186 protein-coding genes, 3 pseudogenes and 1 riboswitch (2 of these 190 only partly in view) are annotated in these 230686 nt (G+C 44.4%); of the genes and pseudogenes, 155 read left to right on the top strand and 34 right to left on the bottom strand.

The genetic code is table 11. The features are described 5' to 3' along the window. A protein-coding gene (locus tag MKY41_RS10635; protein WP_340744986.1) for a hypothetical protein crosses the window boundary here: on the bottom strand, window positions 1-126 show its beginning. It extends 1458 nt beyond the left edge of the window; 126 of the gene's 1584 nt are visible here — the first part of the coding sequence; it begins with the start codon at window positions 124-126; its stop codon lies off the left edge, out of view. Window positions 127-192: 66 nt separating this feature from the next. Further along, complete coding sequence (locus MKY41_RS10630; protein WP_340744985.1) at window positions 193-642, bottom strand: helix-turn-helix domain-containing protein; 450 nt, start codon at window positions 640-642, stop codon at window positions 193-195. Window positions 643-829: 187 nt separating this feature from the next. Here MKY41_RS10630 and MKY41_RS10625 point away from each other — a divergent pair, with 187 nt between their 5' ends. From MKY41_RS10625 to MKY41_RS10600, 6 genes are all read left to right on the top strand, one after another. Further along, window positions 830-1192 (top strand): hypothetical protein, encoded by a 363-nt coding sequence (locus MKY41_RS10625; protein ID WP_340744984.1) that lies wholly within the window; start codon window positions 830-832, stop codon window positions 1190-1192. Between the two features lie 124 nt (window positions 1193-1316). Next, window positions 1317-1766: a transcriptional regulator gene (locus tag MKY41_RS10620; RefSeq protein WP_340744983.1), complete on the top strand. Its 450-nt coding sequence runs from the start codon at window positions 1317-1319 to the stop codon at window positions 1764-1766. A gap of 1464 nt (window positions 1767-3230) precedes the next feature. Continuing rightward, the gene (locus MKY41_RS10615) at window positions 3231-3923 is read left to right on the top strand and encodes a hypothetical protein (protein ID WP_340744982.1); all 693 of its coding nucleotides are present in this window, start codon (window positions 3231-3233) and stop codon (window positions 3921-3923) included. Beyond that, a complete protein-coding gene (locus MKY41_RS10610) occupies window positions 3920-5221 on the top strand; it encodes an efflux RND transporter periplasmic adaptor subunit (RefSeq protein WP_340744981.1) in 1302 nt (433 codons plus the stop codon). The genes MKY41_RS10615 and MKY41_RS10610 overlap by 4 nt, the downstream gene beginning before the upstream one ends. Before the next feature lie 119 nt (window positions 5222-5340). Beyond that, on the top strand, window positions 5341-5958 hold the full coding sequence (locus tag MKY41_RS10605) for a 3'-5' exonuclease (RefSeq protein ID WP_340744980.1): 618 nt from the start codon (window positions 5341-5343) through the stop codon (window positions 5956-5958). A gap of 79 nt (window positions 5959-6037) precedes the next feature. Continuing rightward, entirely contained in the window at window positions 6038-7159 is a 1122-nt protein-coding gene (locus MKY41_RS10600) for a polysaccharide deacetylase family protein (RefSeq protein WP_340744979.1), read from the top strand. 267 nt (window positions 7160-7426) lie between these two features. Here MKY41_RS10600 and MKY41_RS10595 read toward each other — a convergent pair whose 3' ends face one another. Both MKY41_RS10595 and MKY41_RS10590 read right to left on the bottom strand, forming a co-directional pair. After that, on the bottom strand, window positions 7427-8011 hold the full coding sequence (locus MKY41_RS10595; protein ID WP_340745683.1) for an RloB family protein: 585 nt from the start codon (window positions 8009-8011) through the stop codon (window positions 7427-7429). Between the two features lie 64 nt (window positions 8012-8075). Beyond that, window positions 8076-9302 carry an AAA family ATPase gene (locus tag MKY41_RS10590; RefSeq protein ID WP_340744978.1) on the bottom strand — a complete coding sequence of 409 codons (1227 nt, stop codon included), beginning with the start codon at window positions 9300-9302 and terminating at the stop codon, window positions 8076-8078. A 270-nt stretch (window positions 9303-9572) separates the two neighbouring features. Between MKY41_RS10590 and MKY41_RS10585 the strand changes: the two genes are divergently transcribed. The 25 genes from MKY41_RS10585 (at window position 9573) to MKY41_RS10460 (ending at window position 43448) form a co-directional block, all read left to right on the top strand. Continuing rightward, entirely contained in the window at window positions 9573-10490 is a 918-nt protein-coding gene (locus MKY41_RS10585) for a DMT family transporter (protein WP_340744977.1), read from the top strand. Window positions 10491-10937: 447 nt separating this feature from the next. After that, window positions 10938-11888 carry a nuclease-related domain-containing protein gene (locus tag MKY41_RS10580; protein ID WP_340744976.1) on the top strand — a complete coding sequence of 317 codons (951 nt, stop codon included), beginning with the start codon at window positions 10938-10940 and terminating at the stop codon, window positions 11886-11888. A 382-nt stretch (window positions 11889-12270) separates the two neighbouring features. Further along, on the top strand, window positions 12271-13344 hold the full coding sequence (locus tag MKY41_RS10575) for a CAP and S-layer homology domain-containing protein (RefSeq protein WP_340744975.1): 1074 nt from the start codon (window positions 12271-12273) through the stop codon (window positions 13342-13344). A 532-nt stretch (window positions 13345-13876) separates the two neighbouring features. Further along, a complete protein-coding gene (locus tag MKY41_RS10570) occupies window positions 13877-15034 on the top strand; it encodes a S41 family peptidase (protein ID WP_340744974.1) in 1158 nt (385 codons plus the stop codon). A 79-nt stretch (window positions 15035-15113) separates the two neighbouring features. Then, window positions 15114-16421 (top strand): nucleotide sugar dehydrogenase, encoded by a 1308-nt coding sequence (locus MKY41_RS10565; protein WP_340745682.1) that lies wholly within the window; start codon window positions 15114-15116, stop codon window positions 16419-16421. Next, the gene (locus MKY41_RS10560) at window positions 16418-17128 is read left to right on the top strand and encodes a WecB/TagA/CpsF family glycosyltransferase (protein WP_340744973.1); all 711 of its coding nucleotides are present in this window, start codon (window positions 16418-16420) and stop codon (window positions 17126-17128) included. The genes MKY41_RS10565 and MKY41_RS10560 overlap by 4 nt, the downstream gene beginning before the upstream one ends. A gap of 555 nt (window positions 17129-17683) precedes the next feature. Continuing rightward, the gene (locus tag MKY41_RS10555) at window positions 17684-21334 is read left to right on the top strand and encodes an S-layer homology domain-containing protein (RefSeq protein ID WP_340744972.1); all 3651 of its coding nucleotides are present in this window, start codon (window positions 17684-17686) and stop codon (window positions 21332-21334) included. Between the two features lie 752 nt (window positions 21335-22086). After that, the gene (locus MKY41_RS10550) at window positions 22087-23151 is read left to right on the top strand and encodes an MBL fold metallo-hydrolase (protein ID WP_340744971.1); all 1065 of its coding nucleotides are present in this window, start codon (window positions 22087-22089) and stop codon (window positions 23149-23151) included. Next, window positions 23148-23378, top strand: a complete 231-nt coding sequence (locus tag MKY41_RS10545) for a DUF3006 family protein (protein WP_340744970.1) — start codon at window positions 23148-23150, stop codon at window positions 23376-23378. The genes MKY41_RS10550 and MKY41_RS10545 overlap by 4 nt, the downstream gene beginning before the upstream one ends. A 56-nt stretch (window positions 23379-23434) precedes the next feature. Continuing rightward, a complete protein-coding gene (locus tag MKY41_RS10540) occupies window positions 23435-24673 on the top strand; it encodes a hypothetical protein (protein WP_340744969.1) in 1239 nt (412 codons plus the stop codon). A 255-nt stretch (window positions 24674-24928) separates the two neighbouring features. After that, window positions 24929-25135: a hypothetical protein gene (locus MKY41_RS10535; protein ID WP_340744968.1), complete on the top strand. Its 207-nt coding sequence runs from the start codon at window positions 24929-24931 to the stop codon at window positions 25133-25135. Window positions 25136-25140: 5 nt separating this feature from the next. Further along, entirely contained in the window at window positions 25141-25515 is a 375-nt protein-coding gene (locus tag MKY41_RS10530) for a tyrosine-type recombinase/integrase (RefSeq protein WP_340744967.1), read from the top strand. Between the two features lie 179 nt (window positions 25516-25694). Beyond that, window positions 25695-26048, top strand: coding sequence for a hypothetical protein (locus tag MKY41_RS10525; RefSeq protein ID WP_340744966.1), 354 nt, complete (start codon window positions 25695-25697; stop codon window positions 26046-26048). Window positions 26049-26066: 18 nt separating this feature from the next. After that, entirely contained in the window at window positions 26067-26744 is a 678-nt protein-coding gene (locus MKY41_RS10520) for a site-specific integrase (protein WP_340744965.1), read from the top strand. Window positions 26745-27064: 320 nt separating this feature from the next. Then, complete coding sequence (locus tag MKY41_RS10515) at window positions 27065-27958, top strand: tyrosine-type recombinase/integrase (RefSeq protein ID WP_340745681.1); 894 nt, start codon at window positions 27065-27067, stop codon at window positions 27956-27958. Window positions 27959-27963: 5 nt separating this feature from the next. Next, the gene (gene xerA / locus MKY41_RS10510) at window positions 27964-28797 is read left to right on the top strand and encodes a site-specific tyrosine recombinase/integron integrase (protein WP_340744964.1); all 834 of its coding nucleotides are present in this window, start codon (window positions 27964-27966) and stop codon (window positions 28795-28797) included. A gap of 726 nt (window positions 28798-29523) precedes the next feature. Further along, window positions 29524-29937: a recombinase family protein gene (locus tag MKY41_RS10505; protein WP_340744963.1), complete on the top strand. Its 414-nt coding sequence runs from the start codon at window positions 29524-29526 to the stop codon at window positions 29935-29937. A 387-nt stretch (window positions 29938-30324) separates the two neighbouring features. Next, complete coding sequence (locus MKY41_RS10500) at window positions 30325-31233, top strand: tyrosine-type recombinase/integrase (protein ID WP_340744962.1); 909 nt, start codon at window positions 30325-30327, stop codon at window positions 31231-31233. A 387-nt stretch (window positions 31234-31620) separates the two neighbouring features. Continuing rightward, window positions 31621-33528, top strand: a complete 1908-nt coding sequence (locus MKY41_RS10490) for a tyrosine-type recombinase/integrase (protein WP_340744960.1) — start codon at window positions 31621-31623, stop codon at window positions 33526-33528. A 17-nt stretch (window positions 33529-33545) separates the two neighbouring features. Further along, window positions 33546-34379, top strand: coding sequence for a tyrosine-type recombinase/integrase (locus MKY41_RS10485; RefSeq protein WP_340744959.1), 834 nt, complete (start codon window positions 33546-33548; stop codon window positions 34377-34379). A 258-nt stretch (window positions 34380-34637) separates the two neighbouring features. Further along, window positions 34638-37286 carry a hypothetical protein gene (locus tag MKY41_RS10480; RefSeq protein WP_340744958.1) on the top strand — a complete coding sequence of 883 codons (2649 nt, stop codon included), beginning with the start codon at window positions 34638-34640 and terminating at the stop codon, window positions 37284-37286. 893 nt (window positions 37287-38179) lie between these two features. Further along, window positions 38180-39316, top strand: a complete 1137-nt coding sequence (locus MKY41_RS10475; protein WP_340744957.1) for an S-layer homology domain-containing protein — start codon at window positions 38180-38182, stop codon at window positions 39314-39316. A gap of 346 nt (window positions 39317-39662) precedes the next feature. Further along, window positions 39663-40637 (top strand): hypothetical protein, encoded by a 975-nt coding sequence (locus MKY41_RS10470; RefSeq protein ID WP_340744956.1) that lies wholly within the window; start codon window positions 39663-39665, stop codon window positions 40635-40637. A gap of 346 nt (window positions 40638-40983) precedes the next feature. After that, complete coding sequence (locus MKY41_RS10465; protein ID WP_340744955.1) at window positions 40984-42258, top strand: S-layer homology domain-containing protein; 1275 nt, start codon at window positions 40984-40986, stop codon at window positions 42256-42258. Between the two features lie 209 nt (window positions 42259-42467). After that, window positions 42468-43448, top strand: a complete 981-nt coding sequence (locus tag MKY41_RS10460; protein ID WP_340744954.1) for a DUF5050 domain-containing protein — start codon at window positions 42468-42470, stop codon at window positions 43446-43448. 411 nt (window positions 43449-43859) lie between these two features. Here the strand turns inward: MKY41_RS10460 and MKY41_RS10455 are convergent, their stop codons facing one another. After that, window positions 43860-44471 (bottom strand): hypothetical protein, encoded by a 612-nt coding sequence (locus MKY41_RS10455; RefSeq protein ID WP_340744953.1) that lies wholly within the window; start codon window positions 44469-44471, stop codon window positions 43860-43862. Further along, window positions 44446-44952 (bottom strand): hypothetical protein, encoded by a 507-nt coding sequence (locus MKY41_RS10450; protein WP_340744952.1) that lies wholly within the window; start codon window positions 44950-44952, stop codon window positions 44446-44448. The genes MKY41_RS10455 and MKY41_RS10450 overlap by 26 nt, the downstream gene beginning before the upstream one ends. Before the next feature lie 909 nt (window positions 44953-45861). On the opposite strand from MKY41_RS10450, the gene MKY41_RS10445 reads away from it, so the two are divergent. Then, a complete protein-coding gene (locus MKY41_RS10445; RefSeq protein WP_340744951.1) occupies window positions 45862-46080 on the top strand; it encodes a hypothetical protein in 219 nt (72 codons plus the stop codon). 222 nt (window positions 46081-46302) lie between these two features. Here the strand turns inward: MKY41_RS10445 and MKY41_RS10440 are convergent, their stop codons facing one another. Next, complete coding sequence (locus tag MKY41_RS10440; RefSeq protein ID WP_340744950.1) at window positions 46303-49524, bottom strand: hypothetical protein; 3222 nt, start codon at window positions 49522-49524, stop codon at window positions 46303-46305. A gap of 54 nt (window positions 49525-49578) precedes the next feature. Between MKY41_RS10440 and MKY41_RS10435 the strand changes: the two genes are divergently transcribed. Then, window positions 49579-50475 carry a tyrosine-type recombinase/integrase gene (locus tag MKY41_RS10435; protein ID WP_340744949.1) on the top strand — a complete coding sequence of 299 codons (897 nt, stop codon included), beginning with the start codon at window positions 49579-49581 and terminating at the stop codon, window positions 50473-50475. Between the two features lie 147 nt (window positions 50476-50622). Here the strand turns inward: MKY41_RS10435 and MKY41_RS10430 are convergent, their stop codons facing one another. Further along, window positions 50623-51210 (bottom strand): hypothetical protein, encoded by a 588-nt coding sequence (locus tag MKY41_RS10430; RefSeq protein ID WP_340744948.1) that lies wholly within the window; start codon window positions 51208-51210, stop codon window positions 50623-50625. 264 nt (window positions 51211-51474) lie between these two features. On the opposite strand from MKY41_RS10430, the gene MKY41_RS10425 reads away from it, so the two are divergent. The 8 genes from MKY41_RS10425 (at window position 51475) to MKY41_RS10390 (ending at window position 60531) form a co-directional block, all read left to right on the top strand. Then, window positions 51475-51726 carry a hypothetical protein gene (locus MKY41_RS10425; RefSeq protein WP_340744947.1) on the top strand — a complete coding sequence of 84 codons (252 nt, stop codon included), beginning with the start codon at window positions 51475-51477 and terminating at the stop codon, window positions 51724-51726. A 210-nt stretch (window positions 51727-51936) separates the two neighbouring features. Further along, window positions 51937-53256 carry a S8 family serine peptidase gene (locus MKY41_RS10420; protein ID WP_340744946.1) on the top strand — a complete coding sequence of 440 codons (1320 nt, stop codon included), beginning with the start codon at window positions 51937-51939 and terminating at the stop codon, window positions 53254-53256. Between the two features lie 301 nt (window positions 53257-53557). Further along, the gene (locus tag MKY41_RS10415; RefSeq protein WP_340744945.1) at window positions 53558-54250 is read left to right on the top strand and encodes a dual OB domain-containing protein; all 693 of its coding nucleotides are present in this window, start codon (window positions 53558-53560) and stop codon (window positions 54248-54250) included. A gap of 37 nt (window positions 54251-54287) precedes the next feature. Then, on the top strand, window positions 54288-54722 hold the full coding sequence (locus MKY41_RS10410; protein WP_340744944.1) for a DUF488 family protein, N3 subclade: 435 nt from the start codon (window positions 54288-54290) through the stop codon (window positions 54720-54722). Window positions 54723-54731: 9 nt separating this feature from the next. Then, the gene (locus tag MKY41_RS10405) at window positions 54732-55178 is read left to right on the top strand and encodes a DUF488 domain-containing protein (RefSeq protein WP_340744943.1); all 447 of its coding nucleotides are present in this window, start codon (window positions 54732-54734) and stop codon (window positions 55176-55178) included. A 333-nt stretch (window positions 55179-55511) separates the two neighbouring features. Continuing rightward, window positions 55512-56408 (top strand): HNH endonuclease, encoded by an 897-nt coding sequence (locus MKY41_RS10400; protein ID WP_340744942.1) that lies wholly within the window; start codon window positions 55512-55514, stop codon window positions 56406-56408. Between the two features lie 416 nt (window positions 56409-56824). Continuing rightward, the gene (locus MKY41_RS10395; protein WP_340744941.1) at window positions 56825-59881 is read left to right on the top strand and encodes a YhgE/Pip domain-containing protein; all 3057 of its coding nucleotides are present in this window, start codon (window positions 56825-56827) and stop codon (window positions 59879-59881) included. 68 nt (window positions 59882-59949) lie between these two features. After that, a complete protein-coding gene (locus tag MKY41_RS10390; protein ID WP_340744940.1) occupies window positions 59950-60531 on the top strand; it encodes a TetR/AcrR family transcriptional regulator in 582 nt (193 codons plus the stop codon). 85 nt (window positions 60532-60616) lie between these two features. Here MKY41_RS10390 and MKY41_RS10385 read toward each other — a convergent pair whose 3' ends face one another. Further along, the gene (locus MKY41_RS10385; RefSeq protein ID WP_340744939.1) at window positions 60617-61231 is read right to left on the bottom strand and encodes a TetR/AcrR family transcriptional regulator; all 615 of its coding nucleotides are present in this window, start codon (window positions 61229-61231) and stop codon (window positions 60617-60619) included. Window positions 61232-62302: 1071 nt separating this feature from the next. Between MKY41_RS10385 and MKY41_RS10380 the strand changes: the two genes are divergently transcribed. Together MKY41_RS10380 and MKY41_RS10375 are read left to right on the top strand one after the other, a co-directional pair. After that, window positions 62303-63751 (top strand): efflux RND transporter periplasmic adaptor subunit, encoded by a 1449-nt coding sequence (locus MKY41_RS10380; protein ID WP_340744938.1) that lies wholly within the window; start codon window positions 62303-62305, stop codon window positions 63749-63751. Window positions 63752-63754: 3 nt separating this feature from the next. Continuing rightward, window positions 63755-66877 (top strand): efflux RND transporter permease subunit, encoded by a 3123-nt coding sequence (locus MKY41_RS10375; protein WP_340744937.1) that lies wholly within the window; start codon window positions 63755-63757, stop codon window positions 66875-66877. Window positions 66878-67251: 374 nt separating this feature from the next. Here MKY41_RS10375 and MKY41_RS10370 read toward each other — a convergent pair whose 3' ends face one another. Beyond that, entirely contained in the window at window positions 67252-68409 is a 1158-nt protein-coding gene (locus tag MKY41_RS10370) for a tyramine oxidase subunit B (protein ID WP_340744936.1), read from the bottom strand. A gap of 245 nt (window positions 68410-68654) precedes the next feature. On the opposite strand from MKY41_RS10370, the gene MKY41_RS10365 reads away from it, so the two are divergent. The 5 genes from MKY41_RS10365 (at window position 68655) to MKY41_RS10345 (ending at window position 75150) form a co-directional block, all read left to right on the top strand. Continuing rightward, entirely contained in the window at window positions 68655-69509 is an 855-nt protein-coding gene (locus MKY41_RS10365; protein WP_340744935.1) for a MurR/RpiR family transcriptional regulator, read from the top strand. A gap of 206 nt (window positions 69510-69715) precedes the next feature. Next, entirely contained in the window at window positions 69716-71806 is a 2091-nt protein-coding gene (locus tag MKY41_RS10360; protein ID WP_340744934.1) for a hydantoinase/oxoprolinase family protein, read from the top strand. Further along, window positions 71787-73511: a hydantoinase B/oxoprolinase family protein gene (locus MKY41_RS10355; RefSeq protein WP_340744933.1), complete on the top strand. Its 1725-nt coding sequence runs from the start codon at window positions 71787-71789 to the stop codon at window positions 73509-73511. The genes MKY41_RS10360 and MKY41_RS10355 overlap by 20 nt, the downstream gene beginning before the upstream one ends. A gap of 15 nt (window positions 73512-73526) precedes the next feature. Then, the gene (locus MKY41_RS10350) at window positions 73527-73676 is read left to right on the top strand and encodes a hypothetical protein (RefSeq protein ID WP_340744932.1); all 150 of its coding nucleotides are present in this window, start codon (window positions 73527-73529) and stop codon (window positions 73674-73676) included. Between the two features lie 31 nt (window positions 73677-73707). Next, complete coding sequence (locus MKY41_RS10345; protein ID WP_340744931.1) at window positions 73708-75150, top strand: sodium:solute symporter family protein; 1443 nt, start codon at window positions 73708-73710, stop codon at window positions 75148-75150. A 346-nt stretch (window positions 75151-75496) separates the two neighbouring features. On the opposite strand, the gene MKY41_RS10340 is transcribed toward MKY41_RS10345, so the two are convergent. Further along, window positions 75497-76420, bottom strand: a complete 924-nt coding sequence (locus MKY41_RS10340; protein ID WP_340744930.1) for a proline iminopeptidase-family hydrolase — start codon at window positions 76418-76420, stop codon at window positions 75497-75499. A 30-nt stretch (window positions 76421-76450) separates the two neighbouring features. Next, the gene (locus tag MKY41_RS10335; protein ID WP_340744929.1) at window positions 76451-77362 is read right to left on the bottom strand and encodes an acetamidase/formamidase family protein; all 912 of its coding nucleotides are present in this window, start codon (window positions 77360-77362) and stop codon (window positions 76451-76453) included. 193 nt (window positions 77363-77555) lie between these two features. Here MKY41_RS10335 and MKY41_RS10330 point away from each other — a divergent pair, with 193 nt between their 5' ends. The 27 genes from MKY41_RS10330 to MKY41_RS10200 all read left to right on the top strand — a co-directional run bounded on the left by MKY41_RS10330 (window position 77556) and on the right by MKY41_RS10200 (window position 108612). Beyond that, the gene (locus tag MKY41_RS10330; protein ID WP_340744928.1) at window positions 77556-79211 is read left to right on the top strand and encodes an ABC transporter substrate-binding protein; all 1656 of its coding nucleotides are present in this window, start codon (window positions 77556-77558) and stop codon (window positions 79209-79211) included. 151 nt (window positions 79212-79362) lie between these two features. Further along, window positions 79363-80157 carry a sensor histidine kinase gene (locus MKY41_RS10325; protein ID WP_340744927.1) on the top strand — a complete coding sequence of 265 codons (795 nt, stop codon included), beginning with the start codon at window positions 79363-79365 and terminating at the stop codon, window positions 80155-80157. After that, on the top strand, window positions 80138-81193 hold the full coding sequence (locus MKY41_RS10320) for a response regulator transcription factor (protein WP_340744926.1): 1056 nt from the start codon (window positions 80138-80140) through the stop codon (window positions 81191-81193). The genes MKY41_RS10325 and MKY41_RS10320 overlap by 20 nt, the downstream gene beginning before the upstream one ends. A gap of 6 nt (window positions 81194-81199) precedes the next feature. Further along, a complete protein-coding gene (locus tag MKY41_RS10315) occupies window positions 81200-82345 on the top strand; it encodes a hypothetical protein (protein ID WP_340744925.1) in 1146 nt (381 codons plus the stop codon). Window positions 82346-82496: 151 nt separating this feature from the next. Further along, the gene (locus MKY41_RS10310; protein ID WP_340744924.1) at window positions 82497-83432 is read left to right on the top strand and encodes an ABC transporter permease; all 936 of its coding nucleotides are present in this window, start codon (window positions 82497-82499) and stop codon (window positions 83430-83432) included. A 22-nt stretch (window positions 83433-83454) separates the two neighbouring features. After that, window positions 83455-84339: an ABC transporter permease gene (locus MKY41_RS10305; protein ID WP_340744923.1), complete on the top strand. Its 885-nt coding sequence runs from the start codon at window positions 83455-83457 to the stop codon at window positions 84337-84339. A 24-nt stretch (window positions 84340-84363) separates the two neighbouring features. After that, complete coding sequence (locus tag MKY41_RS10300; RefSeq protein WP_340744922.1) at window positions 84364-85356, top strand: ABC transporter ATP-binding protein; 993 nt, start codon at window positions 84364-84366, stop codon at window positions 85354-85356. Continuing rightward, window positions 85353-86318: an ABC transporter ATP-binding protein gene (locus MKY41_RS10295; RefSeq protein WP_340744921.1), complete on the top strand. Its 966-nt coding sequence runs from the start codon at window positions 85353-85355 to the stop codon at window positions 86316-86318. Before MKY41_RS10300 ends, MKY41_RS10295 begins: the two co-directional genes overlap by 4 nt. 82 nt (window positions 86319-86400) lie before the next feature. Continuing rightward, the gene (locus MKY41_RS10290) at window positions 86401-87480 is read left to right on the top strand and encodes a BPL-N domain-containing protein (protein WP_340745680.1); all 1080 of its coding nucleotides are present in this window, start codon (window positions 86401-86403) and stop codon (window positions 87478-87480) included. After that, complete coding sequence (locus MKY41_RS10285) at window positions 87481-88383, top strand: acetamidase/formamidase family protein (protein ID WP_340744920.1); 903 nt, start codon at window positions 87481-87483, stop codon at window positions 88381-88383. Between the two features lie 278 nt (window positions 88384-88661). Continuing rightward, on the top strand, window positions 88662-89327 hold the full coding sequence (locus MKY41_RS10280; protein ID WP_340744919.1) for a GntR family transcriptional regulator: 666 nt from the start codon (window positions 88662-88664) through the stop codon (window positions 89325-89327). A 14-nt stretch (window positions 89328-89341) separates the two neighbouring features. Next, on the top strand, window positions 89342-90082 hold the full coding sequence (locus MKY41_RS10275) for a creatininase family protein (protein ID WP_340744918.1): 741 nt from the start codon (window positions 89342-89344) through the stop codon (window positions 90080-90082). After that, on the top strand, window positions 90069-90530 hold the full coding sequence (locus MKY41_RS10270; protein WP_340744917.1) for a TRAP transporter small permease: 462 nt from the start codon (window positions 90069-90071) through the stop codon (window positions 90528-90530). Before MKY41_RS10275 ends, MKY41_RS10270 begins: the two co-directional genes overlap by 14 nt. Window positions 90531-90534: 4 nt before the next feature. Further along, window positions 90535-91824 carry a TRAP transporter large permease gene (locus tag MKY41_RS10265; protein ID WP_340744916.1) on the top strand — a complete coding sequence of 430 codons (1290 nt, stop codon included), beginning with the start codon at window positions 90535-90537 and terminating at the stop codon, window positions 91822-91824. Between the two features lie 69 nt (window positions 91825-91893). Then, window positions 91894-92922: a TRAP transporter substrate-binding protein gene (locus tag MKY41_RS10260; protein ID WP_340744915.1), complete on the top strand. Its 1029-nt coding sequence runs from the start codon at window positions 91894-91896 to the stop codon at window positions 92920-92922. A 22-nt stretch (window positions 92923-92944) separates the two neighbouring features. After that, window positions 92945-93745: a carbon-nitrogen hydrolase family protein gene (locus MKY41_RS10255; protein ID WP_340744914.1), complete on the top strand. Its 801-nt coding sequence runs from the start codon at window positions 92945-92947 to the stop codon at window positions 93743-93745. Window positions 93746-94001: 256 nt separating this feature from the next. After that, window positions 94002-96959 (top strand): S-layer homology domain-containing protein, encoded by a 2958-nt coding sequence (locus MKY41_RS10250; protein ID WP_340744913.1) that lies wholly within the window; start codon window positions 94002-94004, stop codon window positions 96957-96959. 302 nt (window positions 96960-97261) lie between these two features. Then, complete coding sequence (locus MKY41_RS10245; RefSeq protein ID WP_340744912.1) at window positions 97262-98662, top strand: sensor histidine kinase; 1401 nt, start codon at window positions 97262-97264, stop codon at window positions 98660-98662. A 15-nt stretch (window positions 98663-98677) separates the two neighbouring features. After that, window positions 98678-100114, top strand: a complete 1437-nt coding sequence (locus tag MKY41_RS10240) for a response regulator transcription factor (protein ID WP_340744911.1) — start codon at window positions 98678-98680, stop codon at window positions 100112-100114. Window positions 100115-100281: 167 nt separating this feature from the next. Next, window positions 100282-101139, top strand: a complete 858-nt coding sequence (locus MKY41_RS10235; RefSeq protein ID WP_340744910.1) for a polysaccharide deacetylase family protein — start codon at window positions 100282-100284, stop codon at window positions 101137-101139. A gap of 35 nt (window positions 101140-101174) precedes the next feature. Next, window positions 101175-102050 (top strand): carbon-nitrogen hydrolase family protein, encoded by an 876-nt coding sequence (locus MKY41_RS10230; protein WP_340744909.1) that lies wholly within the window; start codon window positions 101175-101177, stop codon window positions 102048-102050. A 19-nt stretch (window positions 102051-102069) separates the two neighbouring features. After that, window positions 102070-103092: a sugar ABC transporter substrate-binding protein gene (locus MKY41_RS10225; RefSeq protein WP_340744908.1), complete on the top strand. Its 1023-nt coding sequence runs from the start codon at window positions 102070-102072 to the stop codon at window positions 103090-103092. A 21-nt stretch (window positions 103093-103113) separates the two neighbouring features. Next, entirely contained in the window at window positions 103114-104661 is a 1548-nt protein-coding gene (locus tag MKY41_RS10220; protein WP_340744907.1) for a sugar ABC transporter ATP-binding protein, read from the top strand. Further along, window positions 104658-105647 (top strand): ABC transporter permease, encoded by a 990-nt coding sequence (locus MKY41_RS10215; protein ID WP_340744906.1) that lies wholly within the window; start codon window positions 104658-104660, stop codon window positions 105645-105647. The genes MKY41_RS10220 and MKY41_RS10215 overlap by 4 nt, the downstream gene beginning before the upstream one ends. 14 nt (window positions 105648-105661) lie before the next feature. Continuing rightward, entirely contained in the window at window positions 105662-106414 is a 753-nt protein-coding gene (locus tag MKY41_RS10210; protein WP_340744905.1) for an SDR family NAD(P)-dependent oxidoreductase, read from the top strand. A gap of 17 nt (window positions 106415-106431) precedes the next feature. Next, complete coding sequence (locus MKY41_RS10205; protein ID WP_340744904.1) at window positions 106432-107208, top strand: SDR family NAD(P)-dependent oxidoreductase; 777 nt, start codon at window positions 106432-106434, stop codon at window positions 107206-107208. Between the two features lie 339 nt (window positions 107209-107547). Then, on the top strand, window positions 107548-108612 hold the full coding sequence (locus MKY41_RS10200) for a GGDEF domain-containing protein (protein ID WP_340744903.1): 1065 nt from the start codon (window positions 107548-107550) through the stop codon (window positions 108610-108612). Between the two features lie 295 nt (window positions 108613-108907). Here MKY41_RS10200 and MKY41_RS10195 read toward each other — a convergent pair whose 3' ends face one another. Next, complete coding sequence (locus MKY41_RS10195) at window positions 108908-109426, bottom strand: helix-turn-helix domain-containing protein (RefSeq protein ID WP_340744902.1); 519 nt, start codon at window positions 109424-109426, stop codon at window positions 108908-108910. A gap of 151 nt (window positions 109427-109577) precedes the next feature. Between MKY41_RS10195 and MKY41_RS10190 the strand changes: the two genes are divergently transcribed. From MKY41_RS10190 to MKY41_RS10140, 11 genes are all read left to right on the top strand, one after another. Then, the gene (locus MKY41_RS10190; protein ID WP_340744901.1) at window positions 109578-110594 is read left to right on the top strand and encodes a hypothetical protein; all 1017 of its coding nucleotides are present in this window, start codon (window positions 109578-109580) and stop codon (window positions 110592-110594) included. Between the two features lie 4 nt (window positions 110595-110598). Then, on the top strand, window positions 110599-111168 hold the full coding sequence (locus tag MKY41_RS10185) for a PIN domain-containing protein (protein WP_340744900.1): 570 nt from the start codon (window positions 110599-110601) through the stop codon (window positions 111166-111168). A gap of 8 nt (window positions 111169-111176) precedes the next feature. Then, window positions 111177-113312 carry a lipopolysaccharide kinase InaA family protein gene (locus tag MKY41_RS10180; RefSeq protein ID WP_340744899.1) on the top strand — a complete coding sequence of 712 codons (2136 nt, stop codon included), beginning with the start codon at window positions 111177-111179 and terminating at the stop codon, window positions 113310-113312. A gap of 18 nt (window positions 113313-113330) precedes the next feature. After that, entirely contained in the window at window positions 113331-114116 is a 786-nt protein-coding gene (locus MKY41_RS10175; protein ID WP_340744898.1) for a vWA domain-containing protein, read from the top strand. Window positions 114117-114176: 60 nt separating this feature from the next. Continuing rightward, the gene (locus tag MKY41_RS10170; RefSeq protein ID WP_340744897.1) at window positions 114177-114983 is read left to right on the top strand and encodes a vWA domain-containing protein; all 807 of its coding nucleotides are present in this window, start codon (window positions 114177-114179) and stop codon (window positions 114981-114983) included. A 36-nt stretch (window positions 114984-115019) separates the two neighbouring features. Then, complete coding sequence (locus MKY41_RS10165; protein WP_340744896.1) at window positions 115020-116051, top strand: PP2C family serine/threonine-protein phosphatase; 1032 nt, start codon at window positions 115020-115022, stop codon at window positions 116049-116051. 676 nt (window positions 116052-116727) lie between these two features. After that, window positions 116728-117492, top strand: coding sequence for a 3-oxoacyl-ACP reductase FabG (gene fabG / locus MKY41_RS10160; protein ID WP_340744895.1), 765 nt, complete (start codon window positions 116728-116730; stop codon window positions 117490-117492). A 311-nt stretch (window positions 117493-117803) separates the two neighbouring features. Beyond that, complete coding sequence (locus MKY41_RS10155) at window positions 117804-119327, top strand: sodium:solute symporter family protein (protein ID WP_340744894.1); 1524 nt, start codon at window positions 117804-117806, stop codon at window positions 119325-119327. Between the two features lie 17 nt (window positions 119328-119344). Beyond that, window positions 119345-120667, top strand: a complete 1323-nt coding sequence (locus tag MKY41_RS10150) for an ArgE/DapE family deacylase (protein ID WP_340744893.1) — start codon at window positions 119345-119347, stop codon at window positions 120665-120667. A 15-nt stretch (window positions 120668-120682) separates the two neighbouring features. Then, window positions 120683-121510 carry a mycofactocin-coupled SDR family oxidoreductase gene (locus tag MKY41_RS10145; RefSeq protein ID WP_340744892.1) on the top strand — a complete coding sequence of 276 codons (828 nt, stop codon included), beginning with the start codon at window positions 120683-120685 and terminating at the stop codon, window positions 121508-121510. Between the two features lie 14 nt (window positions 121511-121524). Next, complete coding sequence (locus MKY41_RS10140) at window positions 121525-122289, top strand: SDR family NAD(P)-dependent oxidoreductase (RefSeq protein ID WP_340744891.1); 765 nt, start codon at window positions 121525-121527, stop codon at window positions 122287-122289. Window positions 122290-122669: 380 nt separating this feature from the next. On the opposite strand, the gene MKY41_RS10135 is transcribed toward MKY41_RS10140, so the two are convergent. Beyond that, a complete protein-coding gene (locus MKY41_RS10135) occupies window positions 122670-123584 on the bottom strand; it encodes a glycine betaine ABC transporter substrate-binding protein (protein WP_340745679.1) in 915 nt (304 codons plus the stop codon). 524 nt (window positions 123585-124108) lie between these two features. Here MKY41_RS10135 and MKY41_RS10130 point away from each other — a divergent pair. The 5 genes from MKY41_RS10130 to pheA all read left to right on the top strand — a co-directional run bounded on the left by MKY41_RS10130 (window position 124109) and on the right by pheA (window position 130625). Then, window positions 124109-124231 (top strand): hypothetical protein, encoded by a 123-nt coding sequence (locus MKY41_RS10130; RefSeq protein ID WP_340744890.1) that lies wholly within the window; start codon window positions 124109-124111, stop codon window positions 124229-124231. A gap of 173 nt (window positions 124232-124404) precedes the next feature. Next, entirely contained in the window at window positions 124405-126207 is a 1803-nt protein-coding gene (locus tag MKY41_RS10125) for a KAP family P-loop NTPase fold protein (protein ID WP_340744889.1), read from the top strand. A 532-nt stretch (window positions 126208-126739) separates the two neighbouring features. Further along, window positions 126740-128677, top strand: a complete 1938-nt coding sequence (locus MKY41_RS10120) for a TRAP transporter permease (RefSeq protein WP_340744888.1) — start codon at window positions 126740-126742, stop codon at window positions 128675-128677. An 18-nt stretch (window positions 128678-128695) separates the two neighbouring features. After that, window positions 128696-129706, top strand: a complete 1011-nt coding sequence (locus MKY41_RS10115; RefSeq protein ID WP_340744887.1) for a TAXI family TRAP transporter solute-binding subunit — start codon at window positions 128696-128698, stop codon at window positions 129704-129706. Next, on the top strand, window positions 129699-130625 hold the full coding sequence (gene pheA / locus MKY41_RS10110; protein WP_340744886.1) for a prephenate dehydratase: 927 nt from the start codon (window positions 129699-129701) through the stop codon (window positions 130623-130625). The genes MKY41_RS10115 and pheA overlap by 8 nt, the downstream gene beginning before the upstream one ends. Before the next feature lie 417 nt (window positions 130626-131042). Here the strand turns inward: pheA and MKY41_RS10105 are convergent, their stop codons facing one another. The 4 genes from MKY41_RS10105 to MKY41_RS10090 all read right to left on the bottom strand — a co-directional run bounded on the left by MKY41_RS10105 (window position 131043) and on the right by MKY41_RS10090 (window position 134729). Continuing rightward, entirely contained in the window at window positions 131043-131261 is a 219-nt protein-coding gene (locus tag MKY41_RS10105; protein WP_340744885.1) for a hypothetical protein, read from the bottom strand. A 215-nt stretch (window positions 131262-131476) separates the two neighbouring features. After that, window positions 131477-131623: a YfhE family protein gene (locus tag MKY41_RS10100; protein WP_340744884.1), complete on the bottom strand. Its 147-nt coding sequence runs from the start codon at window positions 131621-131623 to the stop codon at window positions 131477-131479. A 4-nt stretch (window positions 131624-131627) separates the two neighbouring features. Next, a complete protein-coding gene (locus MKY41_RS10095) occupies window positions 131628-133172 on the bottom strand; it encodes a BCCT family transporter (RefSeq protein WP_340744883.1) in 1545 nt (514 codons plus the stop codon). A gap of 198 nt (window positions 133173-133370) precedes the next feature. Further along, the gene (locus MKY41_RS10090; RefSeq protein WP_340744882.1) at window positions 133371-134729 is read right to left on the bottom strand and encodes a trypsin-like peptidase domain-containing protein; all 1359 of its coding nucleotides are present in this window, start codon (window positions 134727-134729) and stop codon (window positions 133371-133373) included. Between the two features lie 315 nt (window positions 134730-135044). Between MKY41_RS10090 and MKY41_RS10085 the strand changes: the two genes are divergently transcribed. Then, window positions 135045-135308, top strand: a complete 264-nt coding sequence (locus tag MKY41_RS10085; RefSeq protein ID WP_340744881.1) for a DUF2188 domain-containing protein — start codon at window positions 135045-135047, stop codon at window positions 135306-135308. A gap of 256 nt (window positions 135309-135564) precedes the next feature. Here the strand turns inward: MKY41_RS10085 and MKY41_RS10080 are convergent, their stop codons facing one another. Further along, entirely contained in the window at window positions 135565-136698 is a 1134-nt protein-coding gene (locus tag MKY41_RS10080) for an amidohydrolase (protein ID WP_340744880.1), read from the bottom strand. 180 nt (window positions 136699-136878) lie between these two features. On the opposite strand from MKY41_RS10080, the gene MKY41_RS10075 reads away from it, so the two are divergent. From MKY41_RS10075 to MKY41_RS10025, 11 genes and pseudogenes are all read left to right on the top strand, one after another. Then, window positions 136879-138462 carry an ABC transporter substrate-binding protein gene (locus MKY41_RS10075; protein ID WP_340744879.1) on the top strand — a complete coding sequence of 528 codons (1584 nt, stop codon included), beginning with the start codon at window positions 136879-136881 and terminating at the stop codon, window positions 138460-138462. A gap of 59 nt (window positions 138463-138521) precedes the next feature. Continuing rightward, window positions 138522-139466 (top strand): ABC transporter permease, encoded by a 945-nt coding sequence (locus tag MKY41_RS10070; RefSeq protein ID WP_340744878.1) that lies wholly within the window; start codon window positions 138522-138524, stop codon window positions 139464-139466. 20 nt (window positions 139467-139486) lie between these two features. After that, window positions 139487-139627, top strand: a pseudogene (locus MKY41_RS10065) (glutathione ABC transporter permease); the annotation flags it as partial. 96 nt (window positions 139628-139723) lie between these two features. Continuing rightward, complete coding sequence (locus tag MKY41_RS10060) at window positions 139724-140323, top strand: ABC transporter permease (protein WP_340745678.1); 600 nt, start codon at window positions 139724-139726, stop codon at window positions 140321-140323. 21 nt (window positions 140324-140344) lie between these two features. Continuing rightward, a complete protein-coding gene (locus tag MKY41_RS10055; RefSeq protein ID WP_340744877.1) occupies window positions 140345-141334 on the top strand; it encodes an ABC transporter ATP-binding protein in 990 nt (329 codons plus the stop codon). Further along, complete coding sequence (locus MKY41_RS10050; protein ID WP_340744876.1) at window positions 141321-142301, top strand: ABC transporter ATP-binding protein; 981 nt, start codon at window positions 141321-141323, stop codon at window positions 142299-142301. The genes MKY41_RS10055 and MKY41_RS10050 overlap by 14 nt, the downstream gene beginning before the upstream one ends. Further along, window positions 142298-142957, top strand: a complete 660-nt coding sequence (locus tag MKY41_RS10045; protein ID WP_340744875.1) for a DUF1028 domain-containing protein — start codon at window positions 142298-142300, stop codon at window positions 142955-142957. Before MKY41_RS10050 ends, MKY41_RS10045 begins: the two co-directional genes overlap by 4 nt. A gap of 23 nt (window positions 142958-142980) precedes the next feature. Further along, on the top strand, window positions 142981-144774 hold the full coding sequence (locus MKY41_RS10040) for a helix-turn-helix domain-containing protein (protein WP_340744874.1): 1794 nt from the start codon (window positions 142981-142983) through the stop codon (window positions 144772-144774). Window positions 144775-145169: 395 nt separating this feature from the next. Next, window positions 145170-145940, top strand: a complete 771-nt coding sequence (locus MKY41_RS10035; protein WP_340744873.1) for an ABC transporter ATP-binding protein — start codon at window positions 145170-145172, stop codon at window positions 145938-145940. A 14-nt stretch (window positions 145941-145954) separates the two neighbouring features. Then, complete coding sequence (locus MKY41_RS10030) at window positions 145955-146911, top strand: ABC transporter substrate-binding protein (RefSeq protein ID WP_340744872.1); 957 nt, start codon at window positions 145955-145957, stop codon at window positions 146909-146911. Window positions 146912-146916: 5 nt separating this feature from the next. Next, window positions 146917-147684, top strand: coding sequence for an ABC transporter permease (locus MKY41_RS10025; protein WP_340744871.1), 768 nt, complete (start codon window positions 146917-146919; stop codon window positions 147682-147684). 30 nt (window positions 147685-147714) lie between these two features. On the opposite strand, the gene MKY41_RS10020 is transcribed toward MKY41_RS10025, so the two are convergent. Further along, on the bottom strand, window positions 147715-148161 hold the full coding sequence (locus MKY41_RS10020) for a winged helix-turn-helix transcriptional regulator (protein WP_340744870.1): 447 nt from the start codon (window positions 148159-148161) through the stop codon (window positions 147715-147717). A 104-nt stretch (window positions 148162-148265) separates the two neighbouring features. Between MKY41_RS10020 and MKY41_RS10015 the strand changes: the two genes are divergently transcribed. The 4 genes from MKY41_RS10015 (at window position 148266) to MKY41_RS10000 (ending at window position 152799) form a co-directional block, all read left to right on the top strand. Beyond that, a complete protein-coding gene (locus tag MKY41_RS10015; protein WP_041073302.1) occupies window positions 148266-148802 on the top strand; it encodes a DUF4242 domain-containing protein in 537 nt (178 codons plus the stop codon). Window positions 148803-148832: 30 nt separating this feature from the next. Continuing rightward, window positions 148833-149888 carry an acyl-CoA dehydrogenase gene (locus MKY41_RS10010; protein ID WP_340744869.1) on the top strand — a complete coding sequence of 352 codons (1056 nt, stop codon included), beginning with the start codon at window positions 148833-148835 and terminating at the stop codon, window positions 149886-149888. Window positions 149889-150060: 172 nt separating this feature from the next. Continuing rightward, window positions 150061-151494: a VWA domain-containing protein gene (locus MKY41_RS10005; protein WP_340744868.1), complete on the top strand. Its 1434-nt coding sequence runs from the start codon at window positions 150061-150063 to the stop codon at window positions 151492-151494. A 102-nt stretch (window positions 151495-151596) separates the two neighbouring features. Beyond that, complete coding sequence (locus MKY41_RS10000) at window positions 151597-152799, top strand: NAD(P)/FAD-dependent oxidoreductase (protein ID WP_340744867.1); 1203 nt, start codon at window positions 151597-151599, stop codon at window positions 152797-152799. Between the two features lie 4 nt (window positions 152800-152803). Here the strand turns inward: MKY41_RS10000 and MKY41_RS09995 are convergent, their stop codons facing one another. Continuing rightward, window positions 152804-153256, bottom strand: coding sequence for a hypothetical protein (locus tag MKY41_RS09995; protein WP_340744866.1), 453 nt, complete (start codon window positions 153254-153256; stop codon window positions 152804-152806). Window positions 153257-153587: 331 nt separating this feature from the next. Between MKY41_RS09995 and MKY41_RS09990 the strand changes: the two genes are divergently transcribed. From MKY41_RS09990 to MKY41_RS09955, 8 genes are all read left to right on the top strand, one after another. After that, window positions 153588-153767 (top strand): hypothetical protein, encoded by a 180-nt coding sequence (locus tag MKY41_RS09990; RefSeq protein WP_340744865.1) that lies wholly within the window; start codon window positions 153588-153590, stop codon window positions 153765-153767. A 411-nt stretch (window positions 153768-154178) separates the two neighbouring features. Further along, window positions 154179-155756, top strand: a complete 1578-nt coding sequence (locus tag MKY41_RS09985) for an FMN-binding glutamate synthase family protein (RefSeq protein ID WP_340744864.1) — start codon at window positions 154179-154181, stop codon at window positions 155754-155756. A 154-nt stretch (window positions 155757-155910) separates the two neighbouring features. Further along, window positions 155911-157059 carry an alpha-hydroxy acid oxidase gene (locus tag MKY41_RS09980; RefSeq protein WP_340744863.1) on the top strand — a complete coding sequence of 383 codons (1149 nt, stop codon included), beginning with the start codon at window positions 155911-155913 and terminating at the stop codon, window positions 157057-157059. 261 nt (window positions 157060-157320) lie between these two features. Beyond that, window positions 157321-158709: a purine-cytosine permease family protein gene (locus MKY41_RS09975; protein ID WP_340744862.1), complete on the top strand. Its 1389-nt coding sequence runs from the start codon at window positions 157321-157323 to the stop codon at window positions 158707-158709. A gap of 25 nt (window positions 158710-158734) precedes the next feature. After that, window positions 158735-159490 carry a creatininase family protein gene (locus MKY41_RS09970; protein WP_340744861.1) on the top strand — a complete coding sequence of 252 codons (756 nt, stop codon included), beginning with the start codon at window positions 158735-158737 and terminating at the stop codon, window positions 159488-159490. Between the two features lie 119 nt (window positions 159491-159609). Beyond that, entirely contained in the window at window positions 159610-160521 is a 912-nt protein-coding gene (gene purU / locus MKY41_RS09965) for a formyltetrahydrofolate deformylase (protein ID WP_340744860.1), read from the top strand. A 250-nt stretch (window positions 160522-160771) separates the two neighbouring features. Beyond that, complete coding sequence (locus MKY41_RS09960) at window positions 160772-161818, top strand: S8 family peptidase (RefSeq protein ID WP_340744859.1); 1047 nt, start codon at window positions 160772-160774, stop codon at window positions 161816-161818. A gap of 185 nt (window positions 161819-162003) precedes the next feature. Next, the gene (locus tag MKY41_RS09955) at window positions 162004-162822 is read left to right on the top strand and encodes a methyl-accepting chemotaxis protein (protein WP_340744858.1); all 819 of its coding nucleotides are present in this window, start codon (window positions 162004-162006) and stop codon (window positions 162820-162822) included. Window positions 162823-163256: 434 nt separating this feature from the next. Here MKY41_RS09955 and MKY41_RS09950 read toward each other — a convergent pair whose 3' ends face one another. The 5 genes from MKY41_RS09950 to MKY41_RS09930 are packed head-to-tail and all read right to left on the bottom strand — an operon-like array spanning window position 163257 to window position 168707. Continuing rightward, a complete protein-coding gene (locus tag MKY41_RS09950; protein WP_340744857.1) occupies window positions 163257-163799 on the bottom strand; it encodes a cob(I)yrinic acid a,c-diamide adenosyltransferase in 543 nt (180 codons plus the stop codon). Next, window positions 163786-165186 (bottom strand): cobyrinate a,c-diamide synthase, encoded by a 1401-nt coding sequence (locus MKY41_RS09945; protein WP_340744856.1) that lies wholly within the window; start codon window positions 165184-165186, stop codon window positions 163786-163788. Before MKY41_RS09945 ends, MKY41_RS09950 begins: the two co-directional genes overlap by 14 nt. A 26-nt stretch (window positions 165187-165212) precedes the next feature. Continuing rightward, window positions 165213-166676, bottom strand: coding sequence for an ABC transporter ATP-binding protein (locus tag MKY41_RS09940; RefSeq protein WP_340744855.1), 1464 nt, complete (start codon window positions 166674-166676; stop codon window positions 165213-165215). Further along, complete coding sequence (locus tag MKY41_RS09935) at window positions 166673-167743, bottom strand: FecCD family ABC transporter permease (protein ID WP_340744854.1); 1071 nt, start codon at window positions 167741-167743, stop codon at window positions 166673-166675. The genes MKY41_RS09940 and MKY41_RS09935 overlap by 4 nt, the downstream gene beginning before the upstream one ends. Next, on the bottom strand, window positions 167706-168707 hold the full coding sequence (locus MKY41_RS09930; RefSeq protein WP_340745677.1) for an ABC transporter substrate-binding protein: 1002 nt from the start codon (window positions 168705-168707) through the stop codon (window positions 167706-167708). The genes MKY41_RS09935 and MKY41_RS09930 overlap by 38 nt, the downstream gene beginning before the upstream one ends. 148 nt (window positions 168708-168855) lie before the next feature. Then, a riboswitch (cobalamin riboswitch) is annotated at window positions 168856-169060 on the bottom strand. Between the two features lie 469 nt (window positions 169061-169529). Between MKY41_RS09930 and MKY41_RS09925 the strand changes: the two genes are divergently transcribed. From MKY41_RS09925 to MKY41_RS09910, 4 genes are all read left to right on the top strand, one after another. Continuing rightward, window positions 169530-169850 (top strand): DUF485 domain-containing protein, encoded by a 321-nt coding sequence (locus tag MKY41_RS09925; protein ID WP_340744853.1) that lies wholly within the window; start codon window positions 169530-169532, stop codon window positions 169848-169850. A 13-nt stretch (window positions 169851-169863) separates the two neighbouring features. Further along, window positions 169864-171411, top strand: a complete 1548-nt coding sequence (locus tag MKY41_RS09920) for a solute symporter family protein (RefSeq protein ID WP_340744852.1) — start codon at window positions 169864-169866, stop codon at window positions 171409-171411. An 86-nt stretch (window positions 171412-171497) separates the two neighbouring features. Next, the gene (locus tag MKY41_RS09915) at window positions 171498-173429 is read left to right on the top strand and encodes a DUF294 nucleotidyltransferase-like domain-containing protein (protein ID WP_340744851.1); all 1932 of its coding nucleotides are present in this window, start codon (window positions 171498-171500) and stop codon (window positions 173427-173429) included. 30 nt (window positions 173430-173459) lie between these two features. Then, entirely contained in the window at window positions 173460-174125 is a 666-nt protein-coding gene (locus MKY41_RS09910; protein WP_340744850.1) for a 3'-5' exonuclease, read from the top strand. 75 nt (window positions 174126-174200) lie between these two features. On the opposite strand, the gene MKY41_RS09905 is transcribed toward MKY41_RS09910, so the two are convergent. Beyond that, window positions 174201-174686: a sigma-70 family RNA polymerase sigma factor gene (locus MKY41_RS09905; protein ID WP_340744849.1), complete on the bottom strand. Its 486-nt coding sequence runs from the start codon at window positions 174684-174686 to the stop codon at window positions 174201-174203. 362 nt (window positions 174687-175048) lie between these two features. After that, on the bottom strand, window positions 175049-175726 hold the full coding sequence (locus tag MKY41_RS09900; protein WP_340744848.1) for a hypothetical protein: 678 nt from the start codon (window positions 175724-175726) through the stop codon (window positions 175049-175051). A gap of 231 nt (window positions 175727-175957) precedes the next feature. On the opposite strand from MKY41_RS09900, the gene MKY41_RS09895 reads away from it, so the two are divergent. Continuing rightward, on the top strand, window positions 175958-177337 hold the full coding sequence (locus MKY41_RS09895; protein WP_340744847.1) for a S41 family peptidase: 1380 nt from the start codon (window positions 175958-175960) through the stop codon (window positions 177335-177337). 649 nt (window positions 177338-177986) lie between these two features. Next, window positions 177987-179138, top strand: a complete 1152-nt coding sequence (locus tag MKY41_RS09890) for a hypothetical protein (protein ID WP_340744846.1) — start codon at window positions 177987-177989, stop codon at window positions 179136-179138. Between the two features lie 267 nt (window positions 179139-179405). On the opposite strand, the gene MKY41_RS09885 is transcribed toward MKY41_RS09890, so the two are convergent. Both MKY41_RS09885 and sda read right to left on the bottom strand, forming a co-directional pair. Further along, window positions 179406-180548 (bottom strand): polysaccharide deacetylase family protein, encoded by a 1143-nt coding sequence (locus MKY41_RS09885; RefSeq protein ID WP_340744845.1) that lies wholly within the window; start codon window positions 180546-180548, stop codon window positions 179406-179408. Window positions 180549-180724: 176 nt separating this feature from the next. Further along, a pseudogene (gene sda / locus MKY41_RS09880) lies at window positions 180725-180838 on the bottom strand (sporulation histidine kinase inhibitor Sda); the annotation flags it as partial. A gap of 476 nt (window positions 180839-181314) precedes the next feature. On the opposite strand from sda, the gene MKY41_RS09875 reads away from it, so the two are divergent. Further along, on the top strand, window positions 181315-182181 hold the full coding sequence (locus tag MKY41_RS09875) for an FAD synthetase family protein (protein ID WP_340744844.1): 867 nt from the start codon (window positions 181315-181317) through the stop codon (window positions 182179-182181). 133 nt (window positions 182182-182314) lie between these two features. Continuing rightward, entirely contained in the window at window positions 182315-183229 is a 915-nt protein-coding gene (gene yhdJ, locus MKY41_RS09870; protein WP_340744843.1) for an adenine-specific DNA-methyltransferase, read from the top strand. A gap of 25 nt (window positions 183230-183254) precedes the next feature. Here yhdJ and MKY41_RS09865 read toward each other — a convergent pair whose 3' ends face one another. Then, window positions 183255-184325 carry a hypothetical protein gene (locus MKY41_RS09865; RefSeq protein WP_340744842.1) on the bottom strand — a complete coding sequence of 357 codons (1071 nt, stop codon included), beginning with the start codon at window positions 184323-184325 and terminating at the stop codon, window positions 183255-183257. Between the two features lie 134 nt (window positions 184326-184459). On the opposite strand from MKY41_RS09865, the gene MKY41_RS09860 reads away from it, so the two are divergent. The 14 genes from MKY41_RS09860 (at window position 184460) to MKY41_RS09795 (ending at window position 199981) form a co-directional block, all read left to right on the top strand. Continuing rightward, entirely contained in the window at window positions 184460-184888 is a 429-nt protein-coding gene (locus tag MKY41_RS09860) for a VOC family protein (protein ID WP_340744841.1), read from the top strand. A 66-nt stretch (window positions 184889-184954) separates the two neighbouring features. Continuing rightward, window positions 184955-186103, top strand: a complete 1149-nt coding sequence (locus MKY41_RS09855; protein ID WP_340744840.1) for a glycerate kinase family protein — start codon at window positions 184955-184957, stop codon at window positions 186101-186103. Window positions 186104-186164: 61 nt separating this feature from the next. Next, a complete protein-coding gene (locus tag MKY41_RS09850; RefSeq protein WP_340744839.1) occupies window positions 186165-187385 on the top strand; it encodes an ROK family transcriptional regulator in 1221 nt (406 codons plus the stop codon). A gap of 201 nt (window positions 187386-187586) precedes the next feature. Next, on the top strand, window positions 187587-188423 hold the full coding sequence (locus tag MKY41_RS09845) for an MBL fold metallo-hydrolase (RefSeq protein ID WP_340744838.1): 837 nt from the start codon (window positions 187587-187589) through the stop codon (window positions 188421-188423). A gap of 25 nt (window positions 188424-188448) precedes the next feature. Beyond that, complete coding sequence (locus MKY41_RS09840; RefSeq protein WP_340744837.1) at window positions 188449-189459, top strand: TAXI family TRAP transporter solute-binding subunit; 1011 nt, start codon at window positions 188449-188451, stop codon at window positions 189457-189459. 36 nt (window positions 189460-189495) lie between these two features. Then, on the top strand, window positions 189496-191379 hold the full coding sequence (locus MKY41_RS09835; RefSeq protein WP_340744836.1) for a TRAP transporter permease: 1884 nt from the start codon (window positions 189496-189498) through the stop codon (window positions 191377-191379). A 173-nt stretch (window positions 191380-191552) separates the two neighbouring features. Continuing rightward, on the top strand, window positions 191553-192104 hold the full coding sequence (locus tag MKY41_RS09830; RefSeq protein WP_340744835.1) for a DL-endopeptidase inhibitor IseA family protein: 552 nt from the start codon (window positions 191553-191555) through the stop codon (window positions 192102-192104). Between the two features lie 19 nt (window positions 192105-192123). After that, window positions 192124-192375 (top strand): hypothetical protein, encoded by a 252-nt coding sequence (locus tag MKY41_RS09825; RefSeq protein WP_340744834.1) that lies wholly within the window; start codon window positions 192124-192126, stop codon window positions 192373-192375. Window positions 192376-192579: 204 nt separating this feature from the next. Continuing rightward, window positions 192580-193716: a M20 peptidase aminoacylase family protein gene (locus tag MKY41_RS09820; protein ID WP_340744833.1), complete on the top strand. Its 1137-nt coding sequence runs from the start codon at window positions 192580-192582 to the stop codon at window positions 193714-193716. A gap of 323 nt (window positions 193717-194039) precedes the next feature. Continuing rightward, window positions 194040-194873, top strand: coding sequence for a GNAT family N-acetyltransferase (locus tag MKY41_RS09815; RefSeq protein ID WP_340744832.1), 834 nt, complete (start codon window positions 194040-194042; stop codon window positions 194871-194873). After that, window positions 194870-195982, top strand: a complete 1113-nt coding sequence (menC, locus tag MKY41_RS09810) for an o-succinylbenzoate synthase (RefSeq protein WP_340744831.1) — start codon at window positions 194870-194872, stop codon at window positions 195980-195982. The genes MKY41_RS09815 and menC overlap by 4 nt, the downstream gene beginning before the upstream one ends. 24 nt (window positions 195983-196006) lie before the next feature. Further along, window positions 196007-196858, top strand: coding sequence for a MurR/RpiR family transcriptional regulator (locus MKY41_RS09805; protein ID WP_340744830.1), 852 nt, complete (start codon window positions 196007-196009; stop codon window positions 196856-196858). Between the two features lie 133 nt (window positions 196859-196991). Continuing rightward, window positions 196992-198449, top strand: a complete 1458-nt coding sequence (locus tag MKY41_RS09800) for a M81 family metallopeptidase (RefSeq protein ID WP_340744829.1) — start codon at window positions 196992-196994, stop codon at window positions 198447-198449. A gap of 134 nt (window positions 198450-198583) precedes the next feature. Continuing rightward, the gene (locus tag MKY41_RS09795; protein ID WP_340744828.1) at window positions 198584-199981 is read left to right on the top strand and encodes a sodium:solute symporter family protein; all 1398 of its coding nucleotides are present in this window, start codon (window positions 198584-198586) and stop codon (window positions 199979-199981) included. A 635-nt stretch (window positions 199982-200616) separates the two neighbouring features. On the opposite strand, the gene MKY41_RS09790 is transcribed toward MKY41_RS09795, so the two are convergent. Further along, a complete protein-coding gene (locus MKY41_RS09790; RefSeq protein WP_340744827.1) occupies window positions 200617-200850 on the bottom strand; it encodes a hypothetical protein in 234 nt (77 codons plus the stop codon). Between MKY41_RS09790 and MKY41_RS09785 the strand changes: the two are divergent. Both MKY41_RS09785 and MKY41_RS09780 read left to right on the top strand, forming a co-directional pair. Then, window positions 200847-201347 (top strand): annotated as a pseudogene (locus MKY41_RS09785) (enolase C-terminal domain-like protein); the annotation flags it as partial. The gene MKY41_RS09790 and the pseudogene MKY41_RS09785 overlap by 4 nt on opposite strands. Window positions 201348-201364: 17 nt before the next feature. Continuing rightward, entirely contained in the window at window positions 201365-202426 is a 1062-nt protein-coding gene (locus tag MKY41_RS09780) for a YkvI family membrane protein (RefSeq protein WP_340744826.1), read from the top strand. A gap of 144 nt (window positions 202427-202570) precedes the next feature. Here the strand turns inward: MKY41_RS09780 and MKY41_RS09775 are convergent, their stop codons facing one another. Further along, window positions 202571-203974: a DUF6612 family protein gene (locus tag MKY41_RS09775; RefSeq protein WP_340744825.1), complete on the bottom strand. Its 1404-nt coding sequence runs from the start codon at window positions 203972-203974 to the stop codon at window positions 202571-202573. Between the two features lie 419 nt (window positions 203975-204393). Here MKY41_RS09775 and MKY41_RS09770 point away from each other — a divergent pair, with 419 nt between their 5' ends. The 13 genes from MKY41_RS09770 (at window position 204394) to ltrA (ending at window position 223685) form a co-directional block, all read left to right on the top strand. Further along, a complete protein-coding gene (locus tag MKY41_RS09770; RefSeq protein ID WP_340744824.1) occupies window positions 204394-207183 on the top strand; it encodes an S-layer homology domain-containing protein in 2790 nt (929 codons plus the stop codon). Window positions 207184-207798: 615 nt separating this feature from the next. Continuing rightward, window positions 207799-208077 (top strand): hypothetical protein, encoded by a 279-nt coding sequence (locus MKY41_RS09765; RefSeq protein WP_340744823.1) that lies wholly within the window; start codon window positions 207799-207801, stop codon window positions 208075-208077. Window positions 208078-208486: 409 nt separating this feature from the next. Continuing rightward, window positions 208487-210154: a dihydroxy-acid dehydratase gene (gene ilvD, locus MKY41_RS09760; RefSeq protein WP_340744822.1), complete on the top strand. Its 1668-nt coding sequence runs from the start codon at window positions 208487-208489 to the stop codon at window positions 210152-210154. Window positions 210155-210560: 406 nt separating this feature from the next. Next, window positions 210561-212285, top strand: a complete 1725-nt coding sequence (gene ilvB / locus MKY41_RS09755; RefSeq protein ID WP_445683331.1) for an acetolactate synthase large subunit — start codon at window positions 210561-210563, stop codon at window positions 212283-212285. Next, window positions 212282-212803 (top strand): acetolactate synthase small subunit, encoded by a 522-nt coding sequence (ilvN, locus tag MKY41_RS09750; protein WP_340744821.1) that lies wholly within the window; start codon window positions 212282-212284, stop codon window positions 212801-212803. The genes ilvB and ilvN overlap by 4 nt, the downstream gene beginning before the upstream one ends. Before the next feature lie 33 nt (window positions 212804-212836). After that, entirely contained in the window at window positions 212837-213871 is a 1035-nt protein-coding gene (gene ilvC, locus MKY41_RS09745) for a ketol-acid reductoisomerase (RefSeq protein WP_340744820.1), read from the top strand. Then, window positions 213858-215396: a 2-isopropylmalate synthase gene (locus tag MKY41_RS09740; protein WP_340744819.1), complete on the top strand. Its 1539-nt coding sequence runs from the start codon at window positions 213858-213860 to the stop codon at window positions 215394-215396. Before ilvC ends, MKY41_RS09740 begins: the two co-directional genes overlap by 14 nt. 153 nt (window positions 215397-215549) lie before the next feature. After that, window positions 215550-216650, top strand: coding sequence for a 3-isopropylmalate dehydrogenase (gene leuB, locus MKY41_RS09735; RefSeq protein ID WP_340744818.1), 1101 nt, complete (start codon window positions 215550-215552; stop codon window positions 216648-216650). Between the two features lie 15 nt (window positions 216651-216665). Next, window positions 216666-218075: a 3-isopropylmalate dehydratase large subunit gene (leuC, locus tag MKY41_RS09730; protein ID WP_340744817.1), complete on the top strand. Its 1410-nt coding sequence runs from the start codon at window positions 216666-216668 to the stop codon at window positions 218073-218075. 18 nt (window positions 218076-218093) lie between these two features. Beyond that, window positions 218094-218678 (top strand): 3-isopropylmalate dehydratase small subunit, encoded by a 585-nt coding sequence (gene leuD / locus MKY41_RS09725; RefSeq protein ID WP_340744816.1) that lies wholly within the window; start codon window positions 218094-218096, stop codon window positions 218676-218678. Between the two features lie 245 nt (window positions 218679-218923). Beyond that, window positions 218924-219337: a hypothetical protein gene (locus tag MKY41_RS09720; protein WP_340744815.1), complete on the top strand. Its 414-nt coding sequence runs from the start codon at window positions 218924-218926 to the stop codon at window positions 219335-219337. A gap of 214 nt (window positions 219338-219551) precedes the next feature. Further along, window positions 219552-221819 carry an S-layer homology domain-containing protein gene (locus MKY41_RS09715; protein WP_340744814.1) on the top strand — a complete coding sequence of 756 codons (2268 nt, stop codon included), beginning with the start codon at window positions 219552-219554 and terminating at the stop codon, window positions 221817-221819. Window positions 221820-222398: 579 nt separating this feature from the next. Then, window positions 222399-223685: a group II intron reverse transcriptase/maturase gene (gene ltrA / locus MKY41_RS09710; RefSeq protein WP_340745601.1), complete on the top strand. Its 1287-nt coding sequence runs from the start codon at window positions 222399-222401 to the stop codon at window positions 223683-223685. A gap of 717 nt (window positions 223686-224402) precedes the next feature. On the opposite strand, the gene MKY41_RS09705 is transcribed toward ltrA, so the two are convergent. Beyond that, window positions 224403-226409, bottom strand: coding sequence for an S-layer homology domain-containing protein (locus MKY41_RS09705; protein WP_340744813.1), 2007 nt, complete (start codon window positions 226407-226409; stop codon window positions 224403-224405). A gap of 221 nt (window positions 226410-226630) precedes the next feature. On the opposite strand from MKY41_RS09705, the gene MKY41_RS09700 reads away from it, so the two are divergent. The 3 genes from MKY41_RS09700 to MKY41_RS09690 form a co-directional block, all read left to right on the top strand. After that, window positions 226631-228094: an O-antigen ligase family protein gene (locus MKY41_RS09700; RefSeq protein WP_340744812.1), complete on the top strand. Its 1464-nt coding sequence runs from the start codon at window positions 226631-226633 to the stop codon at window positions 228092-228094. Window positions 228095-228232: 138 nt separating this feature from the next. Further along, a complete protein-coding gene (locus MKY41_RS09695; protein ID WP_340744811.1) occupies window positions 228233-230491 on the top strand; it encodes an S-layer homology domain-containing protein in 2259 nt (752 codons plus the stop codon). Window positions 230492-230643: 152 nt separating this feature from the next. Continuing rightward, a protein-coding gene (locus MKY41_RS09690; protein ID WP_340744810.1) for a polysaccharide pyruvyl transferase family protein crosses the window boundary here: on the top strand, window positions 230644-230686 show its 5' end (the start). It continues 1100 nt past the right edge of the window; 43 of the gene's 1143 nt are visible here — the first part of the coding sequence; its start codon is at window positions 230644-230646; its stop codon lies off the right edge, out of view.

Below are 230686 nucleotides of genomic sequence, written 5' to 3'. Positions count from 1 at the left end.
CGTGGCTCGTCGTATCACTTGCGCTTCCCCCGGAATGTCGGGGCGAAGGGCATGTTTGATTTCATCGAGGAAAGTTTCAATTTCTTTTTCGTGTAAATAGGAAACACGTTCAACGGTCATGTGCATCGGACCACTCCCTAAGAAAAGCATTCCTTTCATTATAACGCTTTTTGGGGTGGTCCGTAAAAGAACTTAATCCGCTTCCCGGTTTTTGTTCCGTTTAAAAATCAACTCCAACATTTTTTTATTCGCATTCAGGAAATCTCGCCGATCTTTTTCGGTCAGAGTGGCGAGCAGTGTAACAAATTCACGTAACTCGGCAGATTCTTCAAAAAGTTGTCGATGCCTGTCGACAAAACTATCCATATAGCGTTCTTTCAATTCATTGGTTTGCTGGGCCCGGTCATCTTTATCCGCGCGTACGGATTTCAAAGGTTCTCCCAAGACCATGGCGAGAAAATAATCATCCGGGATGTCAAAAACCCTTTTGGCGACCGCCATCAAATCCTGTGGAAACCCTCGCTCGCTCCGTTCGTAGTTCGATAAGGTTTCCGGCGTGATGTTCAACTTGTAAGCAGCTTCTTTCTGCCGTATATGTATATATTCTTCCCTGTATTCCCTGAATTGTTGTCCGAAATGCATAGCGACACTCCCTTTTTTCCCAACCGTACGAAAGAAAGAGAGAGGGAGGGACAAAACCAACAATTTGTTTCCTGGAATCAAAGAATTGTTGGTTTTGCGATAAAATTATCCAATAAGTGAAAGAATAATAGGTACATTTATTCAAGTTTAGTTTGTTACTTTATTCACAAGGGAGAAGAGGAGTGAGATGTTGGAAAAGTTCGAGCTGTATGTCCCGAATTTAAGAAGCCTGTTGGAGAATAAAAGAGGATGCAAGAGGAAACGCGCCCGGCTTTTCAAAGAAATGCTGCCTGGGGTAAATGCGGTTTTCCTACCGGAGGAGAACAGGATGTACATCAGTCCGGTATCGAACGGCAAAATTCAATTTCAGCTGGTCGCCTTCGATTTGGAAAATGATAAAATCACGTTCCAGCGAAGAAGCGGGAGCGCTGGCGACGGACATCGATGGATTTTTGAAATGCTGTCGACCTTGCAGTGGGATTTCCTGCCGAAACAAATGTCCTATGTCATGGAACGCCCGCCGCAGCATACAATAGAAGAGAAAACCTGAATCCCTCTTTCAGCCCTTTCAGCCTCTGACGAATTGAACGATTGGAAGCGATTACATTCACATAATGGACGTAAATGTGATAGAATAATAATAATCGGAATATTCGATAATGGAGGGGAGAAAGATGCTAACCGTTCAACGTATGAAACCGTTCCTGATGAGCCAAGAGGATTTTCGTCTACGTCTTGTGTTTGCATATCAATACTTCTCCATCATTAAGGGAGAAGAAGTGTTCCAGTTCATACCGTCGGAAGGCAAGGAAATCGTAGTCAATTTGAAAAGCCTGCAAGTCGAAAACCTGGGAGAAATCTTCGTTTTCCAGCGAGGCAGCCGCTTCATCCGATTGCCGCTTTACCAATTGCTCCTCATCTCAGATCTCCACGTTCACTTGTCCACAATTCTTGAGGGGGTGGTAGAAATCGCAACAGATTCCGTGATGCCGAAAGAAGTGACGAAAGAAGCGGAAGGAATCATCGAATACTTGGAGATGGAGAACAAATGGCGCATGATCGACTACGCACTCGAAACCCATGACAAACAACTATTCAACGAACTGACGGAAGGAATGCAGTAACCTTGAAAACCAGCCCATGACAAAACACCTGTCGTTTATATTAAAACGGTAGGTGTTTTGTTTTGTAATGAAGTATGGGGGGAGAGTGTTTCCGTTACATGGGGGAATTATAGGAAGTAGGGAAGCTCATGTCTCAGTGTCTCGTATTCATAGCACGCGTCATGCGCTGATAATTCGGTTCAAGAGCTGATAACTTGCATCAACGGCTGATAACTCGGTTTAAGTGCTGATAACTATCGTCAACGGCTGATAACTTTGTCCAAGTGCTGATAGTTTGTGTCAAGGGCTGATAACTTTGTCCAAGTGCTGATAGTTTGTGTCAAGGGCTGATAACTTTGTCCAAGTGCTGATAGTCTGTGTCAAGGGCTGATAACTTGGATCAAGTACTGATATCCTGCGTCAACGGTTGATAACTCGGGTCAAGTGCTGATAACTCGTCGCTCCGCACCCATATTTCGAACGTCGCGCCCATAACTGCCGCTTCCGCGCTCATAGCTAAGCTTGCCCCGGCCATAACTTGGGTTCCGTGCTCAAATCTTCGCGTCTCGCGCCCATAAGTCGTCGCCTCGTGCTCAAATCTTCGCGTCTCGCGCCCATAAGTCGTCGCCTCGTGCTCAAATCTTCGCGTCTCGCGCCCATAAGTCGTCGCCTCGTGCTCAAATCTTCGCGTCTCGCGCCCATAAGTCGTCGCCTCGTGCTCAAATCTTCGCGTCTCGCGCCCATAAGTCGTCGCCTCGTGCTCAAATCTTCGCGTCTCGCGCCCATAAGTCGTCGCCTCGTGCTCAAATCTTCGCACCTCGCGCCCATAAGTCATCGCCTCGCGCTCAAATCTTCGCGTCTCGCGCCCATAAGTCGTCGCATCGTGCTCAAATCTTCGCACCTTGCGCCCATAAGTCGTCGCATCGTGCTCAAATCTTCGCGTTTCGCGCCCATAAGTCGTCGCCTCGCGCTCAAACCTCCGCGCCCTGCGCCCACAAGCCGTTTCCCCGCGCTCATACGCCATCGTTCCGCGCTCAAAACCCCGCACCCCGCCTCATCTCGTCAAAAAATGCAAGACTACTACAAACATCATAGAACCTGTCAAACCCAACAGAAAATCCTGCCAGGTGAGGTTGGACTTTTCGTGTTTATTCATAAGAAATCGCCCCTTTGTCGATTTCCCGGGAAATAAAGGGGGGGATTTCCCGGGAATCGTGTTCTACAAATAGGATAGCCAACTAACTCGGATGATAAACAAGTCGAGCACAAAAATTCAAACGATTCGCTCCTTCCGGAATAGTTACTCCAAAACCATCCCATCCCCTCCAATATAAGAAAAATTGACCCAAAATCCCTATAACCACCAGCACGCCTTCCGACCGTCAAACATTGCAAATCCCGCGTATTTTGCTAGAATGACAGTAATGGAAAATTTGAAGCGAACACACTTATTTCAGCCCATTGGCAGCAGGAAGGGATCATGGCATGTTCTTTGACTACAGATTTTGGCGATACCTGGCTAGCCCGCATCAATTGGCGGAGCAGTTGCAAACTTCCACGATGCGCGGATATCGGAAACGGGTTGTGGCGGTCTTTGTACTCGGCGTGTTGCTGTTTGCGACGCGGGAAGTATGGGGAATGAACACGGAAAAACTGACAGCGCTGCTCTCGACCATGACGACCGCCGATTATACAGTGGCCCGTTATGCCTCGCTGATCGGCATCCTGCTCTGGGCCATCCTGTACATGGCCTTCCACTATTGGGGAGTCGCATACATATTACACCGGATCACCTCGATCCCCTTCAAACAGCTGTTGCCCCTGCAATTGCTGGCAACAGGCATTTTGTTGATTGAGAAATTGCTCGTCTTCTCCATCTTCGCATTGAAAGGCGAGACAGCGGCGGTATCGTTCCTATCTTTCGGCCCGCTCGCGAACACCTTTCTCGACAACTGGTACATTATCTTTTTCCTAAATCAATTGACCGTGATGGGCGCGTTGATCATCGGGATCCAATATCGTTTCATCCGTGCTTACCCGAGCGACAACGGTTGGTATCGGATGCTGCCTGTCCTCATCGGGCTTCATGTAGCGATGGCGCTCTTAACGGCGGCAGTCGGTTTCATCCCGTACGAGGAGTGGTTCCACTCGCTTGTGGGAAGGGGTGTCGTTGAATGAACAGAACGATGAATTTTTTCGTCGCAATCGCCGTCAGTGCATTTTTGGCATGCAATCTGTATTTGCTCTATTCCTCGAAAAGTGTCATTCCGAAAACGATCTACGTCAGCCAATCCGAACGAATGACGAGCGGGGAGCATAGTGAGAAACTGGCGAAGGAGGGACTGGTCGCTCCTGCGGAAGTGTACACCGTCTATGTCAGCGATGACGAAGTGGTTGACACATGGGAAGTGAAGGAAGGCGACTATGTCTATCCGGGCGATGAAATTGCAACATTGCAAACTGTCCGGGCGGAAGGTCAGCGCGTTGTCTGGGAAGCAGAACGGGAAGCGCTCATGACGCAAAAGGCAGCCGTACTTAGCTTAATGAATTCACTCGAATCGGAACGTGATTCGGCACAATCCGACAGCTCGTCCAATGTCCGCAGATCGGACAGCACCCGGGAGGGCAATGAGGACGCAAGTGTCGAAGTAGGTTGGAATGTCGATGTGCAAGTCGATGTCAAACAGGACGGCTCTTACGCACAAGCCATCGCCGCGGCGGATCAGGAATTGGCGGATATCGAAAGGCAACTTGTCGTCGTGGAGACGCAGCTTGCGCAAAATCCGTCCCATCCAGCGCTAGTCAGCCCGGTGGAAGGGGTCGTCTCCCATGTGATTCGGACCGGTTCCACAATTGCGGTCGATATTTACAGCTCACAAAAAGTGGTCGTCACCTATGCAACTAATCAGGAATGGAAACGGATCGAGCAGGGCGACCGGGTGATGCTCCAAGGAGGCGACCTCGGAACTGCGGTGGTTGGCAACGTCCTATCCGTAGCGCAAACGCCAGCCAATCCGGATCGTTGGCTGGATGCCTACCAAGCACTCGATCCCAAAGAAGTGAAAAATCCGCTCGCTTACTACGAAGTGCGGATTTTGGCCGAAACGGATTTGGAATCGACGCCGTTCGGGGTCAATATGAATGCAATCGTCCTAGTAAATGAAGCACCGGATTCCATCGCCGTGAAAGATAGATGGCTCGTGGACAAGCTGAACGACCAAGCGGCCACCTGGGTGATTGACAAGGAAGGCTTCGCTACAAAAGTGGAAGTCACGACACCGTTCAGTTGGAAAAACAATGCCGTCGTGACGCAAGGTCTCCAAATAGGGGATGTCGTCGTGTCCGCCGAGCCACTCCGGAAGTACGAGGGCGAACCGCGTATCTTCCTGCCGATGCCGTCCGATTTCCCAACCAAATCAGAATGGAAAGCATTCGGCTGGCGGAATTATGTCGAGTATATGATTCTCAAACGGTAAATCCCTGCCTCGTGCGGGGATTTTCTTTCTCTTTTTTGGGGTAAGAAGAAGGATAAGAGGGTAATAGGAAGAATACCAGTTAGCAACGAGAGTATTTTCCAGCAAAAGGATGTGAAATGATGACCAAAGCAAGCCGACGTGCCATTGATTTATTAGAAAAAAAGCCATTACAGCAAAACTGGGGGGCCAGGAGAGCGGCGAGGGATAAAAAATATACGAACTCGCCCGTTTTGGCAAAAGATTATGTCGTCCTTGATTTCGAAACAACGGGCCTGCGAGCGGGAGCCGACCGGATCATCCAGATCGGGGCCATCAAATATAAGGACCACGAACAAGTCGACATGCTCAATACCTTCATCAACCCGCAGCGCCATATTTCCGATTTCATCACCAATTTAACAGGCATTTCCAATGAAAAGGTGGCATCCGCCCCGACAATTGAAAAGAAGGTCCCGGATTTATTGGAATTTATAGAAGACTTGCCGATCGTCGCTCATAATGCTTCGTTCGATATGGGCTTCCTGTACGCGCTCGACAGCATCGAGGGTGTCGAAATCCCGCAGTACAGAGTGATCGACACGGTCAAACTTGCCCGGAAGACAATCACGCAAACACCGAATCATAAACTGACGACGCTGACCCAATTCCTCCAACTGGAACATGACGCACACGACGCCATCGGAGATTGCCTGGCGACGGCCGCCATCTATCAATATTGCTATAGCCGAACTGTCTAAAAAAGTTCTCAAATCCCATTCTACCAGTCCTGCCAGAATGCTATGATGGAAGAAAAGAATGGGAAATGAGGGCTAGGGAATGAAAGAAAAAATGTGGGCCATCTGTTTCGCCTTCGTCATCAATTTCGTGTTCGGGACAATGACAGGCGAGGCGGCAGAAACGAAACAAGACCGCCATGTCGGACTGCATGATCGGCTTCTGCCGATCGAAGACGTACGCGTCATCGACAACAATACGAAAGTCCCGCTGACGGATATCGCAAAGTACTTGTATTTGCCACTTTCCGAAGAGGGCGGCGCCATGCATATCCGCAAACGGGGCATCGATATCAGTTACGAGTACAAGACGAAGCGGACGACGAAGGACGGAGTAGAGCAAAAAGGAGCACCGATCACCGAAGTCGACGGCAAGTTGTACATCACCGTCACCTATATTGCCAAAGAGCTCGGCTTCAAAATCGAGTACTTCCCGAAATGGAAAACGCTCCGCATCTACCGGGACGACTACCCACACATGTCCCACACGGACTACGAAAAACAAATCCAATCTTGGTTGAATCAAAAACCGGCTGCAAAAGCGAACGTCTACCTGACCTTCGACGACGGACCGAACCAATACACGACCCTCAACACCGCAACACTCGAAAAATACAACGTCCAAGGAACCTTCTTCTTCCTCGGCAAACATATGAAAAACAACGAAAAAATCGTCAAAGCGACTGCGGCAGGTGCCCATTACATCGGCACGCACAGCATGACCCATGACAAAACCAAAGTCTACAAATCAACCAAAAGCTTCATGGCAGAAATGAACGAAGGATCTCATCTTATTAAGAAGATGACCGGCCACCAAGCCAAACTTATCCGCGTCCCATACGGCAGCAAACCACACGTCACCCTGGCCATGCGCACGGAACTCATCAAACACGGCTACAAAATGTGGGACTGGGACGTCGACTCAAACGACTGGAAATACACCGACAAACAAACCGACGTCATCGTCAAAAACGTCCAAACGGGTGTCGAAAAAGCCTACAAATCCGGCGACCGCGACATCATCATCCTGATGCACGACCGCAGCCAATCCGCCAAAGCCCTACCCGCTATTATTGAGTGGCTTCAAGGGCAGGGGTATGTGATCAAGAAATATGAACCAGATCATCATGTGGTGCAGAATTTTCATAAGGATGTTCAGTTGTAAAAAAACCGCCTAGGGGCGGTTTTTTGCGTTGGTAATGGTTTCTGGTGTTGTGAGGTTAGAGGGGAACGTTTTTAAGTAGTATGAATACGTTGTGAGGTTTGGTGAAAATGTTTCGAAGTAGCGTGGGAATGTCGTGAAGTATGATGGAAGCGTTTCGAGGTTCGAGGTATTATAGCGCTTCATGGCATATCGTTCACAACAAAATAACGGATGAATTCTTGATTCCTCCGTTACTTTTGTAATAACATACTCTTCATTTTCAATGAATCAGTCAATATAAGGGAGCAATTTTTTAATTAACTGATGAACTGTCGTGGCAGGATCCATTTTAGATGGCACTATAATTCTATCCTTCTCGTACTGTTCCATTAACTTTTCGCATCTCACAAGCGCGTCAGAGAGAAATGATTTTAAGTCATTATATAAAACTTTATGACTCTTAGAATATGCTTTATCAATAATGCCATGCTGTTGTAAATGAGAAGATAGACGATCGGTCAACATTCGATTGTCCATTGGCGAAGTTACATTCTGAAAATGAAGAAGAAACCAAAGTTCGAAGCTTCGATTTGACCATGCAACCGAAAGCCCCTCATCTGATGCCCTTTGAATGGCCTCGTCGAAATCGGTGAAATCATCCCGATCAAATACCACCCAAACATCACTGTACGTATTTCGGTTTTTCGCTTTAAGCGCATACTTAACGACTTCCATCGTTCCACGGCCAGTTCCCTCAAGGTCAATATCAATTTTGTCGATGATCAAATTACTCTTGAACCGTTCTTGGATATGGTCTTTGATGGAGGAAAAATAATCTTTTTCTGTATTCATCCCCTCCGTAATCAGAAGCATCCTTGGAAAAGATGGCATACGCGAATTTACTTTACGTTGTCTTTTGCGACCGGCCCTCTCATTCCTACTCATTTTTCTGACCCCACAAATCAAACTCCTTTAAAACCGGAACACCACCATATCTCCCTAATAAATAATCTTTATTGTAGCTAGCATCATTTCGAACTTTTTTTTCATCATCAAGTCTATATTCAGCCAATGAATAGAGCTCTGCTGTCAAATCGGATTGTTTCTCCACAAACCAAATCTGGTCACGTCTAAATATGTCTTTAGTTAGTGTGTAATTATCATGGGTTGTATAGATTAGTTGCGCATTATTAGGATTAGTTTCTTCATCGTGAAACATTGTAATAACATATCGTAGCAGTAGAGGGTGTAGCTTCGCATCCAATTCATCAATCCAAATAACAGAGCCCTCTCGCAGAACTTCCTTGATGTGAAGGAACAAGGTAAACATTTTTATCGTCCCGCTAGATTCCTCATAAAACGGGAACCTGATCTTTCTTTCCTTGTAATAGTATACAGAAAATAACCTGTATTTTTCTGTATCGTCCTCTCGGAATTTTTCGTATTCAAGTTTGTCTATAGGGACTCCTATTGCATTCAAGAATTGACAGACTTCGGATAAATAAGATGGCTCTTCTATTTCAGCTGGAAGAGTCCACGTCAACATATGTTCAAAGGAAGCATCCCCAAAATCAATAATCACGTTTTCGGAAAACCATTCGAAGACTTCCCTAATGATAGGTATCCTCGTATTGGACAAAATCGAGAGGAACAAAGTGTTCTCCTGTACCATATCAGTGAAATTTTTTGCATTCTTCATTTCTGTGATGGAAAAATGGTCACCTTGACGCTCAAAAACAGGTCGGAATTTATATTTGGATCTAAAGTCACGTTTATAAAGCCATTCTTCCGAGATGGACTCTCGATTTGTGGTAAATCCATATTGATACTCGTTGTTGTTCTTTCGAAAGAAAACCTCAAAAGTGGAGTCTTTATTTTCATCAGTGAAGGCAAAATTCTTGAAAGGTATTTTTTTAGATTCTGATGCAAATTTAAAGGAACTTCGAACAAAATAACTCATAAATTTAAAAGCATCAATCACGCTACTTTTTCCACTTGCATTAGCGCCATAAATTGCAGCAACCTTAATATAACTCTCTTTGAATTTTGCATTTTCGATATTAATGAGGTTATATGGGTGCTCTTTAAGCGATGTGGCAGTCATATCCAGAGAGGTCTCATGGAAAAAGCTCTTAAAATTATCAAAATTAAATTGAATTAACATTATTTCACCCCTTTCCACCCATATTACCCAGAAAACATTAAAATTATCAATGGATTTGAGAAAAATTCTCAAAAAGATGAATGTTCGTTTCTTGCTCCCGGACTGCCAGGGCGTACAACATTCGACGCACTCCGCGAACGGTAGCAGTACCTGAAATCCTAGGCTAAAGCCCGACCCAACCACCACATAAGCAAATACTACACCCCAGTACTTAACCTTTCCTGTATAATCAACCAATAGAACAACAAAACTGGAAAGGGGGCAGCCCCCATGTGGAAAATATACAGCCTGCTCACCATTGCCATGGTCATCTGGGGATTCAACCTGCCGCTCCTCAAATACCTCGTCACCGTCGTTAGCCCGGTCACGATGACGAGTCTACGAATCTTCCTGGCCGCCATCACCGTCTTCATCATTCTGTCGGCCTTCCGAATCGTCCGACTGCCGACGCGTGCCGAATGGAAATTCGTCCTGCTTGGCTCTCTGTTAAACGTCGTCTTGCATCACTATTTCCTAAACATCGGCCTCGTCCGCACAACCGGGACCAACGCCGGACTCATACTCGGGACAGGCCCGATCCTGACCGCCATTTCTGTCGCAGTCATTCTACGAAACTATCCATCGAAGATCCAATGGCTCGGCCTTCTCTCAGGCCTCGCCGGTGTCAGCTCCGTCGTCCTCGCGAGCGGCGGCATGAGCGGCCTCGCGCTAGGTGATACTTTCATTTTCATAGCGATCCTAACCCAGGTGCTCTCATTCCTAGTCATCGCCAAAGCTGCGAAAACACTGGACCCGCGCCTGCTCACCGCGTACATGCTCTTTTTTGGAAGCCTGATGCTCTTCCTCATCAGCCTGATCCAAGAGCCCGGAGAAATTCGCGTATTCGCCACCGTTCCGCCAGTTTTCTGGCTCGGCCTCGTGACCAGTGCCATTCTTGGAACCGCTGTCGGACATATGCTCTATAACTATTCCGTCGGCCAAGTCGGCCCCTCCAAAGCCGCCATTTTTATCAACCTGAACACCCTATTCTCCCTGCTCGGCTCCGCCCTTTTCCTAGGCGAACTCATCACCGTCCGCCACTTGATCGGGCTAGTCCTGATCATCACGGGAGTCATCTTGGGCTCTGGAGCTGCCGAGGACTTATGGAAAAAAAGAAAAGCGAAAAAAGAATTAATCGAGCCGAATTAACCCAAGGTATGGGGGTAATTCGGTTTTTCTTTGCGGAGGGATGTTTTGAAGTTCAGTGGAAATGTTGTGAGGCGAGCAGGATTCGTTTCGAAGTTTTGTGAAAACGTTTGCGGTAGATCGGGTTCGTTTCGAAGTTTGGTAGAAATGTTACGATGTGGCCCGTAAACATTTCGAGGTACGATGGAAATGTTATGAGGTAGTTCAGGAACGTTTCGAAGTTTGATAGAAATGTTGCGAGGCGGTCCGTAAACATTTCGAGGTCCGATAGAAACGTTATAAGATAATATTGGGCCGTATCAAAATATGTAAAAAAACCACTAAACAAGTCAGAAAACTCCTCCAAACTTCTTGCTTTTCCAGCATAAATCTATTAAAATATAAATATTCAGAAAAGAGGAGGGAGTCCCTATACAAACAACTCGCAAACCGCCAGAAGACCTGCTCCAATTGCAACGCTTACTCGTTCGATTGTCTGAACACCATCAACAACACAAATCCCTGACAACCAATCTCTACCAAACCAGAGCTGGCTATTCCGGCGAACTCATCGTCGACCGGATCCTAAGTGAAGTCGCCTTCCCACCAGGAACAAAAATCCTGCGCGATCTCACATTAGAAGTAAACCCCGAGTACCTCATCCAACTAGACACCCTCATCCTGACGCCATCCCGAGCTATCCTGCTGGAAATCAAACATTACGCGGGAACTGTTCAATTTGATGAACAGTCTGGTAAAACTATAAAAATCTCCGCAGACGGCGAAGTTGAGAAGTTTGACTGTATCTTACATCAACTGGACCGTGCAAAAGCTGGTCTCGAAATGTGGTTCAAGCAAAAACAGTTCCGTTTACCCATCGAACCAATCCTGATCATGGCAAACCCGAACGTGGAAATTCAGGAATTTCCTGAATCCATGACACTCAAATATGCAAAACAGCTGCCCCGCCATATCCGAAATTTGCTGAATCAAGAAGGGGACAAGCTGACTGAATCGCAAATGGAAACCATTGCCGAAACCCTGTTCCGTAGCCAGATCAGATGGAAACGGAAGACCGCTTGTGAACGATTTAATATCGCCCCGAGAGAATTAAAGAAGGGCGTCCTTTGTCTCGAATGCAACGGGGAAGTGACGCGGAAAATGGGTCGCACCTGGTTATGCGAAATCTGCGGCCAGCCCGGCGATTCCGCCCTCGAACAAGCCGTCGCAGACTGGTATTTGCTCATCAGTCCCACATTACGGAATAGACAATTGAAATACTTTTTGGAATTAAACTCCGCCTCCGCCGCCAGCATTGTGTTCAGCCAGCTTCGTCTCAACCGGACCGGCAAACCGCCGAGCACCGTCTATACTTGGGACTACAACTTGCCATTGCGGAAAAATCAAAAGAAGCCAACCTAACCGGTTCGCTTCTTTTTTCATCTCTATTATTCCCAATCATAGGCCAACCTTCGGGTTTCCTCTTTCCTATTTTTTAGAACATCACAACGCTCAGTCTCAGCCTTGCAACGTTTATACCATTCCACGAAACAATTTGGACTTACCTCGCAATGATTTACACGAACATCACAACGTTCCCATTGCACCTCGAAACAATCCCCCCAAACTTCGCAACGCTCCGGCTACACCTCACAACGCTCCCGTCCAACTTCACAACACTCAAGCTCAAGCCCTGCCAACATTCCTCTCCAACCTCGAAACATATCCTCCTAAACCTCCCAACGTCCCCACCCCACAATACTCTCGAAAAAATAGTATACTACTAGAAAAGGAGGCAGAATTCATGAAAAAACTACTCACCACTGTCATGCTTTCTCTCACTCTAGCAGTCTCACCGACATTCACCCAAGCAGCCTCGTTTTCGGATGTGCCGCGGAGTCATTGGGCGTTTGAGGCCATCCATGAAATTTCGGAGCGGGGGCTCATCAATGGGTACCCGGATGGCACATATCGTTTGAACGAGCCGATCACCCGGGCACAGGCGGCAAAAATTGTGGCGCTCGCGATCGGAGCCACCCCGTCCACGAATTTCAAACCGCGATTCCAGGACGTCAGCCCAGCGCATGGTTCATATGACTACATTAGAGCGTTGACCGAGCGGGGCATTTTCAACGATGCTGATAAGTTCCGGCCCAATGATCCATTGACTCGCGGCCAGATGGCGAAAATCTTGACGCTCGGCTACGAAATCACCGTGGACGACAATGACTTCATTCGGTTCCGAGACGTGACGAAGCAGAGCCAGTACTACGGGTACATCACGACCATCGCCGAGCTCGAGATCACGACGACACCGCCGGGAGGCACTTTTAAACCGAATGACCAATTGTCGCGCGCCCATATGGCGGCATTCATCCAACGGGCAATGGAGTTCGACGCCAAGCGTGAAAAGGGCCTCATCCATTACGACCAAGCACAGAAACTGTATGTCGAAACGTCCAAGCCGATCACCCAACCGCCTGTCGCCCAACCAGCCGACAACGCAACGAAAACAATCGGGCTGGTCAACGAACAACGAGCCAAACAGGGCCTAAAAGCATTGACGCATGATCCAGAGCTATCTAAAATTGCGCAGGCCAAAGCCGAAGACATGGCGAAAAACAATTATTTCAGCCACACTTCGCCAACCTACGGATCCGTTGAGGACATGCTCGACCGCTTCAAATACAAGTGGACAGCTTACGGGGAAAACATCGCCATGGGCTACACATCACCCGCCGATGTCGTCAATGGCTGGATGAACTCGACCGGCCACCGCGCCAACATCCTGGACGCCAAATTCACCCACATCGGCTCCGGCTACGCCACCAACGCCCAAGGCACCACCTACTGGGTCCACCAATTCTCAAGAAAATAATCCAGGTCAAATCAACCCCCGAGCCTCACGGCCCTTTAAGAGAGAGGAAGCAACTCCGAAATCCATTCCGGAGTTGCTTCCTCTTTTTACCTTTGAGTGAAACTCACAACATTCCAATTGAATTTTGAAATGCTTTGGACGTACCTTCCAACATAACGATTCAACCTCTAAACGCTCTTCCTCCACTTCGAAATATAGCCTCCAAACCTCGCAATGTTTTTCAACGACTACTCAACGAATCACTCGAACTTCAAAACGTTTGCAACCGACTTAGCAACAAACCGCGTGAGCCTCGCATCGCTTTTGCCGTACCTTGCAAAAAGTAAAGCCCGAACTTTTCAATGTTATTCAAAGACTTCCCAACGAATCACTCGAACCTCGCAACATTTCCATCAAACCTCAAAACGCTATGCCCCAACCTCACAACATCACCAACACCAACAAAAAAATTCTCCTAATCCCGCCTCTTCCCATCCGATTTGGGGTATAGTCATACTAAGAGCTGCCACACTAGCGAAAGGGGGAGATCACCTTGAAACGGATCCATCTAACAATCCTTGCACTCATCACACTATTTCTACTCACGCCCGCCGTCACCGAGGCTTCGAAACTCGATGACGTCAAATACTTTGTCGAAACCTATTACTACGGGGACATCCCGAAAACCTTGCATTCTATGAAAACCGTGGATGAAGTGGTCAATGCGCTCGATGAATATTCCCGTTATCTCACGCCGGAGGAGTATATTACATATATCGCAGCAGTGGGGGAGGCGCCAGTCCCGCATGTCGCCAACGCCAACCCGAAAATCACCTCCCATATGATGTACGGCAATACGGGGTATATCAAAATCCCGACCTTCCCGACCAATCTCGGCAAGGAGGTCACCGCCCATTGGAATAAGCTAAAAAAAGCCGGGGCGACGGAACTGATCATCGATTTACGATACAACGGCGGCGGCTATGTCGATAGCGCGGAACAACTGCTCGGTTTCTTCAAAGGAGCCACCAACGCTTATCAATTAAAAACGCGCGACGGCAGCCAACTATTCAAACCAGTTCCGGCAGCTGTCAAATTCCCGCAACAAACCTACGTCCTCGTCAACCGCTATTCCGCGTCCGCTTCTGAAATTGTCGCGGTCGCGCTGAAAGACCAGGATGCCAGCGTCATTGTTGGGGAGGAGACGAAAGGTAAGGGGAGCATCCAGTCGTTCTTCGAATTCGATGACGGCAGTGCGCTCAAATTGACAACCGGGCATTTTACTGGGCCAAAAGGGACAGTCGTCCATCAAAAAGGCGTCATCCCGACAATCAAGACAAGCCCAGGTCAAGAGCTGACTACGATGCACCAACGACTCCTGAACACCCGTTTTGCCAATCAACACTATAAACAGGTTCCCGGCCCGCAACTCGTGCCTGCGAACAAAACGTTTCATCTCCATTTCACACAACCGATGAACTTTTCGGGCAGTCAAACGTCCACTAAAGTGGAATTGGTGAAATTGGGCGGTGTCGCAGTGCCGATCACAACTAAACCGAACGGCAAGAATACACTCGATATCATCCCGAAGAAGCAACTGCAACCGGGCGGATCCTATTTACTCGTCATCCATCCAGGTATGCAAAACGACAAAGGGCGCACAGTAAAGCAAGGGACCTATACGCCGATCATGGTCCAGCCCGACAAGTGATTCATGGGCATGCATAGCCATTTCAACTGTGCTATAATGTATAGATGTTTTAAGCCTTTAACAGAGAGGAAAGAAAATGATGGATAAGAAACTTTGCGTCATCGGACTCGGTTATATCGGATTGCCTACAGCGGTCATGTTCGCCAACAGCGGCGTCCAAGTCCATGGCGTCGATATAAATGAAAGAGCAGTCTCCCTGATTTCCAACAAACAACTCCATATAGAAGAGAACGGTCTCCAAGAACGTCTCGAACGCGCCATCGACGAAGGGAAATTCACAGTATCCACGGAACCAGTCGAAGCGGATGTCTATATTGTGGCCGTTCCGTCGCCAATCAACCCGGATAATACCGCGAATTTGGAATATATCCGGCAAGCAACCGCGTCGATTGTCCCGTACTTGAAAAAAGGGGCACTCGTCATTTTAGAATCAACAGTTCCACCAAAAACGGTTGAAAACATCATGCTGCCAGAACTTCGCCGATCTAATCTGACACTAGGCGAAGATCTATTCGTCGCCCACTCACCGGAGCGCGTCATCCCGGGGAAAATCTTTGAAGAGCTTATCAACAACGACCGCATCGTCGGCGGCATTACGCCGGAATCGTCTGAAATGACGAAAGAACTGTACCAGACATTCGTTCAAGGGGAAATCCACCTGACAGACGCGACGACTGCGGAACTTGTCAAAGTGATGGAGAACACCTACCGCGACGTCAATATTGCATTCGCCAACGAACTCGCGAAAATTGCGGAGTCGATTGATGTCGATATTTGGGAAGCAATCCGTTTTGCCAACTTCCACCCGCGCGTCAACATCCATACGCCGGGACCTGGGGTAGGAGGACATTGTATCGCAGTCGATCCATGGTTCTTGGTCGAATTAAACCCGGATGAATCAAAAATCATCAAGAAATCCCGCCTGACGAACGACGGCATGCCGAAGTTCACGGCAGAAAAAGCACAAAGCCTGTTAAAAGAACACGGCATCGAAAATGGCAGAGTTGCCGTGCTCGGACTTGCGTTCAAAGGCGATGTGGATGATATGCGCGAAAGCCCGTCCACGAAAGTGATTGAGGAATTGCAAAAGCTCAGCGTCGACGTTGTGTCATTCGACCCGCATATTAAGCAATTGCAGCACCCGACGCAAACAATCACATTAGACGAGGCGACAAGCCAGGCCGACCTCATCCTATTGACGACGGACCACACGGAGTTCAAGACACTCAATCCGCAAACCGTCCAAACAAAATCGCCGAAACCACTAATCTTGGACACGAAAAACGCTCTCAACCGCGACAAATGGGAAGAGGCCGGTTTCGAATTCTTCAAGCTCGGCGATGGCAAACATAAAACAGCACCCGTCAAAGGACTTCCTATTATATGAAGGAAACGATTTTAGGCGTTCAGGTGAACAGCGAAAATTACGATGAACTCATCCCGAAACTGTTCCGGAACATCGACGACAAGAAGAAATCGCTTGTCGTCGCTATCAATCCGGAAAAGCTTATGAAAGCGAAAGACGATCCTGAACTGAAGGCGCTCCTGAACCGTGCGGAATTCCAAATTCCGGACGGGATTGGCGTCATTCTCGCGTCAAAGCTGCAAAAAGGGAACATCAAATCTCGCGTTACCGGTGTCGACATGATGGACCGCATCGTTCGCGAGGCGGCCCGGACCGGTAAATCTATTTTTCTATATGGCGCCAAACCGGGCGTTGCCGAACAAGCAGCACGCAAATTAATAGAAACGTATCCAACTCTACAAGTCGCCGGCACACAGGATGGCTATGAGCAAAATACGCAAAAAGTCATCGATACGATCAACGCCGCCCAACCGGACATCCTATTCGTCGCCATGGGATCGCCCAAGCAAGAACTATGGATCGAGCAGCACCGAGACAATCTCCATCCGATCCTCTACCAAGGCGTCGGCGGATCATTCGATGTCCTCGCAGGCAACATCAAACGCGCACCGGCCATCTTCCAGAAATTCGGAGCGGAATGGCTCTACCGCCTGCTGAAAGAACCAAGCCGCATCAAGAGACAAATGAACCTTCCGAAATTTTTGTTGGAAATATTAGCCCGAAAATAAAGCTTACCCACTTGTAATCTAGTAAACTTGATGATAGAATACGAAAGTGTAAGGATAATTTCCTCATATCATATAACAAAACGCCACGCAGGACGAAACGGTTGGTTGACCGCACAAAAAAACTCGGACAGTTCCCATCTGCCCGAGTTTTTTTGTTGGCTTTTTTTAAGGATGCCATTTTCACGCCAGTCAAAAGTGAGATTCTAGTTTCCTGCTAAGTCCGTTTCCAGTTCAACGGATGCTTGGTTTCCCGTCAAGTTTCAAATATCTCGCCCCAACTCCACTCCTTTATATAAACAACAAGAAATGTTTCAATTTGATGACATCAAACCAAATTCAGTAAAAAGCTTGATATATATTTCAAATACGATAGAATAATAGGAGCGACAAGAAGAGTTTGTCCAGTTTCGTTTATGAAACTCGCAAACTTTCTGATTTGTAATTGACATCCTTGTCGTCACTGTCTATACTTTAGTGTGTAATGGCTTCTATCTTTCATTTTGCCGTGGAGATAGATGACAAATTAATTTCGATTCAAGAGGAGGAAATTATTCAATGGCTAACCAACCAACGAAGTACCGTAAGTTCGTAGTCGGCGCTGCATCAGCTGCTCTAGTAGCATCCGCAGTAGCACCGGTAGTAAGCGCGGCAGAATTCTCTGATGTGAGTGCAGGTAACTCACATAAAGCGTCCATCGACGCACTAGTAGCAAAAGGTGTTATCTCCGGATATCCGGATGGCTCGTTCCAACCAAACAAAACTTTGACACGTTCTGACGTTGTCAAAATGATGGGTAAATGGTTGAAAGCTGAAGGCTACGCTGTGCCAACAGACTACAAAACGAACCCACGTTTCGCTGATCTGACATCTGCATCAAACGACGAGCTTCTACAATATGCCGCACTTGTTAAAGACAACGGCCTATTCATCGGAACTCCAGATGGCAAACTAGATCCAGCAGGAAACATCACTCGTGAAAACATGGCGATTGTTGTAGTACGTGCATTCGACCGCGTACACGACATTGACCTTGCTACATACGTGGCAGCTCAAGACTTCAATAAAGATGTTACTGACCGTGCGTCAGCAAAAGCAGAAGCACGTCCAGCAATCGATGTACTAGACTACTTCGATATCACAAACCCAGAAGCACCTCAGTTCAACCCTAAAGGGACAACTACACGTGCACAATTCGCTTCTTTCTTGAACAAAGCGATCGAAACAGACTACTCTGAAGTAGGTTCTGGCGTAGTAGGAACTGCAAATGTTAAGGCGGTTAACGCTACTACGGTTGAAGTGACTTTCAAAGATGCGGTTGAAAACGTAAACTCTCTAAACTTCACAATCGAAGGCTTGACAGTTTCCAATGCAGCTGTGAAACAAACTGATAACAAAACTGTTGTATTGACGACTGCCGTTCAAAAAGGTGGAGAGAAATACACGGTTTCTCTAAATAATGAAGAAATCGGTTCATTTGAAGGGGTTTCTGCTGTAATTCCTACAAAAATCGATTTGAACACTACATCAGCACAAGGCGTAGTTGGTAAACAAGTAATCCTTTCAGCTGATATCGGTACGAAAGAAGCAGGAGTACCTGTTACTTTCAATATCGACGCTGCAAACAACAGCTTGAACCAAGATATCGTTGCAGAAGCATTTACTAATGCTGATGGTATTGCTACGTATTCTTACACTCAATATAACGCTGGATATGCGGATGAAGTAGCTGTTTATCCAACAGGCGCACCGGCAGTTCGTGATTTTGCGACAATCTGGTGGGGTGTAGACACAATCCTAACTCTTGAAGAGGACGATAAAAAAGGTGACAAACTAAACAATGGTGAAAACAAAGTTTATAAAATCACTTATAAAAATCCTAAGACTGGAAAACCAGTTGAAAACGAAACTGTACATTTAACATTTGTTGAAAACGTTGATGTTAATGTGAATGAACTTTCAGATGCAACTGTAAATGGAGTAACTCCTTACCAATTGAACAACGGTAGAGTTCAAGAAGTAACAGTTGAAACTGACTCGAAAGGTGAAGCAACAGTAACTGTTTCTGGTACGAACGATAAAGCAACACTTGTTGCATTTATTGACAATTCAGGAACAACAGCTACTGAGAAAAATAAATTGGAACGTACAGAATTACAAGTTCGTGCAAAAGAAGTAACATTCGGTGCTATCCAATCAAAATATGCAATCGAGTTAACTCGTGATGGCGGAGAAGAAGCTGCAACGGGTCTAGGTAACGGACGTGTTTATAAAGTTGTCGTTAAAGACGAAGATGGTAAAGCAGCAGCTGGAGAAGTTGTCAACGTAGCATTTGATGAAATTCTGGATAATGTGATCGCTACAAAAACAAATGCAGTATTTGTTGAAGATGCAGACCTTAAAGGTGACAGATCGTTTGTAGCTGGTTCTAGAGACCAACAAATTACCCTTAAACTTGACTCGAAAGGTGAAGGGGAATTCCAAATCGCAACTGCTGCTGGTAATACGAAAGACTATGCAACTCCAGTAGTATGGCTTGACATTAACTCTGCTAACAATAAAGAAGGTACTCTTGAAGATGGAGAACCAAACAAAGTTGCTGGTATCACATACTTTGCTGAAGAAAAAGTAGAAGGTAGCAGATTAAAAGTTTATAACAACGGTACTGGTGCTGAAATCAAAGACAATCGTACACAAGATGGAAACGATGTTGTATACTTTGATTACACAGTAGCAAACCAAAGCGGCAAGAAATATTCTGATTCAGTTCGTAACTTCAAAGCTACTTTCCAAGTAACAAACACAGGAAACGAAGATGTTTATGTTTGGACGGATGCTGATGATGTCGGTAACTACGATGAAGCAACTGTAATCTCTACTCGTCGTGGTGAAACATTTACGCCTGCAACAGTAAATTCTAACAGCGCTAAACTTTATGTAGCATCTAGAGGAGAATCTGCATCTGTAGATGTAAAATCATACGGTCAAGCCGAATATCAAGATCACAATAATGAGTGGAAAACTGCACGTCTTTCAGAAAGTAAAGTTGCGAAAGCAAGCTTCAGATCAGCTGGAGAAGTAGGAAACTCATTCCAAGGAACTATTGCTGAATTTGATAAAGATAAAAAGAAATTCACATTTGCAGGTAAAAAAGAAATTAATTACAAAGCGGAATTTGATGATAAAAAAGTAAAATATTATGATCAAAGAAGCGGTAAGAACGTTGAAATCGGCGCAACACAATTTGAAGATCTAATTGATGCTAACAAAAATGCTAACACAGTTCAATACTTCAAAAACTCTAGTGGTGAGATTACATTCACAATCTTAGCTATTGGTTCAAGTACAGGTGGAGGAACAACTCCTTCAGTAGTGGATGCAGTAAATGCTGCTACAACTGTACAAGAAGTAGCAACAGCATTGGCTAACTATGCACCTTATACATCTTTAATCGCGGCTGATAAAGGAACTGCTCAAACTGGTGTCCTTGGATTAGTACAAACGAGCCCTGTAACTGCAGCTTCACTAGCAAACTACTTTAATACTAACTTTGCTTTAGGTTTAAATAGTGCAACTTACACAGCTGCTACTCCAGCAGATCCAGGAGCACAAGCTACAGCAGCAGTAGCAAACGTATTGACAGTAACTGCAGAAAATGCTGGAACAGAGTTAAATGGCGTAGAGATCGAATTTGTTGATAATAAAAACAATCAAGCAATCGAAACTACTTTAACGCCTGCTACAAGCACTCAAGCTGCTAAATTAACAATTGAACTTGCAAATGTTAGTGCAAATGATGGAACAATCACTACTACACTTGCTAACATTAAAGATGCAATTGAGGATGAACTAGATGTAACTGTTGCATTGGATGCTAATGTAAATGCAACAGATCTAGCAGTAGTTACTGCAGCGTTTGCATTTTCTGGTGGTCAAGCTGCAGCAGCAGCAACTGCTGATCAGTTAGAGCTTACATTCACTCATAATGTTACTCTAGGATCTTCTGTTACGATTGATATTGCTGGTACAGATGTAACTGCTACTAGAGCAACTATTAAAGCTGGAACAGATAATAACGTTGTAGTTCTGACATTACCAGCTAATACAACTGTAAACAACGGTACAGCTATCACAGTTGAAAATGGAAAAGGTATTTCAGTTGATGGTTACGTTATTCCAGTTGCTGGATTGACAGTTAATAGTAACTAAGTTGAGTACCTACAGTTCGGATGCAAGGTTCTGAATCAATTCAGACAACTTGTATGCGACTGAAGAAAGGCTCCGTGGAGAGAAATCTCTGCGGGCTTTTCTTTTTTAATAAAGTTTATAAACTCTAGGTGCTAGGTACCAGCGCAGATAAATCGGTGGAGGAAGGAGTTCTCTAATTGAACGGTTGACTAGGGGACTTTTTAATTTCAACAACTTTATTAAATCTATAGCTAAACCCAAACAAGCCCTATAACCGGTTATAGGGCTTGTTTGGGTTGCTTAATGATCCGGTCATGGTTTTCATGCCAACCAATCATCATTGCACGCATACTGTTTAGTTTGGAGCAGTTATCAAAAAGGAATCGGGCAACCGTATTTTTTTATTTTATACAGAATGCCAGTTACAACGGATGTTGTCGGAAAAGGAAATAAACCTAGACAAACTTATTTTTCGAAAGAGTGTGTCATCGTACTCACTAGGTATCATCAAACGCCGTCCGTTCACTTATTTATTAATAGGTTCGGCAACGTCTACAGCTAGACAAACTTACCATTTTATCTCCTCCCTATAAAAGTCCTATGAAACAATTTTACCATTACGCACTTTTATTACAATAATACTTGCTGAATAATCTGAATAAATGAACGGATAATGTGTTCCTCCAATTAAATTGGCATAGATATCCAGTCCAATGTAGACATAGTAACCTACCAAGTCTAAAATAATAGGTAAAGAGAATGGGGGTAGGGGTTTGAAAAAGGTATTCTCAATATTAATGGTCATTGCATTGGCAATCGGTCTTTTACCAGCATCCACTGACGCAGCATCGAAAGAACTAAAGGTACATTTCATCGACGTAGGGCAGGGTGATGCGATATTTATTCAGTCTCCCAACGGTAAGAATATGCTAGTGGACGGTGGACCTAAGTCAGCAGGTAAGCATGTCGTTGATTTCCTTAAAGCTAAGGGAGTTAAAAAGCTGGACTACGTAGTAGCGACGCATCCAGATGCCGACCACATTGGCGGATTGATTGAGGTTTTGAATACGTTTAACGTCATAAACTTTGTGGATTCCGGCTATGTGCATACATCACAAACATATTACGAATTACTGTCGTTGATCGACAAGAAAGAAATTAAATTTAACGTAGCACAAGTGTTAGATAAGATTGCACTGGATCCTCATATGATTATTCGAGTATTATATGCCGATGAAAATGCAAAGGATAGTAACGACGCATCAATCGTATTGAAAGTGACTTACAACAAAGTATCATTCCTGCTTATGGGAGATGCGGATACTGCAATCGAGGACTACATTCGTGGTAAATACGATGTTACGGCGACCGTCCTCAAAAACGGCCATCACGGATCAAATACAAGCAGTTCTGCGGCATTTATCAGCAATGTATCACCTAAAGTCGGTGTATTGTCATATGGCAAAAATAACAGCTATGGCCATCCAAATTCAGCTGTTGAAGGAAGGCTCAATAAAATTGGAGCCAAGATTTACAAGACTGCTGTACATTGTGATATCACTGTCACGACTGATGGTATAAAACATTCAGTAGCAAATAGCTGTGGCAAAACGGCACCTAAACCAGCTGCAGCATCTAAACCTGCTCCTAAGCCAACAGATAAACCGAAATCAAGCAGCGACTTGTCATCTGGAACATACGTTATTCCAGGAGCGCCAACAGTCTATAAAAACTGTACGGAGCTTCGAAAGTATTATCCATACGGTGTGAAAAGCACTCATCCGGCATATGCATCTAAACATGATCGCGATAAAGATGGGTGGGGTTGTGAACGATGAGAAAATTTACTCTTGATCGAATCGAAAATAACATGTATGTATTCTTGGAATACCCTGATGAAAACAAAGAGTTATTGGTCGAGGTTAGTAAATATAATGGCCAGCTTGCTGAAGGCGACATTGTTTTGGTAGAAAACAATATGATCGTCGAAGTGTTAAAACAGGAGACGCAAGACATGAAAGAAAAGGTTAGTAGCCTATTGGAAAAACTGAAGAACAAGAAATAGAATGGGAGGGGCGAACACATTCGCCCTAAATTTGCAATTTCCACAGGAGGAATTGAATGCTTATGAATAAATTGTTCAAAAAGAATGTACTGATTTGGATTTCTGCCATTTTATTATCAATACCGATGATATTAATACTTCCAGATAATACTGAGGCCAAGTGTACTTATGTAAAAGGCTACACAAAAAAGAACGGGACAAGAGTCAGTGGATATTACAGAGGATGTGGGACAACAAGTAGTCCTTCAGAAACAAAATCACCTATCCCTACCTATACAAATAATAATTATGATTATGGTTCATCAAAAATTATTAATCTATACAAAGGTAAGAACTCTGTCGGAACAACTGATGCAGACAAGCTTGTCTACGTGAAGGGGTACTATCGAAAAGATGGAACTTATGTGAGACCACATTTTAGAACGCATCCGAATAATTACCTTACTGATAATTTTAGTAATTTAGGGGTTTCTTTGCTGCCGCCTAAACAGAAATATCCTAGATTCATATTTAATAATGATAAAGATATTGCCCTTAAGGAAAAGTATTTACTTTATAATCTTTCGGACAAAAATCTAAATGAAAAACAGCTTACTCAACTGAAAAGATATACCATGGAGTTAAAAAAAGCGGAATCAAATAAACAAAAAGAGCGGACTGCTATTAGTGAAGGAACAAAATTCTATAAGGCTTTAGGTTATCATGAGGAATTGGCAATTAGTAATACAAAATTTGATTTATATGGTGAACTAACACTTGAGGATTACCTCTATAACGTGATATATAGTATTAACCCGGTCTCTCTAGAAGCACTTGGAGATACAAATATTATTGAAACTTATGCTTATATATTAAGAGAAACGAGAAAGGACCCTACTAAGCGTAGTATTGCTCGAAACTTTGGCGGGAAATTTTATAAACTAATTGGAGTGGAACAGTTTTCAATTGAAAACCAGTTGGAAATGGATGAACTACAAACCTTTGATTTAAACACTACAAATACTGTTGATTGGCCAATAACTCGTTTAAATTCAACTAACGAGTATTCTTTACCATATGGAGAAGTTAGAGACTATTTAATAAGTGTAGGAGCTAACTATAATATTGATTCTAAAATCATTCGGGATTCCATTTCTTATCAAATTTCATTGGAACTCTTATATAGCAACCCTAAGGAATACTTCTTAAATTCAGCACTTACAGAAGGGGTTAAATATTATATAAATCATGGGTTAAGTAATGAAGACGCAGAGCTTCAGACAATAAAGGATATAAACGTAATACTGGCAAGTTAACAAGAAAACATTAAACTACAAACTATTCGGAGACACAATTCACATATGAATTAGTGTCTCTTTTTTGTCATCAACTATACCTTCATAAAGTAAACGATCGATATTCGAAATGAAGTTAATTTCCTTGCAAGTAACTTGTAAATTCTGTTTTACCGCTATTAATCTAGAATTTTTTTAAAATGTTTAATTGATAAAGTAATTGCCAAAGCTATCATTAGAAAGAATTAAGAATACTAAAAAAGGAGGTTTTTAGCGGTGAGAGATTCAAAAAACGCAGTTGAGACAATATCAAAAATAATAAAAAACAATGAGGTGATGGAAATGAGCAAAGATGTAATTCAGAGTGATGTTAATGAAAATCAATTCGGTACACAACCAGTAAAAACACCACTAAAAATTAATACAATTCCCTATTTAACCAAGCAAGAATTGACAATACCAATGCAACGGGATGCAGGATAAGTGAATTGCTGAATATCAAGCTCACGGACGTGAAATGGGAAACCTATCAGATTTGGATAAGAGAAGCGAAAGGGAATAAAGAACGGTTCGTTTTGTTCACGCATGAATGTTCTGTCCGACTAAAAACATACCTGGCAACACGAAAAATCGTAAGCGACTATTTATTCTGCAATGAGAAAGGTGAACAGTTGGATCAGGACGGCGTTCAAAAGAATTTTCGGAACTACTCGAAGACGTTGGGCTTTAAAGTAACCCCCCATACCATGCGGCATACGTTCGCGGCACATCTAGCAGCAAAAAAGATGCCGACGAGTCAAATACAGGATTTGCTCGGGCATGTGAATTTCAACACTACGTATTTACACACGGCTCATGAATGATGCCCGAAAGAAAATGTGCGTATGACCAATATCAATAGAGCGGAAGGCATGTACCTCGTAAAAAACTAGAAGCAACTCCAAGTAGAGCCCGCCTTAGGAATTTTCTTAAATCTATTTTGGCCTTACCCAGCATAGCTAGCATGTACAAACCCAAAAATTTGAAAATGGAGTGATGAACAATGAATAAAGAGATTCTAGCAGTTTGTTTTTGCGACAACACCACGCGATCGAATGCAGAACGAGTATTAAACCAGTTGTTTTCTTTTTGTGCAAAACCGTTTGATCAGATTGAAGAACCTGATATTAAAGCGTGGCTGAATTCGATGGAAGAACAAGGAATACCCCCGTACATGATTCATTCCAAAATTTTTGCTGTCCAGCACTTCTATCAGCAATGTGTAGAAGAAAACGTACTAAAAAGAAATCCAAGCATACTTGTAGAAAAGTATAAACCAGAAGTGTTCATATCGGATGATCTTGTCCAACCGTCGTTACCGACAAGCTATTATACTCATTCAAAGTATCAACAGTAAGAAATAGGAGGTGTAGAGATGGCAGGATATTGGGAGGTGAATTGTGAAGGACTGTCGGAAGACACTCACATCGTCCTCAATTTATTTTTATGGAGCCTAAAAGAGAAGAATAAAAGTCAACAAACTCTAACGCTCTACCGGGCTGCTTTGCAGTCCTTTTTCTTAGCTCATCCAGTTTCTTATAAATCCGTGAAAGCAGAAGCAATCGAGGCGTGGCTTACAGAACAAAGAAAGCATAAAAAAGAGCGGACGGTGAAAGATTATCTAAAGACAATACGCGCCTTCTATAATTATTGTGTTAAAGAAGGGCACTTTGAGATCTTTCCGCTCGACGTGAATCTGCAGGTCGTATCCAGCACGGAACGTTACTGGGAGTTGAAAATTATTCTTCCAAACAAAGACAATCAACGGGTCCTTAATCAGTTTTTGCTTCATATGAAAAACATAGGAAGGTCAGAGAATACGATTGTTTCTATGCGAAGCTGTTTACAAAGAATCTTCAAGGAAATGGACCAATCGTTTTGCAAGCTTACGCTGGAAGAAATCGAACAACGGATGACAGATACTCAGCAACAGTGCAGCGCAGCTACAATGATTGGGGCTTGGAGTGCACTCCGCACCCTTTATGAATATTGTTGGGAGAAAGAAATTCTGAATGTGTGCGCTTCTGGGTTATGTGAATTTAAATTCAAGTAAAATTTTATATTACAGGCTTAGAAGTTCGCAAAAATAAGTGGATGAATGATTATCAAACATGTTCACTCATATTACCAACATAGTACAGGCTAAGAAAGGTAGTCCCCTTTGCGGAGGTAGGGCTTTTTTTGATTGGCGGGTTTTAGAATGAAGATGTATGAGACAAAGGTGAACATTTAGAACTGAAAAAGTGCCTGTACACCACACAATTCAGAATCTATTACAATAAATATTTTAGATTATCGTTAGTATGAATAATACAACAATGGGCCATATTGAAAGCAAGAGATTCCTAGAGATGTAAAGAGAGGTGATACAAACTGGATGAATCAAAAAAGTACTGGATAAGTACGGCTGACCATTTATTAGACGAAACCCGACAAGTACTAAATGAGTATTTACTTAGTTTGAAGTTGGCGAACAAAGCAGAAGCAACTATAGAGAAATATCGAAGGATTGTAGAGTCATTCTTTAAGGACTGTTCGGTTTCTTTAGGAGACATTACAACTGAACAAGTTCGAACATGGCTGACTAATTTCTCGATAGGAAAGAAAGCGGGCACGATTGAATTGTATTTATCGGCAGTCTCTTCTTTTTTTGCCTTTTGTTTAGAGGAAGAGTATATGGAGAGAACCGTCGTGAAAAAACGATGGCGTCCTAAGATTCCTCATTCGTTGCCAAAGTACTTGGATGAATTTGAATATGCACGTGTGAAAGTAACTTCTGAACACTTATCCATTCGTAATCGAGCCTTGCTTTTATTTCTATTATCAACTGGGTGTCGCGTATCAGAAGTAGCAAGTTTACGTGTTCAGGATATCGATTTTAGAAAACGAAAAGTAGATGTATTGGGAAAAGGTCGAAAAATCCGGCAGGTTTATTTTTCGGAGGAGTGTGGTTTAGTGTTGCGTAACTACTTGGATAGTCGTTCAGCGAATGAAGAAGATCCATTATTCATGAATAAGTTCGGTAACGGTCTTCAAGTACAGGGGATCCAGATAGTCCTTCGAAAAGTTGGAGTGAAAGCCGGATTAATGCAATCCTTTCATCCTCATATGTGTCGGCATACATTTGCGACGAATATGCTGGCGAGAGGTGCAGACTTACAATTCATTGCGGACGTGATGGGACATTCAGACTTGAATACAACCCGCATTTACGCTCAAATACCAACAGAGGACATGATATTAACCTATCAAAATATTATGGGGTGAAGAAAATGAATCAAGAACTTATACAAGAGTTCTTTTTAGATAACCACAATCAATTTAGCCCAGAGACAGTACGCGCATATAATTTAGCACTTTCACAATTCTTTGGAGTGTGTGAAAAAAGTGTTGAGGATGTCAAAGCGAAAGATATCCGAAACTGGTTAGAAGACATGAACAATGACGGGTTGCAACCACGTAGCATCCAATTGAAGCTGGCCGCGCTGAAATCTTTCTACCTCTATTGTATGGAAGAAAATAAGATTCATAAGAATCCTACCCAGAAAGTAGTTACACCAAAAAAAGTTGATTCCCTTCCGTATTATTTAACAAAGCGACAATTGGCGATGCTCCAAGAGTATACGAAAAACGATCCGAGGGATAGAGCCATTATCGAAACGCTTTATGCAACGGGTGTACGTGTAAGTGAACTGCTGCATATTAAACTGGAAGATATTAAATGGGATACGCGGCAAATTTTGATTCGTAAAGGTAAAGGAAGTAAAGCACGTCCTGTCCTCTTTAGCCATGGTTGTGCGGAACGTTTGAAACGGTATATCGAAACAAGGAAGTACAACGGAGACTATCTATTTTCAAATAAAAGAGGACAGCCCATCAGTCGTCAATTAGTCCAAAGGAAGTTCCGTGAGTACTCCGAAACTCTCGGTTTTAAAGTGAGTCCTCATACGTTACGGCATACATTCGCTGCGACCTTAGCGGAGAAAGGAATGGATTTCTTATATATCCAAGAACTACTCGGCCATTCCAACATCAATAGTACAAGAATCTATACGCGTTTGATGAATCATGAACGTAAAAAACAGTACGACCAGTATCAACAATAGAAAAGGGGTAGAGGGATGACAGGATATTGGATGCTTTTGTCAATGGTGAAGGAAGAAGGAGAGATATGTTTCATTTAAAATAGTCCATCCGGAGAGAATTCACAAAGTTTTCTCTGGATGGCTTTTCTTTTCTTTCTTGATCGTCATACAATTTCAGGTGAATGCGGGGTGAAAAAAGGGTGCTGATGGGCATGCTAAATAAGCCTTTTCACAAGGCTTTTAAAAAGTATTCAACAAGTTTTAAATAAGGAGCCTTCTTGTAAGTCTAATTGAGGCCAATCAATACCTGTGTAGCTTCTAATTTCCTCTCTTCCGCCGATGGAGGAAGGTAAATAGGTGAAGGAATTGGTGTCTTGCAGCTTTTCCCTTGATGCTTATGATCGGAGTGGAGAGGCTACCCGAGTCCCTCGCTGATTATTAAGTAACCCTTGGCAAGCGGTGTACTTCCTTAAAAGGCCTCCAAGAAGTTCAATATCGCATAGTATTTTAATCGCCCCACTTACTCATTAACCCTCATAAAGATGTCTGTCTCTTTATGTCGCAGTTTGTATTTAAACTACAACCACCATCCCGCCTGTTCGCCTCGCCAGCCGCATCATCTTTCAGATCCTATGCAAGTTGACGAAACCCCGCTAAAAAATTCTATTTGACTGCGTATTAAACAACCAGTAGATAGGCAGAATAGGCGAAAGTTTGGAGAATCAATTTTTCAGGAGATGAACTGAATTGGTTAATGGGAGAGACGAGATAATTGGAATCAGTTACGGCAAATACTCTGTCCGACACAAGCAAGTTGTCAGTCGTCACCAGGAGACGATCGACAACCATGCAAAAAAGCAAGGAATCCTCATTCTGAAGCGCTACCTGGACATCAGTTCCCCGCATTATGCAGAAAGTCGTCCGCAGTTGAACATGATGTTGCGGGATGTACAATCGATGAAACCTCCAGTCGATCATCTGCTGATCTATTCCTCATGCCGAATTTTGCGGGATACCGAAAGCAATGTTCGCACCATCTTGGAAATCTTAAATTATGTAAACACAGTTGTTTTGGTGACGGAACAAGTGACGTACACAGCAGATGACTTTAAGTGGTTGGCTACTTCGTTGATACGGCCAGGTTTAGGTGCAGGCTTCTAACAATGGGAGCGCTGGCTTGGAGCTACATGTGTATTATCTTGTATAGGATTAACAGCAGCCCTAAATCCATTCGAGGATTTAGGGCAATTTATATTTCTCGTGGAACGAGTGTAAACCATTACAAAAAATCAAGGCCATAGCAATTAGACTACTTGAAGATCTACGGTAACTAGTGCAAATAATGAGGTTTTTAGTTATCGATATATTTCTAACAAAATCCATAAGTAATACGCTCCTGACTGCTATCCATTGAAAAAAAAGGAGCCATCCTTGTAAAATCTGTAAAAATATTTTGAGAATTAAATAATACATGTATAGAAAAAGTAAGAACGTTAACACTAGTACCATAATCATTTGAAGTTTCACAGATTAATAATTAAGGAGGTTATGAATAATTCAACGAAAAACTGGGAAAGGCCCCATGAGGCAATTCCCGAAGAAACAAAAGCAATCTTAAATGAATACTTGCTCGGGTTACATCAACGGGATTGGTTAGAATCCATCATATCCATTAACCAGGATGTTCTTGAACAATTTTTGAGTGAGTGTTCTGTTCCCATTCAGGAGTTAACGTCATTGGAGGTCTTCGAATGGTTACAACAATATCTTGATAGGACGAATCTACAAAAAACCAGTCTATCTCTCACCATCCTGATATCCTTTCTCCATTTTTGTTTGAAACAAGGATACATGCAGGCCAATAGCATGGAAAAAAGGCAGCATTCGAAAACCTTACCTAGAAAACATGAAATTCTAGAACGTAAAGAAGGTGATCGCTTGCTAGCAGCTACAGAGACCTTTACACTGAGTGACCATGCCCTGATTCATCTCCTTATTTCTACAGGTTGCCGGCTGTCCGAAGTGTCAAAGTTAAGGGTTCAAGATGTTAATCTAGAAAATCTGCGATTGTTCATTAGAGAAAGAGGCAATAGAGCCCGTTATGTTCATATTTCTGAGGATAGTGCGAAACTGTTAAGAGATTTCATTCATGCCCGTTCAGGTAAAGAAACAGATTTGTTATTTCCAAATGAGTATGGCAAAACGGATATCTACATTAAACTAAGGACGGCCGCAAAAGAATCGGGCTTGGAGTACCATTCTCCAAACATAAATCAGCGTTTGTACACCGAAAAAAAAGTGGATTCCCTTCCCTACAACTTCGATAAACAACAGCTGGCATTGCTTCAAGAGTTGACCAAGGATCATCTAAGGAATCGAGCTATTGTAGAAACTTTATGTGAAACGGGTGTTCGAAGTAGTGAACTATTAAATATCCGGTTAGAAGATGTCAAATAGAATAACTTGTAAAATTTGGTTCTGAAAAAGGAAAGCGAATAAAGAACGGTTTGTCTTATTTAGCTTTGATTGTGCAGAAAGATTGAAAAGGGTATTTAGCTGAATGGCAAGTTGGAAGTAAATAATTCATATCAAATCAAAGAGGAAGAACACTCAGTCGTTGTTTTGTGGAATGACTTTTTCAGCAGTACACAGAAAAGCTTGAATTAAGAGTGACTCCCCACACCATGCGTCACCCATTTGCTGCCCATCTAGCAGAAAAGGGTATGGATTCAAGAATTACTTGGTCATTCCAATATCAAGAGTATAAGAATCTACGCGTTTGATGAATCACGTGAAGAAGAAACAGTATGATCAGTATAACAGTAAGAAATAGGAGGTGTAGAGATGGCAGGATATTGGGAGGTGAATTGTAAAGGACTGTCGCCAGACACGCACTTCGTCCTCAATTTATTTTTAAAGAGTCTAAATGAGAAGAATAAAAGTCAACAAACACTGACGCGCTACCGGGCTGCTTTGCAATCTTTTTTCTTAGCTCATCCAGTTTCTTATAAATCTGTGACGGGAGAAGTCATCGAGGCGTGGCTTACAAAACAAAGAAAGGTCAAAAAAGAGCGGACGGTGAAAGATTATCTAAAAGCAATTCGCGCCTTCTATAATTATTGTATTCAGGAAGAGCATCTAGACATCTTCCCGCTCGACGTGAATCTACAGGTCATATCTAGCCCGGAACGGTACTGGGAATTGAAAACTATTCTACCCAATCCAGACAATCAAATGATTGTGAATCAGTTCTTGCTTCATATGAAAACGTTAGGAAGGACTGAGTATACGATTGTGTCGATGCGAATCTATTTACAACGAATTTTCAAGGAGAAGGATCAATCGTTTCGTCAGCTCACACGGGAAGAAATCGAACAATGGGTGACAGATACGCATCAACAACGTTGTGAATCGGCAAGAAGTGGGATGTGGAGTACACTTCGGACTCTCTATGAGTATTGTTGGGAGAATGAAATTCTCGATGACACCCCCCTTCGTAACAAAAGAAAGTATGCCGAAGCGACCGATGTCTACTGGGAAGTAAAAGGGCGGTTTTCTGTTGAGGAGAACAAGGACGTGATCAATGCGTTTTTGTTGTATCTGAAGAATAAGAAGCGAACGAAAAAAACGATTGATGAATATGGGATCTTCCTAAAACGTTTTTTTTGGACGAACCCTGTCCATTTTACACAAGTGGATCGGAAGCGGATTGACGAGTGGTTTTCCCTGCAAGATCCAGAATGGAGTACGCGAACAATTAACAATTACAAGCAGGTGTTACGTTCGTTTTATTTCTTTTGTGTCCGTAAAGAGTATATGGCGAGATCGCCTCTTCATTACTTCTGGGTGGAGAAAAATGCGTTAAAAAAGTACTGGAAGACGGATAAAGTGTTTCGTAACAGGATCAACAAGGAAGTCGTAAATGAGTACTTGCAGTCAATGAAGATTGCGAATATGAGTGAACTAACGATCCTTCTCTATAAACGTACGTTAGAAACGTATTTTGTACGGAAGGAAGAAGACTTTTCAACGATTTCTTTTGATGAAATCTTGCAATGGCTCATCCAGCAACAAAAAGTAGTTCAAGCAACAACGGTTAACGGGCGGTTATCGATATTAGCTTCTTTTTTCAGGTTTTGCGTGGAGGAAGGCTACATGGAGAGTGTTCCCATCAAGCCCAGGTGGTATCTGCGAGAACCAAGACCTTTACCGAGGTATCTCGAAAAAGGAGAACAGGCAAAAGTACGTCAAAGCGCAGAAAAGCAAATACTTCGCAATCGAATTATCGTGGAATTCCTACTCTCATCGGGGTGTCGCATACGTGAACTCCATCTACTGGATAAGAGTGATGTGGAGTTAGAAAATCGAACAGCCCGGGTGATGGGAAAAGGAGGGAAAATTCGCGAGGTGCATTTTTCCGAAACGTGTGCGCTTTTATTGGAACGGTATGGGGAGATGGAAGAGGTAAAGGGAGAAGAACATCCTGCCTTATTGGTTTCCAATATAGGGACAAGACTCGGCATATCACGTATGCGAAAAATCATCAACCAAATTGGGAAATCTGCAGGAATCACGGGCTCCCTATACCCCCATCGCTTTCGCCACACATTTGCAACAGAGTTATTAACCAAGGGGGCAGAACTTGATTTTATCGCAGATGAACTCGGGCATGCGAACTTAGAAACGACGAAAATTTATGCACGGATTCCTGAGTGGAAATTAATTCGTTTATATAGAAGGTATATGGGATAAGAAAGAGGGAGAGAATAATGTCGAAAGACTATATTGAGCAATTCAAAATCGAATATCAGCTTCGATTGGCACCCATCACGATCCAAGGTTACCAATTTAACATCCGCCAACTACTCGAACAGACGGGAAAACCGTTTCAAGACATCACCCGAAAGGACGTTCGAAATTGGTTGATGCTGTTAGAGGAAAAAGGATACAAACCAACGACCGTATACACAAAATTAATCGGGGTGAAAGCTTTCTTTAAGTATTGTTTGGAAGAAGGCTTGATTGCCACCAATCCCGTAGAGCATATCCCGTACCCGAAAATACCCGACAAAGTTCCGATCTACTTGACGAAACCGCAACTTGCGCAACTCCGTGAATGTGTCCAACATAGTTTGTTGGAACGGGCCATCGTCGAAATGTTAGTGGCGACCGGGATTCGCAAGAGTGAGCTTGTCGCGATGAAAAAAGAAGATATCAATGAAACAGAACGAAGTATTCATATCCCGGATGGAAAAGGAAACCAAGGCAGGATCGTATTGATCAGTCTGGAAAGCCTTCAGTATGTAACAGCGTACTTGGAGAGCCGAACAGATGCGTTGCCTTATGTGTTCGTCAATCACCCAGCGACCAATCGAATACGCCATCAGAAAATCAATGAAAACTTCCAAGCATATTCCGAACGATTGGGGTTTCGTGTGCATCCGCACATGCTACGGCATACGTTTGCGGCACACCTCGCCCAAAAAGGGATGCCGGGCGAAGCCATTCAACAACTACTTGGGCATCAGAGACCCGCGACCACTCAACTGTACGCCCGGTTATTTAACCAAGCACGAAAAGAAACATACGACAAATGGATGTAACCTGGCGACGAGCGCAGGGTACATCCTTTCTTGTTCATACAACGTCATTCTTCATCGTCTTCATTCTTTTTAGGAGGACGACCCGTATCCATCTTTTGAAGAATTTCTCGTTGCTCTTCTTGGGTTAAGTTCGTATATAACACAGTGGTCTCAATCGAATTATGCCCCAGCTGATCGCGGAGGCCCACCTTAACGCTACTTTTACATTTTAACAAAAACGTCTGACCCCTTGGTAGTAAAGGGCTCAGGCGTTTTTTAGTGAATTCGAAACGGACGGTAAAGGCGGTTAACGCTACAACTGTTGAAGTAACATTCAAAGATGCAGTTGAAAACATCAACTCGTTGAACTTCACAATCGAAGGTTTGACAGTTTCCAACGCAGCTGTGAAACAAACTGACAACAAAACAGTTGTATTGACGACTGCAGTTCAAAAAGGTGGAGAGAAGTACACGGTTTCTTTGAATAACACTGAAATTGGTTCATTCGAAGGTATCTCTGCTGTAGTTCCTACTAAAATTGACATTACAAATCAAAATGTACAAGGTAAAGTAGGCCAACAAGCAATCTTATCTGCTGATGTAGGCGTGAAACAAGCAGGTATCCCTGTAACTTTCAACGTGAAAGCAAATACAATCAATACACTTAATAAAGACCAAGTGTTCGAAGCCGTTACAAATGCTGATGGTATTGCAACACTATCTTATACACAATACGCAGCTGGCGTTGACGAAGTTGTAGCATACCCAACAGGCGCACCTACAGTACGTGACTATGCAACAGTTCACTGGGGTGTTGACACAATCCTGACGCTTGAAGAAGACGATAAAAAAGGTGCTTCTTTAAACAATGGAGAAAACAAAGTTTACAAAGTAACATACAAAGATCCTAAAACAGGCAAACCAGTTGCTAACAAAGATTTGAATGTTACGTTTGCTGAAAACGTTGATGTAGCAGTTAATAAATTGACTGATGCAACAATCGACGGACAACGTGCATATCAAACAACTAACAATCTAGTTGAGCAAGTGATTGTAACAACTGACTCAAAAGGTGAAGCAACGTTTACTGTTTCCGGTACAAACACAAAAGCTACTCCAGTAGTATTTGTTGATGGTACAGGATATAGCAACAACGATACTAACAAGAAACTAGATCGTACGGAATTACAAGTGAAAGCTGCTGAGTTAACTTTCGGTGCAGTCCATGCAAAATACGAAGTAGAAGTTACTCGTGATGGTGGCGAAGAGGCTGCAATTGGTGATGACAACGGTCGTGTTTATAAAATTGCAGTTAAAGACGAAAACGGTAAAGCAGCAGCTGGAGAAGTTGTCAATGTCGGACTTGACGAAATCCTTGACAGAGTGATTTCAACAAATACACAAGCAACATTCGTTATTGACAATGACGAATACAAAGGCGATACAGAATACACTAATACTAACGATGATCAACAAATTCGTATCAAACTAGATTCCAAAGGTGAAGGGGAATTCAAGATTGTCAGCGATCACGAACGTGATTACGCTACACCAGTAGTCTGGATTGATATTAATACAAGCAGCAATAAAGATGGCGTACTTGAAGAAGGTGAGCCAACGAAAAAAGCTCCAATGACAATCTTTGCAGAAGAAAAAATTGAAGGTAGCAAGCTCGCGGTATTCAATAATACTGCTGGTGGAGAAATCAAGGATAATCGTCCAGTAGACGCAGCAGATATTGTTGAGTTCCGTTTCGACATCGCTAACCAAAGTGGAGAAGAATACACTCGTGATGATGTTGAAGACTTTAAAGCTACTTTCCAAGTGAAAACTGACGGAACAAATGACGTATATGTTTGGACAGATGCTGCTGATGTCGGAAACTATTCCAAAGGAAAAGTAATCTCTACTCGTCGTGGTGAAACTTTCAATGTTACAGCTACTCCAGCCGGTTCTAAACAGGTAAAACTTTATGTTGGTACTAATGGCTTTTCATCTAATATTGATGTAACTGCTTATGGTCAAGCGACAATTAGAGAAGATGGCAAAAATAAAGTTGTTCGCCTCTCTGAAAGTAAAGTGGCAAAAGCAACCTTCAAAGCTTCTTCTGATCTTGGAACTTCACACACTGGTATCGTAGAAGCTTTCGATAAAGACAAGAAGAAATTGAAATTCGAAAACAAAAAAGAACTTAACTATAAAGAAGAGTTCGATGCTAACAAAGTTCTTTACGAAGATGCTCGTACATCTACGACTCTTAAGTTGAACTTTGCACAGTTTGAAGATATCGTTTCAACTAGTCCAAATGCAAAACTTCACTATTACAAAAACAATGATGGAGTTATTACATTTACAATTCTAGAAGCGACTTCTGCTGCTGAACAAACTCAACAAGCAGTTGATGCTGAAGCAGCAAAAATCACAAGCATTACAGCACCAGCTCAAGATGCTACATCTCTAGATTTACCAGTAGTTCCGGAAGGTTTTACAGTAGCTATTAAGTCTTCAAGTGATGAAGCTGTTATTGATACTGATGGTAATATCACACCACCAGATGCTGCTACTACTGTGACATTAGTTCTAACAGTTTCTAAAGACGGAAAAACTGCTGATACTCAGTCTATCGATGTAGTTGTACCTGCGAAGTCTGTAACACCTCCAGTTCTTAGCGATGATACTGAATTAACAGTAACTGTTGGCGAAGAGGCGGTTGTTACTGATATTACAGGAACTGTTTTGACAGTAGCAACTGGCACTACAGCAGCAGAGTTAGTAGCTGCACTTACTGCACCTGCAAATGCAAGCTTTGAATTGCAAGATACTAATGGAGATGAAGTAACAGGTGCTACTGTAGTAGATAATACAATGACAGTTGTTGTTACAGCTGAAGATGGTACTGAAGAAACTTACACAATTGTAATTGCATAAGTTTCTAACATAATTCAGGCATTTCAAATTCATTAGAATTTGAAAGAATGACAGAGATCTCCTTGAGTCTTTTAGACTTGAGGGGAGTTTCTGTTTTTACTAGCATTATTCAATTAAAAAAGAGAGAGTAATGTAAAGTTTAGTTGCCTGTCTCTTTCAAAAAGTTAATCCGGAGAATTTCAAGCTAATTTCTCGAGTTCGATGCTGGGTTCTGAAATAATTCAGACAACTTGCATTTTAATGTGGAAAGGCTTCGTAGAGAGTAATCTCTGCGAGGCTTTTCTTTTTGCATTTCGTTTATTTAGGTTACGAGAAGACTTCAATATCGTAACTGATTATCTGCAATATTACGGCATTTGAGAACCCGAAGGAAACTGCGAGTTATTGATTATCATGACGTTAAAATCCCTTTGTGCTGGGATCTTAAACAGCTTATTCATGTGTAACGTCAGACAAAATGCAATTGGAACTGCTTATGAATAGGTACCCAGTCCCCACACAATTCAGACGTCGTTCTGACAACTGTGTGAGGAAACGAAGGTACTAGCCGTCTGATCGAGAAATCGGTCAGACGGCTAGTTTTGCTATTTAGTTTTAACTTGCGATTTGGGACGTCTATTATTACCTGAGAAACTTTTAAGCTACTCTTTCCAAGATAATCCTGAGGAGCTTGCTTGTTAAAAAATTATAATTCAGCATATAAAATTGATGCACCATACGCCGTCTGAATGAGCAGTGACTACTAATTTTCTATCTACCTTCCTTCATCTTCTATCTTTTCACATATAATACGATATAATGAATAGGAACTATAAAGCAGGAGTTCGCTCGAAGGAACGACAAATCTAATAATATGTTCAATGCTATACAACAAATGAACGGAGAGATAGATCATGCATACAAAACAACTTTTCCTTGCCACCGTGGCTACATTGCTTACCGTGCCGGCGGTGGTTGCACCGGTACAGGCTGCAGCAGACACTGCAAAAAACTACCAAGATTTCATAGATATTTCAAAAAATCATTCTGCTTACAATGAAATTATGGCTATGCGTGAGCAGGGCATCATCAGTGGCTATCCCGACAACACCTTCCAACCTGGACAAGCTATCAGCCGGGTACACGTCGCATCATTGTTTGTCCGCTCGCTTGACTTGCCGCCAGTACGACCAGGCAAAGAATTCAAGGATGTGCCCAAAACGAAAGCTTACTATTATGATATCCAAAAGGTTTATAGAGCCGGAATCTTTGATGGCAAACCAGACGGTACATTCGGAATCAATGACAAACTAACGAGAGCGCAAATGGCTAAGGTCTTGTTTAACGCATTTAATTTAGAAGAACATAAAGGGTATATCTTCGATGATATTTCGGAATCGAATTGGGCGAAAGATTATATCTCTTCGCTTTACATGAGTGGGATTACAACAGGGAATAATGGCAAGTTCAATCCCCAAGACACTGTATCTAGAGCCCATTATGCTGTATTTTTATACCGTGCACTCAATCCTGATAAAGCACCCGTACCTGATAAACCATTAAAGCCAAAACCACCAATAACTAAAACGGAAGATCCAGCACCAACCGGCCAACAGCCCATACAGAAGCCAACACTGCCAACTGAGAGACCAGTCTTTCTACCCGACGATTGGCCTTTTCCACCAAGCGGGCTTGTGCCGAGAACAGAAGACGTTAAAAAACCCGCCGGCTGGACACCTGCTATCTATGATCAGCATATGAAAAAAATCGAAGAAACTGTGTTTACATATTCACCAAAAAGAGGAACAGGTGTACAATTCGGAAAAGGTGGATTCGCTTTATATGAGTTAGATGATCCGTCATTTATATCTATGAACGAAGCACAATTAAAGTCTATTGGTTCGAAATCGACAATTGAAGAATGGATTGCCGGTATAAACTATGCACTCGAAACGGGCGATGTTTATATAGCATCTGATAATTCATATGCCTTATATGCCCAATACAGTAAAACCGATACAAACGGAGCAGCTATTATTTATATTCGCTAAACAATTAACTGAAGGTATCTGTGCATGCGCATTGTAGAAAAGAAGAGCATTTCAATCGAGAAAAATCGATTGGGATGCTTTTTTGTTTCTATTATCAACTTGTAAAATTGAGTGGTTCCATATCCTTTGGTTTCAGATATCGTTACGAATGCCGACTTGCTATTCCATATTAAAAAATGCCAAGTATTCTATTAAAAAAGAGACCTTAAATAGTATAATTGAATCAGGAGAAAAGAGGTGGTTATTTAGTTGATTTGGTTTTAGAACAGCAGAATGATTAGGTAGTCTTGAATTTTAAGTAAATCCAACGGTTACATCTCAAATTTATTTTACGAAGGAGAATTCCATGAACAAAATCGTCAAAGTATTGGCAGTGTGCTTTCTCGCCATTACATCATTATTATTCCTTGCAGAAAACAAGGCTAGCGCTAAAACGAATGAAAAAGTGTATAAGACATATTCATTGTCCAGTGAAAAATCTAAATTTCCGATCAAACTCAGCAACTCTTTAGTGATTGATGTCACGTCAAATAAAGAGCCGGTCATTAAAAAAGGCAACCGTGTTGTTTGGCAAGGTGTCGGCGGGTGGATGAGCAGTGAGATCAGTTTCACAGTTACCAAAACCGATGATACCTATCTCTTTTACAAGACTGGCGCGGGGGGAACGGAATCAGTTGAAGTGATTGGCACGAACCGCGATGGAAAGATGTTCATGAACAAAACATTCAATGGCGACGGTGCGGGCATGTATGCTAGGTTTGTATCTTCAAGCATTATCGAAATTGGGGTAGAAGAGTTCAGTTCCTTTTATGATGGATCTACTGCCAGTAAGCATTCGGATTCTTTTAAATCCAAATTTTATCAGCTATATGTAAATGGCTCTGCTAAAGAAATTGCTTATTTTGACAGCACTTTTGCTTCATTAGCCAAAAAAGGTCAGTTGAAATGGGTACCGGGAGCACTTGGAATGACATTTTCCAACTTGAAATCTGCTGTTCAAGATCCGTATGCCCGCCAGGAAATGGCCGAGCACTATAACTTCTATTATACCGAACTTGGAAACTATGGCTTTTACTATAATAATGATGTAAGCAAAACAATAAAACCAAACGCCAAAGTGCGAGGGATTTTCCGAAGCTCCGATCTTCACGGAAATAGAAATTCGTTAAGACCGTTTTTCAAAAAACAATTCGGCAAAGAAGTGTTAAGTTACGGCAACCATTTGGACGTATATCGAGTGGGCAAGTATTACTTGGCGGTACAGTATTTTGACGAGGACACTGTGCACCTCAACCTGACTACGGATAATGTTTTCCGCTAAGAGAAGGTACCTGTGCCCCACATAACTCAGACAAGATTCTGATTAGTTGTCGATGTACGAAGAGAAGAGCTTCCTGATCGAGAAAACCGTCAGGAAGCTCTTTTTTTATTTTCAACTTTTGATAGTGGACGATTTTCGTAATTTCTACTTAAGTTCGTCTCCCTCCTGTAAAATAGGACTTCAAATTCTATCACTTGCCTGCTACACGATTAGCCTTCCTCTGATGAACCATGATGAAAAGAAGTTGAAAATGGTTCGCAACTACTCTATGTACTTGTCATTTAAATAAGCAAATATTCATGGTACGATAAGCATGTAGTGGAATTATAGAAACGGAGGCACGAGTGTGAAAAAAGGGTATATATTGGGGGTATTTTTTGCATTTGTTACACTGACATTCGGGATTTTGAAGGTTGATGCGAAGGCCTACAGTTTTCAAGATGTCAAAAGTGAAAGTTCTCATTATGAAGCGATCAATTATCTGAGTGAAAAAGGGTTCATTGGCGGGTTTCGTGTAGCGACGAATGTGCTGGAATTCAAGCCGAACGAACCGATCTATCGTTCAGAAGCAGCTGCTATGCTGTCCAGTGTTTTTGATTTGCCTGTAATGGAAAAGCATCAGGCCGTCGTGGATGCTTATAAAGACTTCGATCCTGACCATCCGCTGATCCTATCCATTACCTCGACAATCAACGAGGGCATTTTCAAGGGAGAGGATGGATATTTTAAAGACAGTCCGATGAACCGTGAACAAATGGCGACGATTATTGTTCGTGCATTCGGCCTTGAAGTGGCAGGCAATCGCAAATCACAAATCAATCTTTCCAATGTATCGGCAAGCCATCAGGAAGCGGTCCGCATTCTTTCTACGTCAGGGGTAACGACGGAGATAACAGATTTTCGCCCCAAAGAAACAGTGACACGTGCTCAGTTCGTCACTTTCCTTTATCGAGCGATGAAAGCGACGGGATTGCAACAATACACGACGAATGAAGAAAAACAATACGAGAATTTCCTGTTCATCGATTATGTGTATACAGGCATCTATGGCGATTCCGCGTATATTTACGCTAATAACCCACCTTCGTTTTTTAAATATATGAATGTATCGAAAGAGGATTATTTGAAGGGAGCAGAATATGCGGTAGCCTATCCGAATTCTTATATTCTTCTCAATAAAGATAATGAATATATCCATCTCCCGCAGAAAAAAGAGATTATTTCGAGGAAGCGGACGAATATACCAATCTACTCAAGGGCGCTGAGCACTTTTTCGCTAACCGATCCAAGCGAAGTCCCTATCCCTGCCGGAAAGACGCTCGAACAACTTGCGGTTGAGCAAAAGGCAAAGCAAGCAAAACTCAAAGAAGAAAATCAACTACGGCACAGCACATATTTCAATTTGTTTGATAAGGTACCAGAAGATATCATCAGATGGCGAGCTGACAATATTGGCCCGGCCAGAGACCAGCGTCAACCGATGGATCCATATGAATTGGTGGAATTGATGAATCGGGTCATCGAAACGGGAGAAGTGTATGATGGCGGGTACTATTCTATGCATTATGATTTTGAAAAAGGCATTATGCATATCACCATGCGTGAAGTGTTTTTCGATTAGAACGAAGTGCGGAAGGACTGGGATAGTTTTTCAATAAAGACATTGATAGCCTGAGACTGCCGAGGAAATCGGACAAGAAACGAGCCGGTCTTCTCTGATATGAATGGAATCGGGCTAAATGGCTAAGTATCCAAGAAGACGACATCCGAATTTTATAGTAAGTGAAATGTTTAAATTAGAGAAAATATTATTGTTGGAGGTATGCAGAAGTGAAACGATGGGCATCAGTGTTAGCAATATTACTATCTATTAGCCTACTATTTCCTAGCTTCATTGAAGCGAAAGCGAATAATGTAAGTTTGGATTTGAAAGGAGATAATTATCAGTCACGAAGTTTTGCTGTCAAAAGCGGTGATACTTACTATGTAAATACAGGGTCTCTGGAGAACCAAGCTCCCGGCATATATAAAATGAGCAAAAACTTAAAACAATACAGACTCATTAAAAAAGGCAGTTATAGCAATATTACGATTTACGGAAATACCTTTATTGTATTTAATGAAGATGAAGGCTTACTACAACAAATTACCTTGGACGGTAAAGTCATCAAACAATATCCAGAAGTGACTAGCAGCATCTTTCAGATTAATGGTAATACGATTTACTATATTACCGAAAAGGGTTTCTATCAAATAGGTGTGTCAGGCAAAGGGAATAAGTTCCTTTATTCACCAAAAGGTCATGTCCAAGAGTATGCGGTCCATAATGGATGGCTCTATTTCACATATACGCTCCCTGTAAGTAACGATCCTTATGATTTAGATGTTACATTCAATTTGGCAAAAATCAAAATTGGCAGTCCCCAAAAAGAAACGTTATTGATGAAAAACATGTATAATATTGATTCTCTTATTGTGAGGGATGGATATATCTATTCCGTCATTCATAAGAACTCTAGTAACTTAGGTAGGCATCTGTATCGGATGGATTACAGTGGGAAGAATGTAAAACGTGTCTCTAATGTAGAAACCTCTTCTTCATTCATTGGTTCCAAGCATATTTATTTTGTGAATAATACATTCGCCGATACCCAAACACTTTTCCGAATGACAGTGGATGGAAAGAAAGTTGAAAAAGTGGGCACGATACCAGGTAGAAAGGCCAATTTCGAGTATTATAATGGTGTGTTCTATTTTGAAGTACAAGCCCCTAAGCAACATAAATTTTTCCTTCATAGGATCTCAATTTAAGTTTAGGTGTTGAGTTTCTTGAGGAAGGGCTCTGTGGAATGAACTTTCCGCAGAGCCTTTTTTGAGCAACTACTTTTTATCCCTTTCCCTGCAATACATTACATATTTCTGTGTATCTATATCTAGCAGAAAAAACTGGATAAAGCTGTAGAATTTCCATCTCGTCAAGTTGGATTGATACTGCAGGCGCATTATTGCCTATATGATGGATTAAGGATAAGAGCACAAGACGAAGAGTGGCGGCTGGCTGCAGCGGAGAGTCGATTTTTAATATGGGTGCGGAAAGATTTCCGTTTTAAAATAAAAATTTAAAAAAGAAAAGCCCTGTGGAGATTTCTTCACAGAGCCTTTCATCAATCGGATGCGAGTTTTCTGAACTATTTCAGAACCTGGCACACAAGTTTAATTTATTTAAGGATTATTTCTTAACTGTAAAATAACTGAGGCTGCTATTATGCGAATGAGTGGATCTTCTGAATCCAATTCCTTTTCCGCAATATTCCATGCCTTGTCCACCAACGGATCCTTAATCTGTTTAGTATCTGATAATGTGTTTACCTTTAACACTTGTTCAAGTTCAGCCAATTGAAAAGGATATTTAAACTTTGTGACCGTTGCGCGATTTCTCAAATGTTCTTGTACTTTTTCATTGAGTTTCGTACGTTCAACTGTAATCACCCAATCAACCGGTCGCTGATGACACATTCCTTCTTCGTTATCATAGTCAGCACGATATATATAATCACCCAACACACCGATGTGTACATAATCTCCCTCTGCAACCATCACATAATCATCTGGTTCCATTACATTGACAAACGTGTTAACAACACCTTTATAGTACGCCATCTTCTGTCCCACGTAAGAAGTATAGGTCTTGGCTAGACGCGTCTCAATCTCTTCGGCATCAGCTTGCGAAAGATCTCCGACTCCCGGCCATCCGATTGCAACAAAGCCATCAGTTAAAAATAGTGGTAATCGTTCCTTTCCGTGCGGCCTACTTTTCATTTGAAATAAATTCATCAATCTTGCCCCTTCCTCTTGCCACTTTAAGTTGTAATTCATCCAGACTGTATTTGCTTTTCGTTACAATTCCCCTATGTCCAATTGTCTCCTGGAACTTCTCGCTAAAATAAGCCATCTCCTCTTCTACTACCAGCCACTCCACAGAACGCTGATGACAAAATCCATCTGCTGGATTATCCAAGGATGGGACATATTCATAATCTCCAACTATCCCAATACTAACTAAGGATCCATGACGAATACCTATCAAATCTCCCGCTTGCATTCGATAGACAAAACTCCAAATTGCACCCAATGCATTTCCCAGCTTCGAGTCATGAATTTGATACACAGTCCGTACTCTGTCACGGACCTCATCCTTTGTTACTCCTTGCAAGGAACCAATTCCCGGCCACCCAATCCCAATTCGGTTTTCTCTGATAAATTCTTGATAACGCTCTTTACTGTGCGGCTTTGTTTTCATTTGATAGACATCCAATGTATTCACTCCTTTGGGTTCTTAACGATTAAAACTAGTATAAGGTATTTCCATTAAGAAATCAACCCTTATTAACCTTTAAGGACCCAAAAGAATATTGAAGGTTAGTGATATGAAAGCGTCACAAACAGACTGCTGACATAACAGATTTATCAAAAAGTTATTCAGTTTATTCTCTTTTTTGTACACAGGATCCTATTGGTTTCCAGTTCACCTACACTTTTTAGAATCCCGCTACGACAATGAGGACTTCCAACAGACATCAACTAGTAACCATAATTATCTTGTACTACGTACCTTCCTTATAGATAAACTTCCGAAATTGACAATAACTCGCCCTAAAAAGCCATCTACCCAAAAGAAGACAAAAGAAAATTTATATCGTTAAGGGGCAAAATCCAAACAAAAAGAAAAGCCCTGTAGAGATTTCTCTCTACAGAGCCTTTCCTTAGTTGAATGCAAGTTATCTGAATTGTGTTAGAACCTGGCATCCGAACTTAGATTCCTTTGGCCCCCTTTGCAGCCGACGATACTGCGTCGCCATAGACCTCCCAGAAGCCCGACTAGATGCCCGGGCAAGTCTACGGCTGAGCTGGGAATGGCTGATGGAGTCAGTACCAATCTCCTTCTACAATTCATCCACTGCCCGGATGCCGATCTCAATCCCGCGTAGGTTTCTCCAATTACACAGGTTCGCCATGACGAAGACCTTCACCACGGTGAAATCCGTCAGTTTCCTGGCCCGATAATTCAATAAGGGACAGGCAAGTTCGTTGGTTGGCAGAAGTGCTAAGGTTTGACGCGAAAGACGAATTATCGGTTTACACTTATCATAGTTTGGGTAGCTTCTTTTGTAAGTGTAAGGGAACAGAGGTAACTGTCTATTCCCTTCCTACAGTAGGAGCTTTTTTGCGTGGGGCCAAGCGTCAAGGCATCCTTCGGATCATCGACGGAACCTATGTCAAACTTCCGGATATCGGCAGTCTTCTGAGGAATTGCAAACGCCGTCGCCGGAAAAGCAGGGGCAGGCAGAAGGTGCCCGAGCGCATTCCGATTGAAATTCGATTTGGGGAAGACGTAGCCATCGTCGACCCGATCGCCAAGGAACATTTCCTGAAAAAAAGATAATTTTTTTGAAGAGATGTCTACATTTTGGGAAGGGCTCTTCTTTTTAGTTTTTGATTTGGTTCAATTTTCATTTTTTGTACTTTAATTGAATCTGCGCAACGCTAGTGGGCACCGAACTTAATTTTAGGAATTAAAAAGGCCCTGCAGAGATTTCTCTCTACAGAGCCTTTCCTCAGTCAGACGCAAATTATCTGAATTACTTCAGAACTTGGCACTTGAACTTCACTCTACGACAATTACGAAATCAGAAGCTTGAGATACGTTTCCTTTAGCATCCTCGATGTCAACTACTACTGGTCCAGTTACCGAGAATACAATATCCGTAATTGTAACACCTGATTCAAAGCTTACTGCAGATGGAGTAGTTAAAGTCATAGTTACGACTTTACCAGTTGCGGACACTGAAGTCGCTGCGACAGTTCCAGTACCACCAAGAGCAGTATTGAAATCAATATCAGCAGTAATAGCTGAATTGATATTAACATTTTCACTGAAAGTTAGTGTTAGTACTTCAGTGACGTCATTGTAGACAGCCTTGACTACTTTAGGTGCTGTAACATCTACAGCTGCTTGCAATGCCCCATTAAGAGCTGCTGATTGTCCAAACCCAACTCCACTATTTGCTGCTTCTGCTGCATTAGCTAAATCAAGCAATGCCGCCTCTCTTGCAGTCGCATTCGGCAAAGCATTATATCCTGTTAGATCTAAGCCTAGGACTGCTGCATTATCCTTGATAGCCTTTTCAGCTGCTGCGTAATTAGCCGGATTTTGAGTAGCGTCTAAAGCTAGAAGTTTTGTATTAACATCTAACATAGCTGCAGTGACTGCATTACTATTAAGATTATTCTTGGCAGTTGCAATAGCATTTGTGATAGCAGTATTGAATACTGTTGCGTTAGCATCAATATTACCTGCAGTCAAACCGCCAACAACAGATAGAATCTCATTTTGAATTGCAGTATTTGTTTCTGCTCGTAGAGCTGCTACGCTTGATTCCGCACCAGCAACTTTACCAACTGCTGTTACAAGATCAGCATATGTTGCACCAGTTGCATTAGCAGCAGTGACAACATTTGCTACATTCACTGTACGAATTTCATCAGCAACAAAACTATTTAAAGAATCTGCGTTGGCAAATGCACCATTTGCTTCTACATTGGTAGCCACTATAGTTTGATCAGCATCAGATAAAGCAGCGAATGCTGGAATTTGACGTAATGCAACTTTAACTTGAGTTACACTTCCGCTTTCGATTGCAATATTCACATTATCTAATAATGCAGTACCTGTTTCTCCACCTGTAGCAGCATTAACAATCTTAAACGTAATCACACCATCACTATCTTTAAAATAGTGAATTACAGTAACATTTTCAACGATTTCGTCAGCAAACTGATTGAAGCCTAGACTTCTATCAGATGTACCACGAGCATCTATATAACGAACTTTACCTGCATCGTACTCATCTTTAAAGTTAAGTTCTGCTTTACCTTGGAATGTGATTTTCTTGTCATCACGTTTAAACTTCGTAACAAGACGTGTTTCAGAGTCGTTCAAATCACCTGAAGACTTGAATGTCGCTTTTGCTACTTTACTTTCTGACAATGTAACTGTTGTATCTTTATCATTTCGTTTTTCTGTTGCTTCACCGTAAGCAGTTACTTCAACAGTTGCAGATTGACCATCTACAGACGCTACAAAGATACTAGCAGCATTTACATGATATCCTAAGTCAATAGATTTAAGTGTAGTTGTACGTTTTGTAGAAATAACTGTTCCTTTATTGCGGTTGTCATCTGATTTATCAGCTAGGTAGTTATCTAGGTATGCTTTGTCTGTAAAGACAACAACGTCTTTTGTACCTGTGTTTTCTACTTTAAACGTAGCTTTTCCTTTTTCTACCTTGCTAGGAGCAATTGTTTTGCCACTTTGGTTTGCAACCGTGAATTTGAATTCCGCGCCGTTTGTACCAGCGTTAATTGTACGGTTGTCTTTAATTTGAGTAGTTGTTCCAGGCTCGTAAACTTTCAATGCACTTCCAGCAACTTTTTCTGTTGCGAAGTAAGTCATTGCAGCTTTCTTAAAAGGCTCGCCTTCTTCAAGAACGCCTTGTTTATTGTCACTTGAATTAATATCAATCCACATTACAGGTGTTGCATAGTCTTTGTCACTACCAACAATTTTGAACTCTCCTTCACCTTTTGAGTTCAATTCAACAGTAATTTGTTGCTTGTTTGAACCAGCAGTGAATTTAGATTTCCCTACTAAGTCTTCATCGTAGTAATCTGTCCCTTTTTCCGAATCAGCATTTACAATGAACTTAGCATCTGTATTTGTAGAAATAACACGATCAAGTACTTCATCCAATCCAACATTTACAACTTCATTTGCAGCGGCTTTACCGTTTTCATCTTTTACAACAATTTTGTAAAGACGACCGTTTTTCTCACCTTCTGCAGCTTCTTCTGCGCCATCACGAGTGATTTCAAGCTCGTATTTCGCGTGAATTGCGCCAAATGTCAATTCTTTCGCAGTAACTTGAAGCTCTGTGCGGTGAACTTTTTTATTGTCTTTTTCATCTCCACCAATGTAACCACCATCGTCGATGAATGCAACTGGGGTTGCTTTTGTATTTGTTCCAGATACTGTGAATGTAGCTACACCGTTAATATCTGTTTCTACAAAATGAGATTTCACTTGATCATTTGTTGTTTGGTATACTTCGTTACCATCTACAGTTGCTTTTGTTAACTTGTTCACTGGAACGTCTACGTTTTCAGCAAAAGTGATGTAGATTTTTTTGTTTTGGATTGCTTTACCTGTTTTAGGATCTTTGTACGTCACTTTATACTTCTTGTTTTCTCCATTGTTTAAAGAAGCATCTTTATTATCGTCTTCTTCAAGGGAAAGGATTGTGTCTACACCCCAATGTACTGTTGCATAGTCACGAACTGTAGGTGCACCTGTTGGGTAAACCGCTACTTCGTCGATACCTGCTGCATATTGTGAGTAAGAGAATGTTGCAATTCCTTCAGCGTTAGTAACTGCTTCGAACACTTGGTCTTTGTTAAGAGTGTCACGAGTATCTGCTTTCACGTTGAACGTTACAGGAATACCAGCTTGTTTCACGCCTACATCAGCAGAAACGATTGCTTGTTGACCCACTTTACCTTGTACGGAATGAGTAGTGATATCAATTTTAGTAGGAACGACTGCAGAAATACCTTCGAATGTTCCGATTGCATTGTCATTCAAAGAAACGATGTATTTCTCTCCGCCTTTTTGAACAGCAGTCGTCAATACAACTGTTTTGTTGTCGGATTGTTTAACAGCCGCATTCGAAACTGTTAGACCGTCGATTGTGAAGTTCAAAGAGTTAAGGTTCTCAACTGCATCTTTGAAAGTTACTTCAACCGTAGTAGCGTTAACCGCCTTAACCAACACTGTTGCATAAAACTCTCTCGAAAAGATAAGACTACCAGATAGGGAGGGATGGGAGTGCTTGTTGATCATAAAACAGCTAATTTGACGATGCCTAAAGCACTGCAAATTTTTAATAATTGGGCAAGGTTGCGTGGATTGAGTGCGGAAACTATGCGTGGGTATGAGGTAGACAGCCGTCAGTTTGTTAAGTGGTATGGCGGGCTTGGGCTGGGTTTAACGGAAGTGACAAGTGATCATATCGAGGGGTTTGTTCAGTATTTGATTGATCAACGCGGCTGTAAGGCGACATCTGTGAATCGAAAGTTGAATACGTTGGATCGGTTTTTCTATTGTTTAAAGAAGAAGGGATGGGTACCGAATAATCCAGTGGATGAGGTTGAACGGTTGAAAACAACGGAAACCGAACGCACTTATTTGAATCCCTGTGAAATACAGGCGATGCTTTCTCATATCGCTCATCCGATTCTTTACTTTTTTGTATGCACTATGGTCCATACCGGAATCCGGGTGAGTGAATGCAGGAATCTACAAGTAACTGATGTGGACATCGAAGAACGGAGGATTCGGATTCGAAATGGGAAAGGGGGGAGGCATCGGATCGTGCCGATTGGACCGAAACTGCAGGAGGAGCTCATATTCTATTTGCAAAGACATCGCCCGCATACGGAATCTACTCGTTTTTTTGCTCTTGAGAAAACCGGATCGGTCAGTACACAATATGTCAATCAGATATTGTGGAAGGCTGGACGAAAGGCGGGGATTACCAAGCATGTGACCAGTCATACGTTGCGCCATTCATTCGCCAGTCATTTAGTTAGACAAGGTACCCATATAGCCGTAAATCAAAAACTGTTGGGCCACGCCAACCTCAAAACGACTTCCATTTACCTGCATATCCAACAAGACGAAATGAAAGCTGCTGTTGAGAATTTAGATTTTACACAGGGATGAATTAAAATTGCATGCAATAGCGATGAACGAATAAGAGAGTCTTCTTATCGAGAGATCGATGAGAGGGCTTTTTTTGCTACATAGGAACAAACCAAGGTGTAATTAATACCGGTTCCTTACAATTAATTGCGGAGCGACCGCCGCTCTCTATGGTCTTAAATTATTAAAGGGATTTCCATCAGGGTTGCTTCTGTAGTAGCCATCCTCCCCGCCCCTCCAATATCCCTCGACTGTTGTGCCATCAGACCGCTCATAGCCGTCTACCCAATGGGGCTCCACATGATGAATTCCATTACTATCCATGGGCGCAGTCTCGTATGAACCATCCCCGCCGTAATAATCCGTTATATAGGTTGAATCTTCAACAGGGATGCTCTCAAAAAATTCATAAACCAGGGAACCGGCTACTAGCCAAAAAGTTGCGCCAAAGCTGAAAATTGCTATCTGTGATGACCAATTTTTCAGGACATATAAAGGATATAAAGAGTTAAATTGACTTACGGCAATCTCCGCTTTCCGAAAGAGTTCTCTTTGCTTTTTCTTACGGAAGCTCATAAAAAAATGCTTTGAATAATAGGAGGCATATTCTATTTCTATTTCTTCGGCTACTTTGGAATAAGGCCTAAGCATACATAAAGACAATAAGGAACACAGGATGAAAATAGCAGCTGAAATTATGTAGAGCTGTTGATACCATACATCCTCTCTCCACAAATCAATGATCCACGCCATCATACCCACCGCTCTCTCCTGTGCTTTACGTACTGTTATATAAATTCAGTATAACAGGATTAGTAAGAGAGTAAATATTATCCGTAATTAATCGTATAGCTTCTAAAAAAGTTCAGATAACAGCAATAGGTAGTAAAGACTGAACGCGATGTCATGATCCAGGTTCCAGTCTCGTTGTTGAATAGCGTCTTTGCCAAAACTATCTAACCTTTACATTATCGGAACTTGAAATCTAATACCTTCAACAGTGATGGAGCCTACATTGCATTGAAAAAGTACAATTTCCCGCTAAAAGGATATACAGATAAGACGGCTCGGAACAAGCCGATCACCCGCGGCACTGTCGCCCAAATTTTGTCCAGCAGCCAAGTAGGGCCAAACGATGTGAAGGGAGCGTACAACTTTTTAGTTAAGCATCATCTAACAAACAGCCCATCTTTTGAGGCATATAATGCAACAGGAGGGTTAAAGAAATCCCATATTTCTTCTTCTTTAAACGAATGGATGCAGCTGGTTTGACCGAATTGAAATAAAACAGGAATTTTAACAGCCCTCATGATCGGTTTTATTCAGAGGGTTGTTTTGTATGGAGAACAACAGCTCTGAACATACTCCAAACATTTTTCATATGGCCGTTGTTGCAATTACCTTGAAAGGAAGGTACCTAAATATATTTACATTTAAACCGATACATAACGTAGAAACAATAGATTTTGAGGTGTTGTATTGATGAAGAACTTTTTTTCAATTGTCCTGTTTTTACTGGTGATACTTTACGCCTCTCCCGCATCGGCGGAGGAGACGAACCGGGTTATTGTCCAAGTGACGGATGATAAAGGAAATCAGGCTGTTGATAGTGTTTTAATTGAAGAAGTCGGTGAACTGGAAAGAGTGAAAATTCTACAACCGGATTATATCCGTTTTATTAGTTTACAAGAAAGTGGTGCGGAAACGAAATCATGGGGGATGATTCGGATTGGGGCACCGCGTATGAAAACAATGACCAGCTCCATTGAAGGAAGTGTGGTTGTTGCTATCATTGATACAGGCGTCGATTACACGCATCCTTTTTTGAAAGATAGGATTGTGGACGGATATGATTTCCTTGATAACGATACGAACCCGATGGACAAGCATTTCCATGGCACCCATTTAGCAGGCATCATTGCGGATACGACCCCGGCGAATGTGAAAATCATGCCCATTCGTGCGATGGATGCCGAAGGGAGAGGATATGATTCAGATATTGCGACAGGTATCCGTTTTGCAGTAGATAACGGAGCGGACGTCATCAATATGAGTTTCCTGGGTGAGGATTATTCCCCATTCTTGGCTGAAGCGATTGATTATGCTCTTTCAAACAACGTGCCGGTCATCGTTGCTGCGGGCAACGAGAGCGCGGATACGGACAATTTCTATCCCGCTTCCGAAGAGAAAGTGATCGTCGTCTCCGCAACCGACAAAATGGATCATATCGCCGATTTCAGCAATACAGGAAATTCCATAGATGTATCGGCACCCGGAATTGACATCTATTCCAGTGTGCCCGGAGGTCGATTTGCCAGCTATAGCGGAACATCGATGGCAGCTCCTTTTGTGAGCGGCCTTGCCGCAATGCTTAAACTCGAAGATCCCATGCGATCAGTTGAAGAAATCGAAGGTTTGTTAAAGAGATATGTCGATGACCGCGGAGCCATTGGATGGGACCCTCTTTTCGGGGAAGGGATCGTCAATGTAACGGGCTACGAGCAAGTACAAGTCATTCAAGACGGCACTGCCACGACATTTGTCCCTTTTCCAGAACAGCGGAGTGTTCCGTTGGATGCCAATTGGACGATTACATTCGATCGCCCCTTGACCGAGGGAGATGTCGTTGACATTAAAGTGCTCCGAGGCAACAAAGAAGTGCCAATCACACGAACTTTCAGCGGTGAAAATGAAATCATGATTGCTCCGCTTAAGCCGTTGCTTCCAAACACCGCTTACAGGTTTTTACTCTTTGTTGAACACGGCATGGACTATGAAATGAAGTTCGTGACGGGAGATTAAACGATTTCACCAGCTTGATAAGAAGGCAGTGATGAAAAAACGACCGAATGGGGGGAAGCCCCTTTCGGTCGTTTTCGCTATGTTGAATGCTAGCATCGTTTTGGTTTTATTACTGAGTCCTTTATTCAATGGATCCAGTATGGTGTCTTTTAACAAATGAGTGGAAGATATTTCAAGTTGACTAGAATAATAGAAGTAGGTCTATTTGTTGATTTAATATCAAGAATAATGTAAAGTTTTAGATAAATAGTAATAGGAGAGGGAAGTGAACAAATTTTTAAAGGGGAAAGAGGGATTGTAGATGAATAAGACTTTTAGATTTTTAATTCTTGCTGTAACAAAGACGTATGGTGGATATTGTATCGCTGGAATGGATAAGAAGGGGAAATGGATTCGTCCGTTACCAGTTGGGGCAGGGAAGTTTTGGGGAATTTCATTGGATGCAAATAACACAAGTAGATATATCAAAGTCGGGGACGTTTGGGAGATTAGTCAGTATGAAAAAGAATATGACCCAACCTCTCCTGGTCACACTGAGGATATTCGTCTTAAGAGTAAACCCATTTATATAGGTTCACTTTCAAACGATCAATTAGTCAAGTTTGTGAACAATCATCAAGAGTGTAAAGAAGAGTTAGAACTTACCCTTAATGCAGACTCTAGGTCTCTTTGTTTAATCAAAGCAAGTGAATTTCGTAATTTTATGGATAGAAGCACTTATGATGGCAGGGAAAGTCCTCGAATGACATTTGAATTTCAAGGTAAAACATATCGAAATACGACTACGAGTACAACGGGTTTCCCAATTACGGATTTAAAGTGGCGTGCATATACGATACAAAGAAAAGAGACCCAAAACAACTTTGATGATACTTTTATCTGTATTGGCCTGGCTCGAATAGAGAAAAAGAAAAACATTACTAGGGAGTATCCGATGGTTATAAGTGTTATTACAAATCCGGAAGTGCCTTTGTTGCCGACGTATCCGAACTGATGGTAAGATGGAAATACAAACAGTGGGGTGATAAGCTTTGAAACAATTCAACCCGACAGGGAAGCTGTATACATCGAATCCATCCGGTTTGAAATATATAAAAGAAGATGTAGAGTTATGGCAAATCATGCGCGCTGGGCATGAAATACCAGATGCATTACGAGTACAGGAATTATCACCCTCAGACGAGTTATTTCAAACCTATTTAAGGGCATGGAGAAATAAGCCACCGAAGGAATGGTGGCCATTTTATGAACAAAGATTTAAAAAGGAAATGCAGAGTGAAGAAGTGCTTAAAGGGCTTCGAGCTGTTTATAAACGACTTTTGCTTGGTCGGAATGTTGTGTTGATTTGTTTCTGTGATGATCACCGAATTTGCCACCGTCGACTAGTCGGTGAGTTCTTTGAACCCTATGGTGTAAAAGCAATTGAATTGAATCCGGTTAAAACGGAACAAATATCTCTTTTTTAGGAGAATGATATGTCAAATATAATATGTACAATTGGCTTTTCAAAAAAATCCTTGAAGAAATTTGTTAACCTACTTCAAGATGCGAGTGTAACAAAACTTGTCGATACAAGATTAAATAATACATCCCAACTAGCTGGTTTTTCAAAAAAAGATGATCTTGCATACATCTTGGAACTAGTCGGGATTCATTATGTTCATGAACCGTTAATGGCACCGACACAAGATATACTAAAGGGATATAAAAATAAGGAAATGACATGGAAAGAATATGAAGTTGCATACAGTAATCTTCTTGAGAAAAGAGATATTCTTTCGCTTGCCAAGAGCTTAATGGTTGGAGAAAGAGTTTGTTTTTTATGTAGTGAGGAAAAGCCAGATTATTGTCACAGACGTCTACTTGCAGAGTATGTTCAATCAAATGCTGAAGAAGAAATAAAAATCCAACATCTTATTTGAATCTAAAGTTGCGTTCCTTAAATTGGCTGTATTTTGAATAACATAGGGTAATTACTCTGAAGCATTCGATGTGACATCACACCGAATGCTTTTTTGAGCTAGGCAGCACTTTTCTCTAATGAGTGAAACTTCCTGATGTGTTGTTGTGGTGGGGGCTGTTCATAAAACCACAAGTTAAATCCCCTCGGCGCACACTCTCTAGGCGATTGTGACTTGAATATTTTACGTCATATATACTAAACTGTAATTCGAAATAACTAAAAATTTCAAGGGGTATAGTGCCTATGCAGTATTCATATTTGTTATCGCAGGCACCCAAAAAGGGGTAATTGAATGAAGCTCTTTAGCAAAATCGGAAAAGGCGTGAACGCACTTGGCGGTGGACTCGTCAAAACAGGGGTTAACGCAACGGGTGCGCTCGTCAGTAAGAAATTCCCTCAAACGGGGGAGTACATCAAAGAAGTGGGGCATACCGTCGTGGTGTCCTCGCAAGCTGTCATCGCCAATACGGCTCAGTTCGTAGACGGAGCGGCGACCGGAGCTTACGGGCTGATCAAGAAGGATGACTCGAAGAAAGCGGAAGGCTGGTCCGATGTGAAAGATGCTTCAATTCAGACGGGCAAAGGTTTCGCTGGCGGCTTGGTGTACACGGGCAAGAGTATCGGACAAGCGGCAAAAGGGGCGGCATCCAAAGATAAGGAGCAATTTGTCGCGGGTATGAAAAATGTCGGCAAAGTGGCTGCGGTCGCGACGGTCGGCGTCGGCGTGTTCGATCTGCTGAATGCGAGTCCGGCCGAAGCGATGGAACTCGACACACGAAATACCAGTTTGGAAGGTATGACACATGAGACGACTGGCGTAGCATTTGAAAAATCGACGTATGAAACAGCGGATAACGGTGTCTATACCGGTGTGTTTCCTGTCTTCGATTCCGCCTTCGACGTAGAGCTGCCGGAAGATACGTATTTGATGTCTGATAGCGTCCATATCGGGATCGCCAATATGCAATTGTACGAAGCCATCCAAAACGATCCGGCGCTTGCCGATCAACTCGGATTGGATGAACAGGATATCGAAAATCTACGGTCCACGATCACGCCTGAAGGCTACGACTGGCATCACCATGAGGAACCCGGGCGCATGCAGCTCGTTGACGAAGAACAGCATAGCTTGACGGGACACACCGGCGGCCGCAACCTTTGGGGAGGCGCGACGGAGGCGAGATCGTAAAAAGGCGCCTGTGCAGCAAACAGGATTGTTTGTCGCGCAGGCACCTATTCAAATTTCCTTCGTTGAAATGAGCTGATGGACGAGGAACTCTCCATCCACTAGTTTTACAAGCGCCACTGTCCTGAATTTCTTCGTGACAGTGGCGTCTGGTCGGTAAATTTCGCCACAGAACTGACTCACTTCTCTTTCGGTTGCTCTCGAAAAACACCAGTAACCGCACCGGCGTTCACACCCATTTTCCATTCCTATAGAAACATACTTTTTAAATGAAATCCTTTCAAATCTGTCTAAATGACCAATTTAGTTTTTCGTTCACTTTTTAGTTTACAACTATAATAAACTTCTTTATGATAGAGTAATATACTAATATAATTTTAAATCATGATTAGGGATTGCCTAAAGTGAGGTTTATTAAGATGAAAAACATTTTCAACATCGTGAAAATTGATTTTCGGAATATCTCAAGGAACAAGGCCGCATTGATTGTCATCGCTGCGGTCGCTTTTTTGCCCTCGCTGTACGCGTGGCTGAATATTCTCGCTTCCTGGGACCCTTATTCCAACACGAAAGGCGTCAATGTCGCGGTTGTAAGCGAGGACCAGGGGACGGAAGTGCAAGGGCAGAAATTCAACGTCGGTGATGAAGTGATTGTCTCGTTGACAAAGAATGATAATTTAGGATGGCAGTTCGTTCCGAAAGAGGATGCGATCAAAGGGGTCCGGCATGGAGATTATTATGCCGCTATCATTATTCCGGAAGATTTTTCGGAAAAATTGAGTAGCGTAACGACGGATGAAATCACGAAGCCCCAACTAGAATACTATATCAATGAAAAAATCAATGCCATTTCTCCGAAAGTGGCGAAGTCGGGTGCTTCCGCGGTCATGGAAAACATCCAAAGCTCCTTTGTGGAAGAGACGAACAAGACCGTTTTGGAAATATTCAATTCGCTTGGGCTCGAACTGGAAAATAACATGGGCAATATCGATAAGCTCCGGGATACGATTTATCAGTTGGAGGCAGGTATGCCGGAGATTTATGCGCAGCTGCAACTCGCCGATCAAGGTTTGGATCTTGCAGAGAAATCAATCGACAGAGTGGGGGACACGCTCGATGAAGCGGATGTCGTCCATTCGAAGGCTAAAAAACTCAACGGGCAATTGCTTGATCGGTTGAAGGAGAGCGAGCAGGCAGCAGATAGGGCGGTCGCGGGAATCGAGGAAAATTTGCGGGAGGCCCAGACAGTATTCCGGAAAATTCCGCAGTTTACGAGCGAGGCGGCGGGGAAAGGAGCGGACCTGGATCGGCTCATTTCTTCACTGGAAGACAAGCAAGCGAAGCTCGATGATACATCCGACCGTCTGCAGACAATATATGACTTCCTAAAAAAACAAGATAAAAACTTGAAAGACTCGACTAAGATTGACGGGGTGCAAAAGTCGCTGGATGAAAACGTGGCGGACCTCCAGCAACTGAAATCGAATCTGCAATCGATGATCCGGGATTTGGAACGGGGAGAGCATCCCGCTGTGGAGCTTGTCCAACAGTCGCAAGAGCTTTCCGATAGATTGTCGGAAAATGCGGGGCAACTACAGAAGAATTATGAAACCGTCGTCCGTCCGCAAGTCGGGAAGCTGATTGAGCAACTGACGGACCTCTCAACTGGGATGGCTGGTCGGTTGGATCAAGTTAGCAAAGTGAATGGAACCGCGTTGGAAGCCGTGAAGCGTCTAAACGATAAACGGGATTCCATCGATTGGAGTTCCAAGAAGGAAGAAATCGACCGCATGGCGGGGCAGGTGAATGACAGCCTGAACAGAGTGGAAACGATTGTCAAGCTGTTGGAAGTTGCCGGGAAAGTTACGAGCAGCGACCGTCTTGCCAGCATGGAAGAGAAGATCAAATCGCTGCAAAGTTCTTTGGAGAAAACGAACGAAATCTTAACTACCATTCAAAAGGCGATTGAAAATGGAGAGAATCCGAGCTTAAATTTGCTGGATGATTTACAACTGCAACTCGAATCGTCCCATTCCAAAATCGAGGAACTGAAGAAGAAGTTCGGCATGGACGGCAAGCTCGCTCTGGATCAAGCAGCGAAACGACTAGAAGATATTGACAAGGATATGCGCCAGAAATACGAGGAGCTGCAACAGTCAAAAGCGAATGTGGACGGCAAGCTGGAGTCCTTGTTGGATTCCGCCCAAAATCCTGTTAGGTCAATCGGTGCCTTGGAAAAAGTTGTGGACCGGGTCGACCGTGGTTTGAGTACGGTTGATTCCATCCAAGGGGGGCTACGGGATATCCAGAAGTTTGTCGACTCGGACACGATTTCCGACCAGGTGGAGCGGATTAAAGTCTTGCAGGCAGACTTACAAAAAGCGAACGCCTCAATCGACGATGTCATTGGCCGCATAGAAGAGGCGAAAGTGAACGGCAAAAAGCGGCTGAACGACATCGACCACCTGGCGGAAAGGATGGATCGGTCCCTCGAAGATATGATTACTTTTGTAAGTGGCGACTTTGCCCGCCAGTATAAAACGGTCATGCGGGACGCCACGACGGCCTTGTATGACGTATCGGACGTGTTGGACGATGTGAACGCCAAAATCCCGAAAGTGCAGGATGCCCTTCAAAAGGTGGCGAAAGGGGTGGACGAAGGGAAAGAAAAACTCGCAATGGCGAATGAAATTTTCCCAGAAGCGAATGAAACGGTCAATACACTGGCCGAAAAAATACGGAGATTGGAAGAGGACGGGGATCTCGACAAGCTGCTCCATGTGCTCAACACGGATCCGACGGGCGTCAGCGATTTCCTAGCATCCCCTGTCGTGTTGGATGAACACGCCTTGTACCCGATTCCGAACTACGGATCCGCCATGAACCCGTTCTATACGACGCTTTCCTTATGGGTCGGGGCGCTATTGCTCGTCTCCACGCTCAAAGTGGATATCGATGAGAAGAGGTTGTACAAGAGCTATGAAACATACGCGGGCCGTCTGATCACGTTCATGGGTCTCGGTATGGTGCAAGCCTTAATCGTGACGGTCGGCAACTTATTCATCATGCATACGTATGTCGTCAACAAGCTGCCATATGTCCTGTTTGGCGTATTGATCAGCGCTGTTTTCGTCTCCATTGTTTATACACTTGTCTCCGTATTCGGAAATACAGGGAAAGTGCTGGCTATCATTCTCATGGTCATGCAGCTCGGAGGATCGGGCGGGACCTTCCCGATCCAGATGGCGCCGCCGTTCTTCCAAAGTATCCATGCGTTTCTCCCGTTCACGCACGCCATCACCCTATTAAGGGAAGCAATCGGCGGCATCATTTGGGAAATCGCTTGGAAGCAAATTCTCTACTTGTTTATCTATTTCCTGCTCGCCCTTATCGCGGGAGTCGGCTTGAAGAAGTTCTTCAATAAGTCGAGTGACAAATTCATGGAGAAGGCGAAGGAAAGCAAGATTGTGATTTGAGTGTGGAGGATACCTGCTTTCTGTGCGAGCCTGATCGTTTCTAGTTAACTAAAGATGGAGGTGAGTGGATGGACCGGAAAGATGAAATTGTACAAGCCGCCGAAAAATCGTTTTCCCTGTTCGGCTACAAAGCGACAACAATGGACCAAATCGCTAAGATCGCGAACGTCGGGAAAGGGACGATCTACACATTCTTTTCTAATAAGGAAGAACTGTTCCAAACCATTGTATGGCAGATGGTAGAAGAGATGAAACACGCCTCCGACCAATGCGCCGTGGAGGGCGCCTCCTTTGAAGAAAAGGCTCACGCCCGGATTATGGAACTACTCAAATTCCGGGAGACTCATAAATTGTATATAAAACTGATTGAAGAAGAAAACGAGCTTCGCACACTCGCCGTCAGCGAGATGCTGCAATCGGTGGAGAAAGAGATCCTCCGATTCATCCAAAGCAAAATTGAACGCGGCATTGTTAGTGGGGAGCTTAAGCCTTGCGACAGCAAATTGGTCGCGTTCTTGCTCTACAAATCTTACATGGCACTAGTCATCGACTGGAATAAAACTCACGATCGTCAGTTGGGAGAAGAGGAGATCGCGCAGCTATTAAGCCAGACGGTATTCTCGGGTTTGATGGGGACGTTATGTAACTAGCGTTAGGTGCTGCACCCGAACAATTACCTAGAAACAAGAAAAATCCCTTCAGGCAAGGAGCCTAAGGGATTTTTTCATGAACTGGTCAATTCCTAGCCAATCCTTTTTTAAGCAAATTAATTTCAGTTTTATGGTTTTGTAAGGATTCTTCGAAGGTTAATTCCAATGCGAAATTTTGGATAAGATTTTGTATCGTGACAGAATCGATTATTTTAAGAACATGAAATAATTCCCGTTCCTCTGTAATGTTCAGTTTCTTTTGGTCAATATAGCGTATCATTTCGGGCCGTCGATTTATAAATTTTTCTAAGTCCTCATTATTAGTCATGGATTTCACTATTTTATGATTCATGTTCAAGAAAGCATTTTCTATAAATACCCGATGCTCTTGGTTTTGAAAGGCTTGCAACATGAACTTATATATCTGAATCGTTGCCTCAAATAAATCTCCGTCATTTTCTTGTAAAAGGGAAATGTACTTCGCCTCGTTTTGTTCGGTGTACTTTTCCAAAAGATAGAAGAATAGATCTTCTTTATCTTCAAAGTACTGATAGAAACTTCCCCGGGCGATGCCCGCATGTTTGACAATGTTGGAAATGGTGGCTTCGTGTAAGGGAGCTCTGGAAAACTCTGTCATCGCAGCATCGATTAACATTTCTTGCTTATCTATAGGTAAATTAAAAAAAGTTTGCTTAGGCATGTGTATCCTCCTAGCTATTCACAAGTGACAACTTGTCATAAATGAGTGTAGCCCAATCATAGATAATAAGTGGGGACAAGTCAACATAGGCTGTGACAGAGCGTCCTGCATCGACCGGGTTTAATTAGGATAAAAAGAACTTTAGTACATGAATGGAAATGGAACTAGTCTATTAACTTGAAAGATTTATGCCACACTGCCTATTATGGATTGACATATGACAATGCGTCACTTATGATGAGGCCATGTCAAATTGTGACACGTTGTCATTCCTTGAAAGAAGAGGTTGGATAGTAGGATAAAAAATCGATTATCCTTTTTGCTTACAAAATGGCGTAGATACCAGACTATAAAACGGCGAATCTGTAAATTGTTATTTCTTTAACGTCCATTTTGATTTTATGATATCTACTACTTATACACTTAGTTCAATCTATCAGACTCGCGCCCTAGAAGTAGCTACAACGAAAGATTGTTGTTTTGTTTGGACTGCGAGTATAAGATGATGAAAGAAGCACAGAATAATCCGATTGTTAATCCGCAGTATAGCTGGGAGGAGAAGAACAGAAGGAGTTTCAATAGATAAAATCCATAGAAATTGTTTGCGACGTCTAGTAGTTTTGAATTTTGTCATAGGATAATAGAAATATAAGTTAGCAAGTTGCTATAATAGAAAAGATGTAGGGTACCGTGGAATCTGGAAGGGTTTGATGGTGCAAATAAAGGTATAAAGCAGTTGCGAATATTTCCATCCAACAATTTACTATGACGTGGCAGACCGGGTATCAAACGCGATTTGTGACGCAAAACGTGAATGGCACGATGCGCGGTTTGCTTTTCCGTGTGGTGCTAGCCGATTGGCCCAAGCGGGATTGTCCTTTAGTTAGCAAAAAGGATCATACTTTTCATAGATAAAAGAAGTAGAATTTCTGGAGACCGCGCGATTTACTATCCGTTCGAACCAGTCACCGAAAGAGAAAAAGTGATCAGAAGAGGGGAACCAGTGCTAGTGATAGCCAGTGGCCCCTATTCAGTTGCGCGCAAATTATCAAAGGGGGATTCAAGTTAAAGATGAAAAGGAAGAATAATAGAAAAATAGCAGGTCTTCTGTCTGGTGTAGCTGTTATGGCTATCATGGCTGGATGTAGTAAGGGGGAGGCCTCGGGGGAAGAAGTAATCGTCGCAAAAGAAATACCGGTCGAGGTCGCAGAAGTCTCATACGGTTCCTTAAGTGATAGCAATCGATTAACCGGTACTATTATCCCTGAAACAGAAGTGGATGTTGTTCCAAAAGCTCCCGGTGAAATCAAGCAGATCATGGTGCAAAAGGGAGACATTGTGAAGGTCGGCGATGTTTTGGCTAGGTTGGATGATTCAGCTGAACGAAACGCGGTTCAGCAACAACAGGTTGCTTTAAAACAAGCGCAAAGCGGTTTGAAGAGTGCTCAAAGCGGATTAAGCAATGCGCAGAGCGGAAAGTCAAAAGCGGCAAAAAGCTATGAACAAGCACAAGCATCTGTGAGACAAGTGGAAGCATCCTTAGCAGAAGCACGTAAATCTTTGGATGATAACTTGGATAATATTGAATTCCAAATAAAGAATGCAAAACTTGCATGGGATCAAGCGAAACAAAACTTGGAGCGGATGGAAGTATTACTTACCGAGGGGCTCATTTCTCAACAAAACTACGATGACGCCAGCAATGGTGAACAAAATGCGAGAAATGCTTATGAACAAGTGGAGTTAAATAAAAGTCAAGTGGACAGCAGTATCAGTTTACAATCATTAGAGGCCTCTTTAGACCAGTCTAAAATCGGAGCCAGTATTGCGCAATCATCAATTCAAGATGCGGATATTGGAATTAGACAAGCCCAAGCAGCGGTAGAGCAAGCTCAGGCGTCGGTAGAGCAAGCGCAGCTGGCGGTCGATTCGGCTCGTGAACGATTGGCGGATAAAGTAATTGTTGCGACTGCCTCCGGGGAAATTACACAGGTGTCGGGTGAAGTAGGGGCCATGGCGTCCGGCCAGCAAGCATTCGCATCCATTGTGTCGATCGATAAGGTAAAAGTGAGTGTTAATATTTTACCAGACCAATTGTCCGTTTTTAAACCGGGTACAACGATCGAGGTAGAAGTGAACGGAATGAAAGAAGCATTTACAGGAACCGTTTCCTACGTTTCGGCAGTGGGGACAGGCTCCGGTTTGTTTACAGTGGAAGCGGTAATTGACAACTCGAATCACGTCATTCGTCCTGGAATGGTCGCCACCATCATAGTGGATGAAATATTGGCGTCCAATACGACGCTTGTTCCAACGAACGCAGTGATCCAGAAGGAAGGGGAATCGGTCGTCTTTACGGTCGTTGATGGAAAATCGGTTCTTAAAGAAGTGGAAGTCATTCGGTATGGCACCGATACAACTGCTGTAACTGGTGATTTAAGTGAAAGCGAAGAAGTGGTAGTTAAAGGTCAAAACCTCCTGAATGATGGAGATTCCGTGAAAATCATGAAGGAGGACTAAGCGTTGAAACTGATTAAAGGTTCAATAAATCGTCCTGTCGGCGTCATCATGGTTGTCGTGCTGGCGCTGGTCTTGGGCGTAATCTCAGTGAGAAACTTAGCAGTAGATTTATTTCCGAAAATGGATTTGCCCATTGCGGTTGTTGTTACAAGCTATCCAGGTGCCGCCTCGCAGGAAATTGAAGAATTGGTTAGTAAACCGATAGAATCTGCTGTTGGAACACTGGAAGGGATCGATACGATCCAATCCATTTCACAGCCAAATTCATCGATGGTGATTTTGCAGTTTGATTATGGAACAGATATTAAAACAACCTTAAATGATATGAGGGAGAAGCTGGATCCTGTACGAGCCCAATTGCCAGATGATGCGAATTCGCCATTGGTCATGCGTCTCGATCCTCAAGCGATCCCGATTCAGACAATTAGTTTAACCGGTGCAGACTTAAGTGAATTACAAGTCATTGCTGAAAATGAAATCCAACCGGAATTTGAGCGGGCGCCTGGAATTGCATCTGCTAATATCACGGGTGGTCTGAAAAGAGAAATTCAGGTCAATTTAGACATTGGAAAGCTGCAAAACTTTGGGCTTTCGGGTTCCCAAGTTGTCCAAGCATTAGGGGCGGAGAACCGTTCCATTTCAGCGGGGACCGTTGAGCGAGGCGGCGAAGACGTTCAAGTACGGATTGATGGAGAATATACTTCCGTCCAAGATATTATGAACACCCAAATCGGCTTAGCCGGCGGGGAAATGATTAAAGTGAGTGATGTCGCCGAGGTCATTGATACATTTGAAGACCAGACGACCATCTCTCGGGTTAATGGAGAAGATACGCTGACATTCTCCATTATGAAACAATCGGATGCCAATACAATCAGTGCCGCTGATGAGGTCAATCGAATCATTGATAAGTTAAATCCGAAGTTGGCAGAACGCGGTTTGAAACTGACAACGACATTGGATACATCCGTATTCATTTCACAATCGATCAACTCGGTCATGGTGAATATGATTGTGGGATTTGCGTTGGCGATGATTGTCTTGCAGCTATTCTTGCGCAGTATTCGGACAACGTTGGTAATCGGACTGACCATGCCGTTATCCCTTCTCACGACTTTTACATTAATGTATTTGACGGGAGAAAGTATTAACACCATCTCAATGGGTGGATTGGCCATCGGGATTGGATTAATGATTGATAGTGCGATCGTTATTCTTGAGAACATCTTTAAGAAGCGGACGGAAGGAATGCCGATCAAAGAAGCGGCAGTAGCAGGGGCTACTGAATTAGCACCCTCGGTTATTGCAGCGACATTAACGACTGCGGCGATTTTCGTACCAATGCTATTCATTAGCGGACTTGCCGCACAGATGATCCGCCCATTGGCCTTAACAGTTGTCTTTGCTGTATCGGCCGCATTGATTGGTGCCATCACATTCCTTCCGATGATATCTTCCAAATTTCTTGGAAACGTATCTGCCTCTTTTGAGGAGCAGGGGAGCAAAGGATGGTTCAATAAGCTGCTGAACAAGCTTACCAATAGTTATGTGAAGTTATTGGAAAAGGCGTTAAGAGCTCGAAAAAGAACAATCGGTATCGTTGTGGCTACTGTAGTGGGAAGTTTGCTCCTTGTTCCGTTTATCGGATTTGTGTTAATGCCGTCATCTGACGGAGGAGAAATGCAAATCAATGTGGAACTGCAACCAGGTACACAATTGGCGAAAACCGAGGAAACGGTTCAAGATATCAGTGAACGCCTTGCCAAATATGACGATATTATCGAAATGACGACCGTGACAATCGGTGGTAGCTCGATGGGCATTGGGGGAGGAAGCTCGGAATTTGCGAGTTTTGCCCTAAAGTTTGTCAAAGCAAGTGAACGGGATTTATCGACAACGGAGCTAGTTGGAGAAGTCGACACATTACTAGGCGATATTCCGGGTGCTAAAATCACTGTACAAGAAAGTGACCAAGGAATGGGGACAGGATCTCCGATTCAAGTTGAAATATCGGGCGATGACCTTGATATCTTAAGCGATTTATCGCAACAAGTTGTTTGGATTCTTCAAGATATAGATGGTACGCTCAACATCGAAAGTACGGCTGGGGAAGGCCGTCCAGAAGTTCAAATCATTGTAAATCGGGAAGTGGCCAGTCAGTATGGACTCTCCTATCAACAGGTCATGAGCGGTGTCAGCATGGCATTCAGTGGACAAGTCGCCACGAAGTATAAAGAAGATGGCGATGAGTTTGACGTTCGAGTAGCCTTCCCGAAAGAAAGCACACAAACGATTCGTGATTTGGAAACCTTCGTCATACAAAATAGTCAAGGGGTACATGTTCCAATCACAGCAGTCGCGGAACTGAAGCAAGTTCAAGGTCCAACTGAAATCAATCGGAAGAACCAAAAACGACAAGTGAATGTCACGAGTGATGTAATCGGCCGTTCCGCAGTCGAAGTCTCTCAAGACCTGAATGCGCAGTTGAATCAACTTGCACTGCCAGAAGGGTATGAAGTAAGTACGGGCGGGGAAGCGGAAGAGATTGCTAAAGAATTTACATCTCTTGGTATAGCACTAGTACTTGGAATTATACTCGTGTATATGGTAATGGCATTCCAATTCGAATCATTCACCCACCCATTTGTCATCATGTTCTCTTTACCGACTATGGTAATCGGTGCAATGATCGGATTGTTTGTCACCAATATCCCTTTAAGTGTGACGGGCATGATGGGGATTATCATGTTGGCTGCCATTGTGTTGAATAACGGGATTATCCTTGTGGACTATACGAATATTTTACGATCGAGAGGAATGGACCGAACCGAGGCGCTCATTGAATCAGGGCGTAGCCGACTCCGTCCAATCCTAATGACATCTGTTTCAACCATCTTCACAATGATACCGGTAGCCCTCGCATTTGGTGAGGGAGCGGAAGCGAACCAGCCAATGGCCGTAGTTGTAGTATTCGGTCTAGCCGCTTCAACGGTATTAACCCTCGTCTTCGTGCCGGTTATGTATGTAGTCATCGATAATTTGGCGGAAAAGACCAAGAATCTATTTAGCGGGAAAAAATCGAAGAAGCTTGAAGAGGATGTCGTTCTTGAGGGGAAGAGTGAGTAATGGCGCTACGTAAGGTTTATGATTAATCAGTAAAACTGTGACTGCCTGGAAATGTGTTGCCTTTTGGCATTGCGATTTTTAATTAGAAATGGAAAAGCTCTACAGGATTTTCCTGTGGAGCTTTTTACTGTTCCTATAAATGTATTCTCACATGAACGAAGCTCGCAGATCCAGTTGATTTGTGACTCTTGGTAGTGGATATTGTTCGTTTGCGAGGTCCCCACCTCTATACTGATTTAAGTGAATGGCAAATGTTCCTTTTACGAATCCTAAAATTGGATAAAGCGATAGGGCAGACCAACATTCACAGCTGTCTCCGGGAAGCGTCAAAAAAATCAGAAGTATATTATTATCCCACGCTAATTTACCAGGTTTTATGCCCAGTGTGGAGTATCCCAAAGTTTTAATGGTTGGCCAAGCGATTTCTCTTTTGCTTTTTTATACAATTCATATCCCCATGCGATGTCTTCAGTAGGTAAGCCGCCAGTCACGAAAATAATTGTTTCGTCTTCGCTCTTTCGGAGAGGCGTCTTGTTGTACACTAAATCTCCTAGACTTGCAATTCGAGAAGCATCCACTTTTTTATCATGAATAAGTTTCAGTAGATCTCCGGTAGGTGCCCAGCTCGTGATGCTATCTATTCCGTCGGGATGTTCCAATCCATCACGATACCACGCTTCGTGCATTTTCCAATTATCTGCGACTATGGTGTTGTTTTGATAGAAAGAATCCGATAATTGAGCTGTTCCGGTAAGAGTGATAAGGCACCCTTTTTTCACCCATTCATCTTTGATTTCCGGTTTTTTTGCTCCGGAAGTGGCAATGGTGACGATATCTGAATCGCGGATGCATTCTTCCATAGAGGATACAGCTTTAAACTTACAGTCCAAGTCCTTTTCCATTTCCTCGATGAACTCTTTACTGCGCTCCTGATTGATATCGAACACTTTAATCTCTTCTATAGAAGGAACCGCATACTGTATAGCTGCCACGCATGCTTTGTTGATAACACCTGTTCCCACGACTGCTAAGGTTTTTGAGTTTTCCCGTGCTAAGTATCTGCTGGCTACACCAGGAACTGCCCCGGTTCTCATCGCGCTAATTAAATTTCCCGACATAAATGCTAATGGTTTACCGGTATCCACCTCATTTAAAGTTACCGTAAGAATCGAGCGAGGAAGGCCTTTTTCTCTGTTGTTAATATTTGAGCCATACCATTTTTCACCGGCTATATTAAAGTCATCTCCCAAATAGGAAATGAGTGACATGAACCTCCGATCAGGTCCGGCAACTGGCATATTATCAAATCTTTTTTCCTTCGGGAACCATAACATCATCCCATGATGATTTTCGTTAGGCCCCCCCATTAAATAATCACCTTTTCCTAAGACGTGGAACATTTTATCGATAACTTCCACACAGTGATCCATCTCTAAAACTCCTGCTTCAATTAAATCCGGCTCCGACAGGAATAACAGTTCTACAGCTGTGTCCTTGGCATCTGTTGCGACTGAATTCATCGTTAATGTCATCGTATTCTCTCCTTATTTATTAGTATAATTGAAAAATTTAAATCATTGGGATAACATTAACATATGGATTGGAGTTAGTAAACCTTTTTTATTCAAAAAAGGATTAAAAATTCCTTGGGTATTTCAAAGTGAATTTTCTCTTTAGTAGATGGTCAACAGTATCACTATCGATACTTACAATTACAAGAGAATTTGCCTTATAATGAATAAAGAGACTATGTGGAGATGTCGGGGGAGGCTTGAAAATGGGAGAGGAAAATGTACTAAGCAAAATCATTAAAATGAAAAACAATCTTCCTAAAAAACAAAAGGTATTCTGTGAATATGTACTTGAAAATTATCGGGATCTTGGCTTAGATTCAGTAGCTGAAATAGCGAAAAAGGCGGCTGTTGGGACGACAACTGTATTGCGAACCATTCAAAATTTAGGCTATGACAGTCTAGGTGAATTTAAAAAGGATATTCACAAAATTGCAATGGAGTCAAAGATTCCAAAATGGTGGGATTTTGAAGAGTCTCAGCAAGAATTATCAAGTGAAGAGATGAAAATTGAAAAAGTATGGAAAGAGATAAATCTGGTGCAGAGCGTGACGCTGGACAAACGTTTGATCAACAGCATCCAGGAAGCGGCGAAATTGATTCAACAATCAGATGTGACACATGTATTTGGATTACGAACAGCGAGGGTAGCTGCTCTATATTTTGAGAATACAATCAACCAGTTTTCTTACAAAGTAAACCAACTTAGCTATGAACCTCACTTTATAATGGATCGCCTTTATCATATAAAGAAAGGGGATCTGTTGGTTTTCATCGCACTTTCCCCATTTACTCAGTTAACGTATCAAGCCGTTAAATATTGTGCGGAATTGGGTCATCCTATTGTGCTTATTACAGATGATATGAATAACTCCTTGATACCGCTAGCAAATGTGACACTGTATACGATCCGAAAAGAAGGGCATTTTACGTTAGTTCCGACCATTTCTTTAATAGAGACTATTACTGTTGTGTTAGGATGGCACCTTGCAGAGGATTCCATGCTTTCATTGGAGGAAATAGGTAAACTTCTCATAGAAAAAGGGATTATGACTACTTAGCATTTTTAGTTGGCAGCGCAAACCAGTATAGGGGTTTGCGCTTTTATTATGACAAAACCAGTTTTTATAGCAGAAAGGATTTTTTGTTTCATTTTTTAAATAAAAAGGTTTACTTGGTCCAAAACTGATGTTATATTATTTATTAAATTGAGATAATTTAATTAATACTATTTTGTATTAGAGAAATTTAAAGGGAGGTAATTAGATTGAGTTTAAGAATTGGCGTCGATACAGGCGGGACTTTCACTGATGTAGCTCTAATTTTAGAGGAGACTGGCGAAACATTTATTACGAAAGTGCCTTCTACTCCAGAAAATAGCTCTATTGGTGTTTTGAATGGTGTTAAGCAGATTATGGCGGAAACGAATAATTCATATCACGATCTGTCCTTTTTTATCCATGGTTCGACAGTTGCTACCAATACATTGCTGGAGAAAAAAGGGGCAAAAACCGTTTTGCTGACCACGAAAGGTTTTAAAGATGTCTTGCAAATTGGTCGACAGACAAGACCCAAGCTATATGATTTCCGGGCACGGCGTTCAGAACCACTTATTCCAAGGAATTTAAGATGGGAAGTAGAGGAGCGAGTCAATGCACAAGGGGAGGTTGTAAAACCAATCCAAGAGCAAGAGATTATCGGCCTTGCGGAAGAACTAAAAAAAGTCGGCGCCGAATCGGTGGTCATCTGTTTTATCAACTCTTTCTTGAATCCTGAAAATGAAATTTTAGTGAAGCAGATTCTTTCAAAGCATTTGACAGACGTTTCGATAACTTTATCATATGAAGTTTTGCCGGAAATCAAAGAATACGAGAGAACTAGCACGGTAGCTGTCAATGGATATGTTATGCCTAAGATGAAATTCTATTTACAATATCTGGAGAAGGAATTAAAAACACTTGAGATATCCAGTGATCTCTATATTATGCAATCGAATGGCGGAGTGATTAGTACCGATAAGGCTGTTGAAATGCCGGTTCGTACGGTACTTTCTGGACCGGCAGGTGGTGTTATTGCAGCAGGAAATGTTGCTGACATGACCGGACATGGCAATCTGATTACCATCGATATGGGAGGTACGAGTCTCGACACAGCTTTGATAGCGAATGGAAAGCCGCAGTACACTACCACTAGCAAAATAGAAGATTACCCAATTCATGTGCCAATGGTTGAAATGCACACCATCGGTTCAGGAGGCGGAAGCATTGCGTGGATTGATTCCGGAGGAGCATTGCGGGTAGGGCCTCACAGCGCCGGGGCAGATCCTGGACCCGTATGTTACGGAAAAGGAGGGACCGAGCCGACAGTCAGCGATGCGAATGTCATTCTTGGCCGGATTAATCCGGATTCCATTTTAGGTGGACGGATGAAGATGGACATTGAACGGGCTCGCGAAGTAATCCAGGAAAAGATTGCTAATCCCCTGGGCATCACGGTGGAAGAGGCTGCTGAAGGTATTTTGAAAGTAGTGAATGCCAATATGGTTAGGGGTATTCGAGTTATATCCGTTGAAAAAGGGCATGATTCGCGGGACTTCTCTCTTTTGGCATTTGGAGGAGCCGGTCCGCTTCATGCCGGTGATATTGCCAATGAATTGGGCTGCAAAAATATTATTATCCCACCAAACCCCGGCATTATGTGCGCGACAGGTATGTTGATGGCAGATGTCCGTCATGATTATGTGCAATCCTTGATTTCTGTAATTTCGGCACTTCAGCTTGATGACGCCAACAAGAGGATTATGGAATTGAAGAACCAAGCTTTCACCGACTTGACGAGAGAAGGGTTCCATAGCGAAATAATAGATTATAATGTCAGCTTGGACTTGCGCTATCGTAATCAGGCGTACGAATTAAATATTCCTTTAAGCGGAATGGTTGTGAATGAGGGAGCACTGCAACAAGCCATCAAAGACTTCCATATCACCCACGAAAAAGTATATGGCTTTAATCGTTTGGAAGAGGACTTGGAAGTCGTTAATATTCGGCTGATTGCATTTGGACGTATTAATAAGCCGAAACAGCAAGAGTTATCTGGATCGGTTCATCAAAACCCGTTGCCAATAGCCGAGCGGGATGTGTTTTTCCAAGGGGATTTTTATCCTACAGCAGTTTATCAAAGAGAGGATCTTCATGTCGGATTTGTCCTCCATGGGCCAGCCATCATTGAGCAATTGGATTCCACCATTGTTATTCATCCTAATCAGCAAATCCAAGTGGATGAATACAACAATTTATTGATTCAAAATAGCACACAAGGGATGAAGGAGGTCATGAAGCGTGAAACAGCCAAATATTGATGGCATCACTTTAGAGGTCATGAAAAATGCTTTCTATTCAATTGCCGAGGAAATGGGCGTCGCGCTAATCAGAACGGCATTATCAACGAATATAAAAGACCGAGTAGATTGTTCTACTGCAATTTATACGAAACATGGTGAATTGGTAGCGCAGGCTGAACATGTCCCTCTGCATTTGGGACTTATGCCATCCGTAGTACAAGAAGTGCTAAAAATGTACCCTGAAGATGAATTAAATGAAGGTGATGCGATTTTAATCAATGATCCATATATTAGCGGTTCCCATTTGCCCGACATTTTTATGATTAGCCCTATTTTTTATAAAGGGGAGTTAATTGCGTTGGCAGCTAATATTGCTCACCATGTTGATGTGGGCGGATTGACGCCGGGAAGCATGTCTGTCAAAGCTACGGAGATTTTCCAGGAAGGCTTGCGCTTGCCAGCGATTCGAGTAAGGAAAGGTGGACAGTTGGATCGGGAAGTCATACGGCTTTTAGAGAAGAATGTAAGAACTGGTGAGGAAGTACTGGGTGATATTTATGCTCAATTGGCTGCCAACAGTATTGCGGAAAAACGGCTAATTGAACTGGTTGAAAAGTATTCAACCGACCATATTTATTTCTGTATGCAGGAAATTATGGATTATTCCGATCGTCGAATGCGGGCCGCGATCCAAGAAGTGAAAGAAGGAACGTATCAATTTGAGGACATATTGGAAGGAGACGGAATTACAGAAGATCCGATCTTGATTAAAGTACAGATTTCAGTGAAGGGAGACGAAATTGTCGTTGATTTCACGGGCTCGGATAAGCAAGCGAGAGGTCCGGTCAACTCCACTCATGGAGTAACAAGCGCTTGTGTCTTTTATGCCGTGAAGTCTTTGCTCGAACCGGATGTTCCACCTAACGCGGGCACGTACCGGAGCATACAAATTGTTGCTCCGAAAGGGTCTATTGTCAATCCGGAATTTCCTGCTCCCGTGTCGAACGCCAATTCAAATACATCTCAACGGATTGCGGACGCCATTTTCGGCGCCTTGGCAGACGTCTTGCCAGAACAGTCGATGGCGGCATGTTCAGGGACTATGAATGGTTTTTCTATTGGTGGTTTAAACCATGACACCCATAAATACTTTTCCTATGTAGAAACCTACGGAGGTGGCCAAGGTGGACTATCCGATATGGACGGACTAGACGGGGTCCATACGAATATGACAAATACTCTAAATACCCCAGTTGAGGTCATTGAGCAGTCTTTCCCACTAATCGTCAATCAATATGGCCTTGTTGAAGGCAGCGGCGGACCTGGAAAGCATCGTGGAGGTCTGGGACTGATGAGGGAACTTGTGCTCTTGGGAGATGAATTTACTGTAACTTTAATGTCAGATAGACAAAACAACCAACCATGGGGGCTATTTGGCGGAAAAGGAGGAGCTACATCTTCTTGTACATTAATCAACCCCGAAGGAGAAGCCGTTGAATTGGGCTCAAAAGTGACAATGCCAGTTCAACAAAACAGCACAATCCGACTACAGACTGCTGGAGGAGGCGGGTACGGGTCTCCGTTTAATCGTAAACCACAATTAGTACTGCAAGATGTTATACTGGGCAACTTGAATAGGGAACAGGCGAAAGAGCAATATGGAGTTGCCATCGATGAAAATTTGACGATTGATGAGGTGCAAACAGCCACATTAAGAAACTAAAAGGAGGCCTTTCCAATGAAAAAAAGTAGGCAGTTCGATGATACGATTTTGAGCGAAATGGATGAGATCGCGTCTCCTCCCGTTAAGATGATTGGTGCTTTGCTCGTCTTCACTGGTTTAGCCATGGCATACGTATATCTATGGTCCATCGTATTGGGAGGATAACCAAAATTAGCGAGGGAAAGGTGGGTTTTAAATGGCATTGACAATCTTTATCATTTATTTCTTACTGTTGGCCATTATTGGACCACTTGCTGCTAAAAAGATGAGTCGGAAAGATTCCGATGACTATATTTTGGCAGGACGGGCTGTACCGACCTGGCTCGTTACGGGTGGAATTATTGCTACATTGATCAACTCCGCTACATTGCTTGGCTATGGGGGAAGCGGATTTTCGTTGGGCATTTCCGCATATTTTGCTAGTTTAGGGTTTATCGCTATATTAATGTGGATGGGGATTTGGTTTATCCCAAGATTGAGAAGAGCGAATATTGTCACGACTCCCGAACTATTTCATCGGCTATTTGGATGGCAGCATCAAGTAGTCGCCGTCATATTGGTGATGTGCCGGGATGTCGCTGTAACAGCAGGTGCGTCTATCGGTATGGCTGTCGTCCTAAGCTCGGTTTTTGAAATTTCATTGGATATGGCTTTGGTTGTCACTTTACTGGTTACCTTGTTTTTTACAGTGACCGGTGGGATGTGGGCCGTTATGATAACGGATACATTACAAGCGGTTCTCTTGCTAGTAGGGACTACTATTATGATTCCGCTAGGCATCGCTTATATAGGCGGATGGGAATCTTTTATTAATCAGATTCCAACTACACATATTAATGTGTGGAACGCAGGAGGATCACAAAGTTTAGCATGGATTCTTTCGGGAGCGCTTACTTGCGTTGGATATCAAACTTTGATCCAACGGGGATTATCAGCGGAAAGTGATAAAGTTGCAAAGAAATCTTTTTTACTAGGTGGGGGCATTGCGCTAGCATGGTATATGGTTCCATTCCTAGTTGGCGTAGTAGCGGTTGTCATTTTCCCGACAGTGAGTCCGAATGATGCCTTCATGAGCGTCACTACATTATTCGGTTCTATAGGCAGTATTATATTCGCTGTCATTGTAGTAGCTTCGTGTATTTCAACATTAAGTTCTACTGTACTAACTACGGCTTCTAATATTTCGCATGATCTCTACAAACAATGGATCAGGCCAGATGCATCTGAAAAGAGTGTTGTAATGGTTTCACGGATTTCTGTAGTTGCCGTTGCTGTCGTTGGGACATTAATTGGCCGTTCTTTGCCTTATATTTTGGAGTTGTTGCTAACAGGCGGAAGAATTATGGCGGCCTCCCTCGCGCCAGTTCTTGTGGCGGTTGTATTCTGGAGACGGGTTCGAAGAGCGTATTATTCCACGATTGCAGCCATGATCGTTGGTGCCGTTGGGACTATAATAGGTATCATCATAGGCAACCAGGCAGCCAATTCGGTAGAAGGAGGAGTTGTATTTGTATGGGCGCTCGATCCGGTATTAATCGGATTGCCGTTCACATTACTCGTCCTTATTATAGGAACCTTCATAGAGACGAGGCCGTTAAAAAACCGAATACTTAGTTCTGCTGAAAGTTCAGGCACTTGAAAAGTAGTCGGAGAAAAATGTCTAGTTTTTCTCCAACTGCTTTTTTGCTGCTTAAGAAATTATAAAATCTAGGCCCGTGGACAACCTTTGCATTAGGCGTTGTTCACATCTTGCTCCGGGTTTCAGTCTATATGCGCACATAGTGAATATGCCTTAATTTCTGCAAATTTCTCAGTAATTAAGGTGAATCGAACCCTTCGCTGTTCGTTTGGTTGAGTCGTTTCCACACAAGCCCTTGCTTTTTGTTCATATAGCTGCTGGAAAATTAATTTTCGGACAGTTCCTCGTTGCTTAATATAACAAGCTTAACTGCATCTAAGATGTATTGCTGCATGAGTGGTTATTTTTAAGACTGATTAGTCAGAGAACTCATTGGAACTAGACCGAAGGCACTTTCCTCTACATCCCTCACAAACTCTTTGATAAACCCAAAATAAACATCCGCATCATCCCACATGGCAAGATGGCTGCCGTTCGGGCAGATGGCGACGCGGGAATTCGGAATCCTTCTGCCCATTTCTTCTTTATCTTCCACCGCCATCGTGTCGTATTTCGCTCCTAACAGAAGTGTCGGTACTTTGATTTGGTGCAGGTCATCCCAGCGGTCCCAATCTTTGAACGTACCGATGACGACGAATTCATTTGGCCCTTGCATCGTGTTGTACACTTGCGGGTTGATGTTGGAGAGGCCCCGTACAACGCCGTCCGGCCAAGGGTCCAAGCGGCAAATATGTTTCGAGTATAGATGCTCATGGAGCAGCTCTTCATACTCCGGGTTTTGATAATCCTCTTTTTCCTCGTACTTCTCCAGCTGTTTGATGATTTCTACAGGCAACGCATTCCGGAGCTCATTGATTTTTTTGACGTAGGACGGGATGCTGGCGGTCATGTTGGAGATGATTAATCCTTTCAGATGCTGTTGATATTTCAGTGCATATTCAATTGCCAGAAATCCACCCCATGAGGAACCGAACAGATAAAATTGCTCCAATCCAAGTGCTTTCCGAACCTCTTCCACCTCCTCACGGAAACGTTCGATTGTCCATAAGGAAGGATCATCAGGCTGATCAGAATGGTAGGAACCTAACTGGTCATAAAAATAGATCTCGATCCCGGCGTCCGGCAAATAGTCTTGGAACGACTCCAAATACTCATGGGTGCTTCCGGGTCCGCCGTGCAATAGTAGGATTTTGATGGGGCTGTCTCCTACTTTTCGCGTCCATACATGGTATCCGCCGGTGATTGGAATGATCTTTGTACTTCCTGTCATTTCAATTCCTCCTCTTCTTTTTCAAGTTATTCATTGAATCAAAGGTGACATCCCCGCCAACTTCGGCATGCGGAAACGTGCAATGACTTCCAAATCAGACCCTGGATTGGGTTTGCAGCATTGGCATAATTGGACATCCCCCGCAACAGACATGAGCAAATAAGCATCCACCAATGATAAACCCCATTTTTTAGCGAGCAACGTCTGCATATCCTCGCAAGCGATCTGGATGGCGCGATCGGTGCTCGCGTTTGAAGCAACTGTGTACCAACTGTCCTTCGTTTCCACCATCGGCCGAGGAATTGTTTGTCCGCTGATCGTTGTGAGTGTTGTTTCGACTGAAGCGGCGATTTCCACTCCTGTTCCGCAAATCTCACCATCTCCCATGGACGCATGAATATCGCCGAGACCGAATAAGGCTCCTTCGACGTTCACCGGCAAGTAGACGGTCGTCCCTTTTTTGATGACATGGTTGTCCAGATTCCCTCCATGGTCCCCGGGGTACATATTATCGATCCCCTCACCAGCCGGCGCACATCCGATGACACCGATCATTGGCTTCGCTTCAAAGCTGATCTCTTCGTTGAAGTGCACGATTTTGTGATCTTCCACCTTTACGATCTTCGTTTTCGGATCTACTGTGTGGACGAGAATGCCGATGTCGGGCAATGTGCTGATGACTCCCCAGTCTCGTACTTGGATGTCATGGATATCGACTTTCAAAATATTACCGGGCTGTGCACCTTTGACATAGACGGGTCCTGTTGCTGGGTTAACCGCCGAAAAGTCGATTGACGTGACGAGCTGATCTTCGGATTGAATTTGATCGCTGAAACAGTCGAATGTATTGAAAAGCACATTTTCCCCGGATTCGATTGTCAAAGCAGGCGTATTGTCCTTGTCGAACTTGTAGACGGATTGCTCTTTTTGAAGCACGTGCATATGATGAGGCCCCCTTTATTAATAGGTATTTCAGTTGTTGAGGTTAAATTTAGAGTACGCAAAATGGAAAGTCAATAAAGCTTAAAGAATTGATTGAATATTTAAGATACTATGGCAAATTACTTAAACTTTTTGGAGCGGGCAACTGGAATAATATACTCAGGCGTAAAATTATACATGTGGGGGGAAGGCTATGAGGATAACAAAATTTTTATTTTTACTTATGATGTTAGCACTAGCTTCCATTCTAGCGGCATGTTCGGATGACTCGGCTGACGCTGAAAAGAAAGAGGATGGGACAAGTAACGAAGAGAATGCGAGTGCGGATAGCAATGCGGAAGGCGAAGGCAGCGGGGAAGGAGGAACTCTGACTTTTGCATTGCCGGGAGATATCATTGCGCTGGATCCTGCGTTTTCGTACGACTTTGCGACGAATCCGGTCGTGACCCAAATTACGGAAGGGTTGTTGCAGTTTGATGAGAACGGGCAACTGCAGCCATTGCTGGCGAAGTCGTGGGAAGCGGTTGATCCGACAACATATGTCTATCAGATTCGCGACGATGTCAATTTCTCGGATGGCTCGCCGATGACTATTGATGACGTCATATTTTCAATGGAACGCACGATGGATCCGGCTACCGCCTCTTATGTTGGATGGATGTACAGTAATGTGGAATCCATAGAGGCGACAGGGGATTGGGAAGTCACGGTGAAATTGAAGCAGCCGGATATCCTATGGCGCTATGCGGTCGGTACGACAGCTGGCCATATCATCAGCAAAGCGTATTATGAGGAAAATGAAGCGAACTTCGGAAAGCCGGACGGCGGAGTGATGGGGACCGGTCCTTTTGAGTATGTAGAATGGAAAACGGGATCCGAAATCACTTTGAAGAAGAACGAAAATTATTGGGATAAATCGGCTGGTCCTTACTTGGATAAGATCGTCTACAAAATGCTGCCGGAAGGGAATACGGTCGTCACCGGGTTGAAAACGGGCCAAGTGACCGCGACAATCAACTTGCCGCTTGACCTGATCGAAGTTGTCCAAGCGATGGATAATGTGAATATCGATGCCGTCGACAGCTATATGAGCAACTTTGTCGCAATCAACGTCGAGCGGGAGCCGCTCAATGACGTCAACGTTCGAAAAGCTATGAACTATGCGTTGGACAAACAGAAAATCATGGAAAAGATCGTCAAAGATTCAGGCTCACCTGCAAAAGCGGTTCCAGTCGGCCCGGCATTATGGATATTTAACTCGGATTTATGGGAAGAAGCCTATGAAGAGCTTCCGGGCTACGAATATGACATAGAAAAAGCAAAGGAATATTTGGCGAAATCCTCCGTGCCGGATGGATTCAGCGCCACGATCATGACGGAAAGCGACACTTTGAAATTGAATACAGCCCTTGCATTGCAGGCGGCGGTCAAACCATTGGGTATCGATCTGGAGATTGAGAAAGTGACGACGGAGGAAGCCAACACTCGTGCGTTCGGAAACAAAGATTACGATATGATGATGCAGACGTGGGGCGCTGACTTCCCGGACGCTGTTGGAAACTTGCAACCGGTCTTCCATTCAAGCAACAGTGTTGACGGCGGCTCCAACTTCTCCAAATATAGCAATAGTGAAGTTGACAAATACTTGGACGAGCAAGTCGCTTTGACGGATGACAAAGAAAGAACGGAACTGATGATCAAAGCTGAAAAGATCATCGCTGAAGATACTCCATGGATCATGATCGACCATCCGAAGCAAATGTTCGTCGCGAACACGGATGTCGAGGGTTACACGATGAAAGCCATGTGGTATTGGGATTCGTTCTTGAAAGACGTTAAATTCAAATAAGGCAAAGGGCGAGGGTTAATACCTTCGTCCTTTTTATTGAAATGAAATTTCTACTGGGAAAAAGCTTGTCTTCTAAAGTCCTATAGTAATATATCCTCATGTCAGTTATAATAATTACAACATTCAGAAAAGTGAGAGAGGATGATGTGCAATGATCTTGTCGCAACCATTGTTCACCTTTCTCATTGTGCTTGGGATTGTCGGGGGAATCGGCAGTTTATCGACGCTTGTTTCGTTATTGATTGTCGAAAAGGAGAATGACTATTTGAAGATGGAGAAAAGGAAAAACGATCTGGAATATCTATTGAAGGATGCCCAGATCAGCAATCTCACCTCGCAAATTCATCCCCACTTCCTCTTCAACTCGTTGAATACGATCACCTCTCTGATCCGATTGGACAAGAATGACGACGCAGTCAGTTCGATCCAAGCGATTTCCACTCTGCTCCGCTATACGCTGCGGGACTCTCAGCAGCTCGTTAGTGTGGAGGAAGAGCTGAACAGTGTCCAAATGTATTTGCAGATTCAGAAGATGCGATTCGGGAAGCGTTTGGAATGGGAGATAGAGTGTCCGGAAGATTGCGCCAATGTCAAAATCCCAATGCTTTCCATCCAGCCATTGGTGGAGAATGCCTGCAAGCATGGTATCGAACCGAATGTCCGTGGCGGGTTCATCAAAATCACCATTGAGAAGGGGGAGGATTTTACAATCCGCATCCATGACAACGGAGTAGGCATTTCTCAACAAATCATCGGCCAGTTCAACAACTGGAAACGAGATCGAGTCAAATCGGCCATTCTTGGAATTGGCATTGTGAACACGTACGAACGCATCCAACATTTCTATGGCGAGAAGAGCGATTTGACGATCAAGAATATGCAGAATGGCACAGTCTGTTCCATCAGTATAAGGGGGGAAGGACTTTATGAGGATCTTGCTAGTTGATGACGAACCATTGGAATTGCAGACTTTGGAGAAAATGATCAAAGACATCGGCGACTACGAAATCCACAAAGCCGAAAATGGATTAGAGGCGATTGACCAACTTCAGTCCAATAAAATGGATATCGTTTTTCTGGATATTAAAATGCCTGGTATGAACGGACTGGAAGTTCTGAATGAAATACACCGGCATTGGCCCGATACGATTGTTTCCATCATCTCCGCCTTCGATGATTTCAATTATGCCCAAAGAGCAATGGAGCATGGAGCGGTCGGCTATTTACTAAAACCGTTCACAGAAGATCAATTCAAGAAGCTTTTTGGCAAAATGGAAGCACTCTTTACCGAATGGAATGAAAAGCGGGCGTTTATCATTCAATCTATCATTGAACGTAGCCTTTTTTCGGAAAGCAATTTGTCCGATGAAGAAGCGATGGACAACTTAAGTTTCCTGCCGGAGGCCATGTTCGTCATCCAAAATAATAATTGCAATTGGATAAATCAAATCGCTCATACCCAAAAGGATATCAAACTGCTCAAATCCCCTCAGGACATTAACGAATTTACGTTATTGCTGACATTGAGAAGCCATTCATCCTACATTACCGATCAGATCTTGCTGCATAACTTAAACTCCCCGGATCAAATCTTATATGGCTATGGGGAAAGCAGGTCAATGAAAGCCGCCTATGCACAAGCGATCCGGGACTATCATGAAAGGAATCGTTCCACCTTCCATCTGTTCCTGCATTACATCAGGGAAAATTATGATAAGAATATCAGCTTGACCGACGCGGCGAAGACTGTTCATGTAAGCTCCTCCCATCTGAACAGATTGCTGAAGAAGGAATATGGGAAGACCTTTACCGAGATCTTACTGGATATCCGAATTGAACGAGCGAAAGAGCTTCTTCTGAAAAATTACAATGTGGAAGTCGTTTCGGATATGGTCGGATTTAATAGCGCAGCTTATTTCGCAGTCTGTTTCAAGAAGTTCACGGGTGTATCCCCGAGCAAATATCGCAGTGAAGTGAGCTGAGCCGGAATGGCTTCCAATATCATTTATCTGCTACTTCCTTTAATGACGCCTCTTGCTTTTTTCCTTGCTGCGCAGATTACGTATGATCATGGGGTACTGGGGCTGCTGGGTTACTCCAGCATGTGGGCATTGTCGTTCATCGCCTTTTATTTTACACAGAACCGGAAACCTGTCGCAATACAGGACCCTATCTTAAGAAGTGCGATTAAGGGAGTTTACATTATTGAAGTCATCTTTTGCATTTTCCTCGTCTTGAAGATCATTTTAACGGAAACGGACTTTATCTATATGACGCTCATCCATATCATCTTGATGGCGACCGTGCCGCTATTCGTCTTTTATCTATATAAATTCAATCCGAAGTTGGTCGCCGTCGCAACAGTTCTGCTCGGCATCGCTATTTCGTTTTTGATTCCGACTCTCGTGTATTTGAAAGTCAGTATTCCTACGGTCTATTCGGGAATCCATTTCCTTTACACGGAATTGTTGAGATTTGACCGGCCTGCTACTTGGTTGCTCGTAGCCAGCCTCGGAATCCTATTGGTGGCTCGCCAGTATTTATATAGGATGGTGGATATCCATCATAAAGAACAAGCACGCTTTGTCCCCTACCTGATTGCGGCTATCATTTCCTCCATTGTCATGATTTCGTTCGGAGCGATTTCATTTCTCGGTCGGGCGCAGGCGGTTTTGCCGGATCTTAGCGACCGGGTGAGCATCCAGGTGATCAATCGCTTCGGCGGACAGTTCGCCCAGATCCTTTTCATGTCGATCACCATTTTTATGATCTTTTTCATTTTCATCAAATTATGGGAGTCCGTGAAGGGCGGATCCAACAAGTCTAATCTATTGCTGATTGGAATTTGTATACTGATTCCGGGACTGGTTGTGCCCTATGCGAACATCACTTTGCTGGATGCTTTTCTTTATTTCGGACTGTTCTGGTCCCCTCTATGCGGGTTGATCGCCGTGCCGGTTTCCTCTATCTATCAAACGAGAATCAGTTTCATTTTCGGTCTCTGTATCGGCTTGTTGGTTGGACTGGTTTTTACGATTCCGCTGGGCATACTCGGAGGGGCCTGCAGTTCCTTCCTATTAGCCGCTGTCCTCATCCTATTCGGTCCAGTCGAACAGAAGAACTTTCAATTGTAAGGGTACCCGCCCTTACTTTTTTTATTTTATATCGAAATGAATCATATATTGAAGATAAATTGGTCAAATATTTAAAAAGTTTGTTCGTCAGAAAAGTAAAATGGATAGTAAGAATGATTACATTGACATTTCTTATGGGAGGTGTGCCGATATGGTTTCTTACATTCTAAGAAGATTGCTGTTGCTTATCCCGATATTATTCCTCGCCTCTGTCCTCGTATTCGGGATGTCCCACTTGAGTAAGACGGACCCTGCATTGGTGATGGTAGGCGGAAAGCAGACTTCGCCGGAAGTGCTGGAGAACATTCGGGTGAAATATCATCTGAATGAACCTGTCTGGAAGCAGTATCTGATCTGGGCAGGCAACGCCGTCAAAGGGGACCTCGGTGAGAGCTTCAAGATGAAGCAGTCCGTCAGCGGAATGATTGCGGAGCGGTTGCCGTTGACGATTCAATTGGTTGTCATGAGTACGATTATTACGATATTGCTGGCAATCCCGCTCGGTATCATTGCAGCTGTGAAAAAGAATACATGGGTCGATTATTTGGCCTCGCTCATTTCCCTGGTGGGCGTTTCATCCCCAGTGTTTTTCACCGGGGTGCTTGCTGTCATGTTATTTTCATACAAGTTGGATCTCCTACCCGCCTTCGGGACAGGCGATAACTTCATGGAAAACTTCAAATATCTGTTGCTCCCGTCCTTGGCGTTGGGCATCAATATGCTGGCGCTGAGCTCCCGTATCACCCGAAGCGGGATGATAGAGGCGTTGGGGACCAATTATATTGAAACGGCGGTCGCCAAAGGGATTCCGAAAAGGGTCATTGTGCTAAAGCATGCTTTCAAGAACGCCCTCATCCCCTTATTGACTGTGACTGGGCTGCAGCTTGGCTTCCTCATTGTCGGGACGGTCCTTGTCGAGTATACATTCGGCTTGGGCGGGATTGGAAGTCTGATTGTGCACGCGGTGCAGTCGAGCGATTATCCTCTCGTACAGGGAACAACTATTTTTCTCGTCATTTTTTTCCTCTTGATGAACTTGGTTGTCGATGTCCTGTATGCGGTCATTGACCCGAGGATACGTTATTAACTTGGTGGAGGTGTGAGTCAGCATGAGCCAAACCGGTGTAGTGGGAAGGAAACCGATGATCCGGACGAGAAGAAAGGGTCTTTTGCAATCATCATTTTTTAAAAATTATCTTGCGGTTGCAGCGGGATTTGTTATTTTGCTCATCGTCCTGGCCGCTATCTTCGCGCCGGCGATTGCGCCGTATGATCCGAATGAACAGGACTTGTTGATGTCCCTCGAGCCGGCGTCCAAAGAGCATTTCTTTGGTACGGACCAACAGGGGCGAGACATCTTCAGCAGAATTCTATATGGAGCAAGGACAACGCTTTTAGGAGCGCTTGGAGTGGTCGGGATCGCCACGCTGATCGGTGTGCCGTTGGGTTTGATTGCCGGCTATTATGGAGGCAGGATCGACAGCCTCATCACTCGGACATTTGACGTCATTCTTGCATTTCCAGCTTTATTGCTCGCATTTATCATTGTTGCGGTCTTTGGGAAAGGTTTGGAGAATGCTGTCATTGCCCTAGGAATCGTGTACATACCGATGATTGCGCGGTTGGTGCGGTCTGTCACATTGGTCGAGAGGGAGCAGACCTACGTGGAGGCGGCGCGGAATCTTGGATTTTCCAATAGTCGGATCATGTTCCGGCATATCTTGCCGAACTGTATTTCTCCGATTGTCGTGCAGGCGACCATTGACTTGGCTTATGCCATTTTGGACCTTGCTGCGTTGAGCTTCCTCGGTTTGGGTGTCCAGCCGCCGACTGCCGACTGGGGTGCCATGTTGGAAGAAGGGCGCGAGTATTTATTGATTTCATCCAATACAGCGATATTTTCTGGTTTCGCCATCATGATCACAGTCATATCCTTCAACCTTTTTGGCGACGGTCTACAGCAGCATTTTGATCCGAAACAGCGGAAAGTATAAAGGTTTGATCATAGGGGGATAGCGATGAATAATTTACTGACAGTCCATAATTTATCAACGAAGTTCAAGACAGAGCGCGGAATTGCACACGCTGTCCGATTTGTGAATTTCTCGATTGATGTTGGCGAGATCATGGGACTCGTCGGGGAAAGTGGTAGTGGAAAAAGCGTGACCGCCAAATCGATCATGCGCCTCATCGACAGATCGAAAGGACAGATTTCTGGTGAAATCTTGCTGGAAGGCGAGAATCTTCTTTTGAAAAAGGAGAAGGCAATGCAGTCGATACGCGGGAACAGTGTGTCCATGATCTTTCAGGATCCGATGTCATCCTTGAATCCGCTCTACTCGGTTGGAGAGCAGATTGCCGAAGTGTATCGTTATCATAAGAAGATGAACAAGAAGGCTGCAAAAGAAGCGACAATCCGATTGATGGAGCAGATTGGCATTCCGGCAGCGGAAAAGCGCTACAGCCAATTTCCCCATGAGTTCAGCGGCGGAATGCTGCAACGGGTTATGATTGCAATCGCTCTTGCCTGCAATCCGAAACTTCTCATAGCCGACGAGCCGACGACCGCATTGGACGTCACAATCCAGGCGCAAATATTGCGGCTCCTCAAACGTCTGCAAGGAGAGTTTGATATGGGTATCCTCATGATCACGCATGATTTGGGTGTTGTTGCGGAAATATGCGATCGGGTATCCGTCATGTACGCGGGCGAAATCGTGGAGAGCGGAGATGTCGAAACGATTTTCCAAGCACCGATGCATCCGTATACACTCGGTCTGATTGCGTCTATCCCGAAACTAGGCAGCAAGACAAAAATGCTAAGTCCGATTGAGGGTGCGCCACCCGACCTGCATGGGGAACTGAAAGGCTGCCCGTTTGCGGAACGATGCGCATACAAAACTGATCTATGCCTGGAAGAGTCGCCGGAACTTCGGGAAGTGGAAGAGAAACATAGCGTAGCTTGTCATCATGTGGAGTCGATCTTCCAGCAAGGGAGGCAATACGCATGAGCCAGGTCGTCTTGAAAGTGGAAAACTTAAATAAGCATTTTCCGACGGGAAAGCGCAATCTGCTTGGGAAGCATACACAAACGCTCAAAGCAGTGGACGGGGTTTCATTTGAAATCAAAGAAGGGGAAATCTTCGGGCTGGTCGGGGAGAGCGGATGCGGGAAATCGACTTTGGGGCGCTGTATTACGAGAATCGTCGATCCAAGTACTGGCACGATCCACTTTAATGGGGAGGAGATTACGAACTCGGGTCCGGATCGATTGAAGGAGTTAAGGCGGCAAATGCAGATGGTGTTCCAAAATCCGCATTCCTCGTTGAATCCGAGGATGACCATCCGGCAAACTTTTTCTGAGATACTGAAAGTGCACCGTTTGGCGAAAGGGAAAGAACAGGAGCGGATGGAGGAGATCCTGACGCTCGTCGGATTGCCGGCTGACGCATTGGATCGCCATCCGCATGAATTCAGCGGTGGGCAACTGCAGCGAATCGTCATTGCACGTGCCCTTTTAGTGGAGCCCCAGTTCATCATGGCGGATGAGCCGGTTTCAGCACTGGATGTCTCTGTTCAAGCGCAAATATTGAACTTGCTCGTGACATTAAAAGAGGAATTGTCATTGACGATTCTGTTCGTTGCCCATGATTTAAGCGTGGTTGAGCATATAAGCGATCGGGTAGGCGTCATGTATTTAGGGCAAATCGTGGAGATGGCGGATGTGGATAACTTATATCAAAACACATTGCATCCATATACATTGGCGTTAATGGCGGCCATCCCGGTTCCCGATCCGACCGTCAAAAAGGAGTATGAAGTAATAGAAGGGGATTTGCCGAGTCCGATCGACTTACCGGCCGGTTGCCGATTTGCCGGCCGATGCCCTTCCGCCATGGCGGTTTGCCAAGAACAGAACCCGTCGTTGAAAGAAGTGAATCCCGGCCATTTTGTTGCATGCCATTTGTATTAGGGTGCCAGGCACTCAAACGATTCTGAATTGTTTGAGTGCCTGGCACCGTCACAGCGTAAGGGGGGAATATCCATTGTATCAAGTGATACCGATGACCCGGCTTGGGCAGGAATCGTACCAGCCGAGGCGGTCATCCATTTATAAGCAGTTGAATCAGATCCTGTTGGAAGGTAAAGAAGTCCAGCAAGTCAAAAAGAAGACACGCTTCGCCACTGAACGGTTTCCGGAAGGTCATTTATTCTTTCCCGGGTCCTTCCTATTGGCTAGTGAAGTTGAAATGAAAGATGCTCGGATGGACCGGGCGGAATCAGTGCCGTCTGATAATTTAGCACCCTTGAAGTTGGCGAAAAAAATCGCGTTTCTGGATGGGCAAAACTGTGCCACTTTCTGTTCCGACCCATTCCGCCTCTACTTCGATGCTTACGGGGTGCCTGTCGACTGGTTGACGGATGAGGATGTCCGGCTCGGAAAGCTGGAAAACTATGATCTGCTCATCGTTCCGGGCGGTCCGGACGCTGGCGAGTCTTATTATGAGGGATTGGGCGAGAAAGGCTATGAGGAAATCCGCCATTTTGTTCAGCGGGGCGGCATGTATTTAGGTTCTTGCGCGGGAAGTTATTTTCCTCTGTCGGCAGAGCGAGGTACAACCCAAAGTGACGTTTGGTTGAATATGATTGAAGCGACGGATGAGTTTGGGCTAGACTATTGGAGAACAGGAACCGGCTTTGTTCGGATCGAATTTGAAGACGTGGACCATCCGGTTGCCAGGAGTCTGGCATTGGGTGAGCCGAGTACGATGGACGTCATTTATTGGGAGGGACCGGCTTTTTCCCTTCTGGATGATTCGAATGTCAATGTGATTGCACGCTACAAGAACTTCTTGGCATCCGGCACTTCCCGGCCATCCTGGTCACTGGAAAATAATCAAATTGCAAAAGATGCGATGGAGTGGTCCAATCCATTGACGCAGGAACGGTTCGAACATCATTTAAAAGGATACCCCGCCATCGTGGAAGCTTCTTATGGGAAAGGGCATATGGTTTTATTGTCCCCGCATGCTGAATTTGGAACATGTGGGACGGAACATGCCATGGCGGATAATCCGAATTATGTGTTATTGATGAACAGCATTTATTATTTATCTTCTAAAGGGGGAGTATAAATGGTAACAGTAAGTTGCTCAACAGGAATCATTTATGAATTCAATAAGGATAACCCGCCGATTCAAGAGGTGGATTCCGGCACGACATTGACAATCCAGACATATGATTGTTTTCAGAATCAAATCCAGACACCGGAAACTGAAGTGACGGCTATCGATTGGAATAAGATCAATCCAGCCACGGGCCCGATTTACGTGAAGGATGCGATGCCAGGGGACATTTTGAAAGTGAAAATCGAGAAGATTGAAATCGGTGACCAAGGCGTCATGGTGGTCGGCCCTGATTTAGGGGTGATGGGGCACAGCATTGAAAAGATGACATCTAAGATTTTGCCAATCAAAGACGGCAAAGTTCACTTCAATAATATCGCGTTGCCTGTGAATAAAATGATTGGTGTCATCGGCGTGGCTCCTGAAGGGGAAGGGGTCAACTGCGGAACCCCTGGAGCACACGGGGGGAATATGGACAACAAAATGGTGACAGAGGGCGCCACTCTCTACTTCCCGGTATTTGCAGAAGGTGCGCTGTTTGGTTTGGGCGATTTGCACGGCGCAATGGGCGATGGCGAAGTAAGTGTATCGGGCGTGGAAGTACCGGGCGAAGTAACCGTTACCTTGGAAGTCATTAAAGGACAGTCCCTCCGTCACCCAATGCTCGAAAACGACGAAGTGTTCACCCAGATCGTCTCCGCCGAAACCTTGGACGAAGCCGCGAAACTTGCGACATCCGAAATGATCGAACTGATTGTCCAAAAGTCCGGAATGCCACTGGAAGAAGTGACGATGTTGATGAGCGCTGCAGGTCAGTCCGAGATTTGTCAAATCGTCGATCCGTTGATGACAGCGAGATTCGTTGTGCCGAAATGGTTGTTGGCGGAGATGGGAGTTTTGTTGATTCGTTAAGGATGGCTTAGTTGGTTGCCGATGCAATTTTAGCACTACTCTTTTTCAGATTTGTGGAGGTACCAATTGAATACACAGTCAAAGCCTTGCGGAGATTTTTTCTCCACAGGGCTTTTTCGTGTTTACGCTCCATTCCAAGGACTTCATGATACTGCGATAAATGCTTGGCATGCGAGTAAAAGTATCCGTAGTGTGAAATTATAATTAAATGTTTATCGAAATGTATTGACAATTTTCAATAGCGCTTGTATTGTATAAATACAGGTTGTATACAAGTTGTGTTCATCCTGTATTGGGGAGGTGATACTATCCGAAAATCCAATGCAAAGACTTCATTGAAAGACATTGCGTATAAAAAAATTAAGGACATCATCATGGAAGGGGAAGAAGAATTCACATCAGAGAGTAGCTTGGTTGCTTTATTAAATATGAGCAGGACGCCGATTCGCGATGCGTTGCATCGATTAGAAACGGAGGGGTTTTTAAAAATCTACTCCAATCAAGGAATTTATTTTTGGAATCCTACTCCTATCGAAAAAAATGAGTTATTTGATTTGAGGATTGCGATAGAAACATATTCCATCCGCCAGGTACCGGAGTTTACTGAAGAACATATCGACTATCTTAAGAAGAATGTTGAAAATCAACATTTGGCGATTATAAATGAGGATTATTCGTTCTTTAATGAATTGGATATGGACTTTCACCAATATTTGCTTGAGGTGAATGGAAACTCACAATTTTTAAGGAATTATAGGAATTGTCGAGAAAGACTTATGACGGTTAGAACGGCGAAGCACTTATTAAAATCTCAGATTGATTCTATTAAAGAATTGATTGAGGACCATATGAGGATTGTAGAAGCTCTCAATAAAGATTCTCAATCAATTAGCGCGAAACTGCTCGAGGAACATATTACAAAAGGGAAAGTCCCGATATTTTAAAGGAGAGATTTATTATGACGGTATTATTAAAAAATATGAGCTGGAAAAACTTTGTGAAAGCTAAAGAGAAAACAGACCTTGTAATCATTCCAACAGGAGCGTTTGAAGTGTATGGCCCACATTTGCCACTCGGTTCGGATTCTTTGGTGGCTGTTAAAATCTCAGAGTTGGTTGCTCAAAAAACAGGCGCGATTGTGGGACCTTTGATGGAGGTTGGAGATTCTTCCATGCTCGACGACTTCCCAGGAACAATTACGATCCGTCCGGAAAGTTTTAAAAGTTATTTATGGGATATTATTGTGAGCTTGAAAAAATGGGGATTCAAAGACTTCCTCTTTGTCAATAATCATGTCGGCAATGTTCCGGTTATCGATCAATTATCCCGTGATTTGCAAAGAGATGAAGAGATGCGTTGTGCTCAAATCGACTATTGGCGATTTGTACAAACATTGGACAAGGGTATTGTGGAGACGGAATTCCCTCATGGTCATGCAAGTGAAGCAGGAACTTCCATCTTGCAATATCTATACCCTGAACACTGTGATATGGCATTAGTACTTGACGAGGCTCCTACCTATACGAATGAGTTCCCGGAAATTATTCAGTATCCTAAGTACGGTGATTTAAGTGTATCTGGAACCATCGGCCATGCAACTGCCGGAACACCGGAGAAAGGAAAACAACTAGTTGATCGCTCTGTGGAAAGGATTGTCCAATTTTTAGAAGAAAGTTGGGGGTACAGTGCAGAAGATTAATAAAACACTTGAAGGGATCTCCGCCCTTTTACTCATCATATTGACTGCCATTGTAACGATTCAAATATTTGCAAGGGCTGCTTCCCTTTCACTTCCTTGGTCGGAAGAGTTAGCAAGACAAGTATTGATCGCCTTCTCATTCTTGGGCGGGGCACTAGCCTACTATAAAGGCGGCGAGCTTAAAATTACAATGTTAATTGACCTGTTTCCGAAAACATTAAGAAAGTGGAATGATCTCATCATCGCTATTCTTTCCGTGATCGTTTCATTAATTGTGTTATATAGTGGAATGCTGTTTTTGAAAGATATTTGGGGTACTCCAACGGTTGCATTACGTTGGAATAAAGGGATATTTTTCTTGGCCATACCGATTAGTTTCCTTCTTATCTTTTTAAAGCTATCTCAAAATTTAGTGAGTATGTTTAAACCAAAGGGAATGCAGAGGTGATGAAATGTTAGTTGCTCTTTTTATCTCGCTTTTTGTGTTATTGCTTTTGGGAATGGATATTTCCCTGGTCATGCTAGGCAGTGCAGCAATTGTCGTTTATTTAAGTCAGTTCAGTGACTTCCCTCTGTTTATCCAAACCATTTCCCAGCACATTTTCAGCGGAATCGACAAGTTTAGTTTTACCGCAATCCCTCTATTTATTTTAGCTGGAGAGATTATGAATAGAGGAATGATTACGGATAAATTGGTGAATTTTTCACAAGCTTTTCTGGGACATGTTCCGGGGGGATTAGGCCAAACAGGAGTGGGACTGAATGTGGTCATGGCAGGAATGTCCGGATCAGCGGTTGCCGATTGTGCTGCGACTGGAAGTATACTCATCCCAGCAATGGAAAAAGAGGGTTATAAACCTGAGCGAGCTGCGGCCATCATAGCTAATGCTTCCACCATTGGGCCTGTATTTCCTCCGAGTATACCAATGATTATAATCGGTTCTATCGCTGGGCTTTCGGTTGGTAAGCTGTTTATCGCTGGTATTGTACCAGGCCTATTAATGGGTATTGCATTGATGATTTATATTTATTTCCATGCTAAAAAAGCGGGAATGGAAATTAAACGAAAATCGACGATGCGGGAGAAATGGATTGCCACCAAAAATGCCATTTTGGCTCTACTGTTACCGATCATCATAATCGGGAGTATTATTTTTGGGATTGCGAGTCCTACCGAATCGGCAGTACTAGGTGTTCTTTACGCGTTGTTTATTACAATATTCGTGTACCGTACTTTAACATTAAAAAGTTTTTACCAAACGCTGATCGCAGCTTCTGTTTCCGCAGGCGTGATCATGGTCGTTTCAGCAGCAGGTGTACTTTTTGGTTGGCTTGCTACGTATTACAATTTAGGACAAACTGTTCATAACCTGCTGTTTTCATTAAGCGACAATATGTTCGTCGTTCTTATTGTAGTCAATATCATGCTTTTAATTTTAGGCATGGTGTTGGAAGCCATTCCGATCATTTTACTATCAGTGCCTGTTTTATTACCGATATTGACCGATTTAGGTCTTGATCCGATCCATGCATCCATGATTATTGTTGTAAACCTGATGATAGGTCTCGTCACTCCGCCGGTTGGCCTGCATTTATTTATCACGGCATCGATAGCAAAAGTTCCAATAACATCAGTCATTCGAGAATCTACTCCATTTATGTTGGTCCTTTTAATAGTATTAGCGCTTGTCACATTTGTTCCAGGCATTTCTATGTTCTTGCCTAACTACTTAATGAAATAAAGAAAGAGTGCAATGTTCTTTTACTACAATAGTTAGATAACTAACAGCATATTACGAGGAGTGAACGTTATGAAGCTTTTCCATAAATTTTTTGCGACTGTTCTTTTGATTGGTGTGTTGGCGGGATGTTCTCAATCCAATGCCGGTTCTGATTCCAATTCGACTTCCGGCGGTTCAGCGTCAAAAGATACGATTAAAATGAGATCTGCGGATGTCGTCGATCAAAACAGCCCTTATACGATTGGGATGATGCAACTTGCGGAAGACGTCAGTAATGCTACTGATGGTAAAATCACAATTGAGCATTTTCATTCGGGTCAATTAGGCTCTGATGCAGAGATCTTTGACTCGGTTAAGCAAGGAAGTATTGATATTGCTTTGCAAGGCGCCATTCCCGGAAGTGAGGTTGCGGGAGCATTTTATATCCCTTATTTATTCGAAGATGCGGATCATTTAAAAGCCGTTATTCAAGGCGAGCCGGCTGAAAAGATTAAAGCATTAATTGAAGCAGAGACGGGAGTTAAAGTAATAGGGTTTGTTCCATTTGCCACAAGAATGTTAACTACAAAAGGAGTAGAAGTAAATACTCCAGAAGATTTAAAAGGATTGAAAATTCGTGTTCCGGAAACTCCAGCTGTGGTGACAGGATGGAAGGACCTAGGGGCGAACCCAACGCCAATTTCCTTTGGTGAATTATTTACATCATTGCAAACAGGCGTTGTAGATGGTCAAGAAAACCCTTATGAAATTATTTACAATAACAGTTTTTATGAAGTACAAGATACGATCAATAAAACGTACCACAACTTCCCTGTTCGTACATTGATTATGAACAAGAAAAGATACGACTCACTTTCTGCAGATGAAAAAAGTCTGTTAGAAGAAAAATGGGCTGAGGTTTCAGAGGAAATTGACAAGCTTTACAGCGAACAAGAAGCGGAATATATTACAAAATTAGAAGAAGCAGGCATGAAGTTTGTTGATTCTGATATCGAGAGTTTTAAAAAAGCATCAGAAGAAACAACAGCTAAACTTGCTACAGAAATTTTCGGTGCGGAGTTGTATGAAGAAATGAAGGCTCTAGGGAACTCAAAATAAATTGACATAGGGGGCTTCTTACATGTTAGTGTCAGCCATTCAATTAAATTCGAATCAAAATAAACAAGAAAACTTAGAGAAAGCAATTCATTACATTGAACAAGCGGCAGAAGCTGGGGCTAAACTTATCGTTTTACCTGAGTATGCCAATTATATTAGCAGTAAAAGGGAAGCGCTTGCAGCTGCGGAGCCTATTCCTGGCCCGTCCACTCAGTTGTTGATGGAGAAAGCAAAGGAACTCCAGGTGTTCATCCATTGTGGAAGTATGTTGGAATACTTGGATTCTGAAAAGGCCTATAATACTAGTGTCCTGATCAATGATCAAGGGGAAATTGTTGCAAAGTATCGTAAAATCCACCTATTTGATATTGACGTGGAAGGCGTGGCTACTTATAAGGAGTCTGACTTAATCCAAGGCGGCGAAGAAGTTGTCATGGCAGAAACTCCTATTGGTAACATTGGTTTAAGTATTTGCTATGATGTCCGGTTCCCTGAACTTTACAGAAAGTTAATGCTCCAAGGGGCGGAAATTATAACGATTCCGGCCGCATTTAATCAAAGCACGGGAATTCACCATTGGGAAACGCTTTTAAAGGCAAGAGCTATTGAAAATCAGTGCTATGTCATAGCTCCTGGACAAATCGGATCGTATGAAGGAAATCCTACGTTTGGTAGTTCCATGATTATCGATCCGTGGGGGATGGTGATTGCACGGGCATCTGATATGGAAGGGTTTATCGTTGCGGAAGTGCAACAAGACTATATCAAGAGACTAAGACAGCAATTACCTTGTTTGAAAAACCGAAAACCTGCTGTGTATTAACATACCGAAGAATTTGTATAGAGGCCTATGATTGAGGAAGCAATCATAGGCTTTTTTCTGCTCTATATTTTATCTTGGGACCAGGGAAGTGCGTCGGGTACGTTAGACATTACCCAAAAATTCCAATCCATCTACATTTATAGTATTCTATTAATAGAGTCAGTCCCGCAGTCCATGAGGGATAGAAGAATAGGTGGACGCATTTGAGTGGGGTATTAATGGAAGTACGATTATGAAACTACAGGGGGTCATAATGATGAGAAAAGGAAGCTATCCAAAAGTGTTCAAGGCGACGTTGGCAACTGCGGCCGCTGCGGTCGTTACGGTTGCACCTGTACATACGAAGGCGGAAAGTCCGACATTTACCGATGTGCGGGACATTCCAAGTCACCATTTTTATGAAGCGGTGATGAAATACACAGCGGCTGAGATGATGAGCGGATATCCGGATGGGACGTTCAAGCCAGGCCAGAACATCACCCGTCAGGATGCTGCCAAATTGTTGGCGTTAGTGTTGGAGTTGGATACGGTGAATGTCAAGGATCCTGGGTTCACCGATGTTCGGAAAACGAGCCCTTACTACGGCTATATTGCCGCACTTGTGGAAGCGGGCATCATTTCGGGATATGAGGACAATACATTCCGCCCGGCTGCTAGTCTAACGCGTGCGCAAATGGCGAAGATCATTGTGCTTGGATTTGAATTGGACGATCCAAAAACGACTTCTCTTCCATTTAAAGATATCAATAATAAGCAATGGCATATGGAATTTGTCCGGGCGCTGTATGCTAATGAAATCACAACGGGGACGACACCGACGACATTCTCGCCGAATGCGCTTGTCACACGCGGACAGATGGCTTCTTTTGTCTTCCGTAGTGAAGCGTTCTTGACACCGAAAGTGGATGAAGATCAAGTCGCGGTCGAAGCGGCAGCCGGACAATTGAAGGACGGTTCCGTAAATGTTTCAAAGGGATCTTTCGCTACGGATGAAACCAAATTGGCGGCTGTTCGACAATATGCTTCTTCCTTGATTACCGAAAAAGGGGTTGCTGCTGAAGTATCGGAAGGGAAAACTGCGGGCACTTATTTGGTGACCTTGACAAAAGGGGAAGCAAAAATTGAAAAAACGCTTTCGATCACATTTGAATTTAGCACAGATGATCGTTTCGTAACGGATGTCAAAGCTATTAACGCTAAGCAAGTGGAAGTGAAGTTTTCCACACCTGTCGTGAAATCAACGGTTTTGGATTCCTCCAATACGGTTCGAAATCTTGTATTCACTATGGTGACCGGTGCGACAGTGAACCCTGGACAGCTTACTGGTTCCCTATCGGAAGATGGCAAGACATTGACCATCACAGCAAATTGGATTTTTGATGGCGAATATGCTTTCAAATCGACAGACGCAGTACAAGCCGTATCTGGCGGGAAGTTCGAAGAATACACGACGATTGTTAAAGCAAAAGATGATGTGGCTCCTAAACTCGTTTCCGGATCCGCTACAGCGAAAACCTCGACAAATTCGTTTGCAATCTTATTTGATGAGCCGGTCAGTGCATCTGGTGTAATTGCGCATGTCAATGATACCGCTGCGACGGTGGCCAATGATCCTCAAAATCCGAATCTTTTACAGGTTACGTCGGGGAAAGCGGTTCCGGCAGGCACGACGGCCAAGATCAAGTTGTTGAATGTCAAAGACTATAATCAGAACTTCGTCTCCCCGAATCCGGTGGAAACTTCCGTGACGATTGAAACGGATACCGTGGCGCCGACTGTAACCGACCTAAAGGTGGTCGGGGAAAATCAGTTGGAGCTGATATACGATAAAGCGATGAACATCGCTTCATTCCAAGGGAAAGCCCGTCTCGTCCATTCGAATGGAACGGTGACGAATCTGGTCGCTACAGCCGGAAAGGATGCTAAAACCGTTGTGTTGACAGGTCCCGTTCTAACTTACGGCAGTTCGTATCATGCCATTCTATTTGTTGATGCGGACGTTAAGGATACAGTCGGAAATAGTGCAGCCTTGTATTCAACGAACGTAACGCTTGAAAAGGATACAATGCCACCTGCATTCACTATGGTTGAATATAAAGACGGCAAGATTATCGCAAACTTTACGAAAGATATTGCGGCCGGTGGAAACAATGCCGTGACAGTTATTGATCAGAGGACTGGAGTCGCTACACCGATCACCCTGAACTATAACCGCTCGCAAAATGCGGTCATTGCCAACCGTACCTTGACCATCCATCATTCCTTGCCAAATGGTACGTATCAATTACGGCTTCCGGCGAATACGGTCGTTGATAAAGCGAGCATCCCGAATTCCAACGCAATTGCGGCCCAGACATTCTTGGTGGAAAATACAGCCACTTATGATAATACCCGGCCAGTCGTGAGTCCGGTCACCAATGTTTCGGCAAGACCTGGAAACGCTCCGGGTGCCGAACAAACGGCAACTTATACGGCCATCGACGCCGACAGTGGAGTGAATTTGGCGACGGTTCAGGACATCAATAATTATACATGGGATGGCAAAGCATTACCGAACGGTTCCTATGTCACCACCGCCATCACAGGATCCGCCGACCGGGCTACATCGGTTGTCGTCACGGTCCATGTGCCATCCGCGGGAATTCCGACAACTAAAACGGCGACGATGACAGTCAATAATATTCGCGATAATGCCGGAAACACCATTGCGTCACCGGGGTACGGCGATGTGACATTTGTCAGCGGAATCCAACCGGAACTCAACCATGCTGCCATCGCATCGAATGGCACTTCACTTCTGCTCGGTTTCAATAAAGCGGTCCAGCCATTGGATCCGTATGATTTTGAAATTACGTTGAATGGGCAAGTGGTACACACAAGTTCCGTCGCGGTTGCCTCCTCCAACACAGAAGCGAACGCTTTTGTGGCAAATATCCGAGCTTCCGTGGCAGACAATGTTTGGCTGAATGGAAGAACAAATGACGTAATTTATCTGGACACGAACGGAAATGGTCGATATGATAATGGGGATTTGACGCTGGAATTGGTGGATTCCTCTTCCTATAACCGTGATTTGAGCAATTATGTCAATGTGAATCTGCATTCCAATTACGTGTATGGCTTAAAGGTCAGGCTGGTCCAAGATACTGTATCTCCAGTGCAGGACATGCAAGGGAATTATGCGTTGTTCAATCGGGAGATTGTAGTGAAGTAATTAGGTTAAATGTACTTACAAATAATCAAGAAAGCACCTCACACAATTAGTCCCTGTGTGAGGTGCATTTTGTATTTGAGACTATCGAGCCGTCACGGTGACTTATTGCAACCAGCAGGCATCATCTGAAACGAGCAATCCCAGTTACTCAATCTTTATGCCTATACTTATTTAGCCTAAGTACAGAAAATTAGTGATGTCTCCTCAATATTCAGTATACATTGAATATTAAAGCGAGATAGCCTACAATAGTAATTACTACTCAGAGAAAAAACTATATTAGAAAATATGGCTGGTGTGTCATGTATCTATCCAAAAAATATAAATACATCTTGTTCTATGTTGTTTTAACAGTGATTCCAATTGTTTTGATCAGTGCGATTACGTATAAAGTATTAAATCATCATCTACAACAGGATATTGTGGAAAAAAATCAAGAGATATTGCGTCAAACGAATAATTTTCTATACCTCTTACGAGACTCCGATGCTTCCGTCACTGATGTGGAGGATCGAGAAAAGATGATTTACTATGGCTTGGCCAGTTCGATATTCGGAGAACATAGCGAAGTGGTCATCCTAGATGAGAAGCAGAACGCTGTATTTGCTACCAATCCGCATCTAGTCACCAAGGTTCAAAACTACCCAATTTTTGATGATGAACAGCAGGACGGTTATTACATAGTCGATTATTTAAATGTAGAACGACTCCTCAGTTTTTCCTTCCACCCCATTACCGAGTGGTATTTGATTGTCTTAACACCCACGGAAGAAGTCTATCGAAACATTTCTTACATTAAAACTTTCATGACAACTATCGCAATAACGAGTACGATTTTTTTATTGTTGTTGGTGTATTATGTGTCAAGTCGACTCTATCGTTCTACGAATGACTTGAAAAAAAGGTTAAAAGAAATGGAAGAACAAGACTTGATACTGGGAGAAGAACGAAAAGTATTTTTCAAGGACGAATTATGGGAGATTGAGTTAAGTTTCAATAAAATGGTGAAGCGGTATTCCAAAATGGCATATGAAAACCGAGTCAATTTTAATGAAGCAAAGCTGCTGGCTTTGCAAGCGCAAATCAATCCTCATTTTTTACATAATGCCTTGGAAACCATCAACTCGATCGCAATCATTCATCGGGTTCCGCTAATTTCTGAAATCAGTCGATCTTTATCCAAAATGTTTCGTTACAACACCGTAAGTGATGGGAATTATGTCATGTTACGCGAGGAAATTGAGCATGTGGAGAATTATTTGACAGTGCAACTGATTCGATTTGATGAATTGATTGAAAAAGAAATTGATGTGTCAGAAGAAGTGCTCGATTGTAGAGTCATCAAGTTTGTACTTCAGCCAATCATAGAAAATTGTTTTGAACACGCTTTCAAAGATGTGACTGGTGGCGGCATTATCCACATACAAGCCTATCGGGAGGACGAACATATCGTTTTGCGCGTGTATGATAATGGAAGCGGGATTGCAGAAGACGATAGAAACCGATTAAACTGGTCTCTTCAAGAAAAAGCTGCCTCTCTGCCAAACAATGGATCGGCTGGAGAGGGAACGAGTGTTGGAATTCTTAATGTCAATAACCGTATTAAGCTTGCGTTTGGAAATGAATATGGAGTATTTGTTGAAGAGATAGAGCTTCCGGGAACTGCAATCAGGATCACAATGCCATTCATACAGAATTCTTGAAAGAAGTGGTGAACTATGATCAAGATGATGATAGTAGAAGACGAGCCGTGGATTCGCAAAGGAATTGAACATATGCTTCCATGGGTGAAGCTTGGGATTGCTCATATGGGTTCAGCGAGCAACGGAGCAGAGGGACTAGAATTATTGGAGACGCATCAACCTGACATTATTTTAACTGATATCAAAATGCCTATCATGGATGGTCTGCAATTTATCGAAAGGTTACAAGGAATGGATCGAAATACTCCAAAAGTTATTATCCTCACGGGCTATAATGATTTTGCGTATGCGAAAGATGCGATTAAATACGGGGTCGTCGATTATATTTTAAAGCCGATTGATCCAGAAGAATTAATTGAAACCGTTACAAAATTAGTTACTGTCATTCAGCAGGAAAGAGCAGCCGTCTTAGATAATTGCCGCATGCAAATGGCACAATTTTTGTATGAGCAGTTGTTGAACCCTTCCGACACTGTTGAGCCGGACTTTGATTTACCTTACCCATATTTCCGTTTTCTCCTTACAACTCAACCGATTCCGACTGAAAGGTTCGATGCTGACGAAACGATTCGCGATTGCTTTTCATTCCAAATTGGCCAGTCTATTGTATATACGCTTTGTTATGCTGACGACAAAGCCTCCGATATGATGTTGAATACAATTCTTTCTGATTTTCAACCTATCGGATGGAGTGATTTGCATAACATACGAGAAATGAAAGTAGCGTATCAAGAAGCACAGCTCTCACTTCAGCAAAATCTTAGAAATGGCCCAAATGCGAAAATGCGGTCTTTGAAGAAATATTATTTTGTGAGCGATCAAGAGAAAGAGTTATTAGCAACATTGCAGCAAGGGGATCAAAACGCGGCGCATCAATTAGTCCAAGGACTACTAGAGCATTGTATCTCTCTAGAAGAAAAACTCATTCTCCAGTTCCAACTGTATGCTTTTCTAGAGCGTTATCTAGATAAGGCCCAAACATCATTGGAGGATTACCGTTTTTTGCAGAAGTTCAAATTAGCTCATTCGCAAGAGGACGTACAAGACATCACCGTGCATATTCTCTATCCAATTATAGAGCAGATCGTGAACGAGTGGGATCAGTCGCCGTCTAAAATCGGTCAGCTTGCCAAAGAATATATTGATGGCCATTATAAGAACCCATCCCTTTCGCTTTCACTTGTGGCTGAACAGTTAAATGTCTCACCTTCGTACTTAAGCCATATATTTAAAGAAGAGTTAAAGGTCAATTTTTCATCGTATGTGACTGAGAAACGAGTATATACAGCGCAGGAAGAATTGGCTCACACCCATCTGCCGATTTACATTATTAGTGAAAAGGTGGGCTTTAATGATTCTAAATATTTTAATCGAGTTTTTAAAAAACAGACGGGACTGACTCCGAAGCGCTTCAGAGAATCACAAAGCGAACGGATCATCCCTAAAAGATAATTAGTAAGAACAGCGTAATCAAGAATGTTGTCGTTAACATTCTTGATTTTTATTTTGTCGTGGAGACAGAAAACTTAAAAAAGTCCACTTCCTCAAAAAAGTAGAATTTTCAAACCTATTCTAGCAAAATACAATGAATGTAATTCAAATGATGGAGGGATTCAGTTATGCAGATTACAGGAAAAGTTAAACTTCCTAAAGGAAAAAGTGTTGCGGTGAATATAGGAGTCGATTTTGATGCAGCTTCGGTTTGGATGGGGACTTTTGGTAAAACCTCACCATCCTACTTAGCTCGTGGCGAATTCGGAGCGGAAGTTGGAGTTAGACGTGTGTTGAATCTTTTTAAGAAGTACGATATTACGACCACTTTTTGTATTCCGGGCCATACCGTTGATACGCACACCGATGTTTGTAAAGAGATTGTAGAGCTGGGTCATGAAGTGGTGCATCATGGCTATGTCCATGAAGATCCAACAAATTTAACGTTTGAAGAAGAGGAAGCCATTATGCGGAAAGGCTTGGAAGCGCTTCAACGAATCGGGGTGAAACCAAGGGGGTATCGCTCTCCGGCATGGGATTATAGCCCAAACACGTTAAGCATTTTGGAGAAATACGGATTTAGCTATGACAGCAGCTTAATGGGCAATGATTTATACCCGTACCGTCCTCGTCCGGTTGAAGTGAATTTTGACAAGGCAAATATTTTTGGGCCTCCTAGTGAAATTATAGAAATTCCGGTTTCTTGGTTCCTTGATGATTTTCCGACGCAGGAGTATGTCATCGGCGGTGCAGAAGGAATGCGCTCTACCGAGGAAGTATTCGGAAGATGGAAATCCATCTTTGATTATGCAGTCGATTATGAGGAAGGGGCTTGCTTTATTTTAACGGTACATCCACAAACAATTGGACGTGCTCACAATATTCAAATGTTGGAGAAGTTGATTCAGTACATGGATTCCAAGGGGGCTTGGTTTACCAGCCTTGGTTCGATTTATGATGCCTATGAAGAAAATAATGCAAAGTAATAATACGAGAATACACCTAAAGGAGAGGAAATCGATTGAAAAACGTTACCATTTCAGCTTGTCAATTCCGTGTAGAAAAAATCAATAGTTTTCAAGAGTTTGAAGAACAAGTGAGCGTGCTATTGCAGGATGTTCCTGTGGACGCGGATTACGTCATCTTTCCGGAGCTATTTACAATCGGATTATTGACCACTTTTTCCGATTTTGATCAAACAGATGTCACAGAAACCATTCGTCTTGATCAATTTTCAGCAGAATATCGAAATCTGTTTAGCCGGTTGGCTAAGGAGAGAAGCCAAACAATTATTGCGGGATCTCATCTAGAAAAGCGAGGCGAACAATACTTTAACATTGGCTATATTTTCAGTTCAGACGGCACGTATGTCGAACATAAAAAAACCCATATATTCCCCGCAGAAGGCAATTGGAAAACGCAAGAAGGAGATGAGTTGGAGGTCTATGAGATTGGGCCTGCCAAAATTGGGTTGGCAATATGTTATGAATCTGAAATTCCAGAGGTTTCCCACATATTAGCCGAAAAGGGAGCGGAAATTATTTTCTGCCCTTCTTATACCTTCACAGAGCACGGATTTTGGCGAGTCCGTCACTGTGCACAAGCAAGAAGTATTGAAAACCAAGTGTACTTTGTTCATTGTCCAACGGTAGGAAATCCGGGGGCACCAATTAGTGAAGGGTACGGAAGAGCCTCTATTTTAAGTCCATGCGATAGCCCTTGGCCGGCAAATGGTGTTATTGCCGAAGCAGAGACGAACAAAAATATGGTCATTACAGGCATTGTTGACTTGGATGAGCTCCATGAAAATCGCAAAACAGGTGCGGCTACGACGCATTTTGATCGGAAAAGAAGAAAAGAAATGTATTCGAAATACGAACCGTACACGGTTCAATAAAAATTGGGGGAGGGTCATTATGAAAAAATTAAAGGCTTTACTTACAGTAGCATTCATTTTCCTGTTAGCCGCTTGTGGGAATTCGAATGAGTCATCTAATAAAGCGGAGGCAACCAACAATGTGGCAACTTCTGATACAGCAAAGCGAGTCGCATTCTTTTCGGCGGGAGCTAGTAATAACTATTTGCAAACTGGTATTGAGCATGCAGAAAAAGTGGCGGAGGAATTTGGCTGGAAACTTGATGTTTACGATGGAAAGTTTGACCCACTTGCACAGTTGAACCAAGTGCAAAATGCGATTGCTCAAAATAAATATGACGGTTTCGTTGTTGAAGCAGTGGACGGCAATCAAATTTGTAAAGTGATTACGGAAGACGCAGTGAAAAAAGGAATCGCTGTATCTGCTATCAATATTGAACTGTGTGGTGAGCAGGACAGCGCTGCAGAAGGAACATTAACATTCGTTGGCGGACAAGGTATCAATGTATATCAAGACATCTTGCATCAAATTTTTGAAGATAATCCAGACGGCGGAAAAATTGCGGTAATTGGTGGGCCTGCCACTGGAACGCCTTATTTAAATATGAAGGCTGCCTTAGATATCGAAATGCCGAAGAACACAAATTGGGAGCTCATTGGTCCGTTTTCCACAGACTATACAGCAAATGAAGCATTCCAAGTCGCACAAAACGTTCTCCAATCGAACTCTGATTTAGATGTCATTTTCTCAAATTATTCAGGAATGACATCTGGTGTAGTAGAAGCGAAGAAAGCCGCTAAAAGAGATAGTGTAAAGATTTATGACTTTGGCGGAGATAAATGGGCGTTTAACGCGGTGGAAAAAGGCGACATTCAACAAACCGTCATTATGCTACCAAAAGAAGAGATCCAACGCGGACTTGAAGCGCTTCGAAATCATTGGGAAGGACAGGAAGTTCCTGAGTTTTATGATTTGACGAAAGAAGAGATTTTGCCTGGCTCTCCTTATGTGAACTTGGATAACATCCAGGAGTTCAAAGATAAAGGTTTACCAGAGTACTAATATTTTGGAGGTGAAGTAGGGATGAAAGCAGTCCTAGAACGTAACGATACCCTCCAACGGGAAGCAGTCAAAATCACTGGTTTGGGAAAGAAATATGGAAACTTCTATGCAAATTCAAATATTGATCTTGCGATAGCAGAAGGAGAAATTCATTCTCTCGTCGGGCAAAACGGATCCGGGAAATCTACTTTGCTAGGCCTTTTATCCGGCCGGATTGCCCCTTCCGAGGGGAGTATCCATGTTTTTGGTGAAGAGCTGAATTATGGGGATCCGCGTTCTTCCAGGAAGTTGGGCGTAGCCACGATCTATCAGGAACTCACGATTATTCCGGAACTGACGGCTGTGGATAACGTATTTTTAGGGCAGTTGGAGAGTAAAAAAGGTTTTTTATCCTCCACTAAGATGAAAGCTCGATTTAAAGAGTTATGTGACATATTAGACGTCAACATATCGATGACGCAATCCGCAGGAAACCTCTCGATTGCCGATCAACAAATGATTGAAATTATGCGCGGTCTGCAATGCAACGCAAATATACTCATATTGGATGAGCCGACCGCATCCCTTGCTCCACCAGAAAGAAAGTCTTTGCTGAAGACTATCAAGTCTCTTCGCGTCCGAGGAATCACGATAATTTACGTTAGTCATCATTTGGACGAGATACTGGAAATCAGTGATCAGATATCCATTTTACGAAATGGTGAAAAGGTGAGAACGGAACCGAGAGATTATTGGAATAAAGACTTATTGGTCGCTGAAATGCTAGGAGAAGAGATTGGAAATGATTTATCGGAGGTCATTCAGGAATCTTTTCCCCACTCGACTATACGAGGCCCGGAAGTTTTGCGTGCAATTGGCGTGACTGTCAAGGGAGCGATTGAGAATGTTGATATTTCAATCAGGGAAGGTGAAATTGTAGGAATCGGCGGCTTGGTCGGATCGGGAAGAAGTACATTAGCCCGAGCTTTGGCTGGATTGGAGCGGGCTTCTATTGGAGAACTCTGGATGCATGGCGAAAAAGTGAAATGGCCTAATTCTCCCAGACATTCTATGAATCAAGGAATTGTCCTAGCTCCTGAGGATCGCAAGCAGCAAGGTCTCGTATTGGACCAATCCTGTGAAGTGAATATTAATATCGTTAATTTTAAAAGTGTCCGCAAGTGGGGGCTGTACCATGCCAAATCCGCTAATCGAAAAGCTTCGGAACTGGCCAGCCGTTTCGGACTGAATCGACCTATTGATACGCTGTGCCGCAATCTATCGGGAGGAAATCAACAGAAAGTACTGTTAGCAAAAGTAACGAGTATTAAACCGAAAGTATTAATTATAGATGAACCGACGCGGGGAATTGATCTGGGAGTCAAAATTGAAGTGCTGAAAATCTTAAAGCAATTAGCGAGTGAAGGCATGAGTATTATTGTGATTTCTTCCGAACTGGAGGAAGTCGCAGCTGTTAGTGACCGGGTTTATGTATTGTCCAAAGGTCGACTCGTCGGGGAACTAACTGAAAAAGAGGAGATTAGTGTAGCAAATATTCTCCAATCCACATTCAAAGGAGGTTCCGTATGAATAATTTGGAAACCGGTCTTGGTACAAAAAAATTCCCATTAAGCGGCGGACAGAATATCAGTAATTTGTTCTTTAAATATGGGGTACTTGCAGCATTTGTATTTCTTGTAGTTATAGCAAGTATTCTATATCCGGGCTTTCTTCGTTCTGAAAACATATTGAATATGATGAGTCAATTATCCATTATCGGCATGATGAGTATTGGCATGACCTTTGTCATTATTACGGGCGGTCTTGATATGTCGATTGGCGGAATTTACGCGCTTAGTGCAGTCGTCGTTGCAAGTTTAGCGGATAGCCTGACCATTCCTTTAGCAGTCGTCATAACGATGAGCATTGGAATCGGTGCGGGATTGCTAAACGGGTTATTGGTAACAAAATTTAAAGTTCCTCCTTTTGTCGCGACGTTAGGAACAGGCTCCATTTTCACGGGATTTGCTTTAATTTATTCCAACGCGCAGCCGTTTTTCGTTGAAAAGGATAATTTTCGTTGGCTGGGATCTGGGTATCTTGGAAATGTTCCCATTTCGGTTATCTTTCTGTTTATCGGTTACATTCTTTTCTCTGTCATTTTGTCATTTACGACGTATGGCAAATCCATTTATTCAGTAGGAGGCAATCAAGAGGCAAGTCGATTATCCGGGTTACGGGTAAACTGGATCACTTCTAGTGCATATATGCTATGTGGTCTCTGTGCCTCAATCAGTGGTTTAATCATTGCATCAAGACTAGGACAAGGACAGGCAAACATCGGTGATTTAATTGTACTTGACGTTATTGCGGCAGTCGTAATCGGGGGGACTTCGTTGAGTGGGGGGCAAGGTGCCATTTGGAGAACAGCAATTGGTGGCGCAATCCTTATCATGATATCCAATGTCTTCGATAGCCTCTCACTGAGTCCCTATTGGCAGTCCGTATTTAAAGGGATTATTGTCATCGGCGCTGTAATGTTCGATTTCTATGCCCGTTCAAAAGTAAATAAATAGAAAGGAGAGGTCATATGAAACGTATAGAAGGCCGAGTGGCAATTATTACGGGAGCGGCGAGAGGACAAGGCGTCGCGGAAGCTAAGATTTTTGCCGAAGAAGGAGCCCATGTTGTTATAACAGATATCTTAGAAGATGAAGTGAAGGAAGTGGCTTCTCAAATCAACCATGCTGGAGGCACAGCGATTGCTCTCGTTCATGATGTTTCCATAGAAGAGGATTGGAAAAGAGTTGTGCAAACGGCAGTGGAGACGTTCGGAAAGGTTGACATCCTGGTAAATAATGCAGGAATCCCTTCAAGATTAAATGTCGAGGAGGAAACGCTGGAAGGTTGGGAAAGAGTACAAGCAATTAATTCTCGTAGCGTATTCCTTGGGATGAAATATACAGCACCTGAAATCCGAAAAGCGGGAGGAGGCTCTATCATTAATATATCTTCCGTGTATGGAATCATTGGTGTGAAAGGCTATGCCGCCTACCATGCTTCCAAAGGAGCTGTGCGAACGTTAACTAAGACAGCTGCCATGGATTTTGCGGAAGATTATATTCGCGTGAATTCAATCCATCCGGGAATGATTGAAACGGCCATGACTGCGGATTTGTTTACAGACCCGGACATTGTCAAGTGGATGAAAGAAGTCACACCTTGGCCACGGCTAGGAAAACCGGAAGATGTGGCATATGGAGCATTATTTTTAGCCTCTGATGAGTCATCTTTCATAACGGGTTCTGAAATTGTCATTGATGGTGGATGGATTGCGACGTAATGAGGGGGAGATGTCCGATGAGACTTGAAAATAAAGTAGCTCTGATTACAGGCGGCGGTACAGGAATCGGAAAAACGACAGCCTTGCAATTTGCGAAAGAAGGGGCCTCTGTCGTTGTGACGGATATTGAGAAAGAAAGTGGCTTACAAACGGTGGAGGAAATTCGTCAACATGGCGGGACAGCGATTTTTGTTCAACATGACGTCAGAAATGAACAGGATTGGATGCAAGTTGCCGAGGAAGCGATCGGACATTTTGGGAAAATTGATATTCTCTTTAACAATGCGGGAATCTTTTTTATCAAGCCCATTGCCGAAACAACGCTGGAAGAATGGAATCAAATGATGAGCATTAATGTTACGGGTGCCTTTTTGGGAATGAAACACATCGTTCCGCATATGATCCGAAACAAAGGCGGTTCCGTGATCAATGCTTCCTCGAACGCCGGGTTATTCGGGGTGTCCGGGATGGCCGCGTATGGAGCAAGTAAAGGGGCGGTGCGGATTATGACCAAAGATGCTGCAATGGAATTTGCTCCATTTGTTCGGGTGAATTCCATTCATCCCGGCTATATTCGGACCCAAATGATTGAATATGGAGCCCGAGTAGCGAACAAACAACCCGAAGACCAAGCCGTCACCGTTCCACTTAAGCGATTAGGAGATCCAATCGAAGTTGCCAATCTGGTACTATACTTGGCCTCCGCCGAATCATCATATATTACAGGATCAGAATTTGTCCTAGACGGAGGCGTATCTGCCGGCCAATCCGTATGGGAGAAAGCAGAGGGTTAATTTTTAACAAGTCAGTCATGTTTTTCCGTATGATTTTGATTTCATCTTAAATGGAAAAGTTGTGCGTACAAGTTCTATAGTGGCAAAGCTCTGCAGATTCTCTGTAGAGCTTTTTGCTCTTCTAATATGACTTTAGATGCAATAATTACCAGGCGCTGCTATACTTGGATTTAATTCTATATATGTTTAATATAGTATTGTCAATCAAAGCTAGTCAAAGATAGCCGTCAAACGACTTACAATATATAAACAAAGTAATATGGTGAGCACGGTCTTTGATATACAATGGGAATAACTAGGTTGTGGATAGATTAATTCATCAGTCAAGGAGGCCTTTGCATGGTTCAATCAATCTTATCTAATTTGGCCATCATTTTGCTGGGGCATCTCTTGATGAGTACCCTCATGAACTATCGGGGCCGTTTCACAAAAGTTACTTTGAATTGTAGTATTGTGCTCCTGTTTTCAACCGTAGTCATTGCGATGTTTTATTTGCCGATCCGCTTTGATGCGAATTACCAGGTGGATCTCCGCTTGATTCCACTTTTATTGCTGGCCATATTCCGGGGATGGAAAATCACCCTTCCCGTTCTTGTCATCTCCTCTGCATGGCGGTTAGGCATGGGGGGGCTGGGTGCAGTGCCGGGTGTACTTTATGGAATGGCGCTACCGACTCTACTCACTTTACTTTATTTGGCGTTTAGGAAAAAACGGGTTTCAATACTGGAAAGTGCCTTGATTGTCTCCATTTGCTGGTTCGTCTCCGATGTTCCGATTGTTTGGATTGTGCCGAATGGCGTAGACATTCTCAAAGAAATTTCCCCGTTGCGGTATCTCTCCTTTTTGGGTGCGACATTTGTCTATTATGCATTTATTCAACTGGAGTATAAGAAGGAAGCGCTGCGGGACGAACTGGTCTTTCTAGCATCGCATGATTCATTGACGAAACTGTTGAACAAGCAGTCATTTATCGGGCTGGTGGAAGAAAGGATGCAGGACGACCAAACTGAACACTATATCGCCATGGTGGACATCGATCATTTCAAGAACTTGAATGATAGTTACGGTCATCTGGCCGGCGATCAAGCGCTCATCGCGGTTTCCTCCATCTTCGAACGGTTTGAAAGTGAAGACTTGATTGTCGCGCGGTATGGGGGAGAGGAATTTATAATATATATGCGGGCGGATCGTCAGGAGCATGCGATTCGTGTAATGGAAGACATTCGGAACGCCATCCGAACGACACCGGTTCCAATCAATGAAAAGCAGTCCTTGTCAGTTTTCGTTTCCATTGGATTGGCTCGGATCGTGTCCGGCTCATCCTTGCAAGAGGCCATCCACCTCGCGGACAAGCAGTTATATCAAGCGAAAGAACAGGGAAGGGATCGGATTAGTTATTCATAGTTTTGGCAAAGAAGCACGAATGACTTTAAAGTCTTCGAAACAAGTAAACACCGCACACATCGTCGATCTCCGAGGCGATGCGTGAGGTGTTTATTTAGTCTTATTAGCCTCTCCAACTACCTCATCCGAGTCACTTGGAAAAGGTAGTTTTTTCATGCCACATTGGTCACGTTTCATCTATGATAATACTCCATATACAAGTATAATAGTCCTGTTAGAAGAATAGTAGACTATATAGCGATACCGTTTATCACTTACTGTAATAAAGTACAAATTGCAAAGGGGACTGTCACCTTTACAACATATCCAATATGCTCAGCGTCTGATCTAGCTTGCGTTTTTTGCGTTCTACTTCTTCTTTGATTTCGTTGGAAAGGCGTTGTTCTAGTCGTTTCCGTGCTTGTTCATCGTTTAGGATGGATTGTACTTCTTCTAGTACGGTGGCTGTGATTAGTTCGTTTAAGTCATGATCGGGCAACACTGGTTCGTTGCGTATTAATTGCATAGTGAAGTTGAACTGCAGTGCTTTGATTGTCAGTTCGGGATTCCCGTTTTGTGAGGGCATCTCTTGTTTGTTATCCAAGGTAACGGGATCATTCGATACTAAGATTTGCGAAAAGTCATATCCGAGCACTTCTGAAATCCGATTTAGGGTTGGCAGTGTTGATTGGCGCAGTCCATTTTCTATCATTGAGATGGCGCTTTGGGACAAGTCCGTTCGGTTTGCCAGCTCGGTCATCGTCAGTTTCAGTTCTTTTCGCCGTTCTTTGATTTTCTGCCCTAATAGTATATACCGGTCTGAAATATCACTCATTTTAATTCCTCCTGTAATATTTATATAGAGTATAACCGATTGAGTGAAAAAAATCTCGTCTAAAATATATTTTTAAAAACACTTTACAATATTATCACCTTTAGTTATATTTATTACAGGTTGAATTTCTAAGAAGGAGGCTTACTCAAATATGCTTTTGAAAGACCATGCTTATGATACATACCGTCGAAGCTTTAAAAAGTTCACCAGTGCATTTATTCAAGTCTTTACATCCGAAGACGCGTTGGATGATCTCAGCTGCCCAGAGGAAGAAAAGCTGGAAGTCATTACAAAAAATATGAATGGATCTCAGTCCCGTTTTCTCGATGCGTTGCGTTATTCCTTGTCGGATGAAACTTGGCTAATAGACTTGACATACGAATTGTATTCCAAGCAGCCCGATGCTCGCTCGACGCCTGTGTACTATTTATCCATTCAACATAACTATGAAAATAGGACCGTACTGCTAGGAGAGAATTTTTTCAAACCATCCGAGGAATTGTCTGCAAAGTCTTTATTGGAAAATGTGCAGGCAATGGAGGATTTGATCGACGTGCTTGCCAAATTCAAAGCAGCGGCTGCAAACGCCATCAACATGGAAGAATTCGATCACTTGTTAGAAGAGTACTATGAAAATCAAGAAGAAAAGGATGAGGAACAAATGAACGTACGAAATGAATCTGCTCTTTTTGGGGAAAAACTCGCGGAAGAAAATAGTTACGAACAAGAGATTGAGCAAGATGTGGAAGAATCATCCGAGGTAGAGCTTGAACTTGATGATGTTTTCGATGAGGAGGATGACGAAATGGAGCCAAGCAATTACGAAAGACTGACAGAGGAAGATTTGATCGAGTCCGATTTCGATTGGGATGGAGTTTTTGAAGATGAAGAGGTCGAGACGGAATCCCCGCTGGAACAGTTGAATGAACTGATTATCGAGCTATATAAATACTCGGATCTTGAAAACCGTTCGTTGATCAAACAATTGCGCGGTGAATTGTTTGAATTGGAAGTCGCTTCCGAATCCGGTGAGGACTTCGCGGAAATGGTCCTTCAATTCCAGCGTCAGCTTCTTTCCTTGCAACTACATGCGGTGGAAGATTTGCAGATCCAAATACAAATGGCCCGGTATTCATTGGAACTTCTAGCGGGTGAACAGGAGGAGTGATTTTATGGAAATCAACGGAATTGATTTGTCCAATCATTTTATCATCTTAGATTCCAATGGGTTGATGCACAAAGAGTTCCAGCGTTTTCTCCGCTCGACGCTTGTTGAAAGCTATAATGAGACGTTGCAAAAAAAGAAGGTAAAGGATTTCCGAATCTTCATTCCAGAGGCGGTTTTTATTGAGCTGGAAAATTTAAGCCAGCGTCCCGGTTCTGAAAATTTGCAGACCCGTACCGACGCGATGGACGGGTTCGAGTTGGCCAAACGGCTGATCCATGCAAATTATGTGGAAATCATGCGCTCTGATTATACAGGGACAATTGGCGGATTCAATGATGTCTCGCTGTTAAGCATTTTCATGGAGTTGCGGCGCCATACGCATGTGGCGCTTCTGACCAATGACCGGAATCTAGCTACCGATGTGTTGAACCTCAACCTATTGCAATCGGTTAAGTCAAAATTCGTCATGAAAGCACTGTTCGTTAATTTGAAAAACGAGCAGCTGTATGAATGGCAGCTGGACCCGGACAAGCGGGAGGCCAAGCGCTTTGAATCTGAAATCTTAAGAAAGTAGGAACTGCAATGAATGTAACCTTTTCTATTGAAGCCGAAAATGGGCAGGAGTTATTGCTCGTCGATCATTATTTCTTTTATGATATGCTGAATCCGAATTATTCAGCCGATGAACGGAAACAGATCGAACAAGCTATTAAAAACTACGTTCCTCAGCTGATTGCCGATGTCCGTTCTGTTAATGAAAGATACAAATTGTTCATCGGTAAATATGCGATCAATGCTCTTCAGCTGGAACAGGACAATTCGTTCAAGCGGGTCGTCAATGCGTACTTGAACGGGTATATGGATTTTTTCGAGACGAAGTCGTTTTTCAGCTCAGAAAGTGATCCGGAACCCGATGATATTGCCAGCTGCGAATTGGAGTTTTATCGCAATTTTGTAAGGCAGATGAAAGCGTCCGGAAGTGAGCAGCGTGCCGTTTTGCTGACAAGCCACCCAAATGCTGAAAGGCTTGCCGACCGTCTCATCGATACGGGATTGTCCAAAGTGATCAGCTTTTCTCCGGAATTCGGATTTATGGAATACAAGGTGGTTGCGCCAGAGGAAGGGGATACCGTTTATCTTGGGGGCAATCCGATTTCGCTGCAACGTCGCATTGGCGGAGGCGGGGAAGCCGATATATTCGAACTCGTTCCCGGTAAACTCGCAAAAATCTATAAAACTGTGCCAGATTTGCAAACGCATTTGCCAAACTGCTTCAAGTTCCAACAGGAAATCCGTCGTCGGAACGAGCGGCTGGATGTGCTGCTGAATGATCCCCGCTATCAGGTGAACGACCGCTACATCATTTTGCCTCAATACAAATTGACCGATGCCAACGGGAATTTGGTAGGCATCGTCATGGACCAGGCGGAAGGCATCTTGTTAGTGGATATTATTACGAAAAACATTTATCCATTCGAAGGATTCAAAAGATCCGATCTACTGACCATTGCAAAGAAAATCATTATTAAATTAAAGAAATTGCATACGCATGGCATCATTATGGGCGATGTGAACTTGGAAAATATCTTAGTCGATGCAAAAAGCCCGGAAGATATTAAAATTTATATCATTGATTTGGATAGCTGCCAAATTGATGGCTTCCCATCCATGTTTGAAACACCTGAATTTACCGATCCTGTATGGCTACAAGAACGTGAAGCACATGGTTTTATTCCAAGAACGATTGAAAATGAATGCTTTACTATAGCAATTTTGCTATTTAACATAATCTTCAACAATGTCCATCCTTACCAGCATCCGACCGGAAGAAACTTGCAAGATAATACGCGGAAACGCTTATATCCATATAAAATCCAAGAAAAAGACGCCGAATTTATCAAAGAGGAGTTCGGAGTCGAAGTGGATCCTGACCCGAACCGCAATGAAAAGAAGGCACCGACCTTGGCCAATTACACGCACTCCCATTTGCCGAGATACTTGAAGTGCATGTTCTATGCCACTTTTGCGAGCCAGGGCAAGGATTTCAGGCCGTCTACGGAACAAATGATGAAAGGCATTGATCGTTACATTTTCCATATCAAGAAAAATCCGGCCAGCGATAAAATGATCTATGATAATTTCGCCATAGCGGAGCCGTATACGATTCACTTCAACTGCTCGTCTAAAAACTGTCAAAAGGACTATTACTACCATTATAATAAAGTGCTGAACAGTTTCCGCGTAAATGAAACGTATTTATATTGCAATGAATGCATCAATATTTACGATACGCAAATCAAAAAATGGCTGAATGACGAAAGCTTGCCTGAAGCGGAGCGTCAGGCGATCAGGGCGGAATGGGAAGCGAGTTTGAATCCGCAAAATCTAGAGCAATTGCTTCATGAATTTTTCAGCAATCCGAAGAAAGATCAGAGCGGCAAAGAAAAGTTTGAGATGATCTTAATGGCCAAGCGCAAAACCTATTCCGCTTCCAATAGCGGACATGCAGCGCGACCGCAACAAACAATCCATCGAGCAAGACCTGTATCGCAGAATCGTCCGCAAGCTCATAAGAGTACTGGCAATGCGGGTGCCGGTTCGCGAACCCAAGCTTCTAAAACTAATAGCCAACAATCCGGCAAAAGTCCGGCCTCTTCCCGAAACTCACAGCAGCCGCAAGGATTGTTTGGTTTCCTGAAGAAACTATGGAACAATTAATAGAAGGAGTGTTTACGAATGTCAGAACTGATGAAAACGATTGAAAGAATCAAAAAGAAAAGTGAAAGCCTTTCTTCGCGGAAAGGGACGAAATTGCCGATTTGCATCTTGGTGGACACGAGTTCTTCCATGAACACCAATGAAAATATCACGAGATTGAATGAAGGACTGACGATCTATCGCCAACAGTTGCTGGAAGATCCGAAGACTTGCGACCATATTGAAGTGGCCATTGTTGAGTTCGGCAACGGCGGTACCCGGTTGGCTGTTGATTTTGAAGATTTACGGGAACAGCGATTCCCTGTCTTTTCCGCAGCAGGGATTACGCCGCTCTGTGAGGCGATAAAAAAAGGGATTTCGGCCTTGGAAGAACAAATGGGGATTTATTCAAGCCAAGGGATCGTTTCTCACCCACCGCATCTGATCATTATGACGGATGGGGAACCTACTTTAAGTAATCGTGTGGATGAGGATGGATATGGGATTCCTCTGCAAAAAACAGACAAAGAATTTTTAGATACGCTGGAAAAGTTCAATGAATTCAAAGCCGAACAAGGATTGGTTTCCATTTCCATTGGCGTGGGAGATGGCATCCAAAATTCATTTTTCCTTGAGCAATTTGCGTCTGTCCCTCAAAATGTCCTGAAAATGGCAGACCAAGACAATATCGTCGAGTTCTTCAAGCTGCTAAGCCGAAGTACATCTGTTTTAACGCGTGCCATTCCAAATCCCGAAAGTAGATTGGATCTTGTAAATGACGACAGTAAAGGCGTCGTATCGCCTTGGAACCAAATTCGTTCATGAAGCGATAAGAGGATGTCTGCAAACGGCATCCTCTTTATTTCCACGATGGGAGGAATAGAATTGTCAAGTTTAATGGAACGTATCAACCGGAAGAAGATGAAATTAGCCAGTCTTGAAAATCGGCGCAGCAAAAAAATTCCGTTCGTCATGGTCATTGACATCAGCGGTTCAATGGAATTGAATGAGAATATATCCAAAGTCAATCGGGGGCTGCAAGCTTTCTATGATGTATTGCTCGAAGATCCGAAAATTTGTGATAGTCTCGATTTGTCTATCGTTACGTTTGGAGGGGAAGAGCGGGTACAGTTGGCTGTGGATTTTAATGATATCCGCAAACAGACAGTTCCGGTTTTTGAAGCATACGGAAATACGCCTCTTTGTCCGGCGATTCTCATGGCGTTGGATAATATTGAAGACCAGATTGATGCGTATCAATCCATCGGCATATCCAATACAAAACCAATCATGCTCATCATGACAGATGGCGAACCGTCCCGTTATGAATATACGGAACTGGTCGAAAATGGGGAAGAGTACCTGGTTGCCGATCCTTTGCAAAAAACAGATAAAGAGTTTTTGGAAGCCAAATCCAAGTTTGATCGATTCCGAAAAATGACCGATATGGAAGTACATATTGTCGCATTGGGCAATCAAGTGGAAGACTTGTATTTCCTGAAACAATTTTCAACCGGAAGAAATAGCGTAAAACGTTTGGAAGACACCGATATCCTGTCATTCTTCAAGCATTTGACAGTATCCGTAAGATCCCTTCCGGCAGCCTACGATTCGAACCCCGATAATCCGAATCCCTTTCAAGTTTTTGATGTATTTGATGGCTTTAAAGAGGGGAACCTATCGACAGGCTGATTTTGGAACTTGGAATACACTGAGGAGTTGAGATACATGCACAACTGGAGATCTTCAAGTGCATATGCGCGTGGAGCAAGCCATACCGAATGGGGAACCCCATGCCAAGACCGCGCCGTCCATTATGAATGGGACGGCGCCCATGCCATTGTCCTGGCGGATGGGGCGGGCTCATATGAATCTTCTCATCTGGGCGCAGAATTGATTGTAACGAAATTAGCATATTACTTATGCGAGAAATTTGATAGATTGAGTAGTTTGGAATCACAGAAGCTTGCGGAGGAACTCCATTTTTACATACACCAAGAACTTAACGCACTTGTGCTGGAACATGATAGAAATAAAGAAGATTTTTCATCGACTTTGCTTTTCGTCGTGACAAAGGGGCAAGATTACATTGCGGGGCATGTTGGAGACGGTATGATTGTGAAATGTGAAAGTGGAGATGTTGAAATACTGTCAGCTCCTGAAAATGGTTTATATGAAAATGAAACGTATTTTGTAAGCATGGAGACGTTGGATGAGCATTTCCGAATTTACCGGGGAAGCGTAACGGAAGATCTGGGTTTCATCATCATGTCCGATGGTTCGACAGCTTCATTTCTCAGCAAATCACAAGGATTGGACACGCAAAACCTAGGTGTCATCATCGACCATTTCCAGAAATCGACCGCCAACACTTTCAAGCATGACTTAACCGAATTGCTCGCGGCGCTCGTCGACAACACCGACGACGATTGTTCCATTGCTGTATTGGCTGCTTCAAAAGAAGATCCGATTCCAGCTGAACCTTCAAAGCTGATGGCCGCAATAAAGGGGGAACAGGACGCTGTACCAGATGACACAGTGATCCATGTGGAAAAATCGATTGACGAACTTCTTGCACCACGTGAATTCGAGGAAGACGAAGAAGAATTCCACTCTACTCCAGACGACATGGATGATAGCGACGAGGACCATGACCTTTATGACAACTTCGAATACGAAGATTTTGAAGATGATTTGGTAGAACTTGATGCTGAAGAGGAAATAGATTCGGATGGGATAACGGATACGTATAAAAACTGATTAGAATAGTTTTTATGGATCAATAGATCGGATTTATGATTCGATAAACTTGATGAAATTAATAGGGCGTTACGTGTATTTGGATAAATTTAACGTAACATGAAGAGCCGCTTATTATGATTTTTAATCGTATAAGCGGCCGTTTCATTTTGTGCCACGGATTCTCCAAGCATGTATTGACCAAAATTCCAGGACCTTGTTGCCTATCAGGACTAAATTGGTTTGGCAAAGGTTTATTGGTGGCCTGCCCGGAGACAGTTGATTAATTTTCTTCATAGTTGGTAGAACCGCTCAAAATAGCTTTCCATAATTGGTCTCCTGCAGCTATTCTTAATCGGAGACTTTTATTCTCATATCCATTTCTCCATTTAAGACATGCTTATTATCAATAAAATATTATTTATTTATTCAATCTCCATTTGAAATTCTTGGAAAGGTACTAGCAAACTACTTCGGTAACAATTGATTATATATATTATTTAAAATAATTTGAATTTACTGTTGACTCATAAATAGCACCATGTTAACATGAGTGAAATCCACACAATACAACAAGTATTTTGTGACATCGTGAGGAAGTGCGAGGATTGTTTTATGAGTAGATATAAAATGAGAGGTGATAATCTAGGTATTCTGTTTAAACTTATAAACTTACTAGTTTAGGAGGAGTACTGACATGAGTAAACAATTTGAAGGTAAGACAGTTGTAGTGACGGGCGGTAGTAAGGGGATTGGAAGAGGGATTGCAAAAGTGTTTTCCGAAAAAGGAGCGAATGTGGCGATCATTGCGAGGAATTTGGAAGAGGCTACGAAAACAGCGAAAGAATTACAAGGTGAGCACAATTCTGTGAACGCTTACAATGCAGATGTCACCTCAAATTTTTCATTAGAGCAAGTAGCACAAGCAATTGCGAATGATTTGGGTGCCATCGATATTGTGTGCGCTAATGCGGGAATTTTTCCATCGGCTAGCATTGAGGAAATGACGGAGGATCAGTGGAATCGTGTACAAAATGTAAATGCAAAAGGAACTTTTTTCACAGTAAAAGCTTTTTTGCCTTACGTCAAAAAAGCAGATTTTGGACGATTCATTGTCACATCCTCTATTACAGGGCCGATTACGGGATACGCCGGTTGGTCGCATTATGGGGCAAGTAAAGCAGCACAGCTTGGGTTTATGCGGACAGCCGCGCTTGAATTGGCCAAAGACAATATCACTATTAATGCAGTTTCTCCAGGCAATGTGTTTACAGAAGGATTGGATGGACTTGGCCAAGACTATCTAAACTCCATGGCAGCTGCAATACCATTTAAACGCTTGGGAACAGTCGAAGATATTGGACATGCCGCTGCTTTTTTTGCTTCCAAAGAGGCAGGATTCGTCACGGGTCAAACTTTGGTAGTTGACGGAGGACAGATTTTACCGGAAAGCATTGAGTAACCTTCATTATAGCTAATACCATTTGAGGAGGTTTTGTATTGAGAGATGTACGCTTCAGGAATATCTTCTTTTCCAGCTTGTTTCTGTTGTTCATCTTTTTGGCTTGTTTCCCGGGAGTCTTTGATTGGAGTAATCGGATCGAGCCCTTCGTTATTGGGTTCCCCTTCTCTTATTTTTGGCAAATACTAATGAATTTCTTCATTTTTGCTACGTTAATTGTCTGGTATTTGGTCGATTCATATCACGGTGATTTAGATTTAGAGGTTGAGCCGCTGACAGATGAAGAACTAAAGGCAAGGAGGGGGTAAACCATGCTTTCCATCATTTTTATCAGCATATTTTTTATCATCATTTTCCTGATTAATGCCAAAAACTTTGGTGTTAAGAGTTTTGATGAATATGCTACTGCGCGAGGTAGCTTTGGTGTGATTGCCATATCTCTAGCTGTATTTTCTACTTGGTATGTAGGGGCAACCTTTACAGCGTTTGCAGGGTATTCGGTTGGTTATGGTTTTATGGGGATGTATGTGTTGTCCTACGCTACTTTAACTATGCTTTCCTTGTATTTAGTTGCAGAGAAAAGCTATATTTGGGGCAAAAAGTATCATATCAGTACGCAAGCCGAATTGATGGATTTGCGTTATAAAAGCAAAGCTGTCCGTGTCATTGTAGGAGTGGCCGGGGTTGCTTTTACGGCTCCTTGGCTGTTGATGGAATGGATTACCCAAGGGTTTGTCTTTAGTTATGCGACTGGAGGAACTATCAGTCCAGTCATCGGGATGCTCATTGGTATTGTTGTAGTTTTGGCGTACGTCTCTTTCGGAGGCATGAAATCAGTAATTACGGCTAATATTTTCCAAGGTGCTTTCATGTTCTTTGTTGGAATTACAGTCATGTTTTATATGATCTTTAAATTTTTTGGTGGATTCAATGAAGGGATGGCGACCCTAGTTCAAAAATATCCGGAAACCCTTACTTTTCCAGGGCCGGGATGGGAAATGCCTACAGCTTTCTGGACATCCATCATCATCACCAGTGGTTTAGGCGGTTTTATGTGGCCATGGGTGTTTAATAAAATATTTGCATCGGATAGTATTCGGTCTATTAAACAATCGGCCCTAATTGCTCCGATTATTGGGGCGGTATTCTATGTAGTATTCCAATTCTTGGGGAACTTCTTATATATTTTCGAAACAGCGAGAATGAACCCGGAAGAAGCATTTTTATGGGCAGCGGCAGAGGCGGGGCCTTTGGTCATGGCGGTCTTGTCTACAGTCGTAATGGCTACCAGTATTGCTACGGTTAGCGGCATCATTCAAGCGATGTCGACCTCCATTTCGCGTGATGTAGCTGGAGTAATCAAAAGAGACATTTCAGAAAAGAGTGCCATTACAATTGCCCGAATTTCTGTAGTGGCCATAGGAACAATCTGCGCCTTTATGGCAACGGTTGATGTAGGGGCCCTCATCAATATTGCCCTGTTAACTTATCAGGGGATAATCATGATTTTTCCAGTAGTTTTACTTGGTCTCTATTGGAAGAGAGCTAATAAAGAAGGGGCTTTGGTTGGCATGATTGTAGGAACCATCATCTCTATGTCTCTAACGGTTATGAATCCTTCTTTTATTGGGAGTTTAGGGTGGACGCCGGGGGTATATGGTTTGATTACCGTCTTTGTCATTATGATTATCTACGGTGCAGCAAAGCCAGTTGAGCAACATGTTGAACAATTATGGACGGATGTTGAGGATGCCAGAACAACGAAAAGAAAGAAGATTTTTGCAGCAAAAAATCCAGAAGCAGAAACCGTCATCTTATCAGAAAAAATTAAATAACTGGGAGGAAAATGAATATGACAAAGAAAGCGTTAGTGAATACGAAGGAAGAAGTAATTAATCAAATTGAAGCCATGCGAGAAGAACTACTTACATTGACGAGTGAAATGGTACAGATTCCAAGTATTAACCCTAGTTACGATGGTGTCGACAAAGTGGCGGTTCTTGGTGGAGAAAAAAAAGTCCAAGAGTATTTATATCCCAAATTTAAAGAAATCTGCGATGAAGTAGATATGTGGGAAGTAGAAAAAGAAAGGCCGAATTTAGTTGGGACAATAAAAGGAACAGGAAATGGAAAATCACTAATATTTAACGGTCATATTGACGTTGTTCCTCCAGGGCCGGCGGAAGAATGGAAGTTCAAAGATCCTTTTTCAGGGAAAATTGAAGATGGCAAATTATACGGTCGAGGTGCTTGTGATATGAAAGGCGGCATAGCAGCACAATATATAGCTGCTAAAGCCTTGAAAAAATTAGGAATCCAGTTAAAGGGGGATTTACTACTTGAAACAGTGGTAGGGGAAGAAACAATGGAACATGAATTGGGAACCTCCGCAACCGTAGATCGTGGATATACCGCAGATGCGGCGATTGTATCCGAACCTTCGGGACCACCAGAAAACTTGGCAATCGTACCCGCAAGTCCAGGTTTGATTCGCCTGCATGTTACGGTAAAAGGAAAAACGACACATGCATCGGTTCGAAGAGAATTTGTTCGTGCCGGTGGCAAGCACAGTGAAGTAGGGATTAATGCAGTTGATAAAGCAATGTATATCATCGAATCACTAAAACAATTAGAAGACGAATGGGGTTTCACGAAGAGACATGAACTGTTCGAGCCAGGACATTTTACGATTCACCCCGGAATCATTCATGGAAAGTCACATGATGTTGACTTACCATTCGTTGTGTCCGATTATTGTACGATTCAGTATGCGGTTTGGTACCACCCGGATGAAAGTTTTGAAGAAGTTCAAAAAGAAATTACAGAACATGTAATGAGAGCCGCACAAAATGATCTTTGGCTAAGAGAAAACCCTCCAAAATTAGAGTTTTTATTAAACTGGCCAGCCTTCAATGTTCCGAAAGATCACCCAATCACTCAAGCGACAGTCGAAGCCCATGAAGAAGTGACTGGCCAACCGGCAAAAGTTCTTGGATTTGCTGCTGTGGCTGATGCCTCATTTTTAAATGAGCGGGGCATTCCAAGTATTATCTATGGGCCGGGAAGTATTTTAGTTGCACACGCGGTAGATGAATATGTGGAGGTAGAAGAATTGATTACAGCTGCAAAAACCTATGCCCTGGTGGCAATGGAATGGTGTGGAATTGAAGATTAAAGGTGGGAATGTAAATTGGGAGAATTAAATGGAAAAGTTGCATTGATCACGGGTGGAGCAAGAGGAATGGGCAAGCTATATGCTTTGAAATTTGCTGAAGAAGGAGCCGATATCGTTATTACCGATATCAATAGCGCCGTTGAAACGGTTCCATATGAACTGTCCAATAAATCTGTTATGGATGAGACACTGGAAGAGATACGGGAAAAGGGTGTTAAAGCAATTGGGATTATCGCTGACGTGCGAAATGAAGAACAGGTTCAGCGAGCTGTCGAGAAGACCATTGAATCATTCCAAAAAATTGATATTCTCATAACGAATGCCGGTATTTTGACTTACAACAAGATATGGGAAATGCCAGAACAACAATGGGATGAAATGATTGAAATTTGCTTAAAAGGAACGTTTTTAGCTTGTAAGCATGTAATCCCTCATATGATTGACCAACAACAAGGAAAAATCATTTGTATCTCTTCTGTTAATGGTCTTCGTGGAGGAAAGCAGGTAGGACATTATGTTGCAGCAAAGCATGGTGTGTTAGGGTTAGTGAAATCAATGGCTATGGAGGTCGGAGAATATGGAATCCATGTAAATGCGATTTGCCCGACAGCTGTTGATACAACCATGGCGAATAATCAAGCCACCTATGATAGACTTGCCAATAAAAAAGGAGCTACTAGGGGGGAGGCAACTCCTGCGTTCGGCACACATCATGTATTTCCGGATCAAGACTTTATTAACCCGGAAGATGTCGTAAATACAGCATTATATTTAGCTTCTGATAAAGCGAAAAATATATCTGGAAATTATATTGCAGTGGATGCGGGCTATTTAACAATGTGACGAGGAGGTAAAAAATGCTTAGACTTCAGAATAAAGTAGTAGTAATTACAGGCGCCGCACAAGGCATTGGAAAGTTCGCAGCTCTAAAATGCGGAAAAGAAGGGGCAAAATTAGTTATTTCTGATGCAAATGAAGAAAAATTAAAGTTAACGAAACAAGAATTAGAAGAGTCGGATATAGAGGTTGAGGCCGTAGTTTGCGATGTGACGAGTGAACAAGAAATTGCCTCGCTTTATGAGAAGGCAATTGAAAGGTTTGGAGGAATCACAACGGTTGTCAACAATGCTGGTATTTTCCTCAATAATACGGTAGAAACAATGCAAGTCGATGATTTTGAAAAAATCTCCAACGTAAATATTAAGTCTGTCATGCTTAGTACAAAATACGCTGCGCCTTATTTAAAAAAGACGGAGGGCGCCTCGATTGTGAATCTGGCTTCCATTTCGGGGTTAATAGGAACAAAAAATCATAATTTATACATCATGACCAAACATGCCGTTGTAGGAATCACGAGAAGTTCGGCAGTAGAGTTGGCCGAGTTCGGTGTTCGAGTCAATGCCGTCTGCCCGGGCTTGACCGACACAAATATGGCGCAACAACTGATCGATGGGGATGGAGGCGGAGAAGAAATCCGTAATTTGTATGAGAATGCGTACCCGTTAGGAAGATTAGGAAAGCCAGAAGAAATCGCAAACACAATTGCCTTTCTAGCATCAGATGAAGCATCCTTCATTTCAGGGGCTATGATTCCTGTGGACGGCGGTTATACGGCCACTTAAAAAATTATTTGATATGAGTCTATCCGACTGGTAGAAAGGCAACATGTCGTTCAAAATTGAACGATATGTTGCCTTTTCAGATCGGAGTAGACCTTGTAGTGTTCTTCTTTACCGAAATCTTAAGTATAATTCTCCCTAATAATCCTTCAATACATGAGAGAACGCATGATGTATTGTGCGGCCTGTAAAGAATCGAATGTAGTGCAGCAGGGGGATTGCTCCTGTTGGAGAGTTACGTTGGCTTCATCCAGCTATTTGTTTCACTTCTTGAAAAAAGTTGAAGATGATGTTCGAAGTTAAAATTGTGCTATCAAATGCACTAATAAAATAAACCCGGCACCGGACAGCCACGCTGACGGCGCCGGATCAATAGCAAACACTTACTCCTGCAAATCCTCAATAGAATCAATATCCATATAAGTTGGAACGACTAGCCCAATCTTCACATTTTCCATGCTGACGCCAATATCGTCCAGTTTCCCGTCAAATTTCTCGATATATGTTTTATGTGTTACGGGCAGCCAGCCTGCCAACAGGACATCCGCACTTCCGTCTGCGACTGCTGTATACATTGGTCCCGCTTCCACTTGAGACATTTCCACTTCATAACCCAATTCCCCTAGCACATTGGCCATGACATTGGTGCTTGCTACGGTGCTGTCCCAAGCGACATACACAAACTTGATTTTATCGCCGTCGACTTTCTCGACGCCTTCTGTCCAAGCAGATACTTTGTCTTCATTGGCGTCAATCCAGTTTTGTGCCGCGACGTTTGGCTTTTCGCCGTCAATAATTTCAACCATCACTTCTGCCATATCTTCTTCTGTCCAATGGAAATTTTGCAGGACTGCATATGCTTCAGGGAGGTCTTCTTTGAGTCCAAGTCGTCCGAAAGTATGGATTTCTTCGGCACCGCCGTAAGACCCTTTTGGATCATCCAAGTATTTCAAATCATATTTCGCAAATTTCCAGTGTGGGGACCAGCCTGTGACGATAATCGGCTCTTCTTTGTCATACGCTTTTTTCAAGGCGGCCGTCATGGCTGCGCCCGAACCTGACGTCACACTCCACTGATCGAGTCCGTAATCTTCAATGGCTCTGTCCGTTGCTTCCATAATTCCGGCACCCGGATCAATGCCGGTGATCTTATAACCGACGGCTTTCCCGACTGATTCGGAAGAACTTGCCGGCTCCCCTTCACTCGACGTAGTATCCTCGTTTTTGTCTCCGCCACAGGCAGCAAGACCGACTGCCAATAAGGCGACCGTACTGATTCCGAAAAGCTTCTTCTTCAATGACACGATAGATATCCTCCTAGTTTTTTGACTGCAGCAGGCTTAATCTTTCAGCATCTCCTGCAGCACTAGATTTTGCCCCTATGAGTCTCAGGCATACGTTCATTATAGTTGTAATAATTTTGTAAAACAACAGTTAAATCAATATTGAACGTTCGTACGGTTTTTTCTGTACAAATATTATTATTCAGACAAATAGGTTGCGTGTAGTCGAATTTATTATTTTACCTATTAACTTAGTTGATTGGAGTGCAGAGCGGCGACTCCAGCGGGAACAGCACGAGCTGAAAGCCCCGCAGGAGCGTAGCGACGAGGAGATTGAAGCCGTGCCCGCGGAAAGCGTCCGCTCGGAACGGAAATCAACGGTTAGAAGAAGTTATTTATTTCAACTTATATAGCAAACTGACTGAAGAAAATCTCCCTTTTAACAGGGACGGGATGCCGCCAACTACTTACTATGTTTACCAAGCTTCTATCTAGGGAATACAAAGGATGTGACATCGAGAACAAAGGAGGTGAGTGACATGGCGAAACAGTGGAATTTCATTTTCGACAACAAGTTGATCACGGTCTTCGATAAAGATCGAAAACGAGCGGAAGAACAAGCCCGCGCCATTTATGAAGAATTACAAGATAATATAAGTTGATGAAACACCGGCCGGGCGGATGGCTGGTGTTTTTTAGTGCCAGGCACTCACACAATTCGAGGTGGCTGCATTCGGGGAGTCGAGTTCACAGGAGAACAGAGAGGTATAGCCAAATATACCCTTTTGGCACATAATGAACAGATAGGTGGAAATGAATTAAGGGGTTGAAAAGGATGGCTGGGACAAAAGAGATCAAAGGGATCCGGGACTTGCCGATTTTTGAGGATTCATTGGATTTATTTGAAGTGAAACCATACATACAGGCGTTGACCAATTTCATCAAGCAGTGCGATACGCCGATCACAATTGCTCTCCAAGGTGGATGGGGGACTGGGAAGACTTCGTTTATCAATTTGATTAACGATAATTTGAAACCGGTGAAGCAGTTGGGGGTGAACCGGGATTTCAGTCAAAATAAGAATGAGGCGGTCCGCATCGCGACTGTCCATTTCAATACGTGGCAATACTCCCAGTTCCAACTTGGTGACAACTTGGGTATCTCCTTTTTAAGCTATATGGTGGAAAAATTATCAGCTGATCTGGATCATAAAAATGAATGGTTCTCGACTGCTAACGCGGCTCTTAAAGGGCTCCTGAAATTCGGTATGAAGATGGGTGCCCATCAAATCGGATTGGAAGTTCCCGAAAGCGAAAGGGAGAACGCTTTTGATCAAGATCCTGCGAAAGCGATTGAGATATTAAAAGAGTCGTTAACCCAATTGGTCGGTGAACATTTGGAAAAGAATAAATACAACCGTCTCGTCATTTTCATCGATGACTTGGATCGGCTGAGTCCTCCGATTGCTGTGGGTTTATTGGAAGTTATCAAATTGTTCTTGGACATCGAGAACTGTGTCTTTGTCCTGGCGGTCGATAATCGGGTTGTGGAAGAGGGCATTACGGATAAGATGGTGAATATCTCCCGTGAAAAAACGAAAAGTTTCTTAGACAAGATGATTCAAGTTCCTTTCAAGATTCCGGTGGAAATTTATAATTATGAAAAATTCATCGAAGAGAATTTAGGTGATATTCTAGGGAAAGGGCAGCAGCGCGAACGGCTCCATGATCTCATCATGCAAAGTATCGGAAGTAACCCACGTGCCATGAAGCGGCTCATCAATTCCTATTATTTGAACAGCCAAGTGAATATGATCATTGATGGAAAAGAGATTATAGAAGAGGAACAAAGTGTCCTGCTCGCTATCATTTGCATGCAGTTATCTTACCAGCCGCTGTATATTACGTTATACCACGAAACAGACAAACTGGATATCCTGAATGGAAGATTTGCAGAGTCGACCCACCCGTTTGCTGAAGACCTTGCTGACACCATCAAACGGTATGAGTCTTTGAAGGTTTTTGATCAGGGGGATATTGAGTTAATCCTTGACGAGATTATCAGCTTTCTGGACATCCTGCGCCAAGTGCTGTTGCTGGCGGCCGGCAAAACATCCGATGAGTTGCTAGAAGAAGAGGATATTGCGGTGTTCAACAAAATATTGGTGCGCTCCGATATGACCAGTTCTTCCTCCTCTATGCAACCGGCAGCCAAACCGAAAATGTACCCACTGAGTACGTTTGCCAAAGATTCTAAGCAATTCACAATCAGTGGTATCAAGCGGAAGGCAAGTTCAGACGGAACCTCGGCATATGAGTCTTTTCCAAGCTCAAGGGCAGCCGTGGAACAACTGATCAGGGAAGCAACGGAAGCGAATCCGAAATCCGTTGAACTGTTGAAAGATGTGGAGAAGTTAAAAGAATTGAAAGTGGCACGGACCTTATATTTTCCTTTGCTTCCAGAGAGTGAATGGTCAAAGGCGGAAGGGCGTTATAAGCAATTTTCGGTTGCAGAGGGTAAGCTGAAATTAGGCTATTCGTTCAGTCATTCGGTAGCGGCACTCAATTTATACCGGATTCTCAGCTATTTGGATTATGAGGATATCGACCAGATCTATGTCGAGGGGATTTTGAGATAGTGCCTCTAGGCTTGCACGAGGGGATATTTGTCATTGAGGCAATGTTAAAAGGGGAAGGGGGGCAACCCAATTCCCTTTTTTGCATTCTGCGAAGTATTCACTTGTAATAAAGAAAGTAAAATCGACATTGAAATTCTTGTTGGTGAAAGCACTTCGTTTTGTAAATGGTTGTGCCAATTTACACTTGAGGTTCTCTTTTTATTCCGATGGCATTAATGGATTAAACAACACGTTGGTACTGTCGTACAAGCTTAATGGACACCGGTGTTCCCTGCATATTTTCCCCTGTACTTCCTCTAGGATATTTGACAATTTTCTCTATTTATCTGTCTCTTTCCTCTTTTTGTAATTGGAAATACTACGTATAATTCCCTATCTTTCCCTCGTTGTGTTGACGCGACTTTGCTTGGTTGTTAACATTCTGATAGAGGTGTATAGTCGGAATATTTTACCTGATAGAGACAATTATACAGCTGGCACACTTCAGCCTCCTGGATTAATAGGGAAAACAACATGAGAGAAGGTGGGGTTAATGGGACAAACTGCTGAAACAGGCGAGGAACTGATTGAGAAAGTGGACAGCGAGATGCGTTTTCGGAAGTATGTTGGGAAGACGGCGGTGGTGGTATCTGCAATTGCGGTCATCTGGTCGATTTTTCAACTGTATGCCGCGGGAACGGGCGTCCTTGATGCGATTACACTCCGAGGATGGCATCTGCTTTTCGTCTTAGTCATGGTATTCTTGCTATATCCGGCACGGAAGAAAGAGAAGGCGGGACGAACGGTTCCGACTGTGCTCGATTTACTTTTTATTGCACTCAGTATCGCGGCGCTTGGATATTTATTATTAAATTATAAAACGATAGTACTTCGGGGTGGCTATTTGGTAGCCACTGATTATATTTTTGGAGCGCTTGGTATTTTGCTCGTATTTGAGGCATCCCGCCGGGTTGTCGGAAACCTCGCCATTTTGGCACTAATTTTCCTGCTGTACACGTTTCTTGGCTCCTGGGTGCCGGGAATGTTTGGGCATAGCGGCTTTAGTTTCAAACGTGTCATCGATTATATGTTCTACGGCAGTGAAGGGATTTTCGGAATTGCGATCGGTGTTTCGGCGACGTTCGTTTTCCTGTTTATCTTGTTCGGTGCCTTCTTGAAAATCAGTGGATTCAGCCAGTTCATCAATGATTTATCATTAACGATTGCGGGCGGCTCTCCGGGCGGTCCTGCGAAAGTGGCCGTCCTCGCCAGCAGCTTGATGGGAATGATCAACGGAAGTGCGCTTGCCAACGTCGCTACGACGGGAACGATTACGATTCCGCTTATGAAAAAGAATGGATATAAAGCTCGCTTTGCGGCCGCGGTGGAAGCGGTTGCCTCGACAGGTGGCCAGTTCGCCCCACCTATTATGGGCGCCGTCGGATTTGTCATGGCGGAATATTTGGGTGTTCCGTATACAACTGTACTGGTTGCTGCAATCATTCCAGCTTTCCTTTATTATTTGACGCTGATCATGGTTGTTCATTTTGAGGCACGACGCCTTGGACTGAAAGGGTTGTCGCGTGACAATATTCCAAAAGTAATGGATGTCCTTAAAAAACAAGGGCATCTTTCCATACCGCTTATCGTCTTGCTTGTTCTATTGTTTACCGGATATACGCCGGTATTTGCGGCGGTCTTTTCAATCCTCGCTTGTGTCGTCGCAAGCTGGCTTCGGAAAGAGACGTTTATGGGACCGAAGAAAATCCTACAAGCCTTGGAAGAAGGGGCGAAAGGGGCGCTTGGCGTCGCGGTCGCTTGTGCGACGATCGGCATTATTATTGGAACCGTATCCTTGACAGGGCTTGGATTGACATTTGGTTATACAATCATGACGTATACGAATGAAAGCTTGCTCGTTGCGAGTTTGCTCGTCATGTTAATGAGTATCATCTTAGGTATGGGTGTGCCGGGAGTGGCTGCCTATGTCATCGTGGCAACAATCGGAGCGCCAGTTCTCGAAAATCTTGGTGTTCCACCATTATCTGCGCATATGTTTGTGCTAATTTATGCGTGCTTGTCTAATATCACTCCGCCGGTTGCATTAGCTTCCTACGTGGCGGCAGGGATTGCGGATGCGAATCAGCATAAGGTGTCCATGACGGCTATGAAGTTGGGGATCACCGGGTTCATCCTACCATTTTTCTTCCTCTATGAACCGGCGTTATTGCTAGGGGAAGAACCATTTATTAACAGCTTGATCCCGACCATAACAGCTGTGGTTGGAACCATCTCTTTGGCGGCAGGTTTGCAAGGATGGTTCATGAAGCGGGCGAATTGGATGCAAAGGAGTATATTGTTAACAATTGGAATCTTGATGATGGTACCTGGAATTATTACGGATGCCATTGGAATAACATTGTTAATTCTTCTATTCATCTGGCAAAAACTAGAGAAGCCGTCTGTTAGTATGGCAACCGAGGCTGATTAAAAGAGGGGGAATATATTTGTGAACAAGATATGGAAAAGAATGTTGTTGATTGGTGCAATGACTGCACTCGCTGCGCTTGTAAGTGCATGTGGAAACGATGCGGAGGAAGCGGGCGCGGAAGGCACTTCGTCCAGTAAGAAGCCGACCATCTTGAATTTCCCGACGGCTTCCACTACAGGGACCATTTATCCGTTGGGTGCAGCAATGGCCAACTTGTGGGATCAGAAGGTGGACGGAATAAGAGTTAATGCCCAAGCTTCCAATGGCGGCGTTGATAACTTGAATCTGCTGAAAGATGGCGAAGCGCATATTTCGTTTGCGACTACGGGTATTATTTGGGAAGCGTATAATGGCGAACGGAGTTTTAAAGATCGCAAGTATGAAGACGTTCGGATTATCGCGGGTCTTTATTACAACCCGAACCAATTTGTTGTTCGCAAAGACGCGGGCATCGAGTCGGTTACTGATTTGAAAGGGAAGCGTTTCGCGCCTGGCTCTGTCGGAAGTACGCCTGAAGTGGAGTCCAGCATCATTTTACCGGCATACGGATTGAACTATCCGGACGATATTAAAGAGAATTTCGTTGGATTTACAGAAGCAATCGACTTAATGCGAAATAAGCAACTGGATGGGGCTTTGATTCAAGCGGGATTGCCGAGTGCTGCGGTAACGGAGATGACTTCGACAGCCGACGGAAAACTGATCGGCATGGAGCCGGAAATTCGAAAAGCGTTAATGGACGAGTATCCATGGTATTCGGAAATGACCATTCCAAAGGGAACCTATGATAATCAAGACGAAGATATAGATACTCTGGCAATTAAGATGATGCTGATCACGGATGCCTCTGTCGGGGATGACGTGATTTATGAACTTTCGAAATCGTTCTGGGAAAACATCGAATCCTTGGAATCTGCACATGCGATCGTGAAGCAAATGGATATCGAAAATGCGGTAACCGAATTGGCAGACATCCCGCTTCACCCGGGTGCGGAACGTTACTATCAGGAGGCGGGTCTCCTTGATTAAGGAGTTGATTCTTCCGCGAGGGAAAGGTGAACCGGATTCGATGAAAAAATCAGAACGGAGGATTGGCTATCTTGGTCCCGTTGGCACGTTCACAGGGCTGGCCGTCCATGCTTTATTTCCAGATGAGGAAATGACCAATCTTCATGCGTTTCCTACGATTGAAAACTGTCTGTTGGCAGCACATCAACGCACAACCGATGTGACGGTTGTGCCGATTGAAAATTCCATCGGGGGATCAGTCAGCATGACACTTGATTGGCTAATTCATGAGGTGGAAGTGCCAATCCAAGCGGAGGTCCGGCTGCCTGTCCATCATGAACTATTGGCGCATCCGGCGCAAGCGGAGCAGACGGAGTTCGAAACCGTCTATGCCCATCCGCAAGCGTTGAAGCAATGTGATCAATACTTGCGGACACATTATCCGGAAATTGAGCAAAGGCCGATGAATAGCTCGGCGGAAGCGGCTTGGCTTGTCGCCAACAATCCGGACAAGCCTTGGCTCTCCATCTCCAATTTCATCGCCAAGGAAATCTATGAGCTAGAAGCGATTCAAAGCAATATTGAAAACAATGGGATGAACATGACCCGTTTCATCGCGCTTGGCTATGAAGAACTGGACTTACGGGCGGATTTTCAAAAATCGTCGATGATTGTTTCATTTCCTGAAAATGAACTCATGACACTTCATCAAGTTTTGGGTCTTGTCGACAGATATGACATCAAGCCGACAAAAATTGAATCAGCTCCAATGAAAACAGAACTCGGGCATTATGTATTTTTCATCGATCTTGATACGACCGGGAAATCGGATGCCTACCAACAACTCTGCCAAGACATTCGCAATCTAGGCTGCAGCCTCCGCCACCTTGGGACTTATCCGACATTGATTGCGGATATTGCGTATGGCGGGGATCGTTGATTTGTCAGGATATACATGAGCTGAGCAAGTGAAGGGACTGCCGATTTGGTTGCAGTCCCTTTTTTCAATTGTAAAGGGGACAGTCATCTGCGCAATTGTGAAGCGGGTTGGGAGCGTTTCGAGGTTTTAGGGGAATGTTTCGAGCTTAGATGAAAACGTTGTGAAGTGGGGGAAACGTTTAGAAGTTTGGTGGAGATATTGTGAGGTGGGGCAGGAGCGTTTCGAAGTTTGAAGGAAGTGTTATGAGGCAGGGAAGAATTGTTTCGAGGTTTGCTGGGGGGCCGAAAAACACGCGAAACATGGTGAAGTTATGTCGAAACGTTTTGATGTCTTCACCCCAATTCAAGACGCGATAAAAGAGACTACATGCCGCGCGCAGTCTCTTTGCCTGATCAAGTTTGGGATTCGGAGCCTGATTTAGGACGGCTTCTTCTCTCTGAAATATTCCGAAATTTGGACGACGCGCACTTGGCCTGTGTGGAGTTCATGGTAGATGCCGCGACTGTCGATGAATGAAATATACTGGTCCCGTTCAGCGGTAACCAGTTCTTTTGCCTGCTCGAAGGAATCTAGATATACAAACCGACGGATATAATGCTCTTGATCAAAGAAATACGTAATTTTGAATTCTTTCATGATGTTCCACTCCTTTGATTCATCTTATCCCATTAGCGAAGATGCGGAGAAAAACCAGTTGTAAAGTTGCCAGCCACCCGTGTAGGGGAACGAAAGATTGCAGATTATCATATTTCGCCGCTATTTCCCGGGAAATGTCATATAGGGAAAATGATAAAAATGTCAAAAAGCTATAGGAATCAACAATATTTCCTATAGCTTTCCATAGCCTATATTCAGTTTTGATTATTCTGTTCAGCCGCTTTCTGTTTTGCTGCTTTGTCTGCTTTTTTGTATTCGTCCGCATACAAAACTTCTTGTGTCGATGACGAACCATTGTTTTTCTCGGTCAATTGCACATGCGGCTCTTTCTTTTCACCCATAAAATCACTCCTCTCCGCCTTGTTTTTTAGTTTTCCTCAAACCGGGCGGATTAAACGCCTGCGTTCCCTTTGGTACTCGCACTTCCTCTTTTAAGGATTTAAACAGGGAGAATACCATCATCAGGATGACGAACGAAAACGGTAACGCAGCGATGATTATGGTGTTTTGCAAGGCGGAAAGTCCGCCGACCGATAATAGGATCAAAGCGATCGTAGACTGGATTAAGCCCCAAACGAATTTTACCGGGTTCGTCGGCGTCAGCGATCCGTAAGTGGATTGCATTCCCAATACAAATGTTGCCGAGTCTGCGGACGTGATGAAAAACGATGCGATCAGCAAAATGGTGAAACCGGATGTAATTGACGACCAAGGAAGGGAGCTGAACATCTGAAACACAATAAGCGAGGTGTCGCTAGCTGCCAAATCGATCACGCCGGCGCGTTGTATCTCAATGGCTGTCGTTCCAAAAGCTGAAAACCAAATGAAACTTAGAAAAACGGGCGCTACTAACACACCGACCATGAATTCACGGATTGTCCGCCCTTTTGAAACCCGTGCAATGAACATGCTGACGAAAGGTGCCCAGGAAATCCACCAAGCCCAATAGAAAATAGTCCAATTTTCGAGCCATGCCCGATCCGTTTTATTCAATGGAGATGTTCTCAAACTCATATCGACCAAATGGGACAGATATCCGCCGATTGAATCGGTGAACATATTAAATATGAGTAAGGTAGGCCCCAAAATTAAAACGAACCCTAAAAGGGCGAGGGTTAGCACAAGGTTCGTATTGGACAGATACCGGATACCTTTGCTTAATCCCGACCATGCTGAATAAATGAACAACACCGTCACAATGGAGACGATAATGAATTGAGCACGGATCCCTATTTCGATATCGAATAAGTAGTGGAGTCCCGCATTGATTTGCAAGGCGCCGAAGCCAAGGGAAGTGGCTACACCGAATGCTGTTGCAAATACGGCGAGAACATCGATGACCGTACCCCAAATTCCGTTCATTTTATCTCCGAAGATTGGTTTAAGTGTTGCGGAAACTAAACCAGGTTCCTCTTTGCGGAACTGGAAATAGGCTAGTGCAAGAGCGACAATTCCATACAAAGCCCAAACATGGATACCGTAATGGAAAAACGTTTGCCGAAAAGCCTCCTTGTAGGCCGCATTCGTATTCGGCTCTTCGGTTGCGGGATTGATGGCATAATGGGAGAGTGGTTCAGCAGCTCCATAGAATACCAAACCGATGCCCATTCCGGCGGAAAACAGCATCGCAATCCAAGTGATTGTGTTGAATTGTGGGCGATCCGTATCCTTTCCGAGTCGAATTCTGCCGAATGGACTGAAAATCAGAAAGATGCTAATGACAAGCAACAAAGTGATAAGTAGCATATAATACCATCCAAAAACGGAGGATACCACACCTTTGACTGTTTCTGTGACGGATTCGAATTGTTTTGGCAAGATGACGCCGTATCCGACCGCCAACACAATCAGACCGATTGTTATATAGAAGACATTCGATATTTTTTTCATAGCTCCCCCCTCCTTGTCTTATGTAAAATATTCCCCTTGTCCAAAAGGGCAGGAGGCTGTTCGGAATCTGTTTAGAGTATACCCGAAATAACTGGAAACATGCCTTCGACGGTAGCAAGCTAAAAACTTTTGCGTAAGAAATAAAAAACGCCACAAGCTATGGAGGAATTCCCTACTTGTCGGCGTTTTTTACAGGAGCTACTTATTCTTCACTTGTTTGATCCGATAATATCCTTCTTCATCTAACAATACTTCATAAATCTTTTCTTTTTCATAAAACCGTTCATCTCCAGAGGCGTTGATGAAATTGAAGGTTTCATAGGTGGATAGGAGAGCAGTGTCGTGCTGGATGGCAAGATTGGTAACGACGTTTTCGTAAAATTCAAAGTGCATGCCCTGGTTGGCGATTTCATTGAAATAGTCACGGTATTCCTTGTAGGCGGAGCTGCCGGGGAGTAAGAAGTCTTCAATGAAATGAAATTCCTCATATAACAAAGCCGTTTCATATGTGGATCGGAATTCTAGAATGAAATCCTCCAGATGGTCCGGGTCGAAAAAGCCGGTGCACTCTGGAACATAATCTTCTTCATTTTCATAGAAGTCCTGGTAATCGTCGTAATAGCTGTCCTCATCATAGGAGTCGGCGACGGTGTAATTTTCGTACACGCCGAAAAGCGATGCGACTTGCCGTTCCGTCATCGGATTCTTTACCCAGGAATCGATGAGCGGCGTAACGGTATACAACGGAATGGAAAAGCCGAATCGTCTATTATCGGTTCGAATCAAAGAATTGATGCCGATCACTTTGCCCGTCTTGGCATCGAGCAGCGGCCCGCCGCTGCTGCCGTTATCGATTTGGGCATCAATTTGATACGCTTTTTCATAAATGAAACCCAGTTCGATATCCCGGTTCAACCCGGTCAAATAGCCGATGGAGGCGGTGTTTTCCAAGCCGGTCGGACTGCCGAGCGCAATAACTTCGGTTCCGATCGGCGTTTCGACAGATTCCGCATGGAGCGGCTGTAAGTTCCGGTATGCCTCTGACCGAATCAGCGCCACATCATACTTATCCGAAATGCCGATGACTTTCCCGGCGGCATCCTTTCCATCCGAATTCCGCACAACGACATCCGTGTAACCCGCTACGACATGGGCATTCGTCACGATCAGGCCGCCTTTCGCATAGAGAAAACCTGAGCCAAGGCCATCCTCCGTGAAAATTGTGAACACGCGCGGCAGCGTCTCCCGGATGACTTGGGTCTTCTCCTTTTCTTTAGGAGCCATTTCGCTTTTTGGCGTGGCATCTTTATTGTCGGCTATAGGCTCTTTGATCGGCGATTCTGGTACTTTCGCCGGTTCGATGTGGGTAACGGATTTCACATCACCTTCTCCAAGCACTTGGATAAATCCATATCCGACCCCGCCGAGCATAAGCAGACAGGCGATGGAGATGGTAATCATCCAGCCTTTTCGTCCTGTCTGCGCCATTGATTGACCGCAGCCGCCACAGTAACGGGCCCCTTTCCCATTCGGGTGTCCACAATGCGTGCAAAACATCCGCACTCCCCCCTTTCTCTACAGTTCATATCGTCCGTTTTGGCTAGTTATTGAGCGAGCGATTTGTATAGTGGAAAAGCTTTTTCACGTTTATTTCCAGTGTATCCCCAATCATCAAGTACTAGACTTGTGGGAGAATGTTTTGAGGTTGGATGGAAATGTTTCGAGGTGGAGAGAGAACGTTATAAGGTTGATTGAGAATGTTGCGAGGTCTATTAAAAATGTTATGAAGCCCCAGTGGATTTCCTCAAGTTCGTTTCAAACACTCCCAAGCGGGTAATGAAAGAAAAGATGATTTGGAGAGGAGAATCTAGCATGGCAGACAACAAGAAGCGCGATCAAGAAGATTATTTTGAAGACCGTGCTGGCACGGCGGATGCCCGATTCCATGTCGTTTCGCACGACGAGGAAGGGTGGGCAGTCAAACGCGAAGGCGAAACCACTCCAGTCTGTACGAGCGGTTCGCGAGACGAAGCCATAGAAGAAGCCAAACGCCTCGCGAAAGATGCTGGCACTATCGCCTACCTGCATGGAGACGATGGCCGGATTAAAGAACAATTGGAATATGGGAATGATTGATGAAGGGAACCCTTTGGATCAGAACGATCCGGGGTTTTTTTATTGAGCAAAATCATGGAAGATCACTTTTAAACTTTCGAAAGAGGCACCCAAGTGCGTAGCCATCGTAACCATCCGTCAAGACTCCAATTCTTGCGAATCGCAATAGTTTGGTGTTAGCGCGTCCCTAAGTTTTCACGAATCTCCTCACGAATCTCTCATAAATTCCGAGAACGATCGTAAGCCTTCCCAGGAACTTATAACTCAGCAAATAGGATCAATCATTCTTTTCATACACCGGCTTGCCGTCAATAAAAGTTGCCGCTACGGAAGTGCGAAGGTCAAAGGGATCTCCATTCCATATGACAAAATCCGCATCTTTGCCTTGTTCAAGTGAGCCGATGCGGTAGGCAAGATTTAAATGATGGGCTGCGTTTAAGGTGATGGCTTGGAGGGCCTGTTGTTCAGTTAACCCATTTTTATTCGCTAAAATTGCACTAGTCATCAAATGTTCAATGCTGATTACGGGGTGGTCTGTTGTCAAGGATATTGATACGCCCGCTTTTTCTAATGCGGTAAGTGTATTCCATCCTTGTTCCGCGAGTTCTAACTTTGGTCGTGTGGACATTGTAGGTCCTACCGAGACCTGTATGTTCCGTTTGGCTAGTAAATCTGCAATATGATGTCCTTCCGTGCAATGTTCGATTGTAATCTCTATATCAAATTCTTTCTGTATTCGGAGTACGGTAGATATGTCATCGGCCCGGTGTGCGTGGACACGGAGAGGGATTTCCTTACGAAGGACCTTTGCAATATTCTCCAATCCCAAATCAGGTCTACACTTTCCCTTTTGCCGTTGTTCCATATAATATTGGGCTTCCACTAATTTTTCCCGTATTCTTGCGGCAATGCCCATCCTCGTTTGCACTCGATTGTTATGATGCTTTTTTGGGTTTTCGCCCACTGCTGCTTTTAATCCCGAAGGGTTTCGTACGATGCAATCATCGACAATCGACCCTGCTGTTTTAATGACGACCATTTCGCCTCCTATCACATTTGCACTCCCGGGCATGATTTGGACTGTTGTCACTCCCGAACGGCGGGCGTCTTCAATGCCTTGGTCCTTCATATTTATGGCATCTATCACATTTACTTGGGGAGTCACTTCAGAACTGGCTTCATTAAAATCATGTCCAGCCTGTCCGACGCCTTCTTGATTGATACCAAGATGGGTATGTACATCAATCAGTCCGGGTGTAATGATTTTTCCTTTTGCATCTAGTATTTTCGCAGTTGAAGTGGGGGAAATCTCTTTTCCAATCCGGCTGATTTTCCCATCAATAACTTCCATATGTCCTACTAGTTTTTTTCCCGTTCCTATATAAAACAAGGCATTTTGAATGAACAACATTTTGACGGAATTCCTCCTAATGACAGCTTTATTTCTCATTATATAAAAGAACAAGGACTTCCGATTTGGGAGAAGTTCCAAAATGTGAACGCTTACTTTCAGGGGAACTTCCATACAAATGAGTAGACCGTTTTCCTACAATGAAATTAGTTGGACTACTACAAGAAGGGGTGTTATGTGATGAAAAAGCTTGCTAGTATTCTCGGTTTAGTTTTTTTAGTAGTGCTTGCCGGATGTTCCGGCAGCAAGGAGACCTCTCCGTCGCAAGATGAAAATGTGAAAACCGGGGTGGAAGGTGAACCAAAATCAATGGGTGAACCGATAGCCGGTGGGGAGTTGACGATTGTCGATTTAAATGACGCGCAAGGGTTGGATCCGCATAGTGAGACAAATGCCCAATCGATGCACTACATTGAAAACATGTACAATACTCTCTTTAAATACAAAGAAGGTACGTACGGAGAGATTGAAGGGGATTTAGTAGAAGACTATGAGATATCCGAAGATGGAAAATTATATACACTTAAGCTGCATAAGGGTGTGAAATTCCACAATGGAGATGACCTGACTTCAGAGGATGTTAAATATTCCATTGAACGTATCGTGGAACAGCTCGTACGGGCACCTCAATTTGAAGCGGTCGAATCGATTGAAATGCCGGATGAATATACGGTTGTTATCCACCTGGAAAAACCGGTAGCTCCATTCTTAACATTTTTGGCGTATCCAATGAATGCTATTGTTAATAAGACTGTGGTAGAGGAAAACGGTGGTAGTTTGGATAATGCGGATGCGGGAAGCGGTCCGTTTAAATTAGTGCATTGGAAAAAAGATCAAGAGATGGTGTTGGAAAGATTTGAGGATTATTTCAAGGAAGGCTTTCCATATTTAGATAAAGTCGTATGGAAATCGGTGCCAGATGAAACATCCAGAACGACTGCGATCCGAAATAAAGAGATCGACATTATCCTTCAATTGTCACCTAAAGACATTCAACTTTTATCTAAAGCGGATGGGCTAACTGTAGAACCTGTAACGGGAACATACTGGGAATACATCGGTCTGAATGTAGCAGAAGGTCCTCTGAAAGAGAAGGAAGTACGACAAGCTATTGCTACGGCGATTGACAGGGAAGCTATGAACGCAACTGTAAAATTTGGTCAGGCTACCATTTTGACAGGTGGACCGATTCCTCCGGGCCACTGGGCATATGGTGAATTGGACGCATATCCGAAACAGGATATTGAAAAAGCGAAGTCTTTATTAAAAGAAGCCGGTTATGAAAATGGTTTTGATATTACATTGAAAGTGGGTCAGAACAAGGCCCAGGTTGATGCGGCTCAAGTGGTGAAACAACAATTGCAGCCATTGGGCATCAATGTCGAGATTCTTCAACAAGAAGATAGCATATTCTTTGACGCTTTAGGTAAGAAAGATTTTGAAATGTCCATTGTCGGATGGGTCGGTTTCGTAGATCCAGATGAATTCTTATACAACATATTCCACACGGATGAAGTTTGGAATCAGCAAGGCTATTCCAATCCGGAAGTGGATCAATTGCTGGAAGAGGGAAGAGCGACAGCTGATCAAGCGGAGCGTTTCGAAATTTACAAGGAAGCTCAATCCATCATTGTAGATGAGGCACCCATGGTCTTCTTATATGCAAACCAGCATGCTTCTGCTATTCGGGACGGGGTGAATGGATTCGATGTGAATCCGACGGTTACCACGAAATCATTGGAAAGCACGTGGATTGACCGATAAACAACTAGAAAGGGGATGATTTGGTTTCATCCCCTTTTTCGCTTATGGGAGGTGTCATCTTGCTTTCATATATTTTACGCCGCTTGCTTATTGCCATTCCTGTACTATTCGGTATATCCATCATTGCCTTTTTCATGGTACGGCTTGTTCCGGGCGACACGGTGACGGCGATGCTGGGAACAAATTACAATGAGGCACAAGCGGAAATTTTAAGACAGAAATACGGTTTGGATCAATCCATTTTTATTCAATATGGCATTTGGATCATGAGTCTGTTTAAAGGAGACCTGGGGATTTCTTCCTTCACAAATGAGCCGGTTATGGATCTTATCATCGGTAGGCTGCCGGTGACATTGGAATTGACCATCATCAGTATTCTCTTTGCTTTGCTTATTGCCATTCCTTTGGGGACATTCGCCGCACTCAAAAGAAATACACCGGTTGATTACGGCGCTAGTTTTTTTGGAATGTTTGGCATTTCTGTACCTAATTTTTGGCTGGGGACGTTGATGATACTTTTGTTTTCTCTCCATCTAAGCTGGTTGCCGTCCAGTGGATTTGTACCAATTTCGGATGGAGTGTGGACGAATCTGAAAACCATGTTGATGCCAGGAATCGCGTTAGGTACTTCGGTAGGGGCGGTGACAATGAGAATGACCCGGTCCTCTATGTTGGAAGTGTTGGGTGAGGAATATATGAAAATGGCAAAAGCCAAAGGAGTCAACCGTTCCCGGCTAATTTGGAAACATGGATTGCGTAACGCATTGGTTCCCGTCATCACCGTTTTAGGAATCCAAGCGGGCTATCTTCTGGGAGGTTCAATCATCATAGAGCAGATATTTTCTTTGCCAGGAATCGGGCAATTGGCCTTGCAAGCCATTTCCAACCGGGATTATAGCCTGCTGCAAGGCACGATATTATTTATCGCAAGCGCATTTGTGCTAATCAATTTAGCGGTGGATATCATCTATGCCATGATCAATCCTAGAATTCGGTACAGTTAGGTATAAGTGAGGGATGTTGTATGAGAGAAACATGGAAAAGGTTTAAGCAAAATAGATTTGCCTTTGTAGGATTCTTGTTCATTGCTCTAATTCTGGTCGTCGCGGTGTTCGCAAAATGGATTGTCCCCTATGATCCTTATGCCATGAATTCTACAAGTTCACTCGCTTCGCCGAATGCGCAACATTGGTTTGGGACAGATCAATTCGGACGCGATATTTTTAGCCGGATATTATATGGAGCTCAGATTTCATTGAAAGTGGGCATCATTGCGGTGGGATTTTCTTTGTTTTTCGGCACAATGATTGGAATTGTAGCAGGCTATTTTGGAGGGAAGATCGATCAAATTCTTTCCCGGATTACCGACGTATTATTTGCTTTTCCAGATATACTTCTGGCACTTGTTATCATGGCAATATTGGGACCGAGTTTAACCAACCTGATGATTGCCATTGGAATTGTCTACACTCCTATTTTTGCTCGAATTGCGCGAGGTGCCGTGTTGAATATCCGAGATTCTTTATACATCGAGGCTGCCCGGTCAATGGGAGTTAGCTCATTTCAAATTATGATTCGTCATATTCTTCCCAACTCGCTTGCTCCTTTAATCGTTCAAGTGACCCTCTCTTTCGCATTTGCCATATTGGCAGAGGCGGCTCTGAGTTTTTTAGGGTTGGGCGTTTCTCCAGATACCCCCTCTTGGGGAATTATGTTGAGTGAGGCGAAAGATTGGATGGAAATCTCATGGTGGACGGCTATTTTCCCGGGAATCGCAATTACGTTGGCAGTTCTCAGTTTTAATATTATGGGAGACGGCTTGCGTGATGCGCTTGATCCAAGGTTGCGAAATGAACGATAAGAAGGAGGTGTTCCGGGAGCGATGAAGGATCCATTACTGGAAGTGAGATCGTTGACCACTACATTTCGGACAGATAGAGGAGTGGTAAAGGCTGTAGATGATATTTCTTTTACGATCCAGCGAGGGCAAATTCTTGGCATTGTCGGGGAGTCTGGCTCTGGGAAAAGTATTACCTCCCAATCGATCTTGCGTTTAGTCGGAAATCGAAAAAGTGAAAGTGTCACAGGGCAAGTTCTATTCGAAGGGCAAGACTTGTTACAGTTAAAAGAAAGGCAAATGCAGCAAATCCGTGGGAAGGAGATAAGTTTGATCGCCCAGGATCCGATGACTTCTCTGAATCCCGTTTATACTGTGGGTAATCAAATTGCGGAAGTTCCTTTTATTCATGAAAAGATGTCTAAAAAAAGTGCTTGGAAAAAGGCGGTAGAGATGATTGCACGCGTCGGAATCCCTTCCCCAGGAATTAGGGCCGCTCAATACCCTCACCAATTCAGCGGTGGAATGAGGCAACGGGGTGTCATCGCCATGGCCTTGGCAGGAAATCCGAAACTATTGATTGCGGATGAACCAACGACGGCTCTGGACGTCACGATTCAAGCACAAGTGTTAGAACTGATTCGGGATTTGCGGGATGAAACCGGAGCAGGGGTTATTTTGATCACCCATGATTTAGGTGTGGTGGCGGAAGTTTGCGATGAAGTTGCGGTGATGTATGCGGGAAAAATTGTAGAGAAAGCATCGGTTGCAGAGTTATTTGCAAATCCAAAACACCCCTATACAAAAGGACTACTCGCATCGTTGCCGAAACTCGGTGATCGAGCACGGTTGAAGCCGATACACGGACAACCTCCCAATCTACATAATTTGCCGAGTGGTTGTTCATTTGCCGATCGTTGTCCATATGTTATGGAGACATGCCGAATGGTACGTCCAGAATTACGGGAAGATGAACAGGAACATCAAGTCGCATGTTACCTATATGAAAAGGAGGTAGAACATGCAAACACCTAATCAAGAGCTAGTTCGTGTGGACAACCTATCGAAACACTTTTCATTGGGAAGTACTTTTTCGAGTAAGAAAAAGCAAATCATTCGAGCGGTCGATAATCTTTCTTTTTCCATTCAGAAGGGGGAGACGTTTGGGGTTGTAGGAGAGTCAGGATGTGGAAAGTCCACGACGGGCCGACTCCTCTTGCGGCTCATGGAAGCGACGGCCGGTTCTATTTACTTTGAAGGAGAGGACCTGACGAGTTTTACAAAGGAGCAACTCCGTACAAAACGAAAAGACTTTCAAATGATATTTCAAGATCCTTATGCTTCCTTAAATCCTAGGATGACGGTGGAAGAATTGATTAGCGAACCCTTGGTGACCTATAGAGTTCCAAACAGAAAAAAACGGGTGTTAGAACTCATTGATGCGGTAGGCATTTCAAAAGATTATTTAACCCGCTATCCTCATGAATTTTCTGGAGGTCAGCGGCAACGGATTGGGATTGCACGTTCGTTAGCCTTAAATCCTAAATTTATTATTGCGGATGAACCTGTCGCGGCCTTGGATGTCTCTATCCAGGCCCAAATTATTAACTTGATGAAAGATTTACAGGATGAGTACAAGCTAACCTATTTATTCATCGCGCATGATTTAAGCGTGGTCGAATATATTAGCGATCGTATCGCTGTCATGTATTTGGGAAGCATTGTTGAGTTGGCAGCTAGCGAAACGTTGTATGAGAAGCCGTTGCATCCATACACGCAAGCGTTAATATCGGCTATCCCGGTTCCAGATCCCACTGTAAAGAGGAAGAATATTAGATTGAGCGGGGACATTCCAAGCCCCATGAATCCACCCGTGGGCTGTAAGTTTCATACACGCTGTCCATTAGCAAAAGACATTTGTAAACAAGCGGTCCCCCGATTAAAAGAGGTTGAACCGGATCATTTTGTGGCATGTCACGTAGTAGAGGAGAATGTAGAATGACATATTCAATTATTGCTAGATGTCCGAATACCGGAAACTTCGGAGCTGCCATCGCATCTTATTTTCCAGCAGTCGGGGCCCATTCCCCTGCAATTCAAGCGAATGTCGGGATTATTGCAACACAAGGTTGGGTCAACCCATCCCTTGGTATAAAAGGAATGCGCCATTTACGTGAAGGACAAACGGCCAATGAAACATTGAATACTTTACTGCATGGCGATGCAGGCAGAGAGTTGAGACAATTGGCCATATTAGATCGTTTTGGAAACAGCGCAGTCTATACTGGAATCGAAAACGATGAAGTAAAGGGACATATTATTGGAAAGCAATACGCCATTTTAGGTAACCTATTAGAAAGTAGGGAAGTACTAGAAGGAATGGAACACGCTTTCGAGTCGACCGCAGGGAGATTGGAAGAGAAATTATTGGCGGCCTTGCTTGAAGGGGATAGATTAGGTGGCGATCGGCGAGGGAAACAATCAGCCATTCTTAAAGTCGAGGCGATTGAAGGGTATCCCTATGTTGACTTTCGAGTGGATGATGCGGAAGAACCAGTTTTGGAATTGGAGAAGATTTATAGAAAAAACAAGCATGTGCTGATTGATCGCTATGATGAATGGATTGAAACAATTGAAGCGGGCATTCGCCTGACTTAATTTTGTAAGAGCGGAGGATTGGAATGACACATACGATGGATACGAATTTATACGAAATTCTTACCTCAGCTACCACGAAAATTATGAAGGCGGTGGGGCAGGCTGAATTTGTTGAGAGCATTCTGCAACAAATGATCGATGCCATTCCTCAATTGGATTCGGGATTTCTATTAATTTACAGTGAAAAGACACAGAAGCTCATCGTCAAGCATGCCGTCGGATATGTCGAAGAAAATTATCGGAAGACGCAGCTGATTCCGGGTGAAGGAATTTCCGGTCAGGTGTTTGCTACAGGGCATCCGCTTTTTTTAACGTCCCGGGAGTCCGTTATGAGTACCATGCGTACAATGAGTCCTGCCAATTTATCACATTATATCAAGTCTACGATTCAAGCGGAGTATCCTCATCAAACCATTGCCATTCCATTACTGGATGAACGTGGTTCTGTAGGGGTTCTGACTATGAGTGGGCATGATGAGAAGAGCCGGTATCCATCTAGTTTCATGAAAATCCTACATTCATTCACTCCTGTCATCACCTTGGCATATCGGCACCATATGTTGTCAAACAGAGAGGCACATTTGGAAAATGAGCTAGTGCTCGCAACTACCGCCTTACGTAAAGAGCATGATCAACAACAGAAAACGGCGGATTTGTATAATGAATTAACGATGTTAAGCAATCAAAATAAAGGGATTCAAAAAATGGTACAGGCGCTTCAGCAATACATAGAAGCGCCCATTGCCCTCTATGATGATCTTTTTAATCTGATAGCGGATGTTGAAATGGTGCCGACTGATCTTCCATCCGGCATGATATCCACTAGGGAAGTACAATATGTAATCACTATGAAAAAGTGGCAAGTCTATGATAAGAAAGACGGAACCTCAATCATCATTATTCCGATAGTAGGATCCAACTCGGTTATAGGTTTTTTATTAACGTACATAGAAAAAGAGAAATTTCACCATGTAAATCGTATGTTGTTGGAATACGGCTCATCTTTGTTGTCATTGGAAATGATGAAGCAGCAATCCATTCGAGAAGCCCAACAAATGATTTACGGTGAAATATTTGAAAAGATATTACTAGGGATACATGATGGGCAGTTAGAAGAACAAGCGAACAACTTGGGTCTACATCCGAAAGATTATTATGTTGCTTTAATTTGCAGCGAAATGGAAAGTGCTCCTTATCGGGATTCTCGATTTGAGAGAGAGAAGTGGATGAAGTGGATTGAAGAAATGCTTATCTTTTATCATATAAAAGGTATTGTGACACAACGGGGAAACCAAGTCATCGCCTTTCTCTCCTTCCCTAAAGATGGAGGAAAAGTGAAAGCTCGCCAACAGGTGACACAATTGACTAAGCACATGAATGAGGTTACATGGCCTGTATATATCGGTTTAGGAAACGTGTATGAGGGCTTTCATGAGATTCGCAAATCTTATAGGGATGCTGAAAAAAGCATAACTTTGTTAATGAAACGAAAAAAGGGTCAGGTCCATCAGTTTTCGAATGGGGGCATAGACCGAATTTTGCTCGACTTGGAAAGCAGCGAATTGGAAGTGTTTTTGTCTGACCACTTAGGTCCGTTGGTTGACAATCAAAACGTCGATTTAATAGAGACGTTGCTTGCTTATGTGCAGCATAATAAAAACTTGAAAAACGTTACGGAGTCATTGGTAATACACCAAAACACCCTATATTATCGACTGAAGCGCATCGAAGAGATTCTAGAAATCTCTTTAGCAGATCCCGCCCAATGGTTCGATATTCAATTGGCTTGTAAAATCTATGACTATCTACGTCTTTGAGCATTCACCCACATGTGAGTGCTCAATTTTTTTGTTTCAAAGGAATTTATAGAATCCAAGACCTTGGGGATATTCATCATAGCTCGAGCATGGATGCCGGGTCCGGAGGCTCGCATGATACGAGTTAGTCAACGGTTATCTAATCGAACTGGTAAGGGTTTGATATGTTGAATATCTGTTCTCTTTGCAGAAATTTAGGCTCTTTCAGGAGATGGTGAATTTAGGTTAACTTCTCAAATAGTCAAAGTAGTTCTATGAAAAAATTGCGATGTCCTTAATCAAAAAATTCTTTCACTAATAGAGTTGTATTTTCTAACGAAGTGGTATAAACTAACTTTAATACAAACTAAACTAATAGGAATTATGAATTTACTTCTGATGAAAGGGGAAGAGGGATGATTACGGTAGCCGGGGTGGATAAGACGTTTCACACGAAGGGGAAGTCGGCTCATATTTTGGATGATGTCTCTTTTCATGTGAATAAAGGGGAAATTGTCACGTTGCTCGGGAAGAGTGGTTGTGGAAAAAGTACGCTTCTCAATATGGTGGGCGGATTTTTAAAGCCTGATACGGGCTCGGTCCTGTTGGATGGAGCAGAAGTAGTCCGCCCAACGAAACGTTGTGTGATGTTATTTCAACAACGAAATCTCCTACCGTGGCGGTCTGTTTTGAAGAATGTGGAGCTTGGGTTGGAAGGGGAAGCGATTCCGTCCGCTGAGAAGAAAGAGCGAGTCTTGGAAGCACTGAAATTAGTCGGACTGGATCAGCATCAACACCAATTCCCTCATGAATTGTCCGGGGGAATGCAGCAGCGGGTCGCGATTGCCCGGGCATTTGCAATTCAGCCGGATGTCATTTTGATGGATGAACCGTTTGCGGCACTGGATACATTCAACCGCTATAATTTGCAAGATGAGTTGATTCGCATCCAGACGCAGAAGAAGACTACGATTTTACTAGTGACGCATGATATTGATGAAGCGGTCTATTTATCCGACCGGGTGCTGATCATGAGTTCGCACCCCGGCAAAATTTATAACGAATTGACGATCAATCAAGGAAAACCGCGGGATCGTACGCATGGCGATTTCCATTATTACCGTAAAAAAATATTAGAGGAGTTCGAATTGAGCGGGGCACCAACAGTCCCTGAATATTCGATTTAAGTGGAGGAAACGAAATGAGAAAACTATCCTTATTGCTGCTAGTCTTGCTATTGGCATTCACAACGGCATGCGGCCAGACGAAAGAAGAATCGGCCAGCGAAGGCGGGAAGACAACCTTGAAGATCGGGTATTTGCCAATCACCCACGCTGGCCCGCTTTATATGGAAGCGCATGTTCATGACGAACAGTTCGAGGGCCAGGATGTTGAAATGGTCAAATTCGGTTCTTGGCCGGATTTGATGGATGCACTTAATACGGGGCGGATTGATGGGGCTTCTGTCCTTGTAGAGCTCGCCATGATGGCTAAAGAACAAGGGATCGATCTAAAAGCGGTCGCGCTCGGCCATAAAGACGGAAACGTCCTTGTCACTTCCAATGATATTCAGGAAACCGCGGATTTGGAAGGAGCCACCTATGCCATCCCGCATAAATTTTCATCCCATAATATTTTATTGAATGAAATGCTGAAAAAAGACGGAATGACCTATGAAGACGTCAACGTCGTCGAAATGGCACCTGCCGAAATGCCGGCCGCCCTCTCGGAAAATCGGATTGCGGGCTATGTCGTAGCGGAGCCGTTCGGAGCGCAGGCTGTCGTGCTGGACAAAGGGAAAGTCCATTACCATTCTGAGGAGATTTGGCCAGAGTCGTACTGCTGTGTTCTAGTCTTACGCAATGACACAATCCAAAAGGATGGGGAGACAGTCCAAGCGTTTGTAGATCAATATGTTAAAGGCGGAGAGCTGGCGAATCAAAAAGACGATGCGGTCTATGAATCCTTCGGAGAGTTCATGAAAGTGGATAAAGAAGTTCTTGAATTATCTCTCGAATGGATCTCCTATGATGACCTGCGGATTGAAGAAAGCGAGTATGACAAATTGTCCGGGTTCATGGTGGAAATGGGCTTGACGGAAAATCCGCCGGCATATGAAGAGTTCGTGGACAATACATTTATCGATAAAGTGAAGTGAACGCAATGGGTTGGTTGAGGAAGACGTCAAATTTCATCATCGGCATGGTCTTGCTTGTCATCGTGTGGCAGGGGATCATCTGGATTGGGGGATATGAGGAGGCGCTGTTTCCGTCTCCTCTCACTGTCGCACACGCAATATCGACATTATTCGTGGACGGCACATTGTTCGAACATTTGCGGGTCAGCCTAGGACGGTTTGCGGCGGGGTATTTGCTCGCCATAGTCCCCGCCATCCTGCTTGGTATGCTCCTCGGGAGGATGCCGCGGGCTTGGCAGATTGTTGATCCAGTCGTCCAAGTGCTGCGCCCGGTGTCCCCGGTCGCTTGGTCGCCCTTCATTGTTCTTTGGTTTGGAATCGGGAATATGCCAGCTATTGCGATCATTTTCATCGCCGCCTTTTTCCCGGTTTTGTTGACGACAGTGTCGGGCGTCCGGAAAATCGATCAGGATTATTTGAAAATCGCCGAAAATATGGAGATTCGCAAATGGCCGCTCATGTATAAAATCATTTTCCCGGCAGCCTTTCCTTCCATTATGAATGGCCTGCACTTGGCGCTCGGGACGGCTTGGGTGTTCCTCGTTGCCGGAGAAATGGTTGGAGCTCAATCAGGACTTGGATATTTGATTATTGATGCCCGGAATACATTAAAGCTCGATCATGTATTGGCGGGAATTGTCATCATCGGGTTAAGCGGTTTTGTGCTGGATCGGTTCATCACGTTTTTGGAGCATTGGGTCGGCCGCCATTTCGGCACGCCGCCGGCAACGTAAAAAGACCGCCGATTGCTGGCGGTCTCCCTATCAAGATTCTTGCAGCAACGGGTCTTCGATGCTGATGGCGCGCAGGTCGTCCACGCGCTTCCCGGTCCGTTTGGAGTAATAGCCGATTTCGACTTCGTCTCCCGTCCCGGAATGGATGAGTTTCTTATAACAAGTTTCCAAATGGTCGCGTCCCCATAGAAGCAGGGCGTTAAAGACATGTTCAAGCGCTTCTCCGCTAGTCGTCAGCGTATAGTGATAACGTGGCGGGTGGGTCGAATAAAGTTCGGATTGCACAAGGCCTTCCGCTTCCAGCATTTTGAGCCGCTCGGACAGCATGTTGGCGGACAGTCCATTCAAGGCCTGTTTGATTTCATTGAATGTCGTTCGACCGACTAAGATTTCATGGACAATCAACAGCGTCCAGCGATCCCCAATAATATTGAGCGATTGAGCAATGTTGCAAGGTAGATTGTATCGTGGCTTCATTCTAATTTCGTCCTTTCAGTATTTGTGGGTTGCTTTTATTAACCTACTAGATTAATATGATTAGTATAACATACAATAATGATAGGAAAAGAGAGGTTTTTCAAATGGGCTTATTTTTAATCGAATCGTCTTTAAAAGGGATTGTGGACTCGAAAGCGGCTTTGGATCAAAAAGCGGCACAATTGCAAGAAAATCTTGGGGCTCAACAATCAGCGCTGATTGAAATTCAAGTGTCTAAAGATTTCTCCCGTTCGTTCTTCATTGTTGAGTCGGCTGACCAAGAAACGGCTACAAGCGTCGTGAAGGAAGCAGGGATTCCGGTTGAACTGGTCAAAGATGTCCGTCTAGTCGGAGATGACTTGGAAAACGTGAAGCAAAACAAAGATCTCGTCAATTATTTGGTCGAATGGAACTTGCCGGAAGACTTGACAATGGATCAATACTTAGCGCGGAAAAAGAAAAATTCCGTCCACTACGAAGAAGTGCCGGAAGTATCATTTGCTAGAACGTACGTCTGTGAGGATATGTCGAAATGTCTATGCTTCTATGATGCGCCGGACGAAGCGGCTGTCAAACGTGCACGGGAAGCAGTCCAAACGCCGATCGACTCCATAACGGAAATCTTGACAGAAAACGAGTAACAAGTTAGGAAATAAAGCGGAGGTGGCACCATGCCCATGGTAATGGAAAAACAGGAAGTGCTTGCTGAATTGATTGCGCAGGAACTGAAGCCATATGTGAAAAAGATTGATCAAGATGCTTTTTACGCGGAGAGCTTTCTTCGCAAGCTGGGCGAATCGGGTCTGTTGTCATCTGGGGGCCGTCCCCAAGCGGAAGTGCTTGCGGACGGATTGTTCTTTGTCGGCGAGACTGCCAAAACATGCATGACGACTGCATTTTGCCTGTGGTGCCACCTCGCTGCTTTAACCTATGTCCGGACGACAGACAATGAAAAGCTGAAAGCCGATCTGTTGACGAGTCTGGAAGATGGAACTTTGCTCGGGGCCACCGGGTTGTCGAATCCGATGAAACACTACGCGGGATTGGAATCCCTTCATCTGACCGCGAAACGCAAGGATGGCGGCTATTTGGTATCCGGCGTACTTCCTTCCGTATCCAATCTCGGTAAGGACCATTTTTTCGGAGCGATCGCCGGGCTGAATGAAACCGAGCAGATCATGGTATTCGTCTCCTGCAATTCACCCGGTTTGAAGTTCAAGGAAAAAATGGATTACTTGGGGTTGAACGGCAGTGCGACGTCCAGCTGTACATTTAAAGAGGTGTTCATTCCGGACGATCGGGTGTTATCGGAAGATGCCAATGCGTTTGTGGCGGAAGTTCGCCCGACGTTCATCGCCTATCAAATTCCGCTTGGGTTCGGCGTGACAAATGCGTCTGTCCATTCGATCGAGAAAATGGCCAATCGGCAAAACGGCTGCAATCAGCATTTGCGTGTCCAATCACCGGAATTGCAATTGAGGGAGGAGGAATTGCGCCAGAAGCTACTTTCCCTTATCTTGGAGGAACCCCTCAATTGGAAGGAAATTGCTAAAGTTCGTCTCGCCGCGGCCTATTTGACGTTGGAAGCAGTGCAGGCTGCCATGCTTCACAACGGAAGTGCCGCTTATCTTCAAGCGAGTGCCCCAGCGAGACGATTGCGTGAAGCCTACTTTTTTGCAAATTTAACGCCGACTATTAAGCATTTGGAAAAAGTTCTTAGTTTATAAGAGATAGACTTCCATAATTTTCTCATACGATAGCACCAGTCCTTCCTCGTCCGAAGGGCTGGTTTTTTGGTGTTTTGAAACCTTGCCGTGGGCTGGCCGTATAGTCGTATCAAGTATAGTGGAAGAACTGCGACTTGCTATGTTAAGAACAATCGGAAGGGGATTTGATTCGATGAAAAATAGAATGATGGCATTCCTTATCGTGGCAGCTTTGCTCGCAGGATGCACGAAAGAGGAAGTGGGGCAGGAAGTGCAGCCGCCTGTGGAAGACGCTGGAGGGGGAGAAGCGGACCAAGCGGCGGAGCCGGAAGAGAAGGTGGAAGTTGAAGAGGGTACCTTGACGAAGGAATCGTCTATTGCAATGGCTGAGACAGCGGAGGAGTTGGCGGATCTTCCTCCGGGTCTATTGACAGCGGATTTCACGGTCGACAAGGAGACTTCCATGTGGGCTAGCCAGGAGGTGCCGTCGGAGATTCGGGAAGACTTCTTGGATGATATGAAGGCATGGAAAATAGAAGAGAAAAATTCCGAAGACGTTTTAGACCGATTCCGATACTTGCTCGGAAGTTCCCAATACGGTCCGTTAGTGGGACGGCTCAATACTTTTTATCCGGAGTTCGATGAGCCGTTGCTGCCGGAACCTTATGAGATTACGGAGAATGGGATGAGGCAGCCGGAGAAGCCGCCTGCCAATGCCATTATTTTGTTGGATGCAAGTTCGAGCATGTTGCTTCAGGCGGATGGTCGGTTGAAGATGGATACGGCGAAGGCGGCGGTCCGCAGCTTCGCCAAGACGATGGGGCAGGAAAGTAAAGTTTCCTTGTACATTTATGGCCATGCGGGTTCCCAAAACCGCTCGGATGAGCAGCTCTCCTGCAGCACGATCGATGAAGTGTATTTGCTTGGTGAATACGATCAGAAGGCCTTCAATGCGGCGGTGAAGGAAGTGCAGGCCCGAGGCTGGACGCCGCTTGCCGGGGCCATCAAACAAGTGGGCCTGGACCATGAAAAGACATCCGAAGACTTGACGGTCTACATTGTCAGTGATGGAGAGGAAACTTGCGGGGGTGACCCGGTCGAAGAAGCTCGGAAGATGGCGGAGGGAAATCCTGACCGACATATCAATGTCATCGGGTTCCAAGTGGACAGCAAAGCGGAATCGCAGCTAAAGGCCGTAGCAGAAGCGGGGAACGGCGCGTACATGGCGGCGGATAATCTGGAAGAAATGACAACACAGATTACTAAATTATGGCTCCCGACCAATCTCGATCTTGTTGGCCTGATGTATGAAAAGGCGGACGCCTGGCCTAAAACGATGGCGATCCAGACAGTTTCGGATTATGCAGAGAAGGCAAGGGATGCCGTGAGAGTCGAACATGTCCGTTTCTTGGGTGCGGTCAAATTGCTGAGCCAAGAGGAATTGATTGATGGTCAGACCGCGGAAGAACTGAACCGCCTTATAGACGAGCAGAAGGAATTCTACAATGAGATGCTGGAAGAGAAAAAGGTGGAGAAACGCCAATTGATCGATGATGAAGTAAATAGAATCAACCAAAAGATTGATGACTATCTTGAAAGGATCGAGAAGTTGAAGAAAGAGCAATGAATCGTTTCCATTGAACAGGAGTCAACCCAATGAAAATCCACTGCATCGCTCCCGTTTCTTCTTTGTTCACTTCGGGTATTTTTCAACAAAGGAGTGAGTAGGATGGATTTTCATATGGGTTCTTTATATTGGCGGACAACTGTTGAGAAGGGATTGCCTCCTTTCCGTCAACCTGTACCAGCTGCATATTATGATATAGCCATAGTCGGAGGTGGGATATCTGGGGCGCTTTGTGCATACATACTTTCCCAAGAGGGTTTACAAGTCGCTCTGATCGAAGAAAAGGAGATCGGACACGGAAGCACATCTGCTAACACGGGACTCCTGCAATATTCGAATGACATCATGCTGCACGAATTGATGGAGCAGATCGGGAACGACCCGGCTGTCCGTTTTTATAAAGCGTGTGAGGCTGCAATTGGGCAATTGGAAATAGTGGCGGCAAGCTTGCCGTTGGATGTGCAATTCCGAAGTAGAAGTAGTCTTTACTATGCCAGTACGGAGGATGATGTCCCTCGCCTGCGGAAAGAATGGCAAGCATTGCGGCAGTATGGGTTTTCTGCGGAGTATTGGACACCGGCAGAGGTGGAATCAGCCTTTCCTTTTTCGAAGGCGGGAGCGATCATCACACACGGGGATGCCGAGGTGAATCCATTGCGGCTCTGTCGGGGGGCGGTTCGTTATGCGGAGGAGCAGGGAGTACATATTTATGAGAACACTAGAGTCTTAGAGATTCATTCGCCGAAGGAGGAAGTGAGGTTGGAGACAACGAACGGAGAGATGCGTGCGGGAAAAGTTGTTTTCACGACTGGCTATACTACCTTCCCCTGTTTAGACCATGGAAAGGAAAAATTGAACCGAACATTTGCAATGGCTACGAAACCGATGGAAGACGTGTCGACATGGAAAGAGCGAATGATGATTTGGGAGACGGAACGGCCCTATCTCTATACGCGTCTGACAGAAGATGACCGAATCATCATCGGAGGTTTGGACGAAGAAATATCAAGTCTGCTACATAATCGATCGGTCCTTCATTCCAAGGGGGAGCAACTAAAGAGGAAGCTGGAGGACCTATTCCCGGAGATGCCGATAGAAATCGATCATATATGGGCAGCCATGTTTGGGGAGTCGACGGATAACCTGCCTCTGATAGGCAGGCATCCGAAATTTCCCCGTTTGCTGTACTTGATCGGCCTGGGTGGGAACGGCACGGTGTACAGTATGCTCGGCGCAAGGCTCATTCGGGATTTGTTGGCAGGCATTCCGAATGATTTGACTGATATTGTTCGCTTGGATCGTTAAGTTGTCAGATTTCGTTTTCTTCCAGATGGGTGGTGAATAGATAAGTTTCGAGAGCGTTCCGGATTTCTTTGATCGTTGCCTTGGCGGCCAGATTGAAGCGATCGAATTTGAAGGCAATCGATTCTGCCTCCGGATCGACTGGGGGACCTGAATTCGTGTCTTTTCGAAACGCTTCAATTATTTCCAGCTCTTGCTTCAGCTCTCCCGGTAGGTTGGCGCGTTTGAAGCGCCAACTGACAAGGGAGGGCTCTTTTTTGTCGTAGTCATTGCTGCCCTCGTATTGGATCGCGCCAAAATACGGTTCACCTTGCCGGAATGCCGTTTCGCTGCTGTAAAATTGCAATGTCTCCTTTGTGTCACCTTGATGCAAATAAGCCCCGGCGACTTCCACGGACAGTTGGATATGACGGAAAATTGGTGTGATTTGAAATGAATACGATTCGATAGGGAAATTCAATGGATTTCCTCCTTCTTAAAGTGGTCAATACTCTTCTTATTATTTTCCCCTTAGAAGAATTAAAAAACCACCTGTAACTAAACGATATTTTGTAATAGAGAAAAAGCACGTTTGATGGAAATGTGAATTAACTATATAAAAATAATGAAAACTCCTGCTATAATTGAATGAAAAAGTCGCCGCATACTTCGCTAAAATAGGACAAAGACTGCAAAGATTCTTTTCTCTCTATTGGTAATAAACAGTTCATTTTCAAAGGATTACAGGAAAATACCTCTCTCATATTCTTGAATAAGCACCCCTAGCCCATACTGTAGAACGAAAAGGAAACTTGACTGGTACATGGGAAGTCCGTCCATACGGTTTCACCTTAGTCAATGCGGATAATGGAAGAGATTATGTTGTCCAATCCTATCCAGTTAAAGGTGGTATCAAGCTGCTGACTGTAACCGATGGAAAATGGACAGATGGAAGTCCAATCACTCTCTATTGTGTAGAGGGAAAACGCTAAAATCATATCGGGGCCCTTATTACTGAGAGGGCTCCTTTTGACGTTTAGATAGCAATGAGAATGAGAAATGACCCAAATCATAATTAACCTTTTAACGATCCTTCCCAAGCTCACGATGATACCAGCAAACCTCGAAATGCTTCGGACCCCCCTCACAATGTATTCGTCTACTTTCTAAACGAACATCCCCGGCTTCACAACGTTTCCAATGAATCTCGCAACAAAATCCCTTCGCCTCACAACGTACTCCTCGAACCTCGAAACGTTCGTCCACCCTTCCAAACGTTCTCCCCAAACCCCAAAACACATCTTCTCCACCACGCAACGTACCCCCCCAAACTCCCTCCACCTCTAAATTCCTACCGACACGGTTAACTTAGCAGGCGGTTGGGTAAAACAAGGAGTAAAACGATGAAGCGGGGTGTAGCGTTGAGTTGGTTTGAGAGTATTTCAATGACATCGGCGTTGTTGGTGATTTTCCTGATCATCTTGCCGATTTTGACGGCTATTTTTCTTTATTATTATGATCGGATGCAGAAACAGCATGCCATTTTGCGGAACTATCCGATTTTGGGGAGGGTCCGTTATATTTTTGAGAAAACGGGTCCCGAGTTGCGCCAGTATTTATTTGATGATGATAATGATGGCAAGCCGTTTAACCGTGAGGAGTATTTGCGAATGGTGTTGCCTGGGAAATATTTGAACAGCATTATCGGGTTCGGATCGAAGCGGGATTTCCAGGAGTCTGGATATTTTATGCGGAACGCGATGTTCACGAAGCAGAACGAGGAGATGCGGGTCGATAATGCTGATTTGGTAAATACGAAGCGCTATATAATGGATGAAGATAATTTATTTTCCCGCCGGGAGCATTTGGAAAATGTTCCGACATTGCCATGGCTTTTGCCGGAAGAGGATGCTGTCGTAATCGGACCAGATTGCGAATATCCTTTTCGTGTCCGTGGGCTCCTTGGGCAATCGGCGATGAGTTACGGGGCGCTCGGGGACCATGCGATCACCGCTCTTTCCAAGGGAATCGGCTTGACGCCCGGCTCCTGGATGAACACGGGGGAGGGCGGTTTGTCGCCTTACCATTTGGAGGGGGGCGCTGACCTCATAGCTCAGATCGGTTCGGGATTATTTGGATACCGGACGGAGGATGGCGAATTCAGCGTGGAGCGTCTTATGGAAAAGGCTGCGTTGCCGCAGGTCAAAGCGTTCGAGTTGAAACTTGCGCAAGGGGCAAAGATGCGCGGAGGCCATGTGGAAGGAGAAAAGGTGACAGAGGAGATTGCAGCCATCCGGAATGTCGTGCCATATACGACGATCAACAGTCCGAACCGTTTTCATCAGTTCGATGATTTTCCGTCTTTATTTACATTTATCGAGGAAATTCGCCAGCATGCAGGCAAGCCGGTCGGAATTAAGATCGTAATCGGCGGCCAGGAGGATGCGGAGGAATTGGCTTCCTTCATGCAGCAGACGGGCAAAGGACCGGATTTCATCTCGTTGGACGGAGCGGAGGGAGGTTCGGGGGCTACGTATCAAGATTTGGCGGATAGCGTCGGGCTGCCGCTGCATTCATCTCTTGTCCTGCTGGATGATGCTTTGCGTAAATATGAAGTGCGGGATCGGGTGAAAATTATTGCATCCGGCAAAATCACGACACCTGATAAAGCTGCGATTGCCCTTGCCATGGGAGCGGATTTAGTGCAAATTGCCCGCGGTTTCATGATTTCCGTCGGTTGCATCATGGCGCATCGCTGCCATACGAACGATTGCCCCGCCGGTGTAGCGACGACAGATAGGAAATTGCAAGAGGGTCTCGTGATTGAGGAGAAGAAATATCGTGTCGCCAATTATATATTGACGATGCGTGAGGGACTATTCCGAATGGCAGCCGCTGCTGGACTTGATTCACCGACGAAGTTCGAGCGTCATCACGTCGTTTATAAAGATGAACGGGGCAGGGTGTTCCCGGTGGAATAACTGGATGGAGAAAAGCCGTTCCTGTGGGGACGGCTTTTTGACGTAGATGTATCCATTGTCAGTGCGGGGAAGTTTTCTAAAAGAACAGGCAAGTTGCTAAAAAGGTGTAGTATAATATAAGAAAATTCATTACATAAAGGAAGAAGGATATACGATGACAGTATTCAACCACGAAAAAACGATGCTAAAAAATATCCATGCGGCAGGGGCATATCCGGCTGCGTTTGCCGAGTTGGAGGCGGCCGCCCGGGAACTGCTTGATGCAGGACCTTACGGCTATATTCAATCTGGGGCGGGCGGGGAGCAGACGATGCGCGATAATGTGGCGTCACTTGCGAAATATTCCTATGTGCCACGTTTCTTGAACGATGTTTCACACGTCGAAACGTCGGTCACTTTGTTTGGCCGTACTTATTCTTCTCCGTTGCTGATTGCGCCGATTGGTGTGCAGAAGATGGTGCATGAGGAAGGAGAGGTGGCGACAGCGAAAGCTGCGGCTGATCTCGGACTACCTTTCATTCAAAGCACGGTGTCGAGTTGCTCGATCGAAGAGATTGCAGCGGCCACAGGGACAAGTCCGAAGTGGTATCAGCTCTATTGGTCTCAGAACGAAGAAATCGCGTACAGCATGGTCAAACGGGCGGAAAATGCCGGATATGAAGCAATTGTACTGACGATCGACACGATGATGATCGGTTGGCGGGAGCAGGACATCCGCAGCCGATTTTCTCCGCTCGCTGCGGGATTCGGCCAAGGGAACTATGAGTCGGATGCTGTCTTCATGGACTCTTTGCCGACAAGGGATCAATCTGCAATCGTTCAAGGGATTTTGGACAATATTCTGCACCCGTCATTGAGCTGGAAGCAGGTGGCGGAGTTACGGAAGTGGACGAAGCTGCCGATCATATTGAAAGGGGTTTTGCATCCGGAAGATGCCAAGTTGGCGATGGACAATGGAATTGATGGGATCATTGTGTCCAATCACGGTGGCCGTCAATTGGATGGCGCGATTGCCAGCATCGATGCGTTGCCGGAAATCGTGCAAGCGGTGGATGGCAAAATGCCGGTCTTGTTCGACAGCGGGGTGCGACGCGGTTCCGATATCTTGAAGGCAATGGCGCTGGGAGCGGATGCGGTATTGGTCGGGCGGCCCTATATTTATGGACTTGCTGTCGGGGGCCAAGCAGGTGTTGCTCATGTGTTAAACAATTTACTGGAAGAATTCCGGATTTCCATGGCTTTGTCGGGCGTGGCGGATGTGAAGGATTTGAGGAAATTAAAGATTGTGAGAAATAATATCTAATTGTCACTCTTAAACGTAACGGTAATAAGGAACCAATAGAAAGATTATAAGGCTGACCCTGACGCAAGATTGATTGCGTTGGGTCAGTTTTTTGTTGCTTATAAAGGCATTTTAATCGGATATGTTCCGGACGCCTGAAGGAGCAGAAGTCAGCTCTTATCGGGGGCTAAGCAGGTACACAGTTTAGTGCCGTTTTCATAATAGCTCCCTTCGTCGAATATCATTTTGATAGGGCCATTTAATGAAAGGAGTGGAAAGGGAGTGCTGGATCTACAGAAGTCATCAGAACCTGATGTGCAAGACAGTGAATTCATGCTTGAGGCTGTTCCGGCAGAGTCACGTCGTCCTACATGGAAACAAGTGCTGGTCTGGGTAGGGTTCGGTTACGTAGTTACCGGTCTTTTTGTTGGTGGAGTCCTGGCTGGATTTGGAAATCAACCCGGTGTTCCACCTGTTATGGCATTGTGGGCAATTGGCATTGGAATGGGCGTATTAGCGATATTGACAATATTGCTTGGAATCATGGCGCAGAGAACCGGATTAAATTTAGCACTTATTAGTCGTTATTCATATGGTGCAAAGGGAAGTAATTTGCCTCTACTTGTCATGGCGTTGTTGACACTCGGCTGGTTCGCCAGTATTACGGGGATGGTCGGTCAGATATGGAGTTCTCTGATCGGAAATCCTACCGGTATTACTGTGTTCAATCCTGCGGCACTTGGGTACGAAGGGATTCCCTCGATCACTCTAGAGAATTTTTTAGCTTGTGCTATATTCGGTTTAATATTCACATACACAGCGTATAAAGGGATGAAAGCGATTGAAGCAGTAGCAATCCCTGTTGCTCCTGTCATTTTGGCGATTGCCGTAATTGTAGGAGTGGGCATGCTGAATGAGGGAGGCGGAATTGCCACATTCTTCAGCGAAGCGAATACAATCGGTGGAATGGGGCTTGGTAGTGCTATCACCATTGTCATGGGAAGTTGGATTGCGGGAGTGGTTATGGGCGTTGATTTGTTCCGTTTCAATAAATCAATTAAAGCTGTTATTGCTGGAGCAATAGCCTGTTTCATCATAACCAATCCATTATTAAATATTGTCGGGTATATTGGAGCCGTCTCTGTCGGGCAGTTCAATTATGTTGAATGGATGATTGAAAAAGGAATTCTGTTTGCTCTTATTGGTGTCGTTGCTTGGACGACATCCCTCTGGACGACTAATAATGCGGAACTCTATTGTAATTCATTGTATGTCGGGCCTGTCATTTCATCATATGGGAAAGATGCGAACCGGCAAAAACTTGTCCTAATTGCGGGTGTTATAGGAACGATTATCGGATCACTTGCGTTCTATCAAATCTTCTTCGCGGATTTCATTACAGTTTTAGGGGCGGCCTTCCTGCCACTTGCGGGGCCTTTGATTGCTGATTACTTCATTGTGAAAAAAGGACATTATCCAGCGGAGGAACTTCATTCACAACCTAAATATAAGCCGGCTGGCATTATTTCATTTCTGATTGGGGCGGTGTTAGGCTTACTTTTTGAATACGGGATAGCCTCGCCATTCGGATTGCCATCAGGACTTGTAGCATTAGTAATCACAATTATTATATACCCTATCATTTACCGCTTTACGACGAAAAAAGCGTAAATGGATAGTAGATGGGAGAATGATGATGAAAAATATTGGGACAGAAATGACATTCAACCAATTTCAAAAGGCGGGAATTGATAAAGTTGTTTTTGGGGTGGGGGCCTTTGAAACACATGGATACCATATGCCATTTGGGACAGATGCGTTAATCTCCAACCGTTTGGCTGAAAAGCTTGTAGAACGGGTTGAAGGAATGATGGTCCTCCCTCCAATTAACTACGGGCTAAGTGCACACTACAATGCAATGCCCTTTACGATCAGTTTACAACCGGAAACGATAGTCAATCTTATTAAAGAAGTATTGACAGAAGTTATACGGAATGGAATCAAAAAAATACTTATCATCAATGGACATGATGGTAATATCGCACCAATTGAATTAGCAGCACGTGCTGTAAAAGTAGAACATCCTGATGTTACGATAGCCAGCTTTAATGATTGGTGGGTTGCCGCAGGAAATATGGTCCCTAAAGACTTCTTTGAGAAGTGGGACGGTCTGGGGCATGCGGGTGAAGGGGAAACATCAATGGGTCTAGCGCTATTTGGTGAATTAATAGAAATGGAGCATGCGAAAGGAGTTATTCCTGACCTCCCGCCACATGTGGAAATTAAATGGAGATTCGAAGAGCTAACAGACACCGGAGCTACGGGTGATCCAAGCGTGGCGACAGTTGAAAAAGGCAAGAAACTCGAAAGTATTGTGTTGGATGTGTTAGAGAACTTTGTAAAGGAAATGGATCAAAAAGATTGGAAGTATGGATTACATTTGAAGAACTGAAGATGTTGGCTTATCTCCTAGTGCAAGGGGTTGGACTTTTTTCGTGTAATGATTGCGAAGACCTCCAAAATATTGCATAATAGTATGTTAGTACAACGACTACAGGAGATGTGCCAAACATGACAATTCATATAAATACAGATACAAAAACACTTCAGTTGAATAACAAAAGATCGGAAAATAGCGGACGTTTGCTCGTTAAGTGTCCGGACCAGCCGGGAATTGTGGCTGAATTGTCCAAGTTTCTATTTGACCATGAATCCAATATTGTGGAATCGAGCCAATACTCAAGCGACCCGGAAGGCGGCACGTTCTTCATCCGTCTAGAGTTCCATTGTGAAAACTTGCCGGAGAAACGTGAGCAAATGGAGGCCGATTTCCAAGCGATTGCGGGCCGATATTCAATGGAATACCGTTTTGCGTACGGCAGTGAACGGAAGCGTACGGCCATATTCGTATCGAAAGAGCCATATTGCCTGATGGAGTTATTATGGGAATGGCAAAACGGGGACTTGGAAACCGATATCGCCGTCGTCATCAGCAACCATGAAGTTGCGCGTCCAATGGTCGAAGCACTCGGCATTCCGTTCCATTATATCCCGGCGAATAAAGATATCCGCAAACAGGTGGAAGAGGAACAGATTCGCCTGATGGAAGAATACGATGTCGATTTATTGATTTTAGCACGTTATATGCAGATTTTAACGCCGGAATTCGTGGAACATTTCCCGAATCAAATTATTAACATTCACCATTCTTTCCTGCCGGCATTCATCGGCGCCCGCCCATACGAGCGTGCGTTTGACCGGGGTGTCAAACTGATCGGCGCAACTTCCCACTATGTGACGAACGACTTGGATGAAGGTCCGATCATCGAGCAAGATATCGAGCGGGTGGACCATCGCGACGATGTAGTCGAATTGAAGAAAATCGGCCGTCAAATCGAACGTCGTGTCCTCGCCAAAGCTGTGAAGTGGCATTTGGAAGACCGGATTCTTGTAGAGAATAATAAAACGATTGTGTTTCATTGATATAAAACTCAGCCTGCTTCTGTGGGCTGAGTTTTTAATTTTGGATTTAGTTCGAGCAGGAGGCAACTAGCTACTCAAACACTACCATTCCCTCTATAAAAATAGTAAAGTGAAGACTTTACGACTTGATAGAAGGGATGGTTGGACGTGAAAAAAGGTAGACATCTTTTGCTTGTAACATTGCTTATCGTACTTGCCCCCTTGTTTATGAATAGTGGCACCGGATTTGCAGAGTCTGCAGAGGTGTCGAATGAATGGCTCGTCAAGTATAAGGTCCAACACGACGGATGTTACGGATGAGAAAGGGCATGGCACGATGGTCGCGGGCATCATCGCCGCTCAATTGAATAATCGGAAAGGGATGGCGGGAACAGCTGGACCATATCGGGTTTCGGTTCTGCCACTCAAGATTTTCAATCAGGACACAGCGAGTCTGTCGGATTTGATCCGGGCGATCAATTACGCTATTGCGCAAGACGTGGATATCATCAATATGAGTCTGGGGGGCAAGGAGTTTTCCCGATTGGAGAATGAAGCAATCCAGCGAGCTATTGATGCGGGGATTACAGTCGTAGCTGCAGCCGGGAATGACGCATTGGCTGGGAATCCGGTCATGTATCCTGCTGCGTATGATCATGTCATTTCGGTTGGCGCAGTGAATTCCAAGAATGTGAAGGCGGACTTTTCCACCTATAACGAACAGGTGGATTTGGTGGCGCCCGGACAGGGGATTCTGTCCACTGCTCCAAATCTGAAATATAGCAAAGGGGACGGCACATCGTTTGCAGCCCCGATCGTGTCGGGGACGGTCGCGATGGTCAAAGGGTTGTATCCCGAGTTGTCGCCCCATGAAATCGAGCAAATGTTCAGAAGGTCGGCCACCGATTTAGGGATGCCGGGCTTTGATTCTTATTATGGGATGGGCGTTTTGGACGCCGGAAAGTTATATGCGCAACTGGAGGAGTATGAAAAATCCGTGCTCCAGTTCGGAGGCGATTTCCCGGCGATGCAGGTCAATAGCTCGAAAGTGTTCACCGTGACGTTTAATCAAAAGCTTGCAGCCGGTCAAGATTTTTCGCGCACCATTAAAATTAACAGAAGGGCGGACGGCACGGAACCGATCACTTCCTTCGCGGTAGTCGTCAATCCCGCCAACCCGGCTCAATTGTTGATCACCCCTGCGACGAAATGGGAACCCGGTGCCCATTATTTGACGATTACGACCGATGTCCGCAATCAAAATGGACAACCTTTGAAGAAAGAAGTTCATATGAAGTTTGATGTGGGTAACCGTTGAACTGAAAGGAAACCATCTTCTGCCGATGTTCCGGCGGGAGATGGTTATTTTGAAAAGGCGCATGCTTTTCCACCTTTTGTAGGAACGAAGGAGATTTTATTCCTACGGAGTGTTGTACAATCTTGTTTCTGTAGCATGTATACTGAAGAAAAGAATGAATATTTTGTCATAGAGGGGGAGTTGGCATGCACCCGATCTTGGAGAATATAAAACATTCGATGAAGGCGTACCAAATGACGTACCCGGAAGATGTCTGCCTCGTTCTTGGCGACCAGGAAGGAACGCTGGTTGGCTATTTGCCAGGTACACAGATTGACATCAAAGTGAAAGTCGGGGATAAAATCATAGAAAACACGGTGACGATGCGATCCTTGCGGGAGGGAAAGCCACTGCGCGAAGAGAATGATTCCAGCATTTTCGGGTTTCCTTATATTTCATTGACACAACCGATTTTCGATGGATCGGATGTGATCGGCGTATTGAGTGCGCTCGTTTCACATGAACGGGTGGCTACGCTTAGAGAAGGGGCTACTGATTTAGCGGCCGCCGTCCAACAGATGTCTGCGATGACGGAAGTGATGACCGAAGCGTCCAGTGATGTCATGCACCGTCTACTCGAATTATCGGAGCAGACGGAATCCATCAAGGGTGACATCGCTGCAATCATGGATATTCTAGGGTTCGTCAAAGATGTCTCCCGCCAATCCAATATTTTAGGAATCAATGCGTCAATTGAAGCCGCGCGGGCCGGCCAACACGGCCTAGGATTCTCGGTCGTCGCGAAAGAAATCCGAAAAATGGCGGATACGAGCAACGAAAGCGCAGCCAAGATCGATGCCCAACTCGACATCATTTCCAAAGCAATCGACCGCATGACCCTATCCACCAACCAAATCGCCGCCTTCACTGAGCAACACAACGCCAGCATGGAAGAACTCAGCACCACCTATTCGAAGCTTGAAAAAACTGCGGACGATTTGTTGGTGGCGAGCAGCATTACGTAGACACTTTCCGGTTGGGAGGTGTTTTTTTACTTGGGCATTATTGGCGTGGGGGGGTTCTGCTTACGTTTTGGAGAATTCTGTTGAGCCGGGGGGAGGATATTCGTTTTGGGGTTTGGGGAAGTGTTGTGAGGTGTAGCGGGGATGTTTAGAAGTTTGATGAAAATGTTGTGAGGTGCTGCGAAAACGTTTCGAGGTTCAGGAGCGTTTTGAAGTTGAGCATGAACGTTTTGAGGTTTGGAGGATACGTTGGAGCGGGAATGTTTAGGAGTTTGGTGGAAATGTTGTGATTTGCTGCGAAAACGTTTCGAGGTTCAGGAACGTTATGAAGTGGGGCGGGAGTGATTGAAGGTTCGAAGAGAACGTTGTAGGATAATACGTTTTATAGTCCAATAAAAAGAGGACCTCCTATCCCAAGCGAGGTCCTCCTTTTCATTTCAAAATTCGATCCCTTTTACCGCATCCACGCCGTTTTCATAGTAATGTTTTTCCGGCTCGATGACGGAGACGAGGTCGGCGAGTTCACGGATTTCGGGCAAGGCGTTTCGGCCCGTGATGACGAGGTGGACGTGTGCCGGCTTGTTGCGGATCATGTCCAGGATTTCTTCTTTTGGAAGGACATCGTCGATCGGAAATTTGTCGATGGCGAGGGCGTTATTCAGTTCGTCTAGGATGACGACATCATATTCGCCGCTCATGACGGCTTCCCTTGCGATTGGCCACGCTTTCTTTAGGGCTTCCCGGTGTTCTTCCGGCGTTTTCGTCCAAGTGAAGCCGATGCCTAATTGGACCATTTCGACGCCGAGTTTTTTGAAGGCGATCTGCTCGCCGTAGGAGCGTTGCGGTGATTTGATAAACTGGTAGATTTTCACTTTCATGCCGCGGCCTGTGCTGCGGAGAGCCAGTCCCAAGGCAGCAGTTGTTTTCCCTTTGCCGTCCCCCGTGAAGACAAGTGTTAATCCTTTTTTATTTTTTCCCATCAGCTACCTCCAACTTCGTATTCTGATACGCTTGGCAAGCGTCGATCCATCTGGTAACCACTTTCAGGCACGTGGCGAAATGAAACTGCGGGAATCCAGCCACCAGGTTCTGTGTCGCTACGCCATCCGCTTTTATTCCACGCATGCCCTTCGTTTCGTATGCAGGCTGTAACGGGAAATTCGCCTCGAAGGTGGAGTAGTGGAATTCATGACCTTTCGCTTCCTGGTTTGCAGGCAGAAGAAAGTTCTCATCGCAGCCTTTGATTTCCCGGTAGCCGATTGCTTTCAAGGACTTGTGCATCGTCACGTTTCCCGGAATCACGCCGGCCATCCCTCCAACTTGACCGTCCGTTTTGGTGATCGATTCCGTCAAGTAGCTGAAGCCGCCGCCTTCCGCAAAGGTCGGCATGCCATTTGCAATTGCATCGCGGACCGATTGTTTCGTCTGGGTGCTGTTGCTGACCGCGGATACGAATTCTTCCGGAAGGCTCCCCCCGATATAAAGGCCATCACAGTCAGCTGGGACGTGTTCATCCGCTAAAGGGGAGAATGGCACAAGCTCTGCTCCGTGTGCTTCGAGAAGTTCGAAGTTCTCCATATAATAGGAATTAAACGCGGCATCTTTCGCCACGGCAATTCGCACGGCCGGGGTCGCCGAACCGGTAAAGAGAGACTCTTCTTTAGGGAATGAAAGAGGTTCCGCTTGTGAAATTTCAAGCAGTTTCTCCAAATCAACTGTCTCGGACACGAGTTCGCCCAACTGCTCGAAAAACGGGTCCAATTCACCCCGCTCAATCGAAGGGATCAATCCGAGGCTGCGCTCGGGGATTTCTATCCCATTTTCACGCTTCAAATAGCCGACGACCGGGATGCCGCATTCCTGTTCAATCGCTGTTTTTACAATTTCAAAATGCTTTTCGCTGCCGACGCGGTTCGCAATGACGCCGACTACGTTCGGTTCGGAGGATAACGTTTGAAATCCTTTTACAATGGCCGCCGCGCTCCTTGCCATGCTCGCGCAGTTAACGACGAGCAAGACGGGGCTTTTGGTGATGACGCTGATTTCAGCAGTGCTGCCGACATCAGTTTTCGGATCTTTGCCGTCGAAAAAGCCCATGACCCCTTCCATGATGGAAATGTCAGCGTCCCGGCTTGCATGGGTGAAAATATCCAACACAGTCTCCCGTCCGAGCATCCAGCTGTCCAAATTGCGGGATACCCGTTTGGTCACCGCTGCATGATAGGAAGGGTCGATATAGTCGGGGCCGCACTTGAACCCTTGGACCGTCAACCCTTTTTTCATTAAAGCCGCCATCAGCCCGATGGTTACGGTCGTTTTTCCTACACCACTGCCGGTTCCGGCAATGACTAATCTTCGATTGCTCAATCAAAACACCGCCCTTTTCTTTTCCATCAATCACGCCTTGGTATATCCGTTGGCACTAGTACATCCTGTACGTCGGAGGCTTTATCTCTGTTCAGCGAGTGTTCACACTCCTGCATAAAAGGTTTTCCTAACTTTTCTTGTAAGGCATCGGTTAACACGGATAATACGAGTTGTCCGATCTGTTTGCGGGAAACTGCTGTTTCCGTTTCGCCCGATTCAGTCTTCCGCTGGTTGGCGGCAATCGCCACGCAATCTTCCCGGTCCATACCCAAATGAACACCGACTTCCTGAAAAGCCGCCATTTTCGCTTCCGTCACCGCCATATAACAATCAAATAACATACGATCATCCAATGTCGAGTCGACAAACAGGAGAATATGGATGGCCTTTTCAAAGTTGATCAGAAGAGTTATGTCTACGTCTTCAACTTGCCTTTCGACAAGCATCGTGTTTGCTAAACTACCTTCACATCCGATGCCCAGCGCCTGCTCAGCCGGGATGTCGTGGTTTTCCATCCAATGTTTCAAGAAGTCTTGCGAACTTTTATCGGCAGGTTGATTGACCAAGCAAAAATGTTGAAGCCATTGAATTCCGTTGCCGATAGCTGCATTGGAAAGTGTACGCAACGGTTTGTCGAATACCAGTTCTACGCTTTCTTCGTTGCAGTCAATGGAGTAACTATTGAAAAAGCTCTTGCTGTCTGCCGCACCCTCGATGGAAGGCGTCATAAGCAATTGGGGTCGCGCGACAATTGGATGGGCTTGTGTTTTGACGTCCACTTCATAGACCTTTTTCAATTGCTCTTCCTTGCGTAACGTGTTGACGTCGCCGACTTCGAGGAAAGACCCTTTATGCAGGAGGGCGACCCGATCCGCGTAGAGGGAGGCCACGTTCAAATCATGCAGTATGGCGAAGATCGTCAAGCCCTTCGTCCGCTGCCACTCTTTCAGCATGTTTAAAATCTGGAACGTATGCTTAATATCCAAATGGTTCGTTGGCTCATCCAATAGAAGGACTTCCGGTTCCTGCGCCAACGCTTTCGCTAATAAAACCCGCTGTTTCTCCCCGCCGCTCAACGTTCGAAACTGCAGATGGCGAAACTGCTCGATACGTGTCACAGTCATGACATGGTCAATCACTTTCTGGTCATTCGCAGATATGCTCTTAAAAAAACCGGTTTGGTGCGGATACCGTCCGAGGCTGACGATTTCCTCCACGGTGAAATCGAATGTCACTTTACTCTCTTGTGAAAGGACTGCCACTTTTTGTGCCTTTTCGAGTTTTGACAGCTTCTCCATCGCTTTTCCATCAATGGAGATCGAGCCCGACGCAATCGGGAGTTGGCCGGTAATTAATTTGAATAGGGTGGTCTTCCCACTGCCATTCGGTCCGAGCAGTGCGAAAAACTCCCCTTTCCGGATTTCAAATTCAAGATCATGGATAATCGGTTTTTTTCCGTAACCGCCTACGAGATGTTCGACTGTAATCATCGGTTTTCCCCTCTTCCAATTCGATCTCGGATTAATAGAAAAGCAAATACCGGAGCGCCGATCAAGGCGGTGATGACACCGATCGGCAGTTCTTGCGGCGCGATGACCGTCCTCGCGAGCAAATCTGCGAATACGAGGAAGGAGCCTCCAAACAATATCGACAGAGGCAGAACATGTCGATGGTTCGGCCCGCTCATGAGACGTACGAGATGGGGGACGACCAACCCGACGAACCCGATCGATCCGGAGACGGCAACCGCCGAACCGGTCAGCAACGAGGCGCCAATCAAGATGAGGATTTTCCCCCTTTTTACATTGACCCCGATATGATCGGCGGCTTCTTCGCCGAGAGCCAGAGCATTCAATTCTCGGTAATGATAGAGCAAGACAATAGCTCCGATGATGAGAAAGGGGATGATCAGTTGGACGTGGCTCCACCCGCGCATCGCAACACTTCCATATAACCAGTACATGATCTGCGTCATCGCATCGCGGTCTCCAAGGGCAATCATCAAAGATGTCAGAGCCCCGACAAAGGCTCCGACAATGATACCGGCGAGAATGATCGTCTCAATCGCAAGGCTCCGGCTACTCATCCGGACGAGCCCGAAAACAATGAATAAGGTAAGAAATCCGCTTAAAATCGCCACGACCGGCAATGTATAACTGCCTAATCCCCAAATCGTGTATTGGAAAAATAAAACCGTCACGGCCCCGAGCGCCGCCCCGGATGACACACCAATCGTATACGGATCGGCTAACGGATTCCGAAGAAGTCCTTGGAAGGCGGCTCCGGCGAGTGACAGGGAGGCCCCGACAAGGAAGGCTAATAGGACACGGGGCACCCGGATGTTCCAGATGATTAGCTCTTCATTCTTCGGAACATCCGATAGCCAGCCAAGGCCGAATGATTTATCCGCTACGATATGGAGAATGGTGGGAATCGGGAATTTTACACTGCTGACGAATAAGCCAAGAAGGGTTGCACAAAGTACAACCCCGATACTTGCGATATAAAGCCAACCGATTTTATTCCCCAAAAACTTCCGGATAAATGAGTTTTGCAAGCTGCTCGACTCCTTCAATCAGGCGTGGGCCTGGACGAGTGACGGTGTCGCTGTCGACATCGAATACTTGTTTATTCTTAATGGCATTGACTTCTGCCCAACCGTCGCGTGCCAAGACGCCTTCGGCAGGATTGTCCACATAATAGCCATATGTGGTAATGATGACATCTGGGTTAAGTTGGACGATTTCCTCTTCTGTCAACTTCACCCATCCATCTTGATCTTCCGCTGCATTCGTTGCATTGATTGTCTCCAGCATTTCGTGCATGAATGTGTTTTTCCCTGTAGTGAAGATATCCGGAGCAGGGGCTACTTCGACCCATACTTTCTTTTTATCCGTGATTTCTTTCGCTTTTTCTTCAAGGGCAGCACGGCGGTCTTTCATGTCCTGGATGATCTCGTCGGCCTTTTCCGTCGTTCCGGTAGCCGTCGCAATCATTTCCATCGTGGCGTATGCATCGTCGAATGAAGTGGCGCTGCCGGTGACAACAACGGTGATGCCGACTTCTTCAAATTGTTTTAGAATTTCTGCATGGTTATCGAAATGGTATTGGGTTACAAAGGCGACATCCGGCAACAAGGTCATGACCAATTCGGCATCCATGTCCTGGCCGCCGACTTTTTGCACTTCCAATGCTTCCGGAGGATAATTACAGTAATCCGAAACCCCGATAAGGCGATCGCCTACACCGAGCGCATATAAAATTTCCGTATTGCTCGTCTGGATGGAGATGAGGGTTTCCGGTTCTTTCTCAATCGTCACTTCACGGCCGACATCATCGGTGAATGTGACCGGAAAGGCTTGTGCCCCCTCCGTACCTTCTGCCTCCGTTTGATCTGTCGCTTCCGTGTCCGGTGTTTCTGGAACCGGTTGATCCGCTGGGGTCTCTTTCGATCCGCAGCCTGCTAAAAGGACCATCGCCAGCACGAAAACCAAACTGAACAAGCCCCATCGTTTTATCATGTTGTGCACTCTACGTTCCTCCTCTTGATTGTAAACATCAAAAAAGCGCTTGTCCTCGAAGGAAAGCGCATGATCAGGCGAAGTCAACGGGCGCCGGAAATCCACCGACAATCCCTGCTGGCACGCTAAACATTCCTATCCCCGAGGAAGCTAACTATCGAAATAGGCAGGTCTCCTGACTTACGACTACCGCGGCCGCCCCGCTCCTTCCCATGCTGTCGCACAGTGGATACGCGGGACTTCCTCGTCGATTACAGTGACGGGTTCGTGTTGGACTTTCACCAACTTCCCTCTTCGTTCCAAACAACCGCTTTGATACGGCTCTTTGAAAAACCTATTTCTAAACTATTTTTTTAATGTTCGATTCATGCCAAGTATATAGAAGTATTGCTAGTTTGTAAACAGCGGAGGCGGGCTGGAAGGTGGGGGATGTCTATTGAATTTGGTACGTTGTTTATCCAAGGTTTGGTTGTCCAACAAACGCCCTGAAAATAATCAAGAATTAATAAAAGAAACAAACTATTTCCTAGCATGTTGATAACCTTACTTTGTCGGCGCTATAAAGCTTGGTATCATCGGGGGTCAGCCAGTATGTAATTTTAAAATCAATAAATAACAAAATATTATAAAAATTTACAAGTTTGTGTTGAATATTAACAAATAGTTTGCTAATCTGAATCTGTGTACTATAACAAAAATTTGGACTACTTCATTTTTCGGCTACCCTTCTTTTTATTGGCTGAATAATGAAAGCGGTTTCAGCGTGAGGGGGAGATGGCGTACGAGTCTATTAGCTGAAAATTTGAAGAGGAGGATGGAAACATGAAAAACGTTCGAGCAAATTCTAAGCCCAATTTCGAGAAGATCATTGAAACGCCAGAGTTTAAACAATTGGTCAAACGTAAAAACACATTTGCGACGCCGTACATCATTTTCTTTTTTGCCGCTTATTTTCTACTTCCGATTTTGACAGGGTACACCACAATACTTGAAAATCGTGCAATCGGTTGGATGACTTGGACTTGGGTATACGCCTTCAGCATGTTCATCATGGTCTGGGTATTCACGTCCATCTATATGAATAAAGCAAAAGACTTTGATAAGGAAGTTGAAGAAATTATAAAGAGAAACATTGTAGAATAAGGGGGAAGTCGCCGTGGGAATCATATCAATCCTAATATTCATATCTGTTATTCTTTTGACGCTTATTGTCACCTATTGGGCCGCTAAACAAACCCAGACTGCAAGTGATTTCTATACTGCCGGGGGATCGTTGACCGGATGGCAGAATGGCATGGCTATCGCAGGTGACTATTTATCCGCAGCTTCTTTCCTAGGAATCGCCGGCGCCATTTCATTAAATGGATTTGACGGTTTCTACTACAGTGTTGGCTGGTTGACCGCGTATCTCGTCGTATTGTTCTTGATTGCGGAGCCACTCCGGAATCTTGGAAAATTCACGATGGCTGATATGATCGGCTCCCGATTTGGCGCGAGAAAAGTGCGTGGAGCGGCTGCCCTTAATACGATTACGATCGTATTATTCTACATGTTGGCGCAATTGGTTGGTGCGGGCGCTCTCATTAAACTCTTGCTTGGAATCGATTATTGGATTTCAGTCTTGATCGTTGGGGTCATGATGACGATTTATGTTCTGTTCGGCGGAATGACCGCGACAAGCTGGGTACAAATCATTAAAGCAATCTTACTGATGGCTGGAACGATCATCATTTCCTTCCTTGTCCTTTTAAAATTCAATTTCAACTTCATTGGAATGTTTGATGCGATGCGCACAGCGACACCACACGGGGAAGCTTTCCTGCATTCGGGCGTCGTCTATAAGGATCCGATCGGTCTGATTTCTGTCCTAATTGCGCTTGTTTTAGGTACAGCGGGATTGCCGCATATCTTGATGCGCTTCTTTACCGTAAAAGACGCAAAGACGGCCCGTTCCTCGGTCATCTATGCGGTCTGGATCATCGGAATCTTTTATGTCATGACAATTTTCCTTGGATTTGGAGCGGCTAAATTCGTCGGGGCGGATGCGATCATCGCAGAGAATGCAGCCGGGAATATGGCAGCGCCAATGCTTGCCGGTGTGTTAGGCGGGGATGCGTTGGAATCCTTCGTTGCAGCGGTTGCATTCGCTACGATTCTTGCGGTTGTTGCGGGTCTTGTTCTGTCGGGTGCGTCAGCCATTGCCCATGACATTTATGGGGAAATCATCAAAAAAGGGAAAGTGACGGAACAGCAGCAAGTGCGCGCTGCCCGTATTGCAGCTCTTAGTGTTGCGGTCATTTCCATCCTCCTTGCCCTCGGTGCAGAGAAGATGAACGTTGCGTTCCTCGTTTCGCTTGCTTTCTGTATTGCAGCATCTGCCAATGTACCGACTATTTTAATGACTATCTATTGGAGAAAGTTCAACACGACAGGGGCGGTCGCGTCCATGTTGACCGGTTTGATCGTCGCATTGGTTCTCGTTGCGGTGAGCCCGAGTGTCATTCATCCTACTCCTGGAGCAGCACTCTTCGTCGGGGAGCCTTTATTCCCATACGCGAATCCAGCGATTTTCTCCGTACCGGCCGGTTTCATTGCCGCTTATATCGGAACGATAGTTGGGGCTAAAAAGCATGACGCGGATGCTATCCCTTACGCGGAAGTCAAGTTCAAGGCGGAAACAGGATACCGCGAATTGGAAGGCTGATCCGGAATTGAAATGAGCATCAACTTAAAATGGGCAACCTCTCTGAAACTACCTGAAGTGGCGGAGGGGTTTTTCATTTTGGAGGGGTGAGGACGATTGAAACGATGATAGAGAAGGATCGATTGGGAAGAATTCATGTGCAGCCCTTTTTTCGGACGATGTCCAAAGAAGCGTTTGAAAAAGTGATGTTGGATTGTGAAATGAAACATTTTCCGACTACCGAGAAGCTGGATTATTTCAGGACACCGCAGGAAGGTTTGCTGCTGATCCTGCAAGGGACGGTTCATATTTTTGTGAAAAGTGACGACGGCTCTCCGGTTGTTATTGAAGCACTTCAAGAAGGGCAGTTGGTCGGATTCTCGAATTTCTCCTATTTCCTAGGGGAATCTAGTGAGTCGTTGGAACGGCATCAGCTGGAGATGGAGATCATGAAAGACTCCCATTGTTTGCAAATCCCGTATTCCGTCGTCCAGCAAAGGCTGAGTGACGAAACGGTACGGGATTTCATTCTCCGGAAGATGTCGAACCGTCTGGCGACCGCCTATTCGTTGCTGGGAGAGCAGGCGAAACTCCCGGATGATTGGGGGGATAGCGAGCCATTCGTCCGACGTGTACAGGACTTTATGAAAACACCGGTCACCACGGTCAATCGGGAGGCAACCGTTCAGGAGATAGCCCGTCTCATGGTCGAGCAAAAAATCAGTTCTGTCATGGTAGTGGATGAAAACGGTCGGCTTTTGGGTATTGTAACCGAAAAGGACCTTGTCCAGCGGGTAGTCGCAAATGGAGCCTCGGAAGCTTTGAAGGCAGGGGATGTCATGACGGAAAATCCACATACCGTTTCCCGGCATGATTATTATTATGAAGTGTTGGCGGCATTTTATGATTACGGGGTCAAGCATTTGCCGGTTGTAGAAGGAGGACGATTGGCGGGAATTGTGACATTTTCCAACCTAATGTCCAAACGCGACCGGGGTTCAATGAGTATATTGAAGACAATTGAAGAGTCGTCCTTTTTAAGCTTGCCTGTCGTGAAGACGGCGATTTACGATGTTCTTTCCAATTTGATACATGACGAGATTTCGACGATCCATACACTGGAAATTATCACTCGGCTTTATGACCGGCTTGCCCGGCATTGTGTCAAATTGGCTGTCGAATCATTGCGGGCCAAGGGGATTGGCGAGCCACCAGTGCCGTTTGCATGGTATCAGATGGGGAGTGGTGCCAGAGGAGAGCAATTCATGCTGACGGACCAAGATCACTTCATCGTCTATGCCAATTTGGTGAATGAAGATCCGGAGCAAGTCGAATCGTATTTCGCCAAGCTCGGGGAAGAAATCGTCGTCCATCTGGAACAGGCGGGTTATGCCCGTTGTAAAGGGAAGATGATGTCGAGCGAGGCACATTGGCGCGGCTCGGTGTTTGATTGGCGGCAACGTCTTCGTACTTGGGCAGTGAAACCGACCGATGATGATATATTATTGGGCTATAATTTCTTCTCCTTCCGGTTCCTTTATGGGGATGGATTGGTGAATAAGGATTTCATAGACATGGTGAAACGGCAAGTGAAATCGTCTCAGACATTCATTTATTATATGGCCGAACAGGAACGAGAGAAGCCGATCCCTCAATTGAATCAACCGCTTCTGACGTTGTTCCGTGGACGGGCAAAACGGGAAACCATTGACATCAAACTGCATGCGCTGTTCCCGATGCACCATTGTTTGCAGATTTTGGGGATCCATAAAGGGATTGTCAATGCGACTCCGTTGGAACTGTTGGAAGGATTGGTGACAGAAAAGGAATTGTCCGCCGGATTTGCAGATGAAGTCCGGCACGCGTACGAGGTGGCGCTCGGCACACGGATCCAACTATCGTGGAAAAAGCATTTGCGCGGTGAGGACATTACAACGGAAATCAAATTGGAGAACCTACGGAAGTGGGAACGTGACCAAGTACGGACAATGTTGGATACGGCGCGTTCCTTGCAATCTCATTTATTATCCAAACTGTAAATCAAGCATGGCAGGAAGAAGGGATCATTTTTGTTTTGGAGAAAAAAACGATTGCCCTATGAATTGCAGCAACCTTTCCAACTCGATACAAAGTTGCGGGATCTGTCCTTTACAGTGTTCGACACTGAAACGACCGGCTTTTCCATCGCCTCCCGAGACCGGCTTATCGAAATCGGAGCGGTCCACGTGGAAGGCTTTTATGTCACGGATCGGGTGTTCCAGACGTTCGTCAATCCGGACCGCGACATACCTGAACATATTACAAAGCTCACCTCCATCTCGCAACGCGATGTGGAGGGTGCTCCGTCTTCTTTGGAAGCAATCGAGGCCTATTTCCAATTCGTGGAGGCCAATCAAAGCGGAGGGTGGGTCGGTCACCATATCAGCTTCGACGAAATGGTATTAAAGAACGAGCTGCACCGTGAAAAATTGACGTTTGATCCGCCCTCCTCATTTGACACGATGGACCTGATCAATCACTTGAACCCGACTTGGGACCAACAGGACTTGGAGAACTACGCCACCGTTTTCGGATCCCGGACATTCGAGCGCCATCGTGCCCTCGGTGACGCTTTGACGACCGCTCATTTATTCGTTGAAGTGCTCCGATGTCTGGAAGAGCGGGGCATTACGACGCTGGCCGATTTGCTGCGGCTGCGTCACGGCAAATCCCAGCAATCGATTGCGTTGTTTTAGGTGACGATTAAGGTTAAAGGCCAGCAGGAAGTTCCGCCATGCTGGCCTTTTTGGTGTTTTATAATGAAAGCAATATTATCGCACCACCTCTTTTCTCAACTTCACCAAGATTCGTTCCCTCCGTTTTTTCACGCCGGCTACGGTGATGCCGATCCGGCTGGCACATTCTGATTGGGGCAATTGATCGACGAACAGCCAATGGAGGAGTTGGCGTTCTTCCAACTTCAATTGCTCAATTGTCTCGGCCAGAGAGTCCGGCCAGTATACTTGCGGAATCCGTATCTCTTCCAGAAGCAGTTCCAAATGTTCGTCCTCCATATGCACATTGTTCCCCGCGAAGCGGTTTTCCCTTTTCATTTCATCCAGCATGGCGCCCCGGATGCTGCGGTGCGCATACGGGGTAAAGTCCCCTTTATCGCTGTCGAAGCGGGCCCACGCTTGCCAAAGCGCAATCCTTCCTGCTTGCCTGAACTGTTCAAAATCACGGTAAATATTCAATTGGCGAATCACAGCGGAAATCATCGGTTCATATTGGTCTAACAAATGCTCGAAATTTGACAATGTAGCGGCCTTTCCGACCGTGCACGATGCTTGGTATTCCCGGGTGTTTCCATCGTATTCGATTCGGAAGGGCATAGCGAAAAGGCGTAATGTCGGAATGGGGAAGGGACGGTGAGGTTTGATTAAGGGAGAATGTCATAGCACTTCTATTCGATGTTAAACTATTCGTAATTTTCATATACTTTTTAAATGAAAACCTCCCAAGCACGAAAAGTGACCTGGGAGGATGCTTTTACTTGATCACAGGAACACCAGTTTTCCAGATTATCAATTCAATATAGAAGGAACTAGTTGCGCCGGCAATTACTGTCGAACTAACGACAACACCGCCTCTCTGCATTGTAAAGGCGGTGTTGTTTCATTTACAATCCAATCCGCAAATTGTTGAGGAATTCCCCAAAAGCTGAGTCGGCTACAATCGTCGTGAAGATCAGAAGTACGATTGAGAACATGAAGACATACAACAAGATGCCATAAAGCGGGTCGAGGCCTGCCGGTTTCTCCGCTAACAAGGTGCTGATCAGGTAGAGTGGCAGGACGAAGATAGCCAGTGACATCGTGATGGTAAGCGCCACGGCTCCGAACGTGAAGGAATTCATCAGGATGAAGAGGAATGACGCAGCAGCAGTAATGAGAAGCAAGGATAAATGGGCGCCGTATAGGCTGACAATCGATTTCAACATCAGTGCTGGCCCGAAAAAATGGTTGATGGTAAATAGGGAAATGAGGGCGAGGATGATTAAAGCCAGAATGAATGCCATATGGCTGGCCATGACAGTTAGGAAGGTGCCGCTTTCATGGCTCCAGGAGACGTTCCAGATCAGCGTATACATCGCTCCTGCAACCAGCAAGGTGAACAGGACGATGCTGATCAATGCGTTGAGGAACCCTGCTTGCTCTTCTTCTAGAGGACGGGATGGATTTTTTAATTGCTGCATAAAATAGGTGCCGTACATTTTCGATTGTGCTTTCAGTTTCTCCATATGGATATTCGGTTCAGACGGTGTGGGGGCAACGGCTGTTCTTTGATTTCGATGCAAAGGAGGTGGGACTTCCTCAAAACCCGTTCCACACATTCCACAAAACTTGCCTATTTCTTGCGAGTGTCCGCAATGGATGCAAATCAAGTTGAATCTCCTTCCGATTGTTTTTTCCATGGCACGCTACCGTTTTCACTTCGTCCCTTCCATGCAATTTTTTATTCTCTAACGACTTCCGGATTGTTCCAATATGCTACAATAATAGCAATCTAGCTGAAAGAAGGTAGTCCGATGAAACGAAGCTTGCCTATATGGCTTGGTCTCTTATCCATATTCTTCATCCTGTTCCCATATGCCTCACCGGCGTCCGCGGAACCGGTACAGGAAATCCGGGAATTGATCCGCGATTATTATGTGGATGAAGTGCCAGCCTCCGTATTGGAGAAGAGGACGGCGAAAGAGATTGTTCAGCAGTTGGATTTATACTCGGAATATATGAGTGCGAAAGAGTACAAAGCATTTATCGATGAGATTGAAAGTCGTTTTGTCGGCATCGGAGTTGTACTGGAGTCGGATAGTAAAGGGGTCCGGGTCGTTTCTGTCATTTCGGGCGGACCTGCGGAGCGGGCGGGAATCCGGCCGGGGGATATCATCACCCATGTGAACGGACGAAGCATCGCCGGAAAATCGGTGGGGGATGCCGTTTCCATCATCAGTGGGGCTGAGAAGACGAAGGTGGGCATCACGGTGGAGAGAGAGGCAAAACCGCTGACGTTCGAACTATTTCGCGAGGCCATCGACTTGCCGAATGTGGAATATGAAATGCTGGGCGGCGACATCGGCTATGTTCGGCTCAATAGTTTTGCGACGGAATCTGCAAAGGGGATCAACCGGGCGATCCGGGCACTGCCGGATGCCAAGGGATGGATCCTCGACTTGCGAGATAACGGCGGTGGATACATTTCATCTGCTCAAGAAGTGACAGGGTTTTTCCCGAAAGCGGGCCAAGCGTTTCAAGTGAGGGAGCGGAACACGGAGCCGGAGATTCTCGAAGTGATCCGGCAACCGAGACAGTTCACCGGAACCGTTCATCTACTGGTCAATCCGTTTAGTGCCAGCGCATCTGAAATGGTGGCGGCAGCAGTGAAGGAACAGCAAGCGGCGACATTGTACGGCCAGACGAGTTACGGAAAAGGGACGATGCAATCCTTATTTGAATTCCAAGATGGCAGCGCATTGAAGCTGACTACCGCCCGATTTTTCTCACCAAACGGCCGAGAGATCGACCACGTTGGCGTAAAACCGCATATCATGACTGCTAGTGGAGCCGAATTGGAAACCTCGCATCGTGACCAGCTGCTCTCGAACAGGAAAGGCTACCAGTCACACGGCCAATTGAAACAGGTCCCGACGAATAAAACATTCACCGTGGAAATGACGAAAAGCATGAACTGGAAAGCATTCCCGGCGGAAGGGATCCAATTGATTGAACTTGGAGGGAAGGAGAAGCCGGTCGCATATCAAGTCATAAACGATAAGACGTTGACGGTAAAACCGAAAGTACCGCTCGAATCCGGCAAATCCTATCTTCTTATCATTCACCCGGTTGGAAAAGACCTTCAAAACCGGCAAATGAAAAAGGGAATATATGTGGACGTGACAGTGAAATAGATAAATAATTTGTGGAAACAGTGGGCACTTATTATAGGTGTCCACTGTTTTCATGTGGTTTAGTTTCACAACAACACAACCAGCCTGATTCTAGCAGTGCAAAAGGTAGTAAAAGTCATCTCTTTTTCATTGGAATGTCAAATTGTTGTGGATAGCATTCTAGTACTCTATCAAGTATTATTGAACTATAGCAAAAAATATTAATGATTTCATGAATGACAGGAGGATTTCATAATCGATACCTTTTCACGCAGAAATCAGTCTAAAGGCTGATTAAAGACTTTGGAAAGGATTACATAATATAATGTATCAGGATGACCTGGGCTTGGTATGTGTGCATGTGATATAGAAGTACTTTATTGAAATTTAATTAGAAAAATAGATAAGGGTATGGAAGGGGAAAATAAGTAAAATGAAAAAACCAATAGCTGTTATAGCGAGTGTCGGAATTCTATTTAGTGGGTTATCTTTTGCGTCACCATCGGTTGTAAACGGAGCGGAAATGGAATACCCCGTGGACGAGCAAGGTGTCAGGAAAGAAGGCGTATTGACGCTTTCGTTGGATGAGGTAATTGAGCGGGCTTTGGCAAACGACCGTACGATTGTCATTCTAGGCTATCAATTCGAAGTTCTGAAGGCGCAAAAGGAAATGACTTATGACACCATTGATGAACTTGAAGACCAAAAGGAAAAAGCTGAAAGCAATTTAGATTCATTTCCGACCAATGAGGATATTATTCGGCATGGAATTCTCCTGCAATATCAAGAGCAGCTGGATGGGCTAACTTATGAAGAGCTATTGCCGGACGATCCGTTGAAGCTGGAAATTGACAGCGCAACCCAAAGTATAAAGTATGAAAACATTAATAGAAATAATGCCTTAGAAGAGGAAATCAAGCAAGCTACTGATAAAATTGAAGACAGCATCGAGGATTTGAAAACCGGGTTGAAGCAAAATGATATAAGCAATAAAAAGCTTCAATTACAAGTGGAAGAAACGAAGGAAGGCATTCGTTATATGATAAAAGGTCGTTACATCGACCTGCTTGCTAGAAAAGAAGGAATGGACTTTCAGGGGAAACACATTGATAAGATAAAAAGAGATATTTATAAAGCGGAACAAGAAAGCGATATTGGGATTGCTTCTCAACAGAGTGTAACACTATTGAAGAGAGAATTGAAAACGCAAGAAATGGAACTGACAAAGACTAGAAAAGTGTATGAACAGGATTTAATGAAATTCTTGCATGACCTAGGCTATGCCCAAACGCTGAATGTTGAATTCACACCACCTGAATGGGAGCTGGAAAAAATCAATGCGGATCAAGCCGAGGAAATCAAAAAAAACTTCTTGGCAAAATCATATGAGCTTCAGAAGATTGCACAAGATATCGAGAAATTGGAATATGACAAAGAAAAGCTTGCTGAAAAAGATAAAGACAAAGACGAAAATGCTAATGTTAAATATTTAGAGAGAATGAACGAGCAAGAACTGAACATGAAACTAGAGGAAAAAAAGAAATTCGAAGAAGAGACTACCAAATACCTTTCGGCCTTGTTTGCCCAAGCGGATGATGCGTTTGAGTTAATTAATGAAAAGGATTGGAAAAAAGAAAATGTGAAAGAGGATGAAGGAAAGTTAGCCGTTCAATATGAATTGGGGCTCATTTCGAAACACGACTATGAGAGTTCGAAATTGGCATATGAGCAGGCTGAATTTGATGAGTATATGGCAAAAATAGCGCTCTATTTAAAACTTGAGGAAATTAGTATTGTAGAAAAGGGATTGCGCTTGAATTAAGTAGGGGAACTCAAGCTAACATGCAACAGAGATATGTGCTGGCCTTTTACAGTAGAGAAGGCATTCTCGTGCTCCCAAGTGCAGCGAAACCGGTTAATGATCCGGTATCCCCCGCTTGTATCAAGAAAGGTGATAGCTATTAATACGAAGGTATGCGAATCTATCACGGGACAACAACCATTTCTTTAGAATATCTCCGAGCATTTGCTTGACATTGAAATGAAAGTATGGGAGGAAGAAAAGACGCTTTGTCTTTTCTTCCCTTTTTCATTTACCTTCCAATTTATTGGCGAAGTCTTTCAAGGACATGCCTGAATGGACGCGTTGGCGATTGAGGGAGTAGAGGGAGTCTCCTTGGAAGACGTTTCCTTCCTCAATCGTATAAGCACTCGTGATGCCGGCTGCCTTTAATGCCCGGACAGCTTGCGGCCCCCGTTTTCCGTAAGGATATGCGTGGGCGGTCACGTCTGTTCCCAAAATATTCTCGATGCTGCGGTTTGCTTGCAGGATGTCCAGGAAGATCGCTTCTTGCGATTCCGATTGGAGATAACTTAAATTGGTTTTCGAATTAAACAGATGAAACGCATGGGTATGATTTTGATAGGAATAGACATCTTGCGTACGAATCAAATCTTCTTCTGATACCATGCCGGGCCGATTGATACGGTTTGTGATAAGGAAAGACGTCGCTTGGAGCCCGTGTTGTTTCAAGACGGGGTAGGCCAGATCAATCGTCGATTTATAGCCGTCATCAAACGTGATCAACACAGACTTTTTCGGCAAAGTCTTTTTCTTTTGCACCCATAGCTCGAGCTCGGCAGTCGTTATGGTTGTCCAATGATTGCGCTTCAAGTAGTTCATCTGCTCTTGGAACTTGGAAAGTTCCAATTTGGATACGTTCTGATCTGTCTTGGTGAGGACGATGTCATGGTATGTGAGTACGGGGATACCCGCTTCAATCTGCACCATGCTCTTATGGATATATCCCGTGGATCCACCGGTAATAATTGGGAAATAATTACCTTTCTGATGTTGGGCCTGGATGATCGTATTCGCTTGGATACTGCCGAGCGCCTTTGCTTTGACAGAGGGCTTTTCCAGGATATCGACAGTTTTGACTGTTTTCAGCCGGACAGGATGCGCTCCTTTCCAATTTTGCGGTTCGCTATTGACGACAACAGCCCGCATTTTTGAAAACTTGACTTCTTCATTTCCCATGACGGTATGATAAAAGCGGTCTGATTCTTTGAGGGCCGTATGGGTGGTCCCTTTTTGAAAAACGGCGACTTTCTGCTTTTCATTGAATACTGGAGTTGTTTCTGTAATTTTCACTGCTTTGACATCCGACGCCTCAGCAAAATTCGGCAAACTCCATAAACAAAGAAGCAATAATACGACTACTTTTTTCAACTCTTTCCGACTCCTTTAAAAAAACTCCAACTTTCTCATCTTAGTCGCAAAGGGCCAAGAAGGCAACAGAGTCTTGGAAAATAGCAGTAAAAAAGATGTTAATGTGACGGATGAGTTGATTGAAAGTGAACATAATCCAGAACGGCGGTGCGGTTTTGCGATGAGGTAACAGTCAGCAAGGAACGACGTCGCATTTCGTTTTCCAACATTTCGATGAAATCAGGATGCAGCTTGATATTCTTTGCTTTGATATAGGACTCGATTAGTAAATCATTGGACAGTTGGATCATGCGAATATCTCCTTTCAATTCGTCATATTTTACATACATGGCCAATAGAATAGTAGATAACTCTCTGATACCTATAATCTACCAAATAAAAGAACTAGGAACAACCGTTCTTTTATCCACATGGTGTCGTGGATAACCTGTGTCTTATTTGTTTACATAGCTCACAAACCTATGAAGGCATTGCGGGATAATGTGAACAAAGTTATCCACAGGTGTGGAAAATGCAGATTTTGTCGAAAAGTTTCTAGGTGAAGGGTGAGAATATTTCATCTTCATCGAATTTTATAAAAGGAAAGACTTGAAAATATTATGAAATGATGTATATTGGTACAAAGATAGTAAAGCTGATTTACTTCGGAGAAGAGGAAGCACTCCTTCTCATTTACCTAAGTAAACAACTAGCTATATTCGATTGTCGAAGAAGGGGCTTCGAATTGTCGGGTATAGCTTCTTTTCGTTTTTAGGAGGGGTTCCGTATGGAAGTGATTTTTATGGATAAACAAAATATCGGAATGTGCGAGCCGGCAGTTCTCGCGTTAGGATTTTTCGACGGAGTACATATTGGCCATATGCGGCTGATTGAAAAGGCTGAGGCGATCGCGAAGCGGGATGGATTGCAATTGGCGGTAATGACATTTTACCCGCATCCGAAAGAAGTATTGGCGGGGCAGAAGTTCGATTATTTGATGTCATTGGAAGCGAAGATCGACAAGATGGAGAAGCTTGGGGTGGGACGTTTGTATGTCGTGAAGTTCACGAAAGAATTCGCCCAGCTGAGCCCCGAACAATTTGTGCAAGAGTATATCGTGGACAAGCAGGTCAAGCATGTGGTGGCAGGCTTTGATTACACGTATGGGCATATGGGGAAGGGGAATATGGATGTGATGGAACGGTTGGGAGAAGGCCGTTTCGGTGTCACTGTGTTGCCCAAAGTAGTGGTGGAAGACCGGAAAATCAGCTCCACCTATATTCGCGACCTTCTGATCGAGGGAGAGGTGGAGTCCATCAAATCATACCTTGGGTCGGAATATGTAACACGCGGCATTATAAGCGCGGGACGAATGTTTCCGAAAGATCACGGCTATTGCCTGTTCGATTTCATGCCGACTGAGGAAACCATGCTTCCGAAAGAGGGAATCTATCGGATTGAATGGGACCGGAATGAACAAATGGAAGCGGCACTCGCCATCGTCTATTTGAATGAAGAAAATGAGAAATCGGTTGCCATCAAGGTGAGGCAAAGGAAAGGTATTTTTCCTGACAAGTATCCGGTCGCCTTCAGATGGCTGGAGCTGCTGGAAAGTGGAGATCGAGTGGCTGAGAAGGAGATTATGTATAGTTGATATGAAATTTCCAAAAGCCTTCGTCAGCAAAAGGAAGCGCTTGCATTCGCAGATACTTTTTTTCGGATCCCACTAACCTTTATTCACCTCCCCATTTTAGTGTAAACTAAGTTGGATAGGGGGGTTGTGTTCGATGTGGAACACTATTTTCGATAACTTGGAATTTCAACATATGAATAATGAGACGAGCTTCGTTGCACAAGGCAGCAGTTTGGAAATTTTGCGTAAAATGAACGAGGCTTCGGTCGATTTGATCTTTGCAGATCCTCCCTATAACATCGGGAAGGATTTCGGGAACAATAAGGACTCCTGGTCGGATGTAAAGGAATATATCGCGTGGTGTAAACAGTGGATCGATGAATGCTTCCGCGTTTTGAAGCCGACAGGGACGTTTTATTTCATGACGGCGACGCAGCATATGCCTTATTTGGATATTTACGTGAATGAAAATTATCATGTCCTTTCCCGAATCGTGTGGGCTTATGATAGTTCCGGTGTGCAATCGAAGAAAATGTTCGGCTCTTTATATGAACCGATTCTTATGGCAAATAAATCTGCGAAAGACCAGTACACATTCAATTATGAAGATATTATGGTGGAGGCGAAAACGGGGGCTCAACGGAAGTTGATTGATTACCGAAAAACGCCACCGCAACCTTATAATACGAAAAAAGTGCCTGGAAACGTATGGGAAATGCCGCGGGTCCGTTTTAAAATGGAGGAGTATGAAAATCATCCGACCCAAAAACCGGAGGCGTTGCTCGAGCGGATCATCCTTGCCTCCAGCAATGAAGGAGATGTCGTTCTAGACCCGTTTTCCGGATCGTTCACCACGTCCGCCGTGGCAGTCAAGTTGGGCCGGAGGGCGATCGGGATCGATTTGAATGATGAATATTTTAAAATCGGCATCCGCCGGACGGGCATTGCGGACGCATATGAAGGGGAGCCATTGCAGAAGGACAAAAGCCGGAAAACGGCCAATAAATCGAAAAAAGACCATTCGGAAGGTCCCGATGATCCGAAATATATTCAAGGAGCCCTCTTTTGAGAGCTCCTTTTCTATAGTGGGTGATTCAGTCCAGATTATATTCCACTTTACATTGCATCACGAGTTCATCCAACAGATTTCCAAGCTTGTTGTCCTTCATGATCGTTTCCAAGTAATGCTTCAATGTCGGAATCGTGATGATTTCCTCAAAACATGCAGTGTATTTGACGCGTACGGTTTCATCGGGATAGAGTTCATTCGCTTGCTCGATAATTCGTTCCATCGCTTCTGTAGGCATCATTTCGGTTTTGACAACGAATGTAACAGGGAAGTAATTGAGTTTGGCTATATCCAGGAAGTATTTCTTGAAGTCTAGCACTTCAGTCACTTGGTAAATACGGCCTAACGGTTTCATAATGAAGTCAACGCCGCCGTCATTCGCATTCGTCCGGCCTGTTTTATATAGCGTTACAGGGATCTCTTCCAGTTCGTCTGTTGTTTTGCCGATGAACATGGTATCGCCATCATGGAAATACTTCGTCAGACAAAACGAGACGATTTCAAATATCCGTGCATCGACCATCGGATTTAATAGACCGACGATGAAGTCATGTGATGCGACGGGATCTTGCTGAAAATTGTCTTTATGTTGGACACACGCATCAAAAAACGTGTTGAAGTTCTCCAACTTCAATTCCACATATCGGTCGATGATGGCGACTACATCTTTGGCGATATTCACATTGCCTTTCCTGAGCAATTTTTCATTAATCCAATAACGTTTTGTGATTAAATTTCTCGTAATCGGCACTTCTCCAAGCGAAGGGAAGAATTTCCGAAATTCATCATTGCACCGACTATTGAGCGCATGGTTTTGAAGCTTTTCTCCAAAGGGAAGTTCACGTTGCCGTTTGAAAGCATCACTGAACATCATTCCCTCATAAGCGGCGTACTTTTTATTCTCCAAGAAATCTTTATTCACGTAATCTTCGATGAGCACATACAGGGCATAAAGATTGGCAAAAGAGCCGCGCGCCTTGCTTGAGGCTTTGACGGAGCCCGTTTTTTTCACAAGATATTGGATCAATGGCATTTCATATATAGGGTCAGCCTTATTTCCATATGTTTCGTTCAAATATTGTTGAATGAAGCTCAATTGGAATCCTTCTTTCTACTGATAAGTATTATTTGATTATACCATATTAAATATTCAAGAAAATTCAGTAAGTATATGTTTTCCCAGGCTTGTCCATGATACAATAAGTGAAAAACATGGAGGGGATGGATGATATGGCTGTCAATGTGTATCTTATATTCAATGGAAACTGTCGTGAGGCGATTGAGTTTTATGCGGATGTGTTTGGAACTGAGGAACCGCAGATTATGACGTTTGGAGACTCTCCGCCGAATCCAGAGTACCCATTGCCCGAAGAAGCCAAGGATCTGGTGATGCATTCCCGGCTTGAAATAAGCGGCACGATTGTCATGTTTTCAGATACATTTCCGGGAACCCCTTATACCGTGGGGGATAATATTAGCCTGGCAGTTGTCGGAAAAGATGTGGATGAGTTAAAATCCGCTTTTGGGAAATTAAAAGAAGGCGGCACCGTTACGATGGAGCTCCAAGAGACATTCTGGAGCAAGTGCTACGGGCAAGTACAGGACAAGTTCGGCATTCTTTGGCAATTTAGCCATGATGCTGAAGAATTGGTCATGTAAATTCTCGGTATGGAACTTTTTCGATAATGAAAAGGTTCCATATTTTTATGGATGGAGGGGAAATGGATGAAAGTGCTAATAGCTGTCGATTCATTCAAAGGAAGTGTTTCGTCGATCGAAGCAAGCAAAGCAATTGCTAAGGGTATCCGAAACGTGTACTTGGATGCCGATATCGTCTTGTTGCCGCTTGCCGATGGCGGAGAGGGAACGGTGGAATGTTTGGTTCACGCTACCTCCGGAAGAATGGTTTCACAGGAAGTGACGGGACCACTCGGCGAAAAAGTTGAAGCAGTGTATGGCCTGGTGGAAGGTGGGCGGACAGCGGTCATTGAAGTGGCGGCGGCATGTGGACTCCCGTTAGTTCCAAAAGATCGGCGTAATCCGGAATTTACGACGACATTCGGTGTGGGAGAACTGATCAAAGATGCCATCTTACAAGGGTGTCGGGAGTTTATTATCGGGCTTGGCGGCAGCGCGACGAATGATGCGGGAATCGGTATGCTGCAAGCGCTCGGCTTTCAGTTCAAGGACGCGGTAGGGGATGAAGTAGGATTTGGGGGACGGTCGTTGACTGAAATCTGCGTCATTGATTCATCGCAAGTCATGGAGGAACTGAACGAGTGCACGTTCTTCGTCGCATGCGATGTGGACAATCCATTATACGGACCGGATGGCGCAGCGTATATCTATGGACCGCAGAAAGGTGCGTCGGAGGAGGTCGTCCTTAAACTGGATTCGGGATTACGCTTTTTTGCAGAACTGGTGCAAGAAAAGATGGGACGTGATATTCATTCATTTTCCGGAGCAGGAGCAGCGGGAGGTCTCGGTGCCGCCTTTTCAGCATTTTTAGAGGGAAGTCTTCAGCCGGGCATCGAGTTGATTTTTGGAAAAATACATATTGCAGAAAAAATGAAGGGGATGGATTTTGTTATCACCGGAGAAGGAAGATTGGATGCGCAGACTTCCATGGGGAAGGCACCATCAGGCGTAGCGCGGCTCGCTGCACGGCATCAGATTTCAACCATCGCCTTTGCAGGAAGTGTGAGTGGGGATCTTTCAGGTTTGCATAAATTAGGAATGACCTCCTATTTTCCGATACTGGAAGCACCGGGTTCTTTAGAAGAAGCGATGGAGTCTGACCGGACGCTGGCTAATTTGGAACGCACGGCGGAGCAAGTATTCAGGTTGATTCGATCGGTTGAAGGAAAGAAATAAATTGAAAACCTTCCCTATTATTAAAACCAAATTGGTTTTAATTGTGGTAAGATAAATAAAAATGTCATGGTTTGGAATGGGTGATGAAATGTTTAAGTGTTTTCTTGAGAATAATACGCTTAAAAATAAAGATTTGAAAAACCTATATTATTTGATTCATAAAGAAGGCCCAATGACGTCAGCGGAAATCATTGAAAAAACTTCAATTAAGAAAACGACGCTCGTCCGGATGTTGGATGAATTAATGAGAGACGGATTTATCAAGGGGAACGGCTTCGGAGAAGCGACGGTTGGTCGTCCTCCGATCCTCTATGCAGTGGAACCGACTTGTTCTTATATTATCGGAATCCATATATCCAGGATGAAAACAAATATTGTGCTTCTCGATCTGCAATTTCGAATGATGGATCAAGAGTCGTTTGTAATGACGACAATGCACACCCCGGATTTCGTTGTCATGAAAATTCAATCCATCATACATCGCTTTATGGAAAGACATCAGTTTGATATTGGGCGGATTCTTGGCATCGGCCTAGCATCAATCGGACCACTGGATCGGCGGGAAGGGATGATTTTAGAGCCGGAATCTTACCTGTCCGGTAATTGGTCTCACGTTCCAATCGTTCAAATGATTCGTGAATCTTTCCCTGTTCACATTTTATTCGAAAAGGGGGCGAATGCCGCAGCAATAGCGGAATTTCATTCAGTAAAAGGATTATATCAAAATATTTTATACTGTATCAGCGGCGGTTGGGGAATGGACTGCGGAGTAATCAATGACGGTACGATCCTCCAAGAACGATTTGCGGATGGTAAGGGGTATGGACATATGATCATCGATCTGGATGGGAAGGAGTGTTCCTGTGGTAAAAGGGGATGCCTTCTAGCTTACACGTCATTTCGAAGTATACTCCAGGAATTGAAGAGTGAAAATGCGTTGTTGGCACAGATGGATGAAGGTGTTTTTCGAAAGGCGACGTTAACGGATATGATGGAATATTTTAAACAGGGGGACGCTTTGACGGAGAAAGTGATTTTGCATTCAGCCCGCTATTTGGGAGTCGGCCTCTCGAACTTGATCCATATATTCCAGCCTGAAATGGTCATTTTGAATGGTCCTTTCATCTATGGGATAGACCGGTATTATGATGAAGTGGTTCACCAAACGAAGCAACAATTATCTGGTAGGGAAGACATCGTATTTGGCCAAGGGGAACTGAAGGAGAATGCTGCTGCCATAGGGGCGGGTATCTTGCTATTTAACTCGTATTTCGAGAGGTAGGAAGGGCCCTTCCTTTTCTTTTCGAAAAAATATTTTCAATTTATTTGAAAAGTTGTTGAAATAAAAAGAGATTTAGATTAATATATCCATATGCCTTAATTAAAACCAAAATGGTTTTAAAAATTGTTGTAAGGGTTTTCAAGTTATTTTTTTATTCTATTAAAACCGAAATGGTAATAACTTTTGAGGGGTTGGATTGAAATGAAAGTCATCATGTTAGGCACGGGTAGTCCAAGGTTGAATAAAGAACGTATCTCCTCGGCGCATTTGCTTCTAGCGGGAGATTTGCCGATTCTCGTTGATTGCGCAGAAGGAACAACGATGCAGTTAGTAAAATCGGATATTCCTCCGCAAGATATTAAACATGTATTTTTTACTCATCTGCACGCGGATCATATGCTTGGATATGCCAATTTTCTGATCAGTGGCTGGGTGGAAGGGCGTCGGGAGTTGACAGTAGTCGGTCCGGTGGGTACAAAGAAAATGCACGACCTCTTAATCGAGATGTTGGAAAAAGACATCGAATATCGATTATCGCTAGGAAGACCTGAAACAGGGATCCGGGATGTAAAGGTCATTGAACTTGCAGAAGCGGGCCAAGTGAATGTGGACTTACCTTTATTGGTGCAATGTGAGGAAATGATTCATAATGTTCCGACGTTTGCTTATCGATTTGATTGGGAAGGACAATCGGTCGTCTTTTCCGGAGATACGGCGCCACCGACCGATGCGTTGTCTAGACTGGCTAAAGATGCCAATATGCTAATCCATGATTCTTGTTTAACATTGATACAAGACGATAAGGCACCCAATGCTAGCGGGATTTGGAAAAACCTACAAAAAGAACACTGTACGCCAGCCCAGGCAGCCGAGACGGCGAAATGGGCAAATGTCGATCAATTGGTGCTGACACATTTCCTTCCAAAAATGAATCCGGATTTGGCCTATAAGGAAGCAGCTGAAGTGTTTAGCGGAGAAATTATTATCCCAAACGATTTAGATCAACTTCAAGTTTCATCTAAAGTTATTGCCAAGTAAATCACTATTACGAGGGGGAAGAAGTATGAAATCTATGCATATTCTTACGCTTGCCATGATTCTGGCATTAATTGGTTTGATAGCAGTTGGATGTAGTGAAAAGGGCGGAGCAGCTGAAGGAGAAGATGGTGAAAAGAAAGTTTCCGGAATAGTTCCGGTGTACACACCAGGGGCTGGTGGAATCTCTTACATTTTAAGTGCAGGGATCGGTAAAATTTTTAACAGTGGCGATAAGATGCCGGGGGTCCAGCTCGTGACAGAAGCAACGAACGGCGGAGCTGAAATTGTACAAATGACACTGGATAAAGCGAATGCGAATCAGAATGTTTTCGGGATCAATGCAGTTGTGGATGTTGCTGAAGCATATAACGGAGAGTACGATAAAATTCCGGGCGAGCAGAAAAATCTACGGGCGGTCGCGTTCATGAACTATGCGGCAGCTCATATGATCGTCTCGGCTGATTCGAAAATCGAAACATTAGCTGATCTAAAAGGGAAGAAAGTCGGCTTACCTCCGGGTTCTGCAACCGAATCGATTATCAAAGCCGTATTGAAAGATGGTTATGGACTGGAAGATGGCGATTACAAGGTTCTTCCACTCGGTTACAATGAAATCCAGGAAGGTATCCAAGATGGCAGTATTGATGCAGGTCCTTTATTAGGAGCAATCCCGGCACCACTTGTAAATGAATTGGCACAGCTGAAAGATGTCCGCCTGTTGACAGTCGACAAGGAGGCGGAGGAAAAATTCCTTGCTGCCAATCCTTATTATACAATGAGAACCGTTGAGGCAAATACGTATCCGGGCCAAGATAAGGAAGTCGTTGTCCCTTCCATGGATGTAATTGCATTTACGCATGAGGGTGCTGATGAAGAGTTAGTTTATAATTTTATCGACACGATCCTTTCAAATAAAGAAGAGATGGATAGTATTCACCCGGCGGCAAAAGATATTAACAATGAAACCATTTTTGAAGGTTTGGAAATTCCGATGCATCCAGGCGCTGAAAGATATATGAAGGAACATATGGAATAAGTGTACGGGAAGTAAGGAAAAAAGGGGAGTGCTAGAATGAAACGATGGATCGCTTGGATTGTCGGAAGCCTTGCGTTATTGCTTGCGTTATTTCACTTGTATGCCGGAGGTGTCCAGCTTTTGCCTGCCACTCAACAGAGGGCAATCCATCTGGGAGTAGGGCTGGCACTCGTCTTCCTGTTCCGTTCGGCAACGAAGGAGAATGAAGGAAATCTTTCAGGGCGTCTCGGAAATGTAATGAATCCGCTACTTGCCGCTATTGCACTACTAGCTTGTGGATATATTGTTGTCAACTATATCGAGTTGGCCACTTCGCTTTATAATCCATCGACATGGACATTGGTGGTCGGCATCATCATCATTTTATTGACACTGGAAGCATCCCGAAGAATGCTCGGTTGGGCACTTCCGATTATCGCTGCTGTATTTTTGGCATATGCGTTTTGGGGAAATCACCTTCCCCTCTTGTTCGCTCATTCGGGGCTATCTTTCGAGCGAATTGTGACACAAATCGGTTTAAGTAATCAGGGGATTTTTGGTACTCCTTTAGGAGTGTCAGCCAGTTACGTGGTCTTGTTCGTCATCTTTGGTGCTTTCTTAGAAAAGTCGGGTGCAGGCGGATTGTTTATTGACTTGGCGATGGCGCTTGTAGGCCGTTTTCGGGGAGGGGCTGCCAAAGTTTCGGTTATTGCAAGTTCATTATTCGGATCAATTAGTGGAAGTCAGGTTGCCAACGTAGTCAGCACGGGTGTCTTGACGATACCTTTAATGAAAAAAGGAGGCTATAAATCTGAGTATGCAGGTGCTGTGGAATCAGTTGCCTCGACAGGTGGAATGCTGTTGCCTCCAGTTATGGGAGCCGTTGCATTTTTAATGGCAGACTTTCTGCAAGTGTCTTACGCGGAAGTCGCTTTCGCAGCTGCCATTCCTGCCATCCTATATTATATTGCGATTTTCATTATGGTTGATTTGAGGGCGGCCAAGCTTGGGTTGGCCGCGGTGGAAGAAGTGAAAACGGTTAGTATCAAGCAACTCTTAAAGGACAAAGGCCATTTGGTCCTTCCATTGCTATTGCTCGTTTACTTGCTTATGATCGCTCAAGTGACGACAGTCAAAGCGGTATTCTGGTCTATCATTTCGGTTCCGATCATCTGTTTATTACGGAAGGGGACGCGGATGAGCGTCCGTCAAATCGGAGAGGCATTACAGGAAGGAGTCAAAATGTCCCTCGTCGTCATAGCAGCCTGTGCATGTGCTGGAATTGTCATCGGCGTAATCGACATGACAGGAATCGGCCTTCGTTTTTCGGGTCTCCTTCTTGAATTGGCAGGCGGCAACTTGCTATTGCTCTGTATCTTGACGATGTTTGCATCGATTATACTGGGAATGGGTCTTCCGCCGGTTGCTTGTTATTTAATTTTGGCCATTTTGGCTGCACCGGCGATGACGCAGATGGGCGTTCCTCCATTGGCTGCACACCTGTTCATTTTCTATTTCGGAACGCTGTCCGCAATCACGCCGCCAGTTGCCATTGCGGCTTACGCTGCGGCTGGAATTGCCAAAGCAAGTCCAATGAAAGTGTCGGTGCAAGCATGCGGGCTTGGGCTTGTCGCATTCATAATTCCATTCATGTTCGTCTATGGACCTGAATTGATTTTGCAAGGTTCTGCATGGGGGATCATCTATGCTACCGTTACAGCGATTATCGGAGTCTTCGGCCTGTCGATTGCAATTGAAGGGTTTTTATTCAGGAAAGTGGCGCTTTTATCTCGGGGTATTATCTTCATCGCTTCACTCATGCTGATTCAGACGGGGATGTTGATGGATGCAATTGGGTTGGTAGTGTTAGTCATAACATTACTGATCGATCAGAAAAAAGGGAAAGAGGTCCTTCCCGACATCCGCTATTCGGTCGATTGAACGAAGAACTTAAAGGGTTGCTCCCAGTGGGCAGCTCTTTTTTTGCTCAACTTTTCCCGATCTGTGCATATACATGATGGGGTTGGATTGGTAGGGTATTATTTGAAAAGTGTTGAAACCTTTTTCTACCCTCCAAGTCTAATGAAATATCACAAAGGAAGGGATGAATTGGGTTGAAGAGAGTATGGATGATGGGGTTGGCGCTGCTAGCGGTATTTTGTTTTTCATTTCAAGGGAACGGGATGGCGGCATCGAAAATTAATGAAGAGTTGACTGTGGAGAAAGCGGTCAAATTGGCGGCGGACTGGGCTGCCACAAAAAGCCTAGTGCAGGCGGGAGGTCATTATAAAGAAGGGGAATATAAAACGTTCACATACAAAGGCATGTCGTACCGGTTTATGGCGGGGGATTTGGATAGCACAAAGGAATTAATGATGGAATTGGAGAAGTCACTAACGAAAAAGGCGGCCCGACAATATGTAAAAGATAGTGGGTTCATCCGCTACAAAGGGAAAGTTGCGCAAGTCGAGGCGGATGGAGGCTCTCTGCTGGAATGGAACAAAGCGACGGCAAAGGAACTGAAATCATCCAAGCATACAAAAGTGTTCGAACTTTATGTCCCGATTGCGGGAATGAATGAAATAGATGCTTATCAAGTCACCTATGAGTATGGGAAGAAATCCGGCTGGCGCATAAGTGAGTTGCCAGTCCTTGTTACAAAGTGAGTGGAAGAGGCCTTGCCGGATGATGGCAAGGCCTTTATGGACGTTGGGGCTGGGGGAGATTGTCATGGCAAAAGTCCGAACTGTCATGGGGCTTCTGCAAACTGTAAGGGCGATGCCCGAAACTGTCATGGCTCATGGAAATTGTCATGGCAAAAGTCCGAACTGTCATGGGGCTTCTGCAAACTGTAAGGGCGATGCCCAAAACTGTCATGGCTCATGGGAATTGTCATGGCAAAAGTCCAAACTGTCATGGAGACTATGCGAACTGTAAGGGCGATGCCCGAAACTGTCATGGCTCATGGAGATTGTCATGGCAAAAGCCCGAAATGGCCAGGGGAAATTCCGTCGGCTGCAAGGGAAATGCACGGAACTAGCATGTCCCCCGATAGCATTCCAGAAGAGAAATAATTCAATAGAAGTCCATTTTACGATATGATTTAACTTAACAAGTCGATAGATAAAGGTGGAGTTTTTGATGAAGGAATTGATTCAGCAAATTCAGTCCGATGTTAACGAGATTTTTGACCATTTACATACCCACCCGGAAATCAGTTGGAAAGAGGTGGAGACGACCCGTTACTTGAAAGAACGATTGGAAGCGGAAGGGTTTGTAGTGTCGACTTTCGATGATATGACAGGGCTCGTTGCGGAAATCGGGACGGGTGCGCCTTGTATCGGGTTGCGGTCCGATATCGACGCACTATGGCAAGAAGTCGATGGCGTTTATCAGGCGAACCATTCCTGTGGTCATGATGCGCATATGACGATTACCTTAGGGGCGATGCTCTTATTGAAAAAGTTAGGGATACCGAAACAGGGACGATTGAAAGTCCTGTTCCAGCCCGCAGAGGAAAAAGGGACCGGAGCGCTCGCCTTGGTCAATAAAGGGGTGGTCGATGATATCGATTACTTATTCGGCCTTCATATGCGGCCAATCCAGGAAATTCGCCACGGCTATGCGGCACCGGCCATCCTACACGGCGCCGCTAAGACGATTAAGGGAAAGATTATCGGGACGGAAGCGCACGGTGCACGGCCGCATCTCGGGCAAAATGCGATTGAAGTGGCTACCATGCTTGTACAAAGCATCCATGCCATCCATGTCGATCCCGTCGTTCCACACTCTGCGAAAATGACGATGTTCCAAGCAGGTGGGGAGTCGAGCAATATCATTCCGGGGACCGGCGTCTTTAGTTTGGATTTGCGCGCGCAAACCAATGTCATCATGGCCGAATTGGAGGAGAAAGTGCAAAATGCTATCCAATCGGTTGCCTCCTTATTCGGAGTCGAGATTGAGTACGAAGCATCCGAAGCGATTGCTGCGGCGGAAGTGGATGACAGTGCTGTGCAATTAATGGCGAAGGCAATTGAGGATACACTCGGAGCTGATTTTGTGAAGGAGCCGATTGTGACACCGGGCGGGGAAGATTTTCATTTTTACACATTGAAACGTCCGGATATCAAAGCGACGATGCTTGGGTTGGGCTGCGACCTTGCGCCGGGCCTTCACCATCCGCATATGTCGTTCAAGAGGGACAGCATTCTGACGGGGATTGAAATCATGGCTAGAACGGTCATCCGGACTTTTGAGCAGTTGGAAAGTGGAAAGTGAAATTGATTGGAATACCTCTTACTTTGTAAGGGGTTTTTATCTTGGATTCTTTTGTGGGAAACTTGTTAGTATTTTTATCAGACTTGCAATTACTATTTCAATATATCTAATCAGAAATTTCAGAAAAGTTATTGTATTCTGTTTGACATTATGGTATGTTAAGTAACGACTAGTGTTGAAGTTTATACTTCGTATTCAATAAAAAATAAAGTTTAAGCTTCGATAAAGAGAATTAACGTATAATGTTCTTAAAGGAACTGATTCAGCAATTGCAAGAAAGATCAAGAGAGTAAATTTTGAATTGTGGAGGGAGTGGACAGTGGATGAAGGAATTGGAAATCCGCTTGTTACAAACAAATAAGGAGATGCCGCTCGTCCAAGAACTGGAGCGGACGGTATGGGGAATGGATCCGATCCCGACCCACCAAACCGTAACAGCCGTGAAAAATGGCGGCATCATGCTTGGGGCTTTTGATGAAGATAAATTGGTCGGCTTTTCCTACGGCTTCACGGGTTTTGCAAATGGCCAGACGTATTTATGCTCCCATATGCTCGGCGTCCACCCGGAATACCAGCTTATGGGGATTGGAAAGCTCTTGAAAGACGAGCAATTGAAAACCGCTCGGGACATGGGCTATGATCTGATCACTTGGACATTCGATCCACTCGAAAGTCGCAATGCGTACTTGAATCTATCCAAGTTATACGGCATTTGCGATACTTATTTGGAGAACTGCTATGGCGAAATGGCTGACGGGCTGAATAAAGGCTTGCCAACGGACCGATTCCAAGTCTCCTGGTGGATCAATAGCAAACGGGTAACAGAAAAATGGAACCCTTCCATCGCTGAGTATCACCGGCCATTTGAAGTAGAGGAAACTGATAAAGGAAATCCGGTTCTACGCTATGACGAAAATATTTTGAATCTGACAAAGGATGGCATTGAAGTGCCGGTCCCTCAACATTTCCAGCTCATCAAAGGGAGCGAGCCTGAATTGGCATTGGATTGGCGGATTAAGACCCGTGGGATATTTCAAAAATTATTTGACGAAGACTATGCAGTGGTCGGTGTAAACCGCACATCGGGCCCTGTTCATTATTATCAATGCGTCAAAAAGGCGTTCATTCCACTCAAAAGAAAGGAAGAAGCTCAATGATTATTAAAGAAGTGAACATCCGTAGAATGAAAATGATGATGAAACATCCGTTTACGACTAGTTTTGGAACGATGCAGGAAAAAGAATTCCTGCTGGCGGAAGTGAAAGATGAACTGGGAAATTCAGGTTGGGGTGAATCTGTAGCGTTCCATGCTCCATGGTATAACGAGGAAACGATTGAAACGAATCTACATATATTAGAAGATTTTTTGATTCCTCTCGTTCTGGAAGAGGAAATCGAACATCCCGATGAAGTGAATGAGCTGTTTGCGTTCATCCGTCAAAACAATATGGCGAAGTCGACGATTGAAGGTGCGATTTGGGACTTGTACGCGAAGCGCAATCAATTGACACTTGCGGAGGCATTGGGCGGAAAAACGGATAAAATCGAAGTCGGCATCAGCATTGGAATCCAAGAGAATGTAGCTGATCTAGTGGAATTGGTCCGGGGATATGTAGAAGAAGGGTATAAACGAATCAAAGTGAAAATTAAACCCGACTATGATATCGAAGTTCTCCGCGAATTGCGAAACCATTTCCCAGATGTCCCGTTGATGGCGGATGCCAACTCGGCGTATACGCTTCAGGATATCGACCTGCTTAAGAAACTGGATGAGTTCAACTTGACTATGGTCGAGCAGCCGCTCGCATCGGATGATATTATCGACCATGCGACACTGCAAAAAGAGCTGGTGACCCCGGTCTGCCTGGACGAAAGCATTCATTCCCTAGAAGATACACGGAAAGCAGTGGAGTTAGGAAGCTGTAAAATCATCAATATTAAAATCGGTCGGGTCGGCGGATTGACCGAAGCGAAGAAAATCCACGATTACTGCATGGAACGCGGGGTGCCGGTCTGGTGTGGCGGGATGTTGGAATCAGGGATCGGCCGCGCACATAATGTAGCACTAACGACATTACCGAATTTCATCTTACCTGGGGATACGGCAGGCTCTTCCCGTTATTGGGAGGAGGACATCATCTCGCCGGAAGTCGTCGTAGAAGATGGCTATATCACCGTTCCGACCGCTTACGGCATCGGCTATGAACCGAATCTCGTAGTGATGGAGAAATACACGGTGGAAGAGATGAACTACACGGCGAAATGACAATGGTAAATGGGCGGTGGGAATTTGGAAAATTATCAGGAAAAGATTAGGGAACAGTATTACAAACTAAGTAATAGCACGAAGAAAGTAGCAAAATATCTATTAGATTTTCCACAATCATTTGCCATGCTGTCTGCAAGTGAAATAGGCAAGGAGATTGGGGTAAGTGAAACAACGGTTATTCGTTTCTGTCACTCCTTAAAATACAGTGGCTTTAGTGAGCTGCAAAAAGAAATAAGAGACAATCTTATAAATGCAAAAAGCAGCTTACACAACTTTCGAGAAGATAAGGAGAATATAACTGGGCCGGGTTTATATTATCAATCAATAAAAAAAGACCAAATGAAACTAGAGAAAATGATGGAACAATTAAATGAAGAAGACATTCACAGGGCAGTTGAACGTTTGATTGAGTCAGAGCATGTGCTTGTTTCGGGTATGCGATCTTCCTATGCTTTTGCTCATTGGTTTAGTTTTACACTGAATCTAATGCGAGGCGACACGCATGTGTATCAAGCTGGTACCGATGATGTAATAAATCAATTACTAAAATTAAATGCAAAAAGTACCTTGTTTGTAATTTCTTTTCATCGATACTCCTTGGAAACAATCCAATTTGCCGAACAAGCCAAAAAACGTGGAGTATTTATAATTGCGATATCCGATTCAGCGTTCTCTCCAATAGCGGAATATGCTGACATTCATTTGCCTATTCAACTACAAATGAAATCAACAATTGATGTAGCTCCCGCTGTGATTTCTTTAATGAATGCGATTCTCGCGGGAGTTTCAATCCACGATAGTAAGAGGTTTCAAAAGAGAAGAGAAGATTATGATTCAGTGCATGTGGACGGTTTTTTTTATCCAAGAGTTTGATGTCTACGACTCGTTAGTTACGGGTGAATAACCGTTAAAAATTATATATTTTTTTCGCCAATTCTGAAGCGAAAACTTCAGAAACTGAGGGAAAGCATTTAAAACTTCAGATAGTAAAGGAGAGAATAATAAGATGAAAATATTTATCGGTCAATTTGCGCATGAAACAAATACATTTGCAGCTGAGCAGACTACAATGGAAAACTTCAAATTGTGGGAATGGGATAAAGGGGAGAAGATATTACAAAAACATCGGGGCGTAAGGGATTACTTAGGCGGCATGATTGACCGTGCAGAAGCACTTAAACTTGAAATTATACCAACGATTTCTGCAATGGCTTATCCTTCAGGTACTATAACGAAAGAAACTTATGATGTGATAAAAGAAGAGTTGCTTGCTGCACTAGATAAGCATCAAGCAGATGCTCTATGTCTAAATTTACACGGTGCTGGTGTTGTGGAAGGTATTGACGATATGGAGGGGCATTTATTAGGTGAACTAAGAAGTGCTATTGGATATGATATCCCAATTTTGTGTACGTTAGATTTGCATGCAAACCTTACGGAAAAGATGGTGCAAGAAGCCAATGTGTTGCTAGGGGTTAATTTTTATCCACATACAGATTCTTATGAACGTGGAATGGAAGCAATTGATCTTGCTATAAAAATGTACAAAAAAGAATTGAAACCTGTCATGCATCTTACGAAGTTGCCATTAATTATACCAACTTCTACAACCAATCTATCACCAGCAAAGGATATAAATAGGATTTGTTGGGAGTGGGAAAAAGTGCCGAACGTAGTGGATTGTACATTTTTTCATGGTTTTCCTTATACTGACATTAAACATGTTGGAGTTTCGGTGCTGTCCATTACAAACGATGATTCACCCCTAGCTACAAAGGTAAGTGGAAATGTGGCTAATCAAATTCTAGCGACCAAGGAGAAGTTTTTCTCAAAAACTATTTCTCCTAGAGAGGGGTTGGAACAAGCGTTACAGCAAGAGGGTCATCCTATTGTCATTAATGAGACATCCGACAATCCTGGAGGAGGAACACCTGGTGACGGAACCTACCTTTTAAGAGCGATGCTTGATATGGGATTGGAAAATGCTTGTTTTGCTTTTATTTATGATAAGGAAGTTGCCGACCTAGCCCATGAAGCAGGTGTAGGCGCATATATCGATATTAAATTAGGGGGGAAAACGGATAATTTGCACGGAGAACCACTATCCGTAAACGCTTATATCAAAAGTTTAACAGATGGAGTGTTTTATCAATCTTCTCCCATGTGGCAGGGTCTGAAAAATGATTTAGGGAAATCCGTCAGATTGCAGGTGGGTGGCGTGGACATTATTGTTTGTTCCGTTAAATCTCAAGTGATGGATGAGCAGATATTTTCACTGCATGGTATTGATATTTCGAAATACAAAATTGTTTGTTTAAAATCTAGTCAACATTTCAGGGCTGCTTTTGAGCCACAAAGTGAAAAAATAATCACTGTAGACTCACCGGGCTTAACTACTATTGACTTTACATCGTTTGATTATAAACATATTCTACGTCCCATTTATCCTCTTGATCAAATATAAAAAATAGGTAATTTCACTTCGGTTCCACAATAAGTCGGGCTGTTTAAAATGGCCCGGCGAATTGCTTGCATTTCTCTTTGGAATGCGTATCAACTATTCACATTAATGAATAAAAAAGATTGGAGGAATTGAAAATGTATGTAACAGCAATTTTATTATATATTGTGTTCATTGTAGGTATTGGTATTTTTTATAAACGTTATGTAAAAGGCATAGAAGATTTTGCTTTAGCAGGTAGAAGCCTAGGGACCCCTGTTTTGTTGGGTACTCTATTCGCCACACTTGTCGGTGGAGCAACTGTTGTAGGTTATACAGGTAGTTTTTATCTAATGGGGCTAGATTGGTGGTTTAGTGCAATTGGTGCAATATTGGGTATCTTGGTAGCTGCTATAATTCTGGCTGAAAAATTCCGTAAATTCGAACAATTTACAGTGCCAGATATGCTTGCAATGCGATATGATAATCGCTCTCGGTATGTCAGCGGGTTTATGATTATTTTTGGGGATATTGCTGTAGTAACTGTACAGATACTTTCCATGACTGGCATTATGGTGGCGTTTTTGGGGATGGATAAATTATTTGCCATGTTAATTAGTGTCATCGCTTTCACCCTTATCACATTCTTTGGGGGCATGAAGGGCGTCGCCATTACGGACAGTATTCAAGCCATTCTGATATTCGGCGGATTATTTTTGGGAATGGCAGTCCTTTACTATATGAATGGAGGATTTGGGGCCATATTCAATGCCTTGCCGGATGGGTATTTTAAAGTCTTTACAAGTACGAATGCTTTGGGTGCTTTTAATATGGCTATTGCAACTTTTGGAACAGCCGCTGTATCCCAATCCATCATTTTTGCCAGAGTATTTTCTGCAAAAGATAGTAAAACTGCGAAAAGAAGTTTGTACTTGTTGATTCCTACAGCGTTCTTTGCCTTTTTATTTGTTTCTCTGTTAGGCTATGGTGCAAGGGCGATATTGGGTCCCGATCTCCCACCGGATCAGGTCTTCCCGCTTATGGTGACTGAGCTGTTACCCCCATTCGTTGGTGGTGTTTTATTGGCAGTCGTTATCGCGGCAATTATTACATCTACGAACTCAATATTACTTAGTGCCAGCGTCAACTTGTCCCGCGATTTCTATCAACAAATTGTGAAAAAAGATGCTTCCAGTAGAGAGTTGAAGACAGTGGGGCAAATTGCTGTTGTAGTATTTGCGCTTATAAGCTTTGCTTTAGCTTATTTAATGCCGGACATTGTAACAGCCATCGTCTTCGCTTATACGATGTACACTGCAGGTTTATTAATTCCAATGTATGTCGGTTTTTTATGGAAAGGCGCTACTGCTACGGCGGGTATGTATTCTATCATTGGAGGCGGCGGAACTGCCCTTATTTGGTATATACTAAAACAGCCATTCGGGTTGCCACCAATGATTCCCTCTTTGATCGTATCCTTAGCAGCGATTATTTTTATAAGTTTGTTCACTAAAAAGCCGACAAAAGAGCAACTACAAGTTTTTGACGTAAAATAAGTTCTTTGCTAGCGTAAGAATTAACTGTACAAGAATTTATGTTTTCGAGAATGAGAGAGCAATAGAAGTTGAAGATGCGGAAGCTCGCTTTTCTTGTAGCGGAGGGAGAAAGCCTAGTCTATTTCGTGAGTGTTAATCATAAATGGCAGTGTGATGATGCAATATGAAACGCTAAAGTTGAAATTGGTCTCGTTAGTTAATAATTTTTGCGGATCTATATCTTTGGAGGTAAGAGATAGTAGTGGCGAGCCTATTTTAGCTTACAATGAACGAGATGTACCCGACAGCCAGCACGATCAAAGTATGTGTAAAATAGTTTCGGTGAATATTAATAAACGGAGCAAGGCTTCTATTAGACTTGCTCCGTATTCAATTATTCAGCTGGAACTTCCTCCGCGTTGGCCATTGCTTTTTAAGTTTTTTAAACCATTGTTCCATCGAAAATTCATTTTTGATGACATCTTCAGTAATTTTGATTTTTTTCTTTATTGTGGTTCGTATATTTGACAGAAGGTCCCGTATCAATAGAAAGATTTAAATCCTCGACATTCAGTGCGAAGTGAACAATTCCTGATATGCCAGCTGCTTGAGCAGATCGATTTCCTAAAGTGTATACGCTGAGTTGGCAACCGCCATTAACGAGATGTCTGGGAAATGGTTCCGTAATTCGCGGAGGATGCGTTTATACCCTTTTCCACATATATATGGACCAATTCAACCAAGTCTGCTTCATTCTCCTGGATTCCGATGCTGACACCGACTCCGATTTTAACCGCTTTTCCACCCCAAGCCTCCGCAAGCGTCAGTTGATTGCGCTTCGCGTACAAGTCCCCCAAATCACGCCTTCGATCGTCGAACTCTTTTTCCATTTGAATTCAACTTGACGATGGTCGAGCAGCCGCTCGCATCGGATGATATTATCGACCATGCAACGTTGCAAAAAGAGCTGGTGACACCGGTCTGCTTGGACGAAAGCATTCATTCCCTAGAAGATACACGGAAAGCGTTAGAATTGAGAAGCTGTAAAGTCATCAACATTAAGATTGGCCGGGTCAGCGGATTGACCGAAGCGAAGAAAATCCACGATTACTGCTTGGGACGCGGGGTGCCGGTCTGGTGTGGCGGCATGTTGGAATCAGGGATCGGCCGCGCGCATAATGTAGCACTAACGACATTGCCGAACTTCATCTTACCTGGGGATACGGCAGGCTCTTCCCGCTATTGGGAAGAGGACATCATCTCGCCGGAAGTCGTCGTGAAAGAGGGTTATATCACCGTTCCGACCGCTTACGGCATCGGCTATGAACCGAATCCCGAAGTGATGGAGAAATATACGGTGGAAGAGGTGAAGTACACGGCGAAATAACAGACGGAGGATTCTGGATGAAAAAGAGCTTTCAAATCGGAGCAGCGTTCATTGGTTTGATTGTCGGTGCCGGGTTTGCTTCAGGCCAAGAGATTTTGCAGTTTTTTACGAGTTTTGGTTATGCTGGTATTGCTGGAAGTCTCGTGGCCACCGCACTTTTCGCCTTTATCGGGATGAATTTGACGCAGTTGGGGAGCCAGTTGCAGTCGGATTCCCATAAGGATGTCATCTATCATATTTGCGGTCGATATCTCGGTGTGGTTGTAGATTTCATTATTACATTTTTCTTGTTTGGCGTAACGGTCGTCATGCTATCGGGCGCGGGAGCCATTTTTGAACAGCAGTTTGGGATTCCAAGCATAATTGGCAGTATTGTGGTGACTGCCTTGACGATATTGTCTATCACGCTGAATGTGAAACGGGTCATTGCGTTGATCAGTGCAGTGACGCCATTCCTATTAGTGCTTGTTATCATTATCATGGTTTATTCTTTGATGAATTTTGATGCGTCTTCGGCTGAGATTGCAGCTGCTGTTGAACAACAGAAACCGGCTGCGTCCAACTGGGTGTTGGGAGCGCTCCTTTACGTGTCGTATAATATCGCAGCAGGTGCATCGATGCTGACGGTGATGGGTGGCACGGTGAAAGATCAGAAAGTGGCAGGGTGGGGCGGCATCATTGGTGGAGTCGGCCTTGGACTTCTTATTTTATTAATCAATATCACGATGTTGACTAGATTGAGTGAAATTTCAGATGTCCCCATGCCGATGCTTTTTTTGGCCGATCAAATGTCTCCCATAATCGGTATCATTATGACGATCGTGTTGCTCGGAATGGTTTACAATACGGCAGTAGGGATGCTCTACGCGTTCACGGCACGCTTGATTCAACCGGATACTCCAAAGTTTAAAGGGTTTGCCGTCCTGTTCGGTGTCGTGGCATTCGGTGTCAGTTTCATTGGATTCATCACCCTTGTTGGCACAGTCTATCCGACGATGGGGTATTTAGGATTAACGTTGATCGGGGCGATTGTATTGGCGTGGTTTATGAAAAAGCGAAGAGTGGCGGACAGTCGGTAGGAATCGGAATGGATCGACTTTCTGTGGCTTCTTTCTTCATTCAGCAAAGGTATTCGGGACTGTAGCACACTTAGTGCCGGAAAATTCGTTATCCATCTATAAAAAAATAGAGCGAGTCTCATAGTGGACTCGCTCCATGTTCAATTATTCAGCCGGAACTTCTTCCGCTGCCCATTGCTTTTCAAGTTCTTCAAACCATTGTTCCATTGTAATTGCATTTTTGATGACTTCTTCAGGAACTTTGATTTCTTTTACGTTGTTGTGGTTCGTATAGTTGCCGGATAGATCCATTTTAATAGAAAGATCTACATCTTCGACATTCATTGTGATGTGAATGGCACCTGACATGTCAAGTGGGAAAAGAGTTGCTTTATCGTATGTGGAAACAGTATAGAATTCTTTGATATCCAAGTTTAGCATTTCCAATAGACCTTCTAGATCTTCGAATGGCAATTCTTCTTCAATGACAACTTCGTCAACATCTTCTTCTGCCGCTTCTTCAGTAACTTCTTCAGTAGCTTCTTCTGATGTTTCTTCAGTAGTAACTTCTTCATTAGTAGCTTCTTCTTTAACTTCTGTAGCCTCAGCTTGAGTAACTGTTACTTCAGAGTCATATGCGGCTGTGCCGAGCATGTCAGGAAGCAATGCAGGCAATAGTTCCATTGCTTCAGACATCATTTCTTTGAAATCTTCTGTCGTGATATTTTGGACGACTACGTAAGAATCTTCATATTCAAAGACGTGAATGCCTTTCATGAATGTCTTAAGCAGTTCAAATTGCTCCAGCATATTCGCGCTGTCAAGTTGTGCCTCAAGAAGCTCTTGTGACATCTCATCTTTCACCCAAACGCCATCCATCTGTTGGTAAACAGCGTCTTCCGTGAAGTACATTTCCATGTCCATGTCTTCTTTTTCACCATCAGCCTGCATGAGCATGTTCATCGCCATGTACATCGCCATTGGTTTTTCGATAAAGTCCATTTTCATATCCATTGTCATGTCCATGGAACCGAGTTCTTCTGTTGAAGTTTCTAGGTTCATATCCATAACCATGTCAGCGGAAAAGCTGTTTAGCTCAGCTTCCATTGACTTTTTCAAGAATGCTTCCACGTCTTTCACGCGGTTTGTCGTTACGTTGACTGTTTTCTCGTCTTCTGAAACTTCGACGTCAAATCCTTCCAAGCTGGATAGGAATTCGCCAGAAATGTAGTTTCCTGCGTTTTTCAACGTCAATGGGAATTCAGCATTTGCTTTTTCGCCGTTAACTTGGATGTTTTTAGCTGCAGCGTTGAAATCGACTGTCAAATAGCTATTCGTGACGGAAACCTGTCCGTTTTTTCCTTTTGTAACTTGGAAACCTACTTCATCAAACAAGTTCTCAATCGGAATGAGGACTTCACCGTGAGACATAAATGGCTGTTCATAGCCATTCACTTCGACGCCGTCAACGACGAACTTCATTGCGTCCGTATTTGCATGTGTTGCTGTTGGCAATGCTAAAGAGAACAGCAGGACAAACGCAAATAACCATGTTGCGAGTTTCTTCAAATGTAAAACCTCCAATATAGTATTTTGGTAAATCTTACTTACCCCATTAGTAAGTATATAAATACTTACGTAATTTTACCAGAAAGGTTTCATGAAAAATCGAGTTTTTCTTTATTTTGTGATAGAAATAAGAACATTTAATAGACTTAGCATCTACTATTACTATACACCAATGACTGTTCATCGTTTTTTTGCCCGGAGTTCTAACTAGAATATTAGCATTGATTTTATAGAACCGTTAGAAGACAATCATTTGCTTATACTATTCTACCAAGCCTTCTAAAAATCCTTCTTTCTATCAATCTAGACTCTAGACCCACCAAAAATTGGATTGTGATAGAGAAAATCGGACATGCTACGATAACGGTGCATCGCCAAAATGTGTTTGGTGAGCAATTACATACCTTGGAGGTTTGGAAATGAAGAAAGCAAGTTCTCACAAAATACTACGAGCTACATTGGCAACAACCGTAGCAACAGGAGCGCTCGTTTCGGCTGCACCGGTATTCACACAAGCGGCTCCGACGTTCTCTGACGTAAAAAATATTCCGTCACACCATTTCTATGAAGCGGTCACGAGCTTGGCAGAACGTGGCGTCATTAATGGATATGAGGATGGCACGTTCCGTCCGGGGCAACATATCAACCGGATGCACGCGGCTAAAATCATGGCACTCGCACTTGGATTGGACACGGAAAACGTCAAAGATCCTGGATTCACGGATGTCAGCAAATCGAATCCTTACTACGGCCATATCGCAGCTCTAGTAGAAGCAGGAATCATTTCGGGTTATGAAGATAACACATTCAAACCGACAGCAAACCTTTCCCGGGCACATATGGCAAAAATGATCGTGCTCGGTTTCAAATTCGAACAAGAGAAGCTTGGAAACTTGCCGTTCACGGATATCAACAGCAAGCAATGGCATGCGGATTTCATTCAAACTCTTTATTCCAATAATATCACAACAGGTACAACACCAACGACATTCTCGCCAAGCGCACTTGTCACTCGCGGCCAAATGGCTTCATTCATCTTCAGAAGCGAACAAGCGACACAAGAGCCGGAAGTGGACCAGGATCAGTTAGCGGTAGAAGCAGCAGCGGCTCAATTGAAAGCTGGAAATGTCGTCGTGCCACGCGGTGAATATGCGACAGCCGAAAACAAATTGGCTGCTGTCCAATCATATGTCAACGGCCTTGTAACAGTTGAAGGTGTGACAGCAAATGTGACAGCAGGTGCGACAGCGAACGAGTATGTCATCACATTGACAAAAGGCGAAGCGGCAGTGGAAAAAACGATTGCTGTCAACTTCGAATTCGCAGCGGACGATCGCTTCGTGACAGAAGTGAAATCATTGAACGCTACGCAAGTTCAAGTTTCATTTAGTGCAGCAGTGGATAAGGAGTCTCTTTTCGAGAATGGAAAAGAGGGTGCTCTTAAAGCAGCTGTTTCCTTGAGATCATTGGATGGCATCAATGCGGGTCAATTGACCGGTGAATTGAGCGCCGATGGAAAAACACTTGTAGTCACTGCTGCTAACCCACTTTCCAAACGTTATGACATCAAAGTGGATGGCGTGAAAACTGTATCAGGTGCAGCGTTTGATAAATACGAAGCGACTATCACGATTGCAGAAGATAAAACAGCACCGGCTGTAGTGGGCGTTGAAAAAGTTTCTGCATCTGTTGTAAAAGTCAAATTCACAGAGCCATTAAAATCCCTTGGAACAGTTTCATTTAAATTGGCGGATGGAACTAAAATTGCTGATAATGGCAATGGAGTAACGACATCATTCAACGCGGGTGATTCTGAAGCGACATTCACTATCGGAAGCGATGTGAAAGTAAATGAAGAAATTATTGCGACGATTATTGGTGCAAAAGACCAAGCGGGCAACTTGATTTCACCAAATCCGTCCACAGTTTCCTTCACGAAAGGCGCTGCGGACGGAGTAGCACCGACAGTTACTTCCATCACGCAAGCTGGAGCAAAAACGATTGCCATCCAGTTCTCTGAAGAACTTATCGCTGCACCAGTTGTAAAAGTGGACGGTTATACGAAAACAGCGGTAAAAGATGACAAGAATCCTACTATCTATACAGTGGAAACAGACAACGTATTAGATGGTGCAAAAACAATTGCAGTCTCTAGCTTCGCTGATCTAAGCGGTGAAGAAGGGAAAGCTGTTAGCAAGGTTGTCACTTTCGCAAAAGACGCCGAAGCACCAAAAGTCGTCTCTAGCCAAGTTGTAACCGATGAAAAAGATTTGAAAGAATACTTGGAGATCAAGTTTGATAAAGACGTAGAAATTGGCGATTCTTCGACAGTCGACATTACAGGTGGTTCATTTGTCAAAGACTTCGTTACAACGACTTTGGTAAATGGCGATTTTGCTCCTAAAGCAGTTGTTTATAAAGATGTAAAAGATAGCAAGAAGGTCGTCCGTGTTGCGCTTGGAACATTGCTTTCCGGCAAAGACGTGGAAGGTGCTTCATATAAAGTGGACCTTGGATTCGCTAATGTGAAGAGCGCTGCAGGAGAAGCAGCAACTACTGCGAACGCTTCTTTCGTTCGCGGTAAAGACGGAAAACCGGAAACTGAAGTCAAAATTCAAGTCGCTGATATTGTTGCTGGCGATACGAATGACTCGGTTGTAGTTGAATTCAATAAAGCGGTCGACGCGGCAACAGCTACAAACGTTGCAAACTATGCAATCGATGGCACAGTGGTAGAAACTGCAACTGTGAATTCCGATGACCTGAAGAAAGTGACATTGAAATTGAAAGCCGATTCTAATACGTTTACTGGTGAGCGCAATGTCGTCATCCAAAACGTGAAAGCAAAAGGCTCCGCTGTGGCTATGGAGAAATACGAAGACACCGTGAACCTTAAGGAAAACGTTGCACCTACTATTACAAAAGCTGCACTGACAGGTACGAAAGAGATTACAATCACTTTCTCTGAAGCGGTGACCGATGCTTCAAATGCTATCGACTTCACTTTGTTAGTCGATGGAAAAGAAGTTTCTAACACTGTAACTACAAGTGATGTAACAAATAAGACTATAAAAGTGAGCTTGAATAAAGCTTTGACAGCTGACGAGCTTGCAAAAGGATTAGAGCTTAAAGCAGTTGAGACTATTGACATTCAAGACTTGAGTGAAAATACAGTCCGTCTGCCTCTTACAGTAGCGGTTGAACAATAATCTCCCGATATAAAATTAAGTTTCTTCTATAATAAAGGACCGTCCCTTTGATCATTTCTGATTCGAGGAACGGCCTTTTTCATTTTATTCCAAGAACTTGAAAATAATATTTGCATATTTTGTGTAATCGTTTCAGGTTTAGCTTGTATGGATTGCATAAGTCTGCAAAGTGATTTACGTTCTTTCTATATAATATGCACAATACTGCAAGGGGAGGGAAGTGTTTTAATTTTTTTGTGAAACGATATGAGCTGGTTGAAGCGTTTTGAAGTTTCTTGGGAACATGGTGAGGATAGGCAGGAGTGTTTTGAAGTTACTGTAAAACGTTGTGAGGTTGCGTTGGAATGTTTCTATATTGGGAAAAACGTTATGAGGTGAGAGAAGTGTTTCGAGGTTTCTTGAAAACGTTTGAAGGTTGTTCAGGAATATTGGGAGATTTCCTTGAAACGTTTCGAAGTTTCGGGGAAGTGTGGTGAGGTGAAAGAAACAATTCGAATCTAGTCAGGATTGTTTTGAAGTTTCTTTAAAATATTGTGAAGTAGGGTTGCATTATTAGAAATCACTAATAGATTTTTTGGGGGATTGGGAAGGGGCCCATAGGCAAGGGAAATATTTATGCTATATAAAGTTGAATTTATTATTTTACCTTCTAACTTAGTTGATTGGAGTGTAGAGCGGCTTTTGCGCCAAAAAGCAAAGCGTTTGGCGGTAGCCTTTATTTCTTTAAAACGTGAATTAGGAAATGGAGGATGCCTTAATTTCTGCAAAGTGCGCAGAAATACGGCAAATCGAACCCCGTTGTTCGATTGGCTGAAGCCGTGCCCGCGGAAAGTGACCGCTCGGAACGGAAATCAACGGTTAGAAGAAGTTATTTATTTCAATTTATATAAATGATCGTTTCACTAAAAATTGAGCACATACATGAACGTATGATCACTCCAATCTATATCCGGAAATTATCAGCGATTATTCCTTAAATGTTCGCCAACCGCAATAAGTGAAGCACGCCCTTAATCGAAGATATACCATCCAAGAAATTCATCAAGTGGTCAGAATCTAGAGAAATAATAAAAAAACTTTCAAATTGTGAAGAATTTCGTAACCTGCGATATATTGCATATGTAAGCGTTACCAGTCATAATCTTATATTCATAGTTGCCCAACTATTTAAAAAAACCCTGTTGACTACTGAACTTATCCGCGATATGATAGCAACAATCCAAATCAGTTCGTGACGTAGTTCACATAATTGATTGAATGCCAGAGACTCGAATTATGAGTGATTGATGAGGAGAGAGAGCAATTGAGAAGTGACATGATAAAAAAGGGTGTCGACCGGGCACCACATAGAAGTTTGCTCTATGCGACTGGCATAAAGACGAAAGATTTAGAAAAACCCTTTATCGGTGTTTGTAACTCTTATATCGATATTATTCCAGGACATAAGCATCTGAATAAATTTGCTGAAATTGTTAAAGAGGCCATTTGGGAAGCGGGCGGTGTCCCGTTCGAGTTCAACACAATCGGTGTGGACGACGGAATTGCCATGGGACATATCGGAATGCGATATTCCTTGCCAAGCCGGGAATTGATTGCCGACGCGGCTGAAACCGTCATTAACGCCCACTGGTTTGATGGCGTGTTCTACATACCGAACTGTGACAAGATCACACCGGGTATGCTCATGGCAGCAGTACGGACGAACGTTCCCTCCATCTTCGTATCAGGCGGACCGATGGAAGCGGGGGTTTCCTCTACAGGAGCCCAACTTTCACTGACTTCCGTGTTCGAAGGTGTCGGAGCTTATAAATCAGGCAAGATGACGGCTGAGGAATTGCTCGATATCGAGAACAATGCGTGTCCGACTTGCGGATCCTGCTCGGGTATGTTCACTGCAAATTCCATGAACTGCTTGATGGAAATGCTAGGTGTTGCATTACCAGGAAACGGCACGATTGTAGCCACATCCGATGAACGCCATAAGTTGATCAAAGAAGCTGCAAAACACTTGGTCCGCATGGTAAAAGAAGATGTGAAACCTCGTGACATCATCACAAAACAAGCGATTGACGACGCATTTGCTCTTGACATGGCAATGGGTGGATCGACAAATACCGTCCTCCATACATTGGCTATTGCTCACGAAGCGGAAATCGACTATCATGTTGAAGATATCAACACAGTTGCTGAGCGTGTGCCATACTTGGCGAAAATCATGCCGGCTTCCGATGTCTCGATGGACGATGTATTCCAAGCAGGTGGCGTTAGTGCCATCATCAATGAACTTACAAAAATCCCAGGTGCGATTCATCCGGAACGAATTACCGTTACAGGTAAGACGATCGGTGAAGACGTTCAAGATTACCATATTACAAATGATCAGGTAATTCGTACAAAAGACAATCCGCACAGTCCGGTTGGCGGTCTTTCCGTACTTTTCGGTAATATCGCTCCCGATGGCGGAGTTATTAAAGTTGGTGCGGTCGACCCGTCCATCAAGGAATTCCGTGGGAAAGCAATCGTGTTCGAATCTCAGGAAGCTGCACAGGAGAACATCGACAACGGTACGGTTCAGGAAGGCCATGTAGTCGTTATTCGCTACGAAGGCCCGAAAGGCGGACCGGGAATGCCTGAAATGCTGGCACCGACATCCGCTATCCAAGGTCGTGGGTTAGGGACGAAAGTGGCCCTCATCACAGACGGCCGATTCTCCGGCGCATCCCGAGGCATCTCGGTCGGGCATATTTCACCGGAAGCGGCAGAAGGCGGACCGATTGCATTGGTCCAAAACGATGACATCATTACTATCGACTTGACGAACCGTACAATCGAATTGGAAGTGTCGGACGAAGAGCTCGACAAACGCAGAGCTTCTCTACAACCGTTCACACCGAAGATCAAAAAAGGATATCTCGCCAGATACTCCGCGTTGGTAACATCTGCAAGTACAGGCGGAGTCATGAAAATCTAAAAAATTTAATATAGCTAAATCATTGATGAGGATAAAGTGGATGGGACTTTGTATTTCCAGAGAGCCGGTATAGGTGGAAGCCGGTATTACAACCATTTGCGACATCACCTCGGAGAGGGCTGTTGAGGTTTCGACGTGTAGGCAGCCCCGGGCGTGGACTTGGTTCCGTGCTCGTTATGACCGAATAGACCGTGTCTATTCATGAGGCAGCGATTTTGCTGCGAACAAGGGTGGTACCATGAAAAGCTTTTTCATCCCTATGTGAAGAACAGATTTCTTTGCGTGGGCTGAAAAAGCTTTTTTAATTCAAACAGTAGCATTGCCAAAATAAATAATATCCGGAACAAGGAGGAGTTCATCAATGAGTGCGAGTGCTCAAATGAAACAAGCTGAAATGGAAGAGGCCATGGAAATTGTACAGGAACAACCGAAACAGCAGTCAAATGAACCACTGGATGGATCCGCTGCTTTTATTCAGGCGTTAAAGGATCAAGGCGTCGAAATCATCTTTGGATACCCTGGAGGGGCCGTACTTCCGATTTATGATGCACTCTACAAAAATCCGATCAGCCACGTGTTGGCGCGTCACGAACAAGGTGCCATTCATGCGGCGGAAGGGTATGCACGGGTTTCCGGACGGCCGGGCGTTGTCCTTGCAACTTCCGGACCAGGGGCGACGAACCTGGTCACAGGCATTACGGATGCGATGATGGATTCCATTCCGCTCGTTGTCTTTACGGGGCAGGTTGCCAATACGCTTATCGGAACGGACGCTTTCCAAGAGGCGGATATTATCGGGATTACACAACCGATCACCAAACATAACTACCAAGTGAATGATGTTTCGGACCTTCCGCGCATCATCAAAGAGGCGTTCCATATCGCTTCTACCGGAAGACCAGGCCCAGTCGTTGTCGATATCCCGAAAAACATCGCAACGAACACATTCAAGCCAGCTCCGGATTGGAACGGCGAAGTGAATCTGCCGGGATATCAGCCAACGACTTCCCCGAATTATCTGCAAATACAGAAAGCGGCACAAGCGATTTCTGAAGCGAAGAAGCCGTTAATCTTGGCAGGAGCGGGCATCCTGCATGCACAAGGCATGGATGAATTGAAGGCATTCATTGAAAAGCATCATATCCCTGTGACGAATACGCTTCTCGGCCTAGGCAGCATCCGGGGAGATCATGAATTATTCCTTGGCATGGCGGGTATGCATGGAACGGTTACATCGAACATCGCCTTGAGTGAATGTGATGTTCTAGTCAATATCGGAGCGCGTTTCGATGATCGTCTGACCGGAAATCTGGATAGCTTCGCACCAAATGCGAGAGTGGTCCATATCGATATTGACCCGGCAGAGATCGGGAAAAACGTTCCAACGGAAATTCCGATTGTTGCGGATGCGAAAGAAGCTTTGAAAGCCCTGCTGGACCAATCCTTCCAATCGCCAGATACAGCCGATTGGCTCGAATACTTGAACGGGTTAACCGAACAATATCCGCTTTGGTATGTGGAAGATGAGAACGAATTGCTTCCGCAACAAGCGGTGGAAATCATCCATCGTATTACAGAGGGCGATGCCATCGTCACAACAGACGTCGGCCAGCATCAAATGTGGGCAGCGCAATATTATCCGCTGAACAATCCGGACCATTGGGTGACATCCGGTGGTCTAGGAACTATGGGATTCGGCTTCCCAGCCGCAATCGGAGCGCAGCTTGCCAAACCGGAAAAACGCGTTGTTTCCATCGTGGGTGACGCTGGTTTCCAAATGACGGCACAGGAACTGTCCCTCTTGCAAGAATTGCGGATCCCGGTGAAAGTCGTGATTTTGAATAACGGCGCACTCGGCATGGTACGTCAATGGCAAGAAACGTTTTACGAAGAGCGCTACTCTCAGTCTTTGATTCCGGTGCAGCCGGACTTCCTGAAATTGGCGGAAGCATATGACATCAAAGGGTACCGCATCACTTCATTGGAAGAAGCGGAGCAAGTCTTCAAAGAAGCACTTCTATCCGACGAACCGGTACTTATCGATTGCCGCGTAAAACAGATGGAAAACGTCTATCCAATGGTAGCTCCAGGCAAAGGGTTAAATGAAATGATCGGGGTGAGCAAGGGATGAAACGAGTCATTACGGTAACAGTCATCAATCAAAGCGGAGTGTTGAACCGGGTGACCGGGCTTCTCATGAAGCGGCAATTCAACATCGAAAGCATCACGGTCGGCCATACGGAACAACCGGGCATGTCCAAAATGACATTCATTGTACATGTGGAAGACGAGCGGAAAATCGAACAGCTCGTCAAACAGTTGCAAAAGCAAATCGACGTCATCAAGGTGAACGACATCACAGACAAAGCAATCGTTCTGCGGGAGCTTGCCCTCGTGAAAGTCATCTCGCCGCCTCATATGAGAAGTGAGATGAACAGCGTCATCGAGCCGTTCCGGGCTACAATCATCGACTCCGGGAAAAACGTCGTCACATACCAAGTGACCGGGACGACCGACAAAGTCGAGGCGTTCATTGAACTCCTGAAGCCTTATGGCATCAAGGAATTGACGCGTACCGGAGCTACAGCGTTCGTCCGCGAACAACAGAAAAATCAAAATCAGGCACCACAATTATCAATTTTAAAATAAAAAAAACAATCGAAATTACAGGAGGAAATGACAATGACTACAATGTACTATAACCAGGATATCAATGAAGGACTACTACAGGATAAAACAATCGCAATCATCGGCTACGGTTCACAAGGCCACGCACACGCACAAAACTTGAACGACTCCGGCTTCAACGTAATCGTCGGTGTTCGTGAAGGGAAATCCTTCGACCAAGCGAAACAAGACGGCTTGAAAGTGGCAACAGTGAAAGAAGCGGCGGAGCAAGCGGACTTGATCATGATCCTCCTTCCAGATGAAAGACAAAAGAAAGTATACGATGAAGAAATCGAACCTGCTTTGAAAGCTGGAAAATCACTCGTATTCGCACACGGCTTCAACGTACACTTCGGACAAATCAAACCACCTGCAGATGTGGACGTATTCCTAGTCGCTCCAAAAGGGCCTGGACACCTTGTACGCAGAACGTTTGAAGCAGGCGCAGGCGTTCCAGCATTGTTCGCAATCTACCAAGACGTTTCCGGCCAAGCGAAAGACGTAGCACTTGCGTATGCAAAAGGAATCGGTTCCGCTCGCGGTGGAGTTCTTGAAACGACATTCGAAGAAGAAACTGTTACGGACCTATTCGGTGAGCAAGCGGTACTTTGCGGCGGGTTGACTTCCCTTGTCAAAGCTGGATTCGAAACACTCGTCGAAGCTGGATACCAACCAGAACTTGCTTATTTTGAAACATTGCACGAAGTAAAACTAATCGTTGACTTGATGTATGAAGGCGGTATGGCAGGAATGCGCTACTCCGTTTCAGACACAGCTGAATGGGGCGACTTCGTATCCGGTCCACGCGTAGTCGATGCGGACACGAAAGCACGCATGAAAGATATCCTAACTGATATCCAATCCGGTAAATTTGCAAAAGAATGGATCGAAGAAAACGAAAACGGCCGTCCAAAATTCAATGCAATTGAAGCAGCGGAAGCAGAGCACCAAATCGAGAAAGTGGGTCAAAAACTACGTTCTATGATGCCGTTCATCAGTGAAGGTGCAAAATCCAAAGAGGAAGAAGTGGTGGCTAGTGCGAAAAATTGACATCTTTGACACAACGTTACGAGATGGAGAACAATCTGCCGGTATTAATCTGAATACGGCGGAGAAGTTGGAAATCGCACGCCAACTTGAAAGATTCGGGGCGACTATTATCGAAGCAGGGTTTCCTGCTTCGTCCCCCGGTGATTTCGAAGCAGTGCAGCGGATTGCCAATACGGTGAAAAACTCAACAGTGACAGGTCTGGCACGTGCGATGAAGCATGATATCGATCGATCGTGGGAAGCACTTCGCGGTGCCGAACAGCCCCATCTCCATGTCTTCCTTGCCACCTCGCCAATCCATATGGAATATAAACTGCAAAAAACACCGGACCAAGTCGTGGAAGCGGCTGTGGAAGCAGTGAAATATGCACGTCAATTCTTCCCGCTCGTTCAATGGTCTGCGGAAGACGGATTCCGTTCAGATCGGGAATTCCTCGTTCGAATCATTAATGAAGTGATCAAAGCAGGAGCAACGACAATCAATATTCCGGATACTGTCGGTTATGCGACGCCGCAAGAATACGGTGACTTGTTCCGCTATTTGAAAGAGAACGTAACAGGTGTCGAAAAAGTGAAGCTATCTGCACATTGCCATGATGATCTTGGAATGGCGGTTGCCAACTCGATTGCAGCAATCCAGAACGGTGCCGATCAAGTCGAAGGGACGATCAACGGAATTGGGGAACGTGCAGGAAATGCAGCGCTAGAGGAAATTGCGGTGGCTCTTCATATCCGCAAAGACTTTTACAACTTGGAAACTGGCATCAACTTGAAAGAAATCAAACGTACGAGCCAGCTCGTAAGCCAATTGACAGGGGTCGTCATCCAGCCGAATAAAGCGGTTGTCGGGAAAAACGCGTTTGCACATGAATCGGGCATCCACCAGGATGGTTATTTGAAAAATCGTGAAACGTATGAAATCATTACGCCAGAACTTATTGGTGAAACGACTGCGCCACTTGCACTTGGCAAACACTCGGGCCGCCACGCATTCAAGGATCGCGCCATCTCGATGGGCTTTGATTTAAGTGATGAAAAGCTGAATGAAGCATTCGTGGAATTCAAGAAATTAGCGGACCGAAAGAAAGAAATTACGGAAGATGATTTGTACGTACTCTTCACAGAACGTCAAATCAACCACTCGGATATGCCGATTTACAAATTGGAGAACGTCCAAGTGCAATACGGTACTGCGAATGTACCGACTGCCACTGTGACAGCGGTCGTCCCGAGCGGAGTGACTGAAACGGTTGCCTCGACAGGTTCCGGTTCAGTGGAAGCAATTTTCAATACGCTGGAAAAATTGGTCAATGGGAAGGTCCATATTCTGGATTATCGAGTCACTTCCATCGGAAAAGGCCGCGACGCACTCGGTGATGCGGTCATCAATTTAAGCTTCAACGGGGAAACATTCACAGGCCGCGACGTCGCACAAGACGTATTGCAAGCATCCGCCAAGGCGTATTTGAACGCCATCAATAGAAAACTGATCAAAGATAGAGTTCTTGCAGTCGAAACTGTTTGAAGAACGGGCCATTTTTTTAATAAAACCTGATATATTGCATACTGTCTATTGCATAATGGTGCTTCAATGCAGAAGCACGAATCGTACGTGACGAATCGCAAAGGGATTTTATAAAAATTAGGGGATTTTATAAAAACAAGGAGGAGAAGTATTATGGAGAAAAAGATCGCCGTATTACCAGGTGACGGAATCGGTCCGGAAGTTACAGAGGCAGCAGTAAAAGTGTTGGAGGTCATCGGCAGACGCTTCGGTCATACGTTCACATTTGAACATGGTGCAATCGGTGGGGAGGCGGTGGATCGTTTTCAAAACCCGCTGCCTGAAGAAACAGTAGCCGTTTGTGAAGCAAGTGATGCGATCCTTCTCGGTGCAGTCGGAGGCCCACAATGGGAGCAAAACCCGGCAGAATTGCGTCCGGAAAGAGGATTGCTAGCCATCCGTAAACGTTTCGACCTGTTTGCCAACCTTCGTCCTGTCAACGCCGTTCCATCTTTGCTCCATGCTTCTCCTTTGAAAGAAGAAGTGGCAAAAGATGTCGATATGCTCATCGTTCGTGAATTGACAAGCGGGATCTACTTCGGCGAACCGAGCCGCTATACCGAAAAATCAGGAATCGATACATTGCTATATACGCGTGAAGAAATCGAGCGGATTGTCGAAAAGGCGTTTGAACTAGCGAGATTGCGCCGCGGGAAAGTCGCTTCCGTCGATAAGGCGAATGTGTTGGCCACAAGTAAACTATGGCGTGAAGTTGTGGATGAAAAGAAAAAGAATTATCCAGATATCGAAGTGGAGCATATGCTCGTCGATTCTACGGCAATGAAATTGATTACGAACCCGGCGGCATTCGACGTCATCTTGACAGAGAACATGTTCGGCGACATTTTAAGTGATGAAGCGTCCGTCATTACAGGTTCCCTAGGCGTATTGCCATCCGCGAGTGTCCGGAGCGACGGTTTCGGATTGTATGAGCCGGTTCACGGAACAGCGCCTGAAATTGCAGGTCAAGGATTGGCGAATCCGGCAGCAGCAATCCTATCTGCCGCGATGATGCTGAAATATTCATTCGGCATGGAAACGGAAGCAGCCGCTATTGAGAAAGCGGTCAATACTGTATTCGAAGATGGACACTTCACAGCAGATCTTGCAACGGATGGCACGCGAGCTCTTTCCACAGCGGACTGGACAGCGAAAGTCGTTGATGAACTGGATTTGCAATTCGTTTCAAATAGCATCATGTATTCATACGTGTGAAAGGAGAAGAGACATATGGCAAAGAACATTATCGAAAAAATATGGAATCAGCATGTCGTGTACGAAGAAGAAGGGAAGCCAGACTTGCTCTACATCGACCTTCATCTTATACATGAAGTGACTTCTCCCCAGGCGTTTGAAGGATTGAGGCTGGCAAATCGTAAGGTCCGCCGACCGGATCTAAGCTTCGCAACGATGGACCATAATGTTCCGACACGTAATCGGGATGAAATCAAGGATCCGATTGCACGGAATCAAATCAATACCCTTCAAAAGAACTGCGATGAGTTCGGCATTCCGCTTGCGAATATGGACCACCCCGACCAAGGGATCGTCCATATCATCGGACCAGAACTTGGCTTGACACAACCTGGAAAAACAATTGTCTGCGGGGATAGTCACACATCCACGCACGGGGCTTTCGGAGCGATTGCATTCGGAATCGGGACGAGTGAAGTGGAACACGTCCTGTCGACGCAAACGCTTTGGCAAAACAAACCGAAAACGATGGAAATCCGCATTAACGGGAAACTCGGTTTCGGCGTAACAGCAAAAGACGTTATCTTGGCGATCATCGCAAAATTCGGCATCGATATGGGAACCGGCCACATCGTGGAATATACGGGAGAAGCAATCCGCGGCTTGACGATGGAAGAACGGATGACCATCTGTAATATGTCCATCGAGGCGGGTGCGAAGGCCGGTTTAATTAGCCCGGATGAAACGACGATCAATTACTTAAAAGGACGCCGTTATGTGCCGGAAGGCGAAGCATTCGAAGAAGCGGCAGCGAAATGGTTGGCCCTTGCGACAGATGAAGGAGCGACCTATGATCGTGTCGTGGAAATCGATGCGGATGAAATTGAACCTTTCGTCACATGGGGCACGAACCCATCAATGGGATCGGGCATCTCGACCCGCGTTCCATTCGCCTCCGATTTCGAAGAGCAATCCGATAAAGACGCATTGCGGAAAGCGTTGGAGTATATGGGGCTGGAAGAAGGAATGCCACTGACGGATATCAAAGTGCAGCATGTCTTCATCGGTTCTTGTACGAATGCCCGCCTAAGCGATTTGCGTGCAGCGGCGAACGTCATTCAAGGGAAGCAAGTCGATCCATCCGTGACAGCGATTGTCGTTCCCGGATCCCATGCCGTGAAAAGGAAGGCGGAAGAAGAAGGACTCGACAAAGTCTTCTTGGATGCCGGCTTTGAATGGCGCGAATCGGGCTGCAGCATGTGTCTTGCGATGAACGATGATGTCGTACCAGCCGGTGAGCGTTGTGCGTCCACGTCCAACCGAAACTTCGAAGGACGACAAGGGGCCGGTTCACGCACACACTTGATGAGCCCAGCTATGGCAGCAGCATCCGCAATTGCAGGCCGCTTCGTCGATGTCAGGGAAATGCAATCCGTTGAGGCGTAATGAGGGGAGGAAGTTTAGATGAAACCGATCAATGAAGTAGTGAGTGTTATTACACCACTGGACCATAAAAATGTCGATACCGACCAGATCATTTCGAAAGAGTTCCTGAAGCGCATCGAACGCACAGGATTCGGACAATATTTATTCTACCACTGGCGTTTCAATGCAGATGGATCGGTACGGGAAGATTTCGTATTGAACGATGAACGATTCAAAGAATCAAAAATCCTCGTCGCCCACGACAATTTTGGCTGTGGCTCCTCTCGGGAACACGCACCATGGGCCATCTTGGACTATGGTTTCCAAGTTGTCATCGCGCCAAGCTTCGCAGACATTTTCCATAATAACTGCATGAAGAACGGCATTCTGCCGATTAAGTTGAGCGTCGCTGAAGTCGAAGAATTACTAGCGAATAGCCAAAAAGAATCATACACAGTCGAAGTGAATCTCGAACAGCAAACTGTAAAGGGCCAAGACGGCAAAACGTATTCATTCGACATCGATCCATATTACAAGCAAATGCTGTTAAACGGTTGGGACGAAATTTCATTGACCTTCCAATACGAAGAGCATATTGCCAATTACGAAAAACAACATGCCTGAGTGCATGGGACCGCCTTACTAGCCGGAAAACCGGTTGGTGAGGCGGTTTTTTATTGGAGGTGTTCCGGACGTGTGATAGTTTGGTTAACGTTGAGGGTATACGAGTTCCCCTAGGGAATGTATCAGTTTTGCGTTGGGGCCGCGGAATGCGGAACAACGAAAATACCAATTAGTGTGAGCCTTGCAGCTCGCACTTTTTTTTGTTAGGATGAAACATATTCTGGAACAAAGGAGGGGACCTCATCATGAAAAGGTCGATCATCTTCGCAACATTGTTAGGGTCAGCTCTTTTACTGGGAGCCTGTGGAGACAAAGAAACGAAAGAAGAGCCCGCAGCGGAAACGGAAACAGAGGAAACGGAAAACACCATGGCCGAACAAGGGGCTGTCGATAAATCAGACACGACCAAGTCAGACGATGAATTGAAAGAGGAGTTCGGCAAGGAAGACGGCGTGTCCAGTGTCAGCATCATCGTCACAGAGGATGCGGGTGGTTTTGTCCTAGTCGATTTTACCGTCGGGGATGACATGAAGGAAGAACAGGCTCAGAAATTGGCCGATCAGTTTGCTGAGAAAATCCAAGAAAAATATAAAGAGTACAAGATTGATGTACAAGCCCGTAAGAACGACGAAACGCTTGCTCAAAAAACAATAGAGTAATTGAAACCCCTTCCTATTTTCAGGGAGGGGTTTGTCTTGATTTCATCGCTTTAGGGGGTGAAGTTTTTATTTCCCGGGAAGCCTATGTCAAATACCCGCTGAATCGCTCCGGACACAATTCCAAATATGGAATCAATTACGCTGAGGCAATTGCTTTGGAAAATATGTTATCATAAATATAAAATAGAATTTAGGAAAAGGGGGAATAGTAGCAGTGATCACGAAAAGAAAACCGGGCAACTTGCTCAGAGCGGGCGGTCTTTCTATCGCTCTGGCGTTATTCGGTTTTGGGACAGGGGCGGCTAGCGCCAACCCGATTGATCCGAGTTTTTCTGACGTACATAATGAGTTCTGGGCGAAGGACGAAGTGACCCAGCTGGTTGATCTGAAAATCATCAATGGCTATCCGGACAAGCAGTTCCGGCCAAGTTTGGAAGTGACGCGTGGACAGGCCGCGAACTTGATGACAAATGCGCTCGGCTTGCCAGAAGCTCCTTATCAACCGATCTTCAAGGATGTCAGTTCGAAATCGTCTCATTTGAAAGGCGCTATGGCTACATATGGAGCAGGGATTTTCCTGGGAAAGGAAGACGGGACGTTCGGCGTCGGTGATTATTTGACACGTGAACAGATGGCAACCGTCATCGTCCGTGCATTTGATTTGGAAGACACAGGTGAAGACATCACGTTCAAGGATGATCATCGGATTAGCGAATCCCATAAAGAGGGAGTCAAGGTGCTTGCGCAACATGGCATTACGACAGGGAAGGAAGACGGGACATTCGATCCGAAAACACCCGTCAATCGGGCCACTTATGTCGTATTCCTTCATCGGGCGATGGTACAAAAAGGATTGATTGAAGAAAAGCCGGCGACGGTTTTCAAATCAGCCGATGTCTTGGGAGATTATAAAACGGTTCGGCACGAACAGCAGTTTACGGAAGTGCCATTGTCTTCATCAAGCAAGACATATTTACGCTCGAACTATTATTTGCAATTGACCAGTGAGAAAAAAGTGCCGCATCCGCATGCGACCGATATCGTTTATACATATGCGGTAGGCGGACATGCGCCGGCAAAGGTCAAGTTGACGAAACGAGAATTACCGAATGGCGACTATTTTTTATTCACCGAGCTGCGTAATCCACAGCGGTTGCCGTTAACGATCGACTTGATTCAGACGGAGGGCGGTTTGCAGAAAACGGTGCTTCATAAATACAGCCAGCACCAGATTAAAAAAGATGTTGATGATACGTTCGGCTTTGATTTGACGACGTATCCGACTGGTATCTTGGAGAAAATCGGGACGGATGGAAAAACGGAGCAACGGATGATCGGTAAAGCCTATCGATCCCAAGAGTTAACACAGTCCTATCCGAACGGGGCGGCGAGCCATACGAGAGAGCTTCATGAGGAAACGGAAGCGTTCAGTGGCGTCAAACTTGGCGATACCCAGCTATCGGTCTACCGCCTGCAATCCCGTGGGCAGGACATCGTTGACCAGTGGTTCCTTTCTTCCGAAGACCGGTTATTTGCAGAACGGAAGAACATGGATTCCTGGATGTGGGAATCGGCTACTTACTATAAAAAGCGGAATAAATGGTATACAGCTGAAGGGCCTTTCAATAAAATGGCCACCACAATCGAACCGATGCCGAAATCGGGCAGAGGGTACGGCCGAAATCTTCTTCTCGTGAAAGAGGATCGGGTGATGCTGTTGTACAATCAAACGAAGGAACGCTATTTTGAGGATTTGCTATACAATTCATTCACGAACTTGGATATTTTCCGCGGCAAGTCGACGTATTGGGAAACGGAAGTGACGAGTACCTATTTGAAAAATCTGTATGGATTCACGGCTCCTTTCGTCGATACGCGTTTCAACGAGCAGATTGCGCTGTTCCTATATAATGGAGGGAAAGCGTTTGGCCATTCGGATTACAATGTCGGTTTGAAAAATTATGCCGATCTTCTCGTTTCGCAAAAAGGAAAAGGCAATATTATTTCCGTCGACAAGGATTCGTATTACATCTCGGATTATTTCCCGACGAAGCAAAAGATCAGGACCCACACATCGATGAACCATTTGCTGGGGGGGATGAATATCCTGTTACTCGCCTACGAGGAATTTGGCGATCCGGTCTATTTACAGACCGCGACGAGCATCCAATCCGCAATCGTGAAAGATGAAAAGAAATGGATACGCCCGGACGGGGATATCTGGTATAAGGTAGATCCAGACCATACGTTTGTCGGGCGCGATTACACGCATTTGACATTGGAGGATCTGATCCATTCATATGAAAAGTGGGCTGCTATCGACGAATCCAAATTGCCGGTCTTCGAGCGGATGATCCGTTCCAAGGCGAAATACTTGGATAGCAATGAAAAAGGCTACACGACGAAAATCAAAGCCGGTCTCGAACGCATTGGCATGCCGGAACTGCTTCCGGCGGGCGTCGAGCACACGGACGCACTATAATAGGGAAGAAACGTCCTCTCTCCGGAAATTTCGGTGGAGGACGTTTTTACGGTGTGCCCGGCATGGGCTATAACTTGGTGGTGAAAGTCCACTACAGGCTTGGCAGTAGGAACTGTTAGCTTAAGGCAAGGGTGTCCACCGTGAGGTGGAATCTGAAGGAAGCCGGCGGCAAAATCCCGAACCGACGGACAGAAACTGCATATGAGGCTGAATTGGAACGGACGAGTTTGCCGTACAAAACAAAGTCCAATACTGCCCGAGTTCCATACAGTAAATGCAGCGGTTACATGGGAGGAAGGTTATAGCTCTTACCCGGGGAGGTCTTACAGGGGTTCCCGACAAGAGGGATGGAATATCCCACAGGAACAAACCGGTCAGTGATGGCAGGTTGAACTGTAAGAAGTCAGCAGAAGCCATAGTAGTCCATAAGGACGAAGGGCTGAACAATAATAATCCTGAAATGAAATGGAGGTAAAGACAGTGCAAAGACCACAGAAAACATCGGCAGATGGCTGGCCGCAAAGGGATAGGTTGGAAACCGAAGAATATGCGGGAGCGTGCAGTCCTGTCTTTACAGAAATGGAGCGACAGGATGGTATCGATTTGATTGATAAAGTAGTCGACATCAACAACCTCTTTAACGCTTGTAAGAAAGTGAAGGCAAATAAAGGGGCGCCGGGTGTCGATGAAATGACAGTAGATGAACTTTTAGGTCATGTAGCCAAATACCGAACCCAACTTATTAGAAAGCTGAAAGACGGTTCGTACGAACCACTGCCAGTAAAACGTGTTGAAATTCCAAAGTTAGATGGGTCAATGCGAAAACTCGGCATACCGTGTGTACGGGATCGAATGGTTCAACAAGCCATCTATCAGGTGATTGGTAAAATCATTGACCCTCATTTTTCGGAGAGGAGCTATGGTTTTCGTCCAAAACGGAATCAGCATCAAGCCATTAAGCAATCCATCACATATTATGAACAAGGTTATAGAGTGGTAGTCGATTGTGATTTAAAAAGCTACTTCGACACCATTAATCATCAGAAGCTGATGGAATATCTAAAAGAGTTCATAAACGACAAGATTGTCCTAAAGTTGATATGGAAGTTTCTAAAGAGTGGCATCCTTGAAGATGGACTTATCAGTCCAACAGAAGAAGGTGCTCCGCAAGGTGGCGTACTCTCCCCGATTCTTAGCAATGTCTATTTGAATCAATTAGATAGGGAACTTGAAAGACGGGGGCATAAATTCGTACGATTTGCGGATGATTTCTGCATATACGTGAAAAGCAGGCGAGCAGGGGAACGTGTTTTGGAAAGCATTACAAAGTTCCTTGAACATGATTTGAAGCTGACAGTGAACCAAGAAAAGAGCAAGGTGGGTTCTCCGGTCAAACTCAAGTTCCTCGGTTTCTGCCTCCATTCCACATCTAAAGGTGTGGGTTGTAGACCACATCACTCCGCAAAAAGTCGATTCAAATCAAAATTAAAGAAAATCACCAAACGGAATCGCCCGGGCCGCTTTGACGAGATTGCCAAAGAAATCAACCAAGTGACAATAGGTTGGATAAACTACTATGGAATTGGCTTTATGAAAAGTTTTATCAAATCCATGGCACAATGGCTGAACCATCGGTTACGTCAACTGATATGGAAACGTTGGAAGAAGATATGGACAAAATACCGTCAGTTACGAAGGCTGGGAATTTTACATGAAGAAGCTTGGAAAGTATCAAATTCCCGAAAGGGATATTGGAGAGTCTCCAAAAGCGAAACTCTACATAAAGCAATCAAAGCAGAAACGCTCACCAAGTGGGGTCTGAAAGACCTGAATCACTTGTATGAGCGTCGATACTTAAGTTATTGAACCGCCGTATACGGAACCGTACGTACGGTGGTGTGAGAGGTCGGGAGCTAATCACTCCCTCCTACTCGATTTTTCTTAGGATTGCTGGGCTAATTGTTGGGGATAGCTAGTGGTGGAGGGAAGTTCTCGACACTTGGGGGAAAGTATCAGCAGTTGTCGCGAGTTATCGGCGCTTGTGAGGAAGTATCAGCAGTTCCCGCGAGTTATCGGCACTTGAGGAGAAGTATCAGCGGTGACGGGAAGTTATCAGCGTTTGAGAGGAAATATCAGCAGTTCTCGCGATTTATCAGCGCTTGTGAGGAGGTATCAGCGGTGTCGGGAAGTTATCAGCTTTTGAGAGGAAATATCAGCGGTTCCCGCGATTTATCAGCGCTTAGAGGGAAGTATCAGCATTTCTCGCGATTTATTAGCGCTTGTGAGGAAGTATCAGCAGTTCCCGCGAGTTCTCAGCGCTTGTGAGGAAGTATCAGCAGTTGCCGCGAGTTATCGGCACTTGAGAGGAAATATCAGCAATTCTCGCAAGTTATCAGCACTTGGGAGAAAGTATCAGCGGCTTCCGCGAGTTATCAGCATTTGAAAGGAAGTATCAGCAATTCTCACAAATTATCAGCGCTTGTACAGAACTCTCATCAGCAGTCCCAAGTCATCATCAAGACCGCAAAGTGTAAAATCCCACCCATGCCCTGGCAGGACCAAGGCATGGATGGGATTTTTAAGTTAATACGTAATCTTCTGGACGAGGTCAGAGCGGATCCAGCCGTAGTCTGAGGCGGGCGGGTTGATGTCCGCTAACACTTTGTACCAAGTATAACCGTCGCTGCCTGTCGTTTCGTCCACGATGACGAGTGGATAGCCGAATGCGGCGTTGTAGCCGGGGTCTTTCGGCTTGTACGTGAATAATTTATTCGTGTTCGTGACGTCCGGGCTTGTCCGGACGTTGACGCCCGTCGTACCGGTATATGAAATGACGGCAAGTTTTGCTTGGTTCATATCCCGTTTGCCGAGGAATGAATCGATACGCCACATATGGCCCGCGATTTTACTTCCCCAGTTTGGATCGGACGCATATTTCACATTGAATCCGACCGCTTTATTACCCGGCACAGCCCCATTGGCATGAGTCCCGGCAGGGTTTGCATAATTAAGATTCATATAGCGATTGATGAACGCATCGACGCTGTATGTTGGGTGGATATACATTTCACCCATATCCGGCGAGGAATCAAAGACTTTGATGCCGAAAATATTGTTTTTCGTTTGGGCATTGGCACTCATTCCGTAATCGCTTTCGTGGATGGCCGCTGCCAAGATAAACATCGCATTGACACGGTGCTGTTCTTCCATCAACTTCAAATAATCGCCAAGCCCGATCAGCTTGGACTTCAATGTGGCGTCCTTATAACGGGCAATTCCCGTTTTCTCCCGGTCCTTCAGGATTTCCTGAATATACTGCTCCAGTTCCACCCCGCTATAGGAAGTCGGTTGGCGGACCGATTGGAATTGGAAATATGGGTAATAGGTGATGACGTTATTTGATCCGACTTCCGAAAAATGGACGCCATCCAAACTCGTATACCGTTTTCCGTTTCGCATCGTGTTTGCAGCAGGGCCAACTGTGTAAACGCTCCGCGTCTTCTTTAGGTTATCGTACGTCTGATGGACGAGGAGGCCACCCTCGACTTCATAATAATCATAGCCGGTGACGAGCTCCGTCGGAACGAGATCCACCTCATTCTGTTTCGCATAGAATGTGGAGCCTGCCACTTCCACGATGACGTGGTCGGCGCTGCTGCCGATGTATTTCATTTCCCGGCCTTTTTGAATATAGGTCACTTCATTTCGAAAATTGGAATTATCATAAAGGGACGTCAATTGCTTCGGATTTTCCGAGCCGAAAGCCCTCCCCGCTTTCATTTTGATAATTTTATTGTTCTTTTGGATGGCCCGGACGGACGAGGAAGCATTGTACACTGCCAATGCTTCCTCGTATGTTCGGTAAAGGGCCGTCGTCGGGATGACTTGTCCGTTGGAAATCGTGCTCACTTTATACACTTCTGGATCGACATCCGGAACGGTCGGAGTGCCTGGTGTGCTTGGCTCGGATGGCTTCAGCACTTCCGCTGCAGCAAACAACCGGAAAAGGAATGCAGCCGCATGGGCGATTGTCGCATTATCCTGCGGGTTAAAATAAACTCCGTCTTTCCGGTGATCCCCCCGAATGATATTCAAGTTCACTGCCGCAGAGACGGCATCCACAAAGTTCGGTGAAATTTTTTTCGAATCTTTGAAAGTAAACTTCGTTGCATTTGCAGGAAGCTGCATATGGCGCATCGCCTTGTACATCATCCCTGCCATTTGTTGACGGGTAATTTTTTCATTTGGCCGGAAGGTGCCATCCGGATAACCGGATAAGATGCCGGCGCCTGCCGCGTTCTGGATTTCCACCGTCAAACTGGAGTTTTTCGGCATGTCCTTGAACGTATACTTGGTTGAAACAGGCAGATCCAAGGCTCGGGCGATATACGAAGCAAATTCACCTCGCGTCACCGCTTTGTTCGGACGGTAGTTGCCTTTGCTGTCCGCACGGATGACGTCCTTTGCTATCCAATATTCCAATTCACTTTGCATCTGGTGTCCTTTGATATCGCTCGCTTCCACTTGTGCTTGGAAGAGCGGAGACAAGAACAGCATGGTGATCAAAGTGAATGTCACTAGTTTTTTCACCTGTTAACCTCCTTCTGGTAATCTACTTACATAGTACCAGAGTGGGAGCGATTTCATAAGGTGCTATATTCTCATTTGCTTTCACAATGAACTTCAAAACACAATTGATTCTAAAATTGGAACGAAAGAGGACGCCAGAGCGTCCAATAAGATGTTATAATGGGTGAGGAATTGTTCCACCATATTAGAAGCGAGTAGTCGTAGAAAGGGAAATTTCGTTCATGTCTACCTTACAAGAAAAATTGCGTGATACAAATACATTGTTTTTCATTGCAGCAATCGTGGTTGTCCTTCTGGCGATAGCGTTGCCGGCTAAAATTGCACTTGTCATCACGTCGCTGTTCTTCATGTTTTATGCTTTTGTGAAACCGCAGCAAAGCTTATTGTTCTTAGTTGTCTACGTCAGCATCCGGCCGTTCCTGCTGGAGATGAATTCTGGGTTGAAGCTGATCGGGGACCTGATCACGTTCATCGCATTCATCCGACTGGTCCTTTCCAGCGGGCGGGATTGGAAAACGCTTTTTACATTCAAATGGTTCGAGTGGGCGTTTTTCGCTTTCCTTATTCTCGGATCAGTGAGCGGTATTTTGCAAGATGTGCTGCCGGGTTCCGTTCTGTTCCAAATCCGAACGTTCCTCATCATGTACATGCTGTACTATATTGTTTCGCGCATGCTCTTGCCGGACAGTTGGTACCGGCGATTTGCCTGGGTCGTCGTCTGGACAGGCCTGATCTCTTCGGTCCATGGACTGGTCGAGAAGCTGTCGATGCGTCAGCTGTTCTTGCCGGAAGCGTGGAAATATAAAACATTATCCGCGACGAACTTCGTCAGGATCTACGGGTTGCCGGGGAATCCGAACTCGCTTGCGTTGTTGCTGTTCTTCGGAATCATTGCGATATTCTACTTGCAGGCAATCTATAAATCAGAGAAATACAAATGGTTTTTGAATATCAATCTCGTCCTGTTTCTCGGTATTTTAGTGCTTACTTATTCTAGAGGGACATGGATCTCGGCCTTTGTCTTCGGAGCAGTTTTCATTTTATCCACGAGAAACTGGCCAATGTTAAAGAAGCTGGTCATCACGGGGATTGCCTCCATCATTCTTGTGTATTATCCGGTCAACTTGGGAGTTCAGCTCGTTCAGTCGCTTGGTGTGAAGGCACCGACTACCGGTCCTGGGGGCATCGGGGAACGGTTTGGCGAAACGTTTAATGAAAAGAATCTAGCGCTCATGACTGAAAGCGGACGGTTCTTCTATATTAAAAAAGGTTTTGAAATCTTCAAGGATGAGCCGATTACGGGAACCGGTTTCGGTTCATTCGGCGGTTCGGCTACGCTATCCTATGGTTCGCCGATCTATAGCCACTATGGCATTCGTTCGGATATTTACGGCGGAAAATATTTTTATTCCGACAATCAATACATCCAAGTCATCACGGAAACCGGGGTCATCGGCGTCGTGCTGTTTGCCGCATTCCTGCTCGGAATGTTGGCGATGTTCTGGAAAGAGCGGAAGACCGTGTTCGGGAAATTCATGATCGCCTTCTGGCTTGCGACCGGATTTTCCGGATTCTACTATAATATATGGGAATTGAAATTGTACACGATGTTTTACTTCCTCCTCTTTGGCGCTTTCGCCTCGCAGGCGGGTCTTTATAGGAAGCTGTATGAACCAAAAGAATGAAAGAGCCGTCCATGGGAATGAATTTTCCTTGGACGGCTTTTTCCTTCCAATGGCGGATGGCAATGTTGAACCTCTTTTGTTAAGCTGTAGTTTGATAGGAAAGGAAGGTGCACAGTTATCACTACTACAGCAGTTTCATTGAAGAAAAGTCTAGGGAAAAAAATAGCCACGGCCACGATTGCTGCCTCACTTCTGTTTTCATTGCCAACAGGGGCTTCGGCCAAACAGCAATCGACGAAAAGTTATCCGGTATCCTCCGGCGTGACCTATTCGCAATATACATATTCGGGTTCCAGTTATATGAATCATATTACAGTAGATTTAAGTGATACATATACGAAATTGGGTATTGGATTGCCTTCGCCGATTGCCAAACGGGCAACAACGACCGCACTCGCGAACCGGGATTCAAAGGACGGCCATCGTGTAGTCGGCGCGATCAACGCTTCGTTTTTCGATATGACGAGCGGGCTGCCGATGTACTTGATTTCCCAAGGGAATGAAATCATCAACGGCGGCGTCATTTCCAAGTCTTCGAATTATTATGTGAGCCAGCCGATTGCGTTTGGTGTCACAAAAGATGGACTTGCGGAAATCGATCACTACAATTTTAATGTCCATTTGAATTACAGAGGGACAAACTATCAATTGACGGGGCTGAACCGTCAACGGCAAGACGATGAGATGATCATCTTTACGCCGCAATACATCGATAAATACACCAACTCCAACCAATACGGAATGGAAGTGGTTATCGATACGGGGCAACCAATCACGTCTACCCATTACGGGCAGCAAGTGACTGGGAAAGTAGTCAAAGTGCGGGATTACGGTTCGAAAGAGAAAGTGGAAATCCCGAAAACAGGATTTGTCCTCTCGGTCCACGGCAAAGTCGGTCTTGATCGGTACAAAAGCATGCAGATTGGCGAGGAAGTCACTCTCTCCTTATCAATTGACGACAAATGGAAAGATTCCCAGTTCATGTTGGCAAGCGGCCCGATGCTGTTGAAGGACGGCAAGCCGAACATTACGATGAACACATCCAATTCACGGGCAACCGCGCGGACAGCCCGCACGGCCGTTGCCATCAGCAAGGATAAGAAGAAAGTTCATCTCGTGACAGTAGATAGCCGAAGCGGCTACAGCAACGGCATGTCGCTGACGCAATTTGCGAACTACTTGGCGGCGCAAGGGTATGACCGCGCATTGAATTTCGATGGGGGTGGATCGACCGCGATGGGCGTGCGGAACCATGGAAGCAATACAGTCTTCCTGGCGAACCGGACTTCCAATTCGGCAGAGCGGCAAGTTTCCGCAATCATTGAAGCGATCAGCACGGCACCTGTGAGTGATCCGGCCATTATCAGCGCCAACCGATCTCAAATCGGGGAGATGCTCGTCGGATCCAAAGCGTCCGTGAAAGTGAACCATGTACTTGATGCGTATTACAACCCGTTGAAAGTGGATACGAATCAAGTCGTTATCCAATCTGAAAAAGGGAATGTAACAGGATCCGGACTTAGCTATACGGCGACTAAAGCGGGAGCTGACCGTCTATTGGTCCGTTACGGAAATGCGGAGCAATCGTTCCCAATCACAGTTGTCGACGCTCCGGCTCGTCTGACAGTGTCACCGACATCATCCAGTGTAGCACCTGGGGCAACAGTTGCATTCAAAGCAACAGCGACTGATGCACAAGGAAAGCCTGTCATTTATTCACCAGAACAGTTGAAATGGAGTGTCACCGGTGATATCGGAACCATTTCACAGACCGGTAGTTTCAAAGCTGCCTCGAAACCAGGCAAAGGCCAAGTGAACGTGACGCTCGGTACGAAAACAACAAGCATCCCAGTTACAATCAAAGACGGTACACCTGCATTCAAGGATATTCCTGCGGATTATGCGTACTATACGGAAATCCGTCATCTGAAGGACCTTGGTTATATCAAGGGGGATGTGGATGGGAAATTCAATCCAGGCAATACATTGTCTCGTGAGCATGCGGCGGTCATCCTGAGCCGGGTCTTCAATCTGGACACATCGAAGGCAGGGGCCCAAAAGTTCAAAGACGTCCCGGCCTCGCATCGCTATTTCAATGAAATCAACGCGATTGCTGGTGCGAATTTAGTAGGTGGGAAAGGGGACGGCACCTTTGATCCGGCCGGAAAACTGACCCGTGCCCAAATGGCGGCTATCCTTGTTAAGGCGTATAAGCTGCAAGGCGAGTCCGCGAAGAAATTCAAAGATGTCCCATCAAAACACTGGGCGTACAAGCAAATTCATATTCTAGCAAACCATAACATCACAACAGGAAATGAAAAAGGCAACTTCGAACCGGACAAGCCGGTCAACCGTGCTCAATTCAGCGCCTTCCTGTATCGTGCGATGGATAAATAATAGGATGTAAAGGAGGACTGCTGGAGACGGCGGTCCTCCTGTTCTTTTGAGATGCCTACTTTTCGGGCATTGGTCAGAGAGCATCCGCCTGGAGCGGAAACCCGTTAGGCTATGGTATACTGGAAGAAATATTTGACGAAGGAAGTTTTTCAATGAAAATTGGGATTGTCGGAAATTATGGAAATGATAATAACG

It is taken from the genome of Sporosarcina sp. FSL W7-1349 (assembly GCF_038003045.1).
Taxonomy (GTDB): Bacteria; Bacillota; Bacilli; order Bacillales_A; family Planococcaceae; genus Sporosarcina.
The sequence above is the reverse complement of the archived record's forward strand: the minus strand, read 5'-3'. Positions and strand labels throughout refer to the sequence as shown.

Excerpts from the sequence above, each read along its gene's own strand:
- MKY41_RS10630 (WP_340744985.1), bottom strand. The coding sequence starts at position 642 with ATGCATTTCGGACAACAATTCAGGGAATACAGGGAAGAATATATACAT.
- MKY41_RS10625 (WP_340744984.1), top strand. The coding sequence starts at position 830 with ATGTTGGAAAAGTTCGAGCTGTATGTCCCGAATTTAAGAAGCCTGTTG.
- MKY41_RS10620 (WP_340744983.1), top strand. The coding sequence starts at position 1,317 with ATGCTAACCGTTCAACGTATGAAACCGTTCCTGATGAGCCAAGAGGAT.
- MKY41_RS10615 (WP_340744982.1), top strand. The coding sequence starts at position 3,231 with ATGTTCTTTGACTACAGATTTTGGCGATACCTGGCTAGCCCGCATCAA.
- MKY41_RS10610 (WP_340744981.1), top strand. The coding sequence starts at position 3,920 with ATGAACAGAACGATGAATTTTTTCGTCGCAATCGCCGTCAGTGCATTT.
- MKY41_RS10605 (WP_340744980.1), top strand. The coding sequence starts at position 5,341 with ATGACCAAAGCAAGCCGACGTGCCATTGATTTATTAGAAAAAAAGCCA.
- MKY41_RS10600 (WP_340744979.1), top strand. The coding sequence starts at position 6,038 with ATGAAAGAAAAAATGTGGGCCATCTGTTTCGCCTTCGTCATCAATTTC.
- MKY41_RS10595 (WP_340745683.1), bottom strand. The coding sequence starts at position 8,011 with ATGCTTCTGATTACGGAGGGGATGAATACAGAAAAAGATTATTTTTCC.
- MKY41_RS10590 (WP_340744978.1), bottom strand. The coding sequence starts at position 9,302 with ATGTTAATTCAATTTAATTTTGATAATTTTAAGAGCTTTTTCCATGAG.
- MKY41_RS10585 (WP_340744977.1), top strand. The coding sequence starts at position 9,573 with ATGTGGAAAATATACAGCCTGCTCACCATTGCCATGGTCATCTGGGGA.
- MKY41_RS10575 (WP_340744975.1), top strand. The coding sequence starts at position 12,271 with ATGAAAAAACTACTCACCACTGTCATGCTTTCTCTCACTCTAGCAGTC.
- MKY41_RS10565 (WP_340745682.1), top strand. The coding sequence starts at position 15,114 with ATGGATAAGAAACTTTGCGTCATCGGACTCGGTTATATCGGATTGCCT.
- MKY41_RS10560 (WP_340744973.1), top strand. The coding sequence starts at position 16,418 with ATGAAGGAAACGATTTTAGGCGTTCAGGTGAACAGCGAAAATTACGAT.
- MKY41_RS10555 (WP_340744972.1), top strand. The coding sequence starts at position 17,684 with ATGGCTAACCAACCAACGAAGTACCGTAAGTTCGTAGTCGGCGCTGCA.
- MKY41_RS10545 (WP_340744970.1), top strand. The coding sequence starts at position 23,148 with ATGAGAAAATTTACTCTTGATCGAATCGAAAATAACATGTATGTATTC.
- MKY41_RS10540 (WP_340744969.1), top strand. The coding sequence starts at position 23,435 with ATGCTTATGAATAAATTGTTCAAAAAGAATGTACTGATTTGGATTTCT.
- MKY41_RS10525 (WP_340744966.1), top strand. The coding sequence starts at position 25,695 with ATGAATAAAGAGATTCTAGCAGTTTGTTTTTGCGACAACACCACGCGA.
- MKY41_RS10520 (WP_340744965.1), top strand. The coding sequence starts at position 26,067 with ATGGCAGGATATTGGGAGGTGAATTGTGAAGGACTGTCGGAAGACACT.
- xerA (WP_340744964.1), top strand. The coding sequence starts at position 27,964 with ATGAATCAAGAACTTATACAAGAGTTCTTTTTAGATAACCACAATCAA.
- MKY41_RS10500 (WP_340744962.1), top strand. The coding sequence starts at position 30,325 with ATGAATAATTCAACGAAAAACTGGGAAAGGCCCCATGAGGCAATTCCC.
- MKY41_RS10490 (WP_340744960.1), top strand. The coding sequence starts at position 31,621 with ATGGCAGGATATTGGGAGGTGAATTGTAAAGGACTGTCGCCAGACACG.
- MKY41_RS10485 (WP_340744959.1), top strand. The coding sequence starts at position 33,546 with ATGTCGAAAGACTATATTGAGCAATTCAAAATCGAATATCAGCTTCGA.
- MKY41_RS10475 (WP_340744957.1), top strand. The coding sequence starts at position 38,180 with ATGCATACAAAACAACTTTTCCTTGCCACCGTGGCTACATTGCTTACC.
- MKY41_RS10470 (WP_340744956.1), top strand. The coding sequence starts at position 39,663 with ATGAACAAAATCGTCAAAGTATTGGCAGTGTGCTTTCTCGCCATTACA.
- MKY41_RS10455 (WP_340744953.1), bottom strand. The coding sequence starts at position 44,471 with ATGAATTTATTTCAAATGAAAAGTAGGCCGCACGGAAAGGAACGATTA.
- MKY41_RS10430 (WP_340744948.1), bottom strand. The coding sequence starts at position 51,210 with ATGATGGCGTGGATCATTGATTTGTGGAGAGAGGATGTATGGTATCAA.
- MKY41_RS10420 (WP_340744946.1), top strand. The coding sequence starts at position 51,937 with ATGAAGAACTTTTTTTCAATTGTCCTGTTTTTACTGGTGATACTTTAC.
- MKY41_RS10415 (WP_340744945.1), top strand. The coding sequence starts at position 53,558 with ATGAATAAGACTTTTAGATTTTTAATTCTTGCTGTAACAAAGACGTAT.
- MKY41_RS10405 (WP_340744943.1), top strand. The coding sequence starts at position 54,732 with ATGTCAAATATAATATGTACAATTGGCTTTTCAAAAAAATCCTTGAAG.
- MKY41_RS10400 (WP_340744942.1), top strand. The coding sequence starts at position 55,512 with ATGAAGCTCTTTAGCAAAATCGGAAAAGGCGTGAACGCACTTGGCGGT.
- MKY41_RS10395 (WP_340744941.1), top strand. The coding sequence starts at position 56,825 with ATGAAAAACATTTTCAACATCGTGAAAATTGATTTTCGGAATATCTCA.
- MKY41_RS10390 (WP_340744940.1), top strand. The coding sequence starts at position 59,950 with ATGGACCGGAAAGATGAAATTGTACAAGCCGCCGAAAAATCGTTTTCC.
- MKY41_RS10385 (WP_340744939.1), bottom strand. The coding sequence starts at position 61,231 with ATGCCTAAGCAAACTTTTTTTAATTTACCTATAGATAAGCAAGAAATG.
- MKY41_RS10380 (WP_340744938.1), top strand. The coding sequence starts at position 62,303 with ATGAAAAGGAAGAATAATAGAAAAATAGCAGGTCTTCTGTCTGGTGTA.
- MKY41_RS10370 (WP_340744936.1), bottom strand. The coding sequence starts at position 68,409 with ATGACATTAACGATGAATTCAGTCGCAACAGATGCCAAGGACACAGCT.
- MKY41_RS10365 (WP_340744935.1), top strand. The coding sequence starts at position 68,655 with ATGGGAGAGGAAAATGTACTAAGCAAAATCATTAAAATGAAAAACAAT.
- MKY41_RS10350 (WP_340744932.1), top strand. The coding sequence starts at position 73,527 with ATGAAAAAAAGTAGGCAGTTCGATGATACGATTTTGAGCGAAATGGAT.
- MKY41_RS10345 (WP_340744931.1), top strand. The coding sequence starts at position 73,708 with ATGGCATTGACAATCTTTATCATTTATTTCTTACTGTTGGCCATTATT.
- MKY41_RS10340 (WP_340744930.1), bottom strand. The coding sequence starts at position 76,420 with ATGACAGGAAGTACAAAGATCATTCCAATCACCGGCGGATACCATGTA.
- MKY41_RS10335 (WP_340744929.1), bottom strand. The coding sequence starts at position 77,362 with ATGCACGTGCTTCAAAAAGAGCAATCCGTCTACAAGTTCGACAAGGAC.
- MKY41_RS10330 (WP_340744928.1), top strand. The coding sequence starts at position 77,556 with ATGAGGATAACAAAATTTTTATTTTTACTTATGATGTTAGCACTAGCT.
- MKY41_RS10325 (WP_340744927.1), top strand. The coding sequence starts at position 79,363 with ATGATCTTGTCGCAACCATTGTTCACCTTTCTCATTGTGCTTGGGATT.
- MKY41_RS10320 (WP_340744926.1), top strand. The coding sequence starts at position 80,138 with ATGAGGATCTTGCTAGTTGATGACGAACCATTGGAATTGCAGACTTTG.
- MKY41_RS10315 (WP_340744925.1), top strand. The coding sequence starts at position 81,200 with ATGGCTTCCAATATCATTTATCTGCTACTTCCTTTAATGACGCCTCTT.
- MKY41_RS10310 (WP_340744924.1), top strand. The coding sequence starts at position 82,497 with ATGGTTTCTTACATTCTAAGAAGATTGCTGTTGCTTATCCCGATATTA.
- MKY41_RS10305 (WP_340744923.1), top strand. The coding sequence starts at position 83,455 with ATGAGCCAAACCGGTGTAGTGGGAAGGAAACCGATGATCCGGACGAGA.
- MKY41_RS10300 (WP_340744922.1), top strand. The coding sequence starts at position 84,364 with ATGAATAATTTACTGACAGTCCATAATTTATCAACGAAGTTCAAGACA.
- MKY41_RS10295 (WP_340744921.1), top strand. The coding sequence starts at position 85,353 with ATGAGCCAGGTCGTCTTGAAAGTGGAAAACTTAAATAAGCATTTTCCG.
- MKY41_RS10285 (WP_340744920.1), top strand. The coding sequence starts at position 87,481 with ATGGTAACAGTAAGTTGCTCAACAGGAATCATTTATGAATTCAATAAG.
- MKY41_RS10275 (WP_340744918.1), top strand. The coding sequence starts at position 89,342 with ATGACGGTATTATTAAAAAATATGAGCTGGAAAAACTTTGTGAAAGCT.
- MKY41_RS10265 (WP_340744916.1), top strand. The coding sequence starts at position 90,535 with ATGTTAGTTGCTCTTTTTATCTCGCTTTTTGTGTTATTGCTTTTGGGA.
- MKY41_RS10260 (WP_340744915.1), top strand. The coding sequence starts at position 91,894 with ATGAAGCTTTTCCATAAATTTTTTGCGACTGTTCTTTTGATTGGTGTG.
- MKY41_RS10255 (WP_340744914.1), top strand. The coding sequence starts at position 92,945 with ATGTTAGTGTCAGCCATTCAATTAAATTCGAATCAAAATAAACAAGAA.
- MKY41_RS10250 (WP_340744913.1), top strand. The coding sequence starts at position 94,002 with ATGAGAAAAGGAAGCTATCCAAAAGTGTTCAAGGCGACGTTGGCAACT.
- MKY41_RS10245 (WP_340744912.1), top strand. The coding sequence starts at position 97,262 with ATGTATCTATCCAAAAAATATAAATACATCTTGTTCTATGTTGTTTTA.
- MKY41_RS10240 (WP_340744911.1), top strand. The coding sequence starts at position 98,678 with ATGATCAAGATGATGATAGTAGAAGACGAGCCGTGGATTCGCAAAGGA.
- MKY41_RS10235 (WP_340744910.1), top strand. The coding sequence starts at position 100,282 with ATGCAGATTACAGGAAAAGTTAAACTTCCTAAAGGAAAAAGTGTTGCG.
- MKY41_RS10225 (WP_340744908.1), top strand. The coding sequence starts at position 102,070 with ATGAAAAAATTAAAGGCTTTACTTACAGTAGCATTCATTTTCCTGTTA.
- MKY41_RS10220 (WP_340744907.1), top strand. The coding sequence starts at position 103,114 with ATGAAAGCAGTCCTAGAACGTAACGATACCCTCCAACGGGAAGCAGTC.
- MKY41_RS10215 (WP_340744906.1), top strand. The coding sequence starts at position 104,658 with ATGAATAATTTGGAAACCGGTCTTGGTACAAAAAAATTCCCATTAAGC.
- MKY41_RS10210 (WP_340744905.1), top strand. The coding sequence starts at position 105,662 with ATGAAACGTATAGAAGGCCGAGTGGCAATTATTACGGGAGCGGCGAGA.
- MKY41_RS10205 (WP_340744904.1), top strand. The coding sequence starts at position 106,432 with ATGAGACTTGAAAATAAAGTAGCTCTGATTACAGGCGGCGGTACAGGA.
- MKY41_RS10200 (WP_340744903.1), top strand. The coding sequence starts at position 107,548 with ATGGTTCAATCAATCTTATCTAATTTGGCCATCATTTTGCTGGGGCAT.
- MKY41_RS10195 (WP_340744902.1), bottom strand. The coding sequence starts at position 109,426 with ATGAGTGATATTTCAGACCGGTATATACTATTAGGGCAGAAAATCAAA.
- MKY41_RS10190 (WP_340744901.1), top strand. The coding sequence starts at position 109,578 with ATGCTTTTGAAAGACCATGCTTATGATACATACCGTCGAAGCTTTAAA.
- MKY41_RS10185 (WP_340744900.1), top strand. The coding sequence starts at position 110,599 with ATGGAAATCAACGGAATTGATTTGTCCAATCATTTTATCATCTTAGAT.
- MKY41_RS10180 (WP_340744899.1), top strand. The coding sequence starts at position 111,177 with ATGAATGTAACCTTTTCTATTGAAGCCGAAAATGGGCAGGAGTTATTG.
- MKY41_RS10175 (WP_340744898.1), top strand. The coding sequence starts at position 113,331 with ATGTCAGAACTGATGAAAACGATTGAAAGAATCAAAAAGAAAAGTGAA.
- MKY41_RS10165 (WP_340744896.1), top strand. The coding sequence starts at position 115,020 with ATGCACAACTGGAGATCTTCAAGTGCATATGCGCGTGGAGCAAGCCAT.
- fabG (WP_340744895.1), top strand. The coding sequence starts at position 116,728 with ATGAGTAAACAATTTGAAGGTAAGACAGTTGTAGTGACGGGCGGTAGT.
- MKY41_RS10155 (WP_340744894.1), top strand. The coding sequence starts at position 117,804 with ATGCTTTCCATCATTTTTATCAGCATATTTTTTATCATCATTTTCCTG.
- MKY41_RS10150 (WP_340744893.1), top strand. The coding sequence starts at position 119,345 with ATGACAAAGAAAGCGTTAGTGAATACGAAGGAAGAAGTAATTAATCAA.
- MKY41_RS10140 (WP_340744891.1), top strand. The coding sequence starts at position 121,525 with ATGCTTAGACTTCAGAATAAAGTAGTAGTAATTACAGGCGCCGCACAA.
- MKY41_RS10130 (WP_340744890.1), top strand. The coding sequence starts at position 124,109 with ATGGCGAAACAGTGGAATTTCATTTTCGACAACAAGTTGATCACGGTC.
- MKY41_RS10125 (WP_340744889.1), top strand. The coding sequence starts at position 124,405 with ATGGCTGGGACAAAAGAGATCAAAGGGATCCGGGACTTGCCGATTTTT.
- MKY41_RS10120 (WP_340744888.1), top strand. The coding sequence starts at position 126,740 with ATGGGACAAACTGCTGAAACAGGCGAGGAACTGATTGAGAAAGTGGAC.
- MKY41_RS10105 (WP_340744885.1), bottom strand. The coding sequence starts at position 131,261 with ATGAAAGAATTCAAAATTACGTATTTCTTTGATCAAGAGCATTATATC.
- MKY41_RS10100 (WP_340744884.1), bottom strand. The coding sequence starts at position 131,623 with ATGGGTGAAAAGAAAGAGCCGCATGTGCAATTGACCGAGAAAAACAAT.
- MKY41_RS10095 (WP_340744883.1), bottom strand. The coding sequence starts at position 133,172 with ATGAAAAAAATATCGAATGTCTTCTATATAACAATCGGTCTGATTGTG.
- MKY41_RS10090 (WP_340744882.1), bottom strand. The coding sequence starts at position 134,729 with ATGTTTTGCACGCATTGTGGACACCCGAATGGGAAAGGGGCCCGTTAC.
- MKY41_RS10085 (WP_340744881.1), top strand. The coding sequence starts at position 135,045 with ATGGCAGACAACAAGAAGCGCGATCAAGAAGATTATTTTGAAGACCGT.
- MKY41_RS10080 (WP_340744880.1), bottom strand. The coding sequence starts at position 136,698 with ATGTTGTTCATTCAAAATGCCTTGTTTTATATAGGAACGGGAAAAAAA.
- MKY41_RS10075 (WP_340744879.1), top strand. The coding sequence starts at position 136,879 with ATGAAAAAGCTTGCTAGTATTCTCGGTTTAGTTTTTTTAGTAGTGCTT.
- MKY41_RS10055 (WP_340744877.1), top strand. The coding sequence starts at position 140,345 with ATGAAGGATCCATTACTGGAAGTGAGATCGTTGACCACTACATTTCGG.
- MKY41_RS10050 (WP_340744876.1), top strand. The coding sequence starts at position 141,321 with ATGCAAACACCTAATCAAGAGCTAGTTCGTGTGGACAACCTATCGAAA.
- MKY41_RS10045 (WP_340744875.1), top strand. The coding sequence starts at position 142,298 with ATGACATATTCAATTATTGCTAGATGTCCGAATACCGGAAACTTCGGA.
- MKY41_RS10040 (WP_340744874.1), top strand. The coding sequence starts at position 142,981 with ATGACACATACGATGGATACGAATTTATACGAAATTCTTACCTCAGCT.
- MKY41_RS10035 (WP_340744873.1), top strand. The coding sequence starts at position 145,170 with ATGATTACGGTAGCCGGGGTGGATAAGACGTTTCACACGAAGGGGAAG.
- MKY41_RS10030 (WP_340744872.1), top strand. The coding sequence starts at position 145,955 with ATGAGAAAACTATCCTTATTGCTGCTAGTCTTGCTATTGGCATTCACA.
- MKY41_RS10025 (WP_340744871.1), top strand. The coding sequence starts at position 146,917 with ATGGGTTGGTTGAGGAAGACGTCAAATTTCATCATCGGCATGGTCTTG.
- MKY41_RS10020 (WP_340744870.1), bottom strand. The coding sequence starts at position 148,161 with ATGAAGCCACGATACAATCTACCTTGCAACATTGCTCAATCGCTCAAT.
- MKY41_RS10015 (WP_041073302.1), top strand. The coding sequence starts at position 148,266 with ATGGGCTTATTTTTAATCGAATCGTCTTTAAAAGGGATTGTGGACTCG.
- MKY41_RS10010 (WP_340744869.1), top strand. The coding sequence starts at position 148,833 with ATGCCCATGGTAATGGAAAAACAGGAAGTGCTTGCTGAATTGATTGCG.
- MKY41_RS10005 (WP_340744868.1), top strand. The coding sequence starts at position 150,061 with ATGAAAAATAGAATGATGGCATTCCTTATCGTGGCAGCTTTGCTCGCA.
- MKY41_RS10000 (WP_340744867.1), top strand. The coding sequence starts at position 151,597 with ATGGATTTTCATATGGGTTCTTTATATTGGCGGACAACTGTTGAGAAG.
- MKY41_RS09985 (WP_340744864.1), top strand. The coding sequence starts at position 154,179 with ATGAAGCGGGGTGTAGCGTTGAGTTGGTTTGAGAGTATTTCAATGACA.
- MKY41_RS09980 (WP_340744863.1), top strand. The coding sequence starts at position 155,911 with ATGACAGTATTCAACCACGAAAAAACGATGCTAAAAAATATCCATGCG.
- MKY41_RS09970 (WP_340744861.1), top strand. The coding sequence starts at position 158,735 with ATGAAAAATATTGGGACAGAAATGACATTCAACCAATTTCAAAAGGCG.
- purU (WP_340744860.1), top strand. The coding sequence starts at position 159,610 with ATGACAATTCATATAAATACAGATACAAAAACACTTCAGTTGAATAAC.
- MKY41_RS09960 (WP_340744859.1), top strand. The coding sequence starts at position 160,772 with ATGAATGGCTCGTCAAGTATAAGGTCCAACACGACGGATGTTACGGAT.
- MKY41_RS09955 (WP_340744858.1), top strand. The coding sequence starts at position 162,004 with ATGCACCCGATCTTGGAGAATATAAAACATTCGATGAAGGCGTACCAA.
- MKY41_RS09950 (WP_340744857.1), bottom strand. The coding sequence starts at position 163,799 with ATGGGAAAAAATAAAAAAGGATTAACACTTGTCTTCACGGGGGACGGC.
- MKY41_RS09940 (WP_340744855.1), bottom strand. The coding sequence starts at position 166,676 with ATGATTACAGTCGAACATCTCGTAGGCGGTTACGGAAAAAAACCGATT.
- MKY41_RS09930 (WP_340745677.1), bottom strand. The coding sequence starts at position 168,707 with ATGATAAAACGATGGGGCTTGTTCAGTTTGGTTTTCGTGCTGGCGATG.
- MKY41_RS09925 (WP_340744853.1), top strand. The coding sequence starts at position 169,530 with ATGAAAAACGTTCGAGCAAATTCTAAGCCCAATTTCGAGAAGATCATT.
- MKY41_RS09895 (WP_340744847.1), top strand. The coding sequence starts at position 175,958 with ATGAAACGAAGCTTGCCTATATGGCTTGGTCTCTTATCCATATTCTTC.
- MKY41_RS09890 (WP_340744846.1), top strand. The coding sequence starts at position 177,987 with ATGACTTATGACACCATTGATGAACTTGAAGACCAAAAGGAAAAAGCT.
- MKY41_RS09875 (WP_340744844.1), top strand. The coding sequence starts at position 181,315 with ATGGAAGTGATTTTTATGGATAAACAAAATATCGGAATGTGCGAGCCG.
- yhdJ (WP_340744843.1), top strand. The coding sequence starts at position 182,315 with ATGTGGAACACTATTTTCGATAACTTGGAATTTCAACATATGAATAAT.
- MKY41_RS09860 (WP_340744841.1), top strand. The coding sequence starts at position 184,460 with ATGGCTGTCAATGTGTATCTTATATTCAATGGAAACTGTCGTGAGGCG.
- MKY41_RS09855 (WP_340744840.1), top strand. The coding sequence starts at position 184,955 with ATGAAAGTGCTAATAGCTGTCGATTCATTCAAAGGAAGTGTTTCGTCG.
- MKY41_RS09850 (WP_340744839.1), top strand. The coding sequence starts at position 186,165 with ATGTCATGGTTTGGAATGGGTGATGAAATGTTTAAGTGTTTTCTTGAG.
- MKY41_RS09845 (WP_340744838.1), top strand. The coding sequence starts at position 187,587 with ATGAAAGTCATCATGTTAGGCACGGGTAGTCCAAGGTTGAATAAAGAA.
- MKY41_RS09840 (WP_340744837.1), top strand. The coding sequence starts at position 188,449 with ATGAAATCTATGCATATTCTTACGCTTGCCATGATTCTGGCATTAATT.
- MKY41_RS09835 (WP_340744836.1), top strand. The coding sequence starts at position 189,496 with ATGAAACGATGGATCGCTTGGATTGTCGGAAGCCTTGCGTTATTGCTT.
- MKY41_RS09825 (WP_340744834.1), top strand. The coding sequence starts at position 192,124 with ATGATGGCAAGGCCTTTATGGACGTTGGGGCTGGGGGAGATTGTCATG.
- MKY41_RS09820 (WP_340744833.1), top strand. The coding sequence starts at position 192,580 with ATGAAGGAATTGATTCAGCAAATTCAGTCCGATGTTAACGAGATTTTT.
- MKY41_RS09815 (WP_340744832.1), top strand. The coding sequence starts at position 194,040 with ATGAAGGAATTGGAAATCCGCTTGTTACAAACAAATAAGGAGATGCCG.
- menC (WP_340744831.1), top strand. The coding sequence starts at position 194,870 with ATGATTATTAAAGAAGTGAACATCCGTAGAATGAAAATGATGATGAAA.
- MKY41_RS09800 (WP_340744829.1), top strand. The coding sequence starts at position 196,992 with ATGAAAATATTTATCGGTCAATTTGCGCATGAAACAAATACATTTGCA.
- MKY41_RS09795 (WP_340744828.1), top strand. The coding sequence starts at position 198,584 with ATGTATGTAACAGCAATTTTATTATATATTGTGTTCATTGTAGGTATT.
- MKY41_RS09790 (WP_340744827.1), bottom strand. The coding sequence starts at position 200,850 with ATGGAAAAAGAGTTCGACGATCGAAGGCGTGATTTGGGGGACTTGTAC.
- MKY41_RS09780 (WP_340744826.1), top strand. The coding sequence starts at position 201,365 with ATGAAAAAGAGCTTTCAAATCGGAGCAGCGTTCATTGGTTTGATTGTC.
- MKY41_RS09770 (WP_340744824.1), top strand. The coding sequence starts at position 204,394 with ATGAAGAAAGCAAGTTCTCACAAAATACTACGAGCTACATTGGCAACA.
- MKY41_RS09765 (WP_340744823.1), top strand. The coding sequence starts at position 207,799 with ATGCTATATAAAGTTGAATTTATTATTTTACCTTCTAACTTAGTTGAT.
- ilvB (WP_445683331.1), top strand. The coding sequence starts at position 210,561 with ATGGAAATTGTACAGGAACAACCGAAACAGCAGTCAAATGAACCACTG.
- ilvN (WP_340744821.1), top strand. The coding sequence starts at position 212,282 with ATGAAACGAGTCATTACGGTAACAGTCATCAATCAAAGCGGAGTGTTG.
- ilvC (WP_340744820.1), top strand. The coding sequence starts at position 212,837 with ATGACTACAATGTACTATAACCAGGATATCAATGAAGGACTACTACAG.
- leuB (WP_340744818.1), top strand. The coding sequence starts at position 215,550 with ATGGAGAAAAAGATCGCCGTATTACCAGGTGACGGAATCGGTCCGGAA.
- leuC (WP_340744817.1), top strand. The coding sequence starts at position 216,666 with ATGGCAAAGAACATTATCGAAAAAATATGGAATCAGCATGTCGTGTAC.
- leuD (WP_340744816.1), top strand. The coding sequence starts at position 218,094 with ATGAAACCGATCAATGAAGTAGTGAGTGTTATTACACCACTGGACCAT.
- MKY41_RS09720 (WP_340744815.1), top strand. The coding sequence starts at position 218,924 with ATGAAAAGGTCGATCATCTTCGCAACATTGTTAGGGTCAGCTCTTTTA.
- ltrA (WP_340745601.1), top strand. The coding sequence starts at position 222,399 with ATGGAGCGACAGGATGGTATCGATTTGATTGATAAAGTAGTCGACATC.
- MKY41_RS09700 (WP_340744812.1), top strand. The coding sequence starts at position 226,631 with ATGTCTACCTTACAAGAAAAATTGCGTGATACAAATACATTGTTTTTC.